Below are 230,686 nucleotides of genomic sequence, written 5' to 3' on the forward strand. Positions count from 1 at the left end.
GGGGCAGGCAGCTTTGGCAACCCACCTACGGGGGGCTTGAGCATGCCGATAACGGATTTGAGCTTCTGGGCAATGGCCTCGGTGACCGCCTTTTTCGCTTCGTCCGCGAGCGCCTCGCACACGGCACGGATGATCTCGGCAGGAGTGGCGCCGTTTGTGGTCGCGCCGACATTGGCGAGATGCAGCGTAGGCAGCGGAACCGTCAGCGCGACTCCGGGCAGGTGAATGTCAAGTGAGAGCGCGCCGCCCACGACGGTGAGGTCGCGGATGATGACCTTGCGCGCGTTGCTGCCGGCCTGGATGGCGGCCGGGGTGGCGGACCAGGATTGGGCTTTGTTCTTGATGGTCTCCAGGTTGCTGGTGGCGTTGGGACTTTGCGCCTCGTAAGTAATCTGCGGTGCGATGACTGTGGCGGAATCAACAATGACAGGGCCGCCGCCGGGAAGTGAGCCGCTCTCGACATGCAGCGCGATACGGTCCACCACTACGGCGTAGGGCGAAGAGAAACCAGTGGGGTTGCCCACGGTAAGTCCATCAAGGGCGCCCACGCCGGTTAAGGGCGAGAATTCGACACTGCCCACAAGCACCTGCGTCTGGGTCGCAAGCGCGCCTTCCGTCTCGATGGCGGATTTGATGGACGGTTCGAATCGGGCAAGCAGCGTCAACAGCGCAATAGCGGCTACGGCGAGCAGAGTGGCAACGGCGAGTCCGAGGGTTTTTCGCATGGTATTCGGTGACCCATGAAAGGCGGTGGCCCGTCCAGACACGCGGCCGTTTGATCAGCAGTCGCCAATAGTGGATTACCGGCCTGGAAATGGGAAAACGGGAAAGCAGTCTGAAGGGGCAAGCGGTTGAGCGCGAAGCTCGAGTCCGGCGACAGGTCCTTGCGACTTGCCAGCCGCAACGACCTCAGCTTGGGACTGTTGCAAACAGGTCACTCCGCCTGGACTTTCTTCGGCTTGGGCGGCGATTGCACCTTCGCGTACTGGAACTCAGGCGTTGCCTTCAGGGCGACCTTGGTGGCGCCCGACAGATATAGATTGTCGCCGCGCACATCGAGCGCGGCGATGGGCACCGCTACGTCATGCGTGGCGACGCCGAGGAAGCCGCCTGTAGCGACGATGGCCGCCGAGACGGACCCGTCCGGGGCCACGATCAGATCTTTGACCGCGCCGATTTTTTCGCTCTGGTCGTTGTAGACCAATTTGCCGAGCACGCTCTTCTTTACGCTCCATCCCTGCAAAAGCACCTGGGACTGCTCAATAGTGACGCTCAGCGGTTGTGTGCCGGCAACCTGTGCGTGCGCATCGATACATGCTGCAAGTGCCACTACTACCAATACTGCCTTGTGCAAAGCCATGTCGTTCACTCTCGGTGGTTAGCATCGGGTTCTGGCACGTTCTTCGGACCCTCGGGGTGACGCCGGCCAACGCCCCTTCGCTACCGCGGGCGCTCGCTCAGTGCCAGTTGAAGGTCGGGACGGCGGGAGTCGCCTGGGTTAGCGAAACAGCGGCCCGGCGTGGCCTGGAACCTGTATGCCAGATCGTCGGGCGCCAGTTTATTCACTTGCCGTCGGCTTACAAGCCCCGTGGCGCCAACTCATAGTTCCCGTTTTGGCAACGTTGCCGGCCTACCTCGCAACAGGACCAACGACGCATGGTCGATGATCCATAAGCGCCAGGTTCCACCCACCTGGCCTCCGCGCTTGAGAAGGCCCATGATTGCGTCCGCAACTCGACTTGCTGACACAATCCATGAACCAGGATGACCTGAATTTTTTTGCCCTTGCGGGTGACGCGGGAGTACCGGCGGCAAGCGAAGCTTCGACCGTGCGGATAAGCAACGACTGATGGGTGCCTGCCTGCAACCGGGCGCATCGCCATCTGGCCTGGCTCGGAAGGCTGGGATGCCAGCCAGTTGCGCAAATGGCTTCAGCTGCGCGAACAGTAAATTGCCCCTGTGAAGGACTCAGGCACTTGATGGCCAGACGACCGCGCAATTGATCGCGCATTACGCGAAGACGAGAGAATGTAAACGTGTGTCGCCCCTGCCCAATCAAGCGCGCAAGTTAGACACCAACCTTCGAATTACACAACGCAAAATCTGGCGGAGCCACCAAAGCCCCGCCAGATGACGCTTCCTCACTGAAACGCCACCTCCGCAAAACTGCGCAGCTTCCGGCTATGGAGCTTGTGCAAACCGTTCGTGCGCAGGATCTCCATCGCCTTCACGCCGATCTGCAAATGCTGATCGACCTGCGCGCGATAGAACGAGTCGGCCATGCCCGGCAGTTTGAGCTCGCCGTGCAGCGGCTTGTCCGACACGCACAGCAAGGTGCCGTACGGCACACGAAAACGGAATCCGTTCGCGGCGATGGTCGCGCTTTCCATGTCGAGCGCGATCGCACGGCTTTGCGAGAGGCGCTGCACCGGCTCGCGATGATCGCGCAGCTCCCAGTTGCGGTTGTCGACGCTCGCCACGGTGCCCGTACGCATCACGCGCTTGAGTTCGACGCCTTCGAGCCTGGTGACTTCCGCCACCGCGCGTTCGAGCGCGAGCTGCACTTCCGCGAGCGCAGGAATCGGCACCCACAGCGGCAGGTCGGCATCGAGCACGTGATCCTCGCGCACATAACCGTGCGCGAGCACGTAGTCGCCGAGGCGCTGCGTGTTGCGCAAGCCCGCGCAGTGGCCCAGCATGATCCACGCATGCGGACGCAGCACGGCGATGTGATCGGTGATCGTCTTCGCATTCGACGGCCCCACGCCGATGTTGATCATCGTGATGCCGCTGCCGTCCGCGCGCTTGAGGTGATACGCCGGCATCTGGGGCAGCCGCGCCGGCGCCGTGCCCTCGTCGTCCTGTTCGCCGAGGTTCGCGTTATAGGTGACCACGTCGCCGGGCTCGACGAACGACGTGTATTCGCTGCGGTAATTGCGCAGGTCGGCGTCGTCCGTGTGCGCCATCATCGCGCGGCCGAGCTTCACGAACTCGTCGATATAGAACTGATAGTTCGTGTAGAGCACGTAGTTCTGCACGTGCGTGGGCGACGTCGCCGTGTAGTGCTTGAGCCGATGCAGCGAAAAGTCCACGCGCGGCGCGGTGAAGAGCGCAAGCGGATGGGGCTCGCCCGGGTGCGGCTCATAGGTGCCGTTGACGATGCGGTCGTCGAGCTGCGCGAGATCGGGCGTATCGAACACGTCGCGCATGGCGAAGAGGCGATCGCGGTCGAGGTCGCCTTCGAGGTGAATGCCCTCGGCGAACGCGAAGTGCACGGGAATCGGCTGATCCGAAACGCCCACCTCGATACCCACGTGATGGTTCTTCGCGAGCAGGCGCAACTGCTCGCGATAGTAGTTGCCGAAAAGGTCGGGCCGCGTGACGGTGGTCTCGAACACGCCGGGGCCGGCCACGAAGCCATACGAGCGACGCGAATCGATATGGGTGTTGACGTCTGTGCGGATGCGCACGAACGGATAGCAGGCGCGCACGCGCCGGTCGAACGCCTCGCCACGGCGATAGCGCGCAAACGCGTCGCGCAGGAAAGACGTATTGGCTTCGTAGATGCTCGAGAGACGCGCCACGGCGTCGGCCGCGTCTTCGAAAGACTCGTCCTGGAAGTCGTGCGCCGGCGTCATGAGGGGCCGCAGGTAATCGTTGTTCATCTTCGTTCGCCTCTGGCGTGTGATGGAACCACCTTACCACGGAAGGTGCGACATTCTGAGTACTGCCCCCCGCCGTGCACGGGCTTTTGCGGCCCCGGCTGCGTGCAACCCGCGAGCGCCGCAAGCGGCCCGCCACGCGCGGGCCGCAGCGATGGGGCGACATGGGGCGCGGCGGCCGGATTTGCTAGAATTGAAGCATCCCAGCCTTGCATGTGGCCGGAGTCGCGGCTAAGCCCCCAGCTCTGGTCGACAGGAGAATCACAATGAAGTCGCACCTTCTTGCCGCCGTCGCGCTCACGCTCGCTTTCAGCGGGGTCCCCATGGCAGCGCCGGCCGACGACGCGAAGACCGCCGTCGAGGCACAATCCGCGCAGTCAGAAAATGAACGCGCGGGCCTGCCCGACCTGGCTGCGATCAACAACAAGCCGGCCGCGCGCGTCACCTCGAAGGTCGATATCAACGACGTCCCGCGCGAGCCCAGCTTTCACGAAGTGAGCCGGAACGGCACGGAAATCACCGAATACCGCGACAAGGGCAAGCCCGTCGAAATCAACGTGCATTCGAACTTCGGCACGCGCTACAGCATGAGCGCGAACCCCGACACCTCGCCGCAAGTGCGCAATAACGGCCAGGCCAGCACGCGCCTGCCGTCGATCAACCTGCATTACTGAGTCATTTGACCGCGCGCGCCCTTTTGGGGCATGCGCGCGGCTATGCCATGTGCGTCGCCCGGAAGCCGGGCCACCGCCATCGCGCCTGAGACGACCACGCTCTTGAGCCCCCGGGCATCACGACGCCGCGTTCGCCGACCGACCATTACCAATCAACCGACCTTCTTGCATGGCCGTCTTCACCGCTGTCACCGACAATGAGCTTGCCCAATGGCTGCGCGACTATGAACTCGGCGATGTCGTCGAATTCCGCGGCATCCAGTCAGGCATTGAAAACAGCAATTTCTTCCTGACGACGACGCGCGGCGAATACGTCCTGACGATCTTCGAAAAACTGACGGCGAAACAACTGCCGTTCTACCTCGACCTGATGCGGCACCTGGCCTCGCATGGCGTTCCGGTTCCGGACCCTATGCCGCGTAAGGACGGGGCACTGTTCGGCCTGCTGCACGGCAAGCCCGCGGCGATCGTCTCGAAGCTCGAAGGCGCGCCCGAACTCGCGCCCGGCGTGGAGCACTGCGCGGAGGTGGGCCAGATGCTCGCGCGCATGCACCTTGCGGGCCGCGACTTCCACGGCGACCAGCCGAATCTGCGCAGCCTGGCGTGGTGGGAGGAAACGGTGCCGACGGTGCTGCCCTTCCTCGACGAGCCCCAAAGCTCGCTGCTCACGAGCGAACTCGACCACCAGCGCGCGTTCTTCGCCTCGGCCGACTATGCGGCGCTGCCGGGCGGCGCCTGCCATTGCGACCTGTTCCGCGACAACGCCATGTTTGCGCATACGCACCCGGCGCCCGGCCACGAAGTGCGGCTAGGCGGCTTTTTCGACTTCTATTTCGCCGGCTGCGACAAGTGGCTCTTCGACGTAGCCGTGACGGTGAACGACTGGTGCGTCGATCTCCCCACGGGCAAGCTCGACACGGCGCGCGCCGACGCGCTGCTGCGCGCCTACCAGACCGTGCGCCCATTCACACCGGAGGAAGCGCGGCACTGGATGGACATGCTGCGCGCCGGTGCGTACCGCTTCTGGGTCTCGCGCCTGTATGATTTCCATCTGCCGCGCTCGGCCGAATTGCTCAAGCCTCACGACCCCGGCCACTTCGAGCGCATCCTGCGCGAGCGCCTCGCCGCCAGTGCCTCGGGCTCCCATCACGCATTGCCCCATCGCCCATGCAATTAATCGAAGTCCCCGCGAAAACGGGCTACGTCTGGTTCCGCCAGGGCATCTGGCTGTTCCGCCGCAATCCGCTCGCGTTCCTCACGCTGTTTTTCGCCTATCTGCTGGCGATGACGTTGATCTCCGCGGTTCCTGTCATCGGCGGCCTGCTGCCGTTGCTGTTCGTGCCCGGCGTGGCCGTCGGCTTCATGGCGGCATGCCGCGACACGATCGCGGGCAAGCCGGTGTTCCCGACCATCCTCATCGACGGCTTTCGCTCGTACGGCAGTACCGTGGCGAAGCAGCTCCTCTTGCTCGGCGGGATTTACGTGGTGGCGATGCTGCTGGTGCTCGCCGCGTCGGCGTTCGTAGACGGCGGCGCGCTGTTGCGGCTGATGACGATCGGCGGCACGCTTGACGCGGAGTCGCTCGAAAACACCGACGTGCCGCTCGCGGTGCTCGCTTCCCTGCTTTGCTACGTGCCGGTGTCGATGCTGTTCTGGTTCGCGCCCGTGCTCACGGCGTGGCACGACGTGCCGCCGGTGAAGGCCATGTTCTTCAGCATCGTGAGTTGCTGGCGCAACAAGGGCGCGTTCGTGGTGTTCGGCGCGCTGTGGTTCGCGGTTTCGACGGTCGTCTCGATCGGTCTGTCGGCGCTGCTGCGCGCGCTCGGCGCCGGCGAGTTCACGGTGGCGATCCTGATGCCCGCGCTCGTCATCGTCACGACGATGCTTTACTGCTCGTTCTACGCGACCTATCGCGGCTGTTTCGGGGTGCAGGAAAAGCAGCCCGCCGAAATGCCGGGTTCCGGCCGCTGAGCGGTGCGCTCGAGCGGGAGCGCAAAGGTTAAAGCAGCCCAAACGCAAAGCGGCGCCATAGGCGCCGCCCTCATCCTGCGCCCATTGGGGCGCCGCATTCCTGCTTAGCCGTAGTGGCTCATCCACGACGGATGACGCGTGGCCTTCTCCAGGTCGAGCTTGCGCATGCGGAACTCGAGGTCGTAAATGTCGACCGATTGCGCCAGATACGCTTCTTCGCGCTGCTGGCGGCGAGCTTCAGCGGTTTCGGTCAGGAACAGGAAAAGACGGCTGAGCAGGTACATGATTTGGCCCCTCTTGGCGGGCACGAGCCCGTAATCGAACGAGACCATTATAGGGGAAACCCTAATTCGGGTAAACCCCTATCTTGCCCTGATGCGTGCTCGATGAAACTCGTGCGTCGATTCGTCGCTGTAAGACTCGTCGATGGCCTCGCGGCGGTGTCTCTCGAAAAACTCCCAGAACAAGGCGCTCGCGTCCGGACCGGTCGACGAGTGGAACGGCACGGCATCGTCGCCCCCGCTCCAGGCGTGATCGAGATCCGCTACGCGACATAGCCGCACCACGCTCTCCCCGTCCAGTTCGTAATCCTGCTCGCGATAGCCATCCTTGAAGGTCTCGTGCGACACGACACCTTGCCGTACGCCGCGCGCATCGGCCAGGCCGTTCAGGCGCAGCAGCTGCACGGCGAGTTGTTCCGCGTTCACGGGTGCGACCACGGAATCGGCATCGCCTTGAACGACGATCGCCGGCATGCCCGGGTGAATGCGCCCGGCCAGCGCGCTTTCGACGAGTGCTACCGGATCCCGGTGAACGCCGCGCCGCATGACGTCGAGCGCGGAGACGCCCGAGCGCGCCTCTCCAAAAGCTGGGCCGGAATGCAATGCGATGGCTGCGAAGCGGCCGGGCGAGCGCAACGCCAGCAGCATCGCTAGCCCCGCTCCGGCAGACAAGCCCGCCACATAAACACGCGAACGGTCGAAGCCGTACGCGTTGACGAGCGCATCGACCAGCGAAACGACGGCCGCCGCTTCACCGCCGCCTGCCGCTTCGCGCGAGTCGTACCAATGCCAGCACTGGTGCGGGTGCGCGCGCTCGGTCTGCTCCGGATAGACCACCGCAAAACCGTGGCGGTCCGCGAGCAGGTTCATGCGCGTGCCCTCGGCGAACGAATCCATCGACTGCTTGCACCCGTGCAGCATCACGACAAGCGGCCTGCCTGCCGTCGACCGCGCCGGCGGCAGATAAAGCCCGTAGGGAATGGTGCGCCTCCCATGATGAGCATTGGCCGGCACGATGTGCTCCGCGCGGCGCCATTCGCCCGCGGCCCAGGCGGCTGCCCGCGGCCCCACTCGCGACTCGCGCAGCGGCGCGCCGGTGCGGGCCTGCGCGCCCTTGCGCGGCACGAATCGCTTTGCCGCCTCCTCGGCCGCGGCTTGAGCGGCTCGCCAGATGGCCTGGGGCTTGGGCGCATGGACGGCCTTCGTGCCCTTCAGGGCGTCGCGGGCAGTCCGGGACGGGATGGCGAGCAGACGTCGCATGCCACCTGCCCATAGCTTCGACAGATTTTTCGTCATCGATGCCTCATAAAAGGGTCGGACGGACTGCGACCGTGTGCCGCGATCCGTGCATTGTGCAATGCACAATAGCATCAAATGAACGAGATTGCAGATCGGTCCGGTTCGGTTCCGGGAGGGGCGTCCCCGAAGTGCCATGCTTTCATTAATGCGACACAGCTATACTGAACGCATGTCTGACGCGTGTGTCGGCCGCCTCGTCGGCTCGCGCGTTAAGTAGCTGTTATAGACCCTGCTAGCAGTGAGCTGCAGATCCTACAGTTCGGCGGCGCTGACTCATGCCAGATTTGCCCATTCACCTTTGGTACTCCATTACCAATCTCGGCGGCGCAGGCCTCACCCTGCCGCTCGCGCTGGCGATTGCGCTCTGGCTCGTCGTGGGCTATCCGTGGCGTATGGCGGCGAGCTGGGTCTTGCTGCTCGGCGTGGCAATCGGGCTGGTGACGTTGACGAAGATCGCCTTCCTCGGCTGGGGTGTGGGCGTGCGCGAACTCGATTTCACCGGCATCAGCGGGCACGCCATGCTCTCCACGGCCGTCTACCCGGTCGCGTTTTTCCTGATGCTCCAGGGAACCCCGTCGCTCCTGCGGGCCGCAGGCGTGGCCGCAGGACTCGCAGTGGGGCTCGCGGTCGCGCTCTCGCGCGTGGTGCTCGCCGCGCACTCGCCTTCCGAGGCCGTCACGGGCTGCATCGTCGGCGCGCTCACGGCGCTCGTCTTCGCGCGCTACTGGTGGCTGGCGCAGGCACAGCGTATTTCGGCGGCGGTCGTCGCGCTGAGCCTCGCGGCACTGACCGTCGCTTTGCACAATGTGCATGTGCCCACGCATCGCTGGGTCACCAACATCGCGCTGACGGTTTCGGGCCACGACCGTCCCTATGTGCGCGCGAAGTGGAAAGCCGGCCGCGCGAACCGCGCGCCGGTCGCACCTGTTTCGCAAACCCGCAACGGCCTGACGCCACCGGCGCAGCGCCACGCCTGAGGGCTGTACGCCAGCCGCGCCTCATCCCTGCGGCACCTCAGCCGACCGCACCTCAGCCGGCCGCACCTAGCCGGCCGCTCCCAATAACACGCTCGAGGCCTTGAATACGGCCGTCGCCGCTGCCCCGGGGACGAGTCCGAGCGCGTCCACGCTCGCGTCGGTGACGATCGCCGCAATCACGGCGCCGCCCGGCAGGGCGAGCGTCACCTCGGCATTCACGGCGCCCCGCCGCACGACCTCCACCGTCCCGCTCAGCCGGTTGCGCGCCGAAAGCCGCGCCGCGTCCGCGGCACTGGAGACCAGCACGATGGAAGTCGCCTTCACGAGCGCGACCACTGGCGCACCCGCGGCAAGCCCGAGCGCTTCTGTGCTCTCGCGCGTGATCGTGGCGACGAGCGCCTCGCCGCCGGGCAGCGCAATGGACACCTCGTCGTTCACCGCGCCCCGAACGACGCCGGCGACGGTGCCAAAGAGCTGGTTGCGTGCGCTTGTGCGCATTGCGAAACGTCCGAGCATGGCCAGATCGCTCTCCAAGCCCCCCGCTGGCTCGCCTGTGCTATTCGTCGCACCCGTGTCGAGCACCCTCGCCGCACGCTCGAGAAAGCGTTGGTGCTCATGCTCGATGGCGCGAAACGTCTGGACGAGACGCAGCGCACGCGGCGTGAGCGACGTCCCGCCACCGCCCTTGCCGCCCGCCGCGCGCACCACGAGCGCTTCGCCCGCGAGGTTGTTCATCGCGTCGACGGCGTCCCAGGCGCCCTTGTAGCTCATGCCGACGGCCTTCGCCGCGCCGGTGATCGATCCGGTCGCGCGAATCGCTTCGAGCAACGCGATGCGCGAGGCGCCGCCAAGCATCTGCTGCCCGGACTGGAACCAGACCGAGCCGCCAAGGCCCAGTCCCGGCGCAGCGGGCAACGCGGCAGAACCGGCTTCGGCTTCGGCGTCGCCGGATCCGGTCGGAGGCAAATTCGAGTCAGCGGGAGCCATCATGCGCGGGCGTGAAAAACAACACGAAATGAGAGGAGAGTCCAACAACCCGTCGGCGATTATAGAGACGCGCCGCGAGCGCCGCGCGGCACCTTCGGCTCGTCCAGCTCGCGCAGCAGGCGCTCGCCTTCCCTCGCGGTGTAGCGCTTGACGGCTTCGCACCAGCCGCGCGCGAAGCCGAGCTGATAAGGCTCGGCCCCCATGCATTCGAGATAGCGCAAGGCCACTGCGGCGTCGTTCCCATCGCCGAGCACGCTTTGCAGCCGCGCAAGCGTGCGCGCGATCTCCACCCGTGTGCGGCGCGCCGTGAGCGTGGCGAAGAACTCGATCGTGTAGCGCAGGTATTTCGCGTTGATGCGCGCGCGATGGCGGCTTGCCTCGTCGATGGCCGTGAGCTTTTGCGTGCTCATGAGTTGCTCGTAGTAGCGCTTGACGCGCTGCTTCGCGTGGCGGTGCAGCGAGCGGCCGGCGTCGCCCACATCGTCAGCTCGGCGCGCCAGTGCATCGAGCCACTGAAGCCACGCGAGCGCGACGAGCGCGTAGCGTTGCGAACCCAGCGCGTCGCGCAACCGCGCCCTGGCGGCGTGACGCTGCGCGTTCGCTTCGTCGCGTATCGCATTCCAGAGCCCCGGTTCGAGATCGGCGGCAGCGAGCGCGGGCAGTGTCGAGTCGACGAACACATCGCGGTCGCGTGCATCGCCGAGCAAGCCGCCGAGCCATTTGAGCTCCGGCTCGATGTCCTTTTCCCAGGTCTCGTCGCACCAGCGCGAGAAGATCCGCATGGCCGTGCGCAACCGCCGTTGCGCCACGCGCATCTGATGGATGAATTCGCCGTTGCTGCTGTCGCGCACGCCAGCGTCGTTGCCGAACCACTGCGCGCTGACGTTGCGCCCGATCGCGACGAGCGCGGCCTCGGCCGAAGCCGCCCCGGCGAGATCCACGGGTTCGGCCTTGACGGGCTCGGCGTCGCCGGTCGCGCTGCCGGCCGTGGCACGTTCGAGCGCATCGGTCAGGCGCACGAACGCCGGCAGCACACCGACCAGGTCGCGGGCGCAGGCAAAAAGCGCATCGATCACAGGCCGCCCGTCTTCGCCTTCCGGCCAGGGCGCGCTCACGCGCAATTCGTGCAGATCAGACGCAGGCGCAGACTTTCCAGGCACCCAATCGCGCGCCTCCTCTGGCGGGACAGGCGGCTCGTGCAAATCCTCGTCGAAGGTGAGCAACACGTCGACGCGATCGCGCGGCCATCGCCAGCGGCTGCGCGTGGCAACGAGCGCGGCCGACGGCGTTAGATCGTCCGCAACGCCGAGCGCCTCGCGAAACGGCTCGGGCGCGCCATCGAAGAGCGAATCGGCGATGCCGGTCGCATCGAGCGGCGCCTCGAAGATCGGCGCAACCGCCGTGATCCCCGGCGTATGCACGCGCCGGCTCGATACGACCATGCGCCGCATGTCGCCGCGCGCCTCGACGGCCACGCGCCAGCCCAGGCGCGCCAGCGCGCCGCCGCGGTCGAAAGCGACGGTCGTCACGCATTCGCGCGCATCGGGCAGCGCCACGAGCGACGGCAACGCCGCGCACAGGCTGGCCGCCCGCTCCGAAGGCTTCGGGCTAGCCGGCGCCCCGGACGGTTCGGCGAGCGCTTTTGAACGTTTTCCATCCCGCTCGGCCGGGATCACGACATCCAGCACGATTTCCAGAACGCGAGCCATGAACACTCCAGGGTTCTTTGGGTAGGCGCTGAGGCTTAGAACGGTGCAAGCGGATGAGGGGCCACGTACGGCGACGACACGCCCGATGGTACACGCGACAAGGCACCGGCGCCCCAGGTAGCGCCCCTGACGCATCCGGGATCCGCTTTCCGATGTCTGATGACGGTCAAGACTGCCATGTCGAGACGGTGGAAAAATAATTACGTTCCATTTTTTCCTGTGTTGCACGCCTCTAAGGAGTATTGAGTGTTCCCAGAGTACAGAGATTTGATTTCGCGCCTCAAGGTTCAGGATGACCACTTCGCCCGGATCTTTCATCGCCACAACGAGCTCGACCAGCAGATAAAGAACATGGAAGCGGGCGTCGTGGCTTCGCATGGCATGGAAATCGAGCAGCTAAAAAAGGAAAAACTTCAGCTCAAGGATTCGCTGTACCTGATCCTCAGGAAAACGGCGGCAGCCTGAGCCCGCCGGCGTCCCGCGCGAGCCGTCTGCGGATCGGCGCGGGACATCGGCGGCTGGCATTTTCGCCGTGCCGCCGTCGCTCGTACCCGCGCGGTGTCAGCGCTCCGTTGCCACCGGGCTTTGCCGGCACTTGCTGCCAGGCTCTCCCATCCCCGCATCCGCCCATACCGCCATGCCCAAATCCATTCCCTGCCCAGCTCCCGGCGACAGCGGCCCCGCCGCACGGCTCCCGCTCGTCACGGCCCGCAGCGCCGAGCTGCGAACCGTCGACGACGCCGTCGAGTCCGCGAGCCAGGCCATCGCAGGCGCCGTCCATGATCTCGTCGCCCAAACTCGTACCCAGCAGACTCCGCCCACTGCGCTGCTCGACTCGATCGCCGCGTTGATGCAAGGCATGTCGCCGGACGAAGCCGCGCAATTGCGCAGTCTGATACTCGAAGGCAACCCGGCCGACTGGCGCAACTCGCGCACACGCCACCCCGACGAGGAACTGGCCGCCGGCTGGCGCGAAGGCGGCTATCCGTATCGCAACCTCATGTCACGGCGCGCTTATGAGCGGCAGAAGTATCGGCTGCAGGTGGAACTGCTCAAGCTTCAGGCGTGGGTGCGCGAAACCGGGCAGCGTGTCGTGATCCTGTTCGAGGGCCGCGATGCAGCGGGCAAGGGCGGCACGATCAAGCGATTCATGGAGCATCTGAACCCGCGCGGCGCGCGTGTCGTGGCGCTCGAAAAGCCCACGGAAGTCGAGCGCGGCCAGTGGTATTTCCAGCGCTACGTGCAGCATTTGCCCTCGGCCGGAGAGATTGTGCTGTTCGATCGGTCCTGGTACAACCGCGCAGGCGTCGAGCATGTGATGAACTTCTGCACACCTGACGAATATTCCGATTTCATGCGGCAGGTGCCCGAGTTCGAGCGCCAGTTGATTCGTAGCGGCATTCACTTGATCAAGTTCTGGTTTTCGGTGAGCCGTGCGGAGCAGCGTCGGCGCTTCAAGGAACGCAAGGTGCATCCGCTGAAGCAGTGGAAGCTGAGTCCGGTCGATCTCGCTTCGCTCGACAAGTGGGACGACTATACGCAGGCCAAAGAGGCCATGTTCTCGCAGACCGATACTGCCGACGCGCCCTGGACTGTGATTCGATCGGACTGCAAGAAGCGAGCGCGGATCAACGCCATGCGGTACGTGCTGCACAAGCTGCCTTATGCGAGTCGTGATGCGGACGCCTTGGGGGTGGTGGATCCGTTGCTGGTGAGTCGGGCCTTATAGGCGAGTCGCGGGGGCCCGGTTACGAAACTATGCAGGCGCACGCAAACATCGCACGATTGGATTTACGGTGTATAACCATTGCCATTGGGCCGGCATGGCGACGACGTACATCCCGCGTGGTCGCAGCGATAAGGTCGCAGGGCAATACGAAAGTAAACTTCCACACGAAGATTCGGATCGCATCGTCCATATTGCAGGACCACCGGTTTCCAATACTGGCTCAAGCGAAGTGCTGAGATTCGCGCAGACCCCGGTTCCGCCCGCTGGCCTGCTCCATCGTTCATGGAGGCGCACGATGAAACGCCGTGAAGTACTAGCTGTGCTGGCCGCAGGCGCAATTGCCGAGGTTTCCACCAGCGAAGCACTGGAGAGCGAGGCGCGGTACACCAATGAGATCTCGCTGCCCAAGCCCAACGTCGCCGGCAAGGTCTCCCTCGAAGAAGCCATCCAGCGGCGCAGGTCCGTACGCGCCTTCAGGCCAGACGCGCTTCCTGTCGAGACCGTCGGTCAGTTGCTGTGGGCAGGCCAGGGCGTCACCAGCGAAGACGGCAAGCGCGCAGCACCGTCGGCCGGCGCGTTGTACGCGCTCGAGCTTTACGCGGTGACCGCCGCCGAAGTGATGCACTACCTGCCTCATGGCCATCGGGGCGAAACACGGGCCACGTCCGATATGCGCCCCGAGTTGAGGGCCCTTGCACTTGGGCAAGCGTCCGTCGGGGCTGCGCCGCTCGTGATCGCGGTGGGCGCCGACCCTGGTCGGCTCACCCAGCGGTACGGCGCCAGGGCCAACGTCTACACCGACATCGAAGCCGGGCACGCCACGCAGAACATCCTGCTTCAGGCCGCTGCGCTCGGGCTTGCCGCCGTGCCTGTTGGCGCCGTTGACGGGCCCAAGGCAGCACGGGCGCTCGCTCTGCCTCACGGCCAAACCGTCGTCTATCTCATCCCGGTAGGCTTTGCGGCCTGACAAGGCATGCTGCTTTCTGGAATCTGTCCGGGCTACCCCACGTGAGGCAGCCGCAGACCCGTGCGTCAAGTCGCGTACTGCGCGATGCCGTTGCCGAACGACCAGTTCTCCCGCGCCACGTCCACGAGATTCACAAACACGTCCTCTCGCCGGACACCGGGCTCGTGCGCCAGGTTGTCCGCGATCTGTGCGAACAGCGCCTTCTTCTGATCTTGTCCGCGCGTATTGCTCACGGCGATCTGAATCATGACCAGATCGTCACTGCGCTCGATCCCTAAGTAGTGCCGACCGAATACGAAGTTGTCGGCGTCATGCTCCGTCACGATCATGAAGATGTCGTCTTCAGGCGCCTTGAAGACCTCCATCAGCGCGCGATGAACGCCTTGCATCAGCGCTTTGCGGTACGGGGCGGGTTTGCCGGCGCGAACGGCGATACGGGTGAATGGCATGTCGAACTCCTGTGTAGTTTTGACATGACATCAGCTTAGGCGCGATCTATCATAACGAACAGATATAGATCGATATTTCATCCATTTCTAATGAAAATAAAACCGTTGGATCTCGATGGCGTGCGGGCCTTCGTCCTCGTTGCCGAACTTCGCAGCTTCACCCGCGCGGCCGACGTACTCCATACCACGCAGTCGGCCGTCAGCCTCAAGCTCAAACGCCTCGAAGCGCATCTCGGCAAGCAACTGCTCGAGCGCACGCCGCGTGTGGTGCGGCTCTCAGCCGACGGCCGCACGTTCCTAACCGCGGCTCGCGATCTCCTCGGGGCGCATGAACGCGCGCTCGGCGCACTTTCCCGTGACGAGCGGCGGCTCGCGCTGGGGCTCAGTGAGCATGTCGCCGATGCCAATCTGGCACGCCAGCTCGCCCAGCTTCGCAATCATGACCCGGGGCTCGTGATCGAACTGCATCTGGGGCTCTCGGCGCATTTGCTGGCGCAGTTCGACGAGCGTCGGCTGCAGGCGGTGATCGTCCGCCAGGAGGAAGAGGAGGCGGCGCGCGGCGACGCTCGCCGGCTCTTTGCCGAGCCGCTCGTCTGGCTCGCCCAGCCGCAATGGCAGTGGCAACCCGGCACGCCACTGCCGCTCGCGCTGCTCGCCGCGCCTTGCGCGGTGCGGACAGCGGCGCTCCGCTCGCTCGACGCCGCAGGCATCGCCTGGACAGAGGTGTTCGTGGGCGGTGGCGTCGCCGCGGTGGGCGCGGCGTTGGTCGCCGGTCTCGCGGTTTCGCCGCTCGCCCGGCGCGTTGCGCCGCGCGAACTCGTCGACGTGGGCGCACGGCTCGGTTTGCCTGCGCTGCCGGCTTCGCAAGTCATGCTCCACTCGCGGGTGCGCGAGCCAAGGACTGCGGCGACGCTGCAATTGCTCGCTGCGGGGCTCGGCACCGGCTAGCAGGGCGCGGGGCGCCAGGCGGTGCCGAGCCCCGGATCGGCGGTAGCTCGAATCGCCTGCATGGACGCCGCCGCGTGAACCCTGGGGCAGTCAAGCTTGCAATAATCCATATATGGACTAATATCTACTAAAAGTTCAATCTGGGACTCGACCACCATGCCACCCGCCACCGCTTCCGTCACCCCATCGCGCCGTCAGGGCGCCGAGCCTTCGTTGAGCGAAATGTCGGCGGCAGGGTTGAGGGCGTTTTTCAGGATCGCGCTCGCCTGGGACCTGAGCACCGACGAGCAGATTATTTTGCTCGGCTCGCCGGGCCGATCCACGTTCTTCAAGTGGAAACAGTCGCCGCAAACCGCCCGCCTCGGCCGCGACACACTCGAGCGCCTTTCGCTGCTGCTCGGCATCTACAAGGCTTTGCAGATTCTCCTCCCCCAGCCCGCCTCCGCCGACACCTGGATCAAGCGCCCCAACAGCGCGCCACCCTTCGGCGGCCGGCGCGCGCTCGACCGCATGCTGGCCGGCAACGTCAGCGACCTCGTGGCGGTGCGCCAGTATCTCGACGCCATGCGAGGCGGCTGGGCGTGACGCAAACGATCTGGCAGGACCGCTGGCGCAGCGCCCAGCTCACCTGGTCGCCCGCGTACCGCGTGATTCCCACGCGTTTTCCCGCCGTGAACCTGTTCGACCGCGTGGCTTCGGCGGAAGACTTCGAGGCGCTCTATGCGCTGGAAGCGCTCACCAACGACCGTCTGCGCACCGAAACCGGCGAACTGGACCTCGTGCCGCGCGAGGAGCGCCGCTTCGGCCCCGGCTATGGGCCGATCATGGCGGCGTTCACGCATCTGAATCCACAGGGCAGCCGTTTTTCCGACGGGACCTACGGCGTGTTTTACTGCGCGCGCTCGCGCGCCACCGCCGTCGCCGAAACGCGCTATCACTCGGCGCTTTTTCTCGCGGCCACGAATGAGCCGCCCATCCGCCAGCAAATGCGGCTCTACACGGTGATTGCGGATGGCGAGGTCATCGATCTGCGCGATGACCCCGCGCTGGATCCCGCCGTGCTCTCGCCCGACGACTACACGGCCGGCCAGGCACTGGGCCGCGCCGCCCGCGAGGCGCGCGCGCCGGGCATCGCGTATTCGTCTGTGCGCGACGCGGGCGGCGAATGTCTCGCCGCGCTCAGCACGACGCTGCTGCGCGCGTGCCATCACGCGGCGTATCTGGAATACAACTGGAACGGGCACACCATCGACATGGTGTTCGAGTTGAACAGAATCGTCTGACCGGCGCGGCAACAAGGCGGCCGCAGAGGCACAAGCCTCAGGGCAGCAAGATCGCGGCCGCGCCCTGCGCCAGCGCCTCGACCGTCGATACCGACCAGATGCGCGAGGTGAGCGCCTCGACCATGGTAAGGCGCCCTTCGGTGATGAAAGCCCCGGTGTCGATGAACACCTGCGAGCCGATCTGCCGCACTTCGCGCACGGGCGTATGTCCGCAGAACGTCAGCGAGAGCGCATGGCGCGCCGGGTCGCCCTTGCCGAGCACGAGATCGCGCCCCCAAAGCAGGCGTTCGCGCACATCGGGCTCGAACTGGCCGCTGTCGAGGGCGGCGTCGTCGCCGAAGAATTCCGCGTGAATCACATTGAAACGCTTCTCCCCATCGCCCACCACGCGCGCGAGCGGCAATTGGCGCAAGCGTTGCGCATAACGCACGAGCACCTCATCAGGGACGGTCTGCGCCCAGCCGCCGCCGATTCCGTACCAGCGATTGCGCGGCATGCGGCCTTCGGCCACGGCGCACAGCGCGTCTTCGTGGTTGCCGAGCACCGCATGGAACCACGGTTTGTCGAGCAGTGCGAGCGCCTGCTCACACTGCTCGCGATCGCCGCGGTCGACAAGATCGCCCACCGAGAACAGTCGGTCGCGCGAGGTGTCGAATTCGACCTCGCGCAAAAGATAGCGCAGCGCCTCCACGCAACCATGCAAATCGCCTACGACGAAGTCGCGACCTGCAAGGTTGGCGCGATGATGCTGAACGGGAGCGTCGGGTGTTTGCGTCATGGTTTCATCATAGCGCTGTGTGAGTGGGGCGTATGAGCGCCAAACATCGTAAGACCTGCGATTTCGCGGCGCGTCGAATGGCAGTGGCCGTGATCGTACGCAAGTGCCGTGCCCGAATCCTGGTTTGCGAAGGCTGTTCTGTCGAGCATCGTCGACCTCTTTCCCTTAGCTTTCGTCGTGGAATCCGACGCGGCCTCCCGGACGCCTCAAGCTCCGATGCCGCGCATGACTGCGCACCTCGACGCCCGGTCATACACGGTAGAATCGCCGCAACCCGAAGCCCGTCGCAAACTGCACGCCAGCATCCATTGCCCCCTTGCGCGGCACGCCAAACACCATGAACGTCATTCCACAGGTACTGCGCAACCGGCCGCATCTGATGATCGCCATCGCCGTAGGCATCATGCTCGGCGCGCTCTCGCCCCCCTCGATCCGCCCTTTGGCGCGCACCCTGCTCGGCTGGGACGCAACGGTGTGGACCTACCTCGTGCTGATGTGGTTCCACATGGCGTTCGCAAACGAAGAAAGCGTGCGCGCAAACGCCCGGCGCAACGACGAAAACGCGGTCACGGTTCTCGCTCTCATTTGTACGGCAACGGTCGCGAGCATCGTCGCCATCGTGCTCGAACTGGGCACGACGAAAGACCTCGGCACGGCCTCGAAAGTCCTGCATTCCGTGCTCACCGGCTTGACGCTCATCGGCGCGTGGTTTCTCATTCCCACCATTTTCACGCTGCATTACGCACGCCTCTATTACGGCTCCGATCCTGGCGAGCCGGCCCTCGCGTTTCCCGACGCGCATCTCACGCCGAATTACTGGGACTTCCTGTACTTCTCGTTCACCATCGCCTGCGCGTCGCAAACCGCCGATGTCGGCCTGCGCGGGCGCAGCGCGCGGCGCGGGGTGCTCGCGCAATCGATCCTGTCGTTCTATTTCAATGTTGCCGTGCTAGGGCTCTGCGTAAACATCGCCGCCAGCATGGTCGGCAGCTAGACTGACCGCAGTCTCGCTTCGCTGAAAGCATTCCGGCAATCGATGCCGGACGCTCCCCTCTCTGCCCGCTTTCACGCATTCGAGCGCCGCCGCTTGCATGGTTCGCGCGTGGGCATGTGCCTTGCTCGGCCACACCGGAAGTCGCCACGCGGCGCACGCGGTTTGGTTCCGGCCTGCTATTGCACTACTCTGAACAGCACGTGCCTGTCCACCACGCGCAGCGCGGCACGCTCCGGCAGCCCCCGGGCGGCGTGATCGCATTTCGGCTGAACCGTCCTGCATCCCCGTCGCCTGACGTACCTGGAATACGACCGATGGAACCTCCCCACGCCTATGCGCCGCGGATCTATTTCGTCCATTCCCTCCTTGTCGGACCACTCGAGGCGTGGCCGGCGCAGTTCGCCCGCGCGGCGTCGCTTGGCTTCGACCACGTCCTGATCGGCGCGCTGTTCGCAGCGGGCGCGGCGGGCGACGACCGCATCGTCGCCGATCATGCGCGTCTGAACGCGGCCTTCGCCAGCGCGCTTTCGGTAGACGACGCCGTACGCGAACTCGCTCGCGCGGCACAAACGCAGGGTGTCACGCTGCTCGCGGACCTCGTGCTCGACCGCGCCGCCGCCGACGGTGCCCTCTACACGGCGCACCCCGAATGGTTCCATCCTTTCGAGCCGGAAGACGCGCGGCTCGATCCGCGCCACGGCCATCGCGAAGCCAACGTCGCCTACGCGGATTTCGAGCGCGCGGCGGCGCCGCTCATCGCATGGTGGACGGCGCGCGCCATCGCGCTCGTCGAAGCCGGCATTGGCGGCTTTCGCATCGACTCGCCGCACCGCACGCCGCCGCATGTGCTGAGGTCGATTTTCGATGCGGTGCGCGCACGCTCGGCAACAACGCGCTGGCTCGCCGCAACGCCGGGGCTGCCTCGCGAAGCGATCACGCACCTGGAAGGCGCGGGCTTCGACGCCACGTTCTCGTCCCTGCGCTGGTGGGACTTCTCGTCGAGCTGGCTCGTCGAGGAGCACGCTGCATTGCGCCGCGTGGGCTCGCCGATCACGTTTCCGGAGGCGCCCTATGGCGAGCGCTACCTGCACGACCAGGAAGGCGCAGCCGACGCGCGCGCCGTCGAGCGCGCCTATCGCCGCATGCTGCGCGCAGCGGCCGCGCTCGGCACCGGATGGCTGATGCCGATGGGCTTCGAATATGGCGTGGACGAAGCGATAGCGCATAGCGGCAACAGCGTGCAAGCCTGGGAAGCGGCGAAAGCGCGCGCACCGTTCGACCTGAGCGCCGACGTCGCGCACGTCAACGCGCTGCAACGCGAGACCTGGCCCCTGCAGACCAACGGCGAGCTGCGCGCGCTCAATGGTCCAGGCGCGAGCGTCGCGGCGCTCCTGCGCGGCGACCGCGCCGACTTGCGAGACGCTGGCGACGCCGTGCTCACGCTCGTCAATCCCGCGCTCGCCGCGGCGGTGCGCGTGGATCTCTCGCGCCTCCTCGACGGCGTGCCTGGCGGCTTCACGCGCTTCGCACCGCTCGACGCGGAAACGCTGCGCGGCGCGCGCATGCCCGCGACGCGCGACGCGAGCGCGATACCCGATGTCTTCACGCTGCCGGCGGGCGCATGCTGGATGTTTCGCGCGCTCGCGAGCCCGCCCGTGGTGCTCGCGCCGCCCGAGGACCGCGGGAAGTCAAGCACGAGCGGACACAAGAGCGTGAGCGACGCGATCGCCGCGCCGCGTATCGCGATCGAAAGCGCGACACCTTCTGTCGATCACGGACGCTTTGTCGCGAAGCGCACCGTGGGCGAACGTTGCGAAGTGCGCGCGGCTATCTTCGCCGAAGGCCACGACCGCATCGACGCCGCCGTGCTCTGGCGCGCCGCCGACGAAACTGCCTGGCACGAGTCGCCCATGACGCCCGTGCCGCCTGCGGGGACCGACTTGTGGGCGGGCCGCTTCCCGCTCGATCGCGTGGGGCGCTACGAATACGTGGTGATCGCATGGCGCGACGACTTCGCCTCGCTCGCCGAACATGTGCACAAGAAGCGTGCTGCGAACCAGGCCGTCGATCTGGAGATGGAAGAAGCGAGCCGCCTTTTCGCACTCGTGCTTGCAACCGCCGACACATCGGACGCCGACGGCGACACCGGCAAGCGCACCCGCGACACGCTCGACGCCATCGTCAAGCGCTTCATTGGTGCGGATACCGAAACACGTTGCGCGCTGCTCGCCGCGCCCTCCACGGCCGCCGCCGTGCGCGCGGCGCATCACCGCCCCTTCCTCTCGCGCGACGCGATCGTCAATCGCGTGGATGCGGAGCGCAGCGCCGCGCGCTTCGCGAGCTGGTACGAGATCTTCCCGCGCTCGATGAGCGACGACGAATCGCGCCACGGCACCTTCGACGACGTGATCGCCAAATTGCCGCGCATCCGCGAAATGGGCTTCGACGTCCTGTACTTTCCGCCGATCCACCCCATCGGTCTCGCGAATCGCAAGGGGCGCAACAACTCGCTCACGGCGCAGCCCGGCGACTTGGGTAGCCCGTATGCGATCGGCGCGGCCGAAGGCGGCCACACCGCCGTGCATCCGCAACTGGGCACGCTCGACGACTTCCGCCGCATGCTCGCCGCGGCGCACGAACAAGGCCTCGAGATCGCGCTCGACTTCGCGATTCAATGCTCGCCCGACCATCCGTGGCTCAAGGCGCATCCGAACTGGTTCGCGTGGCGGCCCGACGGCACGCTGCGCTATGCCGAGAACCCACCGAAGAAGTATCAGGACATCGTGAACCCCGAGTTCTACGCGCACGACTCGAAACCCGCTCTGTGGCTCGCCTTGCGCGACGCGATCCTGTTCTGGGTGGACGCGGGCGTGCGCATTTTCCGCGTGGACAACCCGCACACGAAGCCGCTGCCATTCTGGGAATGGATGATCGCCGACGTGCGCGCGCGCCATCCCGACGTGATCTTCCTCTCCGAAGCCTTCACGCGGCCGCGCCTCATGTACCGGCTCGCCAAGCTCGGCTTCTCGCAGTCGTACACGTATTTCACGTGGCGCGAATCGAAGCGCGACTTTACCGACTACCTCACGGAGCTCACGCAAACCGAGGTGCGCGACTTCTATCGCCCGAACTTCTTCGTGAACACGCCCGACATCAATCCGCGCCACCTGCAAACCGGCGCACGTTCGAGCTTCCTGATCCGCGCGGCGCTAGCGGCAACGCTTTCGGGGCTCTGGGGCGTGTATTGCGGCTTCGAATTGTGCGAGGGGCGTGCGCTGCCCAACTCGGAAGAATATCTGGACTCCGAAAAATACCAGCTGCGCGCGTGGGACTGGCATCGGCCCGGCAACATCGTCGCGGAGATCGCCGCGCTCAACCGCATACGCCGCGCCAACCCGGCGCTGCACACGCATCTCGGCATCACGTTCCTCGATGCGCGCAACAACTCCATGCTCTGCTTCGAGAAGGCCACGCCCGCGCGCGACAACGTGATCGTCGTGGCGATCAATCTTGACGCCTTCAACGAACAGGGCGCCGACTTCGAACTCTCGTGGGCGACGTTCCAGCGCTGGCACCTCGACGACCATGCCACGCTCAACGTGGTCGACGAAATGACGGGCGAGCGCTTCGACTGGTACGGGCGCTGGCAGCATGCGCGGCTCGATCCGCATGCGCGGCCCTTCGCAATCTGGCGCATCGAGCCGGCGACTGGGCTGCCGCGCGAAGAACCCCCGCCCGAACACGCCGATGAGCACGCCGAAGCCCACATAGCAGGCCACCCCGAACTCGACGCGGACTTCCCGCCCGTAGGTGCGACATGAAACGCGACCCCGCTACGCACGAGCCTGTGGCAACCAACGTGCAGACCGTCACGCGCGACCCGACCGTGTCCGACCCGCAGCGCCGCGAAGAGCGCGCCACGCAACGACGCGGCAAGCCTTCGCTGCTCGGCGACGACCCGCTCTGGTACAAGGACGCGGTGATCTACCAGGTGCACGTGAAATCGTTCTTCGATGCGAACAACGATGGCGTGGGCGACTTTCCGGGCCTCCTCGCCAAGCTCGACTACATTGCGGGCCTTGGCGTGACGGCGATCTGGCTGCTGCCGTTCTATCCCTCGCCGCGCCGCGACGACGGCTATGACATCGCCGACTATCGCAACGTGCACCCCGACTACGGCCAGCTCGCCGACGTGCGCCGCTTCATCCAGGAAGCGCACGCGCGCGGCATTCGCGTGATCACCGAGCTCGTCATCAACCATACCTCGGACCAGCATCCGTGGTTCCAGCGCGCGCGCCGTGCAAAGCCCGGCTCGAATCATCGCAACTACTATGTGTGGTCCGATACCGACCAGAAGTACCAGGGCACGCGCATCATCTTCATCGACACGGAGCCGTCCAACTGGACGCACGACCCCATTGCGGGCGCGTACTACTGGCACCGCTTCTATTCGCACCAGCCCGACCTGAACTTCGACAATCCCGCCGTGCTGCGAGAAGTGCTGCAGGTCATGCGTTTCTGGCTCGACATGGGCATCGACGGGCTGCGCCTCGACGCCGTGCCCTATCTCGTGGAGCGCGAAGGCACGAACAACGAGAACCTGCCCGAGACGCACGCGATCCTCAAGCAGATTCGCGCGACCATCGACAAGCACTACCCGAACCGCATGCTGCTTGCCGAGGCGAACCAGTGGCCCGAAGACGTGCAGGAATACTTCGGCAAAGAAGACGAATGCCACATGGCGTTCCACTTCCCGCTCATGCCGCGCCTCTATATGGCGATCGCGAGCGAGGACCGCTTTCCGATCATCGACATCATGAAGCAGACGCCCGATCTGCCCGAACGCTGCCAGTGGGCGATCTTCCTGCGCAACCACGACGAGCTCACGCTCGAAATGGTCACCGACTCGGAGCGTGATTATCTCTGGAACACCTACGCGAGCGACCGCCGCGCGCGCCTGAACCTCGGCATTCGCCGGCGGCTCGCGCCGCTCATGGAGCGCGACCGCCGCCGCATCGAGCTCATCAACTCGCTGCTGTTTTCCATGCCAGGCACGCCGGTGATCTACTACGGCGACGAGCTAGGCATGGGCGACAACATCCATCTTGGCGACCGCGACGGCGTGCGCACGCCGATGCAGTGGTCGTCGGACCGCAACGGCGGCTTCTCGCGCGCCGACCCCGAACAGCTCGTGCTGCCGCCGCTCATGGGCTCGCTCTACGGCTACGACGCGATCAACGTCGAAGCGCAAAGCCGCGACCCGCATTCGCTGCTCAACTGGACGCGGCGCATGCTCGCCACGCGCCGCGCGAAGCAGGCGTTCGGGCGCGGCTCGATCCGCTTCCTGCGGCCCGCGAACCGCAAGATCCTCGCGTATCTGCGCGAAATGCCCGGCGAAGCGCCCATTCTGTGCGTGGCGAACCTGTCGCGCGCGCCGCAGGCCGTCGAACTCGACCTCTCCGAATTCGCCGGGACGGCGCCCGTCGAAATGACGGCCGATTCCGTCTTCCCGGCCATCGGTCAGTTGCCCTATCTGCTGACCTTTCCGCCCTACGGCTTCCTGTGGTTCCTCCTGTGCCCCGGCAACCAGCGGCCTTCGTGGAGCCAGCCGACTTCGGAACAGCTGCCCGAATTCGTGACCGTGGTGATACGCGAAGGACAAACGGGTGCGACGCCCGAAAACGTGCGGCTGCTCGAATCGGAAGTGCTGCCTTCGTGGCTCTCGCGGCGGCGCTGGTTCGCCTCGAAGGACAAGCCGCTGCGCTCGGTGCGCCTCGCGGCGCTCACGACGATACATGGCGCGGGGTTTGCGTTCACCGAGATCGAGGCGGAACTCGCGGATGGCACGAGCGAGCGCTACGTACTCCCGATCGCCATCACGTGGGGCGCCGAAATCACCACGCCGTTGCATATCCAGCTCGCGCTCTCGCGCGTGCGGCGCGGCCGCACCGTGGGCTACCTAACCGACGCCTTTTCGCTGCCCTGGTTCGCCTACGGCGTGCTGCGCAAGCTGCGCGAACACGCCGCGGTGCCCACGGTGCAACAGAGCACGATCCGCTTCGAGCCGACCGACCGGCTCGACGAACTGGACCTGGGCGAAGCGCCGGAAGTGCGCTGGCTCGCCGCCGAGCAGAGCAACAGCTCGCTCGTCATCGCGGAAGCACTCGTGCTCAAGATCGTGCGCCGGCTGATGGCGGGGGTGCACCCCGAAGCGGAAATGAGCCGCTACCTCACGAAGCTTGGCTACGCGAACACGGCGCCGCTCTATGGCGAAGTGGTGCGCGTCGATCCCGCGGGCGTGCCGCACACGCTCGTCATCGTTCAGGGCTTTATCGACAACCAGGGCAATGCCTGGGACTGGGCGCTCGATTACCTGCGCCGTACGATCGACGAACTCGCGCTCGCCATGAACGACGACACGAGCGTCGATCAGGCGCACGAAGAAGAGGCCGTGCAAGGCTACTGCTCGGTGATCGGCGCGATCGGCAAGCGGCTCGGCGAATTGCACGCGATGCTCGCGCGACCCACCGAAGACGAAGCGTTCGCCGCCGTCGCCGCCACGCCCGACGACGTCCGCGCCTGGATCGCCGATGCGAAGTCCATGCTCAACGAAGCGCTCGATATCGTCGCGCAGCATACGGGCAACGACGAACAGACGCTGGACGCCGATGCACGCGACCTCGCACGCGGCCTGATCGAGCGCCGCAAGGCGCTCGTCTCGAAGATCGACGAACTCGTGCCGCTCGATGCAAAGGCGGCGCGCATACGCATACACGGCGACTTCCATCTGGGTCAGGTGCTGCTTTCGCAGGGCGACGCGTATCTGATCGACTTCGAAGGCGAGCCCGCGAGAGCGCTCGAATACCGGCGAGCGAAGACCTCGCCGTTGCGCGACGTGGCGGGCCTGCTGCGCTCGCTCTCTTATGCGGGCGCCGCTGCGCAATCGACGCTCGAGAACGCGCCGCAGCCGGTCGTCGACCGCAAGCGCGCGCTGTTCGAGCGCTTCCGCGGCTACGCGGCCGAAGCGTTCCTGAGTCAATATCGCGCGGCCGTGGCCGAAGCGCCGCTCACGCTCGTGAGTGCGTCGCACGAACAGGCGCTGCTCGACCTGTTCCTGATCGAGAAGGCGGCCTACGAGATCCGCTACGAAGCGGCGAACCGCCCCGCGTGGCTCGCACTGCCGGTGCGCGGGCTCGCGGCGATCGCGGCGCGCGTGCTCGGCCTGGCCCCCACGCAGTCCCATTCCGGAGGAGGTGCCCATGGCTGACCGCGCGCCCCACGCCGGCCTGAATCCGCAGGATGCCGACGCGCTCGCCGGCGCACACCATTCCGATCCTTTCGCAGTGCTCGGGCTGCATTGGGTGGACGGCGCGCCCTATGTGCGCGCGTGGCTGCCGAACGCCGCAGGCGCGAGCGTGGTGGCGCGCGACCGCGCCCACACGCTCGGCGAGCTCGCGCTCGTGCACCCCGCGGGACTCTATGCGGGGCCGCTCGCGCAAGCCGTGCCCTACCGCCTCGTGATCGACTGGCATGGCGTCAGCCAGGAAATCGAGGACACCTATTCATTCGGTCCGCAGCTTTCAAGCGAAGCGCTGGTGCGCCTCGCCGACGGCGACCCCTACGCGGTGCTCGAATGCCTCGGTGCGCGCCCGCTCACCTGCGAGGGCGTGCCCGGCGTGCGCTTCGCCGTCTGGGCGCCGAATGCGAAACGCGTGTCCGTGGTGGGCGATTTCAATGCGTGGGACGGCCGTCGCCACCCCATGCGGCTGCGCCATGAGGCAGGTGTCTGGGAGCTCTTCATTCCGCGCGTGGCGGCGGGCGCGCGGTACAAGTATGAAATCCTCGGCGCGCGCGGCGCGGTGCTGCCGCTCAAGGCGGACCCCTGCGCGCAGCAGACGGAATGCCCGCCGGGCACGGCTTCGATCGTGGCGCCCGTCGAGGCCATCGAGCATTACGCGTGGCGCGATCACGACTGGCTGCAAACGCGCGTGCAACGGCAGAACGCGCGTGCCGCGATATCGGTGTACGAAGTGCACGCGCCTTCGTGGCTACCCACGCAGGGCGCCGACGCCCCCGCGCCGAACTGGGCCGCGCTCGCCGAACGCCTGATCCCCTACGCGCAGGGCATGGGCTTCACGCACCTCGAATTGCTGCCCGTGGCCGAGCATCCGTTTGGCGGCTCGTGGGGCTATCAACCGCTTGCGCAATTCGCGCCCACGGCGCGCCTCGGCTCCCCGGTGGACTTCGCGGCGTTCGTCGATCGCGCGCACGAAGCGGGCCTTGGCGTGATTCTCGACTGGGTGCCCGCGCATTTTCCGAACGACACGCACGGTCTCATCGATTTCGACGGCACCGCGCTCTACGAGCATGGCGATCCGCGCGAAGGTTATCACCCCGACTGGAACACGATGATCTACAACCTGGGACGCCGCGAGGTGAGCGCGTTCCTGATCGCATCGGGCCTTGCGTGGCTCTTGCGCTATCACGTGGATGCACTGCGCGTGGACGCCGTCGCCTCGATGCTCTATCGCGACTATTCGCGCGCGCAAGGCCAGTGGGTGCCCAATATCTACGGCGGCCGCGAGAATCTCGAATCGATCGCCTTTCTCAAGCGCCTCAATCACGAAACGCAATACGTGCCCCAGCGCCCCGGCGTCATCACCATTGCCGAGGAATCGACAGCATGGCCCGGCGTCACGGCGCGCCCCGAAGACGGCGGCCTCGGCTTCCAGTTCAAGTGGAACATGGGCTGGATGCACGACACGCTTCACTACATGCACGAGGACCCCGTTTACCGCCGCTATCACCATCATCTGATGACGTTCGCGATGGTCTACGCGTGGTCCGAGCGTTTCGTGCTGCCGCTTTCTCACGACGAAGTGGTGCACGGCAAGGGGTCGCTGCTAGGCAAGATGCCCGGCGACCGCTGGCAGAAATTCGCGAATCTGCGCGCGTACTTCGGCTTCATGTGGGCCCACCCCGGCAAGAAGCTGCTCTTCATGGGCGGCGAGTTCGGGCAAATGGCCGAGTTCGATCACGACGGCACGCCGCACTGGAACCTGCTCGACGACCCGCAGCACCGCGGCGTGCAAACGCTCGTGCGCGACCTGAACCGCCTCTACACGAGCGAGCCCGCGCTCTATACGCTCGACTCGGAGCCCGGCGGCTTCGAGTGGCTCGTTTCCGACGACACGGAAAACAGCGTGCTCGCATGGCGCCGCGTGGACGGCTCGGGCGGCGAGATCGTCGTGATCTGCAACTTCACGCCGGTGCCGCGCCACGGCTATCGCATCGGCATGCCGCAGCCCGGCCAGTGGGAAGAGGTGCTGAACACCGACGCCGAGGTCTACGGCGGCTCGAACATAGGCAACGGGGGGCTCGTCAACACCGAGAGCGTTGCGAGCCACGGCAAGCCGCAGTCGGCCGCGCTCGTTCTCCCGCCGCTCGGCACGCTGATCCTGCGCCTGCGCCGCTAGCGGTGCGCAGCATCGAAATAATCAGGAATCCGATGCAAAACGAAGAACAACATGGGGAGCATCGTCATGGCGAATGGCCCGCCTGATCGCCTGCTGCCCGGTGCTCCATGGCCGCTCGGGGCGACGTGGGACGGGCTCGGCACCAATTTCGCCGTGTTTTCGGCCCACGCCTGGCGCATCGAGTTGTGCCTCTTCGACCCGACCGGCCGCAAGGAACGCATCCGCTATACCCTGCCCGAATGCACCGACGAGGTGTGGCACGGCTATTTGCCCGGCGCCCATCCCGGCACCGTCTATGGCCTGCGCGCGCACGGCCCCTATCAGCCGCATCTGGGGCACCGCTTCAACCCGCACAAGCTGCTGCTCGACCCTTACGCGCGGCGGCTCATCGGCCAGTTCCGCTGGTCGGACACGCTCTACGGCTACCGCGCCCACTCGAACCGCGTGGACCTCTCGATCGACCGGCGCGACTCGGCGCCCGCCATGCCCAAGTGCGTGGTCGTCAACGACAACTTCGACTGGTCGCGCGACCGGCGGCCCAATACGCCGTGGGGCGACACCGTGATCTATGAAGCGCATCTGCGCGGACTCTCCATGCAGCGTTACGATTTGCGCACGCACATGCGGGGCACCTTCGCGGGGCTGGCCGCGCCGCGCTTCATCGAGCACCTGCACAAGCTCGGCGTGACGGCGATCGAGCTGTTGCCGGTGCACGCGTTTCTGACCGAGCGCTTTCTGCTCGATCGTGGTCTGCGCAACTACTGGGGCTATAACCCAGCGGCGTTCTTCGCGCCCGAACCCAGCTACCTGGTCGGCTACGACACCGACGAAATGCGCATCGCCGTGCGGCAGTTTCATGCGGCGGGTATCGAGGTCTTTCTCGACGTGGTCTACAACCACACCTGCGAAGGCGGCGAGATGGGCCCCACCGTCTCGTGGCGCGGCCTCGACAACGCCTGCTATTACCGCTGCGTGCCCGGCGACGAGCGCCACTTCATCAACGACACGGGCTGCGGCAACACGCTCGATCTTTCGCATCCGCGCGTGCTGCAGATGGTCGCCGATTCGCTGCGCCACTGGGCCACGTCATACGGTATCGACGGCTTTCGCTTCGACCTCGGCGTGACGCTCGGGCGCGAGCCCCCGGGCTTCGACCCGCACGGCGGCTTCTTCGACGTGCTGCGCCAGGACCCCGTGCTCTCGCAGTGCAAGCTGATTTCCGAACCGTGGGACGTGGGCCCCGGCGGCTACCAGCTTGGCAACCATCCGCCCGGCTTCTCCGAATGGAACGACCGCTTTCGCGACAGCGTGCGGCGCTACTGGCGGGGCGCGCCGGGCCAGCGCGCGGATCTCGCGGCGCGCCTCACCGGCAGCGCGGATCTGTTCGACAAGCGCAGGCGCCGGCCGTGGGCGTCGATCAACTTCATCACCTCGCACGACGGCTTCACGCTCGCCGACCTCGTTTCGTACGAGCGCAAGCACAACGAGGCCAACGGCGAAGAGAACCGCGACGGCCACAACGAGAACTGGAGCGCGAACTGGGGCGTGGAAGGCCCGACCGACGACCCCGCCATTCTCGCCACGCGCGCACGCGTGGCCCGCTCGATGATGGCCACGTTGTTGATCGCGCTCGGCACGCCCATGCTGCTCGCCGGCGACGAGGCGTGCCGCACGCAGCGCGGCAACAACAATGCGTACTGCCAGGACAACGATATGTCGTGGTTCGACTGGGCGCTCGCCGAAACGCCCCAGGGCAAGGCCATGACACGCTTCGTCGCGCGTGTCATCGCGCTGCGCCGCGAACATCCGCTGCTGCACGAAACGCGTTTTCTGTTCGGCGAGCGCGAGCTGATGCCCGGCGTGCACGACATCGACTGGTTCGACGAACGCGGCGAGCCGCTCTCGCCCGAGGCCTGGCATGACCACGAAGCCAGCGCCTTCACCATGCGGCGCGCAGGGGCGGGACTCCACGGTGAAATGGAAGTATTGTTGATGATGCTGAACGCTTCGCAAGGCGCCGTGACGTTCGCCGCGCCCGACCCGCGCATGGCATGGGAGGTGCTGCTCGATACGGCGCGCCCCGACGCGGCACCCTATGCCCTGCCCGACACGACGTACGAGCTGGCCGCGCGCGCGCTGGCCGTGCTATGCGCCCGGCCGGCGCGTGCCGGTACGCACCGGCCGCCGGGCGCTCGCAGCGACGCGAACGCGCCCGACCCGCGCCGCAACCCGGGCGCGCCCGGGTCGGGCCCGCTTGCGGGTCCGGATGAAGCCGCCGCAGGATGAGGGAAGGACGCCAAGGAACCCGCCATGTCCCCGCTTACGCATGATCCGCACGTCCGACATTACATGCATTGCCTGCCGTTCGGCGCGCAATTGATCGGCGCGGCGCACGCACAGCCGCATACGCGCTTTCGCTTCTGGGCACCGTCGTGCGAGGCGGTGCAGATCATGTTCGAGGACGCGCCGGACGCTCCTGCCCCCCTCGACATGACGCCGAGCGGCAACGGCTGGTTCGAGGCGCAGGCGCAGTGTGGCCCCGGTACCCTTTACCGCTACTGCATCGACGATCGGCAACGCGTACCGGACCCCGCATCGCGCTTTCAGCCGCAGGGCATACACGGCCCCAGTCAGGTGCTCGACCCGCGCGCATATGCCTGGCGGCACGCGCACTGGCAAGGACGGCCCTGGGAGGAGACCGTGCTCTACGAACTCCACGTGGGCGCGCTCGGCGGCTACACGGGCGTGGTGAAGCGCCTGCCCGCACTCGCGGAACTGGGCGTGACGGCCGTCGAACTCATGCCGCTCAATGACTATCCGGGCGAGCGCGGCTGGGGCTACGACGTCGTACTGCCGTATGCGCCGCACGCGGCCTATGGCAGTCCTGACGAACTGAAAGCCCTCATCGACGCCGCGCACGGGCTGGGGCTGCAGATGTTCATCGACGTCGTATATAACCACTTCGGTCCCGACGGCAACTGGCTCGGGCGCTATGCCAAGCCGTTTTTCCGCGAGGGCGTGAGGACGCCATGGGGCGACGCGCTCGACTTCGACCGCTTCGAAGTGCGCGACTTCTATTGCGACAACGCGCTTTACTGGCTCACGGAATATCGTTTCGACGGTCTGCGCATCGATGCCGCGCACGCGATCGGCAACACCAACTGGCTGCGCGAGCTCGCAGACCATGTGAAGGCGCGCGTGGAGCCGGGCCGCCAGGTGCACCTCGTGCTGGAAAACGAGCACAACGAAGCCAATCTGCTCGAATCGCATTTCAGCGCGCAATGGAACGACGACGCGCATCATTGCTTTCACGTGCTGCTGACCGGCGAATCGGAGGGCTACTATCGCGCGTTCAGCGATTCGCCGATCACGAAGCTCGCGCGCGTGCTTGGCGAAGGCTTCGCGTATCAGGGCGACCCGTCGCCCGTGCATGCGGGCCAGGCGCGCGGCGAGCCGAGCGCTCACCTGCCGCCCACCGCCTTCGTGATGTTTCTGCAGAACCACGACCAGATCGGCAATCGCGCGCTCGGCGAGCGGCTGCGCTCGCTGACCGACGACGACGCCCTGCGCGCGGCCACCGCGATGCTGCTGCTATCGCCGCAAATTCCGCTGCTCTTCATGGAAGAGGAATACGGCTCGACGCAACCGTTCCAGTTCTTCACCGACTTCGCCGGCCCGCTCGCCGACGCCGTGCGCGAAGGCCGCCGCCGCGAATTCAAGGCGTTCAGCGCGTTCAGCGACGAAGCGAGCCGCACGCGCATTCCCGATCCGAACGCGCTGCAGACCTTCGTGAATTCGTCGCCGCCCGCCGATGCGCCGCTCGACGGCGAGCGGCTCGAATGGATGCACTTCTACAAATCGGCGCTGTGCGTGCGCGCGCATCTGCTGATGCCGCGCCTGCGCCACGCTCGCGCGCTCGGCGCGAGCGTGCTCGCCGACGACGCCCCGAACGGCCTCGCCGCGCTCGTCGCACGGTGGCGGCTCGACGACGGCGAAACACTCACGATCGCGTTGAACCTGGGCCGCGACGGCGTACGCCTCGATCCGCGGCCCGAAGGCATGGTGATCTTCGAGACGCCGCCGCGCGCGCGCGACTATGCGGACAAAGGCATGCTGCCGGAAAGCGCATGCATTGCGTGGCTGACCGGCGACGTACCCGAGTTCTCGGGCAAGCACGATGCGCGCGTCGTGCACCGCGAGGAGCCGTACGCATGAGCACGGGGCGCCGCAGCGATTCACTCGCGAAACTCGCCGCCCGCGCGGGCTTCGAAGTCGAATGGACCGACGCCCATGGCACCGTGCAGCACGTGCCCGATAGCACGCTCGCCAGCTTGCTCGAATGCGCAGGGCTGCCCTGCGCGAACGCCACGCAAATCCGCCAGAGCACGTCCGCGCTCAACGCGGAGCAGTCGGCGCGCCGCCTGCCGCCGCTCATCACCGCCGAATGCGAAAGCGCGATCGAACTGCCGCCTTCGGCCGTACGCGCGGGGAGCCACTACCGGATCGACCTCGAGAGCGGCGAGCATATCGAAGGCCGCTTCACCACGCCGCGCGGCGAGAGCGCCTTGCTCGCGCCGCTTTCGGAGCCCGGATATCACACGCTCACGGTCAACGATCATCGCCTGACGATTGCCGTTGCGCCGCCACACTGCCATACCGTCGCCGATGCCTGGCGCGCCCGCCACGGCGACAGCGGCCCGGTTCCGCCGCTCTGGGGACTCGCCGCCCAATTGTATGGACTCCGACGCAAAGGCGATGGCGGCATCGGCGACTATACGGCGCTCGCCACGCTCGCCAAAGAAAGCGCGCAACGCGGCGCGCAAGCGCTTGCGGTGAGTCCGACGCACGCGATGTTCAGCGCGGCGCCCGGTCACTTCAGCCCTTATGCGCCTTCGTCGCGGCTCTGGGTCAATGTCGCGCACATCGACCCCGCTGCGGTATTCGGCGCCAAGGCGGCACACGACGCGAGCGTGGCCGCGCATGCCGGTGACGCCTGGCGCGAACTCGAAGCGGCGCCGCTCGTCGACTGGCAGCGTGCCTTGCCGCTCAAGCTCCAGGTGTTGCGCGCACTGTTCGAGCGCTTCGACACGCAAGAGCGGCCGAGCGGTTCGCCGCTTGCCGCCGCCTTCGAGGCATTCTGCGCACAGGGTGGCGAGCCGCTCGAAGACCACGCGCGCTTCGAAGCGCTGCAGGAAACCATGCTGCGCGACCCCGGCGGCCCTCGCCACTGGCGCGACTGGCCCGAGCCGCTGCGCGACCCGCGCAGTCCCGATGTGGCGACGTTCGCAGAGGAGCATCGGCGCGAAGTCGATTTTCATCGCTTCCTGCAATGGCTCGCGGCGGAAGGACTCTCGAACGCGCAGCGCTGCGCGCGCGACGCCGGGATGGCGATCGGCCTCGTCGCCGATCTCGCCGTGGGCTGCGACGGCGCCGGCTCGCACGCATGGTCGCTGCCGCAGGACATGCTGCAACGCGTTTCCGTGGGCGCGCCGCCCGACATCTTCAACCAGGCCGGGCAAAGCTGGGGCCTCACCACGTTCTCGCCGCGCGCGATGCACAACAACGGCTTTCGCGCGTTCATCGACATGCTGCGCGCCGCGTTCGCCCACGCGGGCGGCGTGCGCATCGATCATATCCTCGGGCTGCGGCGTCTCTGGCTCGTGCCCGAAGGCGAAAGCGCGCGCCACGGAGCCTACCTGCGCTATCCGTTCGACGACCTCGTGCGGCTCATCGCGCTGGAGTCGTGGCGTCATCGCGCGATCGTGATCGGGGAAGATCTCGGCACCGTGCCGCCGGGCTTGCGCGAAAGGCTCGCCGCGCACGGCCTCTACGGCATCCGCGTGCTGTGGTTCGAGCATGACGGCAAGGGCTTCATCGCCCCCTCGCGCTGGGATCCGCACGGTGTCGCGACCACCACCACGCACGATCTCGCGACGGTCGCGGGCTGGTGGCGCGGCGCGGACATCGACTGGCGCAACCGCATCGGCCAGACACTGGCGCGTGCGGACGGCCGCGACCCCGTCGCGCTCGAACACGCGCGACGCGCGACCGATCGCCTCGCGCTCTGGCGCGCGCTGCAGCAAAGCGGCTTCGCGCCGCCCGACGCCAACCCGCCGCCAGCCGACGATCCGCCTGTGAATGGCGCACTCGGCTACGTGGCGGCAACGAAGTGTCCGCTCGTCACCTGCCCGCTCGAAGACCTGCTCGCGTTGTCCGACCAGCCGAATCTGCCCGGCTCCATCGACGAGCATCCGAACTGGCGCCGCCGCCTCACGCTGCCCGTCGAATCACTGTTCGCCGATCCGGGCGTTGCGGCGCGCGTCGAGACCGTCGTTCGGGCACGCGAGGCCGTCGCGCGCACCCAGGCCGATGCCAGCGCAGCCGACACGGGCGCCGATACGCGCGACGCCAACCCAACCGCCAGCGGCGCGCCGGGCGCGCCCGAAACGAAGCCGACGCCATGACACACCCTCGCGCGACGCTGCGCCTGCAACTCCATCAGGGCTTCACTTTCGACGACGCGCTCGCGCAGCTCGACTACTTCGCCGCGCTCGGCGTGAGCCATCTCTATCTTTCGCCGCTCACGACCGCGCAGCCGGGCTCGATGCACGGCTATGACACCGTGGACTACGGCACGGTCAGCGCGGAACTGGGCGGCGAAGGCGCGCTGCGGCGCCTGGCCGCGAAAGTGCACGAGCGCGGCATGGGCATCGTTGCCGACTTCGTGCCCAATCACATGGGCGTGGGCGGCGCGCACAACGCATGGTGGCTCGACATCCTCGAATGGGGACGTCACAGCGCCTATGCGCGTCACTTCGACGTGGACTGGCACTCCCCGGACCCCGCGCTGCGCGGCAAGGTGCTGATGCCGTTTCTTGGCGCACAGTACGGCGAGGAACTCGCGGCGGGGCGCATCGAACTGAAGTTCGATCCTGTGGCCGCACGCTTTTACGTGCAGTACGGGCCGCACGTGTGCCCGATCTGCCCGACCGACTACGCCGTGCTGCTGCAATCCGCGAACCGCGCCGACCTCAATACGCTCGCCGGGCCGTTCCAGGGCCTCACGACACAGCCCGACGATCAGGCGCGCGCCGCCGCCGGGCGCGACGCGCTGCGCGCGTTCGTGGAAAGCGCCGGCACCGACCCGATCGATTTCGCTCTGGAATCCTACTCAACTGCGGACCCCGTGGCGCGCGACAGGCTGCATCGTCTCCTGGAGCGCCAGCACTTCCGTCTGGCCTGGTGGCGCACCGCCACCGACGAGATCAACTGGCGGCGCTTCTTCGACGTCACCACGCTCGCGGGCGTGCGAGTGGAGCGGCATGACGTGTTCGAGGCCGTGCACAAGCTCCTGTTCCGGCTCTACGCAGACGGCGTGATCGACGGCGTGCGCATCGACCATGTCGATGGCCTCGCCGATCCGCGCGAGTACTGCGAGCGGCTGCGGCAGCGGCTCGCCGCGCTGCGCGCCATGCCGCCTTTCATCGTGGTCGAGAAGATCCTCGCGCACGGTGAAACGCTGCGCGACGATTGGCCCGTGCAGGGTACGACGGGTTACGACTTCATGAACGACGTGGGCGCGTTGCTGCACGATCCCGCTGGCGCAGCCCCGCTCGCCGAAGCGTGGGCCGCGATTTCGGGCGACGACAGGCCCTTCCAGGACTATGCGCTCGACGCGCGCCGCGAGATGCTGGCCGCGTATCTTCCCGCCGAGCTGGACCATGTCACGCGCGCGCTCCATCGCATCGCACGCGAGCTGCCGGCCACGCGCGACACCACGTATGCATCCGTGCATCGCGTGGTCGCGCATCTGGCGATCTATTTCCCGATCTACCGGATCTATCCGGTCAATGGTCTGCGCAGCGCCCTCGACAACCGCTATTTCGACGTCGCGCTCGAAGCCGCGCGAAGGGCGTTGCCGCGCGCGAGCCTCGCGGCGCTCGGGCTCGTCGACGCCTGGCTCGGCGGCTCCGCACCCGAGGCGGCCGCCAGCGCCGGCAACAGCGGCGGCGGCGTGAAGGCGCCGCGCACCGCGCAAGCGGGCGCTGGCAGCACCCAGTCGAACCCGCCGCTCAGCCATGCGCTGATCGCGCAGCGCACCGCGCTCGCGCTGTTCTCCCAGCTCACCGCGCCGCTCGCTGCAAAGGCGACGGAGGACACGGCGCTCTACCGCTACGGCCGCCTGCTCTCGCGCAACGAAGTGGGCGCGGATCCCGATGACTTCGCGCGCACGCCGCACGACTTTCATGTGGCGAACCGGCTGCGCCAGCGGCGCCCGTTCGGCCTGCTCGCCACGGCCACGCACGACCACAAGCGCGGCGAGGACGTGCGCGCGCGCCTTGCGGTGCTGAGCGAAATCGCGGGCGACTGGAGCGCCACGCTACGCGCCTGGTCGACGCTGAACCAGACGCATCGCCGCAACGAAGGCGCCGCGGGCACGCTCTGGTCGCCAGGGCCGACGGTCGAGGCGATGCTCTATCAAACGCTGGTCGGCTGCTGGCCGCCCGACCTGGACCCCGGCGACGAAGCGGGCGTGCATGCGCTCGCGGAACGCGTCGCGCAGTGGCTGTTGAAAGCGCTGCGAGAAGCGAAGCTGCGCACCAACTGGCTCTCGCCCGACGAACAATATGAGTCGGAGTGCCAGGCATTTCTCTTCGATATCCTGGCACCGCAGCGGCGCGACGGCTTCCTTCAGGCGCTCGCCGGATTCGTCGCGCGCGTGGCGCCCGCGGGCGCGGTCAATTCCCTGCTGCAAACGGTGCTGCGGCTCACCTCGCCCGGCATACCGGATCTCTATCAGGGCACCGAACTATGGGATTTCAGCCTCGTCGATCCGGACAACCGGCGGCCCGTCGATTACGCGTCCCGCGCTGCCGCGCTCGACGATCGAGCGCCCGCCGCAAAGCTCGAGGAATGGCGCAACGCGCAAGTGAAGCTGGCCACTGTGCGGCGCCTGCTCGCAGTGCGCGAGCGCGCGCCGGAACTGCTGCGCGAAGGCGAGTATCTGCCGCTCACGGCGAACGGCGCACAGGCTGCGCATGTGATCGCGTTCGCGCGCCGTCATGGCAACGCGTGGGCGATCGTGATCGGCACGCACCTCGCTGCCGGCCTGCTGGACGGCGACACGCCGCTCGTCGCGACCGAGCGCTGGGAAGATACGGCGGTCGAGTTGCCGAAGGGTCTTGCCGAGGCATCGCTTCACGACTGGCTCAGCGAGATCACGCATACGGTCGGCAACGGCAACGCGCTCGCGTTGCGCGACATCTTGAAGGCGATGCCCGTGGCCGTGCTCTGCACGCTCACGCGCGGCTAGCACCACACTCGGGGCACGCTCAGCCGCCCTCGTCCTCGAGATCTTTCGGGTACACGCGCACGAGCACGATGCGCGGCCCCTTCATCTTCTTCACGACGACGTCGAAGCGGTCGAACGCCACGCGCTGCCCTTCGGCAGGCAGATCGTTGAGCGCGTGAATCACGAGGCCCCCCACCGATTCCGCGCGCCCCTCGTCGATGTCGATGCCGAGGGCCTGCTCCAGCGACACCACGGGCAGACTGCCGCGGCCCATCAGCGTGCCGTCGTCCATGCGGGTCCAGTCGGTGTCGGCCTGGTGGAACTCGTCGTGAATCTGGCCGACGAGCGCGCCGAGCAGATTGTCGAGCGTGAGAAAGCCCGCCGGGCGCGCGCCCTTGTGCCCCACGAGCGCGAAATGCGGCGCGCCCTTGCGAAAGCGCCGGAACAGCGCGAGCGCGGGCGTATCGGGCCGCACGTATTGCACGGGACGCACGAACTTGCCGAGATCGTCGAGCGCATTGCCCGCCTCGCGCGCGAGCAGCAAATCCTTCAGATGGATGAGGCCCGCCACGCGCTCGCCCGAGGCATCTTCGAACAGCGGGTAGCGGCTGAAGCGGTGGCGCGCCACGATCTGCATGTTCTCGCGCAGCGACAGGTCGCGGCGCAGGCCCACCATCTCATGCGTGGGCCGCATGAGGTCGGAAATGGTGAGACGCGAGAAGTCGAGCGAATGGGCGAGCGTGTTCCATTCGTCGGCGCTATAGGCGTTCGCGGCAAGCGCGGGGCGCCGCGGCTGCGCGCCGGTTGCGCCGGTCGAACCATTCGCGCCGTGTGTGCCGTTTGCGCCGTTGCCGCCGTACTGCGCCTGCAGGGCGTCCACCGCCTCCGCCTCGGCCTCGGCGGCGGCGCGACGGCTGCGCAGGATCAGCTTGAGTTCGTCGGTCGAATAATGCGTGTCGTGGCCGTGTTCGGACGACAGGCCCGCGAGGCGCAGCACAGCGTTCGCGCTCGAATTGAGCATCCAGATCGCCGGATACATGGTCCAGTAGAAGCCATAGAGCGGCATGGCCGCCCACAGCGAAATCTTCTCGGCCTGGCGAATAGCCAGTGACTTCGGCGCAAGCTCGCCCACCACGATGTGCAGGAACGAGATGACCGTGAACGCGAACACCAGCGAAACAGCGTGCACCAGCTGCGCCGATTGCACGCCGAACCACTCGAAGACTGGCGCGAGCAACTGCGCGAAAGCCGGCTCGCCGATCCAGCCAAGACCGAGCGAGGCGAGCGTGATGCCGAGCTGGCAGGCCGAAAGATAGGCGTCGAGCTGGCCATGGACTTTGGCGAGCAGCCGGCCGCGCAAGCCATGCTGATGCGCGAGGCTCTGCACGCGCGTGGCGCGCAGCTTGACGAGGCCGAATTCGGCCGCGACGAAGAAACCGTTGAGGGCAACGAGCAGAAACGCCCCGACGAGGGCGAGAAGCTGGATCAAGACAAAAGGCTCCGAAAGACGAAGCGCTCAGTATAAGGGGTGCAAGCTGAATGAAAGGCGCCGAAAGACGGCGACGCGTTGCCCGCGCGCCGCCAGCGTGCATTCATGCACCGTTGAGCGGCACATTCAGCGCAAGCGTGACGGCCTCGCCCTCACCCAGCACGGAAGGCGCTTCGAAGCGGCCACCATGCGCCTCGGCCACGCGCTGGCACAGCGCCAGCACCCAGGCGTAGCGCCCCGCTTCCTGCTGCTCGCTCGCCTGGGCGCGCGCGAACCGCTCCAGCACGTGCGCCAGCGTTTCGTCGGTGAGCAGCCGGGGCGAGGCTTGCCATTTCACGGCGAACTGCGCCGCAGTCGCCGTCGCGCCCGCCGTGAGCGCCACGCTCGCGCCCTGCGGGCTCGTTTCCGCCGCGAAGACCAGCATCAACCACAGCGCCTGCGCGATGCGCTCGCGGTCGCCGTCGAGCATCGCCGCGCCGGTCGCGTCCTCCACCTCGAAGCTCACGCCTCGGGCGTCGCCCAGCGCGATGCGGGCATCGTCGGCGGCTTCGGGGATCAGCACGGTGGGCTCGAACGGCGCGCGCGCGATGCGCAGCTTGCGCGTTTCTGCACGTGTGGTATCGACGAGCGTTTCGATCAGCTGAACCTGCTGCTCCACCCCCGTGCGAATGCCGCCCAGCGCGCGCTGGGCGGCCGTGTCGGCGTTGTCGATCTTGCGTTCGAGCACATAGGCCCAGCTATGGATCGCGTTGAGCGGGCTGCGCAGATCGTGCGAGACGCGCGACAGCACCTGATCGCGCATGAAAAGCGCTACCTCGGCGCACAGACGCGCCGTGCGTTCGGTACGGGTTTGCGAAAGCGACACCATCGGATTCCTCGTGTTTCGCCTCTAGCCAGGCGAGCGGTCCTCATTATAGGCAGGGGTAGGCCGCATTCCCCGTGCCTGAAGCGGGCCTATACGCCATGTCCTGCAAAGCGCCTACAATAGCGTGCTAATTTCATCCGAATCAGGAGTTTTCCATGTCTAGCGTGACCACCGCATCCGGCCTCAAGTACGAGGACCTGACCGAAGGCACCGGCGCCGAAGCGAAGGCCGGCCAGAGCGTCACCGTGCACTACACCGGCTGGCTCACGGACGGCCAGAAGTTCGATTCGAGCAAGGACCGCAACGATCCGTTCGCCTTCGTGCTCGGCGGCGGCATGGTCATCAAGGGCTGGGACGAAGGCGTGCAGGGCATGAAGGTGGGCGGCGTGCGCAAGCTCACGATCCCGCCGCAACTGGGCTACGGCGTGCGCGGCGCGGGCGGCGTGATTCCGCCGAATGCCACGCTCGTGTTCGAAGTCGAGTTGCTCGCCGTTTGAGGGCGCCCGGCGCGCTTGCCTGCTCTGCAGCCATAACGTTCATGACGACTCCCCATCAGCACACGCCCATCAATGCGCCGGGCGTCGAGTTGCGCCGCTATGGCACGACAGAGGCAACCGATCTGCACGATTTTCACCAGATCGTGCTCGGCCTCGACGGCGAGATGGAGATGACCGTGAACGGCCTGGGCGAGCGTATCGACCGCTGTTCCGCGTGGCTCATTCCGGCGGGCGCGCGGCACGACTATTCGGGCATCGGCGATAACCGGCAGCTCGTGCTCGATCTGCCCGCCGCGACGCTCGCGGTACCCGAACGGCTTTTCGACACCGCGCGCGCCGTGCGCCTCGACCCGGCGCTCACGGAGGTCGTGCGCCAGATCGCGCAGCGCGCCGCGACGGCACCGCCCCAGAACAGCGCCGACCTGCGCGCGCGCCGCTTCCACTGGGACACCTCGACGCGCCTGTGCGCGGCATTTCTCGCGCAAACCGGTATCGCCACGGACGCGGAATTCGGCGCGGCGGCCGGCCTCGATTTCGCGCGCATCGACCGCTGGTTGCGCGCGCATCTCGGGGAGCCGCTGCGCATCGCCGATCTTGCCGCGCATTGCGGCTTCGGCATGCGGCGCTTTCATCAGCTTTTTATCGAAGCGTTCGGCGAGACACCGCATCGCTATCTGCAGCGGCTGCGCCTCGACACTGCGCTCGCGCTGCTCGCCGACCCGCGCGCCTCGCTCACCGACATCGCGCTCGAAGTGGGCTTCGGCGACCAGAGCGCATTCACGCACGCGTTCACGCGCCGCTTCGGGCTCGCGCCGGGACAGTGGCGGGCGTTGCCGCCGCACTGAGCGCATCGGACCTGCATGATCCTGCGTTGATCCCGTATTGATCCTGCATTGATCCCGACAGGCACGCGTTGCACGTGCCGCTCGCCTCATTCATCGAAGCGATATTCCCACTGCGCGCTTGCGCCCACCGCCACGCGTTCGCCCGCGCCCGTCACGACCATGGCGTTCTGGCCGAACGTGAGGCCGCCGTTCACGCGCGGGTCGGCGCGAAACACGGCTATCGTGTCGAGCGGTTCGGCGGGCCACTGCGCGTCGCGCTCGCCCGTTTGCTGATCGATCGTCGTGATCGGGCAGCGCGCGCAGGGCTTCACGAAGCGCAGGACGATCTCTGAGCCGCCATTTGCGGATTCGATGGCGAGCGTGTCGATAAAATCTTCTTCGAATGCCTCGCCGACGTCGCCGACGACGATGTTCGGACGAAAGCGCGTCATCGGCACGGGCGGCGCACCCTTCGCCGCGAGGCGCTCGTTGAGCTCCGCGAGCGACGCCTCGCTCGTGACGAGAATCGGAAAGCCGTCGGCGAATTGCGTGGGTACGTCTTCGCCGTTCGTCCACTTCTTGCTCGCGAGACGCTTCACGTCGTGCGCGAACCGCAAGAGGCGCACCGGCACGCCGATCGCCTGCGTGAACCACTGCGCCGCGTGATCGCCTTCGTCGAGCGCCTCGAAGGCGTCGTCCCAGACCGAGGCCGGCACACGCGCCTCATTGCCGCGCGGCGTGAACGGCAGATGGAGCGCTTCACGCATGCCCTCCATCGTGAGGCGCACGCCGTCTTCGACGAACGCCGGCACGATGCGCGCCATCGCCGCATATTCGCGCTGCGAAACGAACCGGCCGGCTTCATCGACGACCATCCAGTGGCGGTCCCACTCGATGCCGCTCAGGCCGAGCTGCGCATGTTCGAGCGCGATTGCACCGCATGATTTCACGGGATAGACGAACAACGCACGAACCGTGGCCATAGCGGACGATATTCCCCGAGCGGGTTACTCCACCGAGAGTTGCAGGTGCAACTGCGAACGCGCGCCGCCGTCCATCGCGTCGCTCGCGGCGTCGCGGTCCGACTGCGCCTGGGGCGCGAGGCGCGCCGTCTCGATGTTGTCGAGGTAAGTGCTCGTGATGTCGCCGGTGATGTAGTCGCCGTCGAAGCACGATGCCTCGAAGTCCTTCAGCTCGGGGTTGATGTCGCGCACCGCCTGCTTGAGCGACTCCACGTCCTGGTACACGAGGTAATCCGCGCCGATGATGCGCGCAACTTCCTCGTCCGTGCGGCCGTGCGCCACGAGCTCGCCGCGCGTGGGCATGTCGATGCCGTAGACGTTCGGGTACTTCACGGGCGGCGCCGCCGAAGCGAAGATCACCTTGGTCGCGCCGGCGTCGCGCGCCATCTGCACGATTTCCTGCGAGGTGGTGCCGCGCACGATCGAATCGTCAATGATCAGCACGTTCTTGCCCTTGAACTCGATGCCCATGGCGTTGAGCTTCTGGCGCACCGACTTCTTGCGCATGGCCTGGCCGGGCATGATGAAGGTGCGGCCCACATAGCGGTTCTTGAAGAAGCCTTCGCGATATTCCACGCCGAGCTTGTTCGCCACCTGCATCGCCGCGGGGCGCGACGAATCGGGAATCGGCATGACCACGTCGATCTTCACGTCGGGCAGCTCGCGCTTGATCTTCTCGGCGAGATAGTCGCCCATGCGCAGGCGCGCGTTGTACACGGGCACGCCGTCGAGCACCGAGTCCGGACGCGCGAGGTACACGAGTTCGAAGATGCAGGGATTCAGCGTCGGCGCCGTGGCGCACTGCTGCGAGTGGAAGTTCCCTTCGAAGTCGATGAACACCGCTTCACCGGGGCGCACGTCGCGCACGAATTCGAAGCCGATGCCTTCGAGCGCCACCGACTCCGATGCAACCATCCACTCGGTGCCTTCCGGCGTCTCGATCTTGCCGACGCACAGCGGGCGAATGCCGAACGGGTCGCGGAACGCGAGCAGGCCGTAGCCGGCGATCAGCGAGACGATGGCGTAGGAGCCGCGCAGGCGGCGGTGCACGCCCGCAACCGCCTTGAAGAGCGCCGATGGATCGAGTTCGAGGCCCGAGGTCGCGAGCTGCACTTCGTGCGCGAGCACGTTGAGCAGCACTTCGGTATCGGAATGTGTGTTGATGTGGCGGCGGTCCACACGGAACATCTCGTCCTTCAACTGTTGCCAGTTCGTGAGATTGCCGTTGTGAGCGAGGACGATGCCGAACGGCGCGTTCACGTAGAACGGCTGGGCTTCTTCTTCGCTCGACGCCGAGCCGGCCGTCGGGTAGCGCACCTGGCCGATGCCGCTGGTGCCGGGGAGGCTGCGCATGTTGCGCGTGCGGAACACGTCGCGCACCATGCCGTTGGCCTTGTGCATATGGAACGTGCTGCCGTTCGCGGTGGCGATGCCGGCCGCGTCCTGACCGCGGTGCTGGAGCAGCAGCAGCGCGTCATAGAGGAGCTGGTTGACGGGAGAGCGGGAAACTACGCCTACGATGCCGCACATGGCAGGTCCTTCAAAAAAGCGAAATCGGTAGCGGCTCGCCCGGGTTCTTCAACACCGGCCGGACGCCGCAAATGGGGCAGTGTTACCGGCAAACGCCACCTGCATCGCGCCGATCAGTTTCTGATCAGACGTGAACGTAGGTCGCGAGCGCCTCGGGCAACAGCGGTTTCAGTTCGAGCACGCCCTGCACGGCATAGGGCCGCAGCAGCGCGTGGCGCCAGAAGTCCTGCTGGGGCAGCTCGGTCAGCCCGCCGAGGACGACGAGGATCAGCACCAGCACGACGCCTCGCACGACGCCGAACATCATCCCGAGCGAACGGTCCACGCCGGACAATCCGCTCACCTGCACCAGACGGCCGATCAGTGCGTTGCCCACGCCGGCCACGAGCACCACGGCAATGACGATCAGCGCGAAGGCGATCAGCCACTGGGTGAGCGCCCCACCCGGCCAGTTCGCCGGAATCCAGGGCACCACATGGTCCACGTAGCGGCAGGCCACGAGCAACGCCGCGATCCAGCCGATCAATCCAAAAATCTCGCCGATGAAGCCCCGCCACGCGCCCCGCAGCGCCGACAGACCTATCACCGCCATTACAGCGTAGTCGAATGCGGTGAACATCGGCGGGTTATTCCGCGTTGCCGTTCGAACCCGCCATCAGGCCGGCGCCGCGTACTTTCGCGATCGCCGCGGTGGCCGACGCGCGGTCCGGGAACGGGCCGGCGCGCAGGAGCGTGCGCGTCGTGCCGTCTGCTGCCTTTCGCTGCTCTACATATGCGGGCACGCCCGCCGCTTTCAACTTCGTGACCCAGTTGCGCGCCGTCGTCTCGTTCGAAAAGGCGCCGAGCTGCACCGCGAAACGCGCGCCCGGCGGCGCCGCCGGCGTTCCTGAGTCGGCTTTCGCGCCGTTCGCGTCGCCGGTGTCCGCGCTCTCGGCCGCGGCGGTGCTCTGCGTCTTGCCGTGCGCGGCGACAGCCGTGCCAGCCGAAGCCGCCTGCTGAGCGGCGGGCTTGCCGGCGTGCGCGGGCTGCGTGGCGCCTTGGGCCGCATCGGCCGATTGGGTCGATTGGGTCGATTGGGTCGATTGGGTCGATTGGGTCGATTGAGCCGGAGCGGTTGCCCCTTGCGCGGACTTTTTGGCGGGTGCTGCGGGGGTCTTTTCGGTGTCTTGCGCGGTCTGGGCGGTCTGCGCGGCCGCAGCGGCCGCGAGGCCCGACGCGCCCGGCGTGGCAACGGCTGGCGCGGGATTGTCGGGAGCGACGCCGGCTTGCGTGTCTTCGGCGTCGTGGCGCGCGGCGGCCTTGGCGGCCGGGCGGCTCGGGATGTCGATGGCGATATCGTCGGTGACGGGCTTCGGGTGCGAATCGAGCACCATCGGCAGGATCACGATGGCCGCGAGCACCAGCGCGATCGCACCGACGAGGCGGCGGCGCGCGCGTTGCTTTTCAGGGAGCGTGGGGTCGAGCAGCATTGCCTCGGCGTCCCCCGACCGGTCCGGCCGGCGGCTGCGCCGTTCCACGCGCGTGCTCGGGTTGCTACGCCGGCTGGGGCCGGACTCAGCGCCGCGCCGGCGGGGCGCGTGCGCATCATCTTTTTTGCCGAACGAGAAAATTCCCATGTATGGCTTGCTGTTGGCCTACCTGGCCTGTCTTGCGTGGGCGGCGTGCGGTGCCGGGCGGTCAGTGCTGCTGCGATTTTCGCCAGGCCATGACCCCGGCGACTGTCAGGAAACTTCCAAAGACCAGGATTCTATCATTTTCAGTAGCACGTTTTAGCGCATCTTGAAACGCGGCAGCGGGGTTTTCGTAGCGCGTCACGCTGCTGTCGGCGCCATCGGTCACCCCCGCGTCGCGCAGCACCGCCTCGAGCTGTTCGGCCGTGGCGGCGCGCGGCAGCGGCAGACCGGTCACGCACCAGTGGTCGATCTCGCCCTTCAGATGTTCGACCACGCCCGCGATGTCCTTGTCGCGCATCGCGCCAAACACGGCGTAGGTGTACGGAAAATAGCCCATGCTGCCGAGGTTCTGCGCGAGCACGGCCGCTGCATGCGGGTTGTGGCCGACGTCGAGGATGATCGAAGGCTTGCCCGGCAGCACCTGGAAGCGGCCCGGCAGCTCGACGTTGGCGAGGCCGAGTCGGATGTCCTGCGCCGAAACCGGCAGGCGGTCGCGCAGCGCTTCCAGGCCTGCGAGCGCCGCCGACGTGTTGATGAGCTGGTTCGCGCCGCGCAGCGCGGGATAGGCGAGCGCCGAGCGCCGCATCGTCGGGCCCACGTAGCTCCACTGCTGGCGCTCGCTGCCCGGCTGGCCTTCGTAACGGAAATCGCGGCCGAAGAGCCACAGTTCGGCCCCGATCGCCTCGGCATGATCGATCAGCGATTGCGGCGCCATCGGGTCGGCGCAGATGGCCGGCTTGCCAGGGCGGAAGATGCCGGCCTTCTCGAAGGCAATCTTCTCGCGCGTGTCGCCGAGATATTCCGTGTGGTCGAGGTCGATGCTCGTGATGATCGCGCAGTCGGTGTCGAGCACGTTGACGGCGTCCAGACGCCCGCCGAGACCCACTTCGAAGATCACGGCGTCGAGCCTGCGCGAAGCGAACAGATGCATGATCGCGAGCGTCGTGAACTCGAAATAGGTGAGCGTCACCGGCTTTGCGAGTGAATTGCGCGCGGCTTCCACGGCCTCGAAGTGCGGCAGCAGCTCGGCGTCGCTCGCCTGCTGGCCGTCGATGCGCGCGCGCTCATTGAACGCGAGCAGATGCGGCGACGTGTGGCAGCCCACGTGATAGCCGGCCTTGAGCAGGATCGTTTCGAGGATCGCGCAGGTCGAGCCCTTCCCGTTCGTGCCGCCGACCGTGAAGATCGGACATGCGAACTCGAGGTTCAGCGCGTTCTTCACCTGGGTGATGCGGTCGAGCCCCATGTCGATGCCGACCGGATGCGCGGTTTCGAGATGCGTGAGCCACGCGTCGAGGGTGGGAAAGGTACTCATCGGGATAGAAATGGCCAGGTGCTGCGCGTGAGACGCCTTAGCGGGCGTTCGGTTCACGCGGATCCATGTGAACTTCGCACGAACGATCCGCTTGGAAAGAACGGCATTATCGCGGAAATGACAACGCGCCGGTTGCTTTCGCTCGCGGCGCGTTGGGGTCAAGCGGTGCGGCCTACGGCAACCGGTAGCGCCGCGGATCGCTCGAAGCGGGGCTCAGGCCACCGCGTCAGCAGGCTGGCGTTGCAGCAGCGCCAGCATTTGTGCGATTTCGTCGCGCAGCTTGCGGCGATCGACGATCATGTCGATCGCGCCCTTCTGCAGCAGGAATTCGGCGCGCTGGAAGCCTTCCGGCAGCTTTTCGCGCACGGTCTGCTCGATCACGCGCGGGCCGGCAAAGCCGATCAGCGCCTTCGGCTCGGCAATCACCACATCGCCGAGGAACGCGAAGCTCGCCGATACGCCGCCCATGGTCGGGTCGGTCAGCACGGAGATGAACGGCAGCTTTGCGTCGGACAGCTTGGTCAGCATGGCCGTGGTCTTGGCCATCTGCATGAGCGAAAGCAGGCTTTCCTGCATGCGAGCGCCGCCCGAAGCCGTGACGCAGATGAACGGCACCTGTTGCTCGAGCGCGTTCTGCGCGCCGCGCGCGAAGCGCTCGCCGACCACCGAGCCCATCGAGCCGCCCATGAACGAGAACTCGAAGCAGGCCACCACCACGGGCAGCGTGCGGATCGCGCCGCCCATCACCACCATGGCGTCGGTTTCGCCGGTTTCGTCCATCGCCTCTTTCAGACGGTCCGGGTACTTGCGGCTGTCCTTGAACTTGAGCGCGTCGACCGGAATGATCTCCTGGCCGATTTCATAGCGGCCTTCCGGATCGAGCAGGCCGTCAAGACGCTCGCGTGAGCCGATGCGCATGTGGTGATCGCACTTCGGGCAGACGTGGAGATTCGCCTCGACGTCGTTGCGGTACAGGACCGCCTCGCACGACGGGCACTTGATCCACAACCCTTCCGGAATGCTCTTGCGGCTTTTCGGATCGGTTTGCTTGATCTTGGGCGGCAGCAGTTTGTCGAGCCAGCTCATTGATTTTCCTTCTTTGACCATCGTGATGCGGGCGCGGGGGATCGGTTCAAGCTCTTGAAACCGAGCGGGTTCCGACCCCGGCCGCGCATGGCGAAAAGTGGATTTTACAGCACTCTTCGTTCCAGCCAACAGCGTTGGCCGACAGCCTCAGCCGACGGAAACTTCGTCCAACGCTACACGAATGCCGGTGATGAACTGCGTCAGCGTGTCGGCGGCCGTTTCCGGCGACGCCTGTTCGAGCAGTTGCACGATGCGGCTGCCGATCACTACGGCGTCCGAAACCTGCGCGACGGCCGCAGCCGTTTGCGCATCGCGAATGCCAAAGCCCACGCCGACGGGCAGCGAGACATGCTTCTTGATCGCCGGGATTTTACTCGCGATGCTCGTCACGTCGAGATTGGCCGCGCCCGTCACACCCTTGAGCGATACGTAATAGACATAGCCGCTCGCGGCGCGCCCGACTTCGGCGATGCGCTCGTCCGTGGAGGTCGGTGCGAGCAGGAAGATGGGGTCGATATCGGCGGCCTTCATCTTTGCGGAGAAATCCACCGATTCCTCGGGCGGATAGTCCACCACGAGCACGCCGTCCACGCCCGCTTCCTGCGCGGCCTGCGCGAACGCTTCGGCGCCCATGCGCTCGATGGGGTTTGCGTAGCCCATCAGGACGACGGGCGTCTTGTTGTCGGTTTCGCGAAAGCGCTTCACGTCGGCGAGCACGCTCCTGAGCGTCACGCCCTTCTCGAGCGCGCGCTCTGACGACTGCTGGATCACGGGGCCGTCGGCCATCGGGTCCGAGAACGGGACGCCCAGCTCGATGACATCGGCGCCGCCGGCGGCCAGCGCGTGCATGAATTCGACAGTGCGCGCGGGATCGGGGTCGCCCGCCGTCATGAACGGGATCAGGCCTTTGCGGCCTTGGGCGGCAAGCGCCTCGAACGTGGTCTTGATACGGGACATTTCAGGGTCCTCAGTTTTTGGGTGTCACTGCGCTTGAGTCCGGCGGCGGCGCATCAGGCGCCGGCCGCGACGGCGCTCGCGGCCGCGCTCACGCGTTCGCGCGCGATCGCGCAGTAACTTTCGTTGATTTCATAGCCGACGAATTCGCGCTGCTGACGCGCGCAAGCGACTGCGGTGGTGCCGCTGCCCATGAACGGGTCCAGCACGCGGCCGCCCGGCGGGCAGCTCGCGAGCACCATGCGCTCGACGATCTCCAGGGGCTTCTGGGTGGGATGATCCACGCGCTCCGCGTGCTGGCGATGCAGCCGCGAGACGGACCAGACGTCCTTGGGGTTGTAGCCGAGCTCCAGCCACTTGCTGCCTTCGAACAACTTGCGCGAACGCGCCTTCTTCGTGGCGGCATCGTAGGGGATGCGGACGGGATCGAGATCGAAGTAATAATCCTTCGAAACCGCGAAGAAACCGATGTTGTCGTGTACCGACGTGAAACGGCGCGTCGTGCCGCCCATGCTGGGCACGCGACGATCCCAGACGATCTCGTTGATCATCGTGAGTTTCGACTTGAGATAGACGAAGATCTCGGGCGCGTACTGCCACGTGCAGAACACGTAGAGCGAACCCGTGGGTTTGAGCTTCGGTATCGCGAGATCGAGCCATGCGTACGTCCAGGCGAGGAAGTCCTCGCCGGAACGCATGTCGGAGTCGTTGCCGTAGTCCTTGCCGAGCCCGTAAGGCGGATCGGCGACGATCAGGTCGATCGAGGCGTCGGGCAGATTCGCGGCATCGGTCAGAAAATCGCGGTTCTGGAGCCGGATGGTGGCGGGCACCGTGGGCACAACGACAGCGGCCTGGGCAACCGCTTCGGCGGCTTCCAGCGCAGCCGCTTCGGCGTTCACCTCGCCCACGGGTGCCGGCACTTCCGGCTCGTCGAACTCGTCACGCATCGCTTGCGTCGCTCCCGGCGCTCAGAACTGGATGCCCGATCGCTCGGCGACCGTGTGCATGTCCTTGTCGCCGCGGCCCGACAGGTTCACCAGCAGGATCTTCTCCCTGGGCAACGTGGGCGCGAGCTTCGCCGCATAGGCGAGCGCGTGGCTCGATTCGAGCGCCGGAATGATGCCTTCGATACGGCAGCAGTCGTGGAAGGCCTTGAGCGCCTCCTCGTCGTCGATCGTCACGTACTGCGCGCGGCCGCTGTCCTTGAGCCACGCGTGTTCGGGGCCCACGCCCGGATAGTCGAGACCCGCCGAGATCGAATGCGTCTCGATGATCTGGCCGTTCTCGTCCTGAAGCAGGTAAGTGCGGTTGCCGTGCAGCACGCCAACGGTGCCGGCGGCGAGCGAGGCGGCGTGGCGGCCCGTCTCCATGCCGTCGCCCGCGGGCTCGACGCCGATCAACTGCACCGAACTATCGTCGATGTACGGATAAAAGATGCCCATTGCGTTGGATCCGCCGCCCACGCAGGCGATCACGGAGTCAGGCTGGCGGCCCGTCATTTCGGGCATCTGCACGCGGCACTCGTCGCCGATGACGCGCTGGAAGTCGCGCACCATCATGGGGTACGGGTGCGGCCCTGCGACGGTGCCGATGATGTAGAACGTGTTTTCGACGTTGGTGACCCAGTCGCGCATGGCTTCGTTGAGCGCGTCCTTGAGCGTGCGCGAGCCCGACTCCACGGGAACGACGGTCGCGCCCAGCAGCTTCATGCGATAGACGTTGGCGGCCTGGCGGCGCACGTCCTCGGCGCCCATGTAGACCACGCACTCCATGCCGAAACGCGCGGCGATGGTCGCGGTGGCCACGCCGTGCTGGCCCGCGCCGGTCTCGGCGATCACGCGCGGCTTGCCCATGCGCTTGGCGAGCAGCGCCTGGCCGATCACGTTGTTCACCTTGTGCGCGCCGGTGTGATTCAGGTCTTCGCGCTTCAGATAGATCTGCGCGCCGCCCAGCAGCTCGCTCCAGCGTTCGGCGTGATAAATCGGCGACGGACGGCCGACGAAATGCTTCAACTCGCGCCGATATTCGGCGACGAAGTCGGGGTCGTCCTTGAATTTCGCGTAGGCGACGCGCAGTTCGTCGATCGCCTGCATGAGGGTTTCGGCAGCGAACACGCCGCCATAGGGGCCGAAATGGCCTCGTTCGTCGGGCAGATTGTACATAAGTCACTCACTGGGCCGGTCCTCTGAGGCCCACGTTGCGTGGGCCGCGCCGGCCAAAGGGGCATGCGCCCCGGATTCATCCCGCGTCCGCTTCGCGCACTGCGCGCACGAACGCCGCCATGCGGGCGTGATCCTTCACGCCCTTTGCGCCCGGAACCTCGATGCCACTGGAGACATCGACGGCAAACGGACGCACCTGGCGAATCGCATCACCGACGTTTTGCGCGTTCAAGCCACCACTCAAAACGGCCCGACGCGCGAGACCTGCGGGAATAAGTGACCAATCGAAGACCTTTCCGCCGCCGCCGTAACCTTCGACATGGGTGTCGAACAACAGGCCGCTGGCTGATGAATAACGATTTGCCGATTCTATCAAATCGGCCTGCTGAGTATCGGCCGCCACCCGTAGCGCGCGCAACCAGGGCAAACCGGCAACGGAGGCGAGCGACTCGCACTGTTCCGGCGTTTCGTCGCCGTGGAACTGCAGCATGGTAAGCGAGACGTTGCTCGCCACTTCGCTCATCCACTGGGGCGTGGCGTTCACGAAGAGGCCCACCACCGAGACGAAAGGCGGCAGGTCGTGCGTGAGTTCGACCGCCTGCGCCACGCTCACCGAACGCGGGCTGGGCGGATAGAACACCAGACCGACGGCGTCGGCGCCGAGATCAACGGCGTGCGCGACCGCCCTGGGCGTCGAAAGTCCGCACAGCTTGATGCGGGTGCGGTGCGCGGCGGCGGGTTGGTCGGCGGACGTCATGGTTCTCGATGCGGTGTCGTTTCGTTGATTCAAGCGGCTGGCGGAGCTTCAGGCCTTGCCTTCCGGCGCGTCGCTCCAGATCGCGCTCCACGGCACGCTGGCCGTATGCGGCGCGGGTACCGCGAACTCGTCAGGATAGCCTACTTGCGCGAGATAGAGGCCGTCCGGCATGAAGGTCGGCGCGGCCTGGGTGCGGTCGCGCCCCGCCAGCACCTCGGCTAGCCAGCCAGCCGGATAGCGCCCGCGCCCCACCGCGACGAGGCAACCCATCAGGTTGCGCACCATGTGGTGCAGGAACGCATTGGCCCGAAACCGGAAGTGAATGAAGTCGCCCTGCGGCCGGATGTCGATCTGGTACAGGTGCTTCACGGGCGTCTTCGCCTGGCACTCCGACGAACGGAACGCCGAAAAATCGTGCTCGCCGATGAGATGCGCGGCCGCCTCGCGCATGGCCTCGACGTCGAGCGGCGTGTGGATCCAGCCCGCACGCGCGGCCAGCATCGGCGAGCGCACGGCGTTCACGTAGAGCACGTAGTAATACGTGCGCTCGAACGCCGCGAAGCGCGCATGGAACGCATCGGGCATGGGCTTCGCCCACTGCACGGCCACCGTGGACGGCAGGAACGCATTCGTGCCGCGAACCCACGAGAACGGCGTGCGATCGAGGTCGGTGTCGAAGTGGACCACCTGACCGAGACCGTGCACGCCCGTGTCGGTACGGCCCGCGACGATCGTGGGCAGCGGCACGGTGGCGAACTCGCGCAGCGCGCGCTCGAGCGCGTCCTGCACCGTCTTGCCATGCGGCTGTGACTGCCAGCCGCAAAACGCGGCGCCGTCGTACTGGATTCCTAGCGCGATACGCATACGGCTTGCGGCAGCGGCGTCACGAGAGCGGCGCGAGCGTCGACAGCAGCGCCTGCGCGTCGCTGCGCGTGGCGTGGTCGTTCGACTCGATCACTTCGTTGATGAGCGAGCGCGCACCGGCCACGTCGCCGAGCGCGATGTATTCCTTCGCGAGGTCGAGCTTGTTGCGCGCGATGCGCGCAAGCTGTTCGGGCGTGAAGACGGGCAGCGGCTCGGCGGAATCTGGCGGCAGATTCAGGTCGAAGTCGAGTGTGAGCGCGCCAAAGCGCGGCGCGCCGAGGCCCGCGAGCGCGCCTGCGCCCGCCGTGCCCGCCTCGATGGCCTCGCCCGCCAGCGGCGGAGGCGGCTCGAAGAACGGCGACGACAGACGCGCCGACGCTTCGGGCGTGGCGGCCGGCTCGGTCGAGAGCGGCGCCATGGGCACGACCGGCTCGCCCGGCTCCACGATACGCGGCGGCAGGGGCAGGTCGATGCCGCCCAGCGCTTCTATCGCATCGTGAGGGAATGCGATCGGCACTTCGGGATAGCTCGTGTCTGCCGGGGGAACCGCGGTGGTTGAGGGTACTTCAGGCGCGACTCGCCCCACCGACGGGCGTTCGAACGCTTCGGCCACGTGCTGAGGTTGCGCGATGGGCGGCTCGGCCTGCGGTGTTTGCTCCGTTTGCTCCGTTTTCGGTGCGCCCTCGGCGAAGTCCACCGCGTCCGCCGGCGCGGCGGCGGGCTCCTTGGCCTGCTTCACCGGCTCTTCGAGTGCGCGGGCACGCGCCTCGGCGTCTTCGGCTGCGCGCGATGCAGCGACGCTTTCGGGCGGGAGCGCCTCGGCGCCGAGCTCTGCGGCGGCGGCGAGGCTAGCCGCTTCAGTCGCGCCGGCGACGGTCTGCGGCTCCTCCGCTTCAACACCGTGTGCCGCCTCGTCGTGCGACGGGCGGGTTGCCTGCGCTTCGGGTGCCGGATGCAGCGTCTCAGTGAGCGTCGGCGGAAGTGCTTCGACGTCGTGACTCGGGGCAGCGGCGGCGTGTGCGGACGTTTCGTCGTGTTCCAGCGGCGCGGATGAGACGACGGGCGTCGGCACCGGGGTGATCGATACGGCGTCCTTATCGGCCGCGACCGGCGGCGCCTCCTCGTTCACAGCCGGGCGATCCCCGTCGTGCGCAATCGGCTCGCGCGATACCGGAGGCTGCCCGGCCGCCGCTTCTGACGCAGTCTCCTGCGTTTCAGACGTGGCCTCCGAAACCTTGCGCCTGCGCGTGAGCAGGCGCACGAACAACGCCAGCAGCGCCACGACGATCGCGCCCACGGTGCCCATGGCCACCGGCGAGAGTTCCGGTTGACCGCGAGTCGCGCCGCCGTTTTGCACGGGCGCGCCGCCCGGCAACGCAGCCGAACCTGCGGACGCAGCACCCGCCGTCTGCGCTGGCTTGCCGATGCCGTGCTGTTGCAATGCCATCAGCACGCGGTTCTTCAAAGCGAGGAGTTGCTGCAGGCTGGAGACCGGCACGGGTGCGCCCTTGGCGCCTTGAGCCGACGCGGCGCTGGCCGGCGTCGCCTGGACCGCCCCGCTCCAGACGTGCGAGTCGCTGGCGGCCGAGGCCGGCGCTGCAGCGCTGGCGCCCGCCACTGCCGCCCCGGACGCGCCTAGCGCGGCCGCCTCCGGACCGCTCGCCGCGACCGCCGCGGACGTTGCCGCAACAGTCGCCGCCGCGCTGGCCGAGCTTGCGCCAGCCGTGGCGGCAGTTGGGGACGACGCAGCCGATGCGGCCTGCGCAGAAGCGCTCGAAGCTGCGGCAGGTGCGCTTTCCGAAGCCGCCGACGCAGCAGGCGCTGTCGCTGCCGTGGCGGGTGCACTGGTGGCCGCCGCACCCGAAACAGCCGTCATGCCAGCCGCCTCGCTGGAGAGATCCGGCGTGGCGGGCACGTTCAGCGTCGCGCCCACACGCATGCGGCTGGGATCCTGCTTGATGAACGCGCCGGGATTCGCTTCGAACAACGCCTGGCTCATGCGCGCGAGCGTCGCCTTGTCATGCGACTGCGTGAGGTCGACGGCCACGTCGTGCAGCGACTGGCCCGGGTGCACGGTGTAATGCCCGGCTGTGCTCGCCGCGGCTGCGGACGCCGCCGCGGGCTGCGCCGCACTCGCGCCGCCCTGCGCGGCAGCAAGGCCGCAAAACAGGAAAGCTGCCGCTGCCACCGTGGCGTGAACCGCGCGCCGCCCCAGGACGCGCCGTGCACGAAACGCGGCGGAATCAGAATCAAATCGAACGATCATCAGTTGCCCTGGCATACCGCTCTTGCGGCTGTCGATCAAATAGGAATGTGCTTTGGGTCGATCGCATCGGCGGATGCAATAAAAAAGCGCCGCGGCTGGCGCGGCGCTTTTCACCCTGCCTACGCGTCATTAGCCGCGTAGTTTAATTCATTCACTTGTCCAGCAGAATGCGCAGCATGCGGCGCAACGGCTCGGCCGCGCCCCACAGCAGCTGATCGCCGACCGTGAACGCCGACAGATATTCGCCGCCCATCGCAAGCTTGCGCAGACGGCCCACCGGCACCGACAGCGTGCCCGTGACCACAGCCGGCGACAGATCGCGCATGGAAGCTTCGCGCTGGTTCGGCACGACCTTGACCCAGTCGTTGGCCGACGCGAGGATGCCGTCGATCTCGTCGAGCGGCACGTCCTTCTTCAGCTTGATCGTGAGCGCCTGCGAGTGGCAGCGCATCGCGCCGATACGCACGCACAGGCCGTCCACCGGAATCGAGCCCGGCTGGCCCATGGCCGGCTTGCCGAGAATCTTGTTGGTTTCCGCGCCGCCCTTCCACTCTTCCTTCGACATGCCGTTGCCGAGGTCCTTGTCGATCCACGGAATGAGCGAGCCCGCGAGCGGCACGCCGAAGTGGTCGGTGGGCATGGCGTCGCTGTTCATCGTGGCGAGCACCTTGCGGTCGATGTCGAGAATGGCCGACGACGGATTCGCCAGATCGTCCTTCACCGACGCGTGAAGCGCGCCCATCTGCGAGAGCAGTTCGCGCATGTTCTGCGCACCCGCGCCCGAAGCGGCCTGGTACGTCATGGCCGTCATCCAGTCGACGAGGTTCTCGCGGAACAGGCCGCCCAGCGCCATCAGCATCAGGCTGACTGTGCAGTTGCCGCCGATGAAGTCCTTCTGGCCCTTGACGAGCGCATCCTTGATGACGTCGAGGTTGACCGGGTCGAGGACGATGACCGCGTCATCCTTCATGCGCAGCGCCGAGGCGGCGTCGATCCAGTAGCCGTTCCAGCCCGCCGCGCGCAGCTTCGGATACACCTCGTTGGTGTAGTCGCCGCCCTGGCACGTGATGATGATGTCGCACTTCTTGAGCTCGTCGACGCTGTTCGCGTCCTTGAGCTTCGTCTCGTTTTTGGCGAACGACGGAGCCGCACCGCCTGCGTTGCTGGTGCTGAAAAACACCGGTTCGATCAGGTCGAAATCACGTTCTTCCTGCATGCGCTGCATCAGCACGCTGCCGACCATGCCGCGCCAACCTACGAGACCTACGTTCATGACTAACCCTTGAGATGGACACTTCCCCGCTTCGCTCGCCCGGCGTGGCCGCGCGGGGAAGATGGGCGGGCACGACGAGCGATCAACGAATGGTGATCGTTTTGATAATCGTTTTCGTGGTTTTAGTGGTGATGGCGAGCGAAATCGCGCGGGCCGTGCCGCGGATGTTCGTAACAGTCGTGATCGGGGAGATCTTCGCCATCGGTGCAATATACACGAAAGAGCCTGATTGCGCGGGAAAAACCGCCAATTCCGCTATTTGCCGCACCCGTTCTTCAGGCGCGCGAATTAAAAAAGGACACGCCTGCGACAGCGTGCCCTTGTACGACCTTACAGCGCTGCGACCACCGCGTCGCCCATGGCCGCCGTGCCGACCTGCTTGCAGTCGGGCGTGACGATGTCGGCGGTGCGATAGCCTTGTTCGAGCACCTTCTTCACCGCGTTCTCGATGCGGTCCGCCTGTTCAGCACGACCCAGCGAATAGCGCAGCATCATGGCCGCCGAAAGAATCGTGGCGAGCGGGTTGGCAATGCCCTTGCCCGCGATGTCGGGCGCCGAGCCGTGCGACGGCTCGTACAGACCCTTGTTGTTCTTGTCGAGCGAGGCCGAAGGCAGCATGCCGATCGAGCCCGTGAGCATCGCGGCTTCGTCCGAGAGGATGTCGCCGAACATGTTGCCGGTCACGACCACGTCGAATGCCTTGGGCGCCTTCACGAGCTGCATCGCGGCGTTGTCGACGTACATGTGCGAAAGCTCGACGTCCGGATATTCCTTCGAGACATCGATCATGATGTCCTTCCAGAACTGCGACGTTTCGAGCACGTTGGCCTTGTCGACCGAAGTGAGCTTCTTCTGGCGCTTTTGCGCCGCCTGGAAGGCGACGTGCGCAATGCGGCGCACTTCGGGCTCCGCATAGCGCATGGTGTCGAAACCTTCGCGCGCGCCCTTGAAGAGCCCATCTGGCGCTTCGCGCGTGCCGCGCGGCTGGCCGAAGTAGATGTCGCCGTTCAACTCGCGCACGATCAGGATGTCGAGGCCCGACACGATTTCCGGCTTGAGCGACGAGGCGCCCGTGAGCTGCGGATAGCAGATCGCCGGGCGGAAGTTCGCGAACAGCTCCAGGTGCTTGCGCAGGCCGAGAATGGCCTGTTCGGGGCGCAGCGCGCGCTCGAGCTTGTCGTACTTCCAGTCGCCCACGGCGCCGAACAGGATCGCATCGGCGGCCCTGGCGAGCGCGAGCGTCGTCTCGGGCAGCGGATGGCCGCTCGCCTCGTAGCCCGCGCCGCCCACGGGCGCCTCTTCCATCTCGAACTTCTCGCCCAGTGCGTTGAGCACCTTCACGGCTTCCTTGACGATCTCGGGACCGATACCGTCGCCCGGCAGCACTGCAATCTTCATCCTGTGATTCCTCGCTCGGTTTGCTTTTCAGTGTGCTGCTCAGAGCACGCGGTTGTTGAGCCACGGCTGGCGCGCGAGGCGCTCGGCTTCGTACTGGCGGATCTTGTCGGCGTGACGCAGCGTGAGACCGATGTCGTCGAAGCCATTCAGCAGGCAGTAACGGCGGAACGCCGCGACTTCGAACGGATATTCCTTCGAGCCGTCGATCGTGCGCACGACCTGCTTCTCCAGATCGACCGTGAGCTGGAAGCCGTTGAACGCGTACGTTTCGTTGAACAGGTGATCGACGTCCGACTCGGGAAGCACGATCGGCAGCAGCCCGTTCTTGAAGCAGTTGTTATAGAAGATGTCCGCGAAGCTCGGCGCGATGATCGCGCGGAACCCGTACTGATCGAGCGCCCACGGCGCGTGCTCGCGCGAGCTGCCGCAGCCGAAGTTCTTGCGCGCGAGCAGCACCGATGCGCCCTTGTAGCGCGGCTGGTTCAGCACGAAGTCCGGATTGAGCGGACGCTTCGAGTTGTCCTGGCCCGGCTCGCCGTGATCGAGGTAACGCCATTCGTCGAAGGCGTTCGGGCCGAAGCCGGTGCGCTTGATCGACTTGAGGAACTGCTTGGGGATGATCGCGTCGGTATCGACATTCTCGCGATCGAGCGGCGCCACGACGCCGGTGTGTACGATGAATTTTTCCATGATCCGTGATCCTGAGCCTTACCCCAGCTTGCGAATGTCGACGAAATGGCCCTCGATCGCCGCTGCGGCGGCCATCGCCGGGCTCACGAGGTGCGTGCGCCCGCCCGCGCCCTGGCGGCCTTCGAAGTTGCGGTTCGACGTGGACGCGCAGCGCTCGCCCGGCTCCAGCCGGTCGGCATTCATCGCGAGGCACATCGAGCAGCCCGGCTCGCGCCATTCGAAGCCCGCTTCGGTGAACACCTTGTCGAGGCCTTCGCGCTCGGCTTGCGCCTTCACGAGACCCGAGCCCGGCACGACCATCGCGAGGCGGATGTTCGGCGCCACGCGGCGGCCCAGCTTCTTCACGACGTAAGCGGCGGAGCGCAGGTCTTCGATGCGCGCGTTCGTGCACGAGCCGATGAAAATCTTGTCCGGCTTGATCGACTCGATCGGCGTGTTCGGCTCGAGCGCCATGTACTGCAGCGCGCGTTCCATCGCGTCGCGCTTGACCGGGTCCTTCTCGCGCTCGGGGTCGGGCACGCGGCTGTCCACGGCCGTGACCATTTCCGGCGACGTGCCCCACGTGACCTGCGGGACGATGTCGGCGGCGCCAAGCTCGACCACGCGGTCGAAATGCGCGCCTTCGTCGGAGCGGAACTCCTTCCAGTACGCGACGGCCTGCTCCCACTCTGCGCCTTGCGGCGAGAACGGACGGCCCTTCAGATACTCGATCGTGGTCTCGTCCACGGCGACCATGCCCGCGCGCGCGCCGGCTTCGATCGCCATGTTGCAGACGGTCATGCGGCCTTCCATCGTGAGGCCGCGGATCATCGAGCCGCCGAACTCCATAGCGTAGCCCGTGCCGCCCGCCGTGCCGATCTTGCCGATGATGGCGAGCACGATGTCCTTCGCCGTGCAGCCGCGCGGCAACTGGCCCTCGACCTTCACGAGCATGTTCTTGCTTTTCTTCTGCAGGAGCGTTTGCGTGGCCAGCACGTGCTCGACTTCCGAGGTGCCGATGCCGTGCGCCAGCGCGCCGAACGCGCCGTGCGTGGAGGTGTGCGAGTCGCCGCAGACGATCGTCATGCCCGGCAGCGTCGCGCCCTGTTCCGGACCGACGATGTGCACGATGCCCTGGCGCTGGTCGTTCATCTTGAACTGCGTGATGCCGTAGGAGTCGCAATTCGAATCGAGCGTGTCCACCTGCAGCTTCGAGACCGGGTCGGCGATGCCGTGGCTGCGGTCGGTCGTGGGCACGTTGTGGTCGGACACGGCCAGGTTCGCGCTGATGCGCCACACCGGGCGCTCGTGCAGCTTCAGACCTTCGAAAGCCTGCGGGCTGGTGACTTCGTGCAGCAGATGACGGTCGATATAGAGGAGCGTCGTGCCGTCGTCTTCCGTGTGGACCACATGCGAGTCCCACAATTTGTCGTAGAGCGTCTTTGCCATGATGTGCGGGGAAATGTATGACTGCGGGGCAATACAGATGTGTACCGATTATGCCACGCGAAGCCCGGCCACCACAGATCCAGCAGAGAAAAAAGCGATAAAAAACAGGGAGTTGGGTGGTAGTCGCGATACCTGTATCAGCGTTACCCGTCGAGCGGCATGCCGCTACGCGCGAAGACGGGCAAGCTTGCCGCCAGGGTGCTCGGGCGACCGGACGCCGGGACAAAAAGAGATGCGCCGGCCCGAACGGCGACCGGCGCATGGTGACTACCGCTGTGAGTGGCGGAGCGACATGGGCTTCGAATCTCGCGACACAGGGGGGGCCGCTCGACCGACGTCCATACCTGTCTAACGGCAATCTGGCGCAAGGGTTTAATCCCAAAAGAGGCGCCGCGAGGCAAGGATGTCGGCGAACTGCCGCCGGTGCGGCATGAGTCAAGGCGGGAGGCCAACGTTATTACATAGTCATACTGACTATTTCTCGCCGATTCCCTGCCTTGCGCGACAGATCCCTCCACGTCGCTTGGGTGGACCACTGAAAAAACAGGCATAAGGTTTGCGTGGCAGGCTCGGCCACAGGAAGTTCCACTTTGTGGTTCCATAACACTAACGAACAACGCCGCGGCCGACCCGGCAAACACGGAGGCTCCATGCCACTCGCAATCCGCACCGCGCACACGCGAACAAGAAGAACGAACGCAACGGCGTCGCGCCGCTCGCGGGCCTCGCCCATCGCCTTCCTCGCGACCCGGCGCGCGCCACTCGCTGTGGCAACGTGCGCCCTCGCCGCGCTCGCACCGCGCGCCGAGGCGCAAACGCCCTCGCCGCTCGGCGAATGGCAATACTCCGCAGGCATCCCGCTCGAAAAGCTGTTCGAGCCGAACCGCCCAGACCTCGAGGCGCAGATCGGCGTGGGCGCGGCCTTCCAGCCGCGCTACGACGGATCGAACCGTTATCACACGATGGTCGGGCCGAGCATCGACATCCGCTACAAGGACATCCTGTTCGGCTCGACCGGCGAGGGCTTCGGCGTGAACGTGCTGCAGGGACAGAACTGGCGCGTGAGCGTCGCCGCGGCCTACGACCTCGGCCGGCGCGGCCAGGACGATCCGACGCGGCTGCACGGCATGGGCAATATCAACCCGGCGCCCGAAATGAAGATCGCGGGCGAGTATGTGATTTCGAAGGACTTTCCGCTCGTGTTCCGCGCCGCCTTCACGCGCAGTTTTGGCGGCTCGAACGGCTGGACTGCCGACCTCGGCGCCTACATGCCGCTGCCGGGCAGCAATGAGACGTTCTACTGGTTCGCGGGCCCCTCGGTCACGTTCGCCGACTCGAACTACATGCAGAGCTGGTTCGGCGTGACGCCGCAGCAGTCGGCCGCATCGGGCTACCGTCAATACAACGCGAGCGCGGGCCTCAAGTCGGCCGGCTTCGGCATCACGATGGTCTACTTCATCAACGATCACTGGTTCGTGAGCGCCGACGGCGCCATCAAGCGGCTGCTCGGCAGCGCCACGAACAGCCCCGTCATCCGGACGAAGACGGGCGGCGTTTGCGACGTGTCGATCAACTATCAGTTCTAGCGAACCGGCTAGCCTGCCGCAAAACAGAACTAACTGGATATGCGGCGCCTTCAGCGATGTGGGCCGCCGCTTCCCATGCCGCCGGCGTGGCCCATGCCGTTCCAGACGCCGCCGTGCCCGCCGTGGAAGCCACCATGCATGCCCGAAACCGGATGCATGTGAGGGCCGCCGGGATGGACATGATCCATGTGATGAAAATGATGAAAGCGGTCGATGAACACTAACGAGCCGCCCACGAACACGGGCGGCCACCAGCCGTACCACGGTCCGGCGTACCAGGTGGTCGAGTCGGTCCATGCCGCCGGGTAGACCAGCGTACCGTCGTTACTCTGCACGATCTGCCAGGTGCCGTCGGGCTGCAGGCACGCGAGGCCGCTGATCAGTTGCGGCGCGCCGTCGATCTCGGCGGTGCCGGTGACGGTGCGGCATGCGGGTGGCGGGTAATAAGACCCGTCTGCGGGCTGCTGCGACGCAACCGGCACCGAGCAGGCGCCCAGCAGGCAGGCCAGCACATTGAAGGCGAGAAGTTTGCGCATGATGTCGCCCCTCGCGATGGACCGGCCGCGCGGCGCGCGGGCTGCACGCCAAGGCCGTGAAGACTCCATCGTTACGCCTTGCACGCGCCTTCGTTCGCGCGGCTAGCGTGTCATCTGCAAAACGAAGGGCATCGAGGCGCTATTCCTTTCGTGGCGGGTGCATTGCCCGTGCCCCGATTACCGCGTATTGCCGCTGCGCGGCGGCCGGGCGCTTCATGCCTGCCAGTGCGTGACGAACGCGCGTATATCTTCGGTCACGCGTGCCGCGTGGTTGAAGTACATGCCATGCGTGCCGCCTTCGTAGACTTTCAGCGTTGCGCGCGCGAGTGCGGCAGCAGTGGGAGCCCCGGTGATCGCGAGCGGCGCCGAGGCATCGCAATCGCCGTGCAACACGAGAGCGGGCACGTCGATCGCGGCCAGTTCGCGGCGAAAATCGGTGGCCATCTGCACGCGGGGTAGCTGTATTGCCGCGAAGAACGACGTGCGCAGCATCATGTCTGCTGTCCACTGAATGGCCGTGCGCGAAGTGCCGGGGCTGAAGTAGGCCTCGGCGCGTCGTTCGATCCAGTCGGGGAATGAAGCGCACATCTCGGCGATCGAGGCTTCGAAGAGGCTCGCATCGAGCCCTGCGGGATTGTCGGCGGTCTTGAGCAGGTATGGCGTCGACGCCGGGGACACCAGCACGATGCCCGCCACGCGGCGCGAGCCGTGGCGGCTCAAATAGCGCACGATCTCCCCGCTCGCGAACGAATGGCCGACCAGCGTCACGCGCGCGAGGCTGCGTGCGTCGAGTACGGCTTCGAGGTCGTCGGCGAGCGTGTCGTAGTCGTAGCCGCGCCCAGGGTCGCTCGAACGGCCGTGCCCGCGGCGGTCGTACGCCACGCAGCGAAAGCCCGCGGCCGCGAGCGGCGCGCGTTGATAGTTCCACATGTCGGCGTCGAGCGTCCAGCCCGAAAGGAACACGAGCGGCGCGCCATCGCCCCAGTCGCTAAAGTGCAATGCGGTGTCGTCGTCGATGCGGATGTAGCCCGGTTGGCGGGCGTTGAGGGTGTCGCGTGCCATGGTCGTCGCTCCTTGCGCCTGGGTTGAGTGCGTGAGCGCCATGATCCGTGATGCGGTGCCCGCTGGCGATTACGTCGGAGGTAATGGCCATGCGGACTCGCCGCGATCGCGCGGTTCCGGCGTGCGGAAAAGCAGCGTGAGCACGCGCACAGGCGCGCCCGACAGGAAAAGGAAAAGGAAAACGCCCCGACGTGTCGTAACCCGTCGGGGCGTTTCTATTCCCGCTGGCGCGCAACGCGCAAAACGCGCGCTGCGTGCCGCAGTAGTAGCGGCTTAGCGTTGCGCGATCGGCTTCGCTTCGCGCGGCGTTTCGCCAATGAAGAGCTGGCGCGGACGGCCGATCTTCTGCTCGGCGTCGCCGATCATTTCGTTCCACTGCGCGATCCAGCCGATGGTGCGCGCCATCGCGAAGATGCAGGTGAACATCGAGGTCGGGATACCCAGCGCGCGCTGCACGATGCCCGAGTAGAAGTCGACGTTCGGGTAGAGCTTGCGCGACACGAAATATTCGTCTTCGAGTGCGATCTTTTCGAGCTGCATGGCGAGCTTGAACAGCGGATCGTCGTGCAGGCCGAGTTCGTTCAGCACTTCGTAGCACGTCTCGCGCATGAGCTTCGCACGCGGGTCGTAGTTCTTGTACACGCGGTGGCCGAAGCCCATCAGCTTCACGCCCGAGTTCTTGTCCTTCACCTGCTTGATGAACTCAGGAATCTTGTCCGGCGAGCCGATTTCTTCCAGCATGTTCAGCGCGGCTTCGTTCGCGCCGCCGTGCGCCGGGCCCCACAGACACGCGATACCCGCGGCGATACATGCGAACGGATTCGCACCCGACGAACCCGCGAGACGAACCGTCGACGTCGACGCGTTCTGCTCGTGGTCGGCGTGCAGGATGAGGATGCGGTCGAGCGCGCGCACGAGCACGTCGTTGACCTTGTACTCTTCGCACGGGTTCGAGAACATCATGCGCATGAAGTTCGCGCTGTACGACAGGTTGTTCTGCGGGTACACGAACGGCTGGCCGATCGAATACTTGTACGCCATGGCGACGAGCGTCGGCAGCTTCGCGATCATGCGGATCGCCGAAACTTCACGGTGCTTCGCGTTGTTGATGTCGAGCGAGTCGTGATAAAAGGCCGACAGCGCGCCGACCGCGGCGACGAGGATCGCCATCGGGTGCGCGTCGCGGCGGAAGCCGCGGAAGAAGAACTGCATCTGCTCGTGAACCATCGTGTGCTGCGTGACGGTCTTCACGAACTCCGCCTTCTGCGCCGCGTTCGGCAGTTCGCCCCGGTACAGCAGGTAGCAGGTTTCGAGGAAGTCGGCGTTTTGCGCGAGGTTGTCGATCGGGTAGCCGCGATAGAGCAGCTCGCCCTTGTCCCCGTCGATGTACGTGATCGCCGAGTTGCACGACGCCGTCGACATGAAGCCCGGGTCATACGTGAACTTGCCGGTCTGACCGTACAGTTTGCGGATGTCGATCACATCCGGGCCCATCGAGCCCTGGTAGATCGGCAGTTCGACGCTCGGCGAATTGTCGCTGAACGATAGCGTGGCTTTTACATCAGACGGGGTCATAGCACATCCTCAATCGAAGATAAACACGGGATTCGATAGTTTTGCACGTCCGGCGCGGCGCCCGCACTCATGCACAGCTGGACAACTGCGGCACAACTGCGGCGGCGGACGCCACGGCACTCAGACGTTCCGAAGCAGCTCCAGCACCCGCTTCACGTCCGGGTCGGCCAGGTCGCCTTCTGGTTCCTTGCGCGCGAGCAGCAAGTCCATCAGGTCGTTATCGCTCAGCTCCAGCAGGCGCGTGAGTGCGCCCACGTCGGCGTCGCTGAGATCATGCTCATAGCGCTCGAAAAACCGCTCGAAAATCAGATCGTTTTCGAGCAGGCCGCGCCGCGCGCGCCAGCGAAGGCGCGCGCGGCGATGGGGGTCAGACTGGTGCGATTCCATTTTCGGACAGCAGCATCAAACCGCGCGGCGGAACATCAGTTCCTTGATCTTGCCGATCGCCTTGGTCGGGTTCAGGCCCTTCGGGCAAACGTCGACGCAGTTCATGATCGTATGGCAACGGAACAGACGATACGGATCCTCGAGGTTATCGAGGCGCTCGCCGGTCGCCTCGTCGCGGCTGTCCGCGATGAAGCGGTAAGCCTGCAGGAGGCCTGCCGGGCCGACGAACTTGTCCGGGTTCCACCAGAAGCTCGGGCACGAGGTCGAGCAGCTTGCGCACAGAATACACTCGTACAGACCATCGAGCTCGTCACGCTGCTCCGGCGACTGCAGACGCTCCTTCTCGGGCGGCGGCGTGTCGTTGATCAGGAACGGCTTGATCGAGTGGTACTGGTTGAAGAACTGCGTGAAGTCGCAGATCAGGTCGCGCACGACGGGCAGGCCCGGCAGCGGACGCAGCACGATCTTCGCGGGCAGGTCGTTCAGGTTCGTGAGACACGCCAGACCGTTCTTGCCGTTGATGTTCATGGCGTCCGAACCGCACACGCCTTCACGGCACGAACGGCGGAACGACAGCGTCTCGTCCACTTCCTTGAGCTTCACCAGCGCGTCGAGCAGCATGCGCTCGTGCGTGAGGTCCAGCTCGTACGTCTGCATGCGCGGCGCTGCGTCCTTGTCCGGATCGTAGCGGTAGACTTCAAAAATACGTTTGGCCATTTCCGATTCCTTTTGACTGGCTTGTGCCTTAGAACGTACGCGCCTTCGGCGGCACGGACTCGACGGTCAGCGGTTGCATGTGGACCGGCTTGTAATCGAGTCGGTCACCTTCGCTGAACCAGAGCGTATGGCGCAGCCAGTTTTCGTCGTCGCGGTGTTCGAAGTCGCTCTGAGCGTGCGCACCACGGCTTTCCTTGCGGGCTTCAGCCGAAACCATCGTTGCGCGCGCAACTTCAATGAGGTTCGCCACTTCGAGCGCTTCCACGCGCGCCGTGTTGAACACCTTCGACTTGTCCTTCAGGTGGATGTGCTTCGCGCGTTCTGCAACCTGCGCGATTTCCTGCACACCTTCCGCCAGCAGCTTCGAGGTGCGGAACACGCCAGCGTGCTTCTGCATCGTGCCGCGGATGTCGTTCGCGACGCTTTGCGCGTACTCGCCCGAGGTCGACTTGTCGAGTTCGGCAAGGCGCGAGAGCGAGAAGTCGGCGGCGTCGGCCGGCAGCGGCTTGTGATCGCGCAGTTCCTTGACGTGCTTGACGATGTGGTTGCCGGCCGCACGGCCGAACACCACGAGGTCGAGCAGCGAGTTCGTGCCGAGGCGGTTCGCGCCGTGCACGGAAACGCACGAGCACTCGCCCACGGCGTAGAAGCCGTTCACGACTTCTTCGTGGCCCTTCGGCGTGCCCACGACCTGACCGTGGATGTTCGTCGGGATGCCGCCCATCTGGTAGTGGATGGTCGGCACGACCGGGATCGGCTCCTTGATGCAGTCGACGTTCGCGAACTTCAGCGCGATTTCGCGGATCGACGGCAGACGCTTCATGATCGTCTCAGCGCCGATGTGCGAGAGGTCGAGCAGCACGTGATCCTTGTTCGGACCCACGCCGCGGCCTTCCTTGATTTCCTGGTCCATCGAACGCGAGACGAAGTCGCGCGGTGCGAGGTCCTTCAGGGTCGGCGCGTAACGCTCCATGAAGCGCTCGCCGTTCGAGTTGCGCAGAATGCCGCCTTCGCCGCGCACGCCTTCCGTGATCAGCACGCCCGCGCCGGCCACGCCGGTCGGGTGGAACTGCCAGAACTCCATGTCCTGCAGCGCGATGCCCGAGCGGGCCGCCATGCCGAGGCCGTCACCGGTGTTGATGAACGCGTTGGTCGATGCCGCGAAGATGCGGCCCGCGCCGCCCGTGGCGAACAGCGTGGTCTTGCCTTCGAGGATGTAGACGTCGCCCGTTTCCATTTCGAGCGCGGTCACGCCGAGCACGTCGCCATCGGCGTCGCGGATCAGGTCGAGCGCCATCCATTCGACGAAGAACGTGGTCTTCGCCGCGACGTTCTGCTGGTACAGCGTGTGCAGCAGCGCGTGGCCGGTACGGTCAGCAGCGGCACAGGCGCGCTGGACCGGCTTCTCGCCGTAGTTGGCCGTGTGGCCGCCGAACGGGCGCTGATAGATCGTGCCGTCGGCGTTGCGGTCGAACGGCATGCCGAAGTGCTCGAGCTCGTACACGGCGTTCGGCGCTTCACGGCACATGAACTCGATCGCGTCCTGGTCGCCGAGCCAGTCGGAACCCTTGATCGTGTCGTAGAAGTGGTAGTGCCAGTTGTCTTCGCTCATGTTGCCGAGCGAGGCGCCGATGCCGCCCTGCGCCGCCACCGTGTGCGAACGCGTGGGAAACACCTTCGAGAGCACGCAAACCGACAGGCCGGCGCGCGCGAGTTGCAGCGAAGCGCGCATCCCCGAGCCGCCTGCGCCGACGATGACCACGTCGAACTTGCGACGCGGCAGAGAATTCTTGATTGCAGCCATTCTTTTACACTCTCCAGAGAATCTGAGCGGCGTAGCCGAGGCTGCCCAGCAGCCATGCGATCGTGAGGACGTCCAGCGTGATGCGCAGGCCGACCGGCTTGATGTAGTCCATCCAGATGTCGCGCACGCCGACCCACGCGTGGTAGAACAGCGCGACGAAGGTGACGAACGTGGCGAGCTTCATCCACTGCGCGGCGAAGATCGAGGCCCAGCCTTCGTACGAGAAGTCGTGCGCGCCGAAGAACAGGACGAGCAGCACGATCGTGTAGACCGCCATGATCACGGCGGTGGCGCGTTGTGCGATCCAGTCGCGGATGCCGTAGTGAGCGCCCACGACGAGGCGCTTCGGACCGATACCGTTGTTAGCCGACATTTTTTAGAACGCTCCGAAGAGTTTTGCCGCGAAGGCGATCGTGAGGACCGTGGAGATGATCACGACGACGAGGGAGGTCGTCTTGCCTTTTTCCTTGTTCACGAGGTCATGGCTAAAATCCATGCACAGGTGACGCACGCCGGCGCAGAAGTGAAACAGGAACGCCCACCCGAGGACCAGCACGATGAGCTTGACGATGATGTTGGAGAGGAAGCCCTTGAATACCTCGAAGCTCAGCTCCGAAGTGAGGCTCTGGTCCAACAGGAACAAGATGAAAGGCAGGAACAGGAACAACAACGCACCGCTGATGCGGTGGCCGATCGACACACGACCGGCCAGCGGCAGGCGGTATGCGAACAATATCTGCCCAAGCCCGATGTTCCGGTATTCCGGCCTCGGTTTTTTTGCGGCTTCTGCCATGCTAGACCCCTACTATGTGTTAACACTAACTCGCAATTTTAGCGCCTTTTCATAACGCGCTGCAGCGAAATCCACGCCGGGCAAGGCTCGTGGTGCGCGCAAGCAAAGGCACTCTGGGGAAGGGCTCCGCGCCTTTTGCGCGGCCGCCCGTCAACTCAAATCGTTCTGATAGTAGTACCCGGTTGTGACATACCATCCGCGGCGCACTTCGACCGGCCGGTCCCCATAGGTATAGGACACCCGCTCGACCGACAGCAGCGGAAAACCTGCCGGCACCTTGAGCAGATCGGCCACCGCGGGATCGGCGGCCACCGCGCGGATCTTTTCCGTCGCGCGAATCATGCGCGTGCCGAACTCCGTCTCGAACATCGCGTAGAGCGGCCCCTTGTATTCGGCGAGGCGCTCGCTCGTGAGCCCGCGGAACACGCCGCCGGGCAGCCAGATCTCGTCGAGCACGGTGCTTTCGCCGTCGAACTGCAGAAGACGCCGGATCAGCACCACCGGGTCGGACGGCTTGAGGTCGAGCTGGCGCGCGATCTCGGCCGAGGCGCGCAGGCGGCGGCAGTCGAGCAGCTTGCTCACGTGCGGGTGCTCCGCGCCGTCATCAGCGAGTAACCTCAGGAAGCGAAACTGGGCGCGCTCTTCGTTGTGCGTCGCAACAAACGTACCCTTGCCCTGGCGGCGCACCAGCAGATTGTCGGCCGCCAGTTCGTCGATCGCCTTGCGCACCGTCCCCTGGCTCACCTTGTAGCGGGCGGCCAGTTCGACTTCGCTGGGGATGATTTCGCCGGGCTTCCATTCGCCCGACTCGAGGCTCTGCGTAATCAGCCCCTTGATCTGCTGATAGAGGGGGCTGAAAGTCGCGGATGGCGGGACGGCGGACGCGGACGCTTGAGCCCCGCTCTCGGGAGCGGTGGAATTTGCGTTGCTGGCCGGGTTCGCACTCATGGCGCGCATTTCAACATAAAGCCCCCTGGGCATCAAGCATTTTGGCCGCAATAGTTATGTCTTATATAAGACATAAGATACTGTTGACTTTGACCCTGACGGCTCCTACACTGCCGAGCGAGCAAGGGTTTGCGGGCGGGCTGCAGACCGGTTTCCGGCCCCGCAAGCGGCTGGAAACGGAGAAGCCGCCGGCTGCATCCACCCCGTGGCGAATGCGCCGCAGGCCGCCTTGCACCATGCTGTCCCCCACGCAGTAAACGCAGTAGAGGTTTGATCCGCCTGGCCGGTTAGCGTGACTCAATGCGCGCCGCGCGTCTGTGGGAGAGCCCGAGCGAGCTGTTGCTGGAGTCGGCACACGCGAAGCGGCCAGCGCCCGGCGTCCCTCGAAGGGCGCCCCGTACATCTCTTGCCTTGTTGCAGATGGTTACCGGCACGGCGGTCCGTGCGGGCGGCGCGCGCGTCACGGCTCGGCAGTTGGCGCAGGTCCGGTGAGGTGCGCACGCAAGCTGTAAAGACCGCCTGTTTCACCTACGCTTCGTGTATCGCGCATATAGAATGGCGTTTTACCCTGGCGTCTAACGCACCTTCCTGGAGATTTTCAATGGCTAAGCCCGCAAAGCGCGTTGCCGTCACCGGCGCCGCAGGTCAGATCGCTTACTCCCTGCTGTTCCGCATCGCGAATGGCGACCTGCTCGGCAAGGATCAGCCCGTCATCCTGCAACTGCTCGACCTGCCCCAGGCGCAAGCCGCCGTCAAGGGCGTCGTGATGGAACTGGACGACTGCGCATTCCCGCTGCTCGCGGGCGTTGTCATCACCGACGACCCGAAGGTCGCGTTCAAGGACGCCGACGTCGCCCTGCTGGTTGGCGCGCGTCCCCGTTCGAAGGGCATGGAGCGTAAGGATCTGCTCTCGGCCAACGCCGAAATCTTCACGGTGCAGGGCAAGGCGCTCAACGACGTCGCCAGCCGCGACGTGAAGGTGCTGGTCGTCGGCAACCCGGCCAACACGAACGCCTACATCGCCATGAAGTCGGCTCCGGACCTGCCGAAGAAGAACTTCACCGCCATGCTGCGTCTGGACCACAACCGCGCGCTCTCGCAACTGGCCGCCAAGTCGGGCAAGCCGGTCGCTTCGATCGAGAAGCTCGCCGTGTGGGGCAACCACTCGCCGACGATGTACCCCGATTACCGTTTCGCCACCGTCGACGGCCAGTCGCTCAACGCGCTGATCAACGACGACGAATGGAACCGCAACACGTTCATCCCGACCGTCGGCAAGCGCGGCGCGGCGATCATCGAAGCGCGCGGCCTCTCGTCGGCGGCTTCGGCGGCCAACGCGGCGATCGACCACGTGCGTGACTGGGTCCTCGGCACGAACGGCAAGTGGGTCACGATGGGCATCCCGTCGGACGGCTCGTACGGCATCCCCGAAGACATCATCTACGGCGTGCCGGTGACCTGCGAAAACGGCGAGTACAAGCGCGTGGAAGGCCTCGAAATCGACGCGTTCTCGCGCGAGAAGATGGACGGCACGCTCAATGAGCTGCTCGAAGAGCGCGAAGGCGTGGCTCACCTGCTCGGCAAGTAAGCCAGCCGGGACGAACGGAACGAGCGATTCAGGCTCGTTCCGCTTCATGCGCGCGGCCCGGGCTGCGCGCCCCCGATCCGCATGCGCCTTGCCCAGACTGGCTTGCCGGCAGGACGCATCCGAATCCGGTCTCCCCTTACAACACTCGAATACCGACGCCGAAGATGCGCGCCATCCTCCCAGCGGAAGTGCTGTTTGACGGCGAAGCGCCGCCCGCCATCCTGCCCGCATGCGACCACTACGCGGGCAGCGAGAAGCTGATGCTGAAATCGCTGGCGCTGCAGCAGCAGCTCGGCCCGGTCTTCGACATCACGCTCGACTGCGAAGACGGCGCGCAGGTCGGCCGCGAGGCCGAGCACGCGGAGCTCGTGGCTTCGCTCATCGGCGGCGAACACGACCGCTTCGGCCGCGTGGGCGTGCGCATCCACGATTTCCATCACCGGCACTGGCGCGACGACGTGCGCCTGATCCTGCGCGCCGCGAAGCGCGCGCCGGCGTTCATCACGCTCCCCAAGATACGCGCCGTGGGCGACGCCGCCGAAATGACGTCGTTCATCGAAGCCACGCGCGTCGAGTTGGGCATCGACAAGCCAATTCCCGTTCAGCTGCTCGTGGAAACGCATGGCGCGCTCGCGCGCGTGTTCGACCTCGCCGCGCTGCGCGGCGTCGAGGCGCTGAGCTTTGGGCTGATGGACTTTGTCTCCGCGCACGACGGCGCAATTCCCGACACGGCCATGCGCTCGCCGGGCCAGTTCGATCACCCGCTCGTGCGCCGCGCGAAGCTCGAAATCGCGGCCGCGTGCCACGCCTTCGGCCGTGTGCCTTCGCATAATGTGAGCACGGAAGTGCGCGACATGGACGTGGTGGCGAACGACGCGCGCCGCGCGCGCAACGAGTTCGGCTACACGCGCATGTGGAGCATTCACCCGGCGCAGATTCCCGCGATCGTGGCCGCGTTCGCGCCGCGCGACGAAGAAATCGCGCTGGCCGCCGAAATCCTGCTGGCCGCGCAGCACGCGCAATGGGGTCCGACGCGCCACGGCGATACGCTGCACGACCGCGCGAGCTACCGCTATTACTGGTCCGTCCTGCGCCGCGCGCGCACCACGGGCCGCGCCGTGCCGCCCGAAGCCGCCCCCCTCTTCGCCCCTGGCGAACTGACCCGGGAACAGGCCTGAAGCGCGAGGCACGCCGGCAGCGAAAACGTTTTCAACGCATAGCGCCACGGCAGCGAAGCGGACTTCGCGCCACATGGCGCAACAGAGACAGACAAGGGCAGTTACAGCCAGTTACTCGCGAACCAAGGCTCAAACAACACAGGGCCCGAGAATTTGAAGTTCACGGCGATAAATAGGTGAAAATAGCGTCCGCTGCGCGCTTTCGGGGCGCACGCAGTGCAAACGGCGGCTGCCCCCGCAGCCGCGCACTGATCAACCGATTTAGATAGATAAAGGTTCGACTTCCATGAAGAAACTGCTGATCGCCGCTGTTATCGGCACGCTGTCCTCGACGCTGATGCTGGCCGCCACCGACGCCGCCGCACAAGGCACATCGTCCACCGCCACGCCCAAGAAGCCGGCTCCGAAGCACAAGATCATCAAGCGCAAGGCCAACCCGGCCAAGGAAGCGAAGGTCGACGCGGTCCCGGAAGGCTCGGAGCACTGGAGCTGCGCTGAAGGCATGCAGTTCGACCTGAAGGGCGACATGGCGCGTGACCAGATCGTCACCGTCCACTGGGCGAACAAGAACTACAACCTGCCGCGCCAGGCCACGACCACGGGCGCCGACCGCTTCCACGACGCCGCCACCGGCCTCGACCTCGTCGTGATCCCGACCAAGGCCATGCTGTTCTCGGACAAGGACAGCTCGCGTCTCGCCGACGAGTGCAAGACCGTTGCAATGCAGCAAGGCGCGCCGGCGCCGACGCAGGCCAACGCCCTTAACCGCAACGTTGCACCGGCAGCGAGCGGCGCAGCGGGCCAGTAAGCGCGAGCGGAACGCCTCGATGTCCGCGCCGACATCCAACGTCAGGCCGCAGCCGGATCAGGTACTGGTCGATATCGTCGACTACGTGCTGAACTTCCGTGTCGACAGCGCGCTTGCGCTGACCACGGCCCGGCATTGCCTGATCGACACGCTCGGCTGCGGACTCGAGGCGCTCTCCTACCCCGCCTGCACCAAGCTGCTAGGTCCGATCGTGCCGGGCACGGTCGTCCCGCACGGCGCAAAGGTGCCAGGCACGCAGTTCCAGCTCGACCCGGTTCAGGCCGCCTTCAACATCGGCGCGATGATCCGCTGGCTCGACTTCAACGACACCTGGCTCGCCGCCGAGTGGGGCCATCCGTCGGACAACCTGGGCGGCATCCTCGCGACCGCCGACTGGCTTTCGCGCACGGCCATTTCCCAGGGCAAGCCGCCGCTCACCATGAAGCACGTGCTCGAAGGCATGGTGAAGGCGCACGAGATCCAGGGCTGCATAGCGCTGGAAAACTCGTTCAACAAGGTCGGCCTCGACCATGTGCTGCTGGTGAAGCTCGCCTCGACGGCCGTGGTCGGCCAGATGCTCGGGCTCACGCGCGAAGAACTCATCAACGCCGTTTCGCTCGCCGTGGTCGACGGCCAGGCGCTGCGCACCTACCGCCACGCGCCCAACACGGGCTCGCGCAAGTCGTGGGCCGCGGGCGACGCCACCGCGCGCGCCGTGCGCCTCGCGCTCATGGCGAAGACCGGCGAGATGGGCTACCCCTCGGCGCTCACGGCGAAAACGTGGGGCTTCTACGATGTCTCGTTCAAGGGACAGCCGTTCCGCTTCCAGCGCCCCTACGGCACGTACGTGATGGAAAACGTGCTGTTCAAGATTTCGTTCCCCGCCGAATTCCACGCGCAGACCGCCGCCGAAGCCGCGATGACGCTGCACGGCGTGCTCGCCCAAAAGGGCAAGACGGTCGGGGACATCAAGCGCATCACCATTCGTACACACGAAGCGGCGATCCGCATCATCGACAAGAGCGGCCCGCTCGCGAACCCCGCCGACCGCGACCACTGCATCCAGTACATGGTCGCCGTGCCGCTCGTCTTCAGGCGTCTCACCGCCGCCGATTACGAAGACGAAGTCGCGAGCGACCCGCGCATCGACGCGTTGCGCGCCAAAACGGTGTGCGTGGAAGACCCGCAGTTCACGAAGGACTATCACGACCCCGCGAAGCGCTCGATCGCGAACGCGCTGAGCGTCGAACTGAACGACGGCACGGTGCTCGACGAGGTTGTCGTGGAGTACCCGATTGGCCACCAGCGGCGGCGCCAGGAAGGCATTCCGCTGCTGCTCGAGAAATTTCGAACCAACCTCGCGCGCCGCTTCCCGGCGAAGCAGCAGCAGGCTATTCTCGATGTCTCGCTGGACGAAGCGCGGCTATTCGGCTTACCCGTCAACGAGTACGTCGACATGTACGTGATCTGAGCAATCCGGCAGGCATCAGTAACAGCAGCAAGCGTGCAGTAAGCGTTATTTCCGCGATTAAACGAAGGAAAATACCATGGCTCACAACCTCCACAAAACGCTCAAGGAATTCGACAGCGGTTCCGGCAAAGGCAAGTTCTACTCGCTGCCGCAACTCGGCAAGCAGCTCGGCGTGAAGATCAATCGCCTGCCGGTCTCGATCCGTCTCGTGCTCGAGTCCGTGCTGCGTAACTACGACGGCAAGAAGATCGCGGAAGAGCATATCGAGCAACTCGCGAGCTGGAAGCCGAACGCCTCGCGCGTCGACGAGATCCCGTTCGTCGTCGCCCGCGTCGTGCTGCAGGACTTCACGGGCGTGCCGCTGCTCGCCGACATCGCCGCCATGCGCGGCGTCGCGAAGCAGGTCGGCAAGGATCCGAAGGTCATCGAGCCGCTCGTGCCGGTCGACCTCGTCGTCGACCATTCGGTCCAGATCGACTACTTCCGCCAGAAGGACGCGCTCGACCTGAACATGAAGCTGGAATTCCAGCGCAACAACGAGCGCTACCAGTTCATGAAGTGGGGCATGCAGGCGTTCGACACGTTCAAGGTCGTGCCGCCGGGCATCGGCATCGTCCACCAGGTCAACCTCGAATACCTCGCGCGCGGCGTGCACAAGAAGACGGAAGGCGGCGATACGGTCTACTACCCGGACACGCTCGTCGGCACCGACAGCCACACCACGATGATCAACGGCATCGGCGTGGTGGGCTGGGGCGTGGGCGGCATCGAAGCCGAAGCCGGCATGCTCGGCCAGCCGGTGTACTTCCTCACGCCGGACGTCGTGGGCGTCGAACTGAAGGGCAAGCTGCGCGAAGGCTGCACCGCAACCGACCTCGTGCTGACCATCACCGAAATGCTCCGCAAGGAGAAGGTCGTCGGCAAGTTCGTCGAGTTCTTCGGCGAAGGCACGGCATCGCTCTCGGTGCCGGACCGCGCGACCATCGGCAACATGGCGCCGGAATACGGCGCGACCATGGGCTTCTTCCCGGTCGACGAGAAGACGATCGACTACTTCAAGGGCACGGGCCGCACGCAGGCCGAAATCTCGGCCTTCGAGAACTACTTCAAGGCGCAGGATCTCTACGGCATTCCGAAGGCCGGCGACATCGACTACACGAAGACGCTCGTGCTCGATCTCGGCACCGTCGCGCCGTCGCTGGCCGGCCCGAAGCGCCCGCAGGACCGCATCGAAATCGGCAACGTGAAGTCGACCTTCATCGATCTGTTCTCGAAGCCGGTCGCGGAGAACGGCTTCAGCAAGAAGGCCGACGACCTCACGGCCGAATACGCCGTGACCGGCGACGTCAAGCTGCACAACGGCGACGTGCTAATCGCCGCCATCACGTCGTGCACGAACACGTCGAACCCGAGCGTGCTGCTGGCCGCCGGCCTGCTGGCGAAGAAGGCGGTGGAAGCCGGGCTCACGGTCGCCCCGCACATCAAGACCTCGCTGGCTCCGGGATCGCGCATCGTCACGGAATACCTGACGAAGACGGGCCTCCTGCCGTATCTCTCGAAGCTCGGCTTCGAACTCGCGGCATACGGCTGCACGACCTGTATCGGCAACGCCGGCGATCTCACGGCGGAACTGAACGAGTCCATCACGAAGAACGACGTGGTCGCCGCAGCGGTGCTGTCGGGCAACCGCAACTTCGAAGCGCGTATTCACCCGAACATTCGTGCGAACTTCCTGGCCTCGCCGCCGCTGGTCGTCGCTTACGCGATCGCGGGCAATATCACGCGCGACCTGATGACGGAGCCGGTGGGCAAGGGCAACGGCGGCCGTGACATCTACCTCGGCGACATCTGGCCGACGAGCGAGGAAGTCAACGCACTGCTCAAGTTCGCGCTCGATCCGGACGCGTTCCAGAAGAACTACAGCCAGCTCACGAAGAAGGGCGACCTGTGGAGCAAGATCGAAGGCGAAGAAGGCCAGGTCTACGACTGGCCGAAGTCGACCTACATTGCCGAGCCGCCTTTCTTCGGCAGCAGTTTTTCGATGACGCCGTCGTCGGAAGTCGCCGAGATCAAGGGCGCGCGCGCACTGGGCATCTTCGGTGACTCGGTCACGACCGACCACATCAGCCCGGCTGGCTCGATCAAGGAAGACTCGCCCGCGGGCAAGTGGCTGAAGGCGAACGGCGTGCAGAAGGCCGACTTCAACAGCTACGGCTCGCGCCGCGGCAACCACGACGTGATGATGCGTGGCACGTTCGCGAACGTACGCATCAAGAACCTGATGATTCCGGCAAAAGCCGACGGCACGCGCGTGGAAGGCGGCCTGACGATTCACCAGCCGGGCGGCGAACAGATGTCGATCTACGACGCCGCCATGAAGTACATCGACGCCGGCACGCCGACCATGGTGTTCGCCGGCGAAGAGTACGGCACGGGTTCGTCGCGCGACTGGGCAGCCAAGGGCACGCAACTGCTGGGCGTGAAGGCCGTGGTCGCACGCAGCTTCGAGCGCATCCACCGCTCGAACCTCGTTGGCATGGGCGTTCTGCCGCTGCAGTTCAAGGGTTCGGACAGCGTTCAGTCGCTTGGCCTGACCGGCGAGGAAACGTTCGACATCGAAGGCCTGACCGACGACTTCAAGCCGCAGCAGGACCTGACGCTCGTCATCCGCCGCAAGGATGGCAAGGAGGAACGCGTCGAGGTGCTGCTGCGCATCGATACGCCGATCGAAGTCGACTACTACAAGCACGGCGGTATTCTGCCGTTCGTGCTGCGCTCGCTGCTCGCGGCGTAAGTACGCAGTTTTTGCAGGTGCCGCGCCCGGCAACGGGTGCGGTCACATTTGAAGCTCGACGCAAGTCGGGCTTTTTTTTTGGCTTTTCCGTGGGTGCGTCACTCGACCAGCTTGTTCAACGCAGCAAACTCGATCAACGCCGCTAGCGAAGAAAGGCCGAGCTTGTCGAGCACGCGCGTCTTGTACGTGCTCACGGTTTTATCCGAGAGCCCGAGGCGCGCCGCGATGCCCTTGTTGCTCATACCGCGCGCGAGATATTGAAGCACCTCCACCTCGCGCGGCGAAAGCCCGTCTAGCGCCACGTCACGGCCGCCGCCGCAAGTGCCCGCCGGGAAGCAGTCGTAACCGAGCAGCACCGCTTTCACCACGCCGCACAGTTCCGCCACGCCGCGATTCTTGTTGACGTAGCCGTTCGCCCCTGCAACGCGCGTGTGATTGGCCATGACGAGTTCGGGCTTGGCCGACAGCACGAGAATGCGCGCGTCGGGCTGCTGTGTGCGAATGCCGCGGATGACCGAGAGGCCATCGAGCTTCGGCAACTCGAGGTCGAGAATCACCAGATCGGGCTTCAGTTCCCGCACGAGGCGCAGGCCCTCTTCCCCGTCGCCACACTCTCCTACCAGTTCGTACTCCGTATTCAGCACGTTGTGGAGCATCTTCAGCACGATCGGATGGTCATCGACTACAACGATGCGTTTCATTGTCTGTTCCATGGCGGAATGATTTATTTGTTTGAGCTCTCAGAGGGGAGCTCACAGCCTGAATGACGCGTCGCCGTTTTTGTATAGGAGATTTCCGAAACGCCAGTGATGTCGCACCGCAGGGTTAACGCCGAGCGCCCGCCGTTTGAATTTAACTAACGCGTGAATTAAAGTTCAGCAATGGTCAATCGCACCGCCACCGTTTCTTCGCGTCCCCGCGGCCGGCGCCCCGCCGCCCCCGATGTCGACATCCGCGAGCGGCTGCTTGCCAGCGCCACGCAGCTGTTCGGCGAGCAGGGCATCGCGGCCACCACCATGGCTCAGATCGCGGAAGCGGCGGGCGTGACGTCCGCGATGGTCCACTACTACTTCACGAACCGCGAGAAGCTGCTCGACGCCGTGGTCGAGGAGCGCATCGCGCGCTCGATCGCGTTCGTATGGGAGAGCGCGGAACGCGAATCCGCGCGCGACCCGCAAGCGCTCGTCGAGGAACTGGTCGCGCGGCTCTTCGACGTCACCTCGCGCCTGCCCTGGCTGCCGCCGCTATGGCTGCGCGAGATCGTCAACGAAGGTGGCCTGCTGCGCGAGCGCATGCTCGAGCGTCTGCCCGTCGAGCAGTTGCAGCGCTTTGCCGCGCGCATCGGCGAGGCGCAGCGCGACGGCAGCGTCAACGCCGATCTCGAAGCGCCGCTGCTCTTCATCTCGATCCTCGCGCTCGTCATGCTGCCGCTTGCGACTTCGAAGATCTGGCTCAGCGCGCCCGGCTTCCCGAAAATCGAGCGCGAGGCGCTGCACCGGCATGTGAGCGCCCTGTTGAGCGCCGCGTTGCGGCCAGCGCCGCGCAAAGTTCGCGCGCGCCGCGCCGCGCGTAGCAAGGGAGACGCTTCATGATGCGCAGGATCGTGGGCGCGTGTGCCGCCGCCCTCGCGCTAGCCGCGTGCTCGAAGCACGGCCCGGCAGGCTGGCAAGGCTATGCCGAAGGCGAGTATGTCTACCTCTCCTCGTCGCAGCCGGGCACACTCACCGATCTCAACGTCACGCGCGGTCAAACCGTGGCCGCCAATGCGGCCGCCTTCGCCCTCGACTCGATCGAGGAAACCGCCGCGCGCGACGAGGCTCAGCATCGCCTCACGGCCGCGCAAAAGCAGCTCGCCGACCTGCAAACCGGCAAGCGTCCGCCCGAAGTGCGCGTGACCGAAGCGCAGCTCGCGCAGGCCGAGGCCAACGCGCGCAAGGCCGCGCTCCAGCTCACGCGCGACGAGGCGCAGTTGCGCGCGGGCGGCATTGCGCAGGCGCAGCTCGACGACTCGCGCGCGCAGGCCGCTTCCACGGCCGCCCAGGTACGCGAGCTGCAAAACCAGGTGCGCGTGGCGAACTTGCCGGGTCGCAGCGCGCAAGTCGCCGCGCAGGCCGCCGAAGTCGAGGCGTCGCGCGCTTCGCTCGCACAAGCGCAGTGGCGGCTCGACCAGAAGCGTGTGAGCGTGCCGAGCGGCGGCCTCGTCTACGACACGCTGTTTCGCGTCGGCGAATGGGTGCAGGCGGGGAGCCCCGTCGTCCAGATGCTGCCGCCACAAAACGTGAAGGTGCGCTTCTTCGTGCCCGAAACGGTGGTCGGCTCGCTCGCGCCCGGCCGCAAGGTCGACGTGCGCTGCGACGGCTGTGCCGCCCGGATTCCCGCCACCATCACGTGGATTTCGAACGCCGCCGAATACACGCCGCCCGTCATCTACAGCAACGAAAATCGCGCGAAGCTCGTTTTCATGATCGAGGCGCGGCCCGCCGCGCAAGACGCCATGAAGCTGCATCCGGGCCAGCCAGTCGAGGTGACGCTGCAATGAGCACCTCTACGCCGCCCACCGGCGACTATGCCATCGACGTGCACAATCTCAACAAGCACTTCGGCAACAAGCATGTCGTGAACGACGTCTCGCTGCGCGTCGGGCGCGGCGAAATATTCGGCTTTCTCGGCCCGAACGGCAGCGGCAAGACCACGTCGATCCGGCTCATGTGCGGCCTGCTCACGCCCGATTCCGGCTCGGGCACCTGCCTTGGCTACGACATCCTGCGCGAAAGTGCGCAGATCAAGCGGCACGTCGGCTACATGACGCAGCGCTTCTCGTACTGGGAAGACCTGACGATCCGCGAGAACCTCGATTTCGTCGCGCGCATCTACCAGATGCCGAAGCGCCGCGAGGCCGTCGATCGCGCGCTCGAATCGCTCGGCCTCGCGAGCCGCGCGAACCAGCTCACGGGTGCGCTCTCGGGCGGATGGAAGCAGCGGCTCGCGCTCGCGGCCTGCATGCTGCACGAGCCCGAACTGCTCCTGCTCGACGAACCGACCGCCGGCGTCGATCCCACGGCGCGCCGCGACTTCTGGGAGGAATTGCACCGGCTCGCCGCACGGGGCATCTCGGTGCTCGTGAGCACGCACTACATGGATGAAGCCGAACGCTGCCACAAGCTCGCCTATATCGCTTACGGCAAGCTGCTCACGCAGGGCACGGCCAGCGAGGTCATCGCCGGGCAGAACCTCGAAACATGGGCCATTCATGGCGAACGTCTCTCCGCCCTCGCCGCGCAGCTGCGCAACGCGCGAGGCATTGACCAGACCGTCGTGTTCGGCTCCGCGCTGCACGCGAGCGGCCGCGACCACGCGGCGCTCGCCGCCGCAGTCGCGCGCGCAGTGGAAGGGCAGCCGTTGCGCGCCGAGCGCATCGACACCGGCCTCGAAGATGTGTTCATCTACTTGATGAGCCAGGTTAAGGATAACTATGCAAATGGCGACCAAAAGCGCAGTGACGGCCGTGGAGTGACAAAGTGAGCGCGTCGTTCCCGTTTTCCCTGGCGCGCTGGTGGAGTATCGTGCTCAAGGAGTTTCTCCAGCTCAAGCGCGACCGCGTCACGTTCGCCATGATCGTCGGCTTGCCGATCATCCAGCTCACGCTGTTCGGCTACGCGATCAACACCGACCCCAAGCATCTGCCCACGGCCATCGTGGTGGGCGAGGACAGCGTGTTCGCGCGCAGCTTCGTCGCGGGCATGCGCAATTCGGCCTACTTCGACGTGATCGAAACGATGCCCGACGAGGCCTCGGCGCGCCGCGCGCTCGCGCGCGGCACGGTGCAGTTCGTGCTGAGCATACCCACCGACTTCTCGCGTCGCCTGTTGCGCGGCGAACGCCCTTCGCTCCTCATCGAGGCCGACGCGAGCGACCCCACCGCCATCACCACCGCGCTTGCGGCCGTACCCGGACTGGTCGCGCCCGTGGTCGCGAAAGATCTCACCGGCCCGCTCGCGCACCTGAACGGCACGCCCGCCGCCTTCGACGTGCAGGTGCACAGGCTTTACAACCCCGAGGGCATCACGCAATACAACGTCGTGCCGGGCCTGATGGGCGTGATCCTGACGATGACGATGGTGATGATGACGGGCCTCGCGATCACGCGCGAGCGCGAGCGCGGCACGATGGAGAACCTGCTCGCCACGCCGGCGCTGCCCATCGAGGTGATGACCGGCAAGATCATCCCCTATGTCGCCATCGGGCTGGTCCAGGCGACCATCATCGTGCTCGCCGCGCGCTACGTGTTTCATGTGCCGTTCGCGGGCGGGCTCGTCGCGCTCTATCTTTCGGCCCTGCTTTTCATTGCGGCGAACCTCACGGTGGGCATCACGCTCTCGTCGCTCGCGCAAAACCAGTTGCAGGCCATGCAGCTGACGATGTTCTATTTCCTGCCTAGCCTGCTGCTCTCCGGCTTCATGTTCCCGTTCGGCGGCATGCCGCGCTGGGCGCAATGGCTCGGCAATCTGCTGCCGCTCACGTATTTCAACCGGCTCGTGCGCGGCATCCTGCTCAAGGGCAACGGCTGGAACGAGCTGTGGCCCGCGGTGTGGCCGCTCGCCGTGTTCACGGTCGCGGTGATGATGATCGCGCTGCGCTTTTACCGGCGCACGCTGGACTAGCCCGGAGGCTCACGACGATGAAGCGCGACGCCTCCTCCATCCTTCTGCTTGGGCTCCTGCTCGCGGGCTGCACCGTCGGCCCCGATTTCCACACGCCCTCGGCGCCCGATGCCACCGGCTGGACACGCGAGCCCGTGCCGGCGGCGACCGCGAGCGCGGCAGGCCCGGGCGGCTGCGTACAGACCTTCGCCACCGCCGAGCACGCGCCCCGCGCGTGGTGGACACAGTTCGGCAGCGCGGAGTTGAACACGCTGGTCGATCAGGCATTGAGCGCGAGCCCAACGCTCGACTCCGCGCGCGCGAAGCTCGTGGAGGCGCGCGAAAACTACAACGCCCAGGCAGGCGCGACGAACTTTCCCGCCGTCGATCTGAAGCTAAACGGCACGCGCCAGAAGATCGATCTCGCCGCCTTCGGCATCACGCAGGTGCCGAACCCGCCGCCGTTCACGCTCTACAACGCTTCGGTCAGCGTCTCATACGTGTTCGATCTGTTCGGCGCCAATCGCCGTGCGCTGGAAGCCACGCTCGCCCACGTCGATTATCAGGCGTACGAAATGGAGGCCGCGCGTTTAACGGTAGCCGCCAACGTCGTGTCCACCGCCATCCGTCGCGCCTCTTTGCAGCGCCAGATTGAAATCACGCGGCAAGTGGCCGACACGCAGGCGCGCCAGCTCACGATCATGCAAGCGCGCCTGGCCGCCGGCGGCGTGGCGGAAATCGACGTGCGCAGCCAGCGCACCCTGGTTGCGCAAACGCGCGCTTCCCTGCCACCGCTCGAAACGCAGCGCGACGCAGCAGATCATCAGCTTGCGATCCTACTTGGCGTCGCGCCTTCCAGCACGCAGTTCGCCGCACCGCTCGACACCCTGTCGCTCGATACGCTGCATCTGCCCGATACGGTTGCGCTCACCGTGCCTTCCACGCTCGCTCGCGAGCGTCCCGACATACGCGCCGCCGAAGCACTGCTGCACGAGGCAAGCGCGAACGTCGGCGTGGCAACCGCCAATCTCTTTCCGCAGATCTCGCTGTCCGCGAGTATTGGATCGGAGCGCACGCATATCGAGGACGTGGTCAGCGGGCTGAACATCTGGAACGTGGGGCTCGGCCTCACGCAACCGCTCTTTCACGGCGGCGAATTGCGCGCGAAGAAACGCGCGTCACAAGCCGCGTATGAAGCCGCTTTCGCCGACTATCGGCAGACGGTCCTGCAAGCGTTGCAGCAGGTCGCCGACTCGCTCCAGGCGCTCCAGAACGATGCGGTCGAGCTGCAAGCGCGCGATGACGCCGCGCGCGACGCGCAGGCCAACGCAGCAATCGCGCAGACGCGCTACAAGGCCGGCGGCGTGAGCGAATTCGCGCTGATCGACACGCAACGCCAGGCACTCCAGACGATGCTGGACCGCACGCGCGCGCAGGCCGATCGCCTCGCGGACACCGCTGCGCTCTATCAATCCCTGGGCGGCGCAACACTCCCCGGCGCCGAGCCGCCTGCCGCAAGTGAGCAAACCCCGGACCACACCGCGCCCGCCCGGTAACGTTGCCCCGCCGCGCGGCAACCACGACCCTGTGACGGCAACCATTCGTTTCCTTCCGCCTGCGCCGCGGCTGCGCGACAATGATCCTTCCCCTCGCCCCATCCGCAAACGAGAGACACGTATGAATCAGGCATCGCTGTCCCCCGCGCAACTTTCACTCAACGATCTGGTGGCGGCCGACGCACTCGAGCTTTCGGAATGGATCCGCCTGCGCAAGGTGTCCTGCCGCGAGGTGATGAGCGCGTTCCTTGATCATATCGAGCGTGTGAACACGCCCGCCAACGCCATCGTCTCGCTGCGCGAACGCGCCACGCTGCTGGCCGAAGCCGATGAACGCGACGCCCAGCTCGCGCGCGGCGAGTACCTGGGCTGGATGCACGGCATGCCGCAGGCGCCGAAGGATCTCACGGCCACGGCCGGCATTCCCTCGACGCAAGGCTCGCCGCTGTTGCGCAACGAAGTGCCGAAGGCCGACGCCCTGATGGCCGCACGCATGCGCGCACAAGGCGCGATTTTCATCGGCAAGACGAACACGCCGGAATTCGGCCTCGGCTCGAACACCTACAACACGGTCTTCGGCACGACGCTCAACGCATACGACCCCACGCGCAGCGCGGGCGGCAGCAGCGGCGGCACGGCCGTGGCGCTCGCACTGCGCATGCTGCCCGTGGCGGACGGCAGCGACATGATGGGCTCGCTGCGCAATCCCGCGGGCTGGAACAACGTATTCGGTTTTCGTCCGTCGCAAGGACGCGTGCCCTCCGTGCCCGCCCACGATCTCTTTTTCCATCAGCTCGGCTATGCGGGGCCCATGGGCCGCAACGTGCCCGACCTCGCCATGCTGCTCTCCACCCAGGCGGGTTACGACGCGCGGGCGCCGCTTTCCCTCGCTGAAGATCCCGTGCAGTTCGCAGGCTCGCTGGAACGCGATTTTCGTTGCGCGCGCATCGGCTGGCTAGGCGACTACGGCGGCTATCTGCCGATGGAAGACGGCGTGCTCGCGCTATGCGAGACGGCAGTCAAGGAGTTCGAATCGATCGGCTGCAAGGTCGAGGCCGCGCGCCCCGACTTCGCGATGGAGCGACTGTGGCAGGCATGGCTCACGCTGCGCCAGTTTTCGTGCGCGGGCACACTCGGCGCGTTCTACCGCGACCCGGAAAAGCACCGCCTGCTCAAGCCCGAGGCGCAATGGGAGGTGGAAGGCGGTCTGAAGCTTTCCGCCGAAGACGTGTGGAACGCCACAGTCACACGCAGCCAGTGGTACAACACGCTGCTCGCACTGTTCGAGCATTACGACTACCTCGCGCTGCCAAGCGCTCAACTCTTCCCGTTCGACGCCAGCGAGCATTGGCCGAAGTCGATCGCGGGCCGCGCGATGGATACGTACCACCGCTGGATGGAAGTCGTGATTGGCGGCAGTCTCGCGGGGCTGCCCGTCATCAGCGTGCCTGCGGGCTTCGATGCGCAAGGCTTGCCGATGGGTCTGCAGATCATCGGCAAGCCGCGTGCCGATCTTTCGGTGCTGCAACTCGCTCACGCATACGATCAGGCCACGCAGTGGGTCAAGCGGCGCTTGCCCGCGCAGCTCGACGCGTAAGCAGCGGAAGCAAAAAAGGCAGCGCCGTGGCGCTGCCTTTTTTCACATCGACGCGACAGATCGTGTCAGGCCTTCACCGCGCGTGCAGCATTTCTTCCGCGCAGCCATTCGAGCGCGAGCAGCAGGCACGTGGAGAACACGATGAGGATCGTTGCGAGCGCAGCGATCGTCGGGCTGATGTTCTCGCGAATGCCCGTGAACATCTGACGCGGCAACGTGGTCTGATCGGCGCCCGCGAGGAACAGCGTCACGACGACTTCGTCGAACGACGTGGCGAACGCGAACAGCGCACCGGAAATCACGCCCGGCGCGATCACGGGCAACGTGATGCGGAAGAACGTCGTGACCGGATTCGCACCGAGCGAGAGGCTCGCACGCACGAGATTGTGGTTGAAGCCCTGCAGCGTGGCGGCCACCGTGGTCACGACGAACGGCACGCCCAGCGACGCATGCGCGAGGATCAGGCCGATGTACGTATTGGCTAGACCGAGCGGCGCGAAGAACAGATACATGCCCACGCCAACCACCACCACGGGCACGATCATCGGCGAAATGAGGACCGCCATGAGCACCGCCTTGCCGCGAAAATCGGCCTTGGTGATGCCGATAGCGGCGAGCGTGCCGAGTACGGTCGCCACGACAGTGGCAGAGGGGCCGACGATGAAGCTGTTCTTCGCGGCCATGCGCCATTCGTCGGACATCACGAGGTTCTCGTACCAGCGCAGCGACCAGCCCGGAATCGGGTAGACGAGGAACGTGCTCGACGAAAACGACAGCGGCACGATCGCGAGCACCGGCAGGATCAGATACAGCAGCGTGAGCACGACGAGCGCGCGCAATGCGAAGTACCACACGCGTTCGACGGCCGACGTATGCGGCGCAAAAAGCGGCTTGGCAAATTTCATGATCGCGCCTCCCTCAGCCAAGGCTCAGTTGCGTGCGCGTGAAGCGCCCGTAGATGAAATAGAGCACCGTGGTCGCGGCGAGCAGGAGCGCGCCGAGTGCGCAAGCCATGCCCCAGTTGATCGACACGTTGGTGAAGTACGCCACGTAGTAGCTGACCATCTGATCGCCCGGGCCGCCGAGCAGCGCCGGCGTGATGTAGTAGCCGATCGACAGAATGAACACGAGCAGTACGCCCGCACCCACGCCGGGGTACGTCTGCGGCACGTACACGCGCCAGAAGGCCGCGAAAGGATGGCTGCCGAGCGACACCGCTGCGCGCTGGTACGTGGGCGGAATCGACTTCATGACGCTGTACAGAGGCAGCACCATGAACGGCAACAGGATGTGCGTCATCGAGATGTAGACGCCCACTCGATTGAACAGCAGCGTGAGCGGATGCGAAATGAGACCCGTGCCCATGAGCGCCTTGTTGACGAGACCCTCGCCCTGCAGGATCACGATCCACGCGGCCACACGCACGAGGATCGACGTCCAGAACGGAATCAGCACGAGAATCATCACGAGATTCGCGCGGCGCTCGGAGAGCGTCGAGATCCAGTAGGCGAGCGGATAGCCGAGCAGCAGCGCGAACACCGTGACGAACACGCTGATGACGAAGGTGCGCCCGAACACGTCGAGATAGATCTGCTGATCGGGGTCGGCGGCCACGATGCGGCCGAATGCATCCTGCCGGTGATCGAGCGAAGCGAGCAGGTAGAACGGCGAGATGCGCGAGCTGTTCTTCGCGATGGCTTGCCAGTAGGTCACGTCACCCCAGCGGTCGTCGAGGTCGACGATTTTCGCGCGCGTTTGCGCGGGCGTGAGCGTGAGCGGCTTGCCGTCGTCGTCGGCGAGCGGCATGGCGCGCGCGGTCTTCGCGACCAGCGAGCGGAAGCCCGGGATTTCCACATTCAGGCGCCGCGCCAGCGCGCCCATCGCATCCCCTTCCTTAACGACGGCGAGATCCTGCGCGAGCGCAGTGTAGGCCGCATCGGGCGGCGCGCTCTTGCGGTCCCAGCCGCGCAGCGCCGTGATGGTTTGCGGCAGCGCTGTCGCCACTTCGGGGTTCTGCACGGCGCGCGTGAGCAGCGCCGCAATCGGCACGACGAAAATCAGCAGCAGAAAGATTGCGAGCGGCGCGATCAGCATGAGCGCCATCGTCCGCTTCTTCGCTTGCGCCACGCGCAGTTCGCGCTTCAGGCGCGCGGTCTCTTCGCGCGCCGCGCCGGCAACGTTGGTCACGGTCGTCATCGTAGTCACACCTGGTCTCCCCCTGCCCTGCTACACAACGCTCCGGCGCTTGCACGCCGGAGCGTCCATCTCACACTTACTTCGCGGCCCACGAGGAGAAACGCTGCTCCAGTTCGTCGCCGTGGTCGGTCCAGAACGTGAGGTTCTCCTGGATGGCGTTCTTGCCGTTGGCCGGCGAGTTCGGCAGGTTCGCGAGCGTCTTCTCGTCGAGCGCCTTGATCGCGTTGGCGTTCACCGGGCCGTACGCGATGTGTTGCGCATAGGCCTGCTGCGGCTTCGGCGAGAGCGTGTAGGCGATGTACTGCTCGGCCAGCGCCTTGTTCGGTGCGCCCTTCGGGATCGCCCAGTAGTCGAGGTCATAGATGCTGCCGTTCCAGACCACCTTGAGGTTCTTGCCCTCGCGCTGCGCGGCGTCGATACGGCCGTTGTACGCCGTGGACATCACCACGTCGCCCGCCACGAGGAACTGCGGCGGCTGGGCGCCTGCCTCCCACCACTGGATGTTGGGCTTCAGTTCATCGAGCTTCTTGAACGCGCGATCCTGGCCCGCCTTCGTCGCGAGCACTTTATAGACGTCCTGCGGCGCCACGCCGTCGGCCATCAGCGCGAATTCCATGTTGTAGCGCGCACCCTTGCGCATGCCGCGCTTGCCCGGGAATTTCTTCACGTCCCAGAAGTCGGCCCAGCTCGTGGGCGCGGTCTTGAGCTTGTCGGCGTTATAGGCGAGCGCCGTGGACCACACGAAGAAGCCCGCGCCGCAGGGCTGCTGTGCGGCCTTCATGAAGTCGCCCTTGTTGCCGAGCTTGGCCCAGTCGAGCTTCTCGTAAAGGCCTTCGTCGCAGCCGCGCGCGATGTCGCCGGTTTCGACTTCCACCACGTCCCAATCCACGTGCTTCGCGTCGACCATGGCCTTCACCTTGGCCTGCTCGCCGTTGTATTCCACAGCGGTGATCTTGTTGCCCGTCTGCGCCTGGAACGGCTCGTTGAATGCCGCCTTTTGCGCATTGCCATTGGCGCCGCCGAAGTTCACGACGGTCAGGTCCGCGGCATGCGCCGCGCCGAACGAGAGTGCGAGTGCGGCCGCGACCGCTGCAACGCGCATGGTGCCGATCTGCTTCATGGTTGAGTCCCTTCTCCTTGGTGGTTTGTCTTGCCGGGCCCTTCGATGCGAGAAACGTGGCCCGATCGTCGAGACGTTTCGCGAAACACGGCGCACGATGTCGCGCGCCGCGCCCGCCAGCGTCATGCGAACACGCGCAGATGCTCCGGCGCGAACTCGAGTGCGACCGGCTGGCCGGGCGCGAAGCCGTCGAGCGCCTCGGTGCCGAGCGGCACTTTCACGAAGCATTCGTCCTGCTGGGGCAGACCGCAGCGCATGCGCACGTGGTCGCCGAAATAGATGAGGCCGCGTGCCTCGCCCGACAGCGCGTTCGAACCATTGCGGGCCGCGCCGTTCGCCGCCAGCTTCATGCGCTCGGGGCGTATGCAGGCGATGGCCGCGGCTCCCGCCTGCGCGCCCGCCACGTTGCGGCCGGTGAGGCGCGTGCCGTCGGCGAGATGCATTTCGCAGTACTCGCCATTCACCGAGGCAATGGTGCCGCGCAGCCGGTTGCTGTCGCCGATGAAGTTCGCCACGAACTCGTTGCACGGCGATTCGTAGAGGCGGTCGACGCTGTCGAGCTGCTGCACGATGCCCTTGTCGAACACGGCCACCCGGTCCGACATCGTGAGCGCCTCGCCCTGGTCGTGGGTGACATAGACGAACGTGACGCCGAGCTTCTCGTGCAGCGACTTCAGTTCGTACTGCATATGTTCGCGCAACTGCTTGTCGAGCGCGCCGAGCGGCTCGTCCATCAGCACGAGCTTGGGCTGGAACACGAGCGCGCGGGCCAGCGCGATACGCTGCTGCTGGCCGCCCGAAAGCTGGGCGGGATAGCGCTTCGCGAAGCCTTCCATACGCACCATCTTGAGCGCGTCGTTCACGCGCTGGGCGCGCTCGGCCGTGGGCACCTTGCGCACGCCGAGCGGGTAGGCGACGTTCTGCTCGACCGTGAGATGCGGAAAGAGCGCGTAATTCTGGAACACCATGCCGATGTCGCGCTTGTGCGGCGGCACGTTGTTGAGCAGCTTGCCCTCCAGGCGGATTTCGCCGCCGGTGGGAAACTCGAAGCCGGCGAGCATCATGAGGCAGGTAGTCTTGCCGGAGCCGGACGGCCCGAGCAGTGTCAGAAACTCGCCTTGATAGATATCGAGGTCAAGTTGTTTGACAACCAGCGTTTCGCCATCATAGGTCTTGCGTACGCCGCGAAAGCTGACGATCACATCCGAGGTCTTCATTCGCCCTGTCTCCTTTGCTTGCTTTTCGCCGGTCCGCCCGCGCAATCTGACGCGATTAAATAATTATGCCGCAGGCATTAACCGGAACTGACGTGCGAATTACTATAGATGGTCCCGGCTCTATCTCATGGAGCCATTTCATTATTCCTGATGGAACCACTTCGCCATGGTCATCCTGTCCGAATGGCTCGCGGCGCAGCTCGACAAGGAGAGCGCCGAACCGGCCTATCGTCAGCTGTTACAGCTCATGCAGCAAGCTATTCTGACAGGACGGCTCGCGCCCGGCACCAAGCTGCCCAGTTCGCGCCTGCTCGCGGCCGACCTCGGCGTGGCCCGCAACACCGTGCTGCACGTGTACGACCAGTTGAGCGCCGAAGGCTACGTGATCTCCACCACGGGCAGCGGCACCTATGTCGCCGACACGCGCCCCGACTCGGCCGCCGTGAGTACGCCCACGAACAAGCCCTCGCCGGCGCGCTCCCCCGACGACGAAAACGACGCGACCGGCTCTTCCCCGCGCGGCGACATGTCGACTCGCGGCCAGCGTCTCATCGAGGAAGCGGGCGTTTCCGCCAAGCAGTGGGGGGCGTTCATGCCGGGCGTGCCCGACGTGGCCGAGTTTCCGGCCCGCACGTGGAGCCGCCTGCAGGCACGGCTGTGGAAGTCGGCCAATCATGGCTTGCTGACCTACGCGCCCGGCGGCGGCTACCGGCCGCTGCGGCGCGCGCTCTCGGACTACCTGCGCGTGGCGCGCTCGGTGCGCTGCACGCCGGACCAGATCATCATCACGACGGGCATTCACCAGTCGATCGATCTCTCGGTACGCCTGCTCGCTGACGTGGGCGACCGCGCGTGGGTGGAGGAGCCGTGCTACTGGGGCGCGCGCAGCGTCCTGCAATCCTCGGGATTGAAGCTCGCTCCTGTTCCTGTCGATGAAGAAGGCCTCAACCCGCGCGAGCAGGACCTGCGCGAGCCGCCGCGCATCGCGCTCGTCACGCCCTCGCACCAATATCCGCTCGGCATGGTGATGAGCCTCGCGCGCCGCCGAACGCTGCTCGAATACGCGCGCCAGCACAAGGTATGGATCATCGAGGACGACTACGACAGCGAGTTCCGCTACGGCAGCCGCCCGCTGGCCTCGCTCCAGGGGCTCGACGAATCCGACCGCGTGATTTACGTGGGGAGCCTCGGCAAGCTGCTGTTTCCGGGCCTGCGCATCGGCTACATGGTCGTGCCCGAGCGGCTAGCGGCCACCTTCCGCACGGGTGTGGCGGAGCTGTACCGCGAAGGCCAGCTCATGCAGCAGGCCGTGCTCGCCGAGTTCATCATGGACGGCTACCTCACCTCGCATGTGCGCCGCATGCGCACGCTCTACGGCGAGCGCCGCCAGTTGCTGATCGACGCCGTCACGCGCCATTTCGGCGACGCGCTGCCGGTCATGGGCGACGAAGCGGGCCTGCACTTCGTGCTCGGCCTGCCTGACACCGCCGACGACCGTGCCATCGCGTCCGCCGCCTACGACGCGGGCGTGATCGTGCGGCCGCTTGCGGCCTACTACAGCGTTCGCCAGGAGCGTAAAGGATTGCTGACGGGCTACGCGTGCGTGCCGCACGAGCAAATCGAACCGGCGTTTGCGACGCTCGCGCGGGTGATCGAGGAACACGCGTTTGCGAAGCCGCAAAAGCTGCGGCGCACCGGTTAGACGAGGGCGCGCCGCCAGCGTGCCGAAAACGCGAATCACCGGCTCATTTCAGCCCGAAATCGACGCGCGTGGTCGCCCCCTTGTCGTCGATGCCTTTCGCGTCGAGCTTCGGCGCGACGACGAACACGCGGCTCGGATCGACCTTGCCCTCGAAGTACTGCTGCACCGCTTGCGCGCGCTCCTGCGCGAGGTTGCGCAAGGCGGCGTCGTCAACGGGCGCGTGGTCGGCCAGTGCCTGCTTCATGTCGTCCACGGGCAGCGTCTTCGTCAAGCCGACCATGTTGCGCGGTTTCTTGAAGTCCGCGTCCTTATAGGCTTTGGTGAGGTATTTTTCGTATTCCTTGTCGTCCACCTTGACCTGCGAAGTATCGACGCTCTCGCCGTTGCCCACCGTGTCCTTCACTTTCTCCAGCCGCACGAGGTGCTCCACGTACTGCTGGCGCAGCGCGGGCGTGTCCACGGCGGGATCGACGCGGCCGATCAGGTCGATCTTGATCGACGGCTTGTCGTCCAGCGCCTTGGCGATCGTGTCGAGCTTCTTCTGGTCGGCTTCGTCGAGCGTCGCCGTGCCCGGCGTGAACTCCACGTAGCCCAGCTCTTCTCCCCCGCCGCCGAATGCGTTGGCGAGCAGCGCGAACGGCGCGGTCACCGCTTTGGCGATGAGGTTGAGCACCGCCTTCCAGATCAGGCCGCCCAGGCTGAACTCGGGGTTCGAGAGCGAGCCCGATACCGGAATGTTCACGTCGATCTCGCCCTTGCGGTTCTTGAGCAGCGAGATAGCGAGACGCACCGGCAGCTTCGTGGCCGTGTCGTTCTCCACGTGGTCGCCGAACGTGAGCTGGTCGATGAAGAGGTGGTTGTTTGCCGTGAGCTCGTCGTTCGCGAGCTGGTAATGCAGGTCGACGTTGAGCTTGCCCTTCGTGATCGGATAGCCCGCGTACTTGGCGGAGTAAGGCGTGAGGTTCGTGAGCTCGACGTCGTGCGCGCTCGCCGTGAGGTCGAGCGAAGGCTTCTCGATCAGCGGGTTCACCGTACCCTTGATCGCAATCGGCCCGTTCGCCGCGAGCTTCGCGGAAACGTCCACAGGAGCGGGCGTCGTCGATTCGGTGCCGAACGCGCCCACCTTGCCCTGGATCTGCACGAGGTCGGCGCTGTAGTTCGGCTTGATGAAGTTGTCGGTGTAGTTCACTCGGCCGTCCTGCAGCACGAGCTCGCCGAAGTGCAGGCGCACGGGATGCTTCGGCGCCTGCGCGGCCTGCACCGCGGCCGGCGCGGGAGCGGGTGCGGAAACCGCCCGCACCGGCGCGCTGGCTGCCTGCGGCGTGAGCGGCACCGGCTCGCGGCCGTCGCGCTTGCCCGCGTTCGCGTCCTGCGTGAGCGACTGCGCCGGCCCGGTTTGATGCGCGACCACGTCCTTGAGGTTGAGCTTGCCTTGCGCGTCGAGCAGCACGCGCCCGTAGAAGCCCGAGAAGGTCACGCGGCTCGCGTCCACGTCGGTGCCGCGCGCGTCGTCGTAATTCGCCTTCAGGTTCGTGAGCGCGAGCGAGCGCCAGCCCGCGAACGGGCCGGACGTGACCTTGTCGAGCATGCGCACGTCCACGAGCGCCGCGTCGCCGCGATAGTTCGCCTTGAGCGCCTTGCCCTGCTCGACGGAAAGCTGCCCCGTCATGTTGAGCAGCGCGCTCGCGACCACCGCGTTGAGCTGCTCGCCGAAGTAAGGCTCGAGCGCGGCGGCGTCGAGCCGGTTCGCGTCGATCTTCAGCTGCGCCGTGAGCGGCGCGGGGTTCACCTTGCCGCTCAGCGCGAGCGTCCCCTTGCGGTTGACGGTCGCCTTCAGGTCGAGCGGCAGCGGATGCCTCATGTCGTCGCTGATCTGCTGGATCTTCAGATCGAGCGGCGCGATGGCGAGCTTCACCGGGCGCGGCGTCGAGCTGTCCGTGAAGTTGACCGTGCCGTTGTTGAGCGTGAGCGCGTCGATCGTGTAGCGCCAGGCCGGCCCTTCCTTCACCGCCTTGCGCGCCGCGTGGATCGCCGTGCGCTCGGGCAGCGCTTCTCCGCCCGAGGCGAATTCCATGAGGGCGATCCTGCCGTTCTTCTGCCGCTCGACATTCACGGCGAGACCGGTCGCGTCGATCGAGGTGATCTGCGCCTTGCGCGCAGTGACGTCGGCGCCACTCAAGCGCACCTTGCCCTCGGCAAGCGTGACGGCCGGCTCCTTGGCACCGCGCGTGGCGAGCTTCAGCGATTGGAGCCCCAGCGTGCTTTCGCCGATCTGCACGGCGGTGGGCGACTGTGCCCAGTCCGCCTTGAGGAGCGAACTCAGGTTGAGCTTGCCGTCGATGACCTGCGCCCCGGTCATGCTATCGAGATATGGCTGGATCGGCGGCAGCGTCATCTGCTGGATTTCGACGTTCGCGTCCGCGTGCTTGCCGGCGAGGCTCAACGCGCCCGCCATCTTCACCGCGCCGCCCTGGCTGAGGTTCGTCGCGAACGTGTAAGCCGAAGCTGTTTTCGCCGTGGTCGAGAAGTTCGCGAGCGTGGTCGAGACCTGAGTGAGGTCGAGATCCACCGGCCTCGAAGCCGCTTCGTCCCTCACGTGCACGGTGCCGTTCGTGAGCGCGAACTGGCGGATCGAGAGATCGAGCGGCGCGGGCTTTGCTGCGGCGGCCGCCGCTTGCGCGGCCTCGGCAGCCGATGCCCCCGAGGCCGGCCCGGCGCCCGCGGCCGGCGCATTTTGCGCCGCCGGCGCGCCCATCAGTTTCTCGACGCTAAGCACACCTTGCTTGTCGCGCGCGACCCACAAGGTCGGCGCGTCGAGATGGATGTCGTCGAAGCGATAGACGTTCGCGAACGGTTCCAGCGAGGCTGCCGCCACGTGCAGGCTGCGCGCGCCGAAGAACGGCGCGCTGGCGTTGTCGATGGCATCGGCATCGTTCAGGTCGGTCGTGCCCGACACGCGCAGCGTGGGCTTGTCGCCCGACATCACGAAATCGAGCTTGAGGTTGGTCGAGAGCCTGCCGCTCTTGACCGTGACCGGTAGCCTGGTGGGCGAGTAGGTCAGGAGCTTCGGCACGTCGAGGTCGGTCAGGCGCAGTTCGATTTCCGATTCGCGCGACGCCGAAAACGGCTTGGTCCTGCCGTCGATGGCGAGCGTGCTCGCGCCGTCGATGCGCGCGCGCAGCATCGGCTGGACGAAGATGTCGGTCTTGGAAGGCAGCGTGGCGATGAACGGAATGCCGAGCGACCAGCGATCGATCACGTGCTTTTCGTTGAGCAGGCGATCGTCGAACGTGATCTGGCCATTCTCGATGCGGATGTTCGACACCGAGAACTGCGTGGGCTTGCTGTTGGGTTTCGAGGGCGTCGAGAACTTCTCGATGAGGTCGGAAAAGTTGAAGTGCTGTGCGTCGAGCCGCACGATCGTGGCGCGCGGCGAGTCGAGCCGCAGCTCGTCGACGATGGGCGCGCCGCGAAAGATCGACGACCACGAAGCTCGCACGACGGCGCGCGAAACATCGAAGAAGTCGCCATTGCCGCCGCGTTCGCCGATCCGCACGCGGTCCGCCTCGAGACGCAGCGTGTACGGATTGAGCGCGATACGGCCAATGCTGACGGGGCGCTCGAGCTGCTTGCTCAACTGTTGTTCGGCGACATGGCGAATTACGGGCGGCGCAGCGAAGAACCCGAGCAGGCCGAACACCACGAGGAAGATAAGGACGCCCGTGAGGATGTGCCGCGTGCGGGGCGCGCGCGCCACGGCGCGCACCGATTGCAAGGAAGAGTTGAGCGACGCTTTATTGAGGCTTGCCATGCTTGCTTGCGGGTGATGCGGCGACAGGCCCGCCGCGGAATGTGGGTCTGGTGTCGGATGTCCGGGGGATGCCGACAGGCGAAAGTATAGGTCCGATACAAGGCCTGACGACGCGAAAACGCCGCGCCAGGCATAGAAATTGGTAACGAACGGAAACGGCTTTGCAATGGCTGTCGCGCGTGTTGCGCCATGCATGAAGTGCACGGCTCGCGCGGGATCCGGAAGCGGGTTCGGGCGGCGCGTTTCACGGCGCACTTCACGGCGCCTTCGCGCGCCGTTGCGGCGAACGAAACGCGGAGGCGCAACGCCGGAGGCGCGCGCCGCCGCTATGGGTCGTTACTGAACGCTTGTCTGACCGCCTGTCACTGGCGCTCGATGGCGGGCGGCTGCCAGCTGCCGTCGGTCGCTTGCGGTTTCGGCGCGTAGAGCCGCATCACGAGACGGAAGTCGCCATGCGGCGCCGGCACCCAGTTCGCGCCGCCGCGCGGCCGTTCGGCGCTCACGTGCACGTCGAGCGATCCGTCTCGATTGCGCCGCGCGCCGCTGCGGTCGCCGAACCCGACTCGCACGGGCGCGTCGGCGTCGAGCGCGCCGTCGGCCGTATAGGCCGTGATCGACCAGAAGCCGCGCACCGGCGGCAACTGCTTCGCCGTGAAATGGATCGTGTAGCGGTTTGCGCCGTTGAGCGCATGACCGTCGCTGTCCTTGCTCACGCGCGCGCGCACTTCGTCGCGGCTGGTGGCGAGGCCCGGCGAGGTATAGGCCGCGTAGGCGCGCAGCGTGTAGTCGGGGCCGTAGTTGCCCGCGTCGTCGCCCACCCAGAGCCAGCCGTTGCCGGCCAGCAGATTGGACGGCGGCGCCGCGGCGCGCGCGCGGCCGTCCGCGAGGCCCGCCTTCACGACCGCGGCGTCCTTCGCCCCCGAGGGCAACTGCGCCGGATCGCCCGGATGCACGCCGATGTCGCCGAGAATCTTGAGCGCATGCGCGTCGTCGGGCACGGGCGGATTGTCCTCCAGCGCCAGCGCGAGGCGATTGAAGAAGCCGTTCGCGTCGAGGGCCGCGACCTGAGCGGAGGGCGTGCCCGGCGCGACCGGATCGCCGCTCTGCATCGCGCCGGCCGGCTCGCCACCGTGGGCGCCGCCTTTGCCATGCGCGCCGCGATCGTCCCATGCGGAAAGCGGCGTGACCTGCAAACCGCGCTGCAGCCGCCGCACGGCCGCGAGGTCGCCGCCGCCGCGCGTCTGAATACGCGCGAGGAACCACACATAGCGCGTCGTCACTTCCACGCGCTTCACGCGCGCGGGCAGCGTGCCTTTCCAGCCGACGGGAACGAATGCAATCGTTTGCGCCTTCGGACCGCTGACATGATCGCCGGCTTGCGCGGCACCGGTCGACCAGACCACGTTGGTCCACATGTCGAGCGCGCGCGCATCCATATAGCGGCCATGCGTGTCGGGTAGCGTCACCAGCACGGGCTCGCGGGAGAGGTCGAGCCAGCCACTCGAGGCAAGCGTGTCGAGATTGGGTTCGGGCGGGCTCGAGGCCCCGACGGGCGGCAGCGACTGCGCGTGGCGCAGCGTGTTCGGCGCGGCCTGCCCGGGCCCGCTGCCCGTGGCGGCTTCGCGCGACACGTCCATCAGCACGAGCGGATAGCCGAATACATAAGAGTCGGCGACTTCGTCCTTCATCCACCCGTTGCTCTTCGGCGCCACGCCGTCCGGCGCCGAGGCGCAGCCGGCGATCAGGGCAAGGCAGGCAAGCCCGAAACCGCTACGGTACCGGGAGAATTCTCGATGTATTGTTGTCATTTGTTCGTTGTGTGCGATGCGGGCGGTCCATGAAGTGACGTCGACCGGCCACCAGCCCTCCGCGCGGGCCCCCCCAGGGCCGCCGTGACATGCGCGTGGCGTGGCGCCAATGCCGCCGGTAGGTATCGTATCGCTCGCGCATGGGCCTGAAAAGACTGCAGCGCTCAATATTGCCTCACAGGCGCGCGCTTGCGCACACAGTCCAATCTGACACAAAAGTGACCCATGGCTGCTTCCGGCACTTGACCTTCCCATGATGGGAACGTAGATACTGCGTAACGTCGATAACACCAGCGTTCACACCATCCTCATGAACGAACCCCTTGTAGCGGAGCGCGCCGAAGCCGTGGCCGAACTCGAGATCCACGGCATGACCTGTGCCTCCTGCGCCACGCGCGTTGAGAAGGCGCTTGCCCGGGTGCCGGGCGTCACTCGCGCCTCGGTCAACCTCGCTACGGAAAAGGCCACCGTCGAAGCGAGCAGCAGCGTTGCGCGCGCAACGCTCGTCGCCGCCGTCGAAAAGGCCGGCTACGAAGCCGTGCCCGTCGCCACGGAAACCGCCACGCTCGCCATCGGCGGGATGACCTGTGCGTCCTGCGCGAATCGTGTCGAGAAAGCGCTTTCGCGCGTGCCCGGCGTGGCCGGGGCAAGCGTGAACCTCGCCACCGAGCAGGCAACCGTCAATCTGCGCGCGCCGCTCACCGGCGAGCTGCAGGACCAGCTCGTCGCCGCCGTGAAGAAGGCCGGCTACGAGGCGTCGCCGCTCGCCGCCGAAGCTGAGATCCCTTCCCCGGCGAAAAGCACCGCCGCAAGCGACGCGGCGCGCCGCGAATGGCGCGCCGTGCTGACCTCGGCCGTGCTCACGGTCCCGCTCGTGCTGCCGATGCTCGGCCACTGGCTCGGTTTCGACTGGATGCTGCCCGCCGTGGCGCAGCTCGGGCTCGCCAGCGTCGTGCAGTTCGCGTTCGGCGCGCGCTTCTACCGCGCCGCATGGAAGGCCGTGCGCGCGGGCGCCGGCAACATGGACCTGCTCGTGGCGCTCGGCACCTCGGCCGCGTATGGCGTGAGCGTCTATGCGATGCTCGTGCATCCCGGCGATATGGCGCATCTGTACTTCGAGGCTTCGGCCGTGGTCATCACGCTCGTGCGCTTCGGCAAGTGGCTCGAAGCGCGCGCGAAGCGCCAGACCACCGACGCCATCCGCGCCCTCAACGCGCTGCGGCCTGACCGGGCACGCATCCGCGTCGACGGCGCAAACGGCGCAAACGCGGAGGAACGCGAAGTGCCGCTCGCCCAGGTGCGCGTGGGCACGCTGGTGGTCGTGCGCCCCGGCGAGCGCCTGCCCGTGGACGGCGTCGTGATCGAAGGCCGCAGCCACGTGGACGAATCGCTCATCACGGGCGAGAGCCTGCCGGTGCCGAAGGCGCCCGATGATCCCGTCACGGCGGGCTCGATCAACGGCGAAGGTGCGATGGCCGTGCGCACCACGGCCATCGGCGCGGAGACCACGCTCGCGCGCATCATCCGGCTCGTGGAGAGCGCGCAGGCCGAGAAAGCGCCGATCCAGCGTCTCGTCGATCGCGTGAGTGCGATGTTCGTGCCCGCGATTCTCGTAATCGCGGCCATCACGCTGGGCGGCTGGCTGTTCGCAGGCGCGAGTGCCGAGACGGCGATCCTCAACGCCGTGGCCGTGCTCGTGATCGCCTGCCCGTGCGCGCTCGGCCTCGCCACGCCTGCCGCGATCATGGCGGGCACGGGCGTGGCAGCACGCCACGGCGTACTCATCAAGGATGCCGAAGCGTTGGAGACCGCCCACCACGTGAGCGTGGTCGCCTTCGACAAGACCGGCACGCTCACGCTCGGCCAGCCCTCGCTCACCGCGTTCGAAGCGGCCGAGGGCCTCGATCGCGACGCGGCGCTTGCGCTCGCCGCCGCCGTGCAGCGGCAAAGCGACCACCCGCTCGCGAAGGCCGTGGTGCAGGCGGCTCAAGCTCGCGCACAAGAACAGGCAATGCCCACCGCTGCCCATGCGCGAGCGGTGCCGGGACGCGGCGTCGAGGCCGAAGTGGATGGCCGTCGCCTCGCGATCGGCAGCGGACGCTGGCTCGACGAGCTTGCACTGGCCGTTCCGCCCGCGCTCGCGGCGCGCGCGCGTTCGCTCGAAGCGGCGGGCAACACCGTATCGTGGCTGTTCGCACTCCAAGCGGAAGCGCAAGGAGAAGCCGTTCTCGCGCTCCTCGCGTTCGGCGACACGGTGAAGCCCACGGCGCGCGAGGCGATTGCGAGCCTCAAGGCGATGGGCATCCGCAGCGTGCTCGTGACCGGCGACAACGCGGGCAGCGCGGCGGCCGTGGCGGCGCAGCTAGGCATCGACGAATTCCACGCCCAGGTGCTGCCCGACGACAAGGCGCGCACGATCCGCGACCTCAAGATCAAGAGCGGCGGGATCGTCGCGATGGCCGGCGACGGCATCAACGACGCCCCGGCGCTCGCCGCCGCCGACATCGGCATCGCCATGGCCACGGGCACCGACGTCGCCATGCACGCAGCGGGCATCACGCTCATGCGCGGCGACCCGGCGCTCGTAGCAGCCGCAATCGACATTTCGCGGCGCACGTGGCGCAAGATCCAGCAGAACCTGTTCTGGGCGTTCATCTACAACCTGATCGGCATTCCGCTCGCGGCGTTCGGGCTGCTCAATCCCATGCTCGCGGGCGCGGCGATGGCGTTCTCCAGCGTGAGCGTCGTGACCAACGCGCTCTTGCTTAGAACCTGGCGAGGACGGCGCTAAGACCGCGTACGGAATGTCGCGCGGAATGACCGAAAGGGCGCATCACGCGCCCTTCTTCGTTGCGCCCTCAACTGTTCGGATATCGAAATTTCCCACAGTTTGGGCAGCCGATGGAATGATCGCTCTATTCTCTAATTGAATTGTAAGAATTTGGCGTTCCGCCCTAAAGGATCGCCCACGCACGCCGTAATGCGTCATGCCAGCGCCTCTGGCGCAGGTTCCCTCCTTGCATGCTTTATTCGGAACCGATCTCATGCTTTCACGCTTATCCCGCCGCGCGAGCGTCGGCGTGCGCCTCGCCTTGCTTTCATGCGTATTCGTCGCAGCCATTTTCGCGGCCTTTACATGGGCGATCACGCAGTCGGCGGCCACCCAGGTCGGCGAGCAGGTGCGCATGCGCATTGCCGAGAAGGACCAGTCGGTTGCTTCGTCGATTTCGCTCATCGACGGCGCGCTCACCGCGGAAGTCGACCGCGCCATGCAGCTCTTCGAGAGCTTCCTGCCCGGCGCCTTCACGCTCGACCCCACGCAAACCGTCGACATCGGTGGCAAGGCCACGCCGGTCTTCAAGTCCGGCGACCACGTGCTGAACCTGGACTTCTCGATACCAGACCAGTTTCTCGCGCGCAGCGGCGAAATCGCGACGATTTTCGCGCGCAGCGGCGACGACTTCGTGCGCGTGACCACCTCGCTCAAGAAGCAGGACGGCTCCCGCGCGATCGGCACGCTGCTCGACCGCAAGGGCCCCGCCTACGCACCGGTGCTCGCCAATCGCACGTATACCGGCCTCGCCCAGCTGTTCGGCAAGCAGTACATCACGCAGTACAAGCCGATTCTCGACGCGAGCGGCCATGTGATCGGCGCGCTTTTCGTCGGCGTGGACGTGGGCGAGCAGATCGACGCGCTCAAGAGCGAGATCGCGAAGCTCAAGATCGGCGAGACCGGCTATTACTTCGTGATGGACGCGTCGAACGGGCCAGGACGCGGCACGTTCCTCGTTCACCCGAGCGCCGCCGGCAAGCACTACGACGACGCCGATGCGCCCTGGTCGCGCATGCTCGAAGCGCGCGAAGGCACGCTCGACTACACCTCGGCCGACACGCGCGCCAGGTTCGCCTCGTTCGTCAGCGTGCCGCAATGGCAATGGCTCGTGGGCGGCGTCGCGGTGCGCGACGAGATCATGGCCGAAGTGAACGCCACGCGCGACCGCTTTGCGGCCATCGGCCTCGCGCTCGTCGTGCTGTTCGCGGCGCTTTCGATCTACGCGGCACGCCGCATCGTGAGCCAGCCGCTGGACGCCGCGGCGCAAGCCGCCGGCCAGCTCGCGGCGGGCGACCTCACGGTGCGGATCGGCAACACCGGCGGCAACACCAGCGGCAACACCGGCGCGACCCACGCCGCGGGCGCCCAAAGCACGGCGGCCGCCGACGAAATCGGCCGCCTCACGCGCGCCATCGACGGCATAGGCGTTGGTCTCGCGCAGATCGTCGCGCAGGTGCGCAGCGCCACGGCGCAGATGAGCGAGGACACCTCGCGCATTGCCCAGGGCAGCGGCGAGATCGCCTCGCGCATCGCGACCCAGGCGAGCAGCCTGGAGGAAACGGCGGCGAGCATGGAAGAACTCACCTCCACCGTGCAGCAGAACGCCGACCACGCGTCGCGCGCCAACAGCGTGGTGAGCAGCGCGGCCGAAGCCGCGCTCGACGGCGGCCGCGCCGTGGGCCGCGTGGTGGAGACGATGAACGACATCAGCCGCTCATCGCAAAAGATCGCCGAGATTACCGGCGTGATCGACGGCATCGCGTTCCAGACCAATATCCTCGCGCTCAACGCCGCCGTGGAAGCCGCGCGCGCGGGCGAGCACGGCAAGGGCTTCGCCGTGGTGGCGAGCGAAGTGCGCGCGCTCGCGCAACGCAGCGCGGCCGCGGCGAAGGAAATCTCGGCGCTGATCGCCGAATCGTCGTCGACCGTCGAGGCGGGTTACCGCATCGCCGGCGAAGCGAGCACGACGATGCGCGGCATCGTCGCGCGCGTGGATGAAGTGCGCTCGATCATCGGCGAGATCAGCGTGGCCTCGCGCGAACAGTCGGGCGGCATCGAGCAGGTGAATGTCGCGGTTTCGCAGATCGGCGCGGCGACACAGCAAAACGCGGCGCTCGTGGGCGACGCGGAACGCGCCGCAGCCGCGCTCAACGACCATGCGGCAGCGCTGGCCGAGCTCGTTTCCGTGTTCAAGGTGCGGGATTAGACGGACGACGCAGCGAAGCCCAGGTTCGGGGCGCACGGCACAAAAAAAGGCGGCGCTGAAAATCGCGCCGCCTTTTCCGTGTGCGGGGGCACGCGCCGCGCTCCCTGTGTGATCGCCGCCGCCCGAGGGGCAGCGGCGCGCACGGCGTTCATTGCCCTTGCGGCTGCGCCACGGGCGGCGTGGAGCTCGCGCTCGCCCCCGATGTATCGGGTTCGGCCATATCGGGCGTCGGTGTCGGCGCCAGCGCCGGCTCCTGCGCCGGATAGGCCGGCTGCTGCGGCGCTTGCGCGGGCGGCGTGCTGGACGGGCCGATGATCGGCGGCAGCCCCATGATCGCGCGAGCGGCCGATTCTGCGGCCGCGGCCGAAGCGGCCGAAGGCGCCGATGCCACCGAAGGCGCCGATGTCCCGCCCGCCTCCGAGGCCGCGGAAGGCACGGATGCCGGTGCCGGCGCGCTCACGCGCGGCGGCGGCGCATGACGCGCCGGCGCGGCCGGCGGTGCCTCGCGTGTGCCGAACAGCTTGTCCATCCAGGCGCGCAGCTTTTCGCGGAAGATCTCGAACGCGCCCGGCGTCACCTCGGTGTCGAAGCGTGCGCGCGAATCGACGATGCGCGAGCGCAGCGCACGCTGAAAGAAGTCGCCGACGATCGGCAGCGCGCTGCGCGCGCCTTGCCCCCAGTAGTCGTCGAGCGTCACGCGGCCGTCGTCGAAGCCCACCCACGCGCCCGCCACGAGTTGCGGATTCATCAGGATGAACCAGCCGTCCGTGTTGCCCTGAGTCGTGCCGGTCTTGCCCGCCACGTCGCCGCGAATGCCGAAGCGCGAACGGATGGCCGCGCCCGTGCCGCGGTTGACGACGTCGCGCATCGTGTCGAGCAGCGTGCGGTCCGCTTCCGCCGAAAGCGCGCGCTCCGGCGAGGCGCTCTCGAACTGCGCCAGCACATTGCTCTTGCGGTCCTCGATGCTCGTGACCATGCGCGGCTCGAGGTACACCCCGTCGTTGGCGATCGTGCTGTACGCGGACACCATCTCCTTGAGCGTGACGGGGCTCGTGCCGAGCGCGAGCGACGGCACCGGTTCGAGCTGGCTGTCGCGCACGCCCATCGCGCGCGCGAGGCGCGCGACCTTGTCCGGGCCCACCGTCTGCATCAGCTGCGCCGTGATGCGGTTGCGCGAGAACGCGATCCCGTCGCGCAGCGTCATCGGGCGGTTGCTCGGCGGCACGTCGTCGGTCGGCTTCCAGATCTCGCCGCCCGCGAGCGCAATCTCCACCGGCTGGTCGATGAACGTGTCGCCCGGCTTCGCGCCCGCCGCGTACGCCGCGCCGTAGACGAACGGCTTGAACGTCGAGCCCGGCTGACGGCGCGCCTGCTGCACGTGGTCGAACGGCTCGTCGGTGAAGTCGCGGCTGCCTACCCACGCCCTGATCTGCCCGTTGCGCGGGTCGATGGCGAGGAAGCCCGCCTGCACGTCGGTCTTGCTCCTGCAGAGGCCGCGCATGAAGTCGCGGTCGGCGGCGAGATGCTTGAGCGCCTCGGCATCGCTCGCGCCCGCGTCGCGTGCGCGCTTGTAGTCCTGCGTCTCGCGCATGAATGTCGCGAACAGATCGTTGCTCGCCGTGCAGCCGTTGCGCCCGCTCCATGCGCCGTTCGCAATGCCCTGGAGCTGGTTCGCGTGCTGGCGCAGCGCGGCGCTCGCCATCTGCTGGAGCCGCGAATCGATCGTGGTGCGCACCACGAGACCATCGGAATAGATGTTGTAGTCGTTGCGGTCGGCCCACGAGATCAGCCACTTGCGCAGTTGCAGCGCGAAATGCGGCGCGGGGCCGGGCGGCTCCGTCTGACGCTCGAAGTCGAGGCGCAGCGGCTTCTTCGAGAGCGTGGCGTACTGCGCCGCGCTGAGCTTGCCGTACTTCACCATCTGGCCGAGCACGGTGTTGCGCCGCGCCAGCGCGCGCTCGGGGTTGATCACCGGGTTGTAGTAGGCGTTGCCCTTCAACATGCCCGTGAGCGTCGCCGCCTGCAGGACGTCCAGTTCATCGGCGGAAACGCCGAAGTAGGTGCGCGCCGCCATCTCGATGCCGTAGGCGTTGTACAGGAAGGGCACCGTGTTCAGATAGGTTTCGAGGATCTGCTGCTTGCTGTAGACGGCCTCGATCTTGAACGCCGTGATCGCTTCCTTGATCTTGCGCGTGAGCGTGGGCGCGCGGCCGATCTCGTCGGGATAGAGGTTGCGCGCGAGCTGCTGCGTGATGGTCGAGCCGCCCTGGCGATCGCCCGAGAACGTGTGCAGCGCGGCACCCGCCGTGCGCTTGAAGTCGATGCCGTGGTGCTCGTAGAAGCGATGGTCCTCGGTCGAGATCAGCGCGTCGACCATATGCGGCGAGATTTGCGAGAGCGGCACCCATTCGCGGTTCGAGGGCTTGAACTCGGCGAGCACCTTGCCGTCGGCCGAGAGGATCTGGGCCGGCTCGTCCACGCGCGCCTTGCGGATGTCGCCGATGCCGGGCGTAAACGGAATCAGCACGAGCACGTAGAGCACGACGAGCGCCGGCAGCGCGCCAACGGCCATCAGCACGCCGCGCCGCGTGGGGTGCCGCAGATGGTGCAGCGCGCGCGCGCCGAGCGGGCGCGCCAGCGCGCCAAGCCGCGCGGCGGCGGGCTTCAGGCGGAGAAAAGACATCGCGATTCGATCGCGGATCAGGGGCACGTAACGCTTCACGCGGGCAGGCAGGGTCGGCTGGCAAAGCGTGAATCGTACCAAACTCGGTGATGGCCCACGCCGGGCGCCCACGCCGGTCGCCCACGCCGGGCGCTCCTTCCCTTCGCTTACCCGGCAGGAACGGGAACGAAGCCGCGGGATGACCGTGCCTTCGCCCCGTCAACAAATAGAAAGGCCCGCCGGGCGGCGGCGGGCCAATGAGCTTACCTGTAACGGAACTGCGATATCCCGCTACCGTCTCGCAGTCCAAACACAACGATTCACCCCGACGGCCTCAGGACAAGGGTTCTGACCAACGTTTAGAAGCGCGACAGAATACCGACGGCGCCCATCACCTGGTTGCTCGTCGCCGAATTGCCGCCAGCGTTGTACATCACTGCGGTGTTGTTGTGACCAATCGCGTGCTGGTACATCGCTTCGCCGTACACTTCCGTGCGCTTGGACAGCGAGTAGCGCGCAATCGCGTTGACCTGGTTCCACTTCGGATCGGTAGCGAAGCCACCCCGCGCGCCGCTCGCACCGTTCAGATGACCGTCCGTGAACGTGTCCATGAGGCCGAGCATGAGCGCCGGCGTCAGTGCGTACTTGACGTTCAGTTCGTAGTTGTCGAAGTGGGTCGAGCCGCTCAGCGGGTTCAGGCCGAACGCGGACGTGTTCTGGAACTGGCTGTGCGTGTAGACGAAGTTGACCGCCGCCGGGCCGAACGTGTAGCCGATGCCTGCACCGACCGTGCGCTGCACGTCAGCCGTCAGATTGCCGGTCGAGATGCCGCCCACTGCGGTCGACTTGAACTCGCTCGGGTCAGCCGCGACGTTCTGGTTTGCTACGCTATTCGAATTGGCAGGCGTGCCCGCCGCGCCCGAGCCGTTGATCTGAAGGTACGCCGCAGCAAGACGCAGCGGGCCGTTGTTGTAGCTCGCACCGGCGCTGTACGCGCGCGACACGGTGAAGCTGGTGCTGTTGCTGAACGCGTACACGCCGCCGAACTTGAAGCCGGCGTAGTCGTTGCTCGTGAACTTCACCGAGTTGCTGAGGCGCACGGAATGCTGCAGGTTGTCGTTGTCGTAGACGTGCGCGAAGCCCGAGTCGCCGAACGGGCCCGCCGTGCCGGACAGCGGCGCGACGAAGTCCACCATCGAGTCATACTGGCGGCCCATCGTGAGCGCGCCGAACTGGCTACTGCTCAGGCCGACATACGCTTGACGGCCGAACATGCGGCCGCCCTGGCCGAGCGCACCGTTGTTGACGTTGAAGCCGTTTTCGAGCACGAAGACCGCACGCAGACCGCCGCCGAGGTCTTCGCTGCCGCGCAGGCCGAAGCGGCTGCCGCTGATGTTGCCGCTCTGGAGTGCGACGCGGCCGCTACCGTGGCCGGGGGCACCGTTGGCAACGTTGTTCGTATAGGCGATGCCCGCATCGACCAGGCCGTAGAGGGTGACCGAGCTCTGCGCGTGGGCCGCGGACGCTGCGAACGCTGCGCAAACGGCGGCAGCAATGGAAATCTTCTTCATTGAAATTATCCCGATTTGCTTGGAAGGAAAGGAAACGCGGCGCTAGTGTAGGAGCGGAAATCCCGCCCCGCCTGGAACAAGCCATTCCGGGAAATGGAAGAATCTTTCACACGGCTGCAACAATCGCATTGCGATGCGCCTTAGGAGACCAACCGGCAACCCTGGTAACAACCCTTATGGGTTTTGTTGAGTTGCGCTGGCGCAACAGCAGTCGCAGGTAAGGTCTTGGGGAACAGCTTCCGTCACAGGACCAGCGAAAGCGCGATCGATACCCACACGGCCGCCGCGCCGCAGAGGAATGCGCGGCGCGCGAGCAGAAAACGCGACTCGTCATTGGGCTTCGCGGGCGAAGTCGCGAGCCAGGGCACGCTGCCGAGGCAAGCGAAACCCGCGAGCGCGATGCCGACGACCACACGGTCGCCGATGTGCCAGGCCGAAGGCTCGTGCAGCCCCCAGTAGCCCAGCGCGATCATGCCGATGGAAAACATCGTCGAGGCGGCCGAGCTGAGCGCCACCACCGATCCTGTCGGAGATTGCATGGTTTGCCTCCCTGCGCGCCTTGCGCCGCTGGCCATTATCGGTGGGCGCGCGGGGCGCGGCAACGCTGCGGCGAGCGCCCGCGTGGCGGCCGGCAGGCGCTTACGCGCCCGGCCGCACCATCTGAAACATCTCGCCGATCTGCGCATAGTCGGCGCGATAGCCCGCGCGCATCACGGGCTGGGCCGCGTGCGTGTCGAAGAGGCCGTCCTTGAGAAATTCCGCGCGTATATGCACGCCCACCACCTGCCCCAGCGCGAGCCAGTTGTCCATGGGCGTGCCGTCGAGCGTGCTGAGCCGCACGACTTGCAGCAGCTTGCATTCGAGCGCGGCCGGCGACTCGGCCACGTGCGGCACGGCGACATTGCGCCCAGGCGCCGGCGTGAGGTCCGCGAGCGCGAATTCGTCGACGTCGGCGGCGACCGGCGCGGACGTGCGGTTCATCTTCGCTGCGAGCGACTTCGATGTGAGGTTCCAGACGAACTCGCCGGTCTCCTCGATGTTGCTGATGCTGTCCTTGCGGCCCTCGCTGCAGAACCCGATGATCGGCGGAAAGGTGGCGAAGGCGCCAAAGAAGCTGTAGGGCGCCAGGTTGAGCACGCCGAGCGTCGACCGGCTGGAGATCCAGCCGATCACGCGCGGCGCGACGATCGCCTTGAACGGGTCATGCGGCAGACCATGGCCGCGGGCCGGGTCGTAGAAATAAGTAGTGGACATGATGGACGCGACGGATTCGATGCGGCCCACACTATCACACGAGCCGCGCGCAGCGCCTGCGCCTTCAAACGCAACGAGGCCGGCTCTGTTTCGAGAGCCGGCCTCGCTGGAAAAAGGCGGTCCGAGCGGAGAAACGCGTTGGGCGGCACGCGCCGCCCGAAGCGCTTCAGCTTCGATCAGTCACGCGGCATGCCGAACGGCATGTAGTGCGAGCGGCGAACGCGCTCGGCTTCGCGGTGGCGCGCTTCGTACGAGTACTCCGCATCCATCGCCAGATACGGCGACGCGAAGAGGTCACTCATCCTTTCGAACAGTGCGAGGATAAAGCTCATGGCGACTCCCAGTTGGGCTGCGATTAAGGGTTTTCCCTAGGACAGAACCGATTATAGGGTTTTCCCTAGGATAACGCTAGTGCAATGCAGCAAAAAAACTGCGACGCGCCGCCGCACGCGGGCGCGCGCGGACGATGCGTTGCAGCAATGCAACGCAGCGGGGTCTCGTATAGGGGTCGAGGCGGACGAAGCGCCGGTTGGGGGCTTAGTGGGCCGTTTTCGAGGCCGGCTTCTGAGCGTGGCGCGCGTGCGCCGGACGCGCCGCTGCACGGTGCGTGGCGGCGGGCGCCGGGGCGGCAACGGCGCGGGCCGGCGACGCTACCGGCGACTCGGCGACGGGGGCCGCAGCCGGCGGCGGCGCCGCGAGACGCCGCGTCAGGTCGTCGAGCGTGGATTGCTGCTTCAGGATGAACGCTTCGAGGCGCGCCTGCTCTGCGCGGGATTCGTTGGCGAAAGTGTCGAAACGCACCGATTGCGCGACACCAAAAACCACCGAAGCAAGCACCGCAGCGGTTGCCGCACCGAGCACCCATTTGAGTTGCCGCGAAGATGCCGCGGATATCTGGCGCTGCCCGGCGAGGGCACCATGTAGCGCATCGAGGCGCTGCGCCAGTGCGTCCGGCTGCGCGGCTTCGTGCCGCGAGAAGCCCGAGGGCTCGACGCGATCTGCGTCGCCGGCCGTCGGCGCGTCGGCCGGACGGGCCGGTAGCACCGTCTTCGTGAAAGCGGTGCCGGGCAACGCACTCGCGCTCTCGTCCGGCGCGCCGAATGCAACTGGCGCCTCCTGCTGCGCCACGTCGGCAGCGGCAGCGGCGCGTTTGGGCCGCGGCGCCCGGCGCGCGGTCGTTGCGCCTGCAACGGCGCCCGCGGTCGCCGCGTCACCGGCGACACCCGCCTCCTCGCCGGCCGCCGCAGCAGCCTGCGCGGGCTCGGGCTCGAAGCCGCTCAGCGTTCCCTGACGCAAGCCGTCGTCGCCCTCGCCAGGCGGCGGCGTGCCCTTGTCGCCCGCCGGCTCGCCCGCAAGCGAATGCTCGTCGGCGGAAGAGAAGGCGGCGGGGGATTCGGGAGAGTCGAACGAAGGAGACGATGCGCCCTGCTTCGAAGGCGCGCTGCGCTCGGGGCGCGAGGGGCTCACGGATGCGGTGTCTGCGTAATCTGCCATGGGTCAGCGATGCGGTTCGCGTCGCGCTTCGGCCGGTCACAGCCGCCGCGCGACGTCCTCGTGTTCTGGTTCGAGCGCGCATTGTCGCATGCCGGAACGCCCTCTCCGCGACTGTCGTTCGACTTACCCGGCCTGCATCAGAACATCAGAACATTTCCGGCCAGAACCCGCTGACCGGAGGGTCTGCATCACATGCGTGTGCCTTGTCACGAAACGCCTTGGTACGGGGCACGCACGAATGATCCGCAGCTTTCGCTAGTGCGTACAATCGCCCGCATTGCACTTTCGTAGTGTTGCCGTCTTACGCACCCTCTCATCATGAACACACCCATTAGCGCAGCCGGCCTGCGCGAGCATTTCGACCGCATCGTCCTGCCGCTGTGGCGCGGCCCGGGCTTCAATCCGGACTTGCGTCTGCCCTATGAGGCACTCGACGCGGCCGGCTCCGGCCCGTTGCCCGTCACGCGTTATCGCGCGATGGCGTGCGCGCGCCAGCTGTTCGTCTTCTCGGAGGCGGGCGACGCCGCTCACGCTCAAACGCTCTTCGAAACGCTGCGCCACACTTTTCAGGACCCGGTGCACGGAGGATGGTTCTACAGCGTCGACGCCGCCGGCGCGCCGCTCGACACCACGAAGGACCTCTACACGCACGCCTTCGTGGTGTTCGCAAGCGCGGCCTACGGCCGGCGCTTCGCCGTCGGCGAGGCGCTCGACCTCGCGCGCGAAACGTCGTCGCTGATCGTCGACCGCTTCGCCGCGCGCGACGGCCTGCTCAACGCGGCGCTCGACGCGTCCTTCGCGAGCATCGCCGGCGGGCCGCTGCAGAATCCGCTCATGCATCTCACCGAAGCCTGGCTCGCCGCGAGAGAAGCGACCGGCGACGCCGCGTTCGATACGGCCATCACGCGTCTCGTCGAGGCGCTCACGCGCGGCTTCCTGCACGAGCCGACGGGCTGCATCGCCGAATTGCCGATCGGCGCGGCGGATAACCGCCTCGAGCCCGGACATCAGTTCGAATGGTTCTGGCTGGCTTCGCGCGCGGGGGCGCGGCTGGGCGCGTCAGGTCTGGACGAGGCGCTCGCGCGCGCCTTCGCCTTCGCGCAGCAGCATGGCGTGGATCCGCAAACGGGAGCGGTGGCGGCCGCGCTTGACGAACACGGCCGGGTGATCGATGCGACGCAGCGCATCTGGGCACAAACGGAATACCTGCGCGCGCTCGCCACGCACGGTGACGCCGCGGCGCTCGCGCCGCAGATCGCGCGCTTCGCGCCGCGCTTTCTCACGCCGCAGGGCTGGGTGGAATGCCGCAGCGCAGATGGCGCAGTGGCGCGCGCGGACATGCCGTCCACGACGCCCTATCACCTTTTGACCGCTTATCAGGGCATGGGCGTCTGAGGCGCAAGCCTCACGGAACGCCAAAGCGGGCGGGCGCCCTGGCCCGCCGCCGAGGCTACACGCTGGTCCGAACCAACCCAGCGGCCCTTCAGGCCGCCAGCACGGCCGGCGAGATCTCGAACGCGGCAACGGCCTCGGAAAGCTGGCGAGTCTGCTGGTGGAGCGAAGCCGCCGCTGCCGCCGCCTCTTCGACGAGCGCCGCGTTCTGCTGGGTCATCTGGTCCATCTGCGAAACGGCCTGATTGACCTGATCGATGCCCGTGCTCTGCTCGAGCGACGAGGCGCTGATGCCCGCCATCATCTGCGTGGCTCGCGAAATCGAGTTCGACACGTCGCGCATGGCGTCGCCGGCCCGCTCCACGAGTTCCGAGCCGCCGCGAATCTGCGAAACCGACTCGCTGATGAGCGTCTTGATCTCCTTGGCCGACTGGGCGCTGCGCTGCGCGAGCCCGCGCACTTCGCCCGCCACGACCGCGAAGCCGCGACCCTGTTCGCCGGCGCGCGCGGCTTCAACGGCCGCGTTGAGCGCAAGAATGTTGGTCTGAAACGCGATGCCGTCGATCACGCCGATGATCTCCGCGATCTTGTCCGAGCTTTGCGCGATGCCGCGCATGCGCTCGACCACCTCGCCCACCACGGCGCCGCCGCGCGCGGTCGCGTCGAGCGCCGCCTCGGCCAGCGCGTTCGCCTCGCGCGCGTTCTCGGCCGTGTTGCGCACGGTGCCCGTGAGCTCCTCCATGCTCGCCGCCGTCTGCTCCAGCGAGGCCGCCTGCGATTCGGTGCGCGCCGAAAGATCGGCGTTGCCGGTGGCGATCTCGTCGGCGCCCACGTGGATCGAGCCCGCCGCCTCCCGCACCGTATGAACCGTGCGCGCGAGGCTCGACTGCATTAGCGCGAGACCATGGAACAGCCGGCCGATCTCGTTCTCGCCGCGCGCGGCCACGCGTTCGTCCAAACGCCCTTGCGCGATACGCTCGAAATGGCGGCCCGCTTCTTCCAGCGGCTCCACCACGCCGCGCCGCAGGGCGATATGTACGCCGGTCGCGAGCGCGATCAGCAGGATGAGCGTGAAGAGACCCACGCCCTGAAAGAGCGCGAGGCGCGAATCGATCGAATCGAGCGAGGCGCGGCTCGCCGCCGCGCTGAACTGCGCGAACGCGTGCAGCTCCGCGAGATAGGCGTCCTGGTACGACTGCGTCGGCTGGTCTAGGAACGCCTGCAGATTGTTGCCGTTGAGGTCGTCGATCAGCTCGCCGAGCGCCTTGCGGTACACCTGGTAGCGCTGCCCGAGCGCGGCGACGCGCGCGCGGTCGTCGTCGTTGATCGGCGGCACGTCCATGAGCGCCGCGAACATGGTGTCGGCGGCGGCCAGCTGGTCGCGCGCGTGATTGACCATGTCGGCCGGAACGGTGCCCCCTCGCACCATGCGCGTGCCCGCGCGCGAGAGGTTGATGCGCGCGTCCATCAACTGCTGGGTGATGACGTTGGCGGCGCTCGCCTGGCGCAATGCGACTTTCGAAAGGTCGGCCACGTCGTCGTGCGTGCGCGTGAGCGACCAGTAACCAAGCCCTGCGGTCACGAGCTGCAATACACAGAACGCGACGAGGACGCACAACAGGCCGGATGCGACCTTGATCTTGCTGAACAATTGGACACCTGCGATGGCAGTGAATAAGTGCGGCGCGAGCATGTGATCGCCCGGGCCCGCACTGCATTAACGGCCGCGCAAACGTTGTTTTGAGCCCCAAACCGTGAATAAATCGTGAAAAAACGCCCCAAAACGCGCAACGGATTATTTCCGAAATGATTCAGCGCAGATTTCGCGCACTTCTCACAACAATACGAGGGGACGACGTTCGATTCACCTTGACTCGGCCTTGCCGGGCTTCCTAGAGTGGTTAGGAAACCACTCGGGGATAGACCCAGGGAATGCGACGATGACAGATCTTGCGGATCGCGCGCGCGGCGCGTTGCATGCCCAGCCGTTCAGCATGCTGCTCGGCACGGAACTGACGCACGTGGGGACGGACGAGCTCACCCTGCGCCTGCCAGTCCGCGACGAGCTCAAGCAGCAGCACGGTTTCGTCCACGGCGGAGTGATCAGCTATCTAGCGGATAACGCGCTCACCTTCGCGGGCGCGCTCGCGCTGGGGCCAAGGGTCGTGACGGGGGAATACAAGATCAACTATCTGCGGCCGGCGCTCAAGGGCACGCTGATGGCGCGCGCCCGCGTGGTGCACGCGGGGCGCTACCAGGCGACCTGCCAGTGCAGCGTGTACGTGATGGAAAACGGCGACGAGCGGCTCATCGCGCTCGCGCAGGGAACGGTCAGCCGGATGGCGGAGAGCGGACCGCCGGACGAGAAAGACCAGCCGACTTGAGACGTTCGCGCCGCACGACAAACGCGCGAGGCGAAGCGGGTGTCCCCGCCTTCACTCGCGCGTTTGCGCGTGGGTGCGTCGGGCGCGCTTACTCGGCCGCGCGCGTCTTCTGCTGCTGCTCGCCCAGGCCCTCGATGCCAAGACGCACCGTCTGGCCCGGCTTCAGGAACACCGGGTTCGGCTTCACGCCCATACCCACGCCCGGCGGCGTGCCGGTGGAGATCACGTCGCCCGGCTGCAGGCTCATGCACGCCGAAAGATACGAAACGAGCTTCGCGACCGTGAAGACCATCGTGCGCGTGCTGCCGTTCTGGTAGCGATGGCCGTCCACTTCGAGCCACATGCTCAGGTTCTGCGGGTCGGGCACCTCGTCGCGCGTGACGAGCCACGGGCCCGTCGGGCCAAACGTGTCGAAGCCCTTGCCCTTGTCCCACTGGCCGCCGCGCTCGATCTGCCACTCGCGCTCGGACACGTCGTTGACCACGCAATAGCCCGCCACATAGTCGAGCGCCTCTGCCTCGCTCACGTTCTTCGCGTGCTTGCCGATGACCACGCCCAGCTCCACTTCCCAGTCGGTCTTTTTTGAGCCGCGCGGAATCTCGATGTCGTCGTTCGGGCCGACGATGGCGCTCGTCCACTTGTTGAAGACGACCGGCTCGCCCGGCACCGGCATGCCCGACTCCGCGGCGTGGTCGGCATAGTTCAGGCCGATGCACACCATCTTGCCGATATGACCCACGCAGGGTCCGATGCGCGGATTGCCCTCGACGAGCGGCAGCGTTTCCGGATCGATCGAGCGCAGTTGCGCGAGACCCGCGTCCGAGAGCACATCGCCCGCAATGTCGGCCACGTTGCCCGAGAGCGCGCGAATGCGGCCCTGAGCGTCGAGCAGGCCCGGTTTTTCATGGCCCTTCGGGCCATAGCGAAGCAGTTTCATCGTCTGTGTTCCTTGTGTGTCTGTACGAAAAGTGCGCGAGGAATGCGCTGCTTCCGGTCGGTCAATGGGTAGTGCGGGTGCAGCTGGCTCGGCTGGATGTTGGGTCTAACTAGTTAGACCATCCGCCGTCGATCACATGCGCCTGGCCGGTCGTGAATCCCGATTCGTCAGAGGCGAGGTAAAGCGCGAGCGCCGCGATTTCCTCGGGCTTGCCCACGCGCCCCATCGGCTGGCGCGCGACGAATGCAGCGCGCGCCGCGTCGACGCTCGTGCCCTGCGCCGCCGCTTGCGCCGCGATACGCTCTTCGAGCGAGGGCGAAGCCACCGTGCCGGGGCAGATCGCGTTGCAGCGGATGCCGCGCGTGACGAAATCCGCCGCCACGGCCTTCGTCAACCCTATCACAGCCGCTTTCGACGCGCCGTACACGAAGCGGTTGGGCACGCCCTTCACGCTCGATGCCGCCGACGACATGTTGATGATCGAGCCGCCGCCCTCCTCCAGCATGCCGGGCAGGAAGGCGCGGATGGTCCGGTACATCGCCTTGGCGTTCAGATCGAACGCGAAGTCCCAGTCTTCTTCGCTTGCCTCCAGAATCGACCCCGCGTGGACGAAGCCCGCGCAGTTGAACAACACGTCGATCGCGCCCACTTCCTTCGCGAGCACGGCGATCGCCGCGCCGTCGAGCACGTCGAGCTTGCGCGCCTCGACCGGGAGCGCCGCGAGCGCGTCGATGCGGATGTCCGTGGCGATCACGCGTGCGCCTTCGCGCGCGAACAGTTCGGCGGCCGCGTAGCCGATGCCCTGGCCCGCGGCGGTGATCAGGGCCGTCTTGCCGGCCAGTCTTTGTACCATCTGCCACTCCGGTTGGATGCGCGGCACGGCGATACCCGGTATTGCAGTAACCGCCCCATGCCGCGATCGAGCGATGAAATCGCGGGAAGAAGTCGGGATGACGCAGCGGCCATTATGGCGATGCAGGCGCGCCTCGTGGTGCTCGGGGGCGTTGTCTAACCGGCTGGCTGCGGCCCCAGCCGATAGAACGCCGCCGCGTTGCCGCCGAATACCGCCGCCCGCTCGTCCGCGCGAAGCGCCGTTGTGAGCCGTTGCGCGCAGGCGTGCCAGCGTTCGTAGTCGCCATTGAGATTGAGCACCGGCCAGTCGCTGCCCCACATCAAGCGTTGCGGGCCGAACGAAGCGAGCAGATGCGCGAGCCACGGCGCAAGCGTCGAATCGTCCCAGCCAGGCGCCGCTTCGGTCGCGAGCCCCGAGAGCTTGCAGTGGACCTGCGCAAACTGCGAAAAGCGCGTGATGGCCTGCGACCAGGCGGCGAAGCCGCTTTCGCCGCCAGCCGCGATTGGCGGCTTCGCGCCATGGTCGATCACCACGCGCAACGCCGGATGGCGCGCGATAAACGTCGCAAGCGCGCGCGCATGACGCGTGAAAACGAGCGCGTCGAAGGCGAGGTCGTGGGCGATGAGCGCATCGACGGCGCGCGCGGTATCGGCTCTCGCGATCCACTCGTCGTCGGGCAGGTCCTGGAGCATGGGCCGCACGCCGCGCAGCTTCGGCTCGCGCGCGAGTTCGGCGATCAGCGTGCCCGCGTGCGGATCGTCGAGCGGCACCCAGCCGACCACGCCGGCAATCGAAGGCTCGTTGCGCGCGAGATCGAGCAGCCAGCGCGTTTCCTCGACGGTGGGCGCGGCCTGCACGACCACCGTGCGCGCCACGCCGCACGACGCGCGCAACGGCGCGAGATCCGCCGGGCCGAACGCGCGGTAAAGCGCGGTGATGTCGGGCGTGAGCCAGCCGTAATCGCCGCGCGCGGGATCCCAATAGTGCTGGTGGGCGTCGATTGGTTCGAACGTAGCCATGATCTATTCCCCCGGAAGCGGCGCACGCGGATCGACGAGACCCTCGTCGCGCAGGGCGAGCCACAACTCGCGGGGCAGCGGTGTTTCGAACGAGGCGGCGTTCTCGCGCACCTCGGCCGCGCTGCGCGCGCCGTTGAGCACCGTCGCCACGGCCGGATGCGCATAGGGAAACTGCAGCGCGGCCGCCGCGAGCGGCGCGTCGTACCTCCGGCAAACCGCGTCGAGCCGCGCCACGCGCTCGACGATTTCGCTCGGCGCATCGCCATAGTTGAACTTGAGATCGCCTTGCAGCCCCCGCGCGAGAATGCCCGAATTGAACGCGCCGCCCAGCAGAATGCTCACGCCCTTCTTCTCGCACTCGGGCAGCAGGTCGTCGAGCGGCGCCTGTTCGAGCAGCGTATAGCGGCCCGCCAGCAGCGCGCAGTCGATGTCGAATTCGCGCATCGCTTCGAGTATGACTTCGCGCTCGTTCACGCCGAAGCCGATGGCCTTGACGACGCCGCCCTTGCGCAATTCGTCGAGCGCCTTGAAGCCGCTTTCGCTCAGTTGCCGCCAGTAATGCGCATTGCGCTCGCCGTGCGTGTAGCGGCCGATATCGTGCACGAGCAGGATGTCGATATCGACGAGGCCGAGCCGCTGCTGGCTATCTTCGAACGAGCGCAGAATGCCCTCGCGCGTGTAATCGAAGATCGCCTCGAACGGCAGCGGATCTTGCCAGCCTTCACTGCCGTCGTAGGGATGCGTGCGCGGCACGAAGTGCCGTCCGACTTTCGTGGAAAGCACATACTCGTTGCGCGGATGGCGCCGCAACGCCGCGCCCAGCCGGTGCTCGGCCTTGGTGTGGCCATAGTGGGGCGCCGTGTCGAAAAAACGGATGCCGGCTTGCCATGCGGCGTCGACGGTGGCCTGCGCCTCGTCCTCGGAGAGGTCGCGATACAAACCGCCCAGCGGCGCGGTGCCGAGGCCCAATGCGCTCACTTCCAGCGCCGTGCGTCCGATACGGCGCCGCTGCGCCGCCTTTGGATGGTGTTCCTGCGCCATGGCTCGTCTATCTCCTGGATATGGTTGTCTACACAACGATATGCGCCTCAGTGCGCGGCTTTGACGACCGGCACGCGCGCGCTGGCTGGCAGACACGCGGGCCCCACGGGCTCGAAGGTCTTGTACGTGAGTATGAACTCCTGGTGGCCGAGCGCTTCCGACTTCGAGCGCTGGCCGCTGGCAACGGCCAGCGTGAAGTCGAACACTTCGCGCCCCACTTCGTCGAGCGTCACGCGGCCCTCCAGAATGCGGCCCGCGTCCACGTCCATGTCGCCCGCGAGATTGCGGTACGTGAGCGGGTTCGCGCACACCTTGATGACGGGCGCGAGTGCCGAGCCCACGACCGACCCTCGCCCGGTCGTGAACAGGATCACGTGCGCGCCGCAGGCGATCAGCTCCGCGATTTCCGCATTGTCGCTGATGTTCGGGAATCCGAATCGAGGCTCGCCGTCGGGCACCACGTCGAGCAGATAGAGACCGCCCGTGGGCGGCACGTCGCCAGGCTTCACGATGCCCACGATCGGCGAGGCGCCGCTTTTCGCATACGCACCGAGCGATTTTTCCTCCAGCGTGGTGAGCCCGCCGTCCGCGTTGCCCACCGCGAAAGAGCCATGGCCGAGAATCGAGTAATAGCGCGCCGCCTTGGCTACGCAAGCAACGATTTCCGCGCCCAGTTCGGGCCGTGCCGCGCGGCGCGCCATATGGAATTCGCAGCCCACCAGCTCGCCGGTTTCCTCGAAGATGCAGGCCGAGCCCGCCGCGATCAGTCGATCAAAGGCGCGGCCCACAGCCGGATTGGCGGTGATGCCGCTCGTGCCGTCCGAGCCGCCGCAGATCGTGCCAACCACGAGTTCGTCGAGGCGCATGGGCACCTTCTTCTGCGCGGCGAGCTGCGCGCGCGCACTGCGCACCCATTCAAGACCACTGTGAATCGTGCTGCGTGTGCCGCCCTTCTCCTGAATCGTCAGAACTTCTACGGGCCTTCCGCTGGCGCGCACCTGCTCCACGAGATAATGCTTGTTCATGCTCTCGCAGCCGAGCGAGACGAACAACACCGCGCCCACGTTCGGATGCGTAGTGAGCTGCTTCATCATCTTCTGGGCGTAGCTGTTCGGAAAGCAACCGGGAAAGCCGATCAGATGGACAGGTGACCCACTATCACTTTGCGCCGCATACGGATCGTCGAAGGCATCGGGGTCACCAAAGGGCTCGCGGAACTGGGCGACGATTTCGCGCGCCACGTGATGCGCGCACTCCACGAGATAGGCCACCGCGACCACGTTGCGAATGCCCTTGCGTCCGTCGCTGCGCAGCCAGCCTTCGAGGATGGGCGCCGCGGCGAACGAGGAAGTGACGTTGTTATCGCTCATAACCTGAATCCTGCTTGCGGCACTCGCCGCATCAAGGGACGCCATGAAGCAGCGCTATTTGTGCGGCACGAACTCGTGCCCCGCGTCGTGCGTGTAGGTCGGCAGGTAATCGCTTTCGAGGTTGTGCGTGTGCAAATGCTCGCCGCGCCGCACTGGCGCGCTCACGTGGCCGATGCTCGCGCCATGGCGCACCACCTTTTCCTCCTTGGCGAGCGCACGGCGCGCCACCTTGTGGCCGAGTTCGATCGTCTTCGCAAGCGTCACGCGCTCGCCTTCTATCTCCACCGTCTCGCCCGCTGGCAGAAGCGCCGCCGCGATCAGGCAGTTGTCCTCCGGCGCGAGCAGGATGAGGCGAGCGTCGAAGCGGGGTGCTGTGCCGTTCAATAGCGTCTCCGCATGCATTGAGCGCCTCGCCTCGCCGCCCACGCGCTCGCCATCATGAGCGAGCGGGGAATGAGCCTGATGAGGCTGGCATTCATTCATCAATGAACATATTATTCATATGCGGACCGCGCAAGGTCAAGGAATGTGCAGTGCAGCATGACCCCGTAGTTTCCCTGGGAGCGGAATGGAAAAGATCGCGAAACAACGCCGGATGGACAACGTGCCCGAAGAAGCGGAAGAGAAAGACCACCGCGACGACAGCGACCGGTATCGCGCGCCCGCGCTCGACAAGGGGCTCGACATCCTCGAACTGCTCGCGGAGCAGCGTGCGGGCCTCACGCGCGCCGAAATCACGAAAGCGCTTGGGCGCAACGCCAGCGAGATCTACCGCATGCTGGAGCGGCTGGTGGCGCGGCAGTACGTCATACGCTCGGAAGGCGGCGACCGTTACGCCCTGAGTCTGAAGCTCTTCGCGCTCGCGCACCGCCACCCGCCCATGGAGCGCCTGATCGCGCAGGCGCTGCCCCTCATGCAGCGCTTCGCCGACGACGCCGAGCAGTCCTGTCATCTCACCGTGTACGACCGCGGCAACCTGCTCGTGATCGCGCAGGTGGACGGTCCCGGCGCGTGGGGCATTGCCGTGCGGCTGGGCGCGCGCGTGGGCCTCGTCGATACGAGTTCGGGCCGCACGCTGCTCGCCTGGCAGACGCCGGAGCAGCGCGCGCACATGCTCGCGGAACATACGAAGGTGAAGGGCGAGGTGGCGATCGATCATGCGGCGCTGGCGGCCGCGTGCGAACAGGTGCGCGAGGCGGGCTTCTCGCGCAAGGACAGTCAGCAGACTTTCGGCGTCACTGATGTGACGTTTCCGGTGCTCGGACCTTCGGGCCAGGCGATCGCGGCGCTCACCTGCCCGTTTCTCAAGCGCATCGACGACTACGTCGCGCCCACGCTCGACGACGCGACGAATATGCTCCGTGCGACCGTGCAGGCCTTGTCGATGTTTCGCGAGGAAGAGGCGCAATGACGGTCAGTTCAGTACGAGCGCTGCTTGATGCCCCAGCGCCCTTCGTCGAACGGTCTCGAGCAGGCCCTCAAGCTGGGCGGGATACGTGCGTCAGGCGATGCCGCGGAACACCGTCTCCGGTGAAACCAGACGGTTCGTTCAGGTGGAAACCGCCATCACAAACCGGTTAGAATGGCGGCCCTCCCAAAAACCCGGTGCGCCTCCTTCCGCTGCAAAACGGCGGGCAAGCGGCGGCCGCGCATGCGAAACCCATGGCGAAACTCCTGACCGATCAAGAATTCCAGCGCTTTTCCGAGCTTCAGCAGAAACAGGCGAGCTTCACGATCACGCCCGACGAAGCCGACGAGTTGCGCGACATCGTCGCGCGCGCGCAGAAGAAGCGCGATGACCGCGCCAATGCGATGCAGACTGTCGAGACCGCCATTGCGCAGTTCGAGATCGCGCCCGAGGAGCTTTTCACGGCCGAGCAGATCGCCGATGCCGCGCGCAATTTCGGTTTGATTCCGGCCACGCGCAAGGAGCGCGTGCTGCCGCCCTCGCTCACCTTCAACGGCAAGACGCACCAGTGGACCACGCGCGCGCTGCCAGAGGAGATCCGCACGCCGCTGTTCGAGGCGTTCGAGGGCGGCCAGTCGGTCAAGGCGTTCATCGCCACACCCAAGGACGCCGCGCGCTGCGCCGCGACGATCGCGCGCCTCGAGAAGGAAACCGGTGCGCGGTACGGCGAAGCCTGGCTCGAAGAACTCGCGCTCACGCGCGGCCAGATCGACGACGCGCTCGCGAAGCTCGCAGCGTAATCAGAAAACGGCAGCAGCAAACGGCAGCAGCAAACGGGCGCCGCGTCAGTCGAGCGGCATGCGAAAACCGACCACACCCGGATCTTCCGTGGGCGTGACGGTAAAGCCGCAGGCGCGCGCAAGGCCGATCATCGGCGCGTTCTCGCGCAAGGCCTCGCCAAGTAGCCAGTGCGTGCCGCGCGAGCGCGCGTAATCGATGATGCGCGACATCAAGAGGCGCCCGAGGCCGCCCCGCTTGAGATTCGACCGGATCGCGACCGCGAACTCGGCGGTTTCGTTGTCGGGGTCGGCCACGGCGCGCACCACGCCCACCGTGCGCGGCTGGCCGTCCTCGCCTTGCACGACCGCGATGAGCGCCATCTCGCGGTCGTAGTCGATTTGCGTCATGCGCGCGAGCTGCGTGTGATCGAAGCTGCGCACCGCCGAGAAGAAACGCAGGCGCAAGTCGTCGGGCGTCATCGATTCGACGAACGTGCGGTGCATCGCTTCGTCTTCGGGACGGATCGGCCGGATCGTGAGGCGCTCGCCGTGCCAGTCGACGGTTTCTTCGAGGCGGCGCGGATACGGCATGATCGCGAAGCGGCTGCGCTGTTCGGCGACCTGCAGGCGCGGCGCGACCACAACGGTCGCCTCCGGCAGCACACGCAGCGTCAAGCGCATGCCGACGATCTCGCGCACCTCGCACACGAACTGCGAAAGCTCGGTGAGTGCGGCGAGCGTCGCCTCCGGCGCCACAATGCGTGCATAGGGCGAGCGAGCGACGATGTCGCGCGAAAGCACGGGATTGAGCGGCGGCAGGCTGTAGACGCGCAGCGGCGGCGAGATGTCGTCCGGCGAAGGCGCAGAAAACCGGAACACCGGGCCGAAGTTCTCGTCGTCGCGAAACTCCACGGACACGTCCACCACGGGCTTCACGCCCGGTTCGTCCTGCGCCTGCGTGACGAGCCCGAACAAGGCCAGCATCCGCCCCGCCTCCTCGCCTTCCAGTTCCGTGCGCCCGGCCGCCAGCGCCGCGCGCGCCTCGCCTTGCGCGGCCTCGATCGCGGCAGGCCCCTGGGCCGGCATCGTCTCCGGCGTCTGCATCAGCAGCTCGCGGCCCAGCCGGTAGTCGACGAGACGGGCGAACGCGCGCGCGAGGCGCCGCGGCGTGGTGTGGACCGGAATGCCGTGGGCGTGCAGCTCGTCGCGCGTCTTTTCCTCCACGCCGCCGAAGAAGCACGCGAGCATGCCGCGATACGCAAAGCGCTGCTGCTCGATCAGCGTGCGCGCCACCTCGTCCACCGGCGCGCTGTGCGTGGGCGCGTGCACGACGAACGCCGTGCCGCTCGAACGTTGCGTCGCCAGCGTCTGCAGCGCGAGGCCGAAGTGCTCGGGCTTCGCGGTGTCGCCGAGCACCAGCGGATTGCCCGCCTGCGCGTGCGGCAGCGCGGCCTGGACGGCGGCGAGCGCCGCGTCGTCCCAGCGGGCGAGCGTGTCGCCGGCCTTCATGAAGGCGTCGCGCGCGAGCGCCGCCACGCCGCGGTCGCTCGTGATGAGCGTAGCCGTGTCGCTCGCGGCCACGCGGCCCACGCCCAGCGTTTCGATTTCGTCGAGCAGGTCGTCGAGCGTATCGACACGCACGATGCCCGCGCGCCGGAACGCCGCCGTGTAGAGCGCATCGCCGCGATCGTCGCGGCCGCTGCGCAGCGCGAGCACCGGCTTGTTGCGCGCCGCCGCGCGCGCCGCCGACATGAACTTGCGAGCGGCGCGGATCGTGTCCACTTCGAGCAGGATGGCGCGCGTGCCGGGATCGCTCGCGAGATAGTCGAGCACGTCGCCCGCGTCGATGTCGGCTTCGTCGCCGAGCGCGATCACGTGCGAGAAGCCGAGACCGCGCGGGGCGGCCCAGCGCAGCACGGCGTTGGTGAGCGCGTTCGATTGCGAGACCCACGCCACGCCGCCCTTGCGCGCGATGGAAGCCGCCGCGCCCAGTTGCGCGTTGAGCGCGGGCGTGAGCGCGCCAAGACTGCCCGGGCCCACGATACGCAGCAGATGCGGGCGCGCCGCGGCCAGCGCGTGGCGCAGGTCGGCCTGATCGGCTTCGTCGCGCACCTCGCCGACGATGATGGCCGCGCGCGTGCCCATGCCGCCGAGCCGGTGCACGAGCGCGGGCCATGTAGCGGGCCGCGTGCAGATAATCGCGACGCCGGGCGCCTCGGGCAGATCCCCGGCGTCGGCCAGCACGGGTCTGCCGTCGAACGCCTCTGAATCGCCCGCATGGCGCGGATTGACGGCCCACAGCGGGCTCGTGAAGCCGCCCTCGATCAGCCGCTGCCACACCATGCCGCCCACGCTGCCGGGACGCCGCGAAGCGCCGATGACGGCCACGGATTTAGGCTGGAACACCGCATCGAGATTGCGTACGGTCACAGGCACTCCTCGTTGATTGGTGAGATGCGGCCGGCAAGGTGCGGCCGGCGAGGTGCGGCCGGCGAGGTGCGGCCGGCTCGTCGCGTTTGACCGCTACATACCGTTACGAGAAGAGGATAGGGCAAGCGCGCAGGCGGTGCGCGTTTTTCGCCCGGCGCGCGTGTGCGCGAATGCGGCGACATGGCGTCGCACGCCACCTCGAGCGTACGACACCACCAGATGCGAGCGGGATGCTCGCTGCTTCGGGAAGGAAAGCACGGCGCGAGCGCGCCGCGCGTTTTACATCGACTTGCGGAACGGCGCGCCCGAATGCTCGCGCAACTCGTTGAAGACGATCTTCGGCCAGGCCTTTTGCGCGACTTCGATTTCGGAGACGTGCGAAGCCAGATACGTCGGCGCATTCGAGGCGTCGTAGGCCATACGGGCCTCGTACGAATCGGTGAAGCGGCGCAGCTCGACGGGATCGTCGCAGGTGACCCAGCGCGAGAGGCGATAGCGCGCCGGCATCAGGCGCACCGCCACCTTGTACTCGGCCGAAAGCCGGTGCGACACCACTTCGAACTGCAGCTGGCCGACCGCGCCCAGAATCGTCGCGCCGCCGTGGATCGGGCGGAACACCTGGATGGCACCCTCTTCGCCAAGCTGCTTGAGCGCCTCGCCCAGCTGCTTCGCGCGCATCGGATCGACCACTTCGATGGTCTGGAAGATTTCCGGCGCGAAGAAAGGCAAACCCGTGAACTGAAGGTCTTCGCCTTCGGTGAGCGTGTCGCCGAGACTCAGCGTGCCGTGGTTAGGAATACCGATGATATCGCCAGGGTAGGCCTCGGCCACAGTTTCGCGGCGCTGCGACAGGAAGCTCACAACGTTGTTGGCGCGGAAGGTCTTGTTGTTGCGCGTGACCTTCAGTTGCATGCCGCGCTCGAAGTGGCCCGAGCATACGCGGATGAACGCCACGCGGTCGCGGTGCGCGAGGTCCATGTTGGCCTGCACCTTGAACACGACGCCCGTGAATTTCGTTTCTTCCGGTGAGACCGGACGCTGCACGGCCATGCGCGGCGACGGCGGCGGCGCGAGATCGACCAGCGCGTCGAGAATCTCCTTCACGCCGAAGTTGTTGATCGCCGAGCCGAATAGCACCGGCGACTGCTCGCCCGCGAGGAAAGCGTCGCGATCGAACACGGGCGTCGCGCCCGTGATCAGCTCGACTTCTTCCTTCGTGCGTTTCCAGTGATATCCGAAGCGCGCTTCGCCCTCTTCGTCGCCGATGTGCTGCAGCGTTTCCACCGCGCCGCCCAGCGTTTCCTGGCCCGCGCGGAACACGCGCACCTGGTCGCGCTGAATGTCGTACACGCCCTGGAACTCCTTGCCCATGCCGATGGGCCAGGTGAACGGCACGGCGGCCACGCCCAGGTGCTGCTCGATTTCGTCGAGCAGGTCGAGCGGTTCGCGCACTTCGCGGTCCAGCTTGTTGATGAACGTGAGAATGGGCGTCTTGCGGCTGCGGCAGACTTCGAGGAGCTTGAGCGTTTGCGCTTCCACGCCGTTCGCGCCGTCGATCACCATCACGGCGGCATCGACCGCCGTGAGCACACGGTAGGTGTCTTCCGAGAAGTCCTCGTGGCCCGGCGTATCGAGCAGGTTGATGACGGCGTCGCCGTATTCGAACTGCATGACCGAGCTCGCGACCGAAATGCCGCGCTGCTTTTCGATCTCCATCCAGTCGGAGGTTGCGAAGCGGCCGCTCTTCTTGCCCTTCACGGTACCGGCAATCTGGATCGCGCCCGAAAACAGCAGCAGCTTTTCGGTGAGCGTGGTCTTGCCCGCGTCCGGGTGAGAAATGACCGCGAACGTGCGGCGGCGTCTGAGTTCGGCAACTGACATGGATAGGGCGGGTATCACAGATGAATTCGGGCAACCGGGCCGCGCGGCGGGGGTTGCAGCGAGCGCGGCGGCGCTTGCGGGCGGCGACCTGCTGGCGCATCTGGCGGCACGTGCGGCGGCGATGTGCGGCGATATGCGTCAAGTGCGCGGCTGTTTGCGCGGCGAATAGCACGAGCGATCGGGATGTCCCCGGGGATGCCCGCGCGAAACGGCGCCGGGACCGAATGATACACGGCATTCGCGCCGCCGACTAAACGTTTGAAGGGGTTCGAAGCCGTTTGAACAGGCCTCGCGCGCGGAGAACCTCTCGGGCGCTGCGCCAGGTGAGCTTTTACAGGATCGCGGCGCGAGCGCGCCGGTCGCCGCCGTCTCGGCGATTCATCGGATTCACGTTCGCGGAGCGCAGCCGCCTTTTTCCGATTCATCGGATTCACGTTCGCGGAGCGCAGCCGCCTTTTTCTGAAAACTTCCTTTCCCGACAAATAGTTGCTTTCCGGTGCGTGCGGCGCTCACGCGCACTGGGCACCTACGCCGGGCCCCATGCCGGCCGTGAGGTGAGCTTTTTCGGGATCATCGAGCGAGTCGGGAAAAGTACCGGCCGTCACCCCGGGGCGTCTTGCTCAGTCCGGCGTGACGGTACGCGCCAGATCGCCCGTTATTCCTTGATGAGAAAGCGTTCGCGGTTCTTGCCCGCCAGCCATCCCGGCGCTCGGCCGCGGCCGCTCCAGGTTTCGCCGGTTTTGGGGTTCATGTAGCGAGCCGGCTGCGCCTTTTTGCGCGCGGGGCGCCCGCGCCGGCTCGTGAAGCCCAGCTCTTCCGCGGTGATGTCGTACTCCGCGATCTTTTCCTTGATCTCGGCGATCGCCTGGGCGATTTCCTTTTCGCGCGCCACAGCCACTTCCTTGTGAAGTTTCTCCAGCTGGGCGGTCAATTGCTTGTAGCTCGGCATGGAACGTCATCTCCAGTTGAGTCACGAGACTGCCATTGTGACCGGTTTGGAGCCCAGGTGTCCGGGAAGACGCGTGCCTTTTACAATCCTGCCGCAAACGTTGGCTGACTTGCCACACAGGTGGCGCTAGCGATCGCGCTGCTGCACGGATTCGCGCGTCAGGCGGCTTTCGAGCGCGCGCAGCGCCTCGTTGAGCCGCTTCACGCGCTGTATCTGCGAAGGCACGAGGTTTTCGCTCGATACCGAATCGAGCCGGCCGCGCCAATAAGAAAGGGGAATGCGGTCGCGACCTGAAAGCCGCGCGATGATGTGTTCGAGATGCTCAATGTCCTTTTCGAGTTGATGATGATTCATCGCTGCCCCCGGGGTTATAACCAGTCTTATCGAGCTCGCGCGTATGCACTCACTTTCGTCGCATCACCGCTTTTCCGCGTGCGGCGGAATAATCGGTCAGATTTGCAATCGCCGGCGCTCCGAAATCCGTAATAAGTGCATACCGCTGGCGATTGTGCGTATTGTTCGTAACGTCAGACCAGAATAAAACCTGCGAGTCAAAGCCTCCGTTGGATACCGCACGGAATTCAGGAGGCCGGTCGTCCACGCTCACGTTGCGTCCGCATCGAAATACGGAAGGCAGATTAACGGGGGCCACCGAATCTGTACATTCCTCAATTGTGGAACGGCATGCGGAGCGCATTTAGACGCAGATTAGCCCGCCGACAAAACGAACAATGGGGACGGCGTGAAAACGAACGAATCACAATATGATCGCCTGCTGCATGCCATTTACGACACGATCGAAAATCCTTGCGCGTGGAAGGATTTTTGCGCGCATTTGCGAGAAACGGCTGGCGTCGCCTCGATTCATCTGTTCGGCTTCGAGCGGCAACGCGATCTTTTTTCCTGGAGCGACGGTTTCGCGCTCGACAGAGCCGAACCGCTGGAGCGAATTCACCCGCTTTATCGCCACGACGCGCGGCTCGCGTGGCTGCGAGGGTTTCCGGCCGGCAAGTGGCTGCATGGCGGCGTCGAGCTCGATGGCGCGGACGACGGTGCTGTCGGTCTGGCGCTCTGGCCGTTCAAGGAAGGCCATCGTTGCGTCGCGCTGTGCAAGCTCATCGACCAGCATGGCCTCGTGGTCATGCTCGCGTGCAACGGCCACGCCGGGGCGGGACCGCTCTCAGGCGAACATCGCGATCTGCTCGAACGGCTCACGCCGCATCTCATCCGCGCGGTGCGCGTGTACGCGCGCCGCTTCGCGCTGAACGCCGACGCGCTTGCAAACCGCTCACGCCCTCCGGCCATGCTCGTGAGCGCGCTGGGCGAGGTGCTCCATTGCAACGAAGCCGCGCAGCGGCTTCTGAGAACGACCTCGCTCGTGCGTGTGCGCGGGCGGCGGCTCTCGCTCGCCGCGCCCCATCACGCGCGCCTGCTAGAGGACATCGCGGTGAGCGAGGCCCGGCTGCGCAGCCGGGCGAGCGGCGCGCGCGCCGCAGCGGCGCGTTATCGCGCGCTGCGTATCGTCGGGGCGGTGGCCGGCAAAGGCGCGTCGGAGGCCGTTTCTGCAGCGGAGCCGGCCCCGGATGGCCACAGCGAACCGCCTGGCGTGCGAGCGCCGCTGAAGCTAGCAGCGAGCCAGCAGGAGGTGCTCTACGCGTTCTATAACGTGGTCATGGCCGATGATGCCCCGGCCCCGGAACCGCGCGCCTTCGCCGCGCTGACGTTCTATCACCCGCGGTCTGCACCGCTGGTCGACGAGCAGGTGCTCGCCACGGCCTTCGATCTCTCGCCCGCCGAATGCCGCATCGCGCTGCTGCTCGCGGAAGGCCTCACGCAAAAGGAAATCGCCGCGCACGTAGGCGTGCAGCACGATACCGTGCGCAAACAATTGCAATCGATCTTTCAGAAGACGGCGACGCGCCGCCAGCCCGACCTACTGCGCCTCTTGCTGAATCTGCCGGCGCGCGTCGCAGGCGCACCCGCCGATGGCTGAACGGCGCTCGCTGTCAGCCCGATGGGCTTACTTTGGCTTGCGGCAGGCGAACACGAGCGTGTAGGTGTCGCCGTCGCTGGAGTGGGCGACCGCATCAAAGCCCGCGCCATCGCAACGGGCGCGGGCCTGTTGCGTACACGAATCGTGATCGCCCGAGGCCGCGCATTGCACCTGGACCGTCGGACGGCCGTCCGAAAGAAACAACGGCGGCGCGCTGCTGCACGCAGCCAGCCCGGCGATCAAGGTCAACGCACATAGCGCGAACGGCAATTTGCCCACGCGGAACAACGGCGGGAACAACGGCGAACCAGGACGAGTCATTGGAGCACCCCGACGGGCCTTCTAGTTTTTCGACACGCGATTGTGCCATGCCGCGAGCCGTGTGCGATGCATCGCTGTCGGGTGTAAGCGCTCACGGCGCAGTCGAGCGCGTCTTGTATGGCAGCGGCCGACGCGGATCCGAGCGCACGCGCACGAAGACCTGCTCGACGTCGGGAATCGCAAGGAGCCTGCGCTCGAGCGCCGCGCTGTCGAAACCCGCGCCCGCACAGCCTTCCGCATAGACGAAACGGCGCTGCACCGTGATCCAGATGCTCGTGCCCGCGAACAGGGCATCGCCTTCGAGTTGTCGGCGAATGGCCGCTGCAATGTCGGGATCGTAAAGATACGAGTTCGGCTTCGCGCACTTGTGCGCGAGCCAGCAAGTCGTGCCGCGCTCCACGCGATAGTGGGCGTCGTCCTCGGCTTCGGCTTTCGTCATCAGCGGGCCGAGCGGCTGCGGGCAAGCCGCAATCGAATTCGATAGCGCGAAGAACGGATCGTTGTACCAGTTCTTGCGCGCGGTATCTGCCGTAGCTGTAGCCGTTGCATCCACCGAGCCGGGTGCGGACGCACCGGCTTGCGACTGCGCGAGCGCACCGCGAACGCCGGATAACGCGACACCACCCACCCAGGCAAGCACGGTCGCAAGCCGCGCCGCCCTGACTGCGAGCGTGCGCCGCACGCTTTGCCCCCTCGTACCAATTGCGCTCATCGACTGTCACCGCATGGGCCGGTTCCGGCCACCTCTCCTGCGAGAACGATAGAGCGGCGCCGCCACGCTCGCAATAAGGAGACACCTGCTTTCGCTACAATCGCTGCGACGCATCATGGCCGCGCCATACCAGAAGCCGAAGCCGCATCCAGAGCCGTCGCTCACGCAACGACCCGCACCGCGCAACACGATCGATCCGCAGGAGACTCCATGTCGTTTGTTATCGTTCTCGCCGCCCTCGCGTTCCTCATGCTCGCCGCGTACCGCGGCTACAGCGTGATTCTCTTCGCGCCCATCGCCGCGCTAGGCGCCGTCCTTCTCACCGAACCCGCCGCTGTCGCGCCGGTCTTTTCCGGCATCTTCATGGAAAAGATGGTGGGCTTCGTGAAGCTCTACTTTCCCGTGTTCCTGCTTGGCGCCGTGTTTGGGAAGGTGATCGAACTATCCGGCTTTTCCGAGGCGATCGTGCACGCCGCCATCCGCTATATCGGCCGCTCGCGCGCTAACGCCGTGATCGTGGCCGTGTGCGCGTTGCTCACGTACGGCGGCGTTTCGCTCTTCGTGGTGGTGTTCGCCGTGTACCCGTTCGCGGCCGAGCTGTATCGCCAGAGCGATATCCCCAAGCGCCTCATGCCCGGTGCCATCGCGCTCGGCGCATTCTCGTTCACGATGGATTCGCTGCCCGGCACGCCGCAAATCCAGAACATCATCCCCACCACATTCTTCAAGACCACGGCGTGGGCCGCGCCCTGGCTCGGCGTGATCGGCTCGCTTTTCATCGTCGTGGTGGGCCTCTCGTACCTCGAATGGCGCCGCCGCAGCGCGATGGCGAAAGGCGAAGGCTACGGCACGTCGCTCGTGAACGAGCCCGAGCACGTGAAGACCGAGCAACTGCCCAATCCGGTGCTCGCGCTCGCGCCGCTCGTGCTGGTGGGCGTGGCGAACTTCCTGCTCACGCGGTGGATTCCCGTCTGGTACGGCGACAGCGTGACCGTCCCGCCCGAAGTCCTGCCCGGCGTTCATACGCCGGTCACGGCCACCGTCAAGCAGGTCGTTGCGATCTGGGCGGTGCAGGGCGCGCTGCTCGCCGGCATCGTGCTCGTGATCGTGACGGCGTTCGGCCGCGTGAAAGACCGCTTCGCGAACGGCACGAAGGCGGCCGTGGGCGGCGCGCTGCTGGCTTCGATGAATACGGCCTCGGAGTATGGCTTCGGCGGCGTGGTCGCGGCGCTGCCTGGCTTCATCGTCGTGAGTGATGCGCTCAGAAGCATTCCGAACCCGCTCGTCAATGCCGCCGTTTCCGTGAGCGCGCTCGCGGGCATCACGGGCTCGGCTTCGGGCGGCATGAGCATCGCGCTCGCGGCCATGTCGGAGACCTTCATCAAGAACGCGCAGGCGGCGCACATTCCCATGGACGTGCTGCACCGCGTGGTGGCCATGGCGAGCGGCGGCATGGACACGCTGCCGCACAACGGCGCGGTCATCACGCTGCTCGCGGTCACGGGGCTCACGCACCGCGAATCGTATCGGGACATTTTTGCCGTGACGGTCATCAAGACGCTGGCCGTCTTTTTCGTCATCGCCGTGTTCTACCTGACGGGGCTTGTCTAACGCGTGGCGGGTGCGGGCGCGCGCCCTACACTTCGAGCCATTCCTGCCGGACGCGCGCATCGTTCTTCAACTGCTGCGGCGTCCCCTCGAAGACGATCTGGCCATGCCCCATGACGTACACGCGCTGCGAGATGTCGAGCGCAATGGCCTGCTTCTGCTCGACGAGCAGCACCGAAATGCCGCGCGCCTTCAGCGTCTTCAGATAGTCGGCCACCTGCGCGACGACGAGCGGCGCGAGCCCTTCGGTCGGCTCGTCGATGATGATGAGATCGGGGTCGCCCATGAGCGTGCGGCACAGCGTCAGCATCTGCTGCTCGCCTCCGGACAGCAGGCCCGCAGCCGTGTTCTCGCGCTCCTTCAGGCGCGGGAATAGCCGGTACATGTCGTCCAGTTGCCAGCGCGGCTTGTGTCGCGACCCGTTGCGCTTTTCGCCGAGCATGAGGTTCTGCCGCACGGTCAGCGTCGGGAAAATATCGCGGTTCTCCGGGACGTAGCCGATTCCCCGGTGCGCGATCTCGAACGTGCGCAGCCCGCGCACGTCCTGTCCGCGCAGCAGGATATGCCCCTCGCACCGGACGAGCCCCATGATCGCCTTGGCGAGCGTCGAGCGGCCCACGCCGTTGCGCCCCAGCAAGGCGACGATCTCGCCCTCGCCAACCTGCATCTCCACCCCGTGCAGGATATGGCTCTTGCCGTAGAACGCATGCAGGCCGCGCACCTCGAGCATGGCATTGGCGCTGGCCATCAATGTGCCCCTGTGGCTTCGTCCAGCGTGGTGCCCAGATAGGCTTCCTTCACGCGGCGGTTGTTACGGATGGCCTGCGGCGTGTCCGTGGCGATCACCTCGCCGTAGACCAGCACCGAGATGCGGTCGGCGAGGCCGAACACGACGCTCATGTCGTGCTCGACCATCACCAGCGTCTTGCCAACCGTGACCCGGCGAATCAGTTCCACCGCGTGGTCCGATTCCGAACGGCTCATGCCCGCCGTCGGCTCGTCGAGCAGGATCACTTCGGCGCCGCCCGCAATCGTGATGCCGATTTCGAGCGCGCGCTGCTCCGCGTAAGTGAGCAGTCCGGCGGGCGTGTCGTGCCGGCCCTGCAATCCGATCAGCTCCAGCACGGCTTCGGCGCGTTCGCGCGCGTCGCGCAACTGCTCGAGGCGATGCCAGAACGAATACCGGTAGCCGAGCGCCCACAACACGGCGCAGCGCAAATTCTCGAACACCGAAAGGCGATGAAAAATGTTGGTCACCTGAAAACTGCGCGACAGGCCCATACGGTTGATCTTGTACGGCGGCAGCCCGCCGATATCGAAGCCGTTCAGCTTGACCGACCCCGAGGTAGGCGCGATGCGCCCCGAGATCAGGTTGAACGTAGTCGATTTGCCCGCGCCGTTGGGGCCGATCAGTGCGTGACGCTCGCCCTTCGCGATATCCAGGTTCACGCCGCGAATGATCTCCGTACGCCCGAACTGCTTGCGCACTTCACGTAATTCCAGCGCGCTCGTCATGCGTGGCTCCCCGCGATTTCCCGTTGCACACGATCCCACGCATCGCGCAGGCGCGCGGCCGCGAGACGCGAGGCCGGCAAGCCCAGCGCCCACAGCGCCGCCGCGACGGCGCGGGGCGCCCACGACGCGGCATCGAAGCTCACGCCCATGAGCCGCATCGCAGTGCCGCTATCGCTGTCGATCTGCAGCTTGTAGACGAGTTCGACCGTCAGCACCAGCGCGCAAAGCACGATCGTCGCGGCGCCCAGCGCCGCGGCGTACGACGGCAGCATGCGGTGCAGCTTGCGCGCGGCGATCAGCGGAACCTGTTTCATCAACAGGCTCGATACGCCGCCCGGCACGTACATCACCACCAGCACGAAAAAGAGCCCGAGGTACAGCAACCATGCCGGCGTGAGATTGGACAACGCCACCGCGAACAGCACGAACAAAATGGAGCCGATGACCGGCCCGAAGAAGTACGCCCCGCCACCGATGAACGTCGCCAGCAGCACGCCACCCGACTGCGCGGCGCCGACGTTCTCGGCGGTCACGATCTCGAAGTCGATCGCCGACAGGCCGCCCGCGATGCCCGCAAAGAACGCCGAGAGGATCATCACGAGAAAGCGCACGCGCTGCGTGTCGTATCCCACGAATCCGGCGCGTTCGGGATTGTCGCGCACGGCGTTGGCGATGCGGCCGAGCGGGGTCTGCGTCCATGCGTACATGGCGATCATCGAGACGAGACACCAGACCGCAATCAGGTAATAAACCTGGATCGCCGGGCCGTACGTGATGCCGAGCACCGCATGGCCGGCCGTGCGGTTGGTCGGCACGCCGCCTTCTCCGCCGAAGAAACCGGGGAACATTAGCGAGCTGGCCGCCACCATTTCGCCGATGCCGAGTGTAATCATCGCGAAGGTGGTGCCCGACTTGCGCGTGGTCACATAGCCGAACAGCACGCCGAACAGCATGCCCCCGAACCCGCCCACCAGCGGCAGCAGCGAGACCGGCAACGGAAAATGGGCCGCGCCGATCTGGTTGAGCACATGCGCCGCCACGAAGGCGCCGAGGCCGGAGTACACGGCGTGTCCGAACGAGAGCATGCCGGTCTGCCCGAGCAGCATGTTGTACGAGAGCGCGAAGATGATCATGATGCCCATCTGCGAAAGCAGGGCGATCGCGAAGCCGCTGGAAAACACGAGCGGCAGCACCAGCATCGCGAGCGCCGTCGCGCCCCAGATGTAGAGGCGCAGCGAATGGCCGGATTGCAACCGACCCTGGCGCTGCGACGCCGAACCGGTACGGGCTTGAATGAGCGGCTTCATCGTTCACCCCTCCCGCTTGCCGAGCAACCCGCGCGGCCGCAGGATCATCATGAGCACCATCAGCAGGTAAGGCAGAATCGGCGCGACCTGCGATACGGGCATGCGCAATAGCGACGCCATCGCGGTGCTCTCCGTCACCGTCACGCCAGCGAGCGAAAATAGATCGGACAGCGAAACATCGATCGTCACGGCGAATGTCTGCATGATGCCGATCAGCAACGACGCGATGAACGCGCCCGGCAGCGAGCCCATGCCGCCCACCACGGCGATGACGAACACGATCGTCCCCACCGACTCGGCCATGGAAGGCGAAGTGACGAACGCATTGCCGCCGATCACGCCCGCCAGCCCCGCCAGCGCGGCGCCGCCGCCGAACACCAGCATGAACACGCGCGGCACGTTGTGCCCCAGTGCCTCGACCATTTCCGGATGCGTGAGCGAGGCCTGGATGACGAGGCCGATGCGCGTGCGCGTCAACACCAGATACAGCGCCGCGAGCATCGAAACCGATATCAGCATCATGAAGGCGCGATATTTCGGGAATGCCGAGTTGAACACCGTGAAGAGCGCGCCGTTCAGTTCGGGCGGAATCGCATACGGCACGGCGGCGAGCCCCCAGACCAGCTTGACGCCCTCCACGATTAGATACGAAAGGCCGAAGGTGAACAGCAGCTCCGCCACATGCCCGAACTTGTGCACGGTGCGCAGGCCGAAACGCTCGACGAGCGCGCCCACCCCGGCCACGAGCACCGGCGCCACCACGAGCGCCGGCCAGAAGCCAATCTTGCTCGCAACGGTGTATGCGAAGTAGGCCCCGAGCATGTAGAAGCTCGCGTGCGCGAAGTTGAGCACGCCCATCATGCTGAAGATCAGCGTGAGGCCCGACGAAAGCATGAACAGCAGCAGCCCGTAGCTGACGCCGTTCAACAGAGAGATGGTCAGAAATTCCACTGCCCGATGATCCTTGTGAAGTGTCGCGCCGGCAGCGTTCAGCCCGGCCGCTTCATCTGGCAAGTGGTCGGCTGCGTCGCCGCGGTCGGCCCGAGCTGGACGTCGGTGCGCCAGCCATAGCCGGTGTTCTCCTGATCGTACTTCACGGCTTTGCCGTCCACCCGCGTCCAGGTCGCGATCACCAGCGATTGCTGCGCCTGGTGATCCGCGGCGCGCATCGTCACCGGGCCGTTCATGCCGTCCACCGTCATGGCTTCGAAGGCCTTGGCCACCTTGACCGGATCCGTCGACTTCGTTGCGTTCATTGCCTTGCTCAACATGGCGATGCCGGTATAGGCCGTCGCCAGGTAGTAGTCGTCGTTGTACTTCTTCTTGTAGCCTTCGATGATCTGCCCGACCACCGGCGGGTTGCCCGCCGTGTTCGGGCCGAACACCCCGACGTACTTGACGTGATCGGCGCCGTCCGCACCCATCGCGGTCGGCACGCCGGTCGTGCCGCCGTAATACGTGTAGAAGCTGGACGTCACGCCCGCGTCCTTGCTCGCCTTCACGAGCAACGCGAGATCGCTGCCCCAGTTGCCCGTGATGACCGTGTCGGCGCCCGAAGCCTTGATCTTGGTCGCGTAAGGCGAGAAGTCCTTCACGCGCGCGAGCGGATGAAAGTCGTCGCCGACGATCACGATATCCGGGCGCTTGCTCTTCAGGTCCTCGCGCGCCGCGCGCGAGACGTCATGGCCGAACGAGTAGTCCTGATTGATCAGGTAGACCTTCTTGATGTCCTTGTCGCGCGCGAGGAACGTGGTGAGCGCATCCATCTTCATGTCCGCGTTCGCGTCGAGGCGGAAGTGCCAGTAGTCGCACCGCGCGTTGGTCATCGCGGGGTCCACCGCGGCGTAGTTCAAATAGACGATTTCCTTGCCCGGATTGCGCGCATTGTACTTCGCGACCGCATCTTCCAGCGCGATGCCCACCGAGGATCCGTTGCCCTGCACGATATAGCGAATGCCCTGGTCGGCGGCCTGGGTCAGCAGCGTCAGGCTCTCCTGCGGCGAGAGCTTGTTGTCGAACCCGACCACCTCGAACTTCGTGCCGTTTGCCCAGTTATGTTCATTGGCAAATTCGGCCGTGTATTGCCAGCTATGCAGCTGATTCGTTCCAAGCGATGCCATCAGGCCCGACAGTGGATCGATGAACGCAATCCTGACCGTCTCCGCTCGCGCGGCCCCAGCCACCCATGCAGAACCTGCAACCGCACCAATCAGCAACGCGCGCAACATCCTCATGGACTGTCTCCTTTGTGTGGGCATAGCGTGTCGTTCGCGATATTTCTGTCCGGTCGTGCGATTTTCGCTATATCACCACATTCCAGGCGGCAATGACAGCATGCCAGGGAAATCGCTGACACCACAGGGCATAGCGCATTGCATCATGCCGCCCGTTCTATTTCACCTCGCTTACGGTGCGGCTGCATAGCGTGCCGCTCGCGCATCAGGCGCGAGGCTGGCGCGGCTTGCCGGCCGTCGTTCCCGTCGTCGTTCGTCGCGCTTTCTCCAGCGAAGGGGAGCGTTCGGTGAGTGGCGGTACGGCGTGCTCCCCGGCGCGCTTCGCGCCCGTGAACCGCTGCCGGTAGGCTAGTGGAGTCAATGCCTTCGCAGCCTTGAATTGCCGGTTGAAGTTGGCGACATTCGGGAACCCGGACCATGCGGCGATGACGGAAATGGGCATCTGCGACTCGGTCAGCATCCGGCAGGCATGGCCGATTCGAACCCGCGCGATGTACTGCCCGACGCTTTCGCCCATGTGCTGCACGAAGTGCCGCGTGAGCGTGCGTTCGGAGAGACCCGACGCCTTGGCCAGCGTGGAAAGCCGCAAGGGCTGGGAGAACTGTGTCTCGATCAACGCGAGCACCCTGTTCAACTGCTCGGGCTCATAGCCCGAAGACGCGCCGACTCGCCCTTCGAATGCGCTCGGTGTGGCCAACGGGCTCGCGGGCAAGTCCGCCAACCAGACCAGGATGTCCAGCACCGCCGCAAGGCGCACCCGTGGGTCCGCGCACAGGAGGCGGTCCAGATAGCCGCGCACCCGCGCGCCGACGCCTGCTTCGAAGGCCAGCCCGCAGGCCGCGCGCCGCAACAGGTTGCGAAGCTCCGCGTACTCCGGGCACACGTCTGCGAGGCGCTGCACCCAGCCGCCCTCGAACCAGATGACGATCGCGACCTGCGCGTCCGCCGGGTCGATCGAGCGATTGGACGACCATGTGTGCGGCATGTCCGGCGGGACCAGGACGAGGTCGTTGTCGCCGTAGACGGTGACCGAGTCCCCGATGAAGCGCTTGCCGTGGCTGTTCATCGTCAGCGTAAGTTCGTATTCGGGGTGGTGATGCCACTCGAACGGAATTCTCGGCAAGCGCCGATGGTAAACCCGCACTGAACAGCTTTTGCCGAAGTCGACGCGCTCGTATGCTGCTTTCATGGCCGGAACCGCAAAAAGAATGACTGGATCGTATCACCAGACAACGCCGCGTCGGCGTACGCTGCGAGCATTCGAAATCACGATGTGGAGACAACCCAATGGCATTGCATATCGACGACCTTCCGGCGGCCATTCGCAAGGCGAAGCGCGCATTGCGCGAAAACCTGCCCCACTACAAAGCGGTTTTCGCCGAAGTGGAATCGGCGATGCACGAAGAGGCGCAGCGCATCGCGCAGCTTCGACAGCGCGGCGAGCCCGTCATCCCCGAAATATCGTTCGCGGACATCGTGGAAAACCGCATCGGCGCGGACCAGATTGCGCTCGTCAAGGCACGAGGCGCCTGTGTCATCCGCAACGTATTCGACCGCTCGCTCGTGGAGCACTGGGACAACGACATTGCGCAATACGTCGAGCGAAACCATCTCGACCAGAAACTGCTCAATCGCGCGGAAGACAAGTACTTCGGTCAGCTCGCCTCCGGCAAGCCCCAAATTTACGGTGTTTACTGGTCGAAACCGCAAGTGCTGGCGCGCCAGTCCGCCGAGCTGACGCAAGCGCGCGTGTTCCTGAACCGGCTGTGGCGCAATGAGAGCGAAGGCCGCGTGCATTTCGATCCGGACCACGTGCCGGTTTATGCGGACAGGCTGCGCCGACGTCCGCCCGGCTCCGAATCGCTGGGGCTCTCCGCTCACTGCGACGGCGGTTCGGTCGAGCGCTGGATCGAAGCGAACTTCCGCAAGGTCTACCGGCATGTCTTCTCCGGCGATTGGCGCCGCTACGACCCGTTCGACGCGGCATGGCGCACCGAGGTCGAGGAAATTCCGTCGCCGGCGGTCTGCTCCATGTTCCGCACGTTCCAGGGATGGACGGCGCTCACGCCGCAAGGCCCCGGCGACGGCACGCTCCAACTCGTGCCCATTGCGAACGCGATGGTCTATATCCTGCTGCGTGCGCTGCAAGACGATATCGCCGACGACGACCTATGTGGTGCGATGCCAGGCCGCGCCTTGTCGATCAAGCCGGAGTACCATGCGCCACTTTTCCACGCGCTTTCGTCGATTCCCTTGATGCAGGCCGGCGATGCGGTCTTCTGGCATAGCGACGTCATTCATGCCGTTGAGGATGCGCATCGCGGCAAGGGCTACAGCAACGTGATGTATATCGCCTCGGCCCCGTCGTGCGCCAAGAACGACGCGTATCTCGAGCGGCAGCTTCCGGGCTTTCTCGATGGCAAGAGTCCTCCCGATTTCCCGGCGGATCACTTCGAAGTCGATTTCGTTGGGCGCGCAACGATCGACGACCTCACGCCGCTCGGGCGTGCACAGATGGGACTCAATCGATGAGTGCTCGCACGGAAAGGTTCAACGCGATGGTTCAGCGCATGGCATCCAGCAACGCCTGAACCGGGTGACGCAACTGCCGCCCGCGCAAACGCTTGACCTGGCAACGGCAGGAATAGCCGGTGGCGAGCAACTCATCCGCACCAGGCGCCCGGTTGGATGCCGCATCGACATGCCGGGCCCACGATTGCTCGAAGATCGTCTCCGAAGTCACCCGGTTTCGCGCTTCGTGGCCATATGTGCCCGACATGCCGCAGCATCCGCTAGCGGGCGTCGTGAGCGCGAGACCGGCCGCCGCGAATACTTCCTTCCACAAGCCCGTGGCGGCGCTCGCATTGGTGCGCTCGGTGCAATGCGGGAGCAGGCGGAACGACGCGGTCACGCTCGACGCTGCGGCGCGCCCCCGCAACGCACCGAGCAGCCATTCCTGCGGCAGCTTCACCACGGGCGGCGCCTCGATCCCTTCCACCTTTGTGTACTCCTGACGGTATACGAGCGTCATGGCCGGATCGAGGCCGACCAGCGGCACGCCGGAACGCGCGAGCGCCGCGAGTTGCGCCGCATTGCGGCGGGCCGCGCGGCGAAATTGCGGTAGAAAGCCCTGCACGTGCAGCGGTTTGCCGTTGGGCAGATAAGGCGCGACGAAGACCTGATAACCAAGACGCGCGGCGAGTTCCAGGAACGCGGCCGCCACCGGCGTTTCGAAGTAGCGCGTGAAGGCGTCCTGAACCACGATCACGCTACGCTGGCGCCCTGCGTCGTTGAGCGCGGCGAGCCGCTCCGGCGTCGCCAACTGCGCGCCGGACCTGCGCAACGCGCCACGCCACGAGACGTCGCTCAGCAACGGGCTATCGACCATGCCGAGGCAGCGCGCAAGCAACGCTCTGACGAGACGCGCCCCCATCAGCGCGTTGTAGACGCTTCGCGCGCCCGGCAGCGCCGCAACGCGCGGCACCGTGGATTCGAGCGAACCGATCAGATAGTCGCGCAGCGGTCGCAAATAACGTGTGTGATACCGCTCCAGAAAACGCGCGCGGAACTCGGGCACGCTCACCTTCACTGGGCACTGCCCCGCACAAGACTTGCACGAAAGGCAACCGGCCATGGCGTCATAAACTTCATGCGAAAAGTCGGGCTCGCCTTTGCGCTTGCGCACGCTGTTGACGATGCGCACCGGCAACGCCGCCGCCACCGGCGGCGCGGTCACATCCACCCCCGCATCCTGTTGCATGCGCAGCCATTCCCGCATGAGCGAGGCACGGCCCTTCGGCGAGTGCGCGCGCTCGCGGGTGGCCTTCCATGACGGGCACATCGCGTCGTCGGGGTCGAAGTTGTAGCAGGCGCCGTTGCCGTTGCAGTGAACGGCGTCGGCATTGGCTTGCCACACTCGCTCGTCGATCCGGCGGTCAAGTTCGCCGCGCAGCGGCGTCGTGTCGATCTTCAGCAGCGTCGCACTCGCGCCCGCCGGCGTGGCGATCTTGCCGGGATTGAGCTGGTTGTGCGGATCGAATGCCGCCTTCAGCCGCTGCAGTGCCGGATACAAGGGCCCGAAATACGCGGGCACGTATTCGGAGCGCACGCCCTTGCCATGCTCGCCCCACAGCAGGCCGCCGTACTTCATGGTCAAGGCGGTCACCGCGTCCGAAATGGGGCGCACGAGCGCGGCCTCGTCGGGGTTGCGCATGTCGAGCGCAGGGCGTACGTGCAGCACCCCCGCATCCACGTGGCCGAACATGCCGTAGCGCAGGCCGAACCCATCGAGCAGCGCGCGAAATTCGGCAATATAGTCGGGGAGATTCTCGGGTGGCACTGCCGTGTCTTCCACGAAGGGCTGCGGGCGGCTCGCGCCGCGCACGTTGCCCAGCAGGCCCACCGCGCGCTTGCGCATCGCGTAGACGCGGCCGATTTCGGCCTCGCCTTCGGCGATCGTGTGGCCAAGACGCTTCACGCTCGCATCGGTATTGAGGTGCTCGACAAACGCGGCCACGCGTGCGTGCAGTTCGTCCACGTCGTCGCCGTTGAATTCGACCATGTTGATACCGCTCGCGCCGCCTTCGATGCCTTCGTCATCGGGGAAGTACGCGGCCACGCTTTGCCAGACGATGTCCTCGCGCGCCAGCCGCAGCACCGTGGAATCGACGGTTTCGATCGAGAGCGGACGATGTGCCATCAGCGCGCGCGCATCGCGCAGGGCATCCATGAAACCCTCATAGCGGATGTTGACGAGCGCCGCGTGTTTTGGCACCGGCAGCACATTCAGCGTCGCCTCGACGATGAAGCCGAGCGTGCCTTCCGAGCCGCACAACACGCTGTTGATATCGAAGCGGCCTTCACTGTCGTGCAAATGAGCGAGGTCGTAACCCGTGAGGCAGCGGTTCAATTGGGGAAAGCGCTCGCGTATCAGGCCGGCTTCGCGTTCGCTGATGTCGCGCGCGGTGCGATAGACGGCGCCGACCCTGTCATCGCGCGCGCAAAGCGCCGCGAACGCGGCGTCATCGACTGGCGCGCTGGAGAGGCGCTCGCCGCCCACCAGGACCGTTTCCAGCGCAAGGACATGGTCGCGCGTTTTCCCGTAGGTGCAACTGCCCTGCCCGCTCGCATCCGTGCTGATCATGCCGCCGATGGTCGCGCGGTTCGAAGTCGAAAGCTCCGGCGCGAAGAAAAGCCCATGCCGTTTCAGCTCCGCATTGAGCTGATCCTTGACGACGCCGGCCTCCACTCTGGCCGTACGCGCAACGGGGTCGATTTCGAGGACGCGGTTCATATGCCTCGACATATCGACCACGATGCCTTCGGTCAGCGATTGCCCGTTCGTGCCCGTGCCGCCGCCGCGCGCGGCGACCGCCACGCCGCGAAACGCCTCGCGCCCGAGCAGGCTCGCGAGGCGCTCTACATCCTGCGCATGGCGCGGAAACACGACGGCGCGCGGGTAGCGCTGGTAAATCGAATTGTCCGTGGCCAGCACCGTGCGCGTGGCGTGGCTCGTATCCACTTCGCCCTCGAAACCGGACGCCTGCAATTCATGCAAAAATTGACGGATTTCCGGACTAACGAATTCGCCGACGGCAAGCTGGGCAATGGTCATGATCAAGTATGGGACGCCATTATCGGAATGCATTGTCGCGTGCGAATCCGCCCCAGGCAAACGTATGTTCGTTGGGTTGATCATGAGGTTTATGAATGAATTACCGCAAGCTCACGCCTTCCATGTCGCTGCTGCTCGCGTTCGAAGCGTCCGCGCGACATGAGAGCTTCACGCGTGCCGCGGAGGAATTGTCGCTCACGCAGAGCGCCGTGAGCCGCCAGGTTCAGGCGCTCGAAGCGATGCTGGACCTGACGCTTTTCACGCGCGAGGGCAAGCGCATCGTGCCGACGGACATCGGCCGGGCCTATATGGCCGAGATTTCCCACGCACTCTCGCTGATCCGCAGCGCGACGCTGCAGGCCCTCACCTCGAATGCGCCGAAAACGCAGCTGCGCGTCGCAACCCTGCCGACATTCGGCGCCAAGTGGCTGCTGCCGCGCCTGCACCGCTTCTATCAGGCGCACCCCGATTTGCAGGTCGATCTCGATTCGCGCATCGAGGCCGCCGACTTTTCGACGCAGGATCTCGACGCCGCCATCGTAGTAGGCGACGGCCGCTGGCCTGGCGTGACGGCGCACAGGCTCTACGCGGAGGAACTGGTGCTGGTCGGCAACCCCGCGGCACTGCCCTTCGCGCGAAGATCATCGAGGTCACGACGACGCGCCACTGCTCCGACGATGGAAGCCCTCGAAGGCCTTACGTTGCTGCGCGTGCGCAGCTTCCCCGACGCATGGCGCGAATGGTGCGCGCATTTCGGCTTGCCCCACGACGCCCTGAAACCGGGTCCGAGTTTCGAGCTGACCTCGCATCTGATCCAGGCGGTCGTGGCCGGCATCGGCGTGGGACTCGTGCCGCGCATGCTGGTGGAAGACGAATTGAAGGAACACCGGCTTCTCAGCCCATTCGAAGCGGTGCAAAGCTCGCGCTCGTACTATCTGGTCTACCCGGAGCGTGCGCAGCGCCACCCCGTGCTGGTTGCGTTTCGTGACTGGCTGTTGCAGGAGCTTGCCGGGGCGTCTTGATTTGCCGGTCGCAAGTATCGAATTTCGACATCGAGCGCGCTAACGAAAGCAGCGCCCATGCCGGTGACGAAACGCGGCGCACCGCTCGATTGCCGCATTGGCGCGCTGCTCAGGCTTGCCTAATTTGACCGACTGCCAGCGGAAGCCGGCACCCCGGCCACCAGCGCCGCCCCGCTCACCGCCAGCAGTGCCGCGAGCACATACAGTGCGTTATCCATGCTGCCGGTATGCGTCTTGATGAGCCCTATCGCCCATGGGCTCACAATGCCGCTAGTAATACCGATGCTGCTGATGAGCGCGATGCCGGCGGCCGCCGCCTTGCCCGAAAGATACGCAGAAGGCACCGCCCAGAAGATCGGCAAGGCGGCAAAGATCAGCACCGCTGCGACCGAAAGGATCGCCATCATCGCGGCAAAGCTCGGAAGATGGAGCGTGAGCAGCGCCAACGCAATGCCGCCGCCAACGGTGCAGGCCGCGAAATGCCAGCGCCGTTCGCCGCGCCGGTCCGAGCGGCGTGCGATCCACATGAGGCCCACCGCGCCAAGCGCATTCGGAATGACCGTATAGAGGCTGATCCACAGCACGTCATGCACGCCGAAGTCGCGGATCATGAGCGGCATCCAGAAGTTCAGCGTGAGCGAGGCACAGGTCAGCGAGAAATAGATGAACGCGAAGAGGTAGACACGCGGGTCGCGCAACGCCGCGCCGAACGAGCGCGTGGAATGCGCGTGGCCGCCTTCGCCAACGCGTTGCGCGAGAAGGTGGGCCTTTTCGGCTTCGCTCAGCCACCCGGCCTTTTCAGGGCCGTCCACGAGCCAGAACGCCGCGACGAGGCCGAGCAGCACGGCCGGGAGCCCTTCGATCACGAACATCCAGCGCCAGCCGGCCAGACCGAGCACGCCCGCCATGTCGCGCATGATCCAGCCCGAGATGAGGCCGCCCAGCACGCCCGCCACCGCGACGCCCGCAAAGAAGATCGAGAACACGGCCGCGCGGCGGCGCGCCGGATACCAGTACGTGAGATACAACACGATGCCCGGAAAGAAGCCCGCCTCGAATACGCCCAGCAGGAAGCGCAGCGCGTAGAACTGCGTGGGGCTCGACACGAACATCATGCACGTGGAAGCAATGCCCCACAGCAGCATGATGCGCGTGAACGTGCGGCGCGCGCCGAAGCGCGCAAGCAGCATGTTGCTCGGCACTTCGCACAGCACGTAGCCCACGTAGAAAACGGCGGCGCCGAGGCCGTACATGGCGTCGCTGAAGCCCAGATCGTGCTTCATCTGCAACTGCGCGAAGCCGATGTTGATGCGGTCGAGGAACGACACGACGTAGCAAACGAACAGGAACGGAATGACGCGCGCCGACACCTTGCGGTAGAGCGAGTCGTCCTGCATCGAGAGATTTGGGGCTTGCGCGGTCGAGGCGTACGCGTGCGCGGCTTCGGACCCACGGTCCGGGGCGATCGATTGCGATTGGGGCATCTGCCAGTCTCCAAACATGACTCCGGCTCGCCCGGGCAACCGGGCAGACCGTGGGTACGCGGCGTCTTGCGCGCCTTGCGCGGCTCGCCGGGACGCAGGTGCTGCGCGCGTCGCCAGGCAGTGAGCCGATCATAGGAGGGTTGGCGTTAATTTGTCAATGACGAATCGGTTCGCTTTACGCTAATAATGGTTTCTCTTTAGAACACGCGGCGGACATCGGTGGCGCCGGATTTCATCCGACGAAACTGGCGTCACAGGCAATCCAGCGCCAGCCCCAAAAAAAAACGGCGCACCGTGAGATGCGCCGCATCGCCATGCGGACAATGAAGCGGCTCGAAGCCGCTTCGTCACCGCGCTTAGTGTTTCAGGAAATCGATCACCATGCGGTTGAACGCTTCCGCATGCTCCCATTGCGCCCAGTGGCCGCAGCGGTTGAACACGTGCAGTTGCGCGTTCTGCATGCCGGCCAGCAGGCGCAGGCCGATATCCATCGGCACGAAGCGGTCGTCGCGGCCCCAGATCACGAGCGTGGGCGCGGCGATTTCGCCAAGGCGCGCACCATAGTCGCTGAACTGCTTCGGGAACGCGGCCAGGCTCTTCACGAAGTTTTCGAGGTGGTCACGGCGCGCGAGCATGTTTTCGAGGCGCGTTTGCATCAGTTCGTCGGTGAGCGCGCTCGCGTCGTACACGAACACGTTCATCATGCGCTTGAGGTTCTCGATGGTCGGCTCGCGATAGAGGCCTTGCAGCAGCTTGATGCCTTCGGTGGGCATCGGCACGAAGTTGCTCGGTCCGCCGGTGCCGCCGCCCATCAGCACGAGCTTGCCCACGCGCTGCGGGTTGGCGAGCGCGAAGGCCACGGCGCTATGGCCGCCCATCGAGTTGCCGAGAATATGCACGCGCTCGATGTCGAGCACGTCCAGCAGGCCCTTGAGCACGCGGCCATTCAGGTCCGAGCGCGAACTCGTGCACACGACGGGGTCGCTCTTGCTCCAGCCCGGGCAATCCATCAGGATCACGCGGTAGCCTGCCGCGACGAGCGGCTCGACGTTGCGGTTGAAGTTGGCCCAGCCGCTCGCGCCCGGACCCGAGCCGTGCAGCATGACGACCGTTTCGGCGCCTTCGCCCGCGTCGTTGTAGTGAATCTGGAACTCGACCTCGCCGTCCTTCACGCGAGCGAACCTGCTCGTCGAGGCTTCCGTGATTGCCTGTGCCGTTGCCGTCATGATGACCATCCTCTAAAACGTAATCACTCGTACCGGAGAAGGCACGCGCCTTCTCCCCTTCAATTTCATGCGCCCTGCGCGCCGAGCGCGCCGCGCTGCCTGAACGCGCCCACTACAGTGAGCGCCGCGAGCGCGGCGATCAAGGCGAGCGGAATGCTCGCGCCCACCAGCATCGACGGACTCTGACCCAGCGCGAACAGCTGCCCTGCCACCAGCGGCCCGAGAATTGAGCCCAGGCGCCCGACAGCCACCGCCGCGCCCACGCCCGTGCCACGCACTTCCGTGGGATACGCATGGCCCGCGAGCGCGTAGAGCACCGACTGGCCTCCCACGATGAAGAAACCACAAAGCAGCCCGCCCACCGCAGTCGCGCTCGCGCTGCCTGCGCTCGCGAGCACGGCGAGTGCGGCGACCATGCCCACGTACATGCCGATCACCGTGCCACGGCGACCGAATCGATCCATGATCGTTGCAATCGCAACGGCACCGATGCCGCCGCCGATGTTGAACATCATGAGCACGAGGTTGGACTGCACGCGCGAGAGGCCGCGTGCGAGCACCATCGAGGGCAGCCAGTTCATCAGGAAGTACAGCACGATCAGCGTGCCGAGGTAGCTGATCCACAGCGCGATCGTGGTGCGCGCGCGGCCGTGGCGCCACAGCGCTTCCGTCACACCCGGCGTGCCAGCCTTCGCCCCCACCGAAGCCTTCGCCGCCACGAACTGCTGCGACTCGCGCAGGAACAGACCGAGCAGCGGCACCATCACGATGGGGCCGAGGCCGCCGACATAGAACACGTGGCGCCAGCTTGCGTCGCCGGTCCCGAGCATGCCGATCACCGCCGCGATCGCCGCGCCGAACGGCATGCCGCAGTACATCGCGCCCACCGCCGTGCTGCGCTGCTGCGGGCCCGCGGCCTCCGAGCACAGCGCGATCAGGTTCGGCATCGCCGCGCCGAGGCCGAGACCCGTGAGCAGACGCGCGACGAGCAGGCTCTCGAAGTTCCACACCATCGTCGTGGCGAGCGAGAAGAGCCCGAACAGCGTCACCGACCACATCAGCACGCGCTTGCGGCCAAAGCGGTCGGCGAGCCGCCCGCCCAGCGCCGCGCCCGGCAGCAGGCCGATGGCGCCCGCGCTGAACGCCCACCCCATCTGCGCCACGGCGAGATGAAACTCCTTCGCCATGCGCGGTCCGGCTACGCCCGCCGATTGCAGGTCCAGCCCCTCGAGCAGCGCAATCGCCAGACACAGGGCGATGGTTGCCTTGCTGCTCGTTCCATTTCCTCCAGCACTACTGTTTCGCGACGTCATAAAAGTCTCCACGATATGTATATTCGAGCCGCTCTTTCCGGCGGCTGTATGTGGCAACGCCGCGCAACACCCGATGGCGTTGCACGGCGCGCGTACTCAGGACTGCAGTGCTTCCTGGCGCTTCTTCAGGTCGAGCGCCACGTCGACGATCATGTCTTCCTGGCCGCCCACCATCCGGCGCTTGCCCAGTTCGACGAGGATATCCACCGTCTTCAGGTCGTACTTCTTCGCCGCCACTTCCGAGTGGCGAAGGAAGCTCGAATACACGCCCGCATAACCGAGTGCCAGCGTTTCGCGGTCCACGCGAACCGGGCGATCCTGCAACGGGCGCACGATGTCGTCGGCGGCATCCATCAGCGTGTAGAGATCGGTGCCGTGGTTCCAGCCCATGCGTTCCGCCGCCCCGATGAACACTTCGAGCGGCGCGTTGCCCGCGCCAGCGCCCATGCCCGCCAGCGACGCATCGATGCGGTCGCAACCTTCTTCCACGGCCACGATCGAGTTCGCCACGCCGAGCGACAGGTTGTGGTGCGCATGCATGCCCGTTTGCGTTTCGGGTTTCAGCACTTGCTTGACGGCACGGAAGCGGTCGCGCACGTCGTTCATCGTGAGCGCGCCGCCCGAATCGACCACGTAGATGCAGGTGGCGCCGTAGCTTTCCATCTTCTTCGCTTCGACCGCGAGATTCTCCGGCGTGGTCATATGGCTCATCATCAGGAAGCCCACGGTGTCCATGCCCAGTTCGCGCGCGTATTCGATGTGCTGCTTCGAAATGTCGGCTTCCGTGCAATGCGTGGCGATGCGCACCACGCGCGCGCCCGCGTCATACGCGGCCTTCAGGTCGTGAATCGTGCCGATGCCGGGCAAGAGCAGCGTGGCGATCTGCGCGTGCGTGACCACGTCGGCCACGGCCTCGATCCATTCCAGGTCGCTGTGCGCGCCGAAACCGTAGTTGAAGCTCGACCCTTGCAGGCCATCGCCGTGGGCAACTTCGATGCTGTCCACCTTCGCGCGGTCCAGCGCGCGGGCGATGTCCTGCACGTTCTGGATCGAGTATTGATGGCGAATGGCGTGGCTGCCGTCGCGCAGCGTCACGTCCGAAATATAGAGTTTCTTGCTCGCGATGTTCGTATTGCTCATGGCCTTAGGCTCCTTGCACGCTCAGAAGCGTCTGCGCCATGCGTTCGGCAGTGGCGAGCGCGGCGGAAGTCATGATGTCGAGATTGCCTGCGTAAGCGGGCAGATAATGCGCGGCGCCTTCGACTTCGAGGAACACCGAAGTCTTCAGGCCGCTGAACTTGCCGAGGCCCGGAATATTCAAAGGCGCGCTCGCGGGGATCTCGTCGAACTGCACCTTTTGCTTGAGGCGATAGCCCGGCACATAGGCATGCACCTTCGCGACCATCTCTTCGATCGACTGCTCGACCTTCTCGCGGTCCGCCAGTTCGGAGAGCGTATAAACCGTGTCGCGCATCATGACCGGCGGCTCCGCCGGGTTCAGCACGATGATGGCCTTGCCCTTCGCGGCGCCGCCCACCACTTCGATGGCCTTCGACGTCGTTTCGGTGAACTCGTCGATGTTGGCGCGCGTGCCGGGACCCGCCGACTTGCTGCTGATCGAGGCGACGATTTCGGCGTAATGCACCTTCGCCACGCGCGAGACCGCCGCGACCATCGGAATGGTGGCCTGGCCGCCGCAAGTGACCATGTTGACGTTGAGCGCTTCGATATGCGCGTCGATGTTCACGACCGGCACGCAGTACGGACCGATCGCGGCGGGCGTGAGGTCGATCATGCGGATCGACGGCTTGAACGCGCGCAGCAGCGCGTCGTTCTTCACGTGCGCGCCGGCCGAAGTGGCATCGAACACGAAGTCGATGTCGTTGAACACGGGCAGGCGCGTGAGGCCGACCACGCCTTCATGCGTCGTCGCCACGCCGAGGCGCGCGGCGCGCGCGAGGCCATCGGAGTTCGGGTCGATGCCGACCATCGCCGCCATCTCCAGATGCTTGCTGTTGCGCAGGATCTTGATCATCAGATCCGTGCCGATGTTGCCGGAGCCGATGATCGCGGCCTTGAGTTTTTCGGAAGCCATATGAATTCCTGTATCAGGCGGAGAAAGTCGCGCGAACGCTGCCGAGGCCTTCGATCTGCGCGGTAAATGTGCCGGGTTCCTTCACGGCGACCATGGGGCCGAGCGCGCCCGTGAGCACCACGTCGCCCGCACGCAGCGGCGTGCCGAGCTGGACCATGCGGTCTGCGAGCCATACGGCGGCGTTGAGCGGATTGCCGAGGCAAGCCGCGCCGTTGCCGCGCGAGAGCACCTCGCCCTCGCGCGAGAGTTCCATCGCGCATGCGGTGAGGTCGATCTGCGAAAGCGGCACGGGGCGGCTGCCCACCACGAAGCGCGCGCTCGACGCGTTGTCGGCCACCGTGTCGACGAAACGGATGTCCCAGTTCTGGATGCGGCTGTCCACCACTTCGATGGCCGCGAGCGCATACGCACTGGCGCGCAGGATATCGACGAAGGTGTGTTTTTCGAACGTGAGGTCGCGCTCCAGCACGAGCGCGATTTCCGCTTCGACCTTCGGCTGGATCAGCTGCGAAAGCGGAATCGCTTGCGCGTCGCCGTAGGCCATCGAAGCGAAGAGCGCCCCGAAATCGGGCTGATCGACGCCCAGTTGCTTTTGTACCGCGAGCGACGTGAGGCCGATCTTGCGGCCCACGATACGCTCGCCGTTGGCCACGCGAAGGTCGACGTTGGCCTGCTGCACCGCGTAGGCGGTCGCGATATCGTCCAGCGGAATGCCGCCCGTCGCGATCTCACCGCGCACCGGCTCGATCACGTTGCGCGAGGCTTCGGCTTCGCGCAGGCGCGCGGCCTGCGCCGCTACGAATTTCGAATCTGACATGAGGATTCTCCGGAGTCCGTACTTTCTATCAAGCCGCTGCGGGTGCGGCGTGCATGGCCGCGAAGCCCGCGATCCACTCGGGAATCTCGCGGTAATAATCGATCGAGGCGCGATAGGGGCCAAAAGCGGCCAGTGCGCCGAACGCCGCAACCCACGTGCGGATCTCGTGTGCCGACTTGCCGCCGTCGCGCGTGATGGCGGCATTGGTCATGCCGTCCACGGCGGTGAGTTCGCCCGATTCGAGACGCGCGAGAAACGCGCGGTCCCATTCGGGATTGAGCGGATGCAGTTGGCTGTCGCCGGCCGCGAACGACTTCGCGGCGGCCACGGTGCGCGCCTGGCGCGCGGCGCGCGAGTCGGGCGACGGGTTGCGTCCCGCGATCAGGCGCTCGGCGACTTCGGCCGTCGCGCCGGACAGTTCCGGCACCGGCGGCTCGTGCGAAATGCCGCCCGATCCCACCACGAGCACGCGCTTGTCGCTGCGCGAGAAAAACCGGCCGATCGCATCGCCGAGCAGACGCGCACGGCGCAGCGTCGCCATGGGCGGCGCAACGGAGTTGATGAACACCGGAATCACGGGATAGCGGTCGAGACCGCCCGTGAGCACTTCGAGCGCCTGCGCGCAGCCGTGATCGACCTGCATGCGGTACGAGAGCGCGACGTCGATATCGGCGGCGAGCACGCTTTCCGAAAGCGCGTGCGCGAGTGCTTCCGGCACCGGCAGCGTGCCGGCCATGCTCTTGAAGTCGCCGATCGCTTCCGCACGCGCGCCGATACAGAACGGCGGCATCATGTCATAGAAGAAACCGTTGTAGTGATCGGGTGCGAACGCAACGATCACGTCCGGATTGAAGGCTTCCACGCGCTCGCGCGCGGCGCCGCACACGCGCTCGACTTCGGCCACCACTTCGGGCGCGGGATCGAGATAGCCGTGCAACGGCGTGTGCGACAGACATTCGAGGTGAATCGGCATGGTCATGCTCCTGCAGCGCGCGCGACAGCCACGCCGCGCACGGGACGGTTTTGCGGGGCCGCTGCGCTCGCTTCGCGCAGCACGGCGTCGGTCATGCCGAGCTTGCCCGCGAGTTCGACGATCGCGTCGGATACCTGTTGCGGCGTGCACACGCCCGCGACGAAGCGGTCCGGGCGCAGCAGCACGACGGATTCGGGCAAGCTGCCGAACCACTCTTTCAGGCGGCCCTGCACGTCGCCGAGCGCGAGCACGCCCTCGGGCACGTCATCGCCGTAGTCGAGCTGCACGTCGGGCTTCGCGACGACGAAGCGCGCACCCAGGCGCTCCCACAGCGCGCGAGCCTGCGGCGTGAGGCCGAAGGTCGGGTCCGCGCCCCAGGCGAGCACCGCGAAGCCGTTGCCGATCGCGTCGTCGAGGCGCACCACGCTGCCGTCGGCCAGGCGCACGCGCGGCTGGATGAACATGCGGCCCACCGGCGAGGCGGCGAGCGGATCGCGCCCATAGGCGAGGCGGCCGATCAGCGAGTCGCGTTTCTGGCTCATGAGGCCGAGCAGGCGGCCAGGCGCGGAGTTGCCCGAGCGCTCCAGCAGGCGCGCGAGCCAGCCGCCCGTGCTTTGCGGCGGCGGCAGCAGCACGACGCCCGCTTCATAGCGCGGCATCGGCTTGAAGCGCATCTCCACGAAATAGCGCTTCACCGAAGGGAACACGTTCATCGAGCGCACGAACGCATCGCGAAAACGCGCACCGAATCGCGTGGTGGGCGCGAAAATATCGCCTGCGACTTCGGAGAGGTGAATCATCGAGCGCGCATGCGCGCGGCGCTCCACGGTGTACGTGTCGAGCAGGCGGCTGTCGGCCACGCCCTTCGCGACCATCGCGAGCTTCCAGCCCAGGTTGTTCGCGTCGCGAATGCCGCTGTTGTAGCCCTGGCCCTGCCACACGGGCATGATGTGCGCGGCGTCGCCGGCGAGCAGCACGCGGTCCACGCGGAACGTTTCGGCGAGGCGCGCGTTGTGCGTGTACACGCGCTTGCGGATGTAGTCCACCTTGTCGGGATCGGCCACCACCTTGCGGATCAGCGCGGCCATGTTCTCCGGCTTCGAAAGCTCTTCCTCGGTCTCGCCCGGCATCACCATGAACTCGAAACGGCGAATGCCATGCGGCAGCGCCGCCGAAACATAGGGGCGCTGATGATCGCAATGCATGTAGATATGCGGCGAGCCGATCGGGTCGTTGCGCACGTCCACCACGATCCACTGATTCGGCTTCGTGCGGCCTTCGAAGGGCACGTTGAGCGCGCGGCGCACGAAGCTGTTGCCGCCGTCCGCGCCCACCATGTACGCCGCGCGGATCGTGCGGCGCTCGCCGCCCGCATCGCTCACGTCGATCGTCACGCCCTGCGCATCCTGCTCGAACGCATTGACGTTGTGGCCGAACAGCACTTCCACGTTCTCGAAGCGCGCGAGACCTTCGTACAGCACGCGATCGGCCAGCGGCTGCAGGAACGCGTTGCGGCGCGACCAGCCGAACTCGTCGGTGCGCGGCTCGATCGAGGCGAAGCAGTGGCCGTCCTTCGTGACGAAGCGCATCCAGTGGTCGGGCGTGGTGTGCGGCACCAGCACGTCGGCGAGGCCGATCGACTGGAACACGCGCAATGCTTCGTCATCCAGACCAATGGCGCGCGGGTAGTCGATGATCTCGTCGAGCTTTTCGACGACCGTGACACGCACGCCTTGCAGGCCGAGAATATTGGCGATCGTGAGGCCGACCGGACCCGCGCCGATGATGGCGATGTCCGTGTCGATATGGCGAGGGCGGACGGTGTCCGCTTCGTGGGCGAGGGGGGTGTTCATGTGTCTCCTTCTCGCGCGGCTCATGGGGCCGCTGCTGATGCTCACAGGTCTTGCCTGATCCGGATCACCGGCCTGGACGTTTTGCCACGGTGCGGTGATGTGAAGCGAGTCTAGGATCCGTCCGGTGCGCGCTCAACATTTTTGGAGAAATGTGCATAGAATGCACACAGTTGATTTTTAAGGCGTTTTCGATGACGAAGTATGCAAACGTCCGGGGCCTGGCGCGCGGGCTTCAGGTGCTCCAGGCGCTCAACGCCATGGAGAACGGGCGCGCGACGAGCCAGCAGCTGAGCGAGGCCACGGGCCTGCACCGCACGACGGTGAGGCGCCTGCTGGAAACCCTGGTAGAGGAAAATTTCGTGCGCCGCAGCGCTTCCGACGACAGCTTTCGTCTGACGATGCACGTGCGCGGCCTGAGCGAAGGCTTCACCGACGACGAGCTGATCGCGACCATCGCGCCGCCGATCATGGCGCAGATGCTCCAGCGCACGGTGTGGCCTTCGGACCTCACGACGCCCGACGGCGACGCCATGGTGATACGCGAGACCACGCACCGCTTTAGCCCGCTCTCGTTTCACCGCGCAATGGTCGGGCGGCGCCTGCCGATGTTGCTCACGGCGGCGGGCCGCGTGTACTTCGCGATGTGCCCCGAAGCGGAGCGCGAGGACATTCTGGAGTTGCTGCGCGCAGGCACGGGCGGCGAGCAGCAGCAAAAGCTCGCGAGCGACAAGGCCTATATCCGCAACCTCGTGCGGCAAACGCGCGAGGACGGCTTCGGCTCGAACCACGGCGACTGGGCGGACCAGCGCAAGATCGGCGCGCTCGCCGTGGCCATCGAGGCGCACGGGCGCGTGCTCGCGAGCCTGAACGTGATCTACCTGGAGCACGCCATCAATCCGGCCGAGGCGGTGCGGCGCTTCGTGCCGGAGCTGCAGCGCGCCGCGCAGGAAATGGTGACGGCGTTAGAGGCGCAAGAGGAAAGCGCGAAGCGCTAGGGCCGACCCTAAGGCCTGGTTTCGCGCACGAGCTCGAACAGCGCTTCGAGTTCCGCGGCATGCGGCTCCTTGCGCGACACCATCAACAGGTCGATGGTGGGCGGCTCGCCTTCGAGCGGGCGCGTGCAGATCGCGCTGCTCGTGAGCGACGACACGTAAGCGGGCAGCAGCGCATAACCGAGCCCCATGCCCACCAGATTCAGATTGAGCAGGATATTGGTCGCGACCTGCGCGACCTTGCGCTCGATGCCGTGCGCTTCGCAATACGCCTCGACCACGCTGTGGACCTGCCCCGAGAACTGCGGATGCGTGCTGATGAACGGCTCGCCGCTCAGTTGCGCCGGGGCAATGCGTTCCTGCTTCGCGAGCGGATGTCCGCTCGGCAGGACCACGACGAGCGGCTCGGTCAACACGACTTCGCTGCGCAACTCGGGCGAGACGACGGGCCGCCGCATGAACGCCACATCGATATCGCCGCGCAGCAGCGCCTCTTCCTGTTCGGCCGTGGGCAGGCTGCGCAACTCCACGTTCACTTCGGGGTAGCGCAGCCGCAGGCGCGGCAGAATCACCGGGAAAACCCGGATTTCAGCGGCGGGCACGAAACCGATCGTGACCGTCGCGCGTCCCTGCCCCACCTGGCGCGCACGCGCCACTGCGCGGTCGGCCTGCGCCACCACGAGGCGCGCCTCGGCGAGAAACACCTTGCCCGCCTCGGTCAGTTCCACCTTGCGGCGCGTGCGCTCGAAGAGCGGCGTGCCAACTTCGTCTTCGAGATTGCGGATCTGCTGGCTCAGCGAAGGCTGCGCCGTATGCAGACGCTGCGCCGCGCGCGTGAAGCTAAGCTCGTCGGCGACGGCAATGAAGTAGCGCAGATGTCTCAGTTCCATGCCCGGAGTTATCGTTCGAAAGTCTTACTGCCAACAAACAAAATATTTCACAACGGTCTGGCGAGCGCCGATCATCCCTCTGCATTCCCGCCAAAAAAGGCAATGCTGCCACGGAGGAGACTCGCATGTCCGCAATCATCGACATCGATGCACTCGTCGACGCGCAAAATGGCCGCGTCACGTCGTCGATCTATACCGACCCCGAGATTTACGCGCTCGAACTGGAGCGCATCTTCGGCCGCTGCTGGCTTTTTCTCGCTCACGTCAGTCAAATACCGAAAGCCGGCGACTTTTTCAATACCTACATGGGCGAAGATCCCATCGTCGTGGTGCGCCAGAAGGACGGCTCGATCAAGGCCTTCCTCAACCAGTGCCGCCATCGCTCGATGCGCGTGAGCCACGCCGATTGCGGCAACACGCGTGCGTTCACGTGCCCGTATCATGGCTGGTCTTACGGCGTGGACGGCGCGCTCATCGACGTGCCGCTCGAGCCGCGCGCCTATCCGCAAGGTCTGTGCAAGGAGAAGTGGGGCCTCCAGGAGGTCACGCGCGTGGCCGTGTACAAGGGCCTCGTGTTCGGCAACTGGGACGCCGACGCGCCCGACCTCGAAACCTATATGGGCGACATCGCCTGGTATCTGGACGGCGTGCTCGACCGCCGCGAAGGCGGCACCGAGATCGTGGGCGGCGTGCACAAGTGGGTGATCGACTGCAACTGGAAATTCCCGGCCGAGCAGTTCGCGAGCGACCAGTATCACGCGCTCTTCACGCACGCTTCCGCAATCGAAGTGCTCGGCGCGAAGGAAGGCGCAGCGGACAAGGCGCTCGGCGCGGGCCAGACGGCGCGCCCCGTCTGGGAGACCGCGAAGGATGCGCTGCAGTACGGTCAGGCCGGCCACGGCAGCGGCTTCTTCTTTACCGAGCAGCCCGACGCGAACGTGTGGGTGGACGGCGAAGTCTCGCAGTACTTCCGCGATACCTATGCCGAAGCCGAAGCGCGTCTGGGCAAGGTTCGCGCGATGCGGCTTGCGGGTCACAACAACATGTTCCCCACGCTTTCGTGGCTCAACGGCACCGCCACGCTGCGCGTGTGGCACCCGCGCGGCCCGAACCAGGTGGAAGTGTGGGCGTTCTGCATCGCCGACAAGGCAGCCTCGGACGACGTGAAGGCCGCTTTCGAGCGCAGCGCGACGCGTGCCTTCGGTCCCGCGGGATTTCTCGAGCAGGACGACTCGGAAAACTGGGCAGAAGTGCAGAAGGTGCTGCGCGGCAGCCGCGCGCGCAAGACGAAGCTGTGCCTCGAAATGGGCCTCGGCGGCGAGCGCGTGCGCGAAGACGGCATACCTGGCATGACGAACTATATTTTCTCGGAAACGGCGGCGCGCGGCATGTATCGCCGCTGGGCCGACCTGCTGGCATCGCAAACATGGGATGAAGTCAACGAGCGCACTGCGCGCTACGAAGCGGAGGTGCTGAAATGAGCGAAGTCGCTGAACTCGCCGCGCAGGTCACCCCGGTGCGGGCAAGTTTCGAACTGCATCACGAGATCGAGCAGTTTCTCTACGAAGAGGCGGCGCTACTCGACGAATGGCGCTTTCGCGCCTGGCTCGACCTGATGTCGAAGGATATCCGCTACACGATGCGAACCACGGTGAACGCGCAAACACGCGACCGGCGGCGCGGCGTGCAGCCGCCCACGACGTGGATCTTCAACGACACGCATTTTCAGCTCGAACGCCGCGTGGCGCGCCTCGAAACCGGCATGGCGTGGGCCGAGGAGCCGCCTTCGCGCACGCGCCATCTGGTCACGAACCTGCGCGTGCAGACGACCGAAGCCCCCGACGAATTCGAGGCACGCGTGAACTATCTGCTCTACCGCTCACAGAAGGAGCGCGACGAGACCTTCTACGTGGGCCGCCGCATCGACCGCGTGCGCCGCGTGGAAGCCCCGCAAGGCTGGCAGGTGTGCCGCCGCGAGATCACGCTGGACCAGGCGGTGCTCACTTCCCATAACCTGAGTGTGCTTTTCTGATCATGACCCGTATTTTTGTCTGCCAGGACGATGCGTTGTCCGATGGCGAAGCGATCAAAGTGGACGGCCCGTCCGCCGCGATCGCCGTGTTCAAGGTGAACGGCGAGATTTTCGCACTGAACGATCGATGCTCGCATGGTAATGCTTCGATGTCCGAAGGATATATCGAGGAGGACGGCACCGTGGAATGTCCCCTTCATGCCGCGCGCTTCTGCCTCAAGACCGGCGCGGCGCTGTGCCAGCCCGCGACCGAGCCCCTCAAGACATTCCCCGTCGCGCTCATGGACGGCGCGGTGTACGTCGACGTGCCGGAGGCCGCGTGATGGCTCAGTCCAGGGGTTGGCTCGACGATGAAGTCGCGCTCATCACGGGCGGCGGTTCGGGACTCGGTCTCGCGCTCGTCGAACGCTTTCTCGACGAAGGCGCGCGCGTGGCCGTGCTCGAACGCTCGGCGGAGAAAGTCGCCGCGCTGCGCGAACGCTTCGACGCACAACGCGTGATCGCCGTGCAGGGCGACGTCACCTCGTACGCCGATAACGAACGGGCCGTGTGCGCCGCCGTCGAGGCATTCGGCAAGCTCGATACCTTCGTCGGCAACGCGGCGATCTGGGATCACGCGTCGAGCCTCGTCGATCTCACGCCCGAGCAGCTCGACAGCGGCTATGAGGAGCTTTTTTCGATCAACGTAAAGGGATATCTGCTCGGCGCGAAGGCGGCCGCGCGCGCGCTCATCGCGAGCGAAGGCAGCATGATCTTCACGCTCTCGAATTCGTCGTTCTATCCGGGCGGCGGCGGTCCTTTGTACACGGCGAGCAAGCATGCAGCCGTGGGCATTATCCGCCAGCTCGCCTACGAACTCGCGCCGAAGGTGCGCGTGAACGGCGTCGGACCTTGCGGGATGGCGAGCGACCTGCGCGGCCCCGTTTCGCTCGGCCAGCAGGATCTGCGCATCATGGACTCGCGCTCGCCCGAAGCGATCGCCGGCATCCTGCCGCTGCAGTTCTTCCCCCAGCCGGCCGATTTCACTGGGCCCTACGTGATGCTCGCCTCGCGCGCCAACAATCGCGTGCTGAGCGGCGTGATGATCAACGCGGACGCCGGGCTCGGCATTCGCGGCATCCGTCACGCGGCCGGTGGCTTGCATCTATAACGGGAAAGCATCATGAATGCCGGGACCATTGTCATCGTCGGCGCGGGCCAGGCCGGCGCGCTCGCCGCCGCCGAACTGCGCCAGCAAGGCTACGCGGGCCGCGTCGTCCTGATCGGCGAAGAAGCGCACGCGCCCTATGAAAGGCCGCCCCTTTCCAAAGACGTGCTGCTCCATCCGCAAACGGCGCGCTGGGCCATTCACGGCGAAGGCTTCTATGCGGAGCAAAACATCGAACTGATGCTCGGCGTGGCCGTAACGGCGCTCGACGCCCAGGCGCGCTCCGTCACGCTCGCGACCGGCGAATCGATTGTCTTCGACGAACTGCTGCTCGCCACGGGCGCACGCGTGCGCCGCCTGCCGATGCTCGATGCACTTGGCGGTCCCCACGAATGCGTCCACACGCTGCGCACGCTGGACGACGCTCAGCGACTTCAGTCCGTGCTGCAAGAGGGAAAGCGCGTGCTGCTGGTGGGCGCGGGCGTGATCGGCCTCGAACTGGCTTCGAGTGCGGTCGATCTCGGCGCGCAGGTCACGGTGATCGAGCAGGCAGAGCGCGCCATGGCACGCTGCGCCCCGCCTTTGCTAACCGCGCACCTATGTGACGTGCATCGCGCGCGCGGGGTGGCGCTGCATCTGGGCTCGCCGCTCGCGTCGGCCACGCGCGAAAACGGCGAGATCGTGCTGACGCTCGAAGACGGCACGCGCCTCGCTGGCGACGCGGTGATCTACGGCATCGGCGTCGAGCCGGAAACCACGCTCGCCCGCGCGGCGGGCCTGCACGTGGACAACGGCATCGTGATCGACGCGCTGTGCCGCACTTCGCACGCGCACATCTACGCGGCCGGCGACGCCGCCAGCCAGCGAGATGCTGCGAGCGGCCGCCCGCGGCGCCGCGAAACCTGGGAAAACGCAAATCGCCAGGCGCAGACAGCGGCGCGCACGATGCTCGGCGTCGCCGCAGAAGCCCACGAAGCCGACTGGTTCTGGACCGACCAATGCGGTCTCAACATCCAGTTCGCGGGCGACATGGCCGCGCCCGAGTGGCTCGCGCGCGGCTCGCTGGAAGCGCCGCCCTGCGTGCTTTTCGGTCTCGATGGCGAAGGCGCGCTCGTGGGCGCGATCACGGTCAATCAAGGCCGCGACATGCGCAGCCTGAAGGCATTGATCGGCAAACGCGCGCGCATTGCACGCGAAACGCTTGCCGATCCTGCGCAGAATCTGCGCAATCTCGCCCGCGAATTTGCCTAGCGGCGCGCCCGCAAGCACGCCGTTTCACCGGATTGCGCAAAAGCGCTTGCAAGCGCGCGCGAGTGTCTCTATAATTCGCGCCTCGACAGGCTCGTAGCTCAGTTGGTTAGAGCACCACCTTGACATGGTGGGGGTCGTTGGTTCGAATCCAATCGAGCCTACCAACGAATATTCAGTGAATACGCAGTAAAGAAGTGGTACCCTGCAGCAACTTGTGAATGACGCATTCCCTCGCGGGTCTGCGTCATTTTCTTTTGGTGCGTTCGCTTGCGTTGCGCTGGCGCGTCCTGGCAGTCGGCGAGCGGCTGGCGAAAGAAAGTTGTGTTCGCAACGAGATGAAACGGCGAGAGCCGCGCGGCTCAGGCCAGCGCCGGTGCGCTCGCGCGGACGGCCTTCGCGCCGGCAACGGTATGCGCAGGACGCCCGGCCGCCTGCCCCGCGCTGCCGAGGTTGAACACCGCCACGGCGTCGCGCAGCACATCGGCCTGCGATTCGAGTGATTGCGCAGCCGCCGCCGCTTCTTCCACGAGCGCCGCGTTGCGCTGCGTGACCTCGTCGATCTGCGCGATCGCGCGGTTCACATGCTCGATGCCGTCGCTCTGCTCGTGCGTGGCGGTCTCGATATCGCTCATGATCCCGCTCACGCGCGCCACGGCACTGCGCGCCTCGTCCATCGTGCGGCGCGCGTCCTCCACGAGGCGGGCTCCCGCGCCGACCGTCGCCGCCGAGGCGGCGATCAACTCCTTGATCTCCTTGGCCGCCGTGCCCGAGCGCTGCGCGAGGCTGCGCACCTCGCTCGCCACCACCGCGAAGCCGCGCCCCTGTTCGCCCGCGCGCGCCGCCTCCACGGCCGCGTTGAGCGCGAGGATGTTGGTCTGGAAGGCAATGCCTTCGATGATGCCGGTGATTTCCTCCACCTTCTGCGACGAGGCCGTGATGTCGCTCATCGTCGCGTTCACGCGGGCCACGACGTCGGCGCCGCGCGTGACCGTTTCGAGCGCGGTCTGGGCGAGTCCGCTGGCCTCCTTCGCGCCATCCGTGTTCTGGCGCACCGCCGCCGAAAGCTCCTCGATGCTCGCCGCCGTTTCCTCCAGCGCCGCAGCCTGTTGCGCCGTGCGGTCCGAGAGATCGACGTTGCCCGAGGCGATCTGTTTCGCGCCCTGCGTGATTTCGTGCGTGCTGCCGCGCACGCGCGCGACGGTGTTCACGAGGCCGTCGCGCATCGTTTGCAGCGCGCCCAGCAGCTGGCCCATTTCGTTGTTCGAGCGCACTTTCACCTCCACGGTCAGGTCTCCCGCGGCAATGCGCTCGAAGTGGCGAATCGCATGGTTGACCGGCTTGACCACGGCCGCGGCGAGCCCCACGCGTGCGATCACGCCGATCGCCACGCCCACCACGGCGATCACGCCGAACACGATGAGCGAAAGGCGAAAGCGCTGCGTGGCGGTGTCGGCGTCGCGCTGCTGACGCGCGCCCTGCCAGGCCTCGAGCGCGTCGATCGCCTTCGCGTAGACACCGTAGTAGCGGTCGGCGGTTTCGCCCTGGATCGTGCGGAAGGTGTTGAAGTCGTTGTCGACGAGCGCCTTGTACTCGGGCTCGATCGCCTGCGATACGAGCGCTTCGCGGGCGCTGCTCACGGCCTGCGCGAGGCGCGCCTCTTCGGGATCGTCGAATGGACCGGCGCTGTAACGCGCGAACTCCTTGTTCGAATCCACGAGCACCTTGTGCGCGGCTTCGAGCAAGCCGTCGGTGGATTTGCCGACGCTGAAGAGTGTCTCGTAGCCGCCGAGCGCCAGGCGCACCTGGAGCAGCCGCTCGGAGCTGGACTTGAGCGCATCGATCGACTGCGCGCCGCGCTGGGCGTCGTGCAGGCTGTCGTTGGTGAGCTTGAGCGCACCATACGACACGCCGATCACCGTCAGCAGAAACGCGACGAAGATGCCGATGACGAGCGTAAGCCCACGGCGAATGGTGATGTTTCCGAGCATGACGTCTCCGTAGCGTTTTTGTTCTTCAGCCGATGCGAACCGGCGCGGCGCGACCTACGCGGCCCGACCTACGCGGCCCGGCCTGCGCGGCGCGTCGCAACTTCGCACCTCGTTTCGGCTATCGGCAAACGGCGGGCGCCGCCGCATAGGGAGAATCCATGACGCCGAGGGCTACGCGGGTTCGGGTGGCACTCGCTCTCGATACGCGCGGGGAGCGCCAGAGCGGTCGTTCAAACCTGATAACACTCGGGGTGGGTTGCCGCCGGAACATCCGGGACATCCGGGACATAACGGGGAAGCTCCGCGAACAAGCTCACGCGGCGGAGTATCTGCCAGAACACCTGCTCGAACGAGCGCTCACGCTCGGCCTGACTCATGCCTTCGGCGAGCGGATCGGGGAAGTCCCATTTGCAGAACAAGGGAGTACCGGGGAAGGCTGGCGCATGGTACTCGTCGAGACGGTGATCGAGTGCGACGATGATGTCCATCTGAGGAGCCCACTTCCCGGTAAATTCAAGCCAGCTTTTCGGGCCGAGCACATTCAGATGGGACACGCCATGTCGAAGCTGGGCAACCGCCAACGGATGCACTCGCTCATCGGGCCTGTCACCGGCACTGAATGCGTTGAAGCGATCGCCCGCAAGCTCGCGCAAAAACGCCTCAGCCATGATGCTACGTGCTGAATTCTCCCGGCAGAGAAACAGCACGTTATATTTTCTGCTCACCTGCTTTCCCCGTGCGGTGCGTTCTGGCTATTGGCTCTTCCTGATGATGCTATGTTGCACAACTATCGTCTCGGCTCGATACCCGCTGCGCTCCTAAGCCGTTGCAGGCCGTTTTTGCAGTTCGATTTTCAAAGCCGCATCGTAAGCGGCCACTTTTGGGTGGTCAGCTTGCTATCGGCCATACGGCGAAAAACTTGAGAGGAGCCCGTAATTCAGGCCCGGAACGGGAACCGACCCGGCCAGGTGATGGCAATGGCGCGCACGGCCGGCCGCCGGCGCATAGAACAGCTCACGAATATTGAAGAACGCTTGCGGGCGCGCTGGCGAGAGACCTGGCGGCGCGATACTCGGCGAAGGCAACAGGGCGCAACGGGGTCGCACGGCATCAGAGGTCGACGAGCACGGAGTCGCCTCGCACTGCTTCGATCCCGAACCCTGGAAGCCCAGCCCAACTAGACCAGGCGCCCTGCCTGAAGGTCAGCGAACGCTTCGGCTATTTCGCTATCGGTATTCATCACGAACGGGCCGCCGAAGGCGACGGGCTCATCGATCGGCGCACTCAGCCATCAATAGAAACGGACCGTTCGCAGTGACATGGCAGGGGTCGATGACAAGGCGTGCGGCATGGTTGCGGCCACGCACTTGCCTCGCGCCTGCTGTTTCGACTCGATCGATCAGCAACACGGTTCACCTGTCTCCTGCCGCGGCCGCCTGCCCGTTGCCGGTCTCGTGCGTGAGAACATCGGCTTTCGGCACACCCAGCGCCTTACGAAACTTAGGTACCAGCATATGCGCGGATTTGGCCAACCGGTTGAGCCATCCGGCCGTGACCAATCCCAGTCCCGGCAAATGCGCCACGCCCGCCCGGCTTCCGAGCGTGACGACCATCGTGGGATCGTTTGTTTTCGGCTTGTACTGCTTGAGCCGATCCGAACGCCCTTCGAGCACCGACCGGATGTTGGCTTCAGCCACTTTGACCTGACCTTGCACGTGCCAGGCCATCTTGTTTTCCGCAAGGTCGGTGATATCGCCGATAGCGAACACGCTGCTTTGCCCGCTAACGCGCAAGGACCGATCGACCTTGATTCGTCCCGCGGAATCCAGCAATTCGGGATGCTGCGCCCGCATAAACGCAGTGTTGGGCTGCCCGCCGATGCACCACAAGAGAAGATCATAGGAAAGCGTGCGACCGCGATCGGTTGTGGCTTCTCCCCCAGGACCGAACAAGTCGTCGGCAGGCTGGCGTCCCACCAGGCGCTCATTGACGATGACCGCTACGCCTCGTCCGGCCAACACCCGTTGCGCGTGCGCGGCCAGCTTCGGCGAGGTCCCCCCAAGAATTCGCGGCCCTGCCTCCAGCACGGTTAGCCGTTTGTCAGGAAACGTCTCGCTGATTTCCCCCGCGACCTCGATCCCGATCGGGCCACCGCCGACGATCAAGACGTTACGTGCCTGCAGCAGGCGGAGATGGAAGCGGCGATAGAAGGCCTTGCGCTCATCGAGCGTGCCCCCTTCAGAGCGCATCAGCGGATTCGAAAAGCGGCTGCCGGTCGCCAGAACGCTCACGTCGCCCGACAATACCGACGTGCGGCCATCCAGCTCTTGCACTTTTGCGCCATCAGGGGACCACTCGATCAGCCGCCCGCGAACATGCCTGACCGTCGGCAGCGCAGCCGAAAACGGGATGGTCGCCGGCTCGGCGAAGTCCGGGGCAACGAGGCTGCGCGGCGCCGACATGGGCACTTCGAAGTAGTCGAGCGGGTCCACGAGCGTAACCTGATAATCCCGGCCAAGCCGGCGAGCCAGCGTCGCGCCAGCGACCCCGCCGCCGAAGATGACAACGGTTCTGGAAGAAAGCGACATGGGAGATCCTCTATTGCCAATGGGCACGCGCGCCGACTGCAAGGCGGCGCTCTGTACACGTGTTGGTCACTTTTGGTAACCTGGTAACGGTACAGTACTGGGCAGGACACTGACAAGAAGGCACATGAATGTTACCGACCCGGAAAATTCGCTCGGGCAAGCAGCCAGCCGCAAAGCAGGCCACGCAGCGTGGCAGATCCCTGCCGGCGCTGACTCAGCAGCACGCGGGCTCGCTGGAAAGTTCGGATTGCCAGGCAGTGGGCGCGGTGCTCTCGCGTATCGGCGACAAGTGGAGCGTGCTCGTCGTCATGCAGCTGGCTGACGGGCCTCGTCGCTTCAATGAGTTGAAAAGAGCGATCGGCGGCATCTCGCAGCGCATGCTGACGCTGACTTTGCGCGGACTGGAGCGTGACGGAATGATTACGCGCACCGTATTCGAAACCGTGCCGCCGAGGGTCGATTATTCGCTGACTGAACTGGGTCAGTCATTGAGGTCGCCTGTCGAAGCGCTTGGCATGTGGGCGTTCGAGCATCTTCCCGCGATCGAGAAAGCGAGGCAGGCCTTCGATATCCGGCACGGACCCGATAAAAGCACTTGATGGAGAGGCTTGGCAGGCGAGGCCCGGCGCGTCGTCGCGTCGTGGGCAGCTTCGAACGGGGCCTTGCAGTACGGCTTTCGGCAAAGGGCAAGGCGTTGCGCCTTGCCCTTTCTACACGATCCGGCGCGATCCGGCGCTTTTGACTCCGAACGCCGTCGGTGGCCTAGATGTTCAGGCGCGAGACCTTGGTGCCCTCCAGCGAAACATCGGCCATCAACCCTGCGTTGGTGAGCACGAAGACTTCCACCGGATGCGTGGCCGTATTGGTGTCGACCACGCCGTTCGCGCCCACGGTCACGAGCGCGACCGAAGCGTCGGCGCCCGCTGACCAGCCATCCGTCGCGCGGAATTTGTCGAGCGCGTCCTGCGTCATGAAGGCAAAGATCAGCGCCTTCGACTGGGCGCCGGCCGTCAGCCCGAGCGAGCCGGAGACGGTGCTGTAGTAGCCCACCGTCGCGCCTCCCACGCGCAGCGCGCCCTCGCCATACTGGCCGCCGACGATGAAGCCGGCCTGGAGCACCTCCGGGAACACCAGCACGCCGCGCGACTTCGCGATGAGTTCGTGCGAGCCCTTCACGGTCGAGAAGAGCCGCGACAGCGTGCCGTCCACCGACGCGTCGATCGACTGCCGCTTGGACATATTCGTCGCGGCCGTCGGCTTGGAACCTGTCGTCGTGCTGCAGCCTGCGAGCGTGAGACCGCCCGAGGCGAGCGTCACCGCTGCCGTAAGCATGAAGTTGCGTCGTTGCATTTGGTTATCTCCACACGAGTGAGAGTGCGGGGAAGTCACAGCAAATCCCATGCCCGACCTCTCCGCGTCAGTTGGCCGAAGCCCGCTTCGGGCGAGACAGCCCCGTCGCCGTGGCCTGATTGTGCCCGAATAAGGTGTGGCGCGTTCGTTAGATAACAACGGAGGTCATTGACGACGGTCAGGGTACGTGCGAAGGGCTCGCGCTCAAATGCATGCGCACGAATCCCACGTGCTCGCGCAGCACGTAGAACGCATCGGCATAGGCGAGCGGCATGCGCAAGGTGTTGAGCGAGCGTTCGATCTCGTCGAGCTCTTCGAGGAGCGCGCGCCGCTGTTCTTCGCTCTTGTGCTTGAGCGCGTCGCGCTCGATGGCGATGAGCGCGCCGTAGTAGCGATAGATGCGCGAACGCACGCGCCATCGATACAGCGCGGGTATGGCGCGCAACGCCGGAATCACCAGCACCGCCAGCGGCAACAGCAGCACGAGAAGGCGGTCCGTCACGCTCGCGAGCCAGAACGGCAGCGCGCGATAAAGAAAGCTCTTGCCCGACTTGTAGTAGCGCGTGGCGTCCTCGCTGATGCGAAAGTCGTGCACGGCCGGGCTCGGAAACTCGCCCTCGCGCTGCATGAGTCCGGGCTTGCCGTTCACCTCGCCCGCCGCCTCGATGAGCAAATCGGAAAGCGCGGGATGCAGCGTGTCGCGCGCCACCAGTTGCACGGTCGGACCGATCAGATGCACCGTTTCGGGCGGCTGGCGCCGGCGCAGGTCGAGCACGCCGGGCGGCAGGTCGATGTTCTCGAGAAAGGGAAAGAGCCGTGTATAGGCGGACGCTTCATCGAAGCTCATCACCGAGATGCCGGGGATGTCGAGCAGACGCAGCATCAACCCGCGCGTGGTGGAGTCGCCGCTCAGCATGGCGGCTTCCACCCTGCCTGAGACGAGCGCCGTGGCGGCTTCCATGCCGTCGAGCGGGAGGAAGGTGGAGTCGCCGCCCGGGTCGAGGCCGTTCGCGGCGAGCAGCTTGAGCGCGAGTTCGCGCGTGCCGCTGCCGACGCGCCCAATGGCGATGCGCATGCCGTCGAGCTGGGCGAGCCGCGTGAGACCCGAGCCGTGATAGAACACGACGATGGGCACATAGGCCACGCTGCCGAGCGACATGAGCGAGTGCGTGTCCATGCCCTCGGCCACGCCGCCCTGCACGAACGCGAGGTCCACGCGTTCCTTGGGATCGAGCAGGCGCTGCAGGTTCTGCACCGAGCCGTCCGATTCGAGGATCCTGAGCTTCACGCCGTTGCGCGCGAGGATCGTGCGGTAGGCCTCGGCCATTTGCATGAACGAGCTGTCGGCGGGCCCGGCGCTGATCGTGATCGTATGGGGCGGCGCCGGGTCGACGAGCCAGAACACCACGCCGATGACCGCCGCGCAGAACGCCGCCACCGGCAGCGCAGTCATGACGATATCGCGCCAGGCCGGGTGCGCGTGGTCTCGCAGGAAATTGGGCGGCGGCGGTCGATGTCGTCTCATGGGGCGGCATTCAGTCAGACTGCTGGAGATCCCATGATGCCATTTTCGCGACAGATCTGATGACTGATCTGGCCGCCTTGTCTGGTGAGCTTCTGTAGGGAGCTTGTGTGGTGAGCTTCTGTGGTGGACTGGTGAACGCCCGATGGACGCAGGTCGTCTGGTGGCCGGCTTCAGCCGCCTGCGGCCTTCGTGAGCGCGAACAGTTCGGCGCGCAGCGCCTTCGCGCGGTCGCGCTTCATGTGCTGCTCGAACTCGGCCTGCGCGTCGAGCCACAGCGCATGCGCCTTCTCGTAGCGGCGCGCGCCCGCCGCCGACAGCCGGTAAACGAGCGTGCGCGTGTCGTGTTCGGCCGCCGCCGTGAGCACGAGGCCATCGCGCTGCAGCGGCTGCAACGCACGCACGAGCGTGGTGCGGTCCATCACGAGGTCGTCGGAGAGTTCGGCGGCCGTGGCGTCGGGCCGGTTCGCGAGGCGCGAGAGGATCGTGAACTGCGCGGCGGTCACGTCGGCCTGCGAAAGGTGGCGCTCGTAGAGCTGCGTGACGAAGCGCGCCGCCTGGCGCAGCGCAAAACAGTTGCATTCCTCGCGCGTTATGCGCTTCGTCATCGTCGTCATTTCCGCTTCGCTCCTCGTTCGAGCCGCCAGAGGCGGCTCGCGCATCATACTTTCTCGAGGGCGAGCGCGATACCCTGGCCGCCGCCGATGCAAAGCGTCACGACGCCGCGGCGCAGCCCGTCGCGCTGCATCGACCACGCAAGGCGCGTCGTCAGGATCGCGCCCGTCGCGCCGATCGGATGGCCATGCGCGATCGCGCCGCCCTCCACGTTCACGATGTCGTCGGGGATGCCCAGTTGCTTCATGACCGCGAGGGGCACCGCCGCGAAGGCCTCGTTGATCTCGAAGCGATCCACGTCGCCGAGGGACCAGCCCGCGCGCCGCAACGCGAGCTGCACGGCGGGCACGGGACCGAGGCCGAACAGGCCCGGCTCCACGGCCGCCACGCCCCACGCCACGAGCTTCACCATCGGCGCCAGGCCCTCGGCTTCGGCGAAGCCGCGCTCGGCCACGAGCATCGCGCTCGCCGCGCTGTTCAGGCCCGGCGCATTGCCCGCCGTGATCGTGCCGTCCGGGCGAAACGCGGGACGCAGCCTGGCGAGCCCTTCGAGCGTCGTGTCGGGGCGCGGCGCTTCGTCGGTGTCGATGCGCTCCATGCCCTTCTTGCCCTTCACCTCCACCGCGACGATTTCTTCCTTGAAACGCCCCGCCGCTTGCGCGGCCGCGAAGCGCTGCTGCGAACGCGCGGCCCAGCTGTCCTGCTCCTCGCGCGTGAGCGCGGCCTGCGTCACGAGGTCTTCGGTATGCCAGCCCGAATGCTGGCCCGAAAAGGCATCGACGAGACCGTCACGCAGCATGCTGTCGTGAATCTCGGCGTTGCCCATGCGGTAGCCCCAGCGGCCGCCGTCCAGCAGGTAAGGCGCGCGGTCCATGTTCTCCATGCCGCCCGCGAGCGCGACGTCGGCGAGGCCCAGCATCACTTCCTGCGCCGCGCTCGCGACCGCCTGCGCGCCCGAGCCGCACACGCGATTGACGGTGAGCGCGGGCACCTGCACCGGCACGCCGCCGCCCAGTTCCGCCTGGCGCGCGGGATTCATCTTGTTGCCCGCCTGGATCACGTTGCCGAGCACCACGGAGCCGAGCCGGGCCGGATCGAGCTTCGCGCGCGCGAGCGTTTCGCGCACCGCCGCCGCGCCAAGCTCCGTGGCGGGAATGCCCTTGAACCCGCCGTTGTAACCGCCGATCGCCGTGCGCACCGGCTGGCATAGAACGATTTCGCGCGTGCTCAGTTTAGTCATCGTCACTTCTCCTTTGATGTCCACGATTCGATTCTATGTATGCATATGCACACTTTCAACCGGTTTTGTGGAAGAGGCGCTCGCGTGCGCTGGCACGATCGATGTCGTCGGCGCACGCCGGGCGCGTTGAAAAACCATCAAATTGCCGGGGCGGCTGGGAAATCGACTTCCGTGTCGTTGATGCGGTTCACGAGATTCGTGAACGTGATCGACGTCACCGCGAGCGCGATTTCGACGATCTGGCGTTCCGTGTAGCCCGCCTCGCGAATCGCGTTCACCTCCCCTTCCAGCAGCGTGCCCTGCGTGGTCACGAGCACGCGCACGAAACGCACGAGCGCGTCGCGCTTCGCATCGCCGCTCGGCTCGCCCGCGCGAACCGCCTTCATGGCTTCCGGCGTCAGGCCCGCGAACTTGCCCATCAGGGTGTGCGCGGCAACACAGTAGTCACAGCCGGCCGCTTCGCTCACCGCGAGCTTGATCGCTTCGAGGTCGGACTTCGAAAGTGTGCCCGCGCCGATCACGGCCTCGACGGAAAGCAACGCGCCGAGCGCTTCGGGGCTATGCGTGCCGATGGTGGCGTACGCGTTGGGGACCTTGCCCACGGCCTTGTGGATCTTCGCGAAGATCTCGGCGGCGGCGCCGGTGGCGGCTTCAGGCTTGATGGCGGAAAGACGGGACATGTTCTGCTCCTTTGAACGTTGCGTGGGTTCGCGTATGGGTGTCGGCATCGCGGTGCCATCGTCGATGGCATGGACGCAGTCTAGTCGCGCATCGCTGCGCTTTTAATGCCAGAATGGCGCGTCTTCATGCTCGATCGTCTCACCTGCCCATCATGGATCTGCTGAGTCGTCTTCTCGCGCTGATGCCCGTTGCCGGGCGCCTCGACGTGCGCTGCCATTTCGGCGCGCCCTGGCGCATCGACCAGCCCGGCACGGGGCCGCGCGAGATCCGCTACCACGTGCTGCTCGAGGGGCGCGCGATCGTGGAAGACGCCCATGGGCCGCCCCTCGCGCTGCATGCCGGCGACATCGTGCTGTTTCCTTCCGGCAGCGCGCACGTGCTGCACGACGGCAGCGGCGCGGCGCCCGCGGCCGTCGATCGGCGCATGGAGAACGGCGTCGCCCTGGATACCAATACGGGCGACGGCGCAAGCGCCGACGTGCTGTGCGGCAGCTTCCTGCTGCCCGCCGTGCCGCAACGCCTGCTGCGCGAGAACCTGCCCGAGCGCCTCGTCGTACACAGCGCGCGCGACGGCGCGCAAGCCCCCGAGCGGCTCGTGCGCCTGATCGCGCTTCTGCGCGACGAAGCGTATGAGGCGGCGCCGGGCAGCGAGTCGCTCGTGAACCATCTCTCGGGCGCGCTCTTTGGCCTCACGCTGCGCTATGCGAGCGCCGGCGACGCCCCGCCGCGCGGCCTGCTCGCGCTCGCGCAGCGCCCGCGCCTGCAACCCGCCATCGACGCCATGTTCGAAGCGCCCGGCAAGCCGTGGACGCTGCCCGAGCTGGCGCAGCTTTGCCACATGTCGCGCGCCACTTTCGCGCGGCATTTCGACGACGCCATCGGGCGCTCCGCCGCCGAAGTGCTCACCGATATCCGCATGACGCTCGCGGGCCGCATGCTCGCGCAAGGCAACCAGAGCGTGGCCGAGATCGGCGAATTCGTGGGCTACCAGTCGGACGCCGCGTTCCAGCGCGGCTTTAAGCGCCATGTCGGCATGACGCCCGCGCAGTGGCGCTCGCTTGCGCGCGAGACGGCGCCGGGCGCCTGAAGCCAAGGTCGTCGCTTCCAGCATGGCGGTCAGCCCCCATGCGCGGGCGCGTCTTGCGCCAGCACCACGTCGCCGCTCTGGCTCCATCCGCCGCCCAGCGACCGGTAGAGCGCGACCGCCGCGAGCGCATGCTCGCGCTGCGCGTCGTTGAGCAGGTCCTGATCGGCGAGCAAGGTTTGCTGCGCGCTCAGCACGTCGAGAAAGTCCGTGGCCCCGCCCTTGTAGAGCTGGTTGGCGAGCTTGAGCGATTGCGCCGACGAAGCCAGCGCGTCGTTGAGCTGCTGCGTCTGCCCCGCCGTGCTCACGAGGTCGCTGCGGCTGTCCTCCACTTCGCGCAACGCCTGCAGCATCGTCTGCTGAAGATTCAGCTGCGATTCGCGCATGCGGCTCTCGCTCTGGTCGATCTCGGCCGTGATGCGGCCCGCGTTGAAGATCGGGCTCGTCGCACCGATCGCCGCGCTGAAGAGGTTGTCCGTGAGCGTGGGCATGCCGAGATACGACGCCGCGAGAATGCCGTCCGTGAGATTGAGCGTGAACTTCGGATAGCGCTCCGCGCGCGCCACGCCCACTTCCGCCGCGCACTGCTGGACAGTGGCGTAAGCGGCCTGCACGTCGGGGCGGCGCAGCAGCGCTTCCGAGGGCAGCGTCTGCGGCACGCTCGCAGGCACGCCGGGAATGGGCGCGGCCTGCGCGAGCGCGAGCTGGGCGACGTTCTCCGGTGTGCGCCCGGTGTATACCGCGATCAGATTCAACTGATGATCGATGCTCGACTGCGCACGCGGGATGCGCGCTTGCAGTTCGCTCAGCTGTGTTTGGGCGCGCGCCACGTCGAGTTGCGTGGAAAGACCGTATTTCAGGCGGTCTTGCGTGAGCAGCAAGGTGCGCTTGCGAATCTCCAGGTTGTCCTGAAGGATCTTCAGTTCCGCCTGTGCATAGCGCAGATCGACATACGCCGAGGCCGTATCCGCGGCCAGCGCGAGGCGCACCGCATCGAGCGCATGCTTCTGGCCGACGAGGTTCGCCTGCGCCGCCAGCAGGTCGAGCCGCTCGCCGCCGAACACGTCCGGCGACCAGCTCAGCGCGAGCCCCGCGCCTGCTTCCTTCACGTAGCCGAGCGGCGGCGGCGTGTTCTGCCGCCTGTAGGTGGCTTGTGCCGTGAAATCGAGTTGCGGCAGCAACGCCGCATGCTTTTGCGTGGTGATCGATTGCGCCTGCTTCACGCGCTCGGCGGCGGCCTGCAGATCGAGGTTGCCTTCGAGCACCGTGGCGAGCAGCGCGTCGAGCGTCGGATCGCCGAACTGCGCCCACCAGGCGCGCGCTTCGATGGCGTTGCGCGGCGCGTCGATGCGCCACGCCGCTGGCGCCGTTTCGTGGACCGTGGCGGGCAGATCCGGGTGCTGCGCGGGCTGCACCGCGCAGGCCGCCAGCACGGCGGCAGAAAGCATCGAGAGTACGAGGCGCATGGGGTTCGACGAGCGTTCAGGGGTGTGCGGGGTTTGCATGAAGCACCTCAATGTGCGTCGGGCGGCGGGCCGCCGAGCGAGATCGGTTTCGAAAACGCCACGCACGCAATGGCGACCACGAAGCAAAGCGAGAGCAGGTAGAACGTGTCGGAAAACGTCATCACGAGCGCCTCGCGCAGCACCAGCGCATGCAGTTGCGCGAGCCCGGCTTCGGCGGCATCGACCGCGTTGCCCGCCACCGACGACCAGTACGCGGTGCGGCCCGCGAGCAGCAACTGCACCTGCGGCACGCCTTCGGTCACGCTTTCGTTCAGGCGCAGATAGTGGAAGTTGAGCCGGTCGTTGAGCATCGTCGCGCTCACCGCAATGCCGATCGCGCCGCCCAGATTGCGCATGAGGTTGAAGAGGCCGCTGGCCGACTTGAGCCGCGAGGGCGGCAGCGAGCCTAGCGACATCGTCACGATGGGCGGAATGGCGAACTGCTGGCCAATGCCGCGCAGCGCCTGCGGCACGAGGAATTGCTGCCAGCCCCAGTCGTGCGTGAGCGGCACGTACAGATAGCAGCCAAGGCCAAAGCAGACGAGGCCGAACAGCAGCAGCGCGCGCATGCTGAAATAGCGTGTGGCGAAGGCATAGACGCCGAGCGCGAGCAACTGGAACACGCCCACGGAAAGCAGCGACAAGCCGATTTGCAGCGAGCTGTAGCCGCGCACTTCGGCGAGAAAGAGCGGCGTGAGATAGACGGCCACGAAAATGCCGATGCCGGTTACGAACGAGAGCAGGCTGCCAATGCCGAAATTGCGCACGAGCAGCGCGCGCAGATCGACGATGGGTTCCTTCGCCGTGAGCGCATGCACGATGAAGAGAAAGCCGCAGATCGCCGAAATCCAGGTACACGCGACGATCACGTCGTCGCCGAACCAGTTCTTGCGCGGACCTTCCTCCAGCACGTATTCGAGGCAGCCGAGAAAGCCGCACATGAGCGCGATGCCGAGATAATCGCCACGCTTGAGCAGGGAGAGATCGGGCTTGTCGATATTCACGTACTTCGGCACCAGCGCCGCCACCGCGATGCCCGGCACGAGATTCAGATAGAAGAGCCAGTGCCACGACCATTGATCGGTGATCCACCCGCCGATCACGGGACCGAGCGTGGGTGCGAGCGAAGCGAGCGCGCCGATCGTTGTCGACGCAACGAGACGTTGCTTGCCCGGAAAGAGCACGAAAGCGGTGGTGAAAACGGTGGGGATCATCGCCGCGCCGAGCGCCCCCTGGAGGCCGCGAAACACGATCATCGAGTTGATGTCCCAGGCGAGACCGCACAGCATGCTCGTCACCGTGAAGCCCACCGCGGAGGCGACGAAGAGCCAGCGCGTGGAGAACACCTTGGAGAGCCAGCCCGACATGGGAATCACCATGATCTCGGCGATCAGGTAGGCGGTCTGCACCCACGAAAGTTCGTCCTGGCTCGCGGAAAGCCCCCCGCCGATGTCACGCAGCGACGAAGCGACGATCTGGATGTCCAGCGTAGCCATGAAAAAGCCGATGCACATCAGCGCGAACGCGAAGGCGCGTTGCGCGATCGGCTGCAGATGCGGAGCGAGCGGCTCGTCGGGGTTCGATATTGCGCTCGTCGTGGTCGCGTTCATCGCGGTGGTGTTCATCGCAGTGGCCTCATCAATGCGCTGGCGCGAGATGCACTTTCACGGTCGCCGAAAGACCGGGCCGCAGCGCGTCTTCCAGGCCCGGCGGCACCGGGGCGTCAAGACGAATGCGCACCGGCACGCGCTGCACGATCTTCGTGAAGTTGCCCGTGGCGTTCTCGGGCGGCAGCACGCTGAAGGTCGCGCCCGTGGCCGGCGCCAGGCTCTCCACGGTGCCGTGCAGCGTGCCGGTGGCTGCGTCGAGCGTGACGTCGGCGCGGTCGCCCGCATGCATCTTCTTCAACTGGTCTTCCTTGAAGTTCGCATCCACCCAGAGACCCGTCGCGGGCACCACGGTAAGTAGCGGTGCGCCCACGTTGGCAAGCGTGCCGACACGCGCCGTCCGGTTGCCGATATAGCCGTCCACCGGGGCAGTCAGCGTCGTGTATTCGACGTTTAGCTGTGCCAGGCGCTGGTTGGCCTCTGCTGTCGCGACACGCGCCTGCGCATCGTTGACCTGCGCGGCGAGCACATCGAGCTGGCGCTGCGCCGCCAGCACCGCCGCGCCGCTTTGCGCGACCGAGGCCTGGGCCTTCGCGTAGTCGGAGTCCGCGCGCTCGACCAGCTGGCTCGACACCGCGTCGTCCTTCACCAGCGCGCGGTAGCGCGTCTGGTCCTGGCCACTGCGCGTGAGTTCGGCATTCGAGGCGCGCACTTCGGCCTGGTGCTGGTTGATCACGGCTTCCTGCAGGGCGCGCTTCGCCTGCAACTCGTCGACGGCGGCCCGCGCGCTCGCCAGCTCGGCATTGGCCTGAGCAAGCTTCGCGTCGTAGTCGCGCGAATCGAGCCTCAGCAACACCTGGCCCGCGTGCACGCGCTGGTTGTCCTGCACGGGAATATCGGAGACGAAGCCGCTCACCCGCGGCGCCATGACCGTGACGTTGCCGCCCACGTAGGCGTCGTCGGTGCTTTCGACGAAACGCAGCACGAAAAACCAGTAGCCGGCCGCGGCGGCCAGAACGAGCGCAACCGCGCCCAGCGCGAGTTGCATGCGCGAAATGCGCGAGCGCTCGCGCGCCTGAGCCGGTTCGCCCGCAACGGGAGTGGAAGGACTCGACATGTCGTTTACCTGTGTATATGCACTGATTAAGACAAAAAAACGCCGCAGTATCGAATTCGCGACGCAACCTGCAAAAAGCTAGACGGCCCGTGTGATGCGAAACAGCTCGCGGCGCAGCCACGCGGCGCGTTGCGACCCGAAGCGGCGCTCGAACTCGTCCTGCGCCGCGCGCCAGTGCCCGTGCGCCGCATCGAGCCGCGCGCGGCCCGCCTGCGTGAGCGCGAGGCGGCGGCGCCGCTCGCCGCTGTCCGGCGAATCGGCCACGAGCTCGCCGCGCAGAAGGGGCCGCAAAGCGCGCACGAGCGTGGTCCGCTCCATCACCATCGAGCGCGCCAGCTCCGCCATCGTGAGATTCGATGCCCGGCCGAGCGCGCCCAGAATGCTGTACTGCGTGGGCGTGAGCCCCGCCGCGCTCAGATGCCGCTCGTATAGCTGCGACAGATGCCGCGCGGCCTGGCGAACGGCAAAGCAATCGTCGTGTTCGGGTGACTGGTAGCTGTGCATATGCACAGACTAGACGGCAATCGAACTTCGAACAAGGCTCATGCGTGGCATCACATTATGGCCGAACCGACAACAATCACCCCATTCCTTTCATTTCACCTTCGATTTGACGGGCGCTTCATGCGCCACGTTGTCGAAGAACGCGGTTGCGTGGTCGATGAACGCGCGGACCTTCGCCGGCAAAAGTGTGCGTGTGGTGTAGGCGAGCCGAATCTCGATCTTCATGTCGACGATGGGGTAGTCGTCGAGCAGCGTCACGAGCCTACCCGATTTGAGTTCGTCCCGCGCGAGCGCTGTGGGCACGATGCCGATGCCGAAGCCTTCCAGCACCATCGCGAGATTGAACTCGGGGTTGTTCGAGGTGATCTCGTGGCGCATTGGTACGACGATTTCCTCGTCGCCCGCGCGAAACGTGATGGAGGGCTTGCGCATGGACACCAGCGTCGGGACGAACATATGCCCGGCGAGATCGGCGGGATGCTTCGGCATGGGATGCGTGGCGAGCCAGGCGGGCGTCGTGACGAGCGCGAGCGGAATGCGCTCGAGCAGGCGCGTGACCGTGGACTCGTTGTTGAGCATGAACGGCAGCACGAGGCCGAGGTCGTAGCCGTCCGCGATCAGGTCGACGGGGCGCTCGGTGAGCGTCACGTCGAGCGTCACCTTCGGATGCGCGCGCTTGAAACTCGCGATGAGCGGCACGAGACGGTTGACGGTGGCCGTGGTGTGCGCGACCAGACGCAGCACGCCGCTCGCTTCGCGGGTTTGCACGGTGGCATCGGCCTCTAGTGCGTCGAGGTCGTCGAGCACGCGGCAGCAGCCTTCATAGAAGCGCTCGGCGGCCTCGGTGAGCGACACTGCGCGCGTGCTGCGATGAAAGAGCCGGTTGCCGAAACGTTTTTCGAGCCTCGCGATCGCGCGGGATACCACGGGCGTGGTGACGCTGTGCATGTCCGCGGCGCGTGTGAAGCTGCGCGCCTCGACGACGGAGCGGAAGATCCGCAGGCTGTCGATGTAGTCCATGGTCCTGAGGGCGAATGGGGTTCGTGTAGCTTAACACCGCGAAATGAGACCGGCCCGTGCACGACGATCGACGGCGTTTTGCTCGATGCCCCTGCGCAGCGGCATCGCGCTGCACGATGAAACACCGGCGCGATGCCGACATGCGCCGCGGCAACCGCGTCATGCTGTTGCCCGGCCGTATCGTCAGAACTGCGCGGTGGCCTGTACGCCGACCGTGAATCGCGCGGTCGGGAATCCGCCGGGCTTGTAGATGGGCGTCCCGACGAACAGGTCATAGCTGAAGCCCGCATACTTCGCCGGTACGCCCCCACGGATGCCGATCACCGCGCCGGCGAGCTGGGTGCCTGCGAGGAACGCCGTGCCCGGCCCGAACACATGGCCGTAGTCGATGCCCGCGTAGAGCGTCTGCCCCGTCTGGAACACGGGCCAATGCAGCTCGTTGCGCCAGTAAAAGCCTCGCTCGGCCGCGAGCATCGTGTTGCCGTCGAAGCCGCGCACGGTGTAGCGACTGCCAATGCTCAGGTCATCGATAAAGAACAGCGTGTCGTTGGTGAACTGGCCGTGGGCGGTTCCCACGTAGGCGAAACGCTGCCCGCCGATGGCGAACGGCACCGAGAGGTTCGCGTCGAGCACCGCCATGTGGAAGCGGTAGGTGGGGCCGTTCGGGTACGGGTCCGGCGTCGCGCCGAAACCGCCAACGCCCTGGCGGTAGGCGAGCGTGCCGTCGAACTGCGCCGCGGCAAAGTAGTGGCGGTTGGTCAGGCCAAGCTCGATGAACGTGTTGTTGCGCGCCTGCGTCGGGATCGCCGCATCATCCATGAAGCTGTCGCCGAAGCGCTTCGATAACTGGAACCAGACACCGCTCACGTCGTTCTGGCCGCGGGAGATCACGCGCGCGAGCCGCAACGTCGCCGTTTGCGAATTGCCGCTGGCAACGAATAGATCGCCACCCGTTCCCGCAATGGGTTGGTAGTAGGTGTTCGTGTTACCCGACAGCGTGGCGGCCCAGTAGCCCCAGGGGATCGAGTACGAGCCGTTGAAGCCGTGCGAGCCGAGCGACTTGTTGCCGAACGAGAGGTCCTGGTTCGCGCCGACCGTGAAGATATCGTTCAGCCCGAGCGGGTTGTCGATGCCAAGGCTCACATTGCCTTGCCACTTGCCGGTGGCGTCGGCGCCGGCGTTGTCTACCGAGGCAACGAACGTCCACGGCTTCCTGCGCTTTACGGTCACAACCACGTCACTCTCGCCAGGCGTGTCCGTTGGCTCGATCTGCATGTCGGCGTCCTGGCTGGCGATGCGCTTCATCTGCTCCAAACCCTGCTCGAGATCGCGCAGGTTCAACAGGTCGCCGCTGCGCGTCGGAAAGGCGGACTTCCACGTCCCCCACATCGACGGATCGGCAAGCTTCACCTGACGGACGACGCCAGGAACGAGCGCGAGCCGCAGCGTACCCGATGACAGGTCCTGCTCGGGTAGTAGCGCACGCGTGGTGATATAGCCGCGTGAGAGGATTGCCTGTTGCAGGCCCTTTACGAGCACGTCGATCCCCGCCTTGCCGATGCATTGGCCCTTGTAGTGGTCGAGCCATTCGAGCGCGAAGGCGAACGGGTCTTGTGGCAATGCGGACGCGCGGTGTTTGCGTGCAGAATCGGGGAGCGTGGGCGTAGGTCGTCCCGTTGTTCGTGATACCCGTATTCGAGTTGAGAATGACGTTGCCGCTCGCGGTAGTCTTGCCCGAGAGCGTGATCCGGCCGTCGGCGTTGAGCGTGAAGTCGCCCGCCTGCGCGGCAATCACGCCTTCATTCGAAACACCCACCCCATGCTCGTTACTGGCCAGAAGGATTTTCCCGGCGTACATGCCGCCCAGCTGGCTCACGTCGATCGACACAGAAGACGGCACGCCGTCCCCGGCGATCGGAGTGGCCGCGAGCGTGTCGTGGTTGACGCTGTTCGCACCGGCAACGACATGCAGGCTGTTCGCGTAGATCGCGGCGTTGACCCTCACGGCTCTGGCGATCAGGTCCACCTGATCCACGTTCGACGCATCGAACCCCGCGCCCTGCACGGTGATGTTGCCGCCCGTGACGTTGTAGCCGGTGAGCGCGCCGCTGGCGTCGAGAAGCGGCACGCCCGTCGTCAGGACGGCGCGCGACGTATTGATGAATCCGCCGCCATTGACGGAAATTCCGGACGGATTCGCGAGCACGACCGTCGCCCGCTGACCCGCGACCTCGAGAAAGCCGTTGAGCTGCGAGGGGTTGGCGCCGTTGACCTGGTTGACGATGATCCGCGCCGACTGGCCCGGTGCATAGTTAGGATTGCCGTTGATCTGACCGCCGAGCTGCGTGCCGGTGATCGTCGGCGAATTGTTGAGAATGGCGCCGCGTTGCTGGACGTCGAATTGCGAATAGGTGTTCATAGACACGCCGGCGCCGCTGGGCCGGTTGACGTTCACCTGCGGCAAGCCATTCGCGCTGCTGATGACGCCGGGCGCATGTGCGCCCGAAGGCACGATCTGCGCGAGCGCCGACAGCGGTGCCCCGCCCAGCAACAACGCGGTCGCCGCCACGGCGGCTTCGCCGCTTCCCCGTTTGCCGCATACCGTCGCGCGCTCTTCGACCGCGACGAGCATGTTGCGCACTCGGCTGAACACCAGTCTGTAGTTCTTGTTCATCTTCGCCCAACATTGCATTCGGTCGGGCGATTCTGGCCAGACGCGTATCTCAATACACGTCAAAAATTGTCAAAGTGAGGATTACAGAGAAACTTTAGGAATTGTCCGAATGAAACTGACGCATTCCGCATGAATCGTGTGGTGAGCGCACAACGGCAGCGTCAGGTTTTGAGCAAGCAAAGCCTCGCACTACGCCTCGCCCTCGCCCGCCCCAAACACCTCCGCACAAAACGCGCGGCCTTCATCCGACAAACTCGCCCTGCCCGTCCCATCCTCAGCCTGGGTCGTCACGACGAGACCGCTGTCCACGAGCGCGGTGAGTTGCCTGCGCAGTCCGCTCATCGGCACGCCGGCCTGCTTCGAGAGTTTCGCGAAGGACCATGCCCGCCCCTGGCGTTCAGGCTGGCCGTGCTTCTCGCACTCAGCACGCCACAACTGCTCGAGCACCGCAACCAGCACCGGATCGACGCCTGCGTCGTCCGCTTCGCCGTCGTGCGGTTTGTCTGCGTTCATCGTCTGTCTCCTCATGCCATCTTCGCGACCATCTCGCCTAGCGTCTTGAGCGCGGCTTCGGTCTGCGCATTCCATGGGTAGCTGTAATTCAGCCGGATGTAATGGTGATACTCGTTGCGCATCGAGAACATATAGCCGGGCCCGATGGTGATGCCTTGCGCGAGCGCCGCATGATAGAGCCGCATCGAATCGACGCGCGGCGGCAATTCCACCCACAGCACGTAGCCGCCCTGGGGCTCCGATGTGCGCGTGCCCGCCGGGAAGAAGCGCTCCACCATCGCCCGCATGAGGCGCGCCTGTTGCCGGTAGAAGCGCCGCACGCGGCGCAGATGCCGGTCGTAGCCATCGTGGCGCAGGTAATCGGCGAGCGCCACCTGGGGAACGGAGGGCGTCGTGAGCGTGTTGAGGAACTTGAGCTTCTCGACCTGCGCGCGGTAACGCCCCGGCAACGCCCAGCCAATACGGTACGACGCCGAAAGACTCTTCGAAAACGAGGCGCAGTGCAGCACGAGCCCGCGCGTATCGAACTGCTTGAGCGTGGAAGGCCGCGTCTGACCGAAATACAGCTCCTGATAGACGTCGTTTTCGATCACGGGCAGGTCGTGCGCCTCGGCAATCGCCACGAGCCGCGCCTTGTGCGCATCGGGCATGCGAAAGCCCAGCGGATTCTGGAAGTTCGGCATCACCATGCAGGCCGCCACCTTCTGGCGCGCGAGCACGCGCTCGAGTGCGTCGAGGTCGATGCCGGTGTCCGCGTGCGTGCTGACTTCGATGGCGCGCATGCCCAGACGCTCGATGGCGTGCAGCATCGCGTAGTAGGTGGGCGACTCCACGGCCACCGTGTCGCCGGGCTTCGCCACGGCCTGCAGGCTCAGGTTGATCGCCTCGGTTGCACCCACGGTAACGACGATCTCCTCGGGGTCGACGCTCACTCCGTTTTCCGCGTAACGCCTCGCGATCTGGCGGATCAGCTCCGGGTTGCCGGGCGGCAGGTCGTCGATGAGGTTCCAGCTCGCATGGCGGCGGGCAATGGCGTTCGCGTACTGGTTGATGCGCCGCCAGGGGAACAACGCCGGGTCCGGGTACGGCGAGCCGAGCGGCACGGCGTCCTGCGCGCCGATGCTGCGCAGCGTGGAGAGGACGAGGCGGCTCACGTCGACGTTGGCGGGCACCGGCTGCCTCGGTGCGCTCGCGCGGCGCGGCTTGGCGACGGTGGCGCCGGACGTGTGTTGCGCATCGCTCGCACCGCGGCCTTGCGGCGCGCCCACGCGCGCACGCACGAAATAGCCCGATTGCGGGCGCGATTCGATCACGCTGCGGCTCTCCAGCAACGCATAGGCGCGCAGCACCGTCTTGATGCTCACGCCGTGCTGCTGGCTCGCGCGACGCACCGAGAGCACGCGCTCGCCGGGGCCGAACACGCCGCGCCGAACGGCGGCTTCGATGTCGTCTGCGAGTTGCTCGTAGCGGTTCATGTCCGGGTTGCGTTCATCAGGCGGAAAAGGAGGCCACGCAAGCGTTGGCGATCCTCGCAAGTCTATGGCAAAACGCCGCAACTGTACCCCTTGTCTTTCGGTTTTTCTGTGATCTCCCGGAGTACAGGAACACAGTAGCCTTGACTCATCGGGCAGACCGCCCTCGCCAATCGAAAAAACCACCGCATCATGAAGAAGCCGCAAGGTCGCATCGAGCCGTACCACCATCCCGCCGCCGGCTGGGGCGCGCTCAAGCAGGTCGCCATCAACCTCATCAAGGAAAAGGTGACGGGCGGCAATTACCGCACGCTGCTCAAGCAGAACCAGCCCGACGGCTTCGACTGCCCCGGCTGCGCGTGGCCCGACCGCGAGCACGCTTCGACTTTCGAGTTCTGCGAAAACGGCGTCAAGGCCGTGGCGGCGGAGGCGACGAGCAAGCGCGTGACACCCCGGTTTTTCCAGGAGCACACGGTCAGCGAGCTGATGGCGCAATCGGACTACGAACTGGAGCAGCATGGCCGCCTGACCGATCCGCTCGTCTACGACGCGCAGCAGGAGCGCTACGTGCCGATCGAATGGGACGATGCGTTCAAGCTGATCGCGAGGCACCTCAAGGCGCTCGACGATCCGAACCGCGCCGCGTTCTATACGTCGGGCCGCGCGAGCAACGAGGCGGCATTCCTGTATCAGCTCTTCGTGCGCATGTACGGCACGAATAACTTCCCCGACTGCTCGAACATGTGCCACGAGGCCACGAGCCGTGGCCTGCCGGGCACGGTGGGCATCGGCAAGGGGACGGTCACGCTCGACGATTTCGAGCACGCGGATACGCTCCTGATCTTCGGCCAGAACCCGGCGACGAACCACCCGCGCATGCTCGGCGAGCTGCGCGAATGCGCGAAGCGCGGCGCGACCATCGTCTCGATCAACCCGCTCAAGGAACGCGGGCTCGAACGCTTCGCGAGTCCGCAGCATACGCTCGACATGCTCTCGCCGAACGGCATGCAGATCAGCTCCGTATTCATCCGCCCGCGCGTGGGCGGCGACTTCGCGCTCATCAAGGGCGTGGCAAAGCGCGTGATCGAACTCGACGATGCTGCGCTCGCCAACGGCACGGAACGCGTGCTCGATGTCGATTTCATCGCTCGGCACACGGTTGGCTTCGAGGCCTTCGCCGCCGATCTGCGCGCCGAATCGTGGGACACGATCATGGCCGAAGCGGGCGTGCCGATCGAAGACGTGCTCAAGCTCGCAGACATCTATGCGAAGGGCCGCGCCGTGATCTCGACGTGGGGCATGGGTCTCACGCAGCACAAGAATTCGGTGGCGACGATCCAGCTGCTCTCGAACCTCATGATGATGCGCGGGAACATCGGCCGCCGTGGTGCGGGTCTGTGCCCGGTGCGCGGCCATTCGAACGTGCAGGGCGACCGCACGGTGGGCATCGAGGAAAAGCCGACGCAGGCGTTTCTCGACCGTCTCGGCAAGGCCTACGATTTCGAGCCGCCGCGCGAGCACGGCTACGACGTCGTGGAAACGATCCATGCGATGCTCGAAGGCCGCGTGAAGGTGTTCATCGGCCTGGGCGGCAACTTCTCGATCGCCACGCCCGACACGCCGCGCACGTGGGAGGCCATGCGCGCCTGCGCGCTGACGGTGCACGTGACCACGAAGCTCAATCGCAGCCATCTGGTCCACGGCCGCGACGCGCTGATTCTGCCCACGCTCGGTCGCACGGAAATCGATGTGCAGAACGGCGTGCCGCAAGGTGTGAGCGTCGAGGACTCGATGAGCATGGTGCACATCTCGTACGGTATGAACCGGCCCGCTTCGACGAACCTGCTTTCGGAGATCGCGATCGTCGGGCGCATGGCGCACGCGACGCTCGGCAGCGAGAAGGTGGACTGGCTCGCCCTCGCCGCCGATTACGCGAAGATTCGCGACGGGATCGAGAAGGTCTTCGACGGTTTCGAGAACTACAACGAGCGCCTGAAGCAGCCGGGCGGCTTTCACCTGGGTGTGGCCTCGCGCGAACGCGTGTGGAAAACGCCCAGCGGGAAGGCGCAGTTCGTCGTGCATGCCATCGCACTCGATACGCCGATTCACCGCGCGCGCGCCGAGCACGGCCCGCGCCTGATGACGCTCATGACCACGCGCTCGCACGATCAGTACAACACAACGATCTACGGCCTCGACGACCGCTATCGCGGCGTGTATGGCTTGCGCCGCGTATTGTTCGCGAACCGCGAGGACATCACGATGCTCGGCTTCGAGCCGGGCCAGCGCGTGGATATCACGAGCGTGTGGGACGATGGTGTTGAACGCCGAGTCGACGACTTCATGCTCGTGGAGTACGACATTCCTCGCGGCTGTCTCGGCGCGTACTATCCGGAAACGAATCCGCTCGTGCCGCTTTCGTCCATCGCCGATGGCGCCGGGACGCCTACTTCGAAGTCGATTCCGGTTTTGCTGAGCGCGGCTATGGGGGTGGCCGTCGCCGGTTGATTCGTTGGCCTTCTGGTTTTTTTCGCTTTGGCCGTTTCTTGATTTCGCGGCGGTATGCAGGCGTTGCCCCTGTGCGGGGCGGCACCTACTTTTCTTTGCCGCGGCAAAGAAAAGTAGGCAAAAGAAAGCCGCTCACACCGCCAATGCCTGCCACCATTCACCTCTCGCCGTAATGGGTGAATGGCTCCGGAGCGTCTGTCACCTCGCACCTTCAAAGCCAGTGACAAGGCACTCATTCATCCCGCCGCTCGCTACGCGCGCTGCGGAAGGGTCTGCATGGGAAACAGAGGGGCATGGCAAGTGTCGCGAAAACGCACGCACGCCAATGTTTTTTTTTCGTTATGCCCTTCGGGGCGCGGAGCGCCGCCGGAAGGATGAGCGCCTTGTCACTCCGTTTGTGGGCGAGTGGTGACGGACGCTCCGGAGCCATTCACCATCTACGGCGAGAGGTGAATGGTGGCTGGCGCTGGCGGTGTGAGCGGCTTTCTTTTGCCTACTTTTCTTTGCCGCGGCAAAGAAAAGTAGGTGCCGCCCCGCACAGGGGCAACGCTTGCATACCGCCGCGAATCAGGAAAACCCCAAAACAGCAACACCCAGCGAAGCTGATCAGCCAGCAAGCTTGCGAAACGTCTCCAGCACCGCTTCGCCCTTGAAAGGCTTCACGATCCACCCACGCACGCCGGCTGCCTTGCCGCGCTCCTTCATCGCCGGGCTGCTTTCCGTGGTCAGCATCACCACGTTCACGGCCGTATTTGCCAGCTCGCTGCGAATCTTCTCGACCATCGTAAGACCGTCCATGTTCGGCATGTTCACGTCGCTCACCACGAGCTTGACGCCCGGGTTCGAGCGCAGCTTCGCAAGGCCGTCCTTGCCGTCCACCGCCGTGTCCACGTCCAGCCCGTTCTTGCGCAGAAAGCCGGCCACTTCGTCGCGCACCGTGCTCGAATCGTCCACCACCAGGATCTTTGCCATCTCGTTCATCTCCATCGCGCCGCATTTGGCGCGTACTTGATCAAAATAATTCGAGCTCGCCGCTGGCCTGTTCTTCAACGGCTGCGGCCGCGGCCTGCGCGGCCGTCTCGTCAAAGCCTTCGCGCGACCAGCCGAGGCTGAACACGAACCGCTGGTCGATCACCACTTCGCGGCCCGTAGCCGGACACGTGAGCCGGTACTTGATGCACAGCTGCGGATTGTCGGAGCCAAACGACAAATAGCGCCGCCGATGATTGATGAGCAGCGGCACCTGCACCTGCGCACGGCCCCAGCCCGCTTCGTCGGCGGCGCGCGCGTTGCCCAGATAACGGTTGCGAAACGCGCCCCACACGAGATTCGTAAGTTCGGCGAGGACGCCGTTCACGTCGCGGAAGTCGCTGGATTCGTCGCGCCCCGCTCGCGGCGGCAGCAGCTCGATCAGCGGCATCTCCTCGGTTTGCATCAGCAGCCAGCCGCGGCACCACGCAGTCTCGATCGGAATGAGCGTGAGCACTTCGCCGAAAATGATGCGGTCGCGCACGATGCCCGGCGTGTCCCAGTTCAACTCGAGATCGGGAAAGAGGCCTCGCAGGCGCCCGAGCGTCATGTCGGTGATACCGTCCACGAGCGGGTCCGGGTAGTCGTGCGAGAACACATGCGCTTCGAGCGCCGAACTCAACGCTTCCGGTTCGCTCTCGAACCAGCTTCCGCACGGCACCCGGCGCAGCGGTTCGGGCAGTTCGTCGACGCGCCCGGTCGATGCGCGCCGCAACACGATCGGCAACTCCGGGCGCTCGGCTTCGAGCGCGACGGCCACGGCCGCCGCGGCTTCGCGCGAGCCGCCGAAGTCTTCGCCGAGCAGCACGCCGCCCAGGTCGTAGTGCGTCTTCAATGCCGCGGTGAGCGCTTCTCGCCGCACCGGCACGCACGCACACTCATGCGCGGCCCCAATCTGCGCAATCGCCTCGGCGCGCGCCGTGTCGCTTTCCAGCAGCAGCAGCTTGCTGACTGGCTTGTTCGCGTTCATGTTTCCCTTCTCTGCTTTCGACTGCCTGTTTTCATTGCCGCGCGCGGTGCGCGCTCAAAACAATTCGAGTTCGCCCGCACTGTCGTGTGCCTCGATGGCGGTGCTGCTCGCCACGAAATCGATCGGCGCCTGCGTGCAAACGCAAAGCGTCGCGCCGAGCCGAATGTCATGATCGATCGTCAGCGCATAGGACTGCACATAATCCGGCTTCAGTTCACGCAGATACGGCAAGCATCCGCTGCTGAGCGCGTAGGGCGTGGACATGCCGAGGTCTGGGAAGTGCTCGACCAATTGCTGGTTCATCGACCCGCAGCACAGGTTGCCGAACTCCATGAAGCATTCGGTGAGCTCGCGCGTCGCGTCGCCCACGTAGTAGCGCTGCGTGCGTTCGTCATCTTCGAAATGCAGGAGCAGCAGCAGGCGGAACTGCATCGACGAAATCGTCAGTACCACCAGGCGCTCGCCCTGGGGCCCTTCGCCCGCGCGCGGCACGATCTCGCAGCTGTGCTGCGAGTCGGTCACGAGCCGCGTGCGCGCCGCCGCGAAAAATATGCGCTCGATGCTGTCCCTGGCGTGCGGGCCGATCATGCCTGGGCCCCGGCGCGCGTCGCTTCGAGCTGCGCATGAAGCTGTTGCGACGAGGCCTCGACGCTCGCGAGCGTCGCGGAAATCATCTTGCCGCCCGCCTGGATGTCCTGGAACGTCGCGGCCGTGATGAGGTCGTTGCGGTTCAGGCTGTCGCGATAGCTCTTCGAAAGCTCCTGAGAACGCGTGGCGAGCGCGCGCACTTCACCGGCCACGATCGAGAACCCGCGGCCCGCCGCGCCCGCGCGCGCCGCTTCGATGGACGCGTTCAGCGAAACGATCAGCACGTGGCTCACGATCGACGAGAGCTCATGGTTCTTCTTGTGCATGTCGCTGTTCTGCGCCATCAGCGAGATCATCTGTTCGTGCCAGCGCTCGAACGTCGAGGACATGAGCTTGAGCCGCGAAGCCTCGCTCGCGATACGCCCCGCGCGCTGCATGGCTTCGTCGCGAAGCGCGCGTTCGCCTTCGAGCGCCGCTTCGAGCGCGTCCGCCACGGACTTGCGCTGGGCGAGCTCCGCGCGCAGCGATTCGATCTGCGCGGCCAGCGTGCCCTGTTCGCGCGCGGCTTCTTGCTGCTGCGCCGCGTGGCGCGCTTCGGCCTGTGCGAGCGCGGCGGCGTGCGCCGCGTCCCGCGCGAGCGCCGCGTCTCGCGCCTGCGTTTGCGTGCGCTTGTGCCACACCGCGGCCGCACCAGCTGCGAGCGCAATCGGCACAATCAGCGCCGCGCCTTCAATCAAATACGGTAAGACCACTGCAACCCCCGCCATGCGCTAGCTTGCCAGCGCTTCCTCTTGCTTTGCCTGCGTTGCATCTGCCGTTTTCACCGCCCACTGCCCGGGCAGACGCACGAGGGTCTGGAAATGCCGGTAGTCGGCGCCCGCACGGTCGTCGGTGAAACGCAGTTCGATTGTGCCGCCCTCGCGTTCGAGGAAATCGCGCACGGCGTCCATGCCCACGCCGCGGCCCGATACCTCGGTCACGTCCGTTGCCGTCGAAAAGCCGGGGCGGAAGATGAACGCCGCGATCGTCTCGTCGCTGGCCGGTTCGTACGCCTGAAGCCAGCCGCGCTCCACGGCGATGCTGCGAATGCGCGCGAGCGCGAGACCGCGGCCGTCGTCGGCGAGCGTGATCTGCATCGCGCCGTCTTGCATGGTCACATCGATGTCGATGTGGCCCGACTCGTCCTTGCCGATCGCGCGGCGTTGCGCCGGCATTTCAATGCCGTGATCGAGCGAGTTGCGCAGCAAATGCATGAACACGTTCTTCACCGTGCCGGCGGCCTCGCTGCGCAGGCGATAGCCGTTGTCCTCGATCTGCACTGCCGGCTCGGCCTTGCCGAGCTCCTGCGCAAGCGAGGGCAGCGAGGCAACCACGCCCGCGAGCGCATCGGCTACGCGCTCGGTGCCGATGGCGCGCAGCGTGTTGCGCAGTTCGGCGCGCATCGCACGCAGCGCGGGCAAATCGTCGTCGTCGGGTTGATCGACGATGCGCAGCGTCTGTTCTATCGCTTCGCGCGCGACGGTGAGGTTCGCGGCGCCGTTCTGCGCGCCAGCCGCACGCGCGCCGCGCCCGAGACTGACTTCGTTGATGTTCGCATAGTGCTCGAGCGCCGACTTCACGCGCTCCAGATCGGCGATGAGCGCCTGCTGGTCCCACGAGTGATCGGCGTCTTCGCGGCGCAGCGCGTCGTAGCGCTGCTCGACTTCGTGCACGACGCCCGTGAGATGCTGAAGGCTGTACGTGCGCGCGTTGCCCTTGATCGTGTGCATGTTGCGGAACAGCGCGGCGATCGCGCCCATGTCCGCGCAGTCGTGCTGGCGAATGATGTGCTCGTTCTCGTGGATGAAGCTCGTCGAGCTTTCCACGAAGTGGTGGAACTTCTCTTCGCTGACCGCGAGAATCTCGCCGATCATTTCGAGGCGGCGCTTTTGCTCGCCGGCTTCGGCGGCGAGTTCGCGCAGTTCGGTCACGTCGCGCACGCACAGCATGAGGCGCACGACCACGTCGTTTTCGTCGGTGATCGCCGACCAGCTCAGGTCGAGCACCTTCGCGCGGCCATCGGGCAGCGTGCGCGTGATCTCGTTCACGAGCAGGTGCTGGTTGAACGCGAAGTTCACGTCGTCTTCGCCAAGGCACGCGTGCACGGCCGCGTCGATTTGCGCGAGGGTGTCGGCGTCGAGATCCGAATGCGAGAACACGAGGTCCATGAGCGGACGCCCCGCAATCTCGTTCGTCTCGAAGATTGCCTCCAGATACGCCGAATATTCGTTGTGAATCGTCGCGCCTTCCACCACCGTGAGAATGCCCTGCTGCATGTTCTGCAGCATTGCCTGGATATCGGCGGTCTTGCGCTTGAGCTGCGCGGAGCTCTGCTGGATCTTCTCGATCATGCCGTTGAAGGCGACGATCGAATGGCCGATCTCGTCCATGCGGCCCACGGGCACGCGGCGCGTGAAGTCCTGGTTCGACGCGATCTCGCTCATCATGGCTTGCATGCGCGAGAGCGGCCGCGTGATCTGGCGATAGAGCAGCGCGCCGATCAGCGTGAGCAGCAGCACCGCGCCGCCCGTCACGGCCGCGATGGCGCTCGTCGTGGTGTCGAGCGTCTCGTTGAGCGTGCGGATCGCGTCATCCTTCTGGCGGTTCTTTTCCACGCGCATCGTCGTGACGATGCCTTCGAGTTCGTCGCGGTATTGCGCGACGTTCGCGAAGAGATAGGCCTGGGCAAGTTCGTTCTTGCCGCTCGCCTTCATCTTCGCGGTGTCGTCGATGGCCGAGAAGTAGTTCGCGATACTTTCCTGCGCCTGCGAGACCAGGCCTTCCTGCGCGTGGCTCGCGGCGGCCTTGCGCTGCACGTCGAGCGCGGCGCGCAACGCGGCTTCCTTCTCCTTGAGCTCGTTTTGCGCGAGCGACGCAACCGTGGCGTCGGGTGCGTAGACGAGCGTCATGGTGGCGAGCTGCACGTCCTTGACGAGCGACACGAGGTCGGAGGAAGCGAGTGCGCTAGGCACGACGCCCTGGGTGACCTGGCGGACATCGGTGGCGCTGCGGCGGGCCTGGTAGGCCGCGTAACCGCCGATGGCGGACAACGCGACGAACATCAGGACGATGAGTAGCGTGATGCGGTGACGAATGGTCATGTAGGAATCCCCGAGCCTTCGTCACCCGGTCGCGCTATGGCTGCGCGGCTCGGGACACGTCGGCTAATTTATTCGCGGTGGATTATCGGCGCTCAGGTATGACGAAATGATGACCATCCATAAATCGGCGGGAGGCGCTGTGCGTTACACCACACTTGACAGGCATACGCGGTTTTGCGCTGAACGGGGACTTTCCCGCCATACGCTAATATGGAACACCCCGCGCCGCATGATTCCCGAGGTTTCCCATGCCACCAGCCGCAACGCCCGACACGCAACCGTACTTCTGGCGCGATGCAGACCTGCCGTTCATCGAAGTGCGCGCGATCTCGGACGGCCGCAAGGTCCGCTACGGCCGTCACGCACACAGCACGTTCTCGATCGGCGCGGTCACGGGCGGCCGCAGCACCTACCTCAATGGGAGCACGCTCTCGCACGTGAGCGCGGGCGCGGTGGTGGTCATCAATCCGGAAGTCGTGCACGCGTGCAATCCGGCCGCGGACGAGCCCTGGGCCTATCGCATGTTTTATCTCGACACTGCGTGGCTCGCGAAACTGCAGCACGATCTCGGTTTCGGAGCGGAAGAAGGGTTTCGCCCGTTCGCACAAACCTTGACGTGGCGGCCCGACCTGTTCGAAGGCCTCAACGCGCTATACGAACTGCTTGTCGATGCGGATGAGCCGGCGTTGCGCAAGGAATGCGCCGTCGTGACGTATTTCACGAAGCTTCAGCAGTGCCTCAATCCCGCACCGGTCAGCGTGCGCGAACCGAACCAGCGCCTTGCGCGCGCAGCCGAATTCATCGACGGCAACTACACGCGCGCGCTCAAGCTCGAAGAGATCTGCGCAGCCGCCGATCTCTCGCCTTCCTACCTGATCCGTGCGTTTCGCGAGCAGTACGGCATGACGCCGCACGCGTATGTGGTGAACCGGCGCATCGAGTTCAGCCGCGCGCAACTGCGTCGCGGGCACGCCATTGCGGATGTCGCGGCGCAGGCCGGCTTCGCCGATCAGGCGCATTTGCAGCGCGCATTTCGCCAGTTCGTCGCTGCCACGCCCGGGCAATATCGGGGCTAGCGCGACTACCGCGCACGCAGCGGCTTCAGGCAAACAACAACCAGATCGCACTCCCCGCGAGCAGCGCTGCCATCGTGCGGTTCACGAAGCGCACGCGCGCCGGCTCACGCAAGGCCTGCCGCAGCGAAGCGCCCGCCCAGGCCCAGCACGCAATCGACAGATAACACACGACAAAATAGATCGCGGCGAACTGCCAGACGAGCGCCTTCTCGCCGGAAGCCGCATACAAGCCCATGCCCGCCACCGAGGCGAGCCACGCCTTGGGGTTGAGCCATTGCATCGTCGCGCCGATCACGAGCGACGGGCCGCGCGACGCGCTCGCGGAATCGATGCGGCCATCGTCGGCGGCGAGCCGGTATGCGACGTACAGCAGGAAGGCCACGCCCGCCCATTCGATTGCACGCGTGAGGAACGGCCAGCGCGCGAGCAACTCGTGCATGCCGAGGCCGATCAGCAGCAGGAGCAGCGCGAAGCCCACTGTCGCGCCGGTCACGTGGCGCAGGCTCGCGCGCAGCCCAAAGCGTGCGCCCGCGCTCAGCGCAACGATGTTCACGGGTCCAGGGGTGATGGAAGTGGCCAGCGCGAAGGCGGCCATCGACAAGGCAGTGCTCACGGTTTCCTCGCTACGCCCATTGGCGATCAATAGGCGTAGAGCGTAGACGTGCGCCGCGTGTGCGTATTGAAGAAAATTGCCCATGACGACGAGCAGGGCGCCGCGCCGGACTCGCGCTATCATTGCGCCGCACCGACGACTCCCATTCCGGACCAGCAACGTGAAAAAGATCCTCATCATCGGCATCGGCGCGGGCGACCCGAACTACCTGACCGTGCAGGCGATCGACGCGCTCAACGCCGCCGACGTGTTCTTCGTGATGGACAAGGGCCCGGCCAAGGACAAGCTCGTCGCGCTGCGCAAGGAAATCTGCGCGCGCTTCATCAAACACGACGACTATCGCATCGTGGAAGCGACGAGCCCCGAGCGCCGCCGCGACGAAGGCCTCGATTACAAGGAGGCCGTGGACGAGCTCAACCGCGACAAGCAGCGCGTGTTCGAGCGGCTGATCGAAGAGGAATTGAGCGACGGTCAATGCGGGGCGTTTCTCGTCTGGGGCGATCCGTCGCTCTACGACAGCACGATCCGCATTCTCGATGCGATCCTCGCCGAGGGACGGCTGCCGTTCGACTTCGAAGTGATTCCCGGCATCAGCAGCGTGCAGGCGCTCGCGGCGAAGCATCGCGTGCCGCTCAACTTCATCGGCAAGCCGGTCAGCATCACGACGGGCAGGCGGCTCGCGGAAGACGGTTTTCCGCAGGATGCGCAAAGCGCCGTGGTCATGCTCGACGCACAAAACGCGTATGCGCAACTCGCGGGCGAGGAACTCGATATCTACTGGGGCGCGTATGTGGGTACGCCCGACGAAATCCTGATGTCGGGCCGTCTGGAAGACGTGAAAGACGAGATCGTGCGCGTGCGCGCAGAAGCGCGCGAAGCGAATGGCTGGATCATGGATACCTATCTGCTGCGCAAGCGCGGTGTGAAGGACTGAGAGGCCAGTTCAAAAACTTGACTCCGCCCGGTTGAACCGGTTCCAGCAAACGAGCGAGCAAGTCGGGTAGCGATTGGCCGGCCGCCGAATCCGCTGCGTGCCGCATGAAATTCGACGCAATCAGCTGTCGGTGCTGCCCAATTCGACGCGGATTGCGCAATTTGACCTCTGATAATGGTCCGTACACAACGGAGTTGCCCCGTGCTCCGCACGGGCACGGCAATGAGAGGAGTCCATGCAATTCACGCAAGCCATCGTTCGCCGTCCCGCACCGTCCTGCGGCGCGGGCCTGACCACCGCCGCGCTCGGCACGCCCGATTACGACAAGACGCTCACGCAGTTCCACACATACTGCGCGACGCTGCGCCAGCTCGGCGTCGAGCTGACCGAGCTCCCGCCGCTGGACGGCTTTCCGGATTCGCATTTCGTCGAGGACGTTGCCGTCGTGACGCCTGAATTCGCGGTGATCACGCGCCCCGGCGCACCCGCACGGCGCGGCGAAACCGGGCATATCGAACCGGCGCTCGCCGCTCATCGCGAGCTGCTGCCGATGCGCGACGGGCGCCTCGACGGCGGCGACGTCATGCTGGTCGGCAAGCGCTTCTACATCGGCCTGTCCGGCCGCACCGACGCCGACGGCGTTGCGGCGTTCGAGTCGCTCGTGTCGCGCTACGGCTATACCGTCGTCGCGGTGCCGGTGGGCGCGGGGCTGCATTTGAAGTCGGTCGTCAACGCACTCGGCGACGACCTGCTGCTCGTCAGCGAGGCGCTGGCCGCGCATCCGGCGTTCGCCGGGTATCGCCGGATTGCGATCCAGGCTGCCGACGAATACGCGGGCAACACGCTGCGCGTGAATGGCGCGCTGATCATGCCGGCCGGCTATCCGCGCGTGCAAGACGCGATCGCCACGCTCGGCCTGCCGCTGCACGTGATCGATACGAGCGAGTTCCGCAAGATGGACGGCGGCCTGACCTGCCTGTCGCTGCGGTTCTAGCCGGCTGGCGCGCGGCTACCTTCGGCCGGATAATGTTGGCCCCGCGCGGCAAAGGAGACGTTCCGCGCCCGAGCCATGACCCGACCGGAGCGAACGCGAATGACCGACAAGAAAATGCAGCTCGACAAGATCGATCTCCGGATCCTCGACATCCTGCGCAACGACGGCCGCATCTCGTACCGCAAGCTCTCGGAACTCGTGAACCTCACGCCGCGCCCCTGCCAGGCGCGCGTGGAAAGGCTCGAGGCGCTGGGGATCATCGAAGGCTACCGCGCGGTGATCAAGGCGCCGCGCGCGACCAAGCCGATCGTCGTGATCGCGCAGATCGTGCTGGCCGATCACGGGCGTTCGCAAGCGCCGTTCGAAGAGGAGATGCGCGCGAACCCGGCCGTGCTCGATTGCTGGCTCGTCAGCGGCACGTTCGATTTTCTCGTGCGGCTCATCTGCGAGGATCTCGACGAATACCGGCGAATCGCGAACGTCTGGCTGGAAAGCCCGCGCTTCAGGATCGAGAAAATCGTGACCACAGCCGAGCTGCAGGCGATCAAGCGCGGCGTCGACTGACGCGCAGGCGCGGGCTCGATACGGCGGCAGCGGGCGCGCGGCCGGACGGGCTGCACCGGTTTCGGCTCGAAAACCCGGGCTCTCACAATCAGCCAATAAATTCGTATGCCGAATCAAATTGACAGATCCCAATTCATTCCGGGTGAACACAATGGATGTCTTGCAAGCGGCAGAGGAAACGGCTGAGCCGTCCGGACCGGCGCTCAAGCGCCGGCTGCAGAGCCGCCACATCGCCATGATCGCGATCGGCGGTTCGATCGGCACGGGGCTGTTCGTCGCGTCGGGCGCGTCGGTCGCGCAGGCGGGGCCGGGAGGCGCGATCGCCGCGTATATCGCGATCGGGTTGATGGTCTATTTCGTCGTCACGGGCCTGGGCGAGATGGCCGCGCTGATGCCGGTGTCGGGATCGTTCGCGATCTACGGCGAGAAGTACGTCGACGAAGGCTTCGGCGTCGCGCTCGGCTGGACCTACTGGTATAGCTGGGCCGTCACGATCGCGATCGAACTGGTCGCCGGGCAGATCGTGATGCGGTACTGGTTTCCGGACGTGCCGGGCATCTTGTGGGGCGCAGGCTTCCTCGTGCTGATCTTCCTGCTGAACACGCTGTCCGTGCGCGGCTTTGGCGAATCCGAGTACTGGTTCTCGCTGATCAAGGTCGTCACGGTCATTGCGTTCATCGCGGCCGGGCTGCTGATCGCGGCGGGCGTGCTCGGGAACGGGCACACGGTCGGCTGGCGCAATTTCACGACGGGCGACGCGCCATTCGTCGGCGGCGTACACGCGATGATGAGCGTCGCGCTGATCGCGGGATTCTCGTTTCTCGGCACCGAGCTGGTCGGGATCACAGCCGGCGAATCGGAAAATCCGCGCAAGACGATCCCGCGCGCAGTGAAGCAGATCTTCTGGCGGATCACGTTGTTCTACGTGCTCGCGATCTTCGTGATCGGCCTGCTGGTTCCGTACACGGACCCGAATCTGCTCAAGAGCGACGTGACCGACATCGGCGTGAGTCCGTTCACGTTGGTATTCAGCCACGCAGGCTTCCGGCTTGCCGCCAGCGCGATGAATCTCGTGATCCTCACCGCCGTGTTGTCGGCCGGCAATTCCGGCACCTACGCGGCCACGCGGATGCTGTACAACCTCGCGTCGGAAGGGCGCGCGCCCGCGCTGTTCGCGAGGCTGTCGCCGGGCGGGGTGCCGCGCAACGCGCTGTACGCGACGATGGCCGTGGGCGGGTTGTGCTTTCTCACCTCGCTGACCAACAACCAGAGCATCTATCTGTGGCTCCTGAATACGGTCGGCATCACGGGCTTTATAGCGTGGCTCGGCATCGCGGCCTGCCATTACCGGTTCCGCAAGGGTTTCCTGAGGCAGGGCTACCGGCTCGACCAGCTGCCGTACCGCGCGAAGTGGTTCCCGTTCGGGCCGCTCTTTGCGATTGCGATCTGCATCGCGATCTCGCTTGGGCAGGATTACCAGGCATTCTTTGCGTCCCGCATCGACTGGATGGAAGTGCTGTCGATCTACGTCTGGATTCCGCTGTTTGTCGCGATCTGGTGGGCGTATCGCCGCGCGCGCAAGAGCCGCCTCGTGCGCTACGAGGAGATGGAGATCGGACCGTGGCTGACGCGCTCAGTCGAGGCGGTCGATGCGGCGGCGACGCAGCACGGGCAGCCGCGCTGATCGTCGCAGCGTCGCGAGACGAGCCAGCCCGAGTCGACCGCAGGCGCTTACGCGAGCCCCGCCCACACCGCCACGACGATCGAGCCGAACAGCAGCACGGCGCCCACCGTCTTGCGCTTGTTGAATTCCGTCCATAGCAGCACGCCGGTGAGCGAAAGTAGAACGAGCGCGCCCGCAAAGCTGTCGATGAACAGCACCCAGCCGATACTCATGCCCGTGCCCTTGTGCAGATTCGCGATCGTCGAGACGAGCGAGTTGTCGGTGCGCTTGAGCGTGAGCGTGTCGTTGCCCGCCCAGTACTCGACCATCACGCTCTCGCCCGGCGAGGTGAACGTCATCTGCCAATGCTCGGGCTGCACGACTTCACGATCGCCCCACGCCACCTTGCGCTCGGGCTCCTTTTGCACACGGCCCATGCGCGCAGGCAGTTTCAGATCCGGTTGCGCGCGCAACCATTCGATCATCTCGCGCGGCGTTTGCGGCGCGGGATCGGGCACCGCGAGCTGCATCGTCGAGACCTGGGGCGCGCCCGGTGAAATGCGCAGCGGCTCGGCGCGATGGTTGAGTACGAAACCGGTCGCGCCGAACAGCAGGCCAAGCGCCGCTCCCCAAAGCCCCACCCAGCCGTGCACCTTACGCAGCCACTTGGTGAAGGTCGCGCGCCGCGAGCGCCTCGCGCGATCGTCGCGTTGCCCGGCGTCCAGACGCGTGCGCGGCGCTGCCGGCGCGTCAATCTCGGCCGTATCGGGAAAGCTCATGTATGACTCCAGGGTCGTGAAAGTTTGCGATAGCAGCCTGCCAGGCCGCGCCTGAGCGCCGGCGGCCCGCGTCGAGACGCTCGATGGCGAAGTCCATGTCGAAGCCCAGCGCGCGCTTCGTACCTTCGATCACGCGTTCGGCGCCGTCATGTTCGACCGGCGAGAAAGAAAGAGCGTGCGGGACACATCGTCGCGCAGCCTCTCACGGAAATGAGAATCGATATCATTTCACATGTTGAAGCCGGTTTCAACCGGATTGGGTGCTTCGGCCACGGCAACGGTCACCGAAAGAACGGTGCGGCAAGGTCGAGCAGATGGCGAATGCGGGCCACTACTGCGCCCGCGCACATTCGCGCAATTGCTGCGCGAGCGCGGCGATCGCCTCGACGAGCGTCACCGTGCTGCGCCGAAGAATGCCGATCGGTTCCACGCCCTGCGGAGCCGGCAGGTCGATTTGCACGAGTAGTCCTGCATCGATATCGCTTTGTGCGACACGCTGCGGCACGATCCACACGGCGTCCGAACCCGCGACGATCAAGCGCGCCACAGACGGTGGTTGGGACTTCGAACCTTCCCGCGGCCATGCGTGGGGAATCGCTTGAAAATTTTCTCAAGACGCGCAATACGCGCGTGCTGTATTCGGTCGCGGGAGATGTGGCGGCCACCGAAGAATGGCAGGAAGCCGAAGCGAAGTGAGCGAATGCGGAGCGGCGGCGCGTCCTGGCACGCGCCACGAGTTCTCCACAAATTTTGTTGGCAGCCCTGTGCGTAACCCTTGGAAGACCGCATCAAGTCCTTGATGCGGTTCGGTTAACCCGCAGCGTTCCCAATCGCGGCAATGCCGCTCCAGACCACGCGCAGCGCACCGTGGTTTTCCACAGTTTTTGGGCACAGCCCTGTGCACAAGTTCTGGACATCGCGCCTAAGCCCATGATTGCAAACGTCAATGCTCCACGCAGCAGAGAAGTTGCACGTTTTGGAGGCAGTGGACTTGTCCACAGTTAATGGGCACAAGTCTGTGAATATGCACCCCAATATCTGCGCCAATCCATTGATAGCACAACAGATTCTTCCGCTGCCCGTGCATTGCCTCGTCAGCACAAGACCCTAAAGTTCGTAAGGAATATGCCGTTATGGCTTGCAGTGTTGTTGGGTCTCAAGCGGCCCCATCGAGGGAATCACATGCGCAACAATCAACCCGTCACGCAACAGGAATTCGACTATCCCACTTCGCAGATGCTGGTCTCGGCCACCGATCTCAAAGGCCGCATTCAGTACTGCAATCCTGCGTTCGTCGCGGTATCCGGCTTTACGAAAGAAGAACTGATCGGCAAGGCGCATAACATCATTCGTCATCCCGACATGCCGGCCGAAGCGTTCGCCGACCTCTGGGAGACCGTCCGCGAAGGTCGCCCCTGGACCGCGATCGTCAAGAACCGCCGCAAGACCGGCGACCACTACTGGGTGCGCGCGAACGTGACGCCCGTCTCCGAGCAGGGGACCGTGGTCGGCTATCTGAGCGTGCGCGTGAAGCCCAGCCGCGAGGAAATCCGCCAGGCCGAGGCCTTCTATGCGCAAATGCGCGAGGGCCGCCTGCAAGGCGTGCGGCTGCGTCACGGCGTCGTGATCCGCACGGGCATGGTCGGCGCGCTGCAGTCGCTGCTGCGCGTGCCCATCGCTACGCGCATTGCCTTCGGCTATGGCGCCGTGTCCGCCGTGTTCGCCGCGGCCGGTTTCGCCGCCTGGCAAGGTCTGCCGCCGCTGCCGTTCTGGGGCGCGTTCGGCGCGGCCTGCGTTTGCGCGCTCGGCGCCTGGCGCCTCACCACGCGGCACCTCGGCGCGCCGCTCGAGCAGATGACGGCGGCCTCCACGCGCATGGCCGCCGGCGACCTCACCGCCACGCTCGCGGTCGCCGCGAACGACGATCTCGGCGACGTGCTCCAGGCGCTCAACCAGTTGCAGGCCAATCTGACTGCGATCGTGCTCGACGTTCGTTCGCAGATCGACGGTATGCTCGACTCGGCCCACGAAATTTCCAGCGGCAATCTCGATCTCTCGCGGCGCACCGAAATGCAGGCCGCGTCGCTCGAAGAAACCGCTGCCACGATGGATCAGCTGACGACGACCGTGCAGGCCAACGCCGAGGCCAGCGCCCGCGCGCTCGACCTCGCGCGCGACGCCCAGTCGGCGGCAGCCGAAGGCGGTTCGATCGCGGCGCAGATGGAGCGCACGATGTCCGGCATCACCGAAGCGTCGCGCCGCATCAGCGACATCACCGGCGTGATCGACGGTATTGCGTTCCAGACCAACATCCTCGCGCTCAACGCCGCCGTCGAAGCCGCACGCGCCGGCGAAGCGGGCCGCTCGTTCGCCGTGGTGGCGGGCGAGGTGCGCATGCTCGCGCAGCGTTGCGCGGCATCGGCCAAGGAGATCAAGCAGCTCGTGGACGCGAGCGTCAACGAGATCGCCGAAGGCACGCGGCTCGTCGGCAACACGACGGCGCAGATGCGCTCGATCGACGAAGCCGTGAGCCGCGTCTCGTCGATCATCGTCGAGGTCGCGAACGCGAGCGGCGAACAGGCCGAAGGCATCCGCCAGGTCAACCAGGCCGTGGCGCATCTGGACAGCGCCACGCAGCAGAACGCCGCGCTCGTCGAGCAGGCCGCCGCCACCGCGCAGCGGCTCGCCGAACAGGCGGATGTCCTCGATGAAGCCGTGCGGCTCTTCACCGTGGCGGGCGCCCAGGCCTCGACGCGCTCGAAGCCCGCCAGCAACGCGGCGCGTCGCCAGCCCGCCAGGAAGGCTGCAATGGCCGAGGCGGCCGAGGAAATCGCGGCGTGATCGCGAGGCGTGATCGCCGCGCCGCGTGACCAGGCGAACCGCGTCCGCCGATTGGTCTGAGAGATCGGCGTTAGTCCCATCTCGACAGTGCGGCGGGCGGCCGGCACCATCGAAACCGTCAGCAAGCCGTACCGCGGATTGCTGATCCGAGTAACAACGGCGTTTCAACGGCTCGCCCGGCCTGCCCGGGTGAGCCGTTTTTTCTGGCGCGCCCGCCCGCGCGCCTGGCATTGCTTTGCTTCGCAACCATGACAGCCCAGCAACGCGCAACGCATTTCGCATCGCCCGTTGCGGGGCGCGCAAAATCGGTTGTGGCGGCGGCGAGTCGCGTTAAACTGGCTGGCCAGGGTCGCGGCTCGACGCGCTCGCAGTGTGCGTCAGCACTCGTTCGACAAAGCACGCCGCGCAGCCGACCCCGTACAATGGCTCGACCACCCAACGCACGAGGACAACATCAATGCGCACGACCGGGTCTTCCGGAACCATGACCCTGCTCACCGAGCATGACGACGCGACCGGACGCGAACTGCGTTCTCTGCGCCTCGAATCGGCGGCCGACGGCAAAAGCCTCTTGCTGATCGAAGTCGACGAGCGCAAGCCGGGCATTCATCGCGAAGTGCGTTACGAGATCACACCGGCCGAGCTGATCGCGGCAATTCGCGCGCAAGGCGCGGAGCTACCCGGGGAATCGCACACGCGCTAACCGCAGGGAAAGAAGCGGTGCGAAAGATCGCGCGCCTGACGGCGTGCCGCTGTTTGCGCCGCTTTCTGCCGCCCGTCTTTCGGCCGGTTTCAATCCGGCGCTTTTTCGCATACTTGCCACGCAAGGCAGGTAAGCTCGCGCACGCACAAGCACGACCGGACGTGATGCGCCGGTCCTTAGCGGACGCACGCTTCGCGAGCCGTGCATGCGCGCGTGGGGCCTCGCTTGCACGCCTGCGAAATGCGTCCATAATCTTTACGTTACCCTCCTATCTTTCCCGTTTCTCCGCTCAAGGCGCAACGGAAGTAAGCCGATGCTACATGACCTCATCGCGCAATACGGGCCTGCGCTGGTATTCCTCAATGTGCTCGCCGGATCGCTCGGGCTGCCCGTGCCCGCGATGCCCGCGCTCGTGTTGTTCGGCGCGATGGCGGCCATGCACCCCGGATCGATCGGCCAGCAGGTGGTGCCGGTGCTCGGACTTTCCGTGTTCGCCATGCTCATCGGCGACAGCGTGTGGTTCCTGGCGGGTCGCCTCTATGGCGGCAACACGCTCAAGACGCTCTGCAAGCTCTCGCTTTCGCGCGATACCTGCGTGAAGAAGACGGAGCGCTTTTTCGGCCGCTGGGGTGTGCGGGTGCTTGCCGTGGCGAAGTTCGTGCCGGGGCTATCGCTCGTTTCCGTGCCGTTGGCGGGGGCGATGGGCGTGCCCTACCGGCAGTTCGTCGGCTTCGATGGCATTGGCGCTGCGCTATGGTCAGGCGCCGGGCTGCTCATCGGCGTGATGTTCGCGCCGCAGATCGACATGATGCTCGCCGGCGCAAGCCGCCTCGGGCGCATGGCCGCGGTCGTGGTGGTCCTGCTCCTGCTGCTTTACGCGGCCTACCGCTGGCAGCGTCGCCGCCAGCTCATCAAGAAGCTCGCGAACGCCCGCATCACGGTGGACGACCTGTACCGCGCGATGGGCTGCACGCCGCCGCCCGTGGTATTCGACATCCGCTCCGAAGAAAAGCGCAAGCTCGATCCGTACATCATTCCGGGCGCGCTCTTCGCCGACGAGCGCAAGCTCGATGAGATTCTCTCGAAGTATCCGCGCGATCAGAAGCTCGTGATCTACTGCTCGTGCCCCAATGAAATTTCCGCGGCCTGGATGGCGAAGAAGCTCTTCGAGGCCGGCTTTACCGACGTGGTGCCGCTCCTCGGCGGTCTCGACGCGTGGCGCGATGCAGGGCGCGCGCTCGAGTCGCTGCAGAGGGCGGAGCACGCCGAGGTCCCGGTCAACATCACCCCGAAAGCTGTCTGATCCGGGCGGCCCGCTCCCGAGCCGCCCGCACGAGGAGAACCGCCAGATGGGCACGATCACCGAAGCCGAAGCACCCGATTCCACGGTGCCTCCTTCACCGAGCCGCCACTCCGACACTCAACCGCAACCGGCCGAAGCGCCGTTCTCGACACTGTCGTCGCGGCGCCACCAGATGTTCCCCGAGCTCACCGACGACGAAATCGCGCGCCTCGCGCGCTTCGGCGAGCGGCGCCACTGGGCGGCGGGCGAACTGCTCTTTCGCACGGGCGAAACCGGCCCCGGCATGTTCGTGCTGCTCTCCGGTTCCGCCCGGGTGTTCCAGCGCGATGGGCTGGGCCGCGAGCGGCTCATCGTCGAGCACGGGCGCGGGCATTTCCTTGCCGAAGTGGGCCAGCTCTCGGGTGGCCCGGCGCTCGTGGACGGCATGGCGCTCGAACCCACCGATGCGATCCTGATACCGCCGGATCAACTGCGCGCGGCCATCGTCGCCGAAGCCGAACTCGGCGAGCGCATCGTGCGCGCGCTGATCCTGCGCCGCGTCTCGCTCATCGAAAAAGGCGCGGGCGGGCCGATTCTCGTGGGCAAGCACGACGATCCCGCGCTCGTTTCGCTGCAGGGTTTCCTCACGCGCAACGGCCATCCGTATTCCGTGCTCGACGAGCGCGACGAAAGCATGCTGGGCTTGATCGAGCGTTTCGCCGCGCGCTGCGAGGATCTGCCGCTCGTGATTTGCCCCGACGGCTCGGTGCTGCGCCATCCCACTGCGCCCGAACTGGCCACGTGCCTCGGCATCCTGCCCGAACTGAACGGCGAGCGCGTCTACGACGTGGCCGTGGTGGGCGCGGGCCCCGCGGGCCTGGCAACGGCGGTGTATGCGGCGTCCGAAGGGCTCTCGGTGATCGTGCTCGATTCCCGCGCGCCGGGCGGCCAGGCGGGTGCAAGCTCGCGCATCGAGAACTATCTTGGGTTTCCCACCGGCATCTCGGGCCAGGCGCTCGCGGGCCGCGCGTTCGTCCAGGCGCAAAAGTTCGGCGCGCACGTCGCGATTCCGGTGACGGTGCGCGCGCTGCATTGTGATGAAGTCCCGCGCCGCCTAACGACCTGCAGCGGCGACGTCCGTGCGCATACCGTGGTGATCGCGAGCGGCGCGGTGTATCGCAAGCCCGCCATCGAGGGGATCGACCGCTATACGGGCCGCGGTATCTATTACTGGGCCTCGCCGGTGGAGGCGAAACTTTGCAAGCACGAGAACGTCGTGCTCGTCGGTGGCGGCAACTCGGCGGGGCAGGCCATCGTGTATCTCTCCACGCATGCGCGCCAGATCGACGTGCTGATCCGCAAGGCCGGCTTCGAATCGACGATGTCGCGCTACCTGATCGACCGCATTGCCTCGCTCCCGAACGTGCACGTGCACGGGCATAGCGAGATTGGCGCCCTTGGCGAAGACGCGAGCGGACTCGCTGGCGTGCGCCTCAAAACGCCGTGCCCCGAAGGCATCGACCATTTCGATGCGCGCCATCTGTTCCTGTTTACGGGCGCGGACCCGAACACGGGATGGCTGCGCGCATGCGGCGTCGCCCTCGACCCGCACGGGTTCGTGCTGACCGGCGATAACGAATCGTGTAGCCTGGCGACTTCGGTGGAAGGCGTCTACGCCATCGGCGACGCGCGCGCGGGCTCGACCAAGCGCGTGGCCGCGGCGGTCGGCGAAGGCGCGGCCGTGGTCGCGCAAATCCATCAGCGGCTCGCCGCGCTAAGGCCGGTGACGGTGGTCGCGGGCGTTCATGCGTGAGCGCGCGGCGGACATTGCCGCCACGCCCACCGCAGGCAGTGCCGCCACTTCCGGCCACACGCCGACGCTGCCTCTAGCGGCGGCGCGCACGCTGCATCTCGCGGCGCAGGGGCTGCTTGCGCCGCCGCGCCGCAAGGCCACGAAAGACGACTTGCTCGACGCGATCCGGCGCATGGCGCAATTGCAGATCGACACCATCCACGTGGTCGCGCGCAGTCCCTACTTCGTGCTGTTCAGCCGCGTCGGCGCCTTCGAGCCCGCGTGGCTCGACGCACACCTCGCCGAAGGGCGGCTCTTCGAATACTGGTCGCATGAGGCGTGCTTTCTGCCGATCGAAGACTATGGGCTGCTGCGCCACCGCATGCTCGACCCCTCCGGCATGGGCTGGAAATACGCAGCCGGGTGGCACGCCCAACACCGCGACGAGATCGACGCGCTGGTCGCGCGCATCCGCTCCGAGGGCGCCGTGCGCTCCGCCGATTTCGCGCGCGCCGAGGGGAAAAAAGGCAGCGGCTGGTGGGACTGGAAGCCGGAGAAACGGCATCTGGAAGTGCTGTTCGCGACCGGCGCGCTCATGGTGGCGGAGCGGCGCAATTTCCAGCGCGTCTACGACGTGACCGAGCGCGTGCTGCCGCACTGGAACGACGCACGCGATCTGCCGCCGCGCGCCGTGGCGGAGCGCGAGCTCCTCTTGCGCTCCTGCCGCGCGCTCGGCGTGATCCGCGCGGACTGGGCCGCCGATTATTTCCGCTTGCCGCGCCGCCCGTATGCCGATGCACTGCACGCGCTCGCCGACGCGGGCGAGCTGCTGCCCGTGCGCGTGGAAGGCTGGAAACACGACGCGTTCGTGCACCGCGACTACGCCGCGCTCATCGACGATGCGGCGAGCGGCACGCTCGCCTCCACCGTCACGACCCTCCTCTCGCCGTTCGATCCGGTGGTATGGGACCGCAAGCGGGCACTCGCGCTATTCGACTTCGACTATGCGATCGAATGCTACCTTCCCGCTGCCAAACGCAAGTACGGTTATTTCGTACTCCCGATTTTGCATCGCGGGCGGCTGATCGGGCGCGTCGATGCGAAGGCGCATCGCGCGCAAGCGGTGTTCGAGGTGAAGTCGCTGTATCTGGAGCCCGGCGTGCGTACAAGCGGACGCCTGGTGGCCGACGTGCGCCGCGCGCTGCAGCGTTGTGCGGACTGGCACGGCACGCCGGAGCTGCGCATCGGCGCGGCGCCGGACGGCCTCGCGGCCGCCCTGCTGGCATCGTGATGCGTGCTGCTGCGCTGAAGGGAAAGGCGCATCCGCACGCATTGACGGAGGCTAGTGCTCCAGTTTCGCGCGCAACTCGCGCGCCGCTTCCAGCAACCCTTCATAGCCCGAACGCGCGTGCTGCGGCAGATCGGGATCGCCCACGAGCGCGCCCAGCGTTTCAACGAGGCTGAAGACGAGGCCCTTGGCCGCGCCCGCCGCGATGTTGCCGGACTTCACGCCTTCGTCGACGTGAGTAAGGGCCGCGTTCAGATTGTCCAGATCCGGTCGCGGCGTAGCGCCGCCCGGGTTTTGAGCGTCCTGCTTTTGCGTGTCTTCGCTCGTCATGATGAACTCGATCTCCCTTGGTGAGCTGTCTTTCAATGAATCCCGCACTTTTTATTTATATACCGATCCCGCACAGTCGTCCATTCGACGCCGACGGCGCTGCGGGTGGCGAGCCGGGATCGCGGAGTGCGCTCCCGAATCTTCTCACCTTTGCCGACGGCTCGCCGATGCCGCAGGCGCGGCGGCTTGCCGCCCCCTGATCCGACCACAACGAAAAATGCCTTGAAATCAGGGCTGAAGGTGTTTTGGACTTTCGATCTGCTGCCGCAGCGTGCCGCTGAACGAGAGCACCGGGGGTACGCTTCGGCCGCTCCCGAAAACACTCACCTTTGCGCGCCGAGGGGTCGGCTCGAGCCACTTCGAGTGCGCTTACCGATTGATTTCTGCTCACCGGACGGATCGTCGATTTGTGTGTTTACCCCTTGTTTTCAAGGCATTTTCTCGCGCAGCGGCGTGGCCCGCGCGCATGCACGCGTCGATCGACGGTGCGTCGCCGCCCGCAAGCACGATCACTCCCGAAAAGCCTCACCTTTGGCTCGAACGCGCCTTGACGCCCGCCTTGACGCCATTGCCGCGCCTCTCCAGACTGGGGTCTCCTCACGTCCACCGTCCCGAGTGCCATGAGCCACGTCACGCCGTTCATCGCCGATCGTTTTCATCACGCCGCACAGCACTATCTGATCGGGCGCCCCGCGTATTCGCCCGCCTTGATTCGTCGCGTCGCGCAGCACGCGGGTCTCGATGGTTCACAACGTCTGCTCGATCTCGGCTGCGGCCCCGGCCAGCTTTCGCTCGCGTTCGCCAGTTGGGTGGGGCAGGCCGTCGCCGTCGATCCCGAACCCGCCATGCTCGAAATCGCCGCGCAACTCGGTGCGGGCATTGCGCCGAACATCGAATATCGCCGGGGCAGTTCGTACGATCTCGGCACCGAAATGGGCGCATTCCATCTCGCCGTGATCGGCCGTGCGTTTCACTGGATGGACCGCGGCGACACGCTCGCGCGCCTCGACACGATGCTCGCACCGCGTGGCGCACTCGCGCTTTTCAATACCGCGCACCTCGACGATCCGCTGCGCCCCTGGGCGCGCGAATATCGCGACCTGCTCGACCGTTACGCCAATACGGACCCCGCTCGCGCACACCGCAAATCGCCGGACTGGGAAAGCGATCTCGACGTGCTCGCGCGCTCCCCGTTTGCGGCGGTCGAACGTGTCTCGGTCGTGGAGTACCGGCGCGTGAGCGCCGCTCAGCTGCGAGCCCGCCCCCTTTCGATGTCGAGCCTCTCGCGCGAGCGCCTCGGCGAACGGCTCGACGCGCTGCTCGCCGACATCGACGCCCTCGTGGCCGCGCATGCCGACTCCGACGACAGCCTCGTTGAGCGTATCGAATCGACGGCGACGATCGCCATGCGCGCATTTGCGTGAGTCCAAGCGTGAGTCTTCGCGTGAGTCCTTGCCTGAACGATGCCGCGCGATGCGGTATCGTAGATGCCAATATGATCAGCGATCAGGGAAACACGATGAGCTACGCAACGAACGCGCCCGCGCGCAAGGAAATCGACTCGCTCAGCGGGCCCGCCGTCCTCGAATTCGGCACCGACTGGTGCGGCTATTGCCAGGGCGCGCAGCCGCTGATCGGCGCGGCTTTCGAGCGCAACCCCCAGGTGCGCCGCCTCAAGGTGGAAGACGGGCCGGGCCGCGCGCTGGGCCGCTCGTTTCGCGTGAAGCTCTGGCCCACGCTCATCTTCCTGCGCGACGGGGCCGAGGTGGCGCGCGTGGTGCGTCCGCAGCACGCCGCGGAACTCGACGAGGCGTTTGCTTCGCTCGGTTGATGGCTCGTATGCGGTTCGAACCCTCTGCGCGGACCGCTCCCGAAAACTCTCACCTTTGAGCGCTGGCGCGTCTCGTTGTTACGCGCCGATGCGCCGCGCCGCCCTCACTCTTCCAGCCCGGCGAGCAGATCGTCGATCGCGCGGTACACACGCTCGACCACCTCCGGCCCGACCTGCGCTTCGAGCGCCTCATAGCGCGCCTCGAGATCCTTCGAAATCGCCGTCACGAGCCGATGGCTCTTCTTCGTGAGCGAGACGAGCACGCGCCGCTGGTCGTCGGCGAAACGCTCCTTCGTGACGAGGCCGAGCGCCTCCATGCGCGCGAGCACGCCCGCCATGCTCGGGCTGGAAATCGTGCACAGATCCGAAATATGCCTTGGCTCGAGCGGGCCGCTTTCGTTGAGCGCGCGGATCACGCGCCACTGCTGTTCGGTCAGCCCGTGCGACGTGATGAGCGGGCGAAAGCGTTCCATCATCTTTTCGCGCGCGCGCAGCAGCAACATGGGCAGGTTGCGGTGGGCAACGCGAGTGGTCGGACGCGAAGTATCGGACATGGCGGTTTCGGCTAGGCGAGGATCCGGTCGCCCCTGGTTCGGCCATCAACTTTGGGAAAAGATCTGACAAAGCCGTGCCCCAGGGGAAACCCGCGAAATTCTCATCGATGATTGACGACCGATGATAGCAAGCGCACTATCGCTAACATATTAGTGTTTCCGGTAGGTCAATCCAAGCCATGTTTTCCGTTGCCGATCATCTGCTGCACGTCGAAGGCGAGGCCTTGCCGCGCGACGTGAGCGCCGACGCGGTACGATCCGTGCTCGCCACGGGCGCGGCATGCCGTGCGCCGGTGAGCGGCGCCGTCTACGGCACGCTGCTCAACGACCGCAATGCGCTCGAAGCGCTGGGCGACGCCGTGAACGCGCCCCCTTACAAGGCGCCGCCGCGTGCGCCGATCCTCTACCTCAAGCCGCGCAATACGCTCGCGGGCCATCGCGCTCGCGTCACCGTGCCGGGCAGCGAGGGCGTGGAGGTAGGTGCGTCGCTCGGCATCGTGATCGGCCGCACGGCCGCGCGCGTAGCGGCGCACGATGCGTTCGCTTACATCGCGGGCTATACGCTCGTCGCCGATATCAGCGTGCCGCACGCCAGCGTCTATCGTCCTTCGGTGCGCTTTCGCGCCCGCGACAATTTCTGCGTGATCGGTCCGGCCGTGGTCGCGCGCCGTCATGTGGCCGATCCCGATCGGCTCGCCATCGCCGTCAACGTGGAAGGCCGGGCCGGGTTCGGCGCCACGACGGCAAGCTGCGTGCGCGGCGTCGCCCAGCTGCTTGCCGACGTTACGGACTTCATGACGCTCGCCCCCGGCGACGTCATCACGCTCGGCGTGCCGCATGGTGCGCCCGTCGTGCTGGCCGGCGAACGCGCAAGGCTTGCGATCGGCGACTGGGCGTCACTCGAGATCGAATTCGTTGCGCCATGCGCGGCGCCGGGAGCACGAGCATGATGCGCGGACGCGTTGCCTATGCGGGCGCGATACACGATGCGACGCCCGAAGGAAGCCGCGTGCGGCTCGCCGACGGCCGCGTGCGCGAAGAGCACGAGGTCGTGTGGCTCGCGCCGTTCGAGCCCGGCACGATCTTCGCGCTCGGCCTCAATTACGCCGAGCACGCAAAGGAACTGCAGTTCTCGAAGCAGGAAGAGCCGCTCGTGTTCCTCAAGGGGCCGGGCAGCGTGATCGGCCATCGCGGCACCACGCGCCGCCCGGCCGGCGTCACGTTCATGCATTACGAGTGCGAGCTTGCCGTCGTGATCGGCCGCACCGCGCAGAACGTGCAGCGCGAGCACGCCATGCAGTACGTGGCGGGGTACACGATCGCTAACGACTACGCCATCCGCGATTATCTCGAGAACTACTACCGCCCGAACCTGCGCGTGAAGAACCGCGACGGCGGTACCGTGCTTGGCCCCTGGTTCGTCGAAGCCGCCGACATTGCGGACGTCAACGCGCTCGGCCTGCGCACGTACGTGAACGGCGAACTCAGGCAGAACGGCAACACGCGCGATTTCGTCACCGGCATCGCCGAACTCATCGAATATTTGAGCGGCTTCATGACGCTCGCCCCCGGCGACGTCATCCTGACCGGCACACCGGAAGGCGTCGTCAACGTGAACGCGGGCGACGAAGTGGTGTGCGCGATCGACGGCCTGGGCCGCCTCGTCAACACGATTGCGAGCGACACCGACTACGGACGCTGAGGCGCCAACGCATCGAACTGGATCGGATCGAATCAAGGGTAAGTTAGCTATGCGAATTGAACATCTCATCAACGGCCGCACGCATGCCGGGCGTGACTACTTCGAAACCGTGAACCCGGCCAACCAGGACGTGCTCGCGGAAGTGGCGCGCGGTGGCGCCGGGGAAGTCGATCTCGCTGTGCGAGCCGCAAAAGAGGCCTTTCCCGCCTGGGCCGCGAAGCCTGCCACCGAACGTGCGAAGGTCATCCGCAAGCTCGGCGAACTGATTGCGAAGAGCGTGCCCGAAATCGCGCAGACGGAAACGAAAGACACAGGGCAGACGATTTCGCAAACGGGCAAGCAGCTCGTGCCGCGCGCCGCCGACAACTTCAGCTACTTCGCCGAAGTCTGCACGGCCGTGGACGGCCATACCTACCCCACGCCGACGCACCTGAACTACACGCTGTTTCATCCGGTGGGCGTGTGCGCGCTCATCTCGCCGTGGAACGTGCCGTTCATGACCGCCACATGGAAGGTCGCGCCCTGTCTCGCGTTCGGCAACACCGCCGTGTTGAAGATGAGCGAGCTTTCGCCGCTCACGGCCTCGATGCTCGGCCAGCTCGCGCTCGATGCGGGCATTCCGGCCGGCGTGCTCAATGTCGTGCACGGCTACGGCAAGGAAGCGGGCGAGCCGCTCGTCGCTCATCCCGATGTGCGCGCGGTCTCGTTCACGGGGTCGACCGCCACGGGCAATCGCATCGTGCAGGCGGCGGGCCTCAAGAAGTTCTCGATGGAGCTTGGCGGCAAGTCGCCGTTCGTCATTTTCGACGACGCCGATTTCGAGCGCGCGCTCGACGCCGCCGTGTTCATGATCTTCTCGAACAACGGCGAGCGCTGCACGGCCGGCTCGCGCATATTGGTGCAGCGCTCGATCTATGCGAAGTTCGCCGAGCGCTTCGTCGAGCGCGCAAAGCGCATCAGCGTGGGTGATCCGCTCGACGAGAAGACCATCGTCGGCCCGATGATCAGCCAGGGTCATCTCGCGAAGGTGCGCAGCTATATCGAGCTTGGAGGCAACGAGGGCGCGACGCTCGCGTGCGGCGGCCTCGACGCTCCGGCGCTGCCCGACGCACTGAGGAAGGGCAACTTCGTTCAGCCGACCGTGTTCGTCGATGTCGACAACCGCATGCGCATTGCGCAGGAAGAGATCTTTGGGCCGGTCGCGTGCCTCATCCCCTTCGAGGACGAGGCCGACGCGATCCGCCTGTCCAACGACATCGCCTATGGTCTGTCCAGCTACGTGTGGACGGAGAACGCGGGCCGGGCGTTGCGCGTGGCGGCCGCCATCGAAGCGGGCATGTGCTTCGTGAACAGCCAGAACGTGCGCGACCTGCGGCAGCCGTTCGGCGGCACGAAGGCTTCGGGCGTGGGCCGCGAGGGCGGCACGTGGAGCTATGAAGTTTTTCTCGAACCGAAGAACGTGTGTGTTTCGCTCGGTTCGCATCACATTCCGCACTGGGGCGTCTAATGGGCAAACTCGCGCTGGCAGCGAAGGTCACGCACGTGCCTTCCCTCTACCTTTCCGAACTCGATGGGCCTCATAAGGGCTGCCGTCAATCCGCCATTGACGGCCATCTTGAGATTGGCCGGCGCTGTCGCGAGCTGGGCGTCGATACGATCGTCGTCTTCGATGTGCACTGGCTCGTCAACAGCGAGTATCACGTCAATTGCGCCCCGCGCTTCGAAGGCGTCTACACGAGCAACGAACTGCCGCATTTCATCAAGAACATGCCTTACGCCTATCCCGGCAATCCGCAGCTCGGCCATCTGATTGCCGAGGTCGCGAACGAGATGGGCGTGAAGAGCCGCGCGCACAGCGAGACGACGCTCGACCTCGAATACGGCACGCTCGTGCCGATGCGCTACATGAATTCAGACCAGCATTTCCGTGCCGTATCGGTGGCGGGCTGGTGCGTGTGGCACGACCTCGCCACGAGCGCGCGCTTCGGTCTTGCCGTGCGCCGCGCGATCGAGGAGCGCTACGACGGCACGGTCGCGATACTCGCGAGCGGGTCGCTAAGCCACCACTTCGCCAACAACGGCACGGCCGACGAATACATGCACAAGGTCTGGGATCCTTTTCTCGAAGCCACCGATCGCACTGTCGTGGCGATGTGGGAGCGCGGCGACTGGAAGACCTTTTGCGCCATGCTGCCGATGTACAGCGAGAAGTGCTGGGGCGAAGGCGGCATGCACGACACGGCCATGCTGCTCGGCGCGCTCGGCTGGGACCGCTATGAAGGCCGCGCGGAAATCGTCACGCCTTATTTCGGCAGTTCGGGCACCGGGCAGATCAATGCGATCCTGCCAGTCACGCCGCTGCCGGCTTGAAGGACGGGAGAACGCCATGCCCCATCTCACCCTCGAATACAGCGCGAATCTCGCCGATGCCACGAGCATCGGTCAGCTGTGCGAAACGCTTGCCCACGTGCTCGACGCGCAGCGCGACGAAGCCGGCGCACGCGTTTACCCCCGTGGCGGCATTCGCACGCGTGCGTTGCGCTGCGACCAGTTCTTCGTTGCCGATGGCGATCCCGGGAACGCCTTCGTGCACGGTTGCCTGAAGATCGGTGCGGGCCGCTCCCAGGCCGTGCGCAAGGCGACCGGCGACGCGCTCTTCGAAGCGATGAAACAGCACTTCGAGCAGGCCTTCGCCACGCGCGGCCTCGCGCTCTCGCTCGAAATCGTCGAGTTCAGCGAGGAAGGCACGTGGAAGCATAACAACCTGCATGCCCGGATCAAAAACGTGAGTTCATGATGCTAGATCAGCAAACCATCCGCGAACTGGCTGCGCAGCTCGACGAAGCGGAACGCACGCGCACGCAGCTGCGCCACTTTTCGCGCGCGCATCCCGGCATGACGATCGACGACGGCTACGCGATCCAGCGAGAGTGGGTCAAGCTCAAGCTCGCCGCCGGGCACACGATCAAGGGACGCAAGATCGGCCTCACGTCGCGCGCCATGCAGCGCAGCTCGCAGATCGACGAACCCGACTACGCGCCGCTGCTCGACAGCATGTTCATTCCCTCCGGCAGCGATATTCGCGCCGATCGTTTCATCGCGCCGCGCGTGGAAGTGGAACTGGCGTTCGTGCTCAACCGGCCGCTGCAAGGACCGGATGTCACGCTCTTCGACGTGCTCGACGCCACCGCGTACGTGACGCCGGCCATCGAGATCATCGACGCGCGCATCGAGCAATTCGACCGCGAGACCAAGGCGCCGCGCAAGGTGTTCGATACGATCTCCGATTTCGCGGCCAACGCGGGGGTGGTGCTGGGCGGCCGCCCGGTGAAGCCGCTCGACGTGGACCTGCGCTGGGTCGGCGCCCTGCTCTACAAGAACGGCGCCGTTGAGGAAAGCGGGCTCGCCGCTGCCGTGCTGAATCATCCGGCCACGGGCGTGGCGTGGCTCGCGAACAAGATCGCGCGCCACGACGAGCGCCTCGAAGCCGGCGACGTCATTCTGAGCGGCTCGTTCACGGCTCCGATTCCGGCGCGCGCCGGCGATACGTTCCATGCCGACTACGGCCCGCTTGGCGGCATCGGCTTCAATTTCATCTGATCAGGAGTCCGGAAGGCATGTCCGCACCCGCCAACCCGTTCAAGCGCGCGCTCGCGCAAGGCCGCCCGCAGATCGGCCTGTGGGCCGCGCTGGCCGACTCGTACGTGACCGAACTGCTCGCGAACACGGGCTTCGACTGGCTGCTCATCGACGGCGAACACGCGCCCAACGATCTGCGCAGCACGCTCGCGCAGTTGCAAGCCGTCGCGCCCTACCCTGCGCACCCGATCGTCCGGCCGGTGCGCAACGACACCGCGATCATCAAGCAACTGCTCGACATCGGCGCGCAAACGCTGCTCGTACCGATGATCGAGAACGCCATCGAGGCGCGCGCCGCCGTGGCTGCGACGCGTTATCCGCCGCACGGCGTGCGTGGCGTGGGCAGTGCGCTCGCGCGCGCCTCGCGCTGGAACGGCTCGCCCGATTATCTGCACCACGCCGCCGACGAACTATGCGTGCTCGTGCAGGTGGAGACGACGGGCGCGCTCGCGCAACTCGACGAGATCGCGAACGTGGAAGGCGTGGACGGCGTGTTCTTCGGCCCCGCGGACCTGAGCGCTTCGATGGGCCTCCTCGGCCAACCGGGCGCGCCGCAGGTGCGCGAGGCGATCTGCGAAGGCATCCGCACCGTGCGCGCGCAAGGCAAAGGCGCGGGCGTACTCGCGGCGGACCCCGCAATCGCGAACGAATATCTCGCAGCGGGCGCGACTTTCGTCGCCGTGGGCAGCGATGTTTCGCTTCTGGCGCGCAGCGCCAGCGAACTCGCCGCGAAATTCCGCCAGCCTGCGCCTCGCGGCTGAACCCCTTCTATTCAACTCGGCGCGCTTCTTATTCGTCATCTTGCCGGCTCGCCACCAGCTTCGCGAGCACGGCCGCCAACACCTCGCGCTCGTGTTCGCTCAACGTGGCGAGGATCGCTTCATTCGTCGCCTTCGAAAGGGTCGCCGCGCGCCGGTAGGTGCCGCGGCCCTGCGCCGTGAGCGCGACGAGCACGCCGCGCGCATCCGCCTCGTTCGACGTCTTGGCGAGCAGGCCCTTTCGTTCGAGCACGTCGGTGGCGCGGCTCGCCTGGCTGCGGTCGAGATTCGACACACGCCCGAGGTCCGACACCGACAACGGTCCGAACGCACCCACGCTGAGCAGCAGCCTCGCCTCCGTGAGCGAGAGCGAGAGCGCCGACTCGAACGCGTCGCTCATCGTGCGGTCGGTTTGCTTCTTGAGCACATGAAGCCGGTACGTGAACAGCGCTTCGATGTCGTACTTCCCCGTCATTTGTCTTCCCGCCTTTTTTCACCAGCCGCGGCAGTGCGGCAACGCCGCCAGCATAGCATCGTCAGAAGACCTTTTTTTGCAGGCCTTTTACGAACAATTTGATGCTTGCGCACGCATTTATTTGGGCGTAGGATCGGCGTAATCAGAGCCTGAAAACGAGGAGACTTTCATGAATGAAAACATCGGGCGCTCGCGCCCCGAATGGTGCGATCCCGTGGAGTGGGAAACTCGCGTGCAGCTTGCTGCCGTGTATCGCGTGTTTCATCTCATGGGTTGGACCGAGCTCATCTTCAATCACATTACGCTACGCGTGCCAGGGCCGCACAAGCACTTCCTCATCAACCCGTTCGGGCTCACGTATGACGAGGTCAAGGCCTCGAATCTCGTCAAGGTCGACGTCGACGGCAACATCCTCAGCCCGAGCGATTATCCGATCAACCCGGCGGGCTTCGTGATTCATAGCGCGATCCACGCAAACGTGGAAGACGCCCATTGCGTGATGCACACGCACACCACGGCGGGGCTCGCGGTGGCGTGCATGGAGGGCGGCCTCGCGTACACGAACTTCTATTCGGCACAGCTGCACGACATGGTCGCCTATCACGATTTCGAGGGCATCACGGTGCACGCGGACGAAAAATCGCGCATTCTGCAGTCGATGGGTGACAAGCGGCTGCTCATCCTGCGCAATCACGGGCTGCTCTCGCATGGCGTGAGCCTCGCGCATGCTTTTGCGCTGCTCTGGACGCTCAATCGCGCGTGCGAAGTGCAGGTCGTGACCGACTCCATGCGCGGCCAGACGCTGCCCATCGCGCCGGCCATTACCGAGCGCGCCACGCGCGACTCGCTGCAGTTCTCGCCCGCGCACGGCGCGGGACAGAACGTGCTCGATGCGCTGATCCGGCGCGTGGCACGCATCGATCCTTCTTACCAGGATTAGCCTTGACCAACCACGATCAAACAGGAGTACCAGCTTGAGTACCCCGCATCCAAAGATCACCGTCGTGGGCGGCGGTGCGATCGGCGGCCTGATCGCGGCGCGTCTTGCGCGCTCGGGCATCGCGGTGAGCCTGCTCGCGCGCGGCGCGCATCTGAAGGCCATCCGTCGCGACGGTCTCACGGTCATCGAAAGCGACACCCGCTACACGCAAGCCATCAACGCGACCGACAACGCCGCCGCGCTCGGCGCGCAAGACCTCGTCTTCGTCTGCCTGAAAGGCCAGGCACTCGTGCAGGCGGCGCCTTCGCTCGCCCCGCTCGTCGGTCCGCACACGCATATCGTCTCGGCGATGAACGGCGTGCCCTGGTGGTTTCTCCACGCGTTCGGCGGCGCCCATGCGGACGGCCGCCTCGAAGCGGTCGATCCCGGCGGCGCCGTATCGGCTGCGTTGCCGCCCGCGCAGGCCTCGGGCTGCGTCGTGCATCTGTCGTCGTCGATCGCTGGGCCCGGCGTGATCCGCAAGGGCAACGGCAATCATCTGATCGTCGGCGAGGGCGCGCCGCAAATGGCCGCGCGGGCGCAAGAGGCGCGCGACCTGCTCGCCAGGGCCGGCTTCGAAGTCACCAAAGCCGCGCCCATACAGGCCGACATCTGGGCGAAGCTCTGGGGCAACATGACGATGAACCCCATCAGCGCGCTCACGCGCTCGACCGCCGACGTGATTCTCGACGATCCGCTCACGGCAGGGCTCGTGAGCACGATCATGGCCGAGGCGCGCGAGATAGGCGAAGCGCTCGGCATTCGCATCGAAATGACGATCGAGGCGCGCAACGCGATCACGCGCAAGCTCGGCGCCTTCAAGACTTCCATGCTGCAAGACGTGGAAGCCGGCCGCTCGCTCGAGGTCGAAGCGCTGCTCGGTGCGCCGCATGAACTGGCGCGGCGTGTGGGCGTCGCGGCGCCGTCGCTCGGCATGCTCTATGGCCTCGCGCGCCAGCTCAATGCCAATCTCGAGGCGGCGCGCGCAGCGCGTTCCTGATCCTTTGCTGAACGGCTAAAGCGGCATCGGGGATGCGTGAAGCGTCCCCATTATCAGCGCGGGATCCTGCGCGCCCCGCCCGCGTCTGCCGTCAAAAGACGGCATACTGCCGGGCATAGCCAGCTCTCACGTTTCGCGCGCCGCGTCGTTGGCGGCACCGCAAACGCCCAGTTGCCCGGCACCGCAAAGCCTGGGGCACAAAACATGCGGTAGCGCGTCAAACGTTCCGACGAATCGGGCGGCGACACTGCCGCGTCCAGCGTGCTTCCCCAGCCGCGCGTCTCGTCCCGCTGTCTTCTCTCCCGACGCCACTGATGGGTCGCCGCTGTCGCGGCCCGTATGCCAATGACAAGGATGTTGCTTTCTTTCGCCTTTCGATTGCCGCGCGCCAGACGAACGCCGCGGCTTCATGCCCTGCTCGCCGTCTTCGCTTGCGCGACGCTCGCGTTCGGCGCGTCGAGCGTCACGGCGGCGACGCCCGCCGCCATCGCCGAAGCGCTCAAGCCCGCCGCGAGTCCGGCACACCCCGCTCAGCCCGCCGCGCACCCGGACAACGCAGCCGCGCCCGTGGCGCTGACGCCTAGCCAGGCGCAAGCGGCCCTGCAGGTTCTCGACGACCCTGTGCAGCGCAGCCGCGTAGAAGATACGCTGCGCGCCATCGCCGCCGCCGGCGCGCTCGCCGCGCCGGCCTCCGTGGGCGTGCCGGCCAGTGCGCCCGCTGGGACCGCTGCGGCCGCTGCGGCCGCTTCGGCCGCTGGCGCGTCGGCGGCCACGCCCGCCTCGGCGCCGCTCGCGGGGGCGCTGCGCTCCAACGGTCTCGTCGTGCAGGTCGCCTCTCACGCCGCGCGCGGCACGCGCATGCTCGGCCAGCATCTGGGCCAAACGTTCGCGACGCTGCTCGACCTGTGGGCCACGCGCAACTGGTGGCAGGACCATCTCAATACACCGCAGGGCCACGCCCTGCTGCTCGATCTGCTGCGTGTGCTGGTGCTCACACTCGTGCCCGCGCTCGCGCTCGCAACGGTGCTACGCCGGGTCGTCACTGCGCCGGAGCGCGCCATTGCCGCGCATCAAGCCGCAAAGCAGCGCGAGGACGGTGAGCCGCCGCAAGCCACCGTACCGCAACCGCAAACACCCGAAGCCACCGGCACGAGCGCCGCGCTCGCCGCGCAAGCGAAGTCCGCGCAAGCACAAGGCGATGCGGACAAAGGCGCGCTGCGCGAAGCGGCCGCCATGGAGACGACTGTCGGTAAAGCCGCGACGCACCGCGATCCGGACGCCGGACCGAACGTGAATGCGGACGTCAACGCCTCCGCGCGTGCAACGGTCGTCGCCGCGCAAGCTCAGGACGACGCAGAGGCCTCGCCCAAAAGCGCCGCCAAACGCGCGAAAGAAGCGTATCAGGCGCTGCGCGGCGCCCATCACTGGAGCCTGCTGCAACGGTTGCCGGGCGCCCTGCTCGTCATGCTGCTCGAAGCCGTTCCCGTGATCGGTTTCGGCCTGTGCGCGGCTTTCGTGCTCTCGCTCTTCGGCCCCGACGACGCGGCATCCGCCGAAGCGGTCGGCCATATCGTCGATACGTATGTGGTTTGCCGGGTCATCGTCATGTTCGGCAAGCTGCTGTTCGCGCCCGACGCCGCCGCGCTGCGCCTCGTGCCGCTCGCCGATAACTGGGCCGCCTACGCGCAACGCTGGCTCGTTCGCATCGTCGTGATCGGCGGTGTGGGCGGCGCGATTGGCGCCGCGCTGCCGCTCGGCATGACCGAAGATGCGAATCTCGCGCTCGTGAAGGTCGTCGCGCTGATCGGCCACCTCGCGCTCGTCGTGATGATCGTGCAACTGCGCCGCCCCGTCGCCGATGCCATGCGCAAGGCGGCCGCAAGGCATGGCGCTTACGCGTGGTTCGCGCAGTGGTTCGCCGATATCTGGGTCGGCGTGGCGCTCTTCGTCGTCATCGCGCTGTGGTTCGTCTGGGCGCTCGATGTGCGCGGCGGCTACGGCGAGCTGGTGCGCTCGGGCGGTCTCTCGCTCGTCGTGCTGCTTGCCGCGCGGGTCAGCGCCATTGTGCTGCTCGGGGCGCTGAGCCGCGTGTTCGGCCTGCGCAATGATCACGAGAACATGAGCTTCGGGCAGCGCCGCGCTTATCGCTACTATCCCGCGCTGCGGCGCATCGTGATCGCCGCGATCTGGATCGTGACGCTCGATGTGCTGCTGCACGTCTGGGGCCTGCGTCCCGCGCGCCTGCTCGCGCTCGCGCCCATCGGGCATCTGATCGGCTCGGCGCTGCTCACGATCGTCATCGCCATCGTCGCCGCCGTCGCGATCTGGGAGCTCGCGAACGGCGCCGCCGACCGGCGCCTGCAAGCCTGGACCGACGCCGGGGACTTCGTGCGCGCCGCGCGCCTGCGCACGCTCTTGCCGATGTTTCGCACCACGCTGCTCGTTGCGATCCTCGTCGTGGTCGGGCTCACCGCGCTTTCGCAGCTCGGCGTGAACACGGCGCCGCTCATCGCGGGCGCCAGCATCTTCGGCGTGGCGCTCGGCTTTGGCTCGCAAAAGCTCGTGCAGGACTTCATCACGGGCATTTTCCTGCTGACCGAAAACGCCATGCAGGTGGGCGACTGGGTGACGGTGGCGGGCGTGTCGGGCACCGTCGAGTTCCTCTCGATCCGCACCGTGCGGCTGCGCGGCGGCGACGGCTCGCTCTACACCGTGCCGTTCAGCTCGGTGACGACCGTGAACAACACGAACCGCGGCATCGGCAACGCGGCCGTCAAGGTGCAGATCGCGCACGGCGCGGATCTGCAGCGCGCCATCGACACGTTGAAGGACATCGGCGCCGAAATCCGCAAGGAAGACGCCTTCAAGGACGGCATTCTCAGCGACTTCGCCTACTGGGGCGTCGATCAGGTGGACGGCGCGAGCGTGACGCTCGTCGGCCAGATCCAGTGCAAGGACTCGGCGCGCTGGGGCGTGCAGCGCGAGTTCAACCGCCGCGTGCTGCTGCGCTTCGCGGAGCGCGGCATCGAGCTCGCGAATCCGCAGCGCAACTTCCTTGTGGATATGTCGCGCGGCGACGACATCGAAGGCCGCACGTACGGCGACGATCTCGACGACGCTTCCGGAGGCAACGATCGCCCCCAACCGCGAGGCGCTTCGAAGGCGCCTTCGCAGGGCGGCAAGCCGCGCAGCGGCAAGAGCGGCGCATCGGGTGACGGCCAGGGTTCGTCGAGCGGCAAGCCCAACTGACACGGTGACGCCGCAGCCGGTGCGCAGCTCACGCGCACCGGCCTCACCTTCGCTTCTCGTTTTCGTGCTCCTGAAAAAGCTCACCTGAGCGCCGACAGCCGCACCGCGCCCCAACGCCGGCGCGGCAAAGTTCTCCGTCTAATCAATGGTCTGCGTACGGAGGCATGCTGCGCTGCACGCACGGGATCGCACGTCCCGAAGAAGCTCACCTTTGCGGCCGCCGCGCAACGTGTTGTTGGGAAAACGTCCAGCGCGGCGCTCAAACGAGGCCTGCCCCAGGTGCCCGATATAATTGGCGAGCCATTCAACGAGGACATCTCATGAAATCACTGATTGCCCTGGTCGCCGCTGCCACACTCGCAACGAGCGCGTTTGCCGCCAACCCCGTCGAGAAGTTGCCGTCGGGCGTCGTAGTCGAGCACCTCAAGCAAGGCACCGGCCCGCAACCCACCGCCACCGACGTCGTGCGCGTGAACTATCGCGGCACGCTCGCGAACGGCACGGAATTCGACAGCTCCGACAAGCATGGCGGCCCGGCAGTCTTTCCGCTCAATCGCGTGATTCCGTGCTGGACGCAAGGGGTGCAGAAGATGAAGGTCGGCGGCAAGGCGAAGCTCACCTGCCCGGCCGCGACGGCTTATGGCGATCGCGCCGTCGGCCCGATTCCGCCGAACAGCGACCTCACGTTCGAAGTCGAACTGATCGGCATCGGGCAGTAAGGGAAGCCTGCGGGCGCCTGGGCGAGGCCGGATGACAACGAGTCAGCGCCCAAACAAAAAGCCGGATGGTCATCCCATCCGGCTTTTTGCTCATCTGGGCCGAGCCTTACGCCTCGACGTCCTCGAAACTGAAAATCTCCGACTGGTCGTTGTACGAGAAGACCTCGCCGTAACGCGCCCACTCGATCACGGTATCGAGCGTTTCTTCGGCGTCGACATCGGAAAGCACGTCCTCCAGTTCCTGCTCGAAGCGCACGCGCGGCGCGCGATGGCCCGGCCGCTCGTCGAGCACCTTCTTGATCCGCGCCGCGAGCGGCACGTTGCGCAGCAGGTGATCGGCGAACATCAACTTGCGCGCCTGCGTGCCCATCTCGGCGAACACGCGCGCGGGCGGCGTGAGCAGCACGTCGCCTTCGCGCACGTCGGCAAAGCCTAGTTGCTGCAGCATTTCCACGATCGGGAACAGGTCGTCCACCTCCAGATGCAGCGAGCGTGCGATCTCCGGCATGTCGGCACGGCCGTGATACGGCGCGGCCGCCAGCGTCTCGATCAGGCCGGCCATGATGTTGGTCGACACATCGGGCAAGCGGCTGCCCACTTCGAGGCGGCGGTGCGTGGCTTCGGCGGCTTCGCGCGCGGTCATCTTCGAGTAGATGTCGTCCACGAGCTTGCGGAACGCCGGGTCGAGACGGTTGCGCGGATGCTTGAACGGCACCTTGATCTCGGCCGACACCCGCCCCGGGTTGGACGACAAGACGAGAATGCGGTCGCACATGAACACCGCTTCCTCGATGTTGTGCGTGACGATCAGTACCGACTTGATCGGCAGACGGCCTTGCGTCCACAAATCCAGCAAATCGGTACGCAGCGTTTCGGCGGTCAGCACATCGAGCGCCGAGAACGGCTCGTCCATCAGTAGCAGCGTCGGATCGACCACGAGCGCGCGCGCAAAGCCCACGCGCTGGCGCATGCCGCCCGAAAGCTCGCGCGGGTAGGCGTTTTCGAAGCCGTCCAGACCGATCAGGTCGATGGCCGCCAGCGCGCGTTCGCGACGCTCGCGCGCGCCGACGCCCTGCGCTTCGAGGCCCGCTTCCACGTTCTGCAGCACCGTGAGCCACGGGAACAGCGCGAACGTCTGGAACACCATCGAAACGCCCTCGGCCGGCCCTTCGAGCGGCTTGCCCAGCCAGCTCACCTCGCCTTCGGTCGGCTCGATGAGGCCGGAGATGATACGTAGCAGCGTGGACTTGCCCGAGCCCGAGCGGCCGAGCAAGCCGACGATTTCGCCCTCGCGCAGCGAGAGGTTCACGTCGTCGAGCACGAGGCGCTCGTCCTCTTTCTTCGCGAAGCCGCGCGAAACATGCTTGACGGCGAGCACTTCGCCGCCTGGAGTGGGCCGCATCGGCAGCAGATCGGATGAGACGATTTTCGGATTCAGCATGATGTCACTCCATCTCAATCGAGGCGCAGCCGGGACTCGGCGTAGGTGTACAGCGGACGCCAGAGCACGCGATTGAACAACGTAACGAACAGGGACATCATCGCGATGCCCAGAATGATTTTCGGGAAGTCGCCGGCAGCGGTCGTCTGCGCGATGTACGCGCCGAGGCCATGCGCGACGACCCTGGTGTCGCCCCACTGCACGAATTCGGAGACGATGCTCGCGTTCCACGCCCCGCCCGAGGCCGTAATGGCGCCCGTGATGTAGTACGGGAAAATGCCTGGCAGCATCGCCTTCTTCCACCATTGCCAGCCGCGAATGTGGAAGTTCTTCGCCGCTTCCTTGTAGTCGTTCGGGTACGCGGTCGCGCCGGCGATCACGTTGAAGAGGATGTACCACTGCGTGCCGAGCACGATCAGCGGCGAAAGCCAGATGTCCGGGTTCAGATGAAAGCGCACGATCACGATCACGAACACCGGGAACAGCAGGTTCGCCGGGAAGGCAGCGAGAAACTGTGCGAGCGGCTGGACCTTCTCCGCGAGCGCCGGACGCAGGCCGATCAGCACGCCGAGCGGCACCCAGATCACCGAGGCGATGGCGATCAGCAGCAGCACGCGCAAAAGCGTGATGAGGCCGAGCAGGAACACGTGCCAGACTTCGTCGAGCGTGACGCCGGTACGCACGTAGGCCACCACGTGCCATACGACGTACACGGTCAGCGCGATCACGAACACGGCCCACACGATGTCGCCCAGGCGCGAGCGCTTGCTGACCCGGGTGACGACGGGCAGCGCCTTGGGCAGTTGCACGCGCAACGGCACGCGCGCGAGCGTGGCGAGCAGGAAGCCCATCGGCACGAGCAGACGGTGAATGAGACGCGTGCGGCGAATGAGGTCGAGCAGCCACGACTCCGGGGCTTCGCCCGAGCTCGTGGTCTCCATGCGGAACTTGTCGGCCCACGCGACCAGCGGACGGAACAGCAACTGGTCGTACGCGAGAATCACGACGATCATCGCGAGAATCACCCAGCCCACCGCGTGCAGGTTCTTTTCGGCGATCGCCTGCGCCAGATATGCGCCGACACCGGGCAGCGTGATCGTGTTGTTGCCCACCGTGATCGCCTCGGAGGCCACCACGAAGAACCAGCCGCCCGACATCGACATCATCATGTTCCAGATGAGGCCCGGCATCGAGAACGGCACTTCGAGCTTCCAGAAACGCTGCCAGCCCGTGAGATGGAAGCCGCGCGAGACTTCATCGAGGTCGCGCGGCACCGTGCGCAGCGACTGGTAGAAGCTGAACGTCATGTTCCAGGCCTGGCTCGTGAAGATCGCGAAGATCGCGGCAAGCTCGGCGCCCAGCACGCGCGAGGGAAAGAGCGCGAGGAAGAACGTGACGGTGAACGAGATGTAGCCTAGCACCGGCACCGACTGCAGGATGTCCAGAATCGGCACGAGCACCTGGCCCGCGCGGCGGCTCTTCGCCGCGAGCGTGCCGTACCCGAGCGTGAAGATGAGCGAGGCCACCATCGCCGCCAGCATGCGCAGCGTGGTGCGCATCGCGTACTCGGGCAGATTGGCCGGGTCCAGCGAGATGACCTGGGTCTTGAGCGTCGAGATCGGCGCCATCGTCTCGTGAAAGCCCACGGCCGCCATCGCGATCAGGCAGATGATGAGCGGGAACGCCACGAAGTCCCAGCGGTTGGGCAGCACGCGCCACGCCGAGGCGTTGGCCGTGCGGTTCAGGTTGAAGCTGAACTCCATTAGCGGCCTCCGTTGGCGCAAACGGGTGCGAGCGCGAGCAGGCCGGCAAGGGCGCGCGCTGTGCGGCGGATCGTTCGCAATGTGTGGTTGAACTGATTCATGTCGAAGCACCGGCGATTGGTTTATTGCGCGAAGCCCTCGCGCGGCGCGTACGGCTGGCCGTACGCGCGGGGATCGTTACTTCAAGGCGGATGCGTCCCGAAACACCCGTGAGCGCAGATCTCGCCAGCGCGCGGCGAGTCGCGATTCCCCGCAAGGCGGCGGGGCGACCGTGCGCTCACGCGCGCCGAGCACATCGGGGTGAAGGGTTTGCTGCGATTGCGGCAGGTGCGGCAAAAGAAGGCCGAAGTTCATACTGGTTCTCCTGGCGTCGAGAAGGACGCATTCGGGAGGAAAGCCAGCAGACCCGGTAGCGCGCATTCAGCGCCATGTCAGCGCTAGTTTGCTTACGCGAGACTCACGTCTGCCCGCTTTCCTCAGTGCAATGGGAAAGGAAGCGGCATAACGGATAACTGTCACTGTCAGACATCGGAACTCCTTATCGTCACGGCGGCTGGCCTCGGGAGCCTCGCCAGGCGTCCCAAAGGCAACACATGTGTCGATCCGCGCGTCGCGCCGGCGTGGCGAAACGAGCGAACCGTGCCGTGAGCGCGCATCGATCGGTTGCGGACGCACGGCGCGATGTCGGCCGACCGCGGCGCCTGAAATGCTGGAGGCGCGCTGCGGCGTCGGTCGACGCTATTCAAGAGTGCACGAAGATTTACTGCTGGACGCGCACCATCTGCCTGGCTGGCAAGACGGCGGCTGAAAGAAAGGGAGCGCGGACGTCCTGCCGGTCAGGCAGCGAAACTGTTCGAAGATCGACAACTGCTACTGTCCAAGGCGTCAGCCCCTTTTGTTAAGACGGGCGAATTTTAGTCACGCCACCTGTCTGAAGTCAACACGATTCGCACCCCGCGTCAAATCTCGTGCCAATGTCGCCACAGCGCCGGCTGGTGCCCGCCCAAGGGTCCAGCGGGGCCCAACCGGTGGCGTCGCGAAAACCTTGCAACCGGCCATGCGTTTTTTGGGGTTACATCGTCGGCTGCGCTCCGTTCACCCGCGTCGCGATCCGCGCTCGTCTCTCCAAAGCGTTCACTGCACCGTACTGCCTGCTCCCCACTGCCCGTGCGCGACGCCGGCCGGGTGCCGGCAAACCGTGGGCGTGCAAACGGCGTACCCGCCGGGCCCGCCTCACGCGCTCTTGCGCAGCGCCCGCTGGCTCGTCTCACAGGCGCCCATGCGCTCGAGCCGCTCGCTCGCCTCCGTCAACGCCCACAGCGGCGCGCCTTGCAACTGGCGGTCGTACACAGTCACGAGCTGCGCGAGCGCCGCGAATCCGGCTTCGTCGAGTTGCCAGCCGCCGCCCGTATTGCCGCGCTCGAAGCAGGCGATCAGCGCGGCGTCGGCCTGGCGCACCTGCTCCGGGTCGAGCACGCCGTACCCGGCCTCCGCAATCGATTGCGCGAGCACGTGAGCATGAAGCATGGCGCGCGCGTCGTCGCAAGTGCCGCCGCGGCCGAGCGCGGCGAGCGCGAGATGCACCTGGAGCGCGAGCTCATTCGCGACCGCCCGCGGGATCGGCAGCAGCATCGACTTGCTGCGGCGGGCGCGACCGGCTTGCGGGCGAGGCGGAAAAGGAATGGTCCTGGCCATGGAAGGGCACGTAAGAGTCTGTTCCGTGCAATAACGGCACGCCGCGCCGAAGATTGAGAGGCGTCCCTCAATTCGGACGCAACTATCGGTGACGCAGATGCGGCATGCATCGCCCGTCCGCCTGGCGAACGGCCCTGCATGTGCGGCAGACGCCTCAGCGCGGGTCACCCTCGCCGCGCCGCGCGGCCACGAACGCTTCGATGTGGCGGATGGCCTGCTCGCACTGATCGAGCGTCAGAAGGTGGATCGACGGATTCGGCAGGTCGAAGCCCAGCTCCCCCGCCAGCCAGCGTATCGCCTTGCCGCGCGCCTCGAATGCATTGACCTTGTCGCGCCGCATTTTCGCGGCGACGAGCGGTTCCAGCGCGTCGTGCAGGCGGCTCTTGGCGTCGCGCAGGGCGGCGTTGGCGAGGCGGCCGAGCGGCACGTTGCGCGTGCTGCGCGCGGGCACGCCGATCCACGCTTCGCAGGGCGTGCAGACCCAGAGCGGGCCATGATCGTCGCGATACGGATAGGCCTCGTCGGCGAAGCGCGCGAGCACCGCTTTCGCGCCGCAGTAATCGCACAAGGGCTGCGGCAGCGCCTTGACGGGGCGGCCTACGCGCATGCGGCGCTCCTTGCGGCGATAGTCGATTGATGCATTGATGGGTTCGGTGGATGAGAAAGACGGTGCCCGCCGCGAGCGGGCCCTGGAGCAAGGATAACGGCAAACCCCGGGCGCGGCATCGTCGGGACGGCGTGTCGCTGGGCGCGGCGCACCTTCCCGAGGATGATCGCGGTCAGGCGCCGTCTGGCCCTGCGGCTAGTTCGCGCTCTCGGCGGCGGGCGTCGCTTCGGGCGCCAGCGAGCGCGTGTCGCGCAACGCCGGAAAGAGCCGCATCCACAGCAGCGCGACACAGATCGTGGCCGCGCCGCCAACGAGCACGGCGCGCTGCGCGCCCCACCATCCGGCGGTCAAGCCTGACTCGAACTCGCCAAGCTGGTTAGACGTGCCGATGAAAAGCGAATTGACCGCGCTCACGCGGCCGAGCGTTTCCTCGGGTGTGCGCAACTGCACGAGCGAGGTCCGCACGACCACGCTCACCACATCCGAGGCACCGAGCACCGCGAGCGCGACGAGCGACACGACGATGTTGTGCGAAAGCCCGAATGCGATCGTCGCGCAGCCGAACACGATCACGCCGCCGAACATCGCGAGCCCCGGGCGGCGCCGCAGCGGAAAGTGCGCGAGCCAGATCGAGCCCGCGAGCGCGCCCGCGGCCGACGCGGAGCGCAACAGCCCAAGCGCGATCGGCCCCGCGTGCAGGATGTCGCGGGCGAACACGGGCAACAGCGCCGTTGCGCCGCCGAACAGCACGGCGAACAGGTCGAGCGAGAGCGCGCCGAGAATCACGGGCTGCGAGCGGATGAAGGCGATACCCGAGAACACCGATTCCAGCGTGACGGGCGTGCGCGCGGGTGGTTTCGTGCGCAGCGGGATCGTGCCGGAAAGCGCAGCCGCGGCAGCAAAAGCGAGCGTACAGGCCGCGTAGGCCGGCGCCGCGCCGATTCCGTAGAGCAGGCCGCCGAGCGCGGGGCCGACGATGTTCGCAGTCTGATTCGCCGAGGTCGACCACGCCGTGGCATTCGGCAAGTGCGAGCGCGGCACGACGCCCGGCAAAAGCGACGAGATGGCAGGCGACTCGAACGCGCGCGCGGCGCCGACACAGGCGGCGAGCGCGTAGATTAGCGGCGCGCCCAGCCAGCCGCCGAGCGTGCCGGCCGCGAACGTCAGTGCCGCGGCGCACTCGACGAGTTGACAGACCGAGGCGATGCGCCGGCGATCATAGCGATCCGCCACCTGGCCGACTACGAGCGTCAGGCAGAACATCGGCAGGAACTGCGCGAGGCCGACGAGACCGAGAGCAAAGGCGCTATGCGTGAGCGCATAGATGTGCCAGCCCATGGCGACGGCGAGCATCTGGAAGGCGAGCGAGGAGAGCACGCGCGCACCATAGAAGCGCTGGAAGCCGCGATTGCGCGAAAGGCCGGGCGGGTCTTCGAATGCCGCCTTGGGTGCCGGGGCAGGTAGGGTCATTGAACAGCCGGAAAGAACGCTTGGCGCGTGCCGATGGAAGGCAAAGCCGCGGCGCAAAAGCGCCAAGTTTAGTGCATGGGGGCGACGGCAGCGGATTGCCGCGAGGCCCGGAACTCGACTTCACGTCAGGTCTGCACGAGCGCGACGAGCGCCTGCCCATTCCCGCGCGAGTTCACGGGCCCGCAGCTTCTCCTCGCGCTGGCGCACTCGGTGGCGCCCCCCCGCAGCCCATCAGCCGTCCACGCCGACGATCACGCTCGATGCCTTGAAGAGCGCCGTGGCCTGCTTGCCTGCCGCGAGGCCGAGGCGATCGACGCTCTCATTCGTCACGATGGCCGCGATCTGCGCGCCGCCAGGCGAGGCGAGCACGACTTCCGCGTTCACCGCGCCCTTCGTGACCGACGACACCGTGCCCGCGATGACGTTGCGCGTGGACACCTTGCTCGCGTCGCCGTCGACCATGAGGATCACGGACGATGCCTTCACGAGCGCAAAGGCCGGCTTGCCGGCGGCGAGACCCAGCGACGCCGTGCTGCCGTGAGTGATGATCGCGACGATCTCGAGCCCGCCATCGGCGCGCAGGGTGACCTCGTCGTTGACGGCGCCGGGCTTCACCGCGCTGATCTCGCCGGAGAAATGATTGCGAGCGCTGGTGCGCATGAGGGTCTCCACAATCGAGATGAAATGGTTAGGGAAAGAACCATGAATGCAGCACTCCATCGTAATATATGGACCTTTATAACGATACGGGGCGTCGAACATGTCGATCCGCAAGCTGGTGGCCTCAGTCGTCGTGGTGAGCGGTGTCTTCGGTGCTGCGGGCGCGGCCCGCGCCGACGAATCCGACGTCAACGTGCTGTATGCAGGCTCGCTCGTGAATCTCATGGAAAAGAGCGTGGGCCCCGCGTTCGAAAAGGAAACCGGCCTGCATTTCCGGGGGTACGCCGCCGGCTCGAACAAGATCGCCAATGAAGTAAAGGGCAAGCTGCGTCGCGGCGACGTATTCATCAGCGCGAGCCCGAAGGTGAACGCTAGCCTCATGGGCGAGGCCAATGGCAATCACGTTAGGTGGTACGTCAATTTCGCCGAATCGCCGCTCCTGATCGGCTACAACCCGAAGAGCCGTTTCGCCAGCGATTTCAAGACGAAAAAGTGGGATCAGGTGCTGCAGGAGCCGGGCATCCGCCTTGGCCGCACCGACCCGAAGCTCGACCCGAAGGGCGCCTTCACCGTGGAACTGATGACGAAGGCTGCGCAGGCCTACAACCAGCCCGATCTCGTGGAAAGAATCCTCGGCACGCCGGAAAATCCGCAGCAGGTGCTGCCCGAGGAAACGCTCGCTGGCCGCCTGCAATCGGGCCAGCTCGACGCGGGCTTCTTCTACTCGACCGAAACCTCCGACCTGAAGATCCCGTCAGTCCATCCCGCACCGGAGCTGAAGATCAAGGCGAACTACACGCTCACGATCCTCAATGACGCCCCCAACAGCGCGGGCGCGGCGCGCTTCGTGAACTTTCTGCTCTCCGCCGAAGGGCGCAAGCTGCTCGCCGGGCATGGCGTGGACGTGACGAAGCCCGTTGTGAACGGTCAGCCCCAGGCGATCCCGCCGTCGGTCCAGGCCGTGGTCGACGCCGCACAGCAATGACGCAGTCCGCGCAGCGTGCCATGAGGCCCTCGAAGCCGCTCTGGTGGTTGGGCGCGCTGCTCGCGGTCTATCTGTGCGCACCGTTCGTCGCGAGCATCCCGCAGATCGGCCAGGCGGATTGGGCCGGCGTCGACTGGCACGCCACCTGGTCGGCAGTCGGGGTTTCGGTGGCGAGCGCAAGCGTGGCCTCGCTCATCATCCTCGTGGGCGGCGTGCCGCTCGGCTACTGGCTCGCGCGTTCGCGCGCGCGCGGCATCGCCCTGCTCGGCTTTGTCGTGCAATTGCCGCTCGCGCTGCCGCCACTGACGAGCGGCGTGCTGCTGCTCTTTCTCATCGGCCCGTATAGCGCCCTCGGCCAGTTCTTCGGCGGCACGCTCACCGATTCCTTCACGGGCATCATCCTCGCCGAGACGTTCGTGGCCGCGCCCTTCCTGATCGTCGCGGCGCGCTCGGCGTTCGCCGCTGTCGACCCGGTCCACGACGACGTCGCCGCCACGCTCGGCCATCATGCCGCCAGCCGTTTCTTTCGCGTCACGCTGCCCGTTGCCTGGCCCGCCATCCGCGCGGGGCTCGCGCTCGCCTGGCTGCGCGCGTTCGGCGAGTTCGGCGCGACCGTGATGGTGGCCTATCACCCATACTCGCTGCCGGTCTATACGTATGTCGTGTTCGGCGGCCAGGGCCTGCCCGCGATGATGCCGCTGCTCCTGCCCACGCTCGGCATCGCGATCATCTGCGCCGTGCTCTCCGTGTACAGCCGCGGGACACGCGCAGCGCCGGAGGTGAACCCCGAAAACGGCGATGAGCTCACCGCTTTCACGCCGGCCCCGTCCCCACCGGCCAGTGCGGACCTTCGGCTTGCCTTCGCGGCGCGGCGCCGTCTCGGCGCGTTCACACTCGATATCGCGTGGCAGCCGCAAACGCGCCGGCTCGCGATCATCGGTCCTTCGGGCTCGGGCAAGTCCCTCGCGCTGCGCATCATCGCCGGGCTCGAACATAACGATGCGGGCGCGATCATGCTCGGTGCGACCGATCTCGGCGCGCTGCCGCCCGAGCGCCGCCAGATCGGCTATATGCCGCAGGACTATGGGCTGTTTCCTCACATGACGGTGGCGCAGCAGCTGGCGTTTCCCGTCGATGCCGACGCAGCCAGCGCGCGTTACTGGCTCGCGCACCTAGGTCTCGATGCGCTCACGCAGCGTCTGCCGCGCCAGCTCTCGTTCGGCCAGCGCCAGCGCGTCGCGCTCGCGCGTGCGCTCTCGCGACACACGCAACTGCTCCTGTTCGACGAGCCGTTCGCCGCACTCGACACGCCGCGCCGGCGCCGCCTGCAGCAATCGCTGCGAGCGCTGCAACGCGAGGTCGGCGCGGTGACGGTCGTGGTGACGCACGATCCGGACGAGGCGGCCCTGCTCGCCGACGAACTGCTCGTGATCGAACAGGGTCGCGTGCTGCAGGCGGGCGGCGTGGCCGATGTCTTCCAGCGGCCCGCCACACTGCGCGTGGCCGAGCTGCTCGGCCTGCACAACGTCGGCGAGGGTATCGTGCGGGCCGGCGGCGTGATCGAAACACCGGAGGGGCTATGCCTGCCCTGCGTCAATACGACGCTGGCAGTCGGCTCACGCGTGATGTGGCGCGTCTCGCCGCGCGCGCTCGCCGCAACGCCGGAGGGTGCGTGGCCGGGCCGCATCGCGGGCACGTCGCTGCGTCATGGCGACCGCTACGTCGCCGTCGAGATCGCTGGCGTCACCTTCGACATCGCCGCGGAGGACGCGCCGGCAACTCATGCAGGCGAACTGCGCTTCACGATCGACGCCAACGGCGTGCTGGCCTGGCCCGCACGCGACTCCTGAAAACGCTCACCTTTCGCGCCGGCATGCCAACAGCAACGCCGTGCCCAGAGACAAAAAAGCCCCTTGCAAAGGGGCTTTTTGCATAAACGGTTAGCGCCTGGACGCGCAATTTCGCACCGTTGGGCTCCGGTCCCGAAAACACTCACCTGTCGATCCGTCACGCACGATGTGCGCAACGATTCGGTTGCTAACGCCTGGGGCGTAGCAAGATTCCATTCGGAAACCTGGGACTACCAGGAAAATATTGTGCGCGGGAACTGGCTTCTGCTGCGGATCGGCATGACGAAATCTCGGGGATGACACGCTCAGACGGTGACTGTCGCACACGCTGCTAGCGAACCGTCACGTTGCACGCGCCAGCCTCCCGAACGTCCTCACCTTTGGCGGCGACGCCAGCCCACGCCGACACCACTCAGATCATGAAGCGGCTGTCTTCGACCAGTACGCGCGGCAACGGCTGAAGATCGGCGCGCGCGAAGCGCACCAGCGAGAACGCGCGCAGACCTTGCGGACTTGCCGGCAGACGCGCAAGCGCGAAGGTGATCGATGCGCGGTTGCCCGAGCCGCCATCTGCGAGTACGACGTTCATCGGACTCAGACAGATCTCGCGCATTTCGACGTTCGTGTGTTGCGCGGGGTTCGAAAGCACGTTGCAGATCACCGCGAGGTTGTGCTCGAGCGCTTCGCTCTTGAGTCCGAGCGCAGCGATCTCGCGCTCGTTCCCGGCGATCAGCGCTTCGACTTTCGCCACTTCGGCGGCGTTTTGCACGGCGTGCTCACCCAGCATGCGCTCCGTGCCCGCACCATGACGCGTGAGTAGTTGCAGGCGGGTTCTGAGGAGCGCGCGATCCTGCTCGAGCACGTCGCGGCGCGACTCGTCGGCGCCGATCTGCGCGAGGCCTGCCAGCGCGATCTGCTCGACCACGCGCTGCACGATCTGCTCACGCAGATCGCTTTCCGTTTCGCCGCACACGCGCACCTGATGATCGTCGAAGCTCAACGTCGTCTGCATGACGTCGGTGTGTACCTCGTCGCCATACTGCTCGACACCGAAGCCTCTGCGCTCGTTCATCGCCATGCCGAGCACGGCGTAGACCTCGCGCGCGAGCGGATGGCTTTCGAACCAGGCGTGCAGTTCGGGCGAGCGGCTCAGCACATGACCCACCTCGTCAGGCGCAGCAAAAAATGCGTGGATGTAGGGGTCGTTCAGCCACGTGGCCGCGCCCGCCTCGCGCGCGGCCGGCATGCGATCCACGGTGTCACGCACGAACGCCACCGACTGCGAGAGCGCGGGCACGAGCCGCTCACGCCATTCGGGCACGAGCTTCAGAGCAGGGTCGAGCACGAGCAGCCGCTCGATCAGCATGTGGATTTGCGGCGATTCCGGCGCCTGACTCGCGCGGGCGCGCGGCCAAAGCCTGTCGAGGATGCTCATGGAAAACTCCGTGGGAGACTGCCCCGGCGCAGCGGCCGGCACCGACGACGTGAAGGCGTGCCGACTGGCGCGGTGCCGCGCAGCGTGGGTAACAGTATGGCGAACAAGCCGCAGCCCGCGCGACGAAGCCACGTTTGGCAACTGACTATACCGCGAATCGCGGCGCGCTCGCGTGAACGCAGCCGCGCAGCGGCGGCCCGTCACGCGGCGTTCGCACTCCCGAAAACACTCACCCTTGCGCCGCGCGACGCGGCATACGCGCCTGAACCTTTGCAGTTGAAAAAATTCTACAGTAGGCTGCGACAACCCTTTCGCGCGGAAGAAATAACGCTATGGATAACTGAACGTCTTGCCGAACGATGTCCGGATCCGGCGATTCACATCGCGTCGAAGTCGTTCGATGAGCAAGCAGTTGGTCCGAAAAAGGCCGACTACGCGCCGCAAAACCTCGGGCGAAACAACAAAGGTGAGGCTTTTCGGGAGAAGCGCATGGGTGCTACCCCTGGAAGTCCTCACCTATGTCCGCATCGGTGAACTCACGACGCGGCGGATAGCTCACCGCGGCGCGTGTTCAACGATATTTCTGCAGATCGGGATCGGTGATCGGTTGGGCCGGCAGGTTCAGGATGCCCGGCAACTGGCTCAACTGCGGCAAACCGCTGACGTTGGCCCAGCGCCCGCCCGAACCCTGATAAACAAGCGTGGGCGTGCCATCGAAACCGAGGTCCTGGAACAGCTTGATGTTGTTGTCGAGCTTGTTCTGATCGGCGGCGGGAACGTGCGCGAGCGGTGCGATACCGCCCGATTCGTCTTTCACCGAGTAGTGCGTTTCGAGTTCCCTGAGCAGCGCAGCGCCGTCTTTCGCCTCCAGCAACGCTGCCGCCTTGCCCGCCGAATCGGCTTTCAGAAAACCCATAGGAATCCAATGCACCTGCAGCCCGACCGTTTCATACGGTTGCAGCGCTTTCCACACCAGGTGACAGTAAATACAGTTTGGATCCATGAAGACATAAAGTGTCGACTTCACATTCGACCCGCTCGCCCCTTCGACGATCGCACTCGCATTCTGGAACCGTGCCGCGGCCGTGGCAGGCAACCAGACGGGCTCCGGGGCATCGGCAGCGATGGCGCCAGCGCTCATGACCAGTGCGCCCGCGGCGATCAGCATGCGTGTGAACTTCCTCATTCTTTTCCTCTGGCTTGGGTTGCGCTCGGCTTCGCGCACTCGAACGCGAAGCCCCATATGTTATGGGCGCGCCGTGGCGTGTCACTGACACCAATATGACAAAGCGGACAGATTGAGGGCAAAGGTGAGGGTTTGCGGGAGGTCGTCGCGACTCAAAACCTGAACCGCAACTGAAACCCGATGGTGAACGGCAGATCATCGGACGGAATTGGCGGGATGACGATGAAGTTCACGCCCACGCGCTTGTACGCGACCATCACGATAGGCGCGACCACCGGCCCGATCGTATGGTCATGGCCGAGGCCCCAGTTGCCGTAGTTGTAGCCTGAAATGATGCCGCCCATCGCCGCGAGACGCACGAAGCCCCAATGCAGGAACTCGGGCGCCCACACCGCGCCGCCGTAGTAAGAGGGCCGGCGGAGCGAGTTGCGGAAGCCGCCCGCGGTGAGCGCCCACGTCTCGCCGGGCCAGCATTCGATGCCGAGTCCCGGGTTGAACTGCTCGAAGTCCTTGTCGGGATGGATGTGGTAGGAGCCCACCATGGCGTCCACCCAGAGGCCCGAGCCACACCAGTTCGCCGCGTGCGCCGGTCGGGCGGCGCTCGACAACACCAGCGGCAGGAGCAGCAACGCAGCCGCAGCGCCGCGTTTCGCCTTCTTTGGTTCTGCTCCCGATTCCGCCATCGTTGCCGCGCCACCTCGCTTCTGCCAAAACCGCATGGGCTCTCCGTCTCTTCTTGCGCCGATCCTCGATGGAGTCGTCTATTTTTGTGGTCGCTGTTCGGTGAAT

At 66.0% G+C, this 230,686-nt stretch carries 192 protein-coding genes, 1 tRNA gene and 3 pseudogenes; 78 read left to right on the forward strand and 118 right to left on the reverse strand.

Features of this window, described 5'->3' with window-relative positions; genetic code table 11:
• The 3 genes from VSR34_RS07715 to VSR34_RS07725 form a co-directional block, all read right to left on the reverse strand.
• A partial coding sequence (locus VSR34_RS07715; protein ID WP_342962257.1) for a hypothetical protein occupies positions 1 to 725 on the reverse strand: 725 nt, incomplete at its 3' end.
• Positions 726 to 934: 209 nt separating this feature from the next.
• Entirely contained in the window at positions 935 to 1,360 is a 426-nt protein-coding gene (locus tag VSR34_RS07720; protein WP_028229810.1) for a PRC-barrel domain-containing protein, read from the reverse strand.
• Between the two features lie 781 nt (positions 1,361 to 2,141).
• Positions 2,142 to 3,665 carry an AMP nucleosidase gene (locus VSR34_RS07725; protein WP_036018514.1) on the reverse strand — a complete coding sequence of 508 codons (1,524 nt, stop codon included), beginning with the start codon at positions 3,663 to 3,665 and terminating at the stop codon, positions 2,142 to 2,144.
• 320 nt (positions 3,666 to 3,985) lie between these two features.
• Between VSR34_RS07725 and VSR34_RS07730 the strand changes: the two genes are divergently transcribed.
• From VSR34_RS07730 to VSR34_RS07740, 3 genes are all read left to right on the forward strand, one after another.
• Positions 3,986 to 4,336 (forward strand): hypothetical protein, encoded by a 351-nt coding sequence (locus tag VSR34_RS07730; RefSeq protein ID WP_342962347.1) that lies wholly within the window; start codon positions 3,986 to 3,988, stop codon positions 4,334 to 4,336.
• A gap of 169 nt (positions 4,337 to 4,505) precedes the next feature.
• The gene (locus tag VSR34_RS07735) at positions 4,506 to 5,513 is read left to right on the forward strand and encodes a homoserine kinase (RefSeq protein ID WP_028211051.1); all 1,008 of its coding nucleotides are present in this window, start codon (positions 4,506 to 4,508) and stop codon (positions 5,511 to 5,513) included.
• Positions 5,504 to 6,307 carry a BPSS1780 family membrane protein gene (locus tag VSR34_RS07740; RefSeq protein ID WP_028211052.1) on the forward strand — a complete coding sequence of 268 codons (804 nt, stop codon included), beginning with the start codon at positions 5,504 to 5,506 and terminating at the stop codon, positions 6,305 to 6,307. Before VSR34_RS07735 ends, VSR34_RS07740 begins: the two co-directional genes overlap by 10 nt.
• A gap of 104 nt (positions 6,308 to 6,411) precedes the next feature.
• Here the strand turns inward: VSR34_RS07740 and VSR34_RS07745 are convergent, their stop codons facing one another.
• Together VSR34_RS07745 and VSR34_RS07750 are read right to left on the reverse strand one after the other, a co-directional pair.
• Entirely contained in the window at positions 6,412 to 6,591 is a 180-nt protein-coding gene (locus tag VSR34_RS07745; RefSeq protein WP_028211053.1) for a DUF3563 family protein, read from the reverse strand.
• Between the two features lie 78 nt (positions 6,592 to 6,669).
• On the reverse strand, positions 6,670 to 7,884 hold the full coding sequence (locus tag VSR34_RS07750; RefSeq protein WP_342962258.1) for a PHB depolymerase family esterase: 1,215 nt from the start codon (positions 7,882 to 7,884) through the stop codon (positions 6,670 to 6,672).
• A 278-nt stretch (positions 7,885 to 8,162) separates the two neighbouring features.
• Here VSR34_RS07750 and VSR34_RS07755 point away from each other — a divergent pair, with 278 nt between their 5' ends.
• A complete protein-coding gene (locus tag VSR34_RS07755) occupies positions 8,163 to 8,864 on the forward strand; it encodes a phosphatase PAP2 family protein (protein ID WP_028211055.1) in 702 nt (233 codons plus the stop codon).
• Between the two features lie 66 nt (positions 8,865 to 8,930).
• Here the strand turns inward: VSR34_RS07755 and VSR34_RS07760 are convergent, their stop codons facing one another.
• Complete coding sequence (locus VSR34_RS07760; protein WP_342962348.1) at positions 8,931 to 9,719, reverse strand: TOBE domain-containing protein; 789 nt, start codon at positions 9,717 to 9,719, stop codon at positions 8,931 to 8,933.
• A gap of 191 nt (positions 9,720 to 9,910) precedes the next feature.
• Positions 9,911 to 11,560 (reverse strand): CHAD domain-containing protein, encoded by a 1,650-nt coding sequence (locus tag VSR34_RS07765; protein WP_342962259.1) that lies wholly within the window; start codon positions 11,558 to 11,560, stop codon positions 9,911 to 9,913.
• Positions 11,561 to 11,806: 246 nt separating this feature from the next.
• On the opposite strand from VSR34_RS07765, the gene VSR34_RS07770 reads away from it, so the two are divergent.
• The 3 genes from VSR34_RS07770 (at position 11,807) to VSR34_RS07780 (ending at position 14,256) form a co-directional block, all read left to right on the forward strand.
• Complete coding sequence (locus tag VSR34_RS07770; protein ID WP_028211058.1) at positions 11,807 to 12,025, forward strand: YdcH family protein; 219 nt, start codon at positions 11,807 to 11,809, stop codon at positions 12,023 to 12,025.
• Positions 12,026 to 12,197: 172 nt separating this feature from the next.
• Positions 12,198 to 13,289: a polyphosphate kinase 2 gene (gene ppk2 / locus VSR34_RS07775; RefSeq protein WP_042287949.1), complete on the forward strand. Its 1,092-nt coding sequence runs from the start codon at positions 12,198 to 12,200 to the stop codon at positions 13,287 to 13,289.
• Positions 13,290 to 13,584: 295 nt separating this feature from the next.
• Positions 13,585 to 14,256: a SagB/ThcOx family dehydrogenase gene (locus VSR34_RS07780; RefSeq protein ID WP_342962260.1), complete on the forward strand. Its 672-nt coding sequence runs from the start codon at positions 13,585 to 13,587 to the stop codon at positions 14,254 to 14,256.
• A 65-nt stretch (positions 14,257 to 14,321) separates the two neighbouring features.
• Here VSR34_RS07780 and VSR34_RS07785 read toward each other — a convergent pair whose 3' ends face one another.
• On the reverse strand, positions 14,322 to 14,705 hold the full coding sequence (locus VSR34_RS07785; protein WP_028211061.1) for a tautomerase family protein: 384 nt from the start codon (positions 14,703 to 14,705) through the stop codon (positions 14,322 to 14,324).
• Between the two features lie 96 nt (positions 14,706 to 14,801).
• Here VSR34_RS07785 and VSR34_RS07790 point away from each other — a divergent pair, with 96 nt between their 5' ends.
• The 3 genes from VSR34_RS07790 to VSR34_RS07800 all read left to right on the forward strand — a co-directional run bounded on the left by VSR34_RS07790 (position 14,802) and on the right by VSR34_RS07800 (position 16,936).
• Positions 14,802 to 15,653, forward strand: a complete 852-nt coding sequence (locus tag VSR34_RS07790) for a LysR family transcriptional regulator (RefSeq protein ID WP_342962349.1) — start codon at positions 14,802 to 14,804, stop codon at positions 15,651 to 15,653.
• Positions 15,654 to 15,809: 156 nt separating this feature from the next.
• Positions 15,810 to 16,238, forward strand: coding sequence for an MbcA/ParS/Xre antitoxin family protein (locus VSR34_RS07795; protein ID WP_028211063.1), 429 nt, complete (start codon positions 15,810 to 15,812; stop codon positions 16,236 to 16,238).
• Entirely contained in the window at positions 16,235 to 16,936 is a 702-nt protein-coding gene (locus VSR34_RS07800; RefSeq protein ID WP_342962261.1) for an RES family NAD+ phosphorylase, read from the forward strand. Before VSR34_RS07795 ends, VSR34_RS07800 begins: the two co-directional genes overlap by 4 nt.
• A 37-nt stretch (positions 16,937 to 16,973) precedes the next feature.
• Here the strand turns inward: VSR34_RS07800 and VSR34_RS07805 are convergent, their stop codons facing one another.
• Positions 16,974 to 17,714 carry a metallophosphoesterase gene (locus VSR34_RS07805; protein WP_028229801.1) on the reverse strand — a complete coding sequence of 247 codons (741 nt, stop codon included), beginning with the start codon at positions 17,712 to 17,714 and terminating at the stop codon, positions 16,974 to 16,976.
• A gap of 337 nt (positions 17,715 to 18,051) precedes the next feature.
• Here VSR34_RS07805 and VSR34_RS07810 point away from each other — a divergent pair, with 337 nt between their 5' ends.
• From VSR34_RS07810 to treY, 8 genes are all read left to right on the forward strand, one after another.
• Complete coding sequence (locus VSR34_RS07810; RefSeq protein ID WP_028211066.1) at positions 18,052 to 18,708, forward strand: DUF1345 domain-containing protein; 657 nt, start codon at positions 18,052 to 18,054, stop codon at positions 18,706 to 18,708.
• Positions 18,709 to 19,022: 314 nt separating this feature from the next.
• On the forward strand, positions 19,023 to 22,529 hold the full coding sequence (locus tag VSR34_RS07815; protein ID WP_342962262.1) for an alpha-1,4-glucan--maltose-1-phosphate maltosyltransferase: 3,507 nt from the start codon (positions 19,023 to 19,025) through the stop codon (positions 22,527 to 22,529).
• Positions 22,526 to 25,975: a maltose alpha-D-glucosyltransferase gene (gene treS, locus VSR34_RS07820; protein ID WP_051390840.1), complete on the forward strand. Its 3,450-nt coding sequence runs from the start codon at positions 22,526 to 22,528 to the stop codon at positions 25,973 to 25,975. The genes VSR34_RS07815 and treS overlap by 4 nt, the downstream gene beginning before the upstream one ends.
• Positions 25,968 to 28,184 carry a 1,4-alpha-glucan branching protein GlgB gene (gene glgB, locus VSR34_RS07825; protein WP_342962263.1) on the forward strand — a complete coding sequence of 739 codons (2,217 nt, stop codon included), beginning with the start codon at positions 25,968 to 25,970 and terminating at the stop codon, positions 28,182 to 28,184. Before treS ends, glgB begins: the two co-directional genes overlap by 8 nt.
• 66 nt (positions 28,185 to 28,250) lie before the next feature.
• Entirely contained in the window at positions 28,251 to 30,470 is a 2,220-nt protein-coding gene (gene glgX, locus VSR34_RS07830) for a glycogen debranching protein GlgX (RefSeq protein ID WP_081715934.1), read from the forward strand.
• Positions 30,471 to 30,494: 24 nt separating this feature from the next.
• On the forward strand, positions 30,495 to 32,399 hold the full coding sequence (gene treZ, locus VSR34_RS07835) for a malto-oligosyltrehalose trehalohydrolase (protein ID WP_028211068.1): 1,905 nt from the start codon (positions 30,495 to 30,497) through the stop codon (positions 32,397 to 32,399).
• Complete coding sequence (gene malQ, locus VSR34_RS07840; RefSeq protein WP_342962264.1) at positions 32,396 to 34,648, forward strand: 4-alpha-glucanotransferase; 2,253 nt, start codon at positions 32,396 to 32,398, stop codon at positions 34,646 to 34,648. The genes treZ and malQ overlap by 4 nt, the downstream gene beginning before the upstream one ends.
• A complete protein-coding gene (treY, locus tag VSR34_RS07845; protein ID WP_342962265.1) occupies positions 34,645 to 37,497 on the forward strand; it encodes a malto-oligosyltrehalose synthase in 2,853 nt (950 codons plus the stop codon). Before malQ ends, treY begins: the two co-directional genes overlap by 4 nt.
• Positions 37,498 to 37,516: 19 nt before the next feature.
• Here the strand turns inward: treY and VSR34_RS07850 are convergent, their stop codons facing one another.
• Positions 37,517 to 38,965: a hemolysin family protein gene (locus tag VSR34_RS07850; RefSeq protein WP_028211071.1), complete on the reverse strand. Its 1,449-nt coding sequence runs from the start codon at positions 38,963 to 38,965 to the stop codon at positions 37,517 to 37,519.
• Between the two features lie 103 nt (positions 38,966 to 39,068).
• Positions 39,069 to 39,833: a HAMP domain-containing sensor histidine kinase gene (locus VSR34_RS07855; protein ID WP_036018519.1), complete on the reverse strand. Its 765-nt coding sequence runs from the start codon at positions 39,831 to 39,833 to the stop codon at positions 39,069 to 39,071.
• 152 nt (positions 39,834 to 39,985) lie between these two features.
• On the opposite strand from VSR34_RS07855, the gene VSR34_RS07860 reads away from it, so the two are divergent.
• Positions 39,986 to 40,327: an FKBP-type peptidyl-prolyl cis-trans isomerase gene (locus VSR34_RS07860; protein ID WP_028211073.1), complete on the forward strand. Its 342-nt coding sequence runs from the start codon at positions 39,986 to 39,988 to the stop codon at positions 40,325 to 40,327.
• 41 nt (positions 40,328 to 40,368) lie between these two features.
• Positions 40,369 to 41,172, forward strand: a complete 804-nt coding sequence (locus tag VSR34_RS07865; protein WP_342962266.1) for an AraC family transcriptional regulator — start codon at positions 40,369 to 40,371, stop codon at positions 41,170 to 41,172.
• 86 nt (positions 41,173 to 41,258) lie between these two features.
• On the opposite strand, the gene VSR34_RS07870 is transcribed toward VSR34_RS07865, so the two are convergent.
• The 17 genes from VSR34_RS07870 to leuC form a co-directional block, all read right to left on the reverse strand.
• Positions 41,259 to 42,134 (reverse strand): MOSC N-terminal beta barrel domain-containing protein, encoded by an 876-nt coding sequence (locus VSR34_RS07870; protein ID WP_342962267.1) that lies wholly within the window; start codon positions 42,132 to 42,134, stop codon positions 41,259 to 41,261.
• A 24-nt stretch (positions 42,135 to 42,158) separates the two neighbouring features.
• Positions 42,159 to 43,703 carry an amidophosphoribosyltransferase gene (gene purF / locus VSR34_RS07875; protein WP_028211076.1) on the reverse strand — a complete coding sequence of 515 codons (1,545 nt, stop codon included), beginning with the start codon at positions 43,701 to 43,703 and terminating at the stop codon, positions 42,159 to 42,161.
• Between the two features lie 124 nt (positions 43,704 to 43,827).
• Positions 43,828 to 44,322 (reverse strand): CvpA family protein, encoded by a 495-nt coding sequence (locus VSR34_RS07880; protein WP_028211077.1) that lies wholly within the window; start codon positions 44,320 to 44,322, stop codon positions 43,828 to 43,830.
• A 7-nt stretch (positions 44,323 to 44,329) separates the two neighbouring features.
• Complete coding sequence (locus VSR34_RS07885; RefSeq protein WP_342962268.1) at positions 44,330 to 45,319, reverse strand: SPOR domain-containing protein; 990 nt, start codon at positions 45,317 to 45,319, stop codon at positions 44,330 to 44,332.
• Positions 45,320 to 45,380: 61 nt separating this feature from the next.
• Entirely contained in the window at positions 45,381 to 46,691 is a 1,311-nt protein-coding gene (gene folC / locus VSR34_RS07890; RefSeq protein ID WP_342962269.1) for a bifunctional tetrahydrofolate synthase/dihydrofolate synthase, read from the reverse strand.
• Positions 46,692 to 46,904: 213 nt separating this feature from the next.
• Entirely contained in the window at positions 46,905 to 47,777 is an 873-nt protein-coding gene (accD, locus tag VSR34_RS07895) for an acetyl-CoA carboxylase, carboxyltransferase subunit beta (protein WP_028211080.1), read from the reverse strand.
• A gap of 147 nt (positions 47,778 to 47,924) precedes the next feature.
• Entirely contained in the window at positions 47,925 to 48,734 is an 810-nt protein-coding gene (trpA, locus tag VSR34_RS07900; protein WP_028211081.1) for a tryptophan synthase subunit alpha, read from the reverse strand.
• Between the two features lie 53 nt (positions 48,735 to 48,787).
• On the reverse strand, positions 48,788 to 49,678 hold the full coding sequence (locus VSR34_RS07905) for a site-specific DNA-methyltransferase (protein ID WP_028211082.1): 891 nt from the start codon (positions 49,676 to 49,678) through the stop codon (positions 48,788 to 48,790).
• Positions 49,679 to 49,699: 21 nt separating this feature from the next.
• Positions 49,700 to 50,893: a tryptophan synthase subunit beta gene (gene trpB / locus VSR34_RS07910; RefSeq protein ID WP_028211083.1), complete on the reverse strand. Its 1,194-nt coding sequence runs from the start codon at positions 50,891 to 50,893 to the stop codon at positions 49,700 to 49,702.
• Between the two features lie 76 nt (positions 50,894 to 50,969).
• Positions 50,970 to 51,650 (reverse strand): phosphoribosylanthranilate isomerase, encoded by a 681-nt coding sequence (locus VSR34_RS07915; protein WP_028211084.1) that lies wholly within the window; start codon positions 51,648 to 51,650, stop codon positions 50,970 to 50,972.
• Positions 51,651 to 51,698: 48 nt separating this feature from the next.
• Entirely contained in the window at positions 51,699 to 52,514 is an 816-nt protein-coding gene (truA, locus tag VSR34_RS07920) for a tRNA pseudouridine(38-40) synthase TruA (RefSeq protein ID WP_028211085.1), read from the reverse strand.
• A gap of 19 nt (positions 52,515 to 52,533) precedes the next feature.
• A complete protein-coding gene (locus VSR34_RS07925; RefSeq protein ID WP_342962270.1) occupies positions 52,534 to 54,702 on the reverse strand; it encodes a FimV/HubP family polar landmark protein in 2,169 nt (722 codons plus the stop codon).
• Positions 54,703 to 54,931: 229 nt separating this feature from the next.
• Positions 54,932 to 56,053 (reverse strand): aspartate-semialdehyde dehydrogenase, encoded by a 1,122-nt coding sequence (asd, locus tag VSR34_RS07930; protein WP_028211087.1) that lies wholly within the window; start codon positions 56,051 to 56,053, stop codon positions 54,932 to 54,934.
• Between the two features lie 82 nt (positions 56,054 to 56,135).
• Positions 56,136 to 56,270 (reverse strand): hypothetical protein, encoded by a 135-nt coding sequence (locus VSR34_RS07935; protein ID WP_342962271.1) that lies wholly within the window; start codon positions 56,268 to 56,270, stop codon positions 56,136 to 56,138.
• Between the two features lie 113 nt (positions 56,271 to 56,383).
• Positions 56,384 to 57,451, reverse strand: coding sequence for a 3-isopropylmalate dehydrogenase (gene leuB / locus VSR34_RS07940; RefSeq protein ID WP_028211088.1), 1,068 nt, complete (start codon positions 57,449 to 57,451; stop codon positions 56,384 to 56,386).
• 39 nt (positions 57,452 to 57,490) lie between these two features.
• Positions 57,491 to 58,141: a 3-isopropylmalate dehydratase small subunit gene (gene leuD, locus VSR34_RS07945; RefSeq protein WP_342962272.1), complete on the reverse strand. Its 651-nt coding sequence runs from the start codon at positions 58,139 to 58,141 to the stop codon at positions 57,491 to 57,493.
• Between the two features lie 18 nt (positions 58,142 to 58,159).
• On the reverse strand, positions 58,160 to 59,569 hold the full coding sequence (leuC, locus tag VSR34_RS07950) for a 3-isopropylmalate dehydratase large subunit (protein ID WP_028229789.1): 1,410 nt from the start codon (positions 59,567 to 59,569) through the stop codon (positions 58,160 to 58,162).
• Between the two features lie 650 nt (positions 59,570 to 60,219).
• On the opposite strand from leuC, the gene VSR34_RS07955 reads away from it, so the two are divergent.
• Positions 60,220 to 61,155: a MipA/OmpV family protein gene (locus tag VSR34_RS07955; RefSeq protein ID WP_028211091.1), complete on the forward strand. Its 936-nt coding sequence runs from the start codon at positions 60,220 to 60,222 to the stop codon at positions 61,153 to 61,155.
• A gap of 50 nt (positions 61,156 to 61,205) precedes the next feature.
• Here VSR34_RS07955 and VSR34_RS07960 read toward each other — a convergent pair whose 3' ends face one another.
• From VSR34_RS07960 to VSR34_RS08000, 9 genes are all read right to left on the reverse strand, one after another.
• Positions 61,206 to 61,691, reverse strand: coding sequence for a hypothetical protein (locus tag VSR34_RS07960; protein WP_342962273.1), 486 nt, complete (start codon positions 61,689 to 61,691; stop codon positions 61,206 to 61,208).
• A 213-nt stretch (positions 61,692 to 61,904) separates the two neighbouring features.
• Entirely contained in the window at positions 61,905 to 62,753 is an 849-nt protein-coding gene (locus VSR34_RS07965) for an alpha/beta hydrolase (RefSeq protein ID WP_042287936.1), read from the reverse strand.
• A 273-nt stretch (positions 62,754 to 63,026) separates the two neighbouring features.
• Positions 63,027 to 64,328, reverse strand: a complete 1,302-nt coding sequence (gene gltA / locus VSR34_RS07970; protein WP_028211092.1) for a citrate synthase — start codon at positions 64,326 to 64,328, stop codon at positions 63,027 to 63,029.
• 120 nt (positions 64,329 to 64,448) lie between these two features.
• A complete protein-coding gene (locus VSR34_RS07975; RefSeq protein WP_028211093.1) occupies positions 64,449 to 64,715 on the reverse strand; it encodes a succinate dehydrogenase assembly factor 2 in 267 nt (88 codons plus the stop codon).
• Positions 64,716 to 64,730: 15 nt separating this feature from the next.
• Positions 64,731 to 65,432 (reverse strand): succinate dehydrogenase iron-sulfur subunit, encoded by a 702-nt coding sequence (locus VSR34_RS07980; RefSeq protein ID WP_028211094.1) that lies wholly within the window; start codon positions 65,430 to 65,432, stop codon positions 64,731 to 64,733.
• Positions 65,433 to 65,460: 28 nt separating this feature from the next.
• On the reverse strand, positions 65,461 to 67,236 hold the full coding sequence (sdhA, locus tag VSR34_RS07985) for a succinate dehydrogenase flavoprotein subunit (protein ID WP_028211095.1): 1,776 nt from the start codon (positions 67,234 to 67,236) through the stop codon (positions 65,461 to 65,463).
• Between the two features lie 4 nt (positions 67,237 to 67,240).
• Positions 67,241 to 67,609, reverse strand: coding sequence for a succinate dehydrogenase, hydrophobic membrane anchor protein (gene sdhD / locus VSR34_RS07990; RefSeq protein ID WP_028211096.1), 369 nt, complete (start codon positions 67,607 to 67,609; stop codon positions 67,241 to 67,243).
• A 3-nt stretch (positions 67,610 to 67,612) separates the two neighbouring features.
• Positions 67,613 to 68,029 carry a succinate dehydrogenase, cytochrome b556 subunit gene (sdhC, locus tag VSR34_RS07995; protein ID WP_028229786.1) on the reverse strand — a complete coding sequence of 139 codons (417 nt, stop codon included), beginning with the start codon at positions 68,027 to 68,029 and terminating at the stop codon, positions 67,613 to 67,615.
• 150 nt (positions 68,030 to 68,179) lie between these two features.
• Positions 68,180 to 68,977, reverse strand: a complete 798-nt coding sequence (locus tag VSR34_RS08000) for a GntR family transcriptional regulator (RefSeq protein WP_062880697.1) — start codon at positions 68,975 to 68,977, stop codon at positions 68,180 to 68,182.
• Between the two features lie 601 nt (positions 68,978 to 69,578).
• On the opposite strand from VSR34_RS08000, the gene VSR34_RS08005 reads away from it, so the two are divergent.
• From VSR34_RS08005 to acnA, 5 genes are all read left to right on the forward strand, one after another.
• The gene (locus VSR34_RS08005; RefSeq protein WP_342962274.1) at positions 69,579 to 70,565 is read left to right on the forward strand and encodes a malate dehydrogenase; all 987 of its coding nucleotides are present in this window, start codon (positions 69,579 to 69,581) and stop codon (positions 70,563 to 70,565) included.
• A 164-nt stretch (positions 70,566 to 70,729) separates the two neighbouring features.
• Positions 70,730 to 71,743, forward strand: a complete 1,014-nt coding sequence (locus VSR34_RS08010; RefSeq protein ID WP_028229785.1) for an aldolase/citrate lyase family protein — start codon at positions 70,730 to 70,732, stop codon at positions 71,741 to 71,743.
• Between the two features lie 286 nt (positions 71,744 to 72,029).
• Positions 72,030 to 72,551, forward strand: coding sequence for a hypothetical protein (locus VSR34_RS08015; RefSeq protein ID WP_028211101.1), 522 nt, complete (start codon positions 72,030 to 72,032; stop codon positions 72,549 to 72,551).
• A 19-nt stretch (positions 72,552 to 72,570) separates the two neighbouring features.
• On the forward strand, positions 72,571 to 74,022 hold the full coding sequence (locus VSR34_RS08020; RefSeq protein ID WP_342962275.1) for a bifunctional 2-methylcitrate dehydratase/aconitate hydratase: 1,452 nt from the start codon (positions 72,571 to 72,573) through the stop codon (positions 74,020 to 74,022).
• A gap of 76 nt (positions 74,023 to 74,098) precedes the next feature.
• Positions 74,099 to 76,816, forward strand: a complete 2,718-nt coding sequence (gene acnA / locus VSR34_RS08025) for an aconitate hydratase AcnA (RefSeq protein WP_342962276.1) — start codon at positions 74,099 to 74,101, stop codon at positions 76,814 to 76,816.
• A gap of 98 nt (positions 76,817 to 76,914) precedes the next feature.
• Here acnA and VSR34_RS08030 read toward each other — a convergent pair whose 3' ends face one another.
• Positions 76,915 to 77,517, reverse strand: coding sequence for a response regulator transcription factor (locus VSR34_RS08030; protein ID WP_028211104.1), 603 nt, complete (start codon positions 77,515 to 77,517; stop codon positions 76,915 to 76,917).
• A 180-nt stretch (positions 77,518 to 77,697) separates the two neighbouring features.
• Between VSR34_RS08030 and VSR34_RS08035 the strand changes: the two genes are divergently transcribed.
• From VSR34_RS08035 to VSR34_RS08060, 6 genes are all read left to right on the forward strand, one after another.
• On the forward strand, positions 77,698 to 78,408 hold the full coding sequence (locus tag VSR34_RS08035) for a TetR/AcrR family transcriptional regulator (RefSeq protein ID WP_028211105.1): 711 nt from the start codon (positions 77,698 to 77,700) through the stop codon (positions 78,406 to 78,408).
• The gene (locus tag VSR34_RS08040) at positions 78,405 to 79,355 is read left to right on the forward strand and encodes an HlyD family efflux transporter periplasmic adaptor subunit (protein ID WP_342962277.1); all 951 of its coding nucleotides are present in this window, start codon (positions 78,405 to 78,407) and stop codon (positions 79,353 to 79,355) included. The genes VSR34_RS08035 and VSR34_RS08040 overlap by 4 nt, the downstream gene beginning before the upstream one ends.
• Complete coding sequence (locus VSR34_RS08045) at positions 79,352 to 80,338, forward strand: ABC transporter ATP-binding protein (protein ID WP_042287931.1); 987 nt, start codon at positions 79,352 to 79,354, stop codon at positions 80,336 to 80,338. Before VSR34_RS08040 ends, VSR34_RS08045 begins: the two co-directional genes overlap by 4 nt.
• Positions 80,335 to 81,477, forward strand: coding sequence for an ABC transporter permease (locus VSR34_RS08050; RefSeq protein ID WP_028211107.1), 1,143 nt, complete (start codon positions 80,335 to 80,337; stop codon positions 81,475 to 81,477). The genes VSR34_RS08045 and VSR34_RS08050 overlap by 4 nt, the downstream gene beginning before the upstream one ends.
• 17 nt (positions 81,478 to 81,494) lie before the next feature.
• Positions 81,495 to 83,012, forward strand: coding sequence for an efflux transporter outer membrane subunit (locus VSR34_RS08055; protein ID WP_342962278.1), 1,518 nt, complete (start codon positions 81,495 to 81,497; stop codon positions 83,010 to 83,012).
• Positions 83,013 to 83,133: 121 nt separating this feature from the next.
• Positions 83,134 to 84,609 (forward strand): amidase, encoded by a 1,476-nt coding sequence (locus VSR34_RS08060; RefSeq protein ID WP_042287927.1) that lies wholly within the window; start codon positions 83,134 to 83,136, stop codon positions 84,607 to 84,609.
• 65 nt (positions 84,610 to 84,674) lie between these two features.
• On the opposite strand, the gene VSR34_RS08065 is transcribed toward VSR34_RS08060, so the two are convergent.
• The 4 genes from VSR34_RS08065 to VSR34_RS08080 all read right to left on the reverse strand — a co-directional run bounded on the left by VSR34_RS08065 (position 84,675) and on the right by VSR34_RS08080 (position 89,142).
• On the reverse strand, positions 84,675 to 85,514 hold the full coding sequence (locus VSR34_RS08065) for an ABC transporter permease (protein ID WP_028211110.1): 840 nt from the start codon (positions 85,512 to 85,514) through the stop codon (positions 84,675 to 84,677).
• Between the two features lie 13 nt (positions 85,515 to 85,527).
• The gene (locus VSR34_RS08070; RefSeq protein ID WP_036018524.1) at positions 85,528 to 86,805 is read right to left on the reverse strand and encodes an ABC transporter permease; all 1,278 of its coding nucleotides are present in this window, start codon (positions 86,803 to 86,805) and stop codon (positions 85,528 to 85,530) included.
• A gap of 76 nt (positions 86,806 to 86,881) precedes the next feature.
• Positions 86,882 to 87,925: an ABC transporter substrate-binding protein gene (locus tag VSR34_RS08075; protein WP_028211112.1), complete on the reverse strand. Its 1,044-nt coding sequence runs from the start codon at positions 87,923 to 87,925 to the stop codon at positions 86,882 to 86,884.
• 122 nt (positions 87,926 to 88,047) lie between these two features.
• Positions 88,048 to 89,142, reverse strand: coding sequence for an ABC transporter ATP-binding protein (locus tag VSR34_RS08080; RefSeq protein WP_028211113.1), 1,095 nt, complete (start codon positions 89,140 to 89,142; stop codon positions 88,048 to 88,050).
• Positions 89,143 to 89,308: 166 nt separating this feature from the next.
• On the opposite strand from VSR34_RS08080, the gene VSR34_RS08085 reads away from it, so the two are divergent.
• Entirely contained in the window at positions 89,309 to 90,844 is a 1,536-nt protein-coding gene (locus VSR34_RS08085; RefSeq protein ID WP_028229781.1) for a PLP-dependent aminotransferase family protein, read from the forward strand.
• A gap of 43 nt (positions 90,845 to 90,887) precedes the next feature.
• On the opposite strand, the gene VSR34_RS08090 is transcribed toward VSR34_RS08085, so the two are convergent.
• On the reverse strand, positions 90,888 to 94,655 hold the full coding sequence (locus tag VSR34_RS08090) for a DUF748 domain-containing protein (protein WP_342962279.1): 3,768 nt from the start codon (positions 94,653 to 94,655) through the stop codon (positions 90,888 to 90,890).
• 362 nt (positions 94,656 to 95,017) lie between these two features.
• Positions 95,018 to 96,463: a DUF1254 domain-containing protein gene (locus tag VSR34_RS08095; RefSeq protein WP_342962280.1), complete on the reverse strand. Its 1,446-nt coding sequence runs from the start codon at positions 96,461 to 96,463 to the stop codon at positions 95,018 to 95,020.
• A gap of 310 nt (positions 96,464 to 96,773) precedes the next feature.
• On the opposite strand from VSR34_RS08095, the gene VSR34_RS08100 reads away from it, so the two are divergent.
• Together VSR34_RS08100 and VSR34_RS08105 are read left to right on the forward strand one after the other, a co-directional pair.
• Complete coding sequence (locus VSR34_RS08100) at positions 96,774 to 99,254, forward strand: heavy metal translocating P-type ATPase (protein ID WP_342962281.1); 2,481 nt, start codon at positions 96,774 to 96,776, stop codon at positions 99,252 to 99,254.
• 253 nt (positions 99,255 to 99,507) lie between these two features.
• Positions 99,508 to 101,502 (forward strand): Cache 3/Cache 2 fusion domain-containing protein, encoded by a 1,995-nt coding sequence (locus VSR34_RS08105; protein WP_342962282.1) that lies wholly within the window; start codon positions 99,508 to 99,510, stop codon positions 101,500 to 101,502.
• A 148-nt stretch (positions 101,503 to 101,650) separates the two neighbouring features.
• Here the strand turns inward: VSR34_RS08105 and VSR34_RS08110 are convergent, their stop codons facing one another.
• The 6 genes from VSR34_RS08110 to VSR34_RS08135 all read right to left on the reverse strand — a co-directional run bounded on the left by VSR34_RS08110 (position 101,651) and on the right by VSR34_RS08135 (position 108,483).
• Positions 101,651 to 104,203: a transglycosylase domain-containing protein gene (locus tag VSR34_RS08110; RefSeq protein ID WP_342962350.1), complete on the reverse strand. Its 2,553-nt coding sequence runs from the start codon at positions 104,201 to 104,203 to the stop codon at positions 101,651 to 101,653.
• 320 nt (positions 104,204 to 104,523) lie between these two features.
• Positions 104,524 to 105,735, reverse strand: a complete 1,212-nt coding sequence (locus VSR34_RS08115) for a porin (protein WP_342962283.1) — start codon at positions 105,733 to 105,735, stop codon at positions 104,524 to 104,526.
• Positions 105,736 to 105,977: 242 nt separating this feature from the next.
• A complete protein-coding gene (locus VSR34_RS08120; protein ID WP_028211119.1) occupies positions 105,978 to 106,274 on the reverse strand; it encodes a hypothetical protein in 297 nt (98 codons plus the stop codon).
• A gap of 100 nt (positions 106,275 to 106,374) precedes the next feature.
• A complete protein-coding gene (locus tag VSR34_RS08125) occupies positions 106,375 to 106,989 on the reverse strand; it encodes a flavin reductase family protein (protein WP_342962284.1) in 615 nt (204 codons plus the stop codon).
• A gap of 176 nt (positions 106,990 to 107,165) precedes the next feature.
• A complete protein-coding gene (locus VSR34_RS08130; RefSeq protein WP_342962285.1) occupies positions 107,166 to 107,321 on the reverse strand; it encodes a hypothetical protein in 156 nt (51 codons plus the stop codon).
• Between the two features lie 205 nt (positions 107,322 to 107,526).
• Positions 107,527 to 108,483 (reverse strand): hypothetical protein, encoded by a 957-nt coding sequence (locus VSR34_RS08135; RefSeq protein WP_342962286.1) that lies wholly within the window; start codon positions 108,481 to 108,483, stop codon positions 107,527 to 107,529.
• 318 nt (positions 108,484 to 108,801) lie between these two features.
• Here VSR34_RS08135 and VSR34_RS08140 point away from each other — a divergent pair, with 318 nt between their 5' ends.
• The gene (locus tag VSR34_RS08140) at positions 108,802 to 109,878 is read left to right on the forward strand and encodes an AGE family epimerase/isomerase (RefSeq protein WP_028229774.1); all 1,077 of its coding nucleotides are present in this window, start codon (positions 108,802 to 108,804) and stop codon (positions 109,876 to 109,878) included.
• 88 nt (positions 109,879 to 109,966) lie between these two features.
• On the opposite strand, the gene VSR34_RS08145 is transcribed toward VSR34_RS08140, so the two are convergent.
• The gene (locus VSR34_RS08145) at positions 109,967 to 111,526 is read right to left on the reverse strand and encodes a methyl-accepting chemotaxis protein (protein ID WP_342962287.1); all 1,560 of its coding nucleotides are present in this window, start codon (positions 111,524 to 111,526) and stop codon (positions 109,967 to 109,969) included.
• Positions 111,527 to 111,815: 289 nt separating this feature from the next.
• Between VSR34_RS08145 and VSR34_RS08150 the strand changes: the two genes are divergently transcribed.
• A complete protein-coding gene (locus VSR34_RS08150; RefSeq protein ID WP_028229773.1) occupies positions 111,816 to 112,259 on the forward strand; it encodes a PaaI family thioesterase in 444 nt (147 codons plus the stop codon).
• 88 nt (positions 112,260 to 112,347) lie between these two features.
• Here the strand turns inward: VSR34_RS08150 and VSR34_RS08155 are convergent, their stop codons facing one another.
• From VSR34_RS08155 to VSR34_RS08180, 6 genes are all read right to left on the reverse strand, one after another.
• Positions 112,348 to 113,196, reverse strand: coding sequence for an ureidoglycolate lyase (locus VSR34_RS08155; protein ID WP_028211125.1), 849 nt, complete (start codon positions 113,194 to 113,196; stop codon positions 112,348 to 112,350).
• 109 nt (positions 113,197 to 113,305) lie between these two features.
• Positions 113,306 to 114,049, reverse strand: a complete 744-nt coding sequence (locus tag VSR34_RS08160; protein ID WP_342962288.1) for an SDR family oxidoreductase — start codon at positions 114,047 to 114,049, stop codon at positions 113,306 to 113,308.
• Between the two features lie 155 nt (positions 114,050 to 114,204).
• Positions 114,205 to 115,068 (reverse strand): amidohydrolase family protein, encoded by an 864-nt coding sequence (locus tag VSR34_RS08165; protein WP_342962289.1) that lies wholly within the window; start codon positions 115,066 to 115,068, stop codon positions 114,205 to 114,207.
• Between the two features lie 3 nt (positions 115,069 to 115,071).
• Positions 115,072 to 116,109 (reverse strand): aldo/keto reductase, encoded by a 1,038-nt coding sequence (locus tag VSR34_RS08170; protein ID WP_028229770.1) that lies wholly within the window; start codon positions 116,107 to 116,109, stop codon positions 115,072 to 115,074.
• A gap of 47 nt (positions 116,110 to 116,156) precedes the next feature.
• On the reverse strand, positions 116,157 to 117,479 hold the full coding sequence (locus VSR34_RS08175; RefSeq protein WP_342962290.1) for a UxaA family hydrolase: 1,323 nt from the start codon (positions 117,477 to 117,479) through the stop codon (positions 116,157 to 116,159).
• 54 nt (positions 117,480 to 117,533) lie between these two features.
• Positions 117,534 to 117,863: a UxaA family hydrolase gene (locus tag VSR34_RS08180; protein WP_028211130.1), complete on the reverse strand. Its 330-nt coding sequence runs from the start codon at positions 117,861 to 117,863 to the stop codon at positions 117,534 to 117,536.
• A 211-nt stretch (positions 117,864 to 118,074) separates the two neighbouring features.
• On the opposite strand from VSR34_RS08180, the gene VSR34_RS08185 reads away from it, so the two are divergent.
• On the forward strand, positions 118,075 to 118,890 hold the full coding sequence (locus VSR34_RS08185; RefSeq protein ID WP_028211131.1) for an IclR family transcriptional regulator: 816 nt from the start codon (positions 118,075 to 118,077) through the stop codon (positions 118,888 to 118,890).
• Between the two features lie 251 nt (positions 118,891 to 119,141).
• On the forward strand, positions 119,142 to 119,687 hold the full coding sequence (locus VSR34_RS08190; protein ID WP_028211132.1) for a hypothetical protein: 546 nt from the start codon (positions 119,142 to 119,144) through the stop codon (positions 119,685 to 119,687).
• Between the two features lie 45 nt (positions 119,688 to 119,732).
• Here VSR34_RS08190 and VSR34_RS08195 read toward each other — a convergent pair whose 3' ends face one another.
• The 5 genes from VSR34_RS08195 to VSR34_RS08215 all read right to left on the reverse strand — a co-directional run bounded on the left by VSR34_RS08195 (position 119,733) and on the right by VSR34_RS08215 (position 125,533).
• Positions 119,733 to 122,096 (reverse strand): GNAT family N-acetyltransferase, encoded by a 2,364-nt coding sequence (locus VSR34_RS08195; protein WP_342962291.1) that lies wholly within the window; start codon positions 122,094 to 122,096, stop codon positions 119,733 to 119,735.
• A 279-nt stretch (positions 122,097 to 122,375) separates the two neighbouring features.
• A complete protein-coding gene (locus tag VSR34_RS08200) occupies positions 122,376 to 123,977 on the reverse strand; it encodes a peptide chain release factor 3 (RefSeq protein ID WP_028211134.1) in 1,602 nt (533 codons plus the stop codon).
• Between the two features lie 655 nt (positions 123,978 to 124,632).
• Positions 124,633 to 124,926, reverse strand: coding sequence for an H-NS histone family protein (locus VSR34_RS08205; RefSeq protein WP_028211135.1), 294 nt, complete (start codon positions 124,924 to 124,926; stop codon positions 124,633 to 124,635).
• A 126-nt stretch (positions 124,927 to 125,052) separates the two neighbouring features.
• A complete protein-coding gene (locus tag VSR34_RS08210) occupies positions 125,053 to 125,280 on the reverse strand; it encodes a hypothetical protein (protein WP_042287919.1) in 228 nt (75 codons plus the stop codon).
• 49 nt (positions 125,281 to 125,329) lie between these two features.
• Positions 125,330 to 125,533, reverse strand: a complete 204-nt coding sequence (locus VSR34_RS08215) for a hypothetical protein (RefSeq protein WP_154671110.1) — start codon at positions 125,531 to 125,533, stop codon at positions 125,330 to 125,332.
• A 135-nt stretch (positions 125,534 to 125,668) separates the two neighbouring features.
• Here VSR34_RS08215 and VSR34_RS08220 point away from each other — a divergent pair, with 135 nt between their 5' ends.
• On the forward strand, positions 125,669 to 126,919 hold the full coding sequence (locus VSR34_RS08220; RefSeq protein WP_028211136.1) for a helix-turn-helix transcriptional regulator: 1,251 nt from the start codon (positions 125,669 to 125,671) through the stop codon (positions 126,917 to 126,919).
• 27 nt (positions 126,920 to 126,946) lie between these two features.
• Here VSR34_RS08220 and VSR34_RS08225 read toward each other — a convergent pair whose 3' ends face one another.
• Positions 126,947 to 127,240: a hypothetical protein gene (locus tag VSR34_RS08225; protein ID WP_042287916.1), complete on the reverse strand. Its 294-nt coding sequence runs from the start codon at positions 127,238 to 127,240 to the stop codon at positions 126,947 to 126,949.
• Positions 127,241 to 127,331: 91 nt separating this feature from the next.
• Positions 127,332 to 127,952 (reverse strand): BON domain-containing protein, encoded by a 621-nt coding sequence (locus VSR34_RS08230; protein WP_342962292.1) that lies wholly within the window; start codon positions 127,950 to 127,952, stop codon positions 127,332 to 127,334.
• A 210-nt stretch (positions 127,953 to 128,162) separates the two neighbouring features.
• On the opposite strand from VSR34_RS08230, the gene VSR34_RS08235 reads away from it, so the two are divergent.
• Positions 128,163 to 129,563: a GntP family permease gene (locus tag VSR34_RS08235; RefSeq protein ID WP_028229766.1), complete on the forward strand. Its 1,401-nt coding sequence runs from the start codon at positions 128,163 to 128,165 to the stop codon at positions 129,561 to 129,563.
• 25 nt (positions 129,564 to 129,588) lie between these two features.
• On the opposite strand, the gene VSR34_RS08240 is transcribed toward VSR34_RS08235, so the two are convergent.
• The 6 genes from VSR34_RS08240 to VSR34_RS08265 all read right to left on the reverse strand — a co-directional run bounded on the left by VSR34_RS08240 (position 129,589) and on the right by VSR34_RS08265 (position 135,805).
• Entirely contained in the window at positions 129,589 to 130,308 is a 720-nt protein-coding gene (locus VSR34_RS08240; protein WP_342962293.1) for an ABC transporter ATP-binding protein, read from the reverse strand.
• Entirely contained in the window at positions 130,308 to 131,075 is a 768-nt protein-coding gene (locus VSR34_RS08245; RefSeq protein WP_028211141.1) for an ABC transporter ATP-binding protein, read from the reverse strand. The genes VSR34_RS08240 and VSR34_RS08245 overlap by 1 nt, the downstream gene beginning before the upstream one ends.
• Complete coding sequence (locus tag VSR34_RS08250) at positions 131,072 to 132,382, reverse strand: branched-chain amino acid ABC transporter permease (RefSeq protein ID WP_342962294.1); 1,311 nt, start codon at positions 132,380 to 132,382, stop codon at positions 131,072 to 131,074. The genes VSR34_RS08245 and VSR34_RS08250 overlap by 4 nt, the downstream gene beginning before the upstream one ends.
• Before the next feature lie 3 nt (positions 132,383 to 132,385).
• Positions 132,386 to 133,333: a branched-chain amino acid ABC transporter permease gene (locus VSR34_RS08255; protein WP_028211143.1), complete on the reverse strand. Its 948-nt coding sequence runs from the start codon at positions 133,331 to 133,333 to the stop codon at positions 132,386 to 132,388.
• 38 nt (positions 133,334 to 133,371) lie between these two features.
• Entirely contained in the window at positions 133,372 to 134,616 is a 1,245-nt protein-coding gene (locus VSR34_RS08260) for a branched-chain amino acid ABC transporter substrate-binding protein (protein WP_342962295.1), read from the reverse strand.
• Positions 134,617 to 134,821: 205 nt separating this feature from the next.
• Positions 134,822 to 135,805, reverse strand: a complete 984-nt coding sequence (locus VSR34_RS08265) for an AraC family transcriptional regulator (RefSeq protein ID WP_342962296.1) — start codon at positions 135,803 to 135,805, stop codon at positions 134,822 to 134,824.
• A gap of 98 nt (positions 135,806 to 135,903) precedes the next feature.
• Here VSR34_RS08265 and VSR34_RS08270 point away from each other — a divergent pair, with 98 nt between their 5' ends.
• Positions 135,904 to 137,148 (forward strand): DUF1479 domain-containing protein, encoded by a 1,245-nt coding sequence (locus VSR34_RS08270; protein WP_342962297.1) that lies wholly within the window; start codon positions 135,904 to 135,906, stop codon positions 137,146 to 137,148.
• A gap of 31 nt (positions 137,149 to 137,179) precedes the next feature.
• Here the strand turns inward: VSR34_RS08270 and VSR34_RS08275 are convergent, their stop codons facing one another.
• Positions 137,180 to 140,230: an FAD-binding and (Fe-S)-binding domain-containing protein gene (locus VSR34_RS08275; protein ID WP_028229760.1), complete on the reverse strand. Its 3,051-nt coding sequence runs from the start codon at positions 140,228 to 140,230 to the stop codon at positions 137,180 to 137,182.
• 95 nt (positions 140,231 to 140,325) lie between these two features.
• On the opposite strand from VSR34_RS08275, the gene VSR34_RS08280 reads away from it, so the two are divergent.
• Positions 140,326 to 141,252, forward strand: coding sequence for a LysR substrate-binding domain-containing protein (locus tag VSR34_RS08280; protein WP_342962298.1), 927 nt, complete (start codon positions 140,326 to 140,328; stop codon positions 141,250 to 141,252).
• Between the two features lie 119 nt (positions 141,253 to 141,371).
• Here VSR34_RS08280 and VSR34_RS08285 read toward each other — a convergent pair whose 3' ends face one another.
• From VSR34_RS08285 to VSR34_RS08320, 8 genes are all read right to left on the reverse strand, one after another.
• Positions 141,372 to 142,736, reverse strand: coding sequence for an MFS transporter (locus VSR34_RS08285; protein ID WP_081715935.1), 1,365 nt, complete (start codon positions 142,734 to 142,736; stop codon positions 141,372 to 141,374).
• A gap of 356 nt (positions 142,737 to 143,092) precedes the next feature.
• Positions 143,093 to 143,962, reverse strand: a complete 870-nt coding sequence (locus VSR34_RS08290) for an alpha/beta fold hydrolase (RefSeq protein ID WP_028229757.1) — start codon at positions 143,960 to 143,962, stop codon at positions 143,093 to 143,095.
• Between the two features lie 65 nt (positions 143,963 to 144,027).
• Positions 144,028 to 145,275, reverse strand: coding sequence for a 3-(3-hydroxy-phenyl)propionate transporter MhpT (gene mhpT, locus VSR34_RS08295; protein ID WP_342962299.1), 1,248 nt, complete (start codon positions 145,273 to 145,275; stop codon positions 144,028 to 144,030).
• A gap of 96 nt (positions 145,276 to 145,371) precedes the next feature.
• Positions 145,372 to 146,400: a 4-hydroxy-2-oxovalerate aldolase gene (dmpG, locus tag VSR34_RS08300; RefSeq protein WP_322787201.1), complete on the reverse strand. Its 1,029-nt coding sequence runs from the start codon at positions 146,398 to 146,400 to the stop codon at positions 145,372 to 145,374.
• Positions 146,401 to 146,419: 19 nt separating this feature from the next.
• Entirely contained in the window at positions 146,420 to 147,370 is a 951-nt protein-coding gene (locus VSR34_RS08305) for an acetaldehyde dehydrogenase (acetylating) (RefSeq protein ID WP_028211153.1), read from the reverse strand.
• Between the two features lie 13 nt (positions 147,371 to 147,383).
• Positions 147,384 to 148,187 carry a 2-keto-4-pentenoate hydratase gene (gene mhpD, locus VSR34_RS08310; RefSeq protein WP_342962300.1) on the reverse strand — a complete coding sequence of 268 codons (804 nt, stop codon included), beginning with the start codon at positions 148,185 to 148,187 and terminating at the stop codon, positions 147,384 to 147,386.
• Positions 148,188 to 148,215: 28 nt separating this feature from the next.
• Positions 148,216 to 149,160, reverse strand: a complete 945-nt coding sequence (locus VSR34_RS08315) for a 3-carboxyethylcatechol 2,3-dioxygenase (RefSeq protein WP_342962301.1) — start codon at positions 149,158 to 149,160, stop codon at positions 148,216 to 148,218.
• A gap of 2 nt (positions 149,161 to 149,162) precedes the next feature.
• Positions 149,163 to 151,013, reverse strand: a complete 1,851-nt coding sequence (locus tag VSR34_RS08320; protein WP_342962302.1) for a bifunctional 3-(3-hydroxy-phenyl)propionate/3-hydroxycinnamic acid hydroxylase — start codon at positions 151,011 to 151,013, stop codon at positions 149,163 to 149,165.
• A 191-nt stretch (positions 151,014 to 151,204) separates the two neighbouring features.
• On the opposite strand from VSR34_RS08320, the gene VSR34_RS08325 reads away from it, so the two are divergent.
• Positions 151,205 to 152,008, forward strand: a complete 804-nt coding sequence (locus VSR34_RS08325; RefSeq protein ID WP_342962303.1) for a DNA-binding transcriptional regulator — start codon at positions 151,205 to 151,207, stop codon at positions 152,006 to 152,008.
• 8 nt (positions 152,009 to 152,016) lie between these two features.
• Here VSR34_RS08325 and hcaR read toward each other — a convergent pair whose 3' ends face one another.
• Complete coding sequence (gene hcaR / locus VSR34_RS08330; RefSeq protein ID WP_028211157.1) at positions 152,017 to 152,895, reverse strand: DNA-binding transcriptional regulator HcaR; 879 nt, start codon at positions 152,893 to 152,895, stop codon at positions 152,017 to 152,019.
• A gap of 125 nt (positions 152,896 to 153,020) precedes the next feature.
• Between hcaR and hcaE the strand changes: the two genes are divergently transcribed.
• The 6 genes from hcaE (at position 153,021) to VSR34_RS08360 (ending at position 157,489) form a co-directional block, all read left to right on the forward strand.
• The gene (hcaE, locus tag VSR34_RS08335; protein ID WP_036018536.1) at positions 153,021 to 154,376 is read left to right on the forward strand and encodes a 3-phenylpropionate/cinnamic acid dioxygenase subunit alpha; all 1,356 of its coding nucleotides are present in this window, start codon (positions 153,021 to 153,023) and stop codon (positions 154,374 to 154,376) included.
• Positions 154,373 to 154,927 (forward strand): 3-phenylpropionate/cinnamic acid dioxygenase subunit beta, encoded by a 555-nt coding sequence (gene hcaF / locus VSR34_RS08340; RefSeq protein ID WP_036018538.1) that lies wholly within the window; start codon positions 154,373 to 154,375, stop codon positions 154,925 to 154,927. The genes hcaE and hcaF overlap by 4 nt, the downstream gene beginning before the upstream one ends.
• Before the next feature lie 2 nt (positions 154,928 to 154,929).
• Positions 154,930 to 155,250, forward strand: coding sequence for a 3-phenylpropionate/cinnamic acid dioxygenase ferredoxin subunit (gene hcaC, locus VSR34_RS08345; RefSeq protein WP_342962304.1), 321 nt, complete (start codon positions 154,930 to 154,932; stop codon positions 155,248 to 155,250).
• Positions 155,250 to 156,077: a 3-phenylpropionate-dihydrodiol/cinnamic acid-dihydrodiol dehydrogenase gene (gene hcaB / locus VSR34_RS08350; RefSeq protein WP_342962305.1), complete on the forward strand. Its 828-nt coding sequence runs from the start codon at positions 155,250 to 155,252 to the stop codon at positions 156,075 to 156,077. Before hcaC ends, hcaB begins: the two co-directional genes overlap by 1 nt.
• Positions 156,078 to 156,089: 12 nt before the next feature.
• Positions 156,090 to 157,325 carry a 3-phenylpropionate/cinnamic acid dioxygenase ferredoxin--NAD(+) reductase subunit gene (gene hcaD, locus VSR34_RS08355; protein ID WP_342962306.1) on the forward strand — a complete coding sequence of 412 codons (1,236 nt, stop codon included), beginning with the start codon at positions 156,090 to 156,092 and terminating at the stop codon, positions 157,323 to 157,325.
• An 87-nt stretch (positions 157,326 to 157,412) separates the two neighbouring features.
• Positions 157,413 to 157,489: transfer RNA gene (locus VSR34_RS08360), tRNA-Val, on the forward strand.
• A 195-nt stretch (positions 157,490 to 157,684) separates the two neighbouring features.
• Here VSR34_RS08360 and VSR34_RS08365 read toward each other — a convergent pair.
• The 4 genes and pseudogenes from VSR34_RS08365 to VSR34_RS08380 form a co-directional block, all read right to left on the reverse strand.
• The gene (locus VSR34_RS08365) at positions 157,685 to 159,313 is read right to left on the reverse strand and encodes a methyl-accepting chemotaxis protein (protein ID WP_342962307.1); all 1,629 of its coding nucleotides are present in this window, start codon (positions 159,311 to 159,313) and stop codon (positions 157,685 to 157,687) included.
• Between the two features lie 230 nt (positions 159,314 to 159,543).
• Positions 159,544 to 160,038 carry an arsenate reductase ArsC gene (locus VSR34_RS08370; protein WP_081715929.1) on the reverse strand — a complete coding sequence of 165 codons (495 nt, stop codon included), beginning with the start codon at positions 160,036 to 160,038 and terminating at the stop codon, positions 159,544 to 159,546.
• Positions 160,039 to 160,490: 452 nt separating this feature from the next.
• Positions 160,491 to 160,595: pseudogene (locus tag VSR34_RS08375) on the reverse strand (pirin-like C-terminal cupin domain-containing protein); the annotation flags it as partial.
• A gap of 130 nt (positions 160,596 to 160,725) precedes the next feature.
• Complete coding sequence (locus VSR34_RS08380) at positions 160,726 to 161,901, reverse strand: FAD-dependent oxidoreductase (RefSeq protein WP_042287903.1); 1,176 nt, start codon at positions 161,899 to 161,901, stop codon at positions 160,726 to 160,728.
• 257 nt (positions 161,902 to 162,158) lie between these two features.
• Between VSR34_RS08380 and VSR34_RS08385 the strand changes: the two genes are divergently transcribed.
• Positions 162,159 to 162,500 (forward strand): helix-turn-helix domain-containing protein, encoded by a 342-nt coding sequence (locus VSR34_RS08385; protein WP_306303673.1) that lies wholly within the window; start codon positions 162,159 to 162,161, stop codon positions 162,498 to 162,500.
• A 163-nt stretch (positions 162,501 to 162,663) separates the two neighbouring features.
• On the opposite strand, the gene VSR34_RS08390 is transcribed toward VSR34_RS08385, so the two are convergent.
• The 5 genes from VSR34_RS08390 to VSR34_RS08410 all read right to left on the reverse strand — a co-directional run bounded on the left by VSR34_RS08390 (position 162,664) and on the right by VSR34_RS08410 (position 167,308).
• Positions 162,664 to 163,251, reverse strand: coding sequence for a YSC84-related protein (locus VSR34_RS08390; RefSeq protein WP_342962308.1), 588 nt, complete (start codon positions 163,249 to 163,251; stop codon positions 162,664 to 162,666).
• 178 nt (positions 163,252 to 163,429) lie between these two features.
• Positions 163,430 to 164,776 carry a TAXI family TRAP transporter solute-binding subunit gene (locus VSR34_RS08395; RefSeq protein WP_342962309.1) on the reverse strand — a complete coding sequence of 449 codons (1,347 nt, stop codon included), beginning with the start codon at positions 164,774 to 164,776 and terminating at the stop codon, positions 163,430 to 163,432.
• A gap of 170 nt (positions 164,777 to 164,946) precedes the next feature.
• Positions 164,947 to 165,381: a MarR family winged helix-turn-helix transcriptional regulator gene (locus VSR34_RS08400; RefSeq protein ID WP_028229750.1), complete on the reverse strand. Its 435-nt coding sequence runs from the start codon at positions 165,379 to 165,381 to the stop codon at positions 164,947 to 164,949.
• 53 nt (positions 165,382 to 165,434) lie between these two features.
• Complete coding sequence (locus tag VSR34_RS08405; protein WP_028229749.1) at positions 165,435 to 166,619, reverse strand: thiolase family protein; 1,185 nt, start codon at positions 166,617 to 166,619, stop codon at positions 165,435 to 165,437.
• Positions 166,620 to 166,765: 146 nt separating this feature from the next.
• Positions 166,766 to 167,308 (reverse strand): carboxymuconolactone decarboxylase family protein, encoded by a 543-nt coding sequence (locus tag VSR34_RS08410; RefSeq protein ID WP_028229748.1) that lies wholly within the window; start codon positions 167,306 to 167,308, stop codon positions 166,766 to 166,768.
• Between the two features lie 152 nt (positions 167,309 to 167,460).
• On the opposite strand from VSR34_RS08410, the gene VSR34_RS08415 reads away from it, so the two are divergent.
• Positions 167,461 to 168,396, forward strand: coding sequence for an AraC family transcriptional regulator (locus VSR34_RS08415; RefSeq protein WP_342962310.1), 936 nt, complete (start codon positions 167,461 to 167,463; stop codon positions 168,394 to 168,396).
• Between the two features lie 29 nt (positions 168,397 to 168,425).
• Here VSR34_RS08415 and VSR34_RS08420 read toward each other — a convergent pair whose 3' ends face one another.
• The 9 genes and pseudogenes from VSR34_RS08420 to VSR34_RS08460 all read right to left on the reverse strand — a co-directional run bounded on the left by VSR34_RS08420 (position 168,426) and on the right by VSR34_RS08460 (position 178,808).
• A complete protein-coding gene (locus tag VSR34_RS08420; protein WP_342962311.1) occupies positions 168,426 to 169,898 on the reverse strand; it encodes an efflux transporter outer membrane subunit in 1,473 nt (490 codons plus the stop codon).
• Positions 169,899 to 169,906: 8 nt separating this feature from the next.
• Positions 169,907 to 171,508, reverse strand: coding sequence for a DHA2 family efflux MFS transporter permease subunit (locus VSR34_RS08425; protein WP_342962351.1), 1,602 nt, complete (start codon positions 171,506 to 171,508; stop codon positions 169,907 to 169,909).
• A gap of 28 nt (positions 171,509 to 171,536) precedes the next feature.
• Positions 171,537 to 172,622, reverse strand: coding sequence for an HlyD family secretion protein (locus VSR34_RS08430; protein WP_342962312.1), 1,086 nt, complete (start codon positions 172,620 to 172,622; stop codon positions 171,537 to 171,539).
• A 78-nt stretch (positions 172,623 to 172,700) separates the two neighbouring features.
• A complete protein-coding gene (locus tag VSR34_RS08435) occupies positions 172,701 to 173,126 on the reverse strand; it encodes a MarR family transcriptional regulator (RefSeq protein ID WP_028211175.1) in 426 nt (141 codons plus the stop codon).
• A 90-nt stretch (positions 173,127 to 173,216) separates the two neighbouring features.
• Positions 173,217 to 174,146, reverse strand: a complete 930-nt coding sequence (locus VSR34_RS08440) for a LysR family transcriptional regulator (RefSeq protein ID WP_028211176.1) — start codon at positions 174,144 to 174,146, stop codon at positions 173,217 to 173,219.
• A gap of 183 nt (positions 174,147 to 174,329) precedes the next feature.
• A pseudogene (locus VSR34_RS08445) lies at positions 174,330 to 175,805 on the reverse strand (ShlB/FhaC/HecB family hemolysin secretion/activation protein); the annotation flags it as partial.
• A gap of 91 nt (positions 175,806 to 175,896) precedes the next feature.
• Positions 175,897 to 176,838: pseudogene (locus VSR34_RS08450) on the reverse strand (filamentous hemagglutinin N-terminal domain-containing protein); the annotation flags it as partial.
• Between the two features lie 171 nt (positions 176,839 to 177,009).
• Positions 177,010 to 177,333, reverse strand: a complete 324-nt coding sequence (locus VSR34_RS08455) for a helix-turn-helix transcriptional regulator (RefSeq protein WP_036044047.1) — start codon at positions 177,331 to 177,333, stop codon at positions 177,010 to 177,012.
• An 11-nt stretch (positions 177,334 to 177,344) separates the two neighbouring features.
• Positions 177,345 to 178,808 (reverse strand): PLP-dependent aminotransferase family protein, encoded by a 1,464-nt coding sequence (locus VSR34_RS08460; protein ID WP_028211179.1) that lies wholly within the window; start codon positions 178,806 to 178,808, stop codon positions 177,345 to 177,347.
• A 189-nt stretch (positions 178,809 to 178,997) separates the two neighbouring features.
• Between VSR34_RS08460 and VSR34_RS08465 the strand changes: the two genes are divergently transcribed.
• Complete coding sequence (locus VSR34_RS08465) at positions 178,998 to 181,313, forward strand: FdhF/YdeP family oxidoreductase (RefSeq protein ID WP_342962313.1); 2,316 nt, start codon at positions 178,998 to 179,000, stop codon at positions 181,311 to 181,313.
• Between the two features lie 606 nt (positions 181,314 to 181,919).
• Here the strand turns inward: VSR34_RS08465 and VSR34_RS08470 are convergent.
• Genes VSR34_RS08470 through VSR34_RS08490 form a run of 5 tightly spaced genes read right to left on the reverse strand, consistent with a single transcriptional unit; the run spans position 181,920 to position 187,040 of the window.
• Positions 181,920 to 182,285, reverse strand: a complete 366-nt coding sequence (locus VSR34_RS08470) for a response regulator (RefSeq protein ID WP_028209901.1) — start codon at positions 182,283 to 182,285, stop codon at positions 181,920 to 181,922.
• 40 nt (positions 182,286 to 182,325) lie between these two features.
• Entirely contained in the window at positions 182,326 to 183,312 is a 987-nt protein-coding gene (locus VSR34_RS08475; protein ID WP_342962314.1) for a chemotaxis protein CheX, read from the reverse strand.
• 54 nt (positions 183,313 to 183,366) lie between these two features.
• The gene (locus VSR34_RS08480) at positions 183,367 to 183,900 is read right to left on the reverse strand and encodes a hypothetical protein (RefSeq protein ID WP_028209899.1); all 534 of its coding nucleotides are present in this window, start codon (positions 183,898 to 183,900) and stop codon (positions 183,367 to 183,369) included.
• Positions 183,897 to 184,667 (reverse strand): methyl-accepting chemotaxis protein, encoded by a 771-nt coding sequence (locus VSR34_RS08485; RefSeq protein WP_342962315.1) that lies wholly within the window; start codon positions 184,665 to 184,667, stop codon positions 183,897 to 183,899. The genes VSR34_RS08480 and VSR34_RS08485 overlap by 4 nt, the downstream gene beginning before the upstream one ends.
• A gap of 3 nt (positions 184,668 to 184,670) precedes the next feature.
• On the reverse strand, positions 184,671 to 187,040 hold the full coding sequence (locus VSR34_RS08490) for a HAMP domain-containing protein (RefSeq protein ID WP_342962316.1): 2,370 nt from the start codon (positions 187,038 to 187,040) through the stop codon (positions 184,671 to 184,673).
• A gap of 248 nt (positions 187,041 to 187,288) precedes the next feature.
• Here VSR34_RS08490 and VSR34_RS08495 point away from each other — a divergent pair, with 248 nt between their 5' ends.
• On the forward strand, positions 187,289 to 188,116 hold the full coding sequence (locus tag VSR34_RS08495; protein ID WP_028209896.1) for an AraC family transcriptional regulator: 828 nt from the start codon (positions 187,289 to 187,291) through the stop codon (positions 188,114 to 188,116).
• A gap of 25 nt (positions 188,117 to 188,141) precedes the next feature.
• Here the strand turns inward: VSR34_RS08495 and VSR34_RS08500 are convergent, their stop codons facing one another.
• The gene (locus VSR34_RS08500) at positions 188,142 to 188,729 is read right to left on the reverse strand and encodes a LysE family translocator (RefSeq protein ID WP_028209895.1); all 588 of its coding nucleotides are present in this window, start codon (positions 188,727 to 188,729) and stop codon (positions 188,142 to 188,144) included.
• 160 nt (positions 188,730 to 188,889) lie between these two features.
• Here VSR34_RS08500 and cobF point away from each other — a divergent pair, with 160 nt between their 5' ends.
• The 4 genes from cobF (at position 188,890) to VSR34_RS08520 (ending at position 192,905) form a co-directional block, all read left to right on the forward strand.
• Positions 188,890 to 189,663 carry a precorrin-6A synthase (deacetylating) gene (gene cobF / locus VSR34_RS08505; RefSeq protein WP_342962317.1) on the forward strand — a complete coding sequence of 258 codons (774 nt, stop codon included), beginning with the start codon at positions 188,890 to 188,892 and terminating at the stop codon, positions 189,661 to 189,663.
• Positions 189,664 to 189,898: 235 nt separating this feature from the next.
• Complete coding sequence (locus VSR34_RS08510) at positions 189,899 to 190,657, forward strand: amidinotransferase (RefSeq protein WP_342962318.1); 759 nt, start codon at positions 189,899 to 189,901, stop codon at positions 190,655 to 190,657.
• 99 nt (positions 190,658 to 190,756) lie between these two features.
• Positions 190,757 to 191,221 carry an Lrp/AsnC family transcriptional regulator gene (locus VSR34_RS08515; protein WP_342962319.1) on the forward strand — a complete coding sequence of 155 codons (465 nt, stop codon included), beginning with the start codon at positions 190,757 to 190,759 and terminating at the stop codon, positions 191,219 to 191,221.
• A gap of 151 nt (positions 191,222 to 191,372) precedes the next feature.
• Positions 191,373 to 192,905, forward strand: coding sequence for an amino acid permease (locus VSR34_RS08520; protein WP_028209891.1), 1,533 nt, complete (start codon positions 191,373 to 191,375; stop codon positions 192,903 to 192,905).
• Positions 192,906 to 192,952: 47 nt separating this feature from the next.
• Here the strand turns inward: VSR34_RS08520 and VSR34_RS08525 are convergent, their stop codons facing one another.
• Together VSR34_RS08525 and VSR34_RS08530 are read right to left on the reverse strand one after the other, a co-directional pair.
• Positions 192,953 to 193,663 carry a PepSY-associated TM helix domain-containing protein gene (locus VSR34_RS08525; RefSeq protein ID WP_028209890.1) on the reverse strand — a complete coding sequence of 237 codons (711 nt, stop codon included), beginning with the start codon at positions 193,661 to 193,663 and terminating at the stop codon, positions 192,953 to 192,955.
• Positions 193,664 to 193,994: 331 nt separating this feature from the next.
• Complete coding sequence (locus VSR34_RS08530; protein WP_028209889.1) at positions 193,995 to 194,210, reverse strand: hypothetical protein; 216 nt, start codon at positions 194,208 to 194,210, stop codon at positions 193,995 to 193,997.
• Positions 194,211 to 194,845: 635 nt separating this feature from the next.
• Here VSR34_RS08530 and VSR34_RS08535 point away from each other — a divergent pair.
• The 5 genes from VSR34_RS08535 (at position 194,846) to VSR34_RS08555 (ending at position 201,572) form a co-directional block, all read left to right on the forward strand.
• Positions 194,846 to 196,504: a PAS domain-containing methyl-accepting chemotaxis protein gene (locus VSR34_RS08535; RefSeq protein WP_028209888.1), complete on the forward strand. Its 1,659-nt coding sequence runs from the start codon at positions 194,846 to 194,848 to the stop codon at positions 196,502 to 196,504.
• A gap of 457 nt (positions 196,505 to 196,961) precedes the next feature.
• Positions 196,962 to 197,207 carry a hypothetical protein gene (locus tag VSR34_RS08540; protein ID WP_028209887.1) on the forward strand — a complete coding sequence of 82 codons (246 nt, stop codon included), beginning with the start codon at positions 196,962 to 196,964 and terminating at the stop codon, positions 197,205 to 197,207.
• A gap of 313 nt (positions 197,208 to 197,520) precedes the next feature.
• Entirely contained in the window at positions 197,521 to 198,510 is a 990-nt protein-coding gene (locus VSR34_RS08545; protein WP_028209886.1) for a DedA family protein/thiosulfate sulfurtransferase GlpE, read from the forward strand.
• Positions 198,511 to 198,556: 46 nt separating this feature from the next.
• Positions 198,557 to 200,302, forward strand: a complete 1,746-nt coding sequence (locus VSR34_RS08550) for an FAD-dependent oxidoreductase (RefSeq protein ID WP_342962320.1) — start codon at positions 198,557 to 198,559, stop codon at positions 200,300 to 200,302.
• Positions 200,295 to 201,572 carry a crosslink repair DNA glycosylase YcaQ family protein gene (locus VSR34_RS08555; RefSeq protein WP_342962321.1) on the forward strand — a complete coding sequence of 426 codons (1,278 nt, stop codon included), beginning with the start codon at positions 200,295 to 200,297 and terminating at the stop codon, positions 201,570 to 201,572. Before VSR34_RS08550 ends, VSR34_RS08555 begins: the two co-directional genes overlap by 8 nt.
• Positions 201,573 to 201,623: 51 nt before the next feature.
• On the opposite strand, the gene VSR34_RS08560 is transcribed toward VSR34_RS08555, so the two are convergent.
• Positions 201,624 to 201,899, reverse strand: coding sequence for a hypothetical protein (locus tag VSR34_RS08560; RefSeq protein ID WP_028209884.1), 276 nt, complete (start codon positions 201,897 to 201,899; stop codon positions 201,624 to 201,626).
• Positions 201,900 to 202,519: 620 nt separating this feature from the next.
• On the opposite strand from VSR34_RS08560, the gene VSR34_RS08565 reads away from it, so the two are divergent.
• Together VSR34_RS08565 and VSR34_RS08570 are read left to right on the forward strand one after the other, a co-directional pair.
• Positions 202,520 to 203,323, forward strand: a complete 804-nt coding sequence (locus VSR34_RS08565; protein ID WP_342962322.1) for a class I SAM-dependent methyltransferase — start codon at positions 202,520 to 202,522, stop codon at positions 203,321 to 203,323.
• A gap of 95 nt (positions 203,324 to 203,418) precedes the next feature.
• Complete coding sequence (locus VSR34_RS08570; protein WP_028209883.1) at positions 203,419 to 203,730, forward strand: thioredoxin family protein; 312 nt, start codon at positions 203,419 to 203,421, stop codon at positions 203,728 to 203,730.
• A gap of 104 nt (positions 203,731 to 203,834) precedes the next feature.
• Here the strand turns inward: VSR34_RS08570 and hpaR are convergent, their stop codons facing one another.
• Positions 203,835 to 204,233 carry a homoprotocatechuate degradation operon regulator HpaR gene (gene hpaR / locus VSR34_RS08575; protein WP_028209882.1) on the reverse strand — a complete coding sequence of 133 codons (399 nt, stop codon included), beginning with the start codon at positions 204,231 to 204,233 and terminating at the stop codon, positions 203,835 to 203,837.
• A 230-nt stretch (positions 204,234 to 204,463) separates the two neighbouring features.
• Here hpaR and VSR34_RS08580 point away from each other — a divergent pair, with 230 nt between their 5' ends.
• The 7 genes from VSR34_RS08580 to hpaI are packed head-to-tail and all read left to right on the forward strand — an operon-like array spanning position 204,464 to position 210,386.
• Positions 204,464 to 205,234, forward strand: coding sequence for a fumarylacetoacetate hydrolase family protein (locus VSR34_RS08580; RefSeq protein WP_342962323.1), 771 nt, complete (start codon positions 204,464 to 204,466; stop codon positions 205,232 to 205,234).
• Positions 205,231 to 205,986, forward strand: coding sequence for a fumarylacetoacetate hydrolase family protein (locus VSR34_RS08585; RefSeq protein WP_342962324.1), 756 nt, complete (start codon positions 205,231 to 205,233; stop codon positions 205,984 to 205,986). Before VSR34_RS08580 ends, VSR34_RS08585 begins: the two co-directional genes overlap by 4 nt.
• Positions 205,987 to 206,035: 49 nt before the next feature.
• Positions 206,036 to 207,493, forward strand: coding sequence for a 5-carboxymethyl-2-hydroxymuconate semialdehyde dehydrogenase (gene hpaE / locus VSR34_RS08590; protein ID WP_028229739.1), 1,458 nt, complete (start codon positions 206,036 to 206,038; stop codon positions 207,491 to 207,493).
• Positions 207,493 to 208,356, forward strand: coding sequence for a 3,4-dihydroxyphenylacetate 2,3-dioxygenase (hpaD, locus tag VSR34_RS08595; protein ID WP_028209878.1), 864 nt, complete (start codon positions 207,493 to 207,495; stop codon positions 208,354 to 208,356). The genes hpaE and hpaD overlap by 1 nt, the downstream gene beginning before the upstream one ends.
• A 16-nt stretch (positions 208,357 to 208,372) precedes the next feature.
• Positions 208,373 to 208,783 (forward strand): 5-carboxymethyl-2-hydroxymuconate Delta-isomerase, encoded by a 411-nt coding sequence (locus VSR34_RS08600; RefSeq protein WP_028229738.1) that lies wholly within the window; start codon positions 208,373 to 208,375, stop codon positions 208,781 to 208,783.
• Entirely contained in the window at positions 208,783 to 209,586 is an 804-nt protein-coding gene (gene hpaH / locus VSR34_RS08605; RefSeq protein WP_028209876.1) for a 2-oxo-hept-4-ene-1,7-dioate hydratase, read from the forward strand. Before VSR34_RS08600 ends, hpaH begins: the two co-directional genes overlap by 1 nt.
• A gap of 17 nt (positions 209,587 to 209,603) precedes the next feature.
• A complete protein-coding gene (gene hpaI / locus VSR34_RS08610) occupies positions 209,604 to 210,386 on the forward strand; it encodes a 4-hydroxy-2-oxoheptanedioate aldolase (protein WP_342962325.1) in 783 nt (260 codons plus the stop codon).
• A 28-nt stretch (positions 210,387 to 210,414) separates the two neighbouring features.
• Here hpaI and VSR34_RS08615 read toward each other — a convergent pair whose 3' ends face one another.
• Positions 210,415 to 210,858 carry a MarR family transcriptional regulator gene (locus tag VSR34_RS08615; RefSeq protein WP_028209874.1) on the reverse strand — a complete coding sequence of 148 codons (444 nt, stop codon included), beginning with the start codon at positions 210,856 to 210,858 and terminating at the stop codon, positions 210,415 to 210,417.
• Positions 210,859 to 211,027: 169 nt separating this feature from the next.
• Between VSR34_RS08615 and VSR34_RS08620 the strand changes: the two genes are divergently transcribed.
• The 4 genes from VSR34_RS08620 (at position 211,028) to VSR34_RS08635 (ending at position 216,805) form a co-directional block, all read left to right on the forward strand.
• Positions 211,028 to 211,798: a class II aldolase/adducin family protein gene (locus tag VSR34_RS08620; protein ID WP_042287890.1), complete on the forward strand. Its 771-nt coding sequence runs from the start codon at positions 211,028 to 211,030 to the stop codon at positions 211,796 to 211,798.
• A 34-nt stretch (positions 211,799 to 211,832) separates the two neighbouring features.
• Positions 211,833 to 212,837, forward strand: coding sequence for a 2-dehydropantoate 2-reductase (locus VSR34_RS08625; RefSeq protein ID WP_028229735.1), 1,005 nt, complete (start codon positions 211,833 to 211,835; stop codon positions 212,835 to 212,837).
• 354 nt (positions 212,838 to 213,191) lie between these two features.
• Positions 213,192 to 216,086, forward strand: a complete 2,895-nt coding sequence (locus VSR34_RS08630; protein WP_342962326.1) for a mechanosensitive ion channel domain-containing protein — start codon at positions 213,192 to 213,194, stop codon at positions 216,084 to 216,086.
• Between the two features lie 320 nt (positions 216,087 to 216,406).
• Positions 216,407 to 216,805 (forward strand): FKBP-type peptidyl-prolyl cis-trans isomerase, encoded by a 399-nt coding sequence (locus tag VSR34_RS08635; RefSeq protein WP_342962327.1) that lies wholly within the window; start codon positions 216,407 to 216,409, stop codon positions 216,803 to 216,805.
• A gap of 106 nt (positions 216,806 to 216,911) precedes the next feature.
• Here VSR34_RS08635 and VSR34_RS08640 read toward each other — a convergent pair whose 3' ends face one another.
• The 6 genes from VSR34_RS08640 to VSR34_RS08665 form a co-directional block, all read right to left on the reverse strand.
• Positions 216,912 to 218,246: a nitrate/sulfonate/bicarbonate ABC transporter ATP-binding protein gene (locus VSR34_RS08640; RefSeq protein WP_342962328.1), complete on the reverse strand. Its 1,335-nt coding sequence runs from the start codon at positions 218,244 to 218,246 to the stop codon at positions 216,912 to 216,914.
• Positions 218,247 to 218,260: 14 nt separating this feature from the next.
• Entirely contained in the window at positions 218,261 to 220,009 is a 1,749-nt protein-coding gene (locus VSR34_RS08645; protein WP_028209869.1) for an ABC transporter permease subunit, read from the reverse strand.
• 1,233 nt (positions 220,010 to 221,242) lie between these two features.
• Entirely contained in the window at positions 221,243 to 221,641 is a 399-nt protein-coding gene (locus VSR34_RS08650; protein WP_342962329.1) for a hypothetical protein, read from the reverse strand.
• Positions 221,642 to 221,858: 217 nt separating this feature from the next.
• Entirely contained in the window at positions 221,859 to 222,311 is a 453-nt protein-coding gene (locus tag VSR34_RS08655) for a zinc-finger-containing protein (RefSeq protein WP_028209866.1), read from the reverse strand.
• A 195-nt stretch (positions 222,312 to 222,506) separates the two neighbouring features.
• Positions 222,507 to 223,781 carry an MFS transporter gene (locus VSR34_RS08660; protein WP_042291365.1) on the reverse strand — a complete coding sequence of 425 codons (1,275 nt, stop codon included), beginning with the start codon at positions 223,779 to 223,781 and terminating at the stop codon, positions 222,507 to 222,509.
• A gap of 231 nt (positions 223,782 to 224,012) precedes the next feature.
• The gene (locus tag VSR34_RS08665; RefSeq protein ID WP_028209865.1) at positions 224,013 to 224,441 is read right to left on the reverse strand and encodes a TOBE domain-containing protein; all 429 of its coding nucleotides are present in this window, start codon (positions 224,439 to 224,441) and stop codon (positions 224,013 to 224,015) included.
• A gap of 100 nt (positions 224,442 to 224,541) precedes the next feature.
• Between VSR34_RS08665 and VSR34_RS08670 the strand changes: the two genes are divergently transcribed.
• A complete protein-coding gene (locus VSR34_RS08670) occupies positions 224,542 to 225,426 on the forward strand; it encodes an extracellular solute-binding protein (RefSeq protein ID WP_154671109.1) in 885 nt (294 codons plus the stop codon).
• 20 nt (positions 225,427 to 225,446) lie between these two features.
• Positions 225,447 to 227,276 carry an ATP-binding cassette domain-containing protein gene (locus tag VSR34_RS08675; RefSeq protein WP_342962330.1) on the forward strand — a complete coding sequence of 610 codons (1,830 nt, stop codon included), beginning with the start codon at positions 225,447 to 225,449 and terminating at the stop codon, positions 227,274 to 227,276.
• Between the two features lie 412 nt (positions 227,277 to 227,688).
• On the opposite strand, the gene VSR34_RS08680 is transcribed toward VSR34_RS08675, so the two are convergent.
• The 3 genes from VSR34_RS08680 to VSR34_RS08690 all read right to left on the reverse strand — a co-directional run bounded on the left by VSR34_RS08680 (position 227,689) and on the right by VSR34_RS08690 (position 230,580).
• Positions 227,689 to 228,711, reverse strand: coding sequence for a hypothetical protein (locus VSR34_RS08680; protein WP_028229730.1), 1,023 nt, complete (start codon positions 228,709 to 228,711; stop codon positions 227,689 to 227,691).
• Between the two features lie 571 nt (positions 228,712 to 229,282).
• Positions 229,283 to 229,897: a thioredoxin fold domain-containing protein gene (locus VSR34_RS08685; RefSeq protein ID WP_052408450.1), complete on the reverse strand. Its 615-nt coding sequence runs from the start codon at positions 229,895 to 229,897 to the stop codon at positions 229,283 to 229,285.
• 152 nt (positions 229,898 to 230,049) lie between these two features.
• A complete protein-coding gene (locus VSR34_RS08690; protein WP_028229729.1) occupies positions 230,050 to 230,580 on the reverse strand; it encodes a hypothetical protein in 531 nt (176 codons plus the stop codon).
• Between the last annotated feature and the right edge of the window lie 106 nt (positions 230,581 to 230,686).

This window comes from Paraburkholderia sp. JHI2823 (genome assembly GCF_038900695.1).
GTDB classification, from domain to species: domain Bacteria; phylum Pseudomonadota; class Gammaproteobacteria; order Burkholderiales; family Burkholderiaceae; genus Paraburkholderia; species Paraburkholderia mimosarum.

Excerpts from the sequence above, each read along its gene's own strand:
- VSR34_RS07720 (WP_028229810.1), bottom strand. The coding sequence starts at position 1,360 with ATGGCTTTGCACAAGGCAGTATTGGTAGTAGTGGCACTTGCAGCATGT.
- VSR34_RS07725 (WP_036018514.1), bottom strand. The coding sequence starts at position 3,665 with ATGAACAACGATTACCTGCGGCCCCTCATGACGCCGGCGCACGACTTC.
- VSR34_RS07730 (WP_342962347.1), top strand. The coding sequence starts at position 3,986 with ATGGCAGCGCCGGCCGACGACGCGAAGACCGCCGTCGAGGCACAATCC.
- VSR34_RS07735 (WP_028211051.1), top strand. The coding sequence starts at position 4,506 with ATGGCCGTCTTCACCGCTGTCACCGACAATGAGCTTGCCCAATGGCTG.
- VSR34_RS07740 (WP_028211052.1), top strand. The coding sequence starts at position 5,504 with ATGCAATTAATCGAAGTCCCCGCGAAAACGGGCTACGTCTGGTTCCGC.
- VSR34_RS07745 (WP_028211053.1), bottom strand. The coding sequence starts at position 6,591 with ATGTACCTGCTCAGCCGTCTTTTCCTGTTCCTGACCGAAACCGCTGAA.
- VSR34_RS07750 (WP_342962258.1), bottom strand. The coding sequence starts at position 7,884 with ATGACGAAAAATCTGTCGAAGCTATGGGCAGGTGGCATGCGACGTCTG.
- VSR34_RS07755 (WP_028211055.1), top strand. The coding sequence starts at position 8,163 with ATGCCAGATTTGCCCATTCACCTTTGGTACTCCATTACCAATCTCGGC.
- VSR34_RS07760 (WP_342962348.1), bottom strand. The coding sequence starts at position 9,719 with ATGCTTGGCGGCGCCTCGCGCATCGCGTTGCTCGAAGCGATTCGCGCG.
- VSR34_RS07765 (WP_342962259.1), bottom strand. The coding sequence starts at position 11,560 with ATGGCTCGCGTTCTGGAAATCGTGCTGGATGTCGTGATCCCGGCCGAG.
- ppk2 (WP_042287949.1), top strand. The coding sequence starts at position 12,198 with ATGCCCAAATCCATTCCCTGCCCAGCTCCCGGCGACAGCGGCCCCGCC.
- VSR34_RS07780 (WP_342962260.1), top strand. The coding sequence starts at position 13,585 with ATGAAACGCCGTGAAGTACTAGCTGTGCTGGCCGCAGGCGCAATTGCC.
- VSR34_RS07785 (WP_028211061.1), bottom strand. The coding sequence starts at position 14,705 with ATGCCATTCACCCGTATCGCCGTTCGCGCCGGCAAACCCGCCCCGTAC.
- VSR34_RS07795 (WP_028211063.1), top strand. The coding sequence starts at position 15,810 with ATGCCACCCGCCACCGCTTCCGTCACCCCATCGCGCCGTCAGGGCGCC.
- VSR34_RS07805 (WP_028229801.1), bottom strand. The coding sequence starts at position 17,714 with ATGACGCAAACACCCGACGCTCCCGTTCAGCATCATCGCGCCAACCTT.
- VSR34_RS07810 (WP_028211066.1), top strand. The coding sequence starts at position 18,052 with ATGAACGTCATTCCACAGGTACTGCGCAACCGGCCGCATCTGATGATC.
- VSR34_RS07815 (WP_342962262.1), top strand. The coding sequence starts at position 19,023 with ATGGAACCTCCCCACGCCTATGCGCCGCGGATCTATTTCGTCCATTCC.
- treS (WP_051390840.1), top strand. The coding sequence starts at position 22,526 with ATGAAACGCGACCCCGCTACGCACGAGCCTGTGGCAACCAACGTGCAG.
- glgB (WP_342962263.1), top strand. The coding sequence starts at position 25,968 with ATGGCTGACCGCGCGCCCCACGCCGGCCTGAATCCGCAGGATGCCGAC.
- glgX (WP_081715934.1), top strand. The coding sequence starts at position 28,251 with ATGGCGAATGGCCCGCCTGATCGCCTGCTGCCCGGTGCTCCATGGCCG.
- treZ (WP_028211068.1), top strand. The coding sequence starts at position 30,495 with ATGTCCCCGCTTACGCATGATCCGCACGTCCGACATTACATGCATTGC.
- malQ (WP_342962264.1), top strand. The coding sequence starts at position 32,396 with ATGAGCACGGGGCGCCGCAGCGATTCACTCGCGAAACTCGCCGCCCGC.
- treY (WP_342962265.1), top strand. The coding sequence starts at position 34,645 with ATGACACACCCTCGCGCGACGCTGCGCCTGCAACTCCATCAGGGCTTC.
- VSR34_RS07855 (WP_036018519.1), bottom strand. The coding sequence starts at position 39,833 with ATGGTGTCGCTTTCGCAAACCCGTACCGAACGCACGGCGCGTCTGTGC.
- VSR34_RS07860 (WP_028211073.1), top strand. The coding sequence starts at position 39,986 with ATGTCTAGCGTGACCACCGCATCCGGCCTCAAGTACGAGGACCTGACC.
- VSR34_RS07865 (WP_342962266.1), top strand. The coding sequence starts at position 40,369 with ATGACGACTCCCCATCAGCACACGCCCATCAATGCGCCGGGCGTCGAG.
- VSR34_RS07870 (WP_342962267.1), bottom strand. The coding sequence starts at position 42,134 with ATGGCCACGGTTCGTGCGTTGTTCGTCTATCCCGTGAAATCATGCGGT.
- purF (WP_028211076.1), bottom strand. The coding sequence starts at position 43,703 with ATGTGCGGCATCGTAGGCGTAGTTTCCCGCTCTCCCGTCAACCAGCTC.
- VSR34_RS07880 (WP_028211077.1), bottom strand. The coding sequence starts at position 44,322 with ATGTTCACCGCATTCGACTACGCTGTAATGGCGGTGATAGGTCTGTCG.
- VSR34_RS07885 (WP_342962268.1), bottom strand. The coding sequence starts at position 45,319 with ATGGGAATTTTCTCGTTCGGCAAAAAAGATGATGCGCACGCGCCCCGC.
- folC (WP_342962269.1), bottom strand. The coding sequence starts at position 46,691 with ATGAGTACCTTTCCCACCCTCGACGCGTGGCTCACGCATCTCGAAACC.
- accD (WP_028211080.1), bottom strand. The coding sequence starts at position 47,777 with ATGAGCTGGCTCGACAAACTGCTGCCGCCCAAGATCAAGCAAACCGAT.
- trpA (WP_028211081.1), bottom strand. The coding sequence starts at position 48,734 with ATGTCCCGTATCAAGACCACGTTCGAGGCGCTTGCCGCCCAAGGCCGC.
- VSR34_RS07905 (WP_028211082.1), bottom strand. The coding sequence starts at position 49,678 with ATGCGTGACGAGTTCGACGAGCCGGAAGTGCCGGCACCCGTGGGCGAG.
- trpB (WP_028211083.1), bottom strand. The coding sequence starts at position 50,893 with ATGTACAATCTGCCCGACGAACGAGGCCATTTCGGCCCCTATGGCGGC.
- VSR34_RS07915 (WP_028211084.1), bottom strand. The coding sequence starts at position 51,650 with ATGACGTCCGCCGACCAACCCGCCGCCGCGCACCGCACCCGCATCAAG.
- truA (WP_028211085.1), bottom strand. The coding sequence starts at position 52,514 with ATGCGTATCGCGCTAGGAATCCAGTACGACGGCGCCGCGTTTTGCGGC.
- asd (WP_028211087.1), bottom strand. The coding sequence starts at position 56,053 with ATGAACGTAGGTCTCGTAGGTTGGCGCGGCATGGTCGGCAGCGTGCTG.
- leuB (WP_028211088.1), bottom strand. The coding sequence starts at position 57,451 with ATGAAGATTGCAGTGCTGCCGGGCGACGGTATCGGTCCCGAGATCGTC.
- leuD (WP_342962272.1), bottom strand. The coding sequence starts at position 58,141 with ATGGAAAAATTCATCGTACACACCGGCGTCGTGGCGCCGCTCGATCGC.
- leuC (WP_028229789.1), bottom strand. The coding sequence starts at position 59,569 with ATGGCAAAGACGCTCTACGACAAATTGTGGGACTCGCATGTGGTCCAC.
- VSR34_RS07955 (WP_028211091.1), top strand. The coding sequence starts at position 60,220 with ATGCCACTCGCAATCCGCACCGCGCACACGCGAACAAGAAGAACGAAC.
- VSR34_RS07960 (WP_342962273.1), bottom strand. The coding sequence starts at position 61,691 with ATGCGCAAACTTCTCGCCTTCAATGTGCTGGCCTGCCTGCTGGGCGCC.
- VSR34_RS07965 (WP_042287936.1), bottom strand. The coding sequence starts at position 62,753 with ATGGCACGCGACACCCTCAACGCCCGCCAACCGGGCTACATCCGCATC.
- gltA (WP_028211092.1), bottom strand. The coding sequence starts at position 64,328 with ATGACCCCGTCTGATGTAAAAGCCACGCTATCGTTCAGCGACAATTCG.
- VSR34_RS07975 (WP_028211093.1), bottom strand. The coding sequence starts at position 64,715 with ATGGAATCGCACCAGTCTGACCCCCATCGCCGCGCGCGCCTTCGCTGG.
- VSR34_RS07980 (WP_028211094.1), bottom strand. The coding sequence starts at position 65,432 with ATGGCCAAACGTATTTTTGAAGTCTACCGCTACGATCCGGACAAGGAC.
- sdhA (WP_028211095.1), bottom strand. The coding sequence starts at position 67,236 with ATGGCTGCAATCAAGAATTCTCTGCCGCGTCGCAAGTTCGACGTGGTC.
- sdhD (WP_028211096.1), bottom strand. The coding sequence starts at position 67,609 with ATGTCGGCTAACAACGGTATCGGTCCGAAGCGCCTCGTCGTGGGCGCT.
- sdhC (WP_028229786.1), bottom strand. The coding sequence starts at position 68,029 with ATGGCAGAAGCCGCAAAAAAACCGAGGCCGGAATACCGGAACATCGGG.
- VSR34_RS08000 (WP_062880697.1), bottom strand. The coding sequence starts at position 68,977 with ATGAGTGCGAACCCGGCCAGCAACGCAAATTCCACCGCTCCCGAGAGC.
- VSR34_RS08005 (WP_342962274.1), top strand. The coding sequence starts at position 69,579 with ATGGCTAAGCCCGCAAAGCGCGTTGCCGTCACCGGCGCCGCAGGTCAG.
- VSR34_RS08010 (WP_028229785.1), top strand. The coding sequence starts at position 70,730 with ATGCGCGCCATCCTCCCAGCGGAAGTGCTGTTTGACGGCGAAGCGCCG.
- VSR34_RS08015 (WP_028211101.1), top strand. The coding sequence starts at position 72,030 with ATGAAGAAACTGCTGATCGCCGCTGTTATCGGCACGCTGTCCTCGACG.
- VSR34_RS08020 (WP_342962275.1), top strand. The coding sequence starts at position 72,571 with ATGTCCGCGCCGACATCCAACGTCAGGCCGCAGCCGGATCAGGTACTG.
- acnA (WP_342962276.1), top strand. The coding sequence starts at position 74,099 with ATGGCTCACAACCTCCACAAAACGCTCAAGGAATTCGACAGCGGTTCC.
- VSR34_RS08030 (WP_028211104.1), bottom strand. The coding sequence starts at position 77,517 with ATGAAACGCATCGTTGTAGTCGATGACCATCCGATCGTGCTGAAGATG.
- VSR34_RS08035 (WP_028211105.1), top strand. The coding sequence starts at position 77,698 with ATGGTCAATCGCACCGCCACCGTTTCTTCGCGTCCCCGCGGCCGGCGC.
- VSR34_RS08040 (WP_342962277.1), top strand. The coding sequence starts at position 78,405 with ATGATGCGCAGGATCGTGGGCGCGTGTGCCGCCGCCCTCGCGCTAGCC.
- VSR34_RS08045 (WP_042287931.1), top strand. The coding sequence starts at position 79,352 with ATGAGCACCTCTACGCCGCCCACCGGCGACTATGCCATCGACGTGCAC.
- VSR34_RS08055 (WP_342962278.1), top strand. The coding sequence starts at position 81,495 with ATGAAGCGCGACGCCTCCTCCATCCTTCTGCTTGGGCTCCTGCTCGCG.
- VSR34_RS08060 (WP_042287927.1), top strand. The coding sequence starts at position 83,134 with ATGAATCAGGCATCGCTGTCCCCCGCGCAACTTTCACTCAACGATCTG.
- VSR34_RS08065 (WP_028211110.1), bottom strand. The coding sequence starts at position 85,514 with ATGAAATTTGCCAAGCCGCTTTTTGCGCCGCATACGTCGGCCGTCGAA.
- VSR34_RS08070 (WP_036018524.1), bottom strand. The coding sequence starts at position 86,805 with ATGACGACCGTGACCAACGTTGCCGGCGCGGCGCGCGAAGAGACCGCG.
- VSR34_RS08075 (WP_028211112.1), bottom strand. The coding sequence starts at position 87,925 with ATGAAGCAGATCGGCACCATGCGCGTTGCAGCGGTCGCGGCCGCACTC.
- VSR34_RS08080 (WP_028211113.1), bottom strand. The coding sequence starts at position 89,142 with ATGAAGACCTCGGATGTGATCGTCAGCTTTCGCGGCGTACGCAAGACC.
- VSR34_RS08085 (WP_028229781.1), top strand. The coding sequence starts at position 89,309 with ATGGTCATCCTGTCCGAATGGCTCGCGGCGCAGCTCGACAAGGAGAGC.
- VSR34_RS08090 (WP_342962279.1), bottom strand. The coding sequence starts at position 94,655 with ATGGCAAGCCTCAATAAAGCGTCGCTCAACTCTTCCTTGCAATCGGTG.
- VSR34_RS08095 (WP_342962280.1), bottom strand. The coding sequence starts at position 96,463 with ATGACAACAATACATCGAGAATTCTCCCGGTACCGTAGCGGTTTCGGG.
- VSR34_RS08100 (WP_342962281.1), top strand. The coding sequence starts at position 96,774 with ATGAACGAACCCCTTGTAGCGGAGCGCGCCGAAGCCGTGGCCGAACTC.
- VSR34_RS08105 (WP_342962282.1), top strand. The coding sequence starts at position 99,508 with ATGCTTTCACGCTTATCCCGCCGCGCGAGCGTCGGCGTGCGCCTCGCC.
- VSR34_RS08115 (WP_342962283.1), bottom strand. The coding sequence starts at position 105,735 with ATGAAGAAGATTTCCATTGCTGCCGCCGTTTGCGCAGCGTTCGCAGCG.
- VSR34_RS08120 (WP_028211119.1), bottom strand. The coding sequence starts at position 106,274 with ATGCAATCTCCGACAGGATCGGTGGTGGCGCTCAGCTCGGCCGCCTCG.
- VSR34_RS08125 (WP_342962284.1), bottom strand. The coding sequence starts at position 106,989 with ATGTCCACTACTTATTTCTACGACCCGGCCCGCGGCCATGGTCTGCCG.
- VSR34_RS08130 (WP_342962285.1), bottom strand. The coding sequence starts at position 107,321 with ATGAGCTTTATCCTCGCACTGTTCGAAAGGATGAGTGACCTCTTCGCG.
- VSR34_RS08135 (WP_342962286.1), bottom strand. The coding sequence starts at position 108,483 with ATGGCAGATTACGCAGACACCGCATCCGTGAGCCCCTCGCGCCCCGAG.
- VSR34_RS08140 (WP_028229774.1), top strand. The coding sequence starts at position 108,802 with ATGAACACACCCATTAGCGCAGCCGGCCTGCGCGAGCATTTCGACCGC.
- VSR34_RS08150 (WP_028229773.1), top strand. The coding sequence starts at position 111,816 with ATGACAGATCTTGCGGATCGCGCGCGCGGCGCGTTGCATGCCCAGCCG.
- VSR34_RS08155 (WP_028211125.1), bottom strand. The coding sequence starts at position 113,196 with ATGAAACTGCTTCGCTATGGCCCGAAGGGCCATGAAAAACCGGGCCTG.
- VSR34_RS08160 (WP_342962288.1), bottom strand. The coding sequence starts at position 114,049 with ATGGTACAAAGACTGGCCGGCAAGACGGCCCTGATCACCGCCGCGGGC.
- VSR34_RS08165 (WP_342962289.1), bottom strand. The coding sequence starts at position 115,068 with ATGGCTACGTTCGAACCAATCGACGCCCACCAGCACTATTGGGATCCC.
- VSR34_RS08170 (WP_028229770.1), bottom strand. The coding sequence starts at position 116,109 with ATGGCGCAGGAACACCATCCAAAGGCGGCGCAGCGGCGCCGTATCGGA.
- VSR34_RS08175 (WP_342962290.1), bottom strand. The coding sequence starts at position 117,479 with ATGAGCGATAACAACGTCACTTCCTCGTTCGCCGCGGCGCCCATCCTC.
- VSR34_RS08185 (WP_028211131.1), top strand. The coding sequence starts at position 118,075 with ATGGACAACGTGCCCGAAGAAGCGGAAGAGAAAGACCACCGCGACGAC.
- VSR34_RS08190 (WP_028211132.1), top strand. The coding sequence starts at position 119,142 with ATGGCGAAACTCCTGACCGATCAAGAATTCCAGCGCTTTTCCGAGCTT.
- VSR34_RS08200 (WP_028211134.1), bottom strand. The coding sequence starts at position 123,977 with ATGTCAGTTGCCGAACTCAGACGCCGCCGCACGTTCGCGGTCATTTCT.
- VSR34_RS08205 (WP_028211135.1), bottom strand. The coding sequence starts at position 124,926 with ATGCCGAGCTACAAGCAATTGACCGCCCAGCTGGAGAAACTTCACAAG.
- VSR34_RS08210 (WP_042287919.1), bottom strand. The coding sequence starts at position 125,280 with ATGAATCATCATCAACTCGAAAAGGACATTGAGCATCTCGAACACATC.
- VSR34_RS08225 (WP_042287916.1), bottom strand. The coding sequence starts at position 127,240 with ATGACTCGTCCTGGTTCGCCGTTGTTCCCGCCGTTGTTCCGCGTGGGC.
- VSR34_RS08230 (WP_342962292.1), bottom strand. The coding sequence starts at position 127,952 with ATGAGCGCAATTGGTACGAGGGGGCAAAGCGTGCGGCGCACGCTCGCA.
- VSR34_RS08235 (WP_028229766.1), top strand. The coding sequence starts at position 128,163 with ATGTCGTTTGTTATCGTTCTCGCCGCCCTCGCGTTCCTCATGCTCGCC.
- VSR34_RS08240 (WP_342962293.1), bottom strand. The coding sequence starts at position 130,308 with ATGGCCAGCGCCAATGCCATGCTCGAGGTGCGCGGCCTGCATGCGTTC.
- VSR34_RS08245 (WP_028211141.1), bottom strand. The coding sequence starts at position 131,075 with ATGACGAGCGCGCTGGAATTACGTGAAGTGCGCAAGCAGTTCGGGCGT.
- VSR34_RS08250 (WP_342962294.1), bottom strand. The coding sequence starts at position 132,382 with ATGAAGCCGCTCATTCAAGCCCGTACCGGTTCGGCGTCGCAGCGCCAG.
- VSR34_RS08260 (WP_342962295.1), bottom strand. The coding sequence starts at position 134,616 with ATGAGGATGTTGCGCGCGTTGCTGATTGGTGCGGTTGCAGGTTCTGCA.
- VSR34_RS08265 (WP_342962296.1), bottom strand. The coding sequence starts at position 135,805 with ATGAAAGCAGCATACGAGCGCGTCGACTTCGGCAAAAGCTGTTCAGTG.
- VSR34_RS08270 (WP_342962297.1), top strand. The coding sequence starts at position 135,904 with ATGGCATTGCATATCGACGACCTTCCGGCGGCCATTCGCAAGGCGAAG.
- VSR34_RS08275 (WP_028229760.1), bottom strand. The coding sequence starts at position 140,230 with ATGACCATTGCCCAGCTTGCCGTCGGCGAATTCGTTAGTCCGGAAATC.
- VSR34_RS08280 (WP_342962298.1), top strand. The coding sequence starts at position 140,326 with ATGAATTACCGCAAGCTCACGCCTTCCATGTCGCTGCTGCTCGCGTTC.
- VSR34_RS08285 (WP_081715935.1), bottom strand. The coding sequence starts at position 142,736 with ATGCCCCAATCGCAATCGATCGCCCCGGACCGTGGGTCCGAAGCCGCG.
- VSR34_RS08290 (WP_028229757.1), bottom strand. The coding sequence starts at position 143,962 with ATGACGGCAACGGCACAGGCAATCACGGAAGCCTCGACGAGCAGGTTC.
- mhpT (WP_342962299.1), bottom strand. The coding sequence starts at position 145,275 with ATGACGTCGCGAAACAGTAGTGCTGGAGGAAATGGAACGAGCAGCAAG.
- VSR34_RS08305 (WP_028211153.1), bottom strand. The coding sequence starts at position 147,370 with ATGGCTTCCGAAAAACTCAAGGCCGCGATCATCGGCTCCGGCAACATC.
- mhpD (WP_342962300.1), bottom strand. The coding sequence starts at position 148,187 with ATGTCAGATTCGAAATTCGTAGCGGCGCAGGCCGCGCGCCTGCGCGAA.
- VSR34_RS08315 (WP_342962301.1), bottom strand. The coding sequence starts at position 149,160 with ATGCCGATTCACCTCGAATGTCTGTCGCACACGCCGTTGCACGGCTAT.
- VSR34_RS08320 (WP_342962302.1), bottom strand. The coding sequence starts at position 151,013 with ATGAACACCCCCCTCGCCCACGAAGCGGACACCGTCCGCCCTCGCCAT.
- VSR34_RS08325 (WP_342962303.1), top strand. The coding sequence starts at position 151,205 with ATGACGAAGTATGCAAACGTCCGGGGCCTGGCGCGCGGGCTTCAGGTG.
- hcaR (WP_028211157.1), bottom strand. The coding sequence starts at position 152,895 with ATGGAACTGAGACATCTGCGCTACTTCATTGCCGTCGCCGACGAGCTT.
- hcaE (WP_036018536.1), top strand. The coding sequence starts at position 153,021 with ATGTCCGCAATCATCGACATCGATGCACTCGTCGACGCGCAAAATGGC.
- hcaF (WP_036018538.1), top strand. The coding sequence starts at position 154,373 with ATGAGCGAAGTCGCTGAACTCGCCGCGCAGGTCACCCCGGTGCGGGCA.
- hcaC (WP_342962304.1), top strand. The coding sequence starts at position 154,930 with ATGACCCGTATTTTTGTCTGCCAGGACGATGCGTTGTCCGATGGCGAA.
- hcaB (WP_342962305.1), top strand. The coding sequence starts at position 155,250 with ATGGCTCAGTCCAGGGGTTGGCTCGACGATGAAGTCGCGCTCATCACG.
- hcaD (WP_342962306.1), top strand. The coding sequence starts at position 156,090 with ATGAATGCCGGGACCATTGTCATCGTCGGCGCGGGCCAGGCCGGCGCG.
- VSR34_RS08365 (WP_342962307.1), bottom strand. The coding sequence starts at position 159,313 with ATGCTCGGAAACATCACCATTCGCCGTGGGCTTACGCTCGTCATCGGC.
- VSR34_RS08380 (WP_042287903.1), bottom strand. The coding sequence starts at position 161,901 with ATGTCGCTTTCTTCCAGAACCGTTGTCATCTTCGGCGGCGGGGTCGCT.
- VSR34_RS08390 (WP_342962308.1), bottom strand. The coding sequence starts at position 163,251 with ATGCAACGACGCAACTTCATGCTTACGGCAGCGGTGACGCTCGCCTCG.
- VSR34_RS08395 (WP_342962309.1), bottom strand. The coding sequence starts at position 164,776 with ATGAGACGACATCGACCGCCGCCGCCCAATTTCCTGCGAGACCACGCG.
- VSR34_RS08400 (WP_028229750.1), bottom strand. The coding sequence starts at position 165,381 with ATGACGAAGCGCATAACGCGCGAGGAATGCAACTGTTTTGCGCTGCGC.
- VSR34_RS08410 (WP_028229748.1), bottom strand. The coding sequence starts at position 167,308 with ATGTCCCGTCTTTCCGCCATCAAGCCTGAAGCCGCCACCGGCGCCGCC.
- VSR34_RS08415 (WP_342962310.1), top strand. The coding sequence starts at position 167,461 with ATGGATCTGCTGAGTCGTCTTCTCGCGCTGATGCCCGTTGCCGGGCGC.
- VSR34_RS08420 (WP_342962311.1), bottom strand. The coding sequence starts at position 169,898 with ATGCAAACCCCGCACACCCCTGAACGCTCGTCGAACCCCATGCGCCTC.
- VSR34_RS08425 (WP_342962351.1), bottom strand. The coding sequence starts at position 171,508 with ATGAACGCGACCACGACGAGCGCAATATCGAACCCCGACGAGCCGCTC.
- VSR34_RS08430 (WP_342962312.1), bottom strand. The coding sequence starts at position 172,622 with ATGTCGAGTCCTTCCACTCCCGTTGCGGGCGAACCGGCTCAGGCGCGC.
- VSR34_RS08435 (WP_028211175.1), bottom strand. The coding sequence starts at position 173,126 with ATGCACAGCTACCAGTCACCCGAACACGACGATTGCTTTGCCGTTCGC.
- VSR34_RS08440 (WP_028211176.1), bottom strand. The coding sequence starts at position 174,146 with ATGGACTACATCGACAGCCTGCGGATCTTCCGCTCCGTCGTCGAGGCG.
- VSR34_RS08455 (WP_036044047.1), bottom strand. The coding sequence starts at position 177,333 with ATGAACGCAGACAAACCGCACGACGGCGAAGCGGACGACGCAGGCGTC.
- VSR34_RS08460 (WP_028211179.1), bottom strand. The coding sequence starts at position 178,808 with ATGAACCGCTACGAGCAACTCGCAGACGACATCGAAGCCGCCGTTCGG.
- VSR34_RS08465 (WP_342962313.1), top strand. The coding sequence starts at position 178,998 with ATGAAGAAGCCGCAAGGTCGCATCGAGCCGTACCACCATCCCGCCGCC.
- VSR34_RS08470 (WP_028209901.1), bottom strand. The coding sequence starts at position 182,285 with ATGGCAAAGATCCTGGTGGTGGACGATTCGAGCACGGTGCGCGACGAA.
- VSR34_RS08475 (WP_342962314.1), bottom strand. The coding sequence starts at position 183,312 with ATGAACGCGAACAAGCCAGTCAGCAAGCTGCTGCTGCTGGAAAGCGAC.
- VSR34_RS08480 (WP_028209899.1), bottom strand. The coding sequence starts at position 183,900 with ATGATCGGCCCGCACGCCAGGGACAGCATCGAGCGCATATTTTTCGCG.
- VSR34_RS08485 (WP_342962315.1), bottom strand. The coding sequence starts at position 184,667 with ATGGCGGGGGTTGCAGTGGTCTTACCGTATTTGATTGAAGGCGCGGCG.
- VSR34_RS08490 (WP_342962316.1), bottom strand. The coding sequence starts at position 187,040 with ATGACCATTCGTCACCGCATCACGCTACTCATCGTCCTGATGTTCGTC.
- VSR34_RS08495 (WP_028209896.1), top strand. The coding sequence starts at position 187,289 with ATGCCACCAGCCGCAACGCCCGACACGCAACCGTACTTCTGGCGCGAT.
- VSR34_RS08510 (WP_342962318.1), top strand. The coding sequence starts at position 189,899 with ATGCAATTCACGCAAGCCATCGTTCGCCGTCCCGCACCGTCCTGCGGC.
- VSR34_RS08515 (WP_342962319.1), top strand. The coding sequence starts at position 190,757 with ATGACCGACAAGAAAATGCAGCTCGACAAGATCGATCTCCGGATCCTC.
- VSR34_RS08520 (WP_028209891.1), top strand. The coding sequence starts at position 191,373 with ATGGATGTCTTGCAAGCGGCAGAGGAAACGGCTGAGCCGTCCGGACCG.
- VSR34_RS08525 (WP_028209890.1), bottom strand. The coding sequence starts at position 193,663 with ATGAGCTTTCCCGATACGGCCGAGATTGACGCGCCGGCAGCGCCGCGC.
- VSR34_RS08535 (WP_028209888.1), top strand. The coding sequence starts at position 194,846 with ATGCGCAACAATCAACCCGTCACGCAACAGGAATTCGACTATCCCACT.
- VSR34_RS08540 (WP_028209887.1), top strand. The coding sequence starts at position 196,962 with ATGCGCACGACCGGGTCTTCCGGAACCATGACCCTGCTCACCGAGCAT.
- VSR34_RS08545 (WP_028209886.1), top strand. The coding sequence starts at position 197,521 with ATGCTACATGACCTCATCGCGCAATACGGGCCTGCGCTGGTATTCCTC.
- VSR34_RS08550 (WP_342962320.1), top strand. The coding sequence starts at position 198,557 with ATGGGCACGATCACCGAAGCCGAAGCACCCGATTCCACGGTGCCTCCT.
- VSR34_RS08555 (WP_342962321.1), top strand. The coding sequence starts at position 200,295 with ATGCGTGAGCGCGCGGCGGACATTGCCGCCACGCCCACCGCAGGCAGT.
- VSR34_RS08560 (WP_028209884.1), bottom strand. The coding sequence starts at position 201,899 with ATGACGAGCGAAGACACGCAAAAGCAGGACGCTCAAAACCCGGGCGGC.
- VSR34_RS08565 (WP_342962322.1), top strand. The coding sequence starts at position 202,520 with ATGAGCCACGTCACGCCGTTCATCGCCGATCGTTTTCATCACGCCGCA.
- VSR34_RS08570 (WP_028209883.1), top strand. The coding sequence starts at position 203,419 with ATGAGCTACGCAACGAACGCGCCCGCGCGCAAGGAAATCGACTCGCTC.
- hpaR (WP_028209882.1), bottom strand. The coding sequence starts at position 204,233 with ATGTTGCTGCTGCGCGCGCGCGAAAAGATGATGGAACGCTTTCGCCCG.
- VSR34_RS08580 (WP_342962323.1), top strand. The coding sequence starts at position 204,464 with ATGTTTTCCGTTGCCGATCATCTGCTGCACGTCGAAGGCGAGGCCTTG.
- VSR34_RS08585 (WP_342962324.1), top strand. The coding sequence starts at position 205,231 with ATGATGCGCGGACGCGTTGCCTATGCGGGCGCGATACACGATGCGACG.
- hpaE (WP_028229739.1), top strand. The coding sequence starts at position 206,036 with ATGCGAATTGAACATCTCATCAACGGCCGCACGCATGCCGGGCGTGAC.
- hpaD (WP_028209878.1), top strand. The coding sequence starts at position 207,493 with ATGGGCAAACTCGCGCTGGCAGCGAAGGTCACGCACGTGCCTTCCCTC.
- VSR34_RS08600 (WP_028229738.1), top strand. The coding sequence starts at position 208,373 with ATGCCCCATCTCACCCTCGAATACAGCGCGAATCTCGCCGATGCCACG.
- hpaH (WP_028209876.1), top strand. The coding sequence starts at position 208,783 with ATGCTAGATCAGCAAACCATCCGCGAACTGGCTGCGCAGCTCGACGAA.
- hpaI (WP_342962325.1), top strand. The coding sequence starts at position 209,604 with ATGTCCGCACCCGCCAACCCGTTCAAGCGCGCGCTCGCGCAAGGCCGC.
- VSR34_RS08615 (WP_028209874.1), bottom strand. The coding sequence starts at position 210,858 with ATGACGGGGAAGTACGACATCGAAGCGCTGTTCACGTACCGGCTTCAT.
- VSR34_RS08620 (WP_042287890.1), top strand. The coding sequence starts at position 211,028 with ATGAATGAAAACATCGGGCGCTCGCGCCCCGAATGGTGCGATCCCGTG.
- VSR34_RS08630 (WP_342962326.1), top strand. The coding sequence starts at position 213,192 with ATGTTGCTTTCTTTCGCCTTTCGATTGCCGCGCGCCAGACGAACGCCG.
- VSR34_RS08635 (WP_342962327.1), top strand. The coding sequence starts at position 216,407 with ATGAAATCACTGATTGCCCTGGTCGCCGCTGCCACACTCGCAACGAGC.
- VSR34_RS08640 (WP_342962328.1), bottom strand. The coding sequence starts at position 218,246 with ATGCTGAATCCGAAAATCGTCTCATCCGATCTGCTGCCGATGCGGCCC.
- VSR34_RS08645 (WP_028209869.1), bottom strand. The coding sequence starts at position 220,009 with ATGGAGTTCAGCTTCAACCTGAACCGCACGGCCAACGCCTCGGCGTGG.
- VSR34_RS08650 (WP_342962329.1), bottom strand. The coding sequence starts at position 221,641 with ATGCTGCTGCCGATCCCGCGGGCGGTCGCGAATGAGCTCGCGCTCCAG.
- VSR34_RS08655 (WP_028209866.1), bottom strand. The coding sequence starts at position 222,311 with ATGCGCGTAGGCCGCCCCGTCAAGGCGCTGCCGCAGCCCTTGTGCGAT.
- VSR34_RS08660 (WP_042291365.1), bottom strand. The coding sequence starts at position 223,781 with ATGACCCTACCTGCCCCGGCACCCAAGGCGGCATTCGAAGACCCGCCC.
- VSR34_RS08665 (WP_028209865.1), bottom strand. The coding sequence starts at position 224,441 with ATGCGCACCAGCGCTCGCAATCATTTCTCCGGCGAGATCAGCGCGGTG.
- VSR34_RS08670 (WP_154671109.1), top strand. The coding sequence starts at position 224,542 with ATGTCGATCCGCAAGCTGGTGGCCTCAGTCGTCGTGGTGAGCGGTGTC.
- VSR34_RS08675 (WP_342962330.1), top strand. The coding sequence starts at position 225,447 with ATGAGGCCCTCGAAGCCGCTCTGGTGGTTGGGCGCGCTGCTCGCGGTC.
- VSR34_RS08680 (WP_028229730.1), bottom strand. The coding sequence starts at position 228,711 with ATGAGCATCCTCGACAGGCTTTGGCCGCGCGCCCGCGCGAGTCAGGCG.
- VSR34_RS08685 (WP_052408450.1), bottom strand. The coding sequence starts at position 229,897 with ATGAGGAAGTTCACACGCATGCTGATCGCCGCGGGCGCACTGGTCATG.
- VSR34_RS08690 (WP_028229729.1), bottom strand. The coding sequence starts at position 230,580 with ATGGCGGAATCGGGAGCAGAACCAAAGAAGGCGAAACGCGGCGCTGCG.